General features: G+C 61.6%; 232 protein-coding genes and 2 tRNA genes (2 of these 234 cut by a window edge). 112 read left to right on the forward strand and 122 right to left on the reverse strand.

Going from position 1 to position 223,739, the window contains the following annotated elements:
- The 3 genes from FD715_RS03845 to FD715_RS03855 form a co-directional block, all read left to right on the forward strand.
- Nucleotides 1–270, forward strand: the 3' portion of a protein-coding gene (locus FD715_RS03845; protein WP_147105523.1) for a penicillin acylase family protein. Its footprint begins 2,196 nt before the window's first position; only the last 270 of its 2,466 coding nucleotides appear in the window; its start codon lies beyond the left edge, outside the window; its stop codon occupies nt 268–270.
- On the forward strand, nt 267–812 hold the full coding sequence (locus FD715_RS03850) for a pseudouridine synthase (protein ID WP_147105526.1): 546 nt from the start codon (nt 267–269) through the stop codon (nt 810–812). Before FD715_RS03845 ends, FD715_RS03850 begins: the two co-directional genes overlap by 4 nt.
- A gap of 63 nt (nt 813–875) precedes the next feature.
- Nucleotides 876–2,252, forward strand: coding sequence for a pentapeptide repeat-containing protein (locus tag FD715_RS03855; RefSeq protein WP_147105528.1), 1,377 nt, complete (start codon nt 876–878; stop codon nt 2,250–2,252).
- Here the strand turns inward: FD715_RS03855 and hflX are convergent.
- The 5 genes from hflX to FD715_RS03880 form a co-directional block, all read right to left on the reverse strand.
- The gene (gene hflX / locus FD715_RS03860) at nt 2,249–3,520 is read right to left on the reverse strand and encodes a GTPase HflX (RefSeq protein ID WP_147105531.1); all 1,272 of its coding nucleotides are present in this window, start codon (nt 3,518–3,520) and stop codon (nt 2,249–2,251) included. The two genes, FD715_RS03855 and hflX, sit on opposite strands and share 4 nt — an antisense overlap.
- Complete coding sequence (gene hfq, locus FD715_RS03865; protein WP_007119530.1) at nt 3,520–3,759, reverse strand: RNA chaperone Hfq; 240 nt, start codon at nt 3,757–3,759, stop codon at nt 3,520–3,522. The genes hflX and hfq overlap by 1 nt, the downstream gene beginning before the upstream one ends.
- Nucleotides 3,760–3,888: 129 nt before the next feature.
- Nucleotides 3,889–5,436, reverse strand: coding sequence for a TrkH family potassium uptake protein (locus FD715_RS03870; RefSeq protein ID WP_147105534.1), 1,548 nt, complete (start codon nt 5,434–5,436; stop codon nt 3,889–3,891).
- Nucleotides 5,436–6,812 (reverse strand): Trk system potassium transporter TrkA, encoded by a 1,377-nt coding sequence (gene trkA / locus FD715_RS03875; RefSeq protein ID WP_147105537.1) that lies wholly within the window; start codon nt 6,810–6,812, stop codon nt 5,436–5,438. Before trkA ends, FD715_RS03870 begins: the two co-directional genes overlap by 1 nt.
- A 161-nt stretch (nt 6,813–6,973) precedes the next feature.
- Complete coding sequence (locus FD715_RS03880) at nt 6,974–7,834, reverse strand: alpha/beta fold hydrolase (protein WP_147105540.1); 861 nt, start codon at nt 7,832–7,834, stop codon at nt 6,974–6,976.
- A 173-nt stretch (nt 7,835–8,007) separates the two neighbouring features.
- Here FD715_RS03880 and FD715_RS03885 point away from each other — a divergent pair, with 173 nt between their 5' ends.
- Both FD715_RS03885 and FD715_RS03890 read left to right on the forward strand, forming a co-directional pair.
- Nucleotides 8,008–8,472 carry a hypothetical protein gene (locus FD715_RS03885; protein ID WP_147105543.1) on the forward strand — a complete coding sequence of 155 codons (465 nt, stop codon included), beginning with the start codon at nt 8,008–8,010 and terminating at the stop codon, nt 8,470–8,472.
- Between the two features lie 41 nt (nt 8,473–8,513).
- Nucleotides 8,514–9,581: an ester cyclase gene (locus FD715_RS03890; RefSeq protein ID WP_147105546.1), complete on the forward strand. Its 1,068-nt coding sequence runs from the start codon at nt 8,514–8,516 to the stop codon at nt 9,579–9,581.
- 163 nt (nt 9,582–9,744) lie between these two features.
- Here FD715_RS03890 and FD715_RS03895 read toward each other — a convergent pair whose 3' ends face one another.
- From FD715_RS03895 to dusB, 5 genes are all read right to left on the reverse strand, one after another.
- Nucleotides 9,745–11,157 carry a sigma-54 dependent transcriptional regulator gene (locus tag FD715_RS03895; RefSeq protein ID WP_147105549.1) on the reverse strand — a complete coding sequence of 471 codons (1,413 nt, stop codon included), beginning with the start codon at nt 11,155–11,157 and terminating at the stop codon, nt 9,745–9,747.
- Entirely contained in the window at nt 11,154–13,364 is a 2,211-nt protein-coding gene (locus FD715_RS03900; RefSeq protein ID WP_147106686.1) for a PAS domain-containing sensor histidine kinase, read from the reverse strand. The genes FD715_RS03895 and FD715_RS03900 overlap by 4 nt, the downstream gene beginning before the upstream one ends.
- 131 nt (nt 13,365–13,495) lie before the next feature.
- On the reverse strand, nt 13,496–14,857 hold the full coding sequence (locus tag FD715_RS03905; protein ID WP_147105552.1) for a response regulator: 1,362 nt from the start codon (nt 14,855–14,857) through the stop codon (nt 13,496–13,498).
- A 3-nt stretch (nt 14,858–14,860) separates the two neighbouring features.
- The gene (locus FD715_RS03910; protein ID WP_147105555.1) at nt 14,861–15,952 is read right to left on the reverse strand and encodes a nitrogen regulation protein NR(II); all 1,092 of its coding nucleotides are present in this window, start codon (nt 15,950–15,952) and stop codon (nt 14,861–14,863) included.
- Nucleotides 15,949–16,929 (reverse strand): tRNA dihydrouridine synthase DusB, encoded by a 981-nt coding sequence (gene dusB, locus FD715_RS03915; protein ID WP_147105558.1) that lies wholly within the window; start codon nt 16,927–16,929, stop codon nt 15,949–15,951. The genes FD715_RS03910 and dusB overlap by 4 nt, the downstream gene beginning before the upstream one ends.
- Nucleotides 16,930–17,111: 182 nt before the next feature.
- Between dusB and ispD the strand changes: the two genes are divergently transcribed.
- From ispD to FD715_RS03940, 5 genes are all read left to right on the forward strand, one after another.
- Nucleotides 17,112–17,777, forward strand: a complete 666-nt coding sequence (ispD, locus tag FD715_RS03920; protein ID WP_147106689.1) for a 2-C-methyl-D-erythritol 4-phosphate cytidylyltransferase — start codon at nt 17,112–17,114, stop codon at nt 17,775–17,777.
- Nucleotides 17,767–18,246: a 2-C-methyl-D-erythritol 2,4-cyclodiphosphate synthase gene (gene ispF, locus FD715_RS03925; RefSeq protein ID WP_147105561.1), complete on the forward strand. Its 480-nt coding sequence runs from the start codon at nt 17,767–17,769 to the stop codon at nt 18,244–18,246. Before ispD ends, ispF begins: the two co-directional genes overlap by 11 nt.
- The gene (locus FD715_RS03930; protein ID WP_147106691.1) at nt 18,246–18,737 is read left to right on the forward strand and encodes a phosphatidylglycerophosphatase A; all 492 of its coding nucleotides are present in this window, start codon (nt 18,246–18,248) and stop codon (nt 18,735–18,737) included. Before ispF ends, FD715_RS03930 begins: the two co-directional genes overlap by 1 nt.
- A complete protein-coding gene (locus FD715_RS03935; RefSeq protein ID WP_147105564.1) occupies nt 18,734–19,207 on the forward strand; it encodes a CinA family protein in 474 nt (157 codons plus the stop codon). The genes FD715_RS03930 and FD715_RS03935 overlap by 4 nt, the downstream gene beginning before the upstream one ends.
- Nucleotides 19,208–19,376: 169 nt before the next feature.
- A complete protein-coding gene (locus FD715_RS03940) occupies nt 19,377–20,558 on the forward strand; it encodes an ammonium transporter (protein WP_147105567.1) in 1,182 nt (393 codons plus the stop codon).
- On the opposite strand, the gene FD715_RS03945 is transcribed toward FD715_RS03940, so the two are convergent.
- Both FD715_RS03945 and FD715_RS03950 read right to left on the reverse strand, forming a co-directional pair.
- Nucleotides 20,540–21,787 carry an MmgE/PrpD family protein gene (locus tag FD715_RS03945; protein ID WP_223274728.1) on the reverse strand — a complete coding sequence of 416 codons (1,248 nt, stop codon included), beginning with the start codon at nt 21,785–21,787 and terminating at the stop codon, nt 20,540–20,542. The two genes, FD715_RS03940 and FD715_RS03945, sit on opposite strands and share 19 nt — an antisense overlap.
- 41 nt (nt 21,788–21,828) lie before the next feature.
- Complete coding sequence (locus FD715_RS03950) at nt 21,829–22,272, reverse strand: type II toxin-antitoxin system RatA family toxin (RefSeq protein ID WP_147105570.1); 444 nt, start codon at nt 22,270–22,272, stop codon at nt 21,829–21,831.
- Nucleotides 22,273–22,346: 74 nt separating this feature from the next.
- Here FD715_RS03950 and hpt point away from each other — a divergent pair, with 74 nt between their 5' ends.
- Complete coding sequence (hpt, locus tag FD715_RS03955) at nt 22,347–22,883, forward strand: hypoxanthine phosphoribosyltransferase (protein ID WP_147105572.1); 537 nt, start codon at nt 22,347–22,349, stop codon at nt 22,881–22,883.
- On the opposite strand, the gene FD715_RS03960 is transcribed toward hpt, so the two are convergent.
- The 4 genes from FD715_RS03960 to FD715_RS03975 all read right to left on the reverse strand — a co-directional run bounded on the left by FD715_RS03960 (nt 22,876) and on the right by FD715_RS03975 (nt 26,366).
- Nucleotides 22,876–23,085, reverse strand: coding sequence for a hypothetical protein (locus tag FD715_RS03960; RefSeq protein ID WP_147105575.1), 210 nt, complete (start codon nt 23,083–23,085; stop codon nt 22,876–22,878). The genes hpt and FD715_RS03960 overlap by 8 nt on opposite strands.
- Before the next feature lie 312 nt (nt 23,086–23,397).
- Nucleotides 23,398–24,345, reverse strand: coding sequence for a lipoyl synthase (gene lipA, locus FD715_RS03965; RefSeq protein WP_147105578.1), 948 nt, complete (start codon nt 24,343–24,345; stop codon nt 23,398–23,400).
- A gap of 132 nt (nt 24,346–24,477) precedes the next feature.
- A complete protein-coding gene (locus FD715_RS03970) occupies nt 24,478–25,053 on the reverse strand; it encodes a hypothetical protein (protein WP_147105581.1) in 576 nt (191 codons plus the stop codon).
- Between the two features lie 167 nt (nt 25,054–25,220).
- Nucleotides 25,221–26,366 carry a DUF6456 domain-containing protein gene (locus FD715_RS03975; RefSeq protein ID WP_147105584.1) on the reverse strand — a complete coding sequence of 382 codons (1,146 nt, stop codon included), beginning with the start codon at nt 26,364–26,366 and terminating at the stop codon, nt 25,221–25,223.
- A gap of 271 nt (nt 26,367–26,637) precedes the next feature.
- Here FD715_RS03975 and FD715_RS03980 point away from each other — a divergent pair, with 271 nt between their 5' ends.
- Nucleotides 26,638–26,937, forward strand: coding sequence for a DUF6477 family protein (locus tag FD715_RS03980; protein ID WP_147105585.1), 300 nt, complete (start codon nt 26,638–26,640; stop codon nt 26,935–26,937).
- Here the strand turns inward: FD715_RS03980 and FD715_RS03985 are convergent, their stop codons facing one another.
- Nucleotides 26,938–28,482, reverse strand: a complete 1,545-nt coding sequence (locus FD715_RS03985) for a trimethylamine methyltransferase family protein (RefSeq protein WP_147105588.1) — start codon at nt 28,480–28,482, stop codon at nt 26,938–26,940.
- A gap of 193 nt (nt 28,483–28,675) precedes the next feature.
- Here FD715_RS03985 and guaA point away from each other — a divergent pair, with 193 nt between their 5' ends.
- The 10 genes from guaA to FD715_RS04035 all read left to right on the forward strand — a co-directional run bounded on the left by guaA (nt 28,676) and on the right by FD715_RS04035 (nt 38,297).
- Nucleotides 28,676–30,250 (forward strand): glutamine-hydrolyzing GMP synthase, encoded by a 1,575-nt coding sequence (gene guaA / locus FD715_RS03990; protein WP_147105591.1) that lies wholly within the window; start codon nt 28,676–28,678, stop codon nt 30,248–30,250.
- Nucleotides 30,241–30,519, forward strand: a complete 279-nt coding sequence (locus FD715_RS03995; protein ID WP_147105593.1) for a putative quinol monooxygenase — start codon at nt 30,241–30,243, stop codon at nt 30,517–30,519. The genes guaA and FD715_RS03995 overlap by 10 nt, the downstream gene beginning before the upstream one ends.
- Complete coding sequence (locus FD715_RS04000) at nt 30,516–31,385, forward strand: DMT family transporter (RefSeq protein WP_147105596.1); 870 nt, start codon at nt 30,516–30,518, stop codon at nt 31,383–31,385. The genes FD715_RS03995 and FD715_RS04000 overlap by 4 nt, the downstream gene beginning before the upstream one ends.
- Nucleotides 31,386–31,533: 148 nt before the next feature.
- The gene (locus FD715_RS04005) at nt 31,534–32,853 is read left to right on the forward strand and encodes a hypothetical protein (RefSeq protein ID WP_147105599.1); all 1,320 of its coding nucleotides are present in this window, start codon (nt 31,534–31,536) and stop codon (nt 32,851–32,853) included.
- Between the two features lie 109 nt (nt 32,854–32,962).
- A complete protein-coding gene (locus tag FD715_RS04010) occupies nt 32,963–33,898 on the forward strand; it encodes a DMT family transporter (protein WP_147105602.1) in 936 nt (311 codons plus the stop codon).
- Between the two features lie 39 nt (nt 33,899–33,937).
- Complete coding sequence (locus FD715_RS04015; RefSeq protein ID WP_189799418.1) at nt 33,938–34,807, forward strand: ATPase; 870 nt, start codon at nt 33,938–33,940, stop codon at nt 34,805–34,807.
- A 33-nt stretch (nt 34,808–34,840) separates the two neighbouring features.
- Nucleotides 34,841–35,788 (forward strand): homoserine O-succinyltransferase, encoded by a 948-nt coding sequence (gene metA / locus FD715_RS04020; RefSeq protein WP_147105607.1) that lies wholly within the window; start codon nt 34,841–34,843, stop codon nt 35,786–35,788.
- Between the two features lie 4 nt (nt 35,789–35,792).
- Nucleotides 35,793–36,764: an alpha/beta fold hydrolase gene (locus FD715_RS04025; RefSeq protein ID WP_147105610.1), complete on the forward strand. Its 972-nt coding sequence runs from the start codon at nt 35,793–35,795 to the stop codon at nt 36,762–36,764.
- A 53-nt stretch (nt 36,765–36,817) separates the two neighbouring features.
- Nucleotides 36,818–37,687, forward strand: a complete 870-nt coding sequence (ppk2, locus tag FD715_RS04030) for a polyphosphate kinase 2 (protein WP_147105614.1) — start codon at nt 36,818–36,820, stop codon at nt 37,685–37,687.
- Entirely contained in the window at nt 37,680–38,297 is a 618-nt protein-coding gene (locus tag FD715_RS04035; RefSeq protein WP_147105617.1) for a TetR/AcrR family transcriptional regulator, read from the forward strand. Before ppk2 ends, FD715_RS04035 begins: the two co-directional genes overlap by 8 nt.
- Here the strand turns inward: FD715_RS04035 and FD715_RS04040 are convergent.
- On the reverse strand, nt 38,294–39,343 hold the full coding sequence (locus tag FD715_RS04040; RefSeq protein WP_147105620.1) for an adenylate/guanylate cyclase domain-containing protein: 1,050 nt from the start codon (nt 39,341–39,343) through the stop codon (nt 38,294–38,296). The genes FD715_RS04035 and FD715_RS04040 overlap by 4 nt on opposite strands.
- Entirely contained in the window at nt 39,340–39,708 is a 369-nt protein-coding gene (locus tag FD715_RS04045; protein WP_147105623.1) for a group 1 truncated hemoglobin, read from the reverse strand. The genes FD715_RS04040 and FD715_RS04045 overlap by 4 nt, the downstream gene beginning before the upstream one ends.
- 297 nt (nt 39,709–40,005) lie before the next feature.
- On the opposite strand from FD715_RS04045, the gene FD715_RS04050 reads away from it, so the two are divergent.
- Together FD715_RS04050 and FD715_RS04055 are read left to right on the forward strand one after the other, a co-directional pair.
- Nucleotides 40,006–40,860: a lysophospholipid acyltransferase family protein gene (locus FD715_RS04050; protein WP_147105626.1), complete on the forward strand. Its 855-nt coding sequence runs from the start codon at nt 40,006–40,008 to the stop codon at nt 40,858–40,860.
- A gap of 146 nt (nt 40,861–41,006) precedes the next feature.
- The gene (locus FD715_RS04055; protein ID WP_147105629.1) at nt 41,007–41,429 is read left to right on the forward strand and encodes a DoxX family protein; all 423 of its coding nucleotides are present in this window, start codon (nt 41,007–41,009) and stop codon (nt 41,427–41,429) included.
- A gap of 66 nt (nt 41,430–41,495) precedes the next feature.
- Here the strand turns inward: FD715_RS04055 and rpsI are convergent, their stop codons facing one another.
- Complete coding sequence (gene rpsI, locus FD715_RS04060; protein ID WP_147105632.1) at nt 41,496–41,984, reverse strand: 30S ribosomal protein S9; 489 nt, start codon at nt 41,982–41,984, stop codon at nt 41,496–41,498.
- 5 nt (nt 41,985–41,989) lie between these two features.
- Entirely contained in the window at nt 41,990–42,448 is a 459-nt protein-coding gene (gene rplM, locus FD715_RS04065; protein WP_147105635.1) for a 50S ribosomal protein L13, read from the reverse strand.
- Nucleotides 42,449–42,606: 158 nt separating this feature from the next.
- Between rplM and FD715_RS04070 the strand changes: the two genes are divergently transcribed.
- Together FD715_RS04070 and FD715_RS04075 are read left to right on the forward strand one after the other, a co-directional pair.
- On the forward strand, nt 42,607–42,924 hold the full coding sequence (locus tag FD715_RS04070) for a hypothetical protein (RefSeq protein WP_147105637.1): 318 nt from the start codon (nt 42,607–42,609) through the stop codon (nt 42,922–42,924).
- Nucleotides 42,924–43,970, forward strand: a complete 1,047-nt coding sequence (locus FD715_RS04075) for a hypothetical protein (RefSeq protein WP_147105639.1) — start codon at nt 42,924–42,926, stop codon at nt 43,968–43,970. Before FD715_RS04070 ends, FD715_RS04075 begins: the two co-directional genes overlap by 1 nt.
- On the opposite strand, the gene FD715_RS04080 is transcribed toward FD715_RS04075, so the two are convergent.
- Entirely contained in the window at nt 43,967–45,382 is a 1,416-nt protein-coding gene (locus tag FD715_RS04080) for a PLP-dependent aminotransferase family protein (protein WP_147105641.1), read from the reverse strand. The two genes, FD715_RS04075 and FD715_RS04080, sit on opposite strands and share 4 nt — an antisense overlap.
- Nucleotides 45,383–45,475: 93 nt before the next feature.
- Between FD715_RS04080 and FD715_RS04085 the strand changes: the two genes are divergently transcribed.
- Nucleotides 45,476–45,709, forward strand: coding sequence for a DUF1127 domain-containing protein (locus FD715_RS04085; RefSeq protein ID WP_147105643.1), 234 nt, complete (start codon nt 45,476–45,478; stop codon nt 45,707–45,709).
- A 70-nt stretch (nt 45,710–45,779) separates the two neighbouring features.
- Here FD715_RS04085 and FD715_RS04090 read toward each other — a convergent pair whose 3' ends face one another.
- The gene (locus FD715_RS04090) at nt 45,780–46,217 is read right to left on the reverse strand and encodes a PaaI family thioesterase (RefSeq protein WP_147105644.1); all 438 of its coding nucleotides are present in this window, start codon (nt 46,215–46,217) and stop codon (nt 45,780–45,782) included.
- Nucleotides 46,218–46,274: 57 nt separating this feature from the next.
- On the opposite strand from FD715_RS04090, the gene FD715_RS04095 reads away from it, so the two are divergent.
- The 4 genes from FD715_RS04095 (at nt 46,275) to gluQRS (ending at nt 50,468) form a co-directional block, all read left to right on the forward strand.
- Entirely contained in the window at nt 46,275–47,060 is a 786-nt protein-coding gene (locus FD715_RS04095; RefSeq protein ID WP_147105646.1) for an enoyl-CoA hydratase, read from the forward strand.
- Between the two features lie 514 nt (nt 47,061–47,574).
- Entirely contained in the window at nt 47,575–48,927 is a 1,353-nt protein-coding gene (trmFO, locus tag FD715_RS04100; protein WP_147105649.1) for a methylenetetrahydrofolate--tRNA-(uracil(54)-C(5))-methyltransferase (FADH(2)-oxidizing) TrmFO, read from the forward strand.
- A gap of 33 nt (nt 48,928–48,960) precedes the next feature.
- Complete coding sequence (locus FD715_RS04105; RefSeq protein ID WP_147105653.1) at nt 48,961–49,566, forward strand: class I SAM-dependent methyltransferase; 606 nt, start codon at nt 48,961–48,963, stop codon at nt 49,564–49,566.
- Nucleotides 49,563–50,468 carry a tRNA glutamyl-Q(34) synthetase GluQRS gene (gluQRS, locus tag FD715_RS04110; protein WP_147105657.1) on the forward strand — a complete coding sequence of 302 codons (906 nt, stop codon included), beginning with the start codon at nt 49,563–49,565 and terminating at the stop codon, nt 50,466–50,468. The genes FD715_RS04105 and gluQRS overlap by 4 nt, the downstream gene beginning before the upstream one ends.
- Here gluQRS and hisI read toward each other — a convergent pair.
- Nucleotides 50,465–50,827 carry a phosphoribosyl-AMP cyclohydrolase gene (gene hisI / locus FD715_RS04115; RefSeq protein WP_147105659.1) on the reverse strand — a complete coding sequence of 121 codons (363 nt, stop codon included), beginning with the start codon at nt 50,825–50,827 and terminating at the stop codon, nt 50,465–50,467. The genes gluQRS and hisI overlap by 4 nt on opposite strands.
- A gap of 75 nt (nt 50,828–50,902) precedes the next feature.
- On the opposite strand from hisI, the gene FD715_RS04120 reads away from it, so the two are divergent.
- Both FD715_RS04120 and FD715_RS04125 read left to right on the forward strand, forming a co-directional pair.
- A complete protein-coding gene (locus FD715_RS04120) occupies nt 50,903–51,355 on the forward strand; it encodes an iron-sulfur cluster assembly scaffold protein (RefSeq protein ID WP_147105662.1) in 453 nt (150 codons plus the stop codon).
- A 77-nt stretch (nt 51,356–51,432) separates the two neighbouring features.
- Nucleotides 51,433–52,827: a methyl-accepting chemotaxis protein gene (locus tag FD715_RS04125; protein ID WP_147105665.1), complete on the forward strand. Its 1,395-nt coding sequence runs from the start codon at nt 51,433–51,435 to the stop codon at nt 52,825–52,827.
- A gap of 178 nt (nt 52,828–53,005) precedes the next feature.
- On the opposite strand, the gene FD715_RS22930 is transcribed toward FD715_RS04125, so the two are convergent.
- The 5 genes from FD715_RS22930 to FD715_RS04145 form a co-directional block, all read right to left on the reverse strand.
- Nucleotides 53,006–53,134, reverse strand: a complete 129-nt coding sequence (locus FD715_RS22930) for a hypothetical protein (RefSeq protein WP_255450632.1) — start codon at nt 53,132–53,134, stop codon at nt 53,006–53,008.
- Nucleotides 53,135–53,235: 101 nt separating this feature from the next.
- Nucleotides 53,236–55,323: an ATP-dependent DNA helicase RecG gene (gene recG, locus FD715_RS04130; RefSeq protein ID WP_147105668.1), complete on the reverse strand. Its 2,088-nt coding sequence runs from the start codon at nt 55,321–55,323 to the stop codon at nt 53,236–53,238.
- On the reverse strand, nt 55,320–57,560 hold the full coding sequence (ligA, locus tag FD715_RS04135) for an NAD-dependent DNA ligase LigA (RefSeq protein ID WP_147106697.1): 2,241 nt from the start codon (nt 57,558–57,560) through the stop codon (nt 55,320–55,322). Before ligA ends, recG begins: the two co-directional genes overlap by 4 nt.
- A gap of 160 nt (nt 57,561–57,720) precedes the next feature.
- On the reverse strand, nt 57,721–58,440 hold the full coding sequence (ctrA, locus tag FD715_RS04140) for a response regulator transcription factor CtrA (protein ID WP_147105671.1): 720 nt from the start codon (nt 58,438–58,440) through the stop codon (nt 57,721–57,723).
- A 98-nt stretch (nt 58,441–58,538) separates the two neighbouring features.
- Nucleotides 58,539–58,817 (reverse strand): DUF1153 domain-containing protein, encoded by a 279-nt coding sequence (locus tag FD715_RS04145; protein WP_147105673.1) that lies wholly within the window; start codon nt 58,815–58,817, stop codon nt 58,539–58,541.
- A 123-nt stretch (nt 58,818–58,940) separates the two neighbouring features.
- On the opposite strand from FD715_RS04145, the gene mnmA reads away from it, so the two are divergent.
- The 3 genes from mnmA (at nt 58,941) to FD715_RS04160 (ending at nt 61,452) form a co-directional block, all read left to right on the forward strand.
- The gene (mnmA, locus tag FD715_RS04150; RefSeq protein ID WP_147105675.1) at nt 58,941–60,080 is read left to right on the forward strand and encodes a tRNA 2-thiouridine(34) synthase MnmA; all 1,140 of its coding nucleotides are present in this window, start codon (nt 58,941–58,943) and stop codon (nt 60,078–60,080) included.
- Between the two features lie 71 nt (nt 60,081–60,151).
- Complete coding sequence (locus FD715_RS04155) at nt 60,152–60,907, forward strand: SDR family NAD(P)-dependent oxidoreductase (protein WP_147105678.1); 756 nt, start codon at nt 60,152–60,154, stop codon at nt 60,905–60,907.
- Complete coding sequence (locus FD715_RS04160) at nt 60,907–61,452, forward strand: sugar O-acetyltransferase (protein WP_147105681.1); 546 nt, start codon at nt 60,907–60,909, stop codon at nt 61,450–61,452. Before FD715_RS04155 ends, FD715_RS04160 begins: the two co-directional genes overlap by 1 nt.
- On the opposite strand, the gene FD715_RS23025 is transcribed toward FD715_RS04160, so the two are convergent.
- The 4 genes from FD715_RS23025 to FD715_RS04175 all read right to left on the reverse strand — a co-directional run bounded on the left by FD715_RS23025 (nt 61,373) and on the right by FD715_RS04175 (nt 65,062).
- Nucleotides 61,373–61,651 (reverse strand): DUF5996 family protein, encoded by a 279-nt coding sequence (locus tag FD715_RS23025; RefSeq protein ID WP_223274730.1) that lies wholly within the window; start codon nt 61,649–61,651, stop codon nt 61,373–61,375. The two genes, FD715_RS04160 and FD715_RS23025, sit on opposite strands and share 80 nt — an antisense overlap.
- 155 nt (nt 61,652–61,806) lie before the next feature.
- Nucleotides 61,807–63,618: an ABC-F family ATP-binding cassette domain-containing protein gene (locus FD715_RS04165; RefSeq protein WP_147105684.1), complete on the reverse strand. Its 1,812-nt coding sequence runs from the start codon at nt 63,616–63,618 to the stop codon at nt 61,807–61,809.
- Between the two features lie 177 nt (nt 63,619–63,795).
- Nucleotides 63,796–64,518 carry a GNAT family N-acetyltransferase gene (locus tag FD715_RS04170; RefSeq protein ID WP_147105686.1) on the reverse strand — a complete coding sequence of 241 codons (723 nt, stop codon included), beginning with the start codon at nt 64,516–64,518 and terminating at the stop codon, nt 63,796–63,798.
- A 91-nt stretch (nt 64,519–64,609) separates the two neighbouring features.
- Nucleotides 64,610–65,062: an outer membrane protein assembly factor BamE gene (locus FD715_RS04175; RefSeq protein ID WP_147105689.1), complete on the reverse strand. Its 453-nt coding sequence runs from the start codon at nt 65,060–65,062 to the stop codon at nt 64,610–64,612.
- Nucleotides 65,063–65,165: 103 nt separating this feature from the next.
- Here FD715_RS04175 and FD715_RS04180 point away from each other — a divergent pair, with 103 nt between their 5' ends.
- The 4 genes from FD715_RS04180 (at nt 65,166) to FD715_RS04195 (ending at nt 68,241) form a co-directional block, all read left to right on the forward strand.
- Nucleotides 65,166–65,720: a DUF177 domain-containing protein gene (locus tag FD715_RS04180; protein ID WP_147105691.1), complete on the forward strand. Its 555-nt coding sequence runs from the start codon at nt 65,166–65,168 to the stop codon at nt 65,718–65,720.
- A 219-nt stretch (nt 65,721–65,939) separates the two neighbouring features.
- Nucleotides 65,940–66,146 carry a 50S ribosomal protein L32 gene (rpmF, locus tag FD715_RS04185; protein WP_076630194.1) on the forward strand — a complete coding sequence of 69 codons (207 nt, stop codon included), beginning with the start codon at nt 65,940–65,942 and terminating at the stop codon, nt 66,144–66,146.
- Between the two features lie 35 nt (nt 66,147–66,181).
- The gene (gene plsX, locus FD715_RS04190) at nt 66,182–67,273 is read left to right on the forward strand and encodes a phosphate acyltransferase PlsX (protein ID WP_147105694.1); all 1,092 of its coding nucleotides are present in this window, start codon (nt 66,182–66,184) and stop codon (nt 67,271–67,273) included.
- Complete coding sequence (locus FD715_RS04195) at nt 67,270–68,241, forward strand: beta-ketoacyl-ACP synthase III (RefSeq protein ID WP_147105696.1); 972 nt, start codon at nt 67,270–67,272, stop codon at nt 68,239–68,241. The genes plsX and FD715_RS04195 overlap by 4 nt, the downstream gene beginning before the upstream one ends.
- 24 nt (nt 68,242–68,265) lie before the next feature.
- Here FD715_RS04195 and FD715_RS04200 read toward each other — a convergent pair whose 3' ends face one another.
- Nucleotides 68,266–68,706, reverse strand: coding sequence for a helix-turn-helix domain-containing protein (locus FD715_RS04200; protein WP_223274731.1), 441 nt, complete (start codon nt 68,704–68,706; stop codon nt 68,266–68,268).
- A gap of 264 nt (nt 68,707–68,970) precedes the next feature.
- On the opposite strand from FD715_RS04200, the gene ihfA reads away from it, so the two are divergent.
- The 4 genes from ihfA (at nt 68,971) to FD715_RS04220 (ending at nt 71,842) form a co-directional block, all read left to right on the forward strand.
- The gene (gene ihfA, locus FD715_RS04205) at nt 68,971–69,273 is read left to right on the forward strand and encodes an integration host factor subunit alpha (RefSeq protein ID WP_076627506.1); all 303 of its coding nucleotides are present in this window, start codon (nt 68,971–68,973) and stop codon (nt 69,271–69,273) included.
- Between the two features lie 4 nt (nt 69,274–69,277).
- Complete coding sequence (locus FD715_RS04210) at nt 69,278–70,546, forward strand: MerR family transcriptional regulator (RefSeq protein ID WP_147105703.1); 1,269 nt, start codon at nt 69,278–69,280, stop codon at nt 70,544–70,546.
- 69 nt (nt 70,547–70,615) lie between these two features.
- Nucleotides 70,616–70,692: transfer RNA gene (locus FD715_RS04215), tRNA-Pro, on the forward strand.
- Nucleotides 70,693–70,759: 67 nt separating this feature from the next.
- Nucleotides 70,760–71,842 (forward strand): 2'-deoxycytidine 5'-triphosphate deaminase, encoded by a 1,083-nt coding sequence (locus FD715_RS04220; protein WP_147105706.1) that lies wholly within the window; start codon nt 70,760–70,762, stop codon nt 71,840–71,842.
- Here FD715_RS04220 and FD715_RS04225 read toward each other — a convergent pair.
- From FD715_RS04225 to FD715_RS04260, 8 genes are all read right to left on the reverse strand, one after another.
- On the reverse strand, nt 71,839–73,074 hold the full coding sequence (locus tag FD715_RS04225; protein ID WP_147105709.1) for a hypothetical protein: 1,236 nt from the start codon (nt 73,072–73,074) through the stop codon (nt 71,839–71,841). The genes FD715_RS04220 and FD715_RS04225 overlap by 4 nt on opposite strands.
- A 97-nt stretch (nt 73,075–73,171) precedes the next feature.
- Nucleotides 73,172–73,414 (reverse strand): hypothetical protein, encoded by a 243-nt coding sequence (locus FD715_RS04230; RefSeq protein WP_147105712.1) that lies wholly within the window; start codon nt 73,412–73,414, stop codon nt 73,172–73,174.
- 73 nt (nt 73,415–73,487) lie between these two features.
- Nucleotides 73,488–74,150: an SMC-Scp complex subunit ScpB gene (scpB, locus tag FD715_RS04235; protein WP_147105715.1), complete on the reverse strand. Its 663-nt coding sequence runs from the start codon at nt 74,148–74,150 to the stop codon at nt 73,488–73,490.
- Nucleotides 74,125–74,928, reverse strand: coding sequence for a ScpA family protein (locus FD715_RS04240; RefSeq protein ID WP_147105718.1), 804 nt, complete (start codon nt 74,926–74,928; stop codon nt 74,125–74,127). The genes scpB and FD715_RS04240 overlap by 26 nt, the downstream gene beginning before the upstream one ends.
- A gap of 10 nt (nt 74,929–74,938) precedes the next feature.
- Entirely contained in the window at nt 74,939–75,940 is a 1,002-nt protein-coding gene (gene nagZ, locus FD715_RS04245; protein WP_147105721.1) for a beta-N-acetylhexosaminidase, read from the reverse strand.
- The gene (locus tag FD715_RS04250) at nt 75,937–76,941 is read right to left on the reverse strand and encodes an SPOR domain-containing protein (protein ID WP_223274732.1); all 1,005 of its coding nucleotides are present in this window, start codon (nt 76,939–76,941) and stop codon (nt 75,937–75,939) included. The genes nagZ and FD715_RS04250 overlap by 4 nt, the downstream gene beginning before the upstream one ends.
- A gap of 123 nt (nt 76,942–77,064) precedes the next feature.
- Nucleotides 77,065–78,807, reverse strand: coding sequence for an arginine--tRNA ligase (argS, locus tag FD715_RS04255; RefSeq protein WP_147105724.1), 1,743 nt, complete (start codon nt 78,805–78,807; stop codon nt 77,065–77,067).
- A 60-nt stretch (nt 78,808–78,867) separates the two neighbouring features.
- Complete coding sequence (locus tag FD715_RS04260; RefSeq protein ID WP_147105727.1) at nt 78,868–80,001, reverse strand: deoxyguanosinetriphosphate triphosphohydrolase; 1,134 nt, start codon at nt 79,999–80,001, stop codon at nt 78,868–78,870.
- A gap of 81 nt (nt 80,002–80,082) precedes the next feature.
- Here FD715_RS04260 and FD715_RS04265 point away from each other — a divergent pair, with 81 nt between their 5' ends.
- Complete coding sequence (locus tag FD715_RS04265; RefSeq protein WP_147105730.1) at nt 80,083–80,406, forward strand: iron-sulfur cluster assembly accessory protein; 324 nt, start codon at nt 80,083–80,085, stop codon at nt 80,404–80,406.
- Between the two features lie 2 nt (nt 80,407–80,408).
- Here FD715_RS04265 and FD715_RS04270 read toward each other — a convergent pair whose 3' ends face one another.
- Complete coding sequence (locus FD715_RS04270) at nt 80,409–81,476, reverse strand: hypothetical protein (RefSeq protein WP_147105734.1); 1,068 nt, start codon at nt 81,474–81,476, stop codon at nt 80,409–80,411.
- A gap of 45 nt (nt 81,477–81,521) precedes the next feature.
- The gene (locus FD715_RS04275; protein WP_147105737.1) at nt 81,522–82,040 is read right to left on the reverse strand and encodes a DUF6749 family protein; all 519 of its coding nucleotides are present in this window, start codon (nt 82,038–82,040) and stop codon (nt 81,522–81,524) included.
- A gap of 357 nt (nt 82,041–82,397) precedes the next feature.
- On the opposite strand from FD715_RS04275, the gene xth reads away from it, so the two are divergent.
- A complete protein-coding gene (gene xth / locus FD715_RS04280) occupies nt 82,398–83,180 on the forward strand; it encodes an exodeoxyribonuclease III (RefSeq protein WP_147105740.1) in 783 nt (260 codons plus the stop codon).
- Between the two features lie 109 nt (nt 83,181–83,289).
- Entirely contained in the window at nt 83,290–83,745 is a 456-nt protein-coding gene (locus tag FD715_RS04285; RefSeq protein WP_147105743.1) for a YHS domain-containing (seleno)protein, read from the forward strand.
- On the opposite strand, the gene FD715_RS04290 is transcribed toward FD715_RS04285, so the two are convergent.
- From FD715_RS04290 to FD715_RS04310, 5 genes are all read right to left on the reverse strand, one after another.
- Nucleotides 83,742–84,326: an HNH endonuclease gene (locus FD715_RS04290; protein WP_147105746.1), complete on the reverse strand. Its 585-nt coding sequence runs from the start codon at nt 84,324–84,326 to the stop codon at nt 83,742–83,744. The two genes, FD715_RS04285 and FD715_RS04290, sit on opposite strands and share 4 nt — an antisense overlap.
- Nucleotides 84,327–84,511: 185 nt before the next feature.
- Nucleotides 84,512–85,105 carry a hypothetical protein gene (locus FD715_RS04295; RefSeq protein WP_147105749.1) on the reverse strand — a complete coding sequence of 198 codons (594 nt, stop codon included), beginning with the start codon at nt 85,103–85,105 and terminating at the stop codon, nt 84,512–84,514.
- A 141-nt stretch (nt 85,106–85,246) separates the two neighbouring features.
- Nucleotides 85,247–85,912 (reverse strand): alpha/beta hydrolase, encoded by a 666-nt coding sequence (locus tag FD715_RS04300; protein WP_147105753.1) that lies wholly within the window; start codon nt 85,910–85,912, stop codon nt 85,247–85,249.
- Nucleotides 85,909–86,538, reverse strand: coding sequence for a DNA-3-methyladenine glycosylase (locus FD715_RS04305; protein ID WP_147105756.1), 630 nt, complete (start codon nt 86,536–86,538; stop codon nt 85,909–85,911). Before FD715_RS04305 ends, FD715_RS04300 begins: the two co-directional genes overlap by 4 nt.
- Nucleotides 86,535–87,218, reverse strand: a complete 684-nt coding sequence (locus tag FD715_RS04310) for a precorrin-6A/cobalt-precorrin-6A reductase (protein WP_147105759.1) — start codon at nt 87,216–87,218, stop codon at nt 86,535–86,537. Before FD715_RS04310 ends, FD715_RS04305 begins: the two co-directional genes overlap by 4 nt.
- 91 nt (nt 87,219–87,309) lie before the next feature.
- Here FD715_RS04310 and FD715_RS04315 point away from each other — a divergent pair, with 91 nt between their 5' ends.
- Nucleotides 87,310–88,533 (forward strand): MFS transporter, encoded by a 1,224-nt coding sequence (locus FD715_RS04315; protein ID WP_147105762.1) that lies wholly within the window; start codon nt 87,310–87,312, stop codon nt 88,531–88,533.
- Nucleotides 88,534–88,550: 17 nt separating this feature from the next.
- On the opposite strand, the gene FD715_RS04320 is transcribed toward FD715_RS04315, so the two are convergent.
- The 4 genes from FD715_RS04320 to FD715_RS04335 all read right to left on the reverse strand — a co-directional run bounded on the left by FD715_RS04320 (nt 88,551) and on the right by FD715_RS04335 (nt 93,427).
- A complete protein-coding gene (locus FD715_RS04320; RefSeq protein WP_147105765.1) occupies nt 88,551–89,318 on the reverse strand; it encodes a squalene/phytoene synthase family protein in 768 nt (255 codons plus the stop codon).
- Nucleotides 89,319–89,361: 43 nt separating this feature from the next.
- Nucleotides 89,362–90,978: a citramalate synthase gene (gene cimA, locus FD715_RS04325; RefSeq protein WP_147105768.1), complete on the reverse strand. Its 1,617-nt coding sequence runs from the start codon at nt 90,976–90,978 to the stop codon at nt 89,362–89,364.
- Between the two features lie 85 nt (nt 90,979–91,063).
- Nucleotides 91,064–92,494 (reverse strand): cysteine--tRNA ligase, encoded by a 1,431-nt coding sequence (cysS, locus tag FD715_RS04330; RefSeq protein ID WP_147105771.1) that lies wholly within the window; start codon nt 92,492–92,494, stop codon nt 91,064–91,066.
- 273 nt (nt 92,495–92,767) lie between these two features.
- Nucleotides 92,768–93,427 carry a ZinT/AdcA family metal-binding protein gene (locus tag FD715_RS04335; protein ID WP_147105774.1) on the reverse strand — a complete coding sequence of 220 codons (660 nt, stop codon included), beginning with the start codon at nt 93,425–93,427 and terminating at the stop codon, nt 92,768–92,770.
- Between the two features lie 224 nt (nt 93,428–93,651).
- Here FD715_RS04335 and FD715_RS04340 point away from each other — a divergent pair, with 224 nt between their 5' ends.
- Nucleotides 93,652–94,008, forward strand: a complete 357-nt coding sequence (locus FD715_RS04340) for an MmcQ/YjbR family DNA-binding protein (RefSeq protein WP_147105777.1) — start codon at nt 93,652–93,654, stop codon at nt 94,006–94,008.
- A 114-nt stretch (nt 94,009–94,122) separates the two neighbouring features.
- The gene (locus tag FD715_RS04345) at nt 94,123–95,301 is read left to right on the forward strand and encodes a pyridoxal phosphate-dependent aminotransferase (protein ID WP_147105780.1); all 1,179 of its coding nucleotides are present in this window, start codon (nt 94,123–94,125) and stop codon (nt 95,299–95,301) included.
- Here the strand turns inward: FD715_RS04345 and FD715_RS04350 are convergent.
- On the reverse strand, nt 95,298–95,885 hold the full coding sequence (locus FD715_RS04350; protein ID WP_147105783.1) for an outer membrane protein: 588 nt from the start codon (nt 95,883–95,885) through the stop codon (nt 95,298–95,300). The genes FD715_RS04345 and FD715_RS04350 overlap by 4 nt on opposite strands.
- A gap of 392 nt (nt 95,886–96,277) precedes the next feature.
- On the opposite strand from FD715_RS04350, the gene FD715_RS04355 reads away from it, so the two are divergent.
- A complete protein-coding gene (locus FD715_RS04355; protein ID WP_147105786.1) occupies nt 96,278–97,819 on the forward strand; it encodes a trimethylamine methyltransferase family protein in 1,542 nt (513 codons plus the stop codon).
- A 219-nt stretch (nt 97,820–98,038) separates the two neighbouring features.
- Here FD715_RS04355 and FD715_RS04360 read toward each other — a convergent pair whose 3' ends face one another.
- Nucleotides 98,039–98,287, reverse strand: coding sequence for a hypothetical protein (locus FD715_RS04360; RefSeq protein WP_147105789.1), 249 nt, complete (start codon nt 98,285–98,287; stop codon nt 98,039–98,041).
- A gap of 234 nt (nt 98,288–98,521) precedes the next feature.
- Here FD715_RS04360 and FD715_RS04365 point away from each other — a divergent pair, with 234 nt between their 5' ends.
- Entirely contained in the window at nt 98,522–98,998 is a 477-nt protein-coding gene (locus FD715_RS04365; protein ID WP_147105792.1) for an RNA polymerase sigma factor, read from the forward strand.
- Between the two features lie 329 nt (nt 98,999–99,327).
- Here FD715_RS04365 and FD715_RS04370 read toward each other — a convergent pair whose 3' ends face one another.
- Complete coding sequence (locus FD715_RS04370; RefSeq protein ID WP_147105795.1) at nt 99,328–102,990, reverse strand: vitamin B12-dependent ribonucleotide reductase; 3,663 nt, start codon at nt 102,988–102,990, stop codon at nt 99,328–99,330.
- Nucleotides 102,991–103,514: 524 nt separating this feature from the next.
- On the opposite strand from FD715_RS04370, the gene FD715_RS04375 reads away from it, so the two are divergent.
- The gene (locus FD715_RS04375) at nt 103,515–103,970 is read left to right on the forward strand and encodes a hypothetical protein (RefSeq protein ID WP_147105798.1); all 456 of its coding nucleotides are present in this window, start codon (nt 103,515–103,517) and stop codon (nt 103,968–103,970) included.
- Between the two features lie 5 nt (nt 103,971–103,975).
- Here the strand turns inward: FD715_RS04375 and FD715_RS04380 are convergent.
- The 4 genes from FD715_RS04380 to pdxH form a co-directional block, all read right to left on the reverse strand.
- Nucleotides 103,976–104,052 (reverse strand) — tRNA-Pro (locus FD715_RS04380).
- Between the two features lie 55 nt (nt 104,053–104,107).
- Entirely contained in the window at nt 104,108–104,578 is a 471-nt protein-coding gene (locus FD715_RS04385; protein WP_147105800.1) for a DUF192 domain-containing protein, read from the reverse strand.
- Nucleotide 104,579: 1 nt separating this feature from the next.
- Nucleotides 104,580–105,089 (reverse strand): cold-shock protein, encoded by a 510-nt coding sequence (locus FD715_RS04390; protein WP_147106703.1) that lies wholly within the window; start codon nt 105,087–105,089, stop codon nt 104,580–104,582.
- Between the two features lie 146 nt (nt 105,090–105,235).
- Nucleotides 105,236–105,841: a pyridoxamine 5'-phosphate oxidase gene (gene pdxH / locus FD715_RS04395; protein WP_147105803.1), complete on the reverse strand. Its 606-nt coding sequence runs from the start codon at nt 105,839–105,841 to the stop codon at nt 105,236–105,238.
- Between the two features lie 151 nt (nt 105,842–105,992).
- Here pdxH and fabI point away from each other — a divergent pair, with 151 nt between their 5' ends.
- The 6 genes from fabI (at nt 105,993) to trpE (ending at nt 112,606) form a co-directional block, all read left to right on the forward strand.
- The gene (gene fabI, locus FD715_RS04400; protein ID WP_147105806.1) at nt 105,993–106,799 is read left to right on the forward strand and encodes an enoyl-ACP reductase FabI; all 807 of its coding nucleotides are present in this window, start codon (nt 105,993–105,995) and stop codon (nt 106,797–106,799) included.
- A gap of 3 nt (nt 106,800–106,802) precedes the next feature.
- Nucleotides 106,803–107,411 carry a LysE family translocator gene (locus tag FD715_RS04405; protein ID WP_223274733.1) on the forward strand — a complete coding sequence of 203 codons (609 nt, stop codon included), beginning with the start codon at nt 106,803–106,805 and terminating at the stop codon, nt 107,409–107,411.
- 2 nt (nt 107,412–107,413) lie between these two features.
- A complete protein-coding gene (gene gpt / locus FD715_RS04410; RefSeq protein ID WP_039686492.1) occupies nt 107,414–107,917 on the forward strand; it encodes a xanthine phosphoribosyltransferase in 504 nt (167 codons plus the stop codon).
- 81 nt (nt 107,918–107,998) lie between these two features.
- Nucleotides 107,999–109,174: an aminotransferase gene (locus tag FD715_RS04415; protein ID WP_147105810.1), complete on the forward strand. Its 1,176-nt coding sequence runs from the start codon at nt 107,999–108,001 to the stop codon at nt 109,172–109,174.
- A gap of 76 nt (nt 109,175–109,250) precedes the next feature.
- Nucleotides 109,251–111,098 carry a peptidylprolyl isomerase gene (locus FD715_RS04420; protein ID WP_147105813.1) on the forward strand — a complete coding sequence of 616 codons (1,848 nt, stop codon included), beginning with the start codon at nt 109,251–109,253 and terminating at the stop codon, nt 111,096–111,098.
- Nucleotides 111,098–112,606, forward strand: coding sequence for an anthranilate synthase component I (gene trpE, locus FD715_RS04425; protein ID WP_147105816.1), 1,509 nt, complete (start codon nt 111,098–111,100; stop codon nt 112,604–112,606). Before FD715_RS04420 ends, trpE begins: the two co-directional genes overlap by 1 nt.
- A 150-nt stretch (nt 112,607–112,756) precedes the next feature.
- Here the strand turns inward: trpE and FD715_RS22985 are convergent, their stop codons facing one another.
- Nucleotides 112,757–114,247: a divergent polysaccharide deacteylase family protein gene (locus FD715_RS22985; RefSeq protein ID WP_147105818.1), complete on the reverse strand. Its 1,491-nt coding sequence runs from the start codon at nt 114,245–114,247 to the stop codon at nt 112,757–112,759.
- A 166-nt stretch (nt 114,248–114,413) separates the two neighbouring features.
- On the opposite strand from FD715_RS22985, the gene FD715_RS04435 reads away from it, so the two are divergent.
- The 6 genes from FD715_RS04435 (at nt 114,414) to lexA (ending at nt 119,313) form a co-directional block, all read left to right on the forward strand.
- Nucleotides 114,414–114,995, forward strand: coding sequence for an aminodeoxychorismate/anthranilate synthase component II (locus FD715_RS04435; RefSeq protein WP_147105821.1), 582 nt, complete (start codon nt 114,414–114,416; stop codon nt 114,993–114,995).
- On the forward strand, nt 114,992–116,011 hold the full coding sequence (gene trpD / locus FD715_RS04440) for an anthranilate phosphoribosyltransferase (protein ID WP_147105824.1): 1,020 nt from the start codon (nt 114,992–114,994) through the stop codon (nt 116,009–116,011). Before FD715_RS04435 ends, trpD begins: the two co-directional genes overlap by 4 nt.
- Before the next feature lie 75 nt (nt 116,012–116,086).
- On the forward strand, nt 116,087–116,902 hold the full coding sequence (trpC, locus tag FD715_RS04445; RefSeq protein ID WP_147105827.1) for an indole-3-glycerol phosphate synthase TrpC: 816 nt from the start codon (nt 116,087–116,089) through the stop codon (nt 116,900–116,902).
- On the forward strand, nt 116,903–117,376 hold the full coding sequence (moaC, locus tag FD715_RS04450; RefSeq protein ID WP_147105830.1) for a cyclic pyranopterin monophosphate synthase MoaC: 474 nt from the start codon (nt 116,903–116,905) through the stop codon (nt 117,374–117,376).
- Nucleotides 117,373–118,548, forward strand: a complete 1,176-nt coding sequence (gene glp / locus FD715_RS04455) for a gephyrin-like molybdotransferase Glp (RefSeq protein ID WP_147105832.1) — start codon at nt 117,373–117,375, stop codon at nt 118,546–118,548. The genes moaC and glp overlap by 4 nt, the downstream gene beginning before the upstream one ends.
- Nucleotides 118,549–118,614: 66 nt before the next feature.
- Nucleotides 118,615–119,313: a transcriptional repressor LexA gene (gene lexA / locus FD715_RS04460; RefSeq protein WP_147105835.1), complete on the forward strand. Its 699-nt coding sequence runs from the start codon at nt 118,615–118,617 to the stop codon at nt 119,311–119,313.
- 39 nt (nt 119,314–119,352) lie between these two features.
- On the opposite strand, the gene FD715_RS04465 is transcribed toward lexA, so the two are convergent.
- Nucleotides 119,353–121,422: a ComEC/Rec2 family competence protein gene (locus FD715_RS04465; protein WP_147105837.1), complete on the reverse strand. Its 2,070-nt coding sequence runs from the start codon at nt 121,420–121,422 to the stop codon at nt 119,353–119,355.
- Nucleotides 121,423–121,502: 80 nt separating this feature from the next.
- On the opposite strand from FD715_RS04465, the gene gltX reads away from it, so the two are divergent.
- From gltX to FD715_RS04485, 4 genes are all read left to right on the forward strand, one after another.
- Nucleotides 121,503–122,903 carry a glutamate--tRNA ligase gene (gene gltX, locus FD715_RS04470; protein WP_147105839.1) on the forward strand — a complete coding sequence of 467 codons (1,401 nt, stop codon included), beginning with the start codon at nt 121,503–121,505 and terminating at the stop codon, nt 122,901–122,903.
- 104 nt (nt 122,904–123,007) lie between these two features.
- A complete protein-coding gene (gene gltA, locus FD715_RS04475; protein WP_147105842.1) occupies nt 123,008–124,303 on the forward strand; it encodes a citrate synthase in 1,296 nt (431 codons plus the stop codon).
- Between the two features lie 153 nt (nt 124,304–124,456).
- A complete protein-coding gene (locus FD715_RS04480; RefSeq protein ID WP_147105845.1) occupies nt 124,457–125,467 on the forward strand; it encodes a calcium-binding protein in 1,011 nt (336 codons plus the stop codon).
- 200 nt (nt 125,468–125,667) lie between these two features.
- Nucleotides 125,668–127,425 carry a calcium-binding protein gene (locus FD715_RS04485; RefSeq protein WP_147105848.1) on the forward strand — a complete coding sequence of 586 codons (1,758 nt, stop codon included), beginning with the start codon at nt 125,668–125,670 and terminating at the stop codon, nt 127,423–127,425.
- 51 nt (nt 127,426–127,476) lie between these two features.
- Here the strand turns inward: FD715_RS04485 and FD715_RS04490 are convergent, their stop codons facing one another.
- The 10 genes from FD715_RS04490 to FD715_RS04535 form a co-directional block, all read right to left on the reverse strand.
- Nucleotides 127,477–128,253, reverse strand: a complete 777-nt coding sequence (locus FD715_RS04490; protein ID WP_147105851.1) for an enoyl-CoA hydratase-related protein — start codon at nt 128,251–128,253, stop codon at nt 127,477–127,479.
- 69 nt (nt 128,254–128,322) lie between these two features.
- The gene (locus tag FD715_RS04495; protein ID WP_147105854.1) at nt 128,323–128,778 is read right to left on the reverse strand and encodes a cytochrome c-type biogenesis protein; all 456 of its coding nucleotides are present in this window, start codon (nt 128,776–128,778) and stop codon (nt 128,323–128,325) included.
- On the reverse strand, nt 128,775–130,745 hold the full coding sequence (locus tag FD715_RS04500; RefSeq protein ID WP_147105856.1) for a heme lyase CcmF/NrfE family subunit: 1,971 nt from the start codon (nt 130,743–130,745) through the stop codon (nt 128,775–128,777). Before FD715_RS04500 ends, FD715_RS04495 begins: the two co-directional genes overlap by 4 nt.
- Nucleotides 130,746–130,903: 158 nt before the next feature.
- Nucleotides 130,904–131,476 carry a holin family protein gene (locus FD715_RS04505; protein WP_147105860.1) on the reverse strand — a complete coding sequence of 191 codons (573 nt, stop codon included), beginning with the start codon at nt 131,474–131,476 and terminating at the stop codon, nt 130,904–130,906.
- On the reverse strand, nt 131,467–132,078 hold the full coding sequence (locus FD715_RS04510) for a holin-associated N-acetylmuramidase (protein ID WP_147105862.1): 612 nt from the start codon (nt 132,076–132,078) through the stop codon (nt 131,467–131,469). The genes FD715_RS04505 and FD715_RS04510 overlap by 10 nt, the downstream gene beginning before the upstream one ends.
- Nucleotides 132,079–132,152: 74 nt before the next feature.
- On the reverse strand, nt 132,153–132,596 hold the full coding sequence (gene ccmE / locus FD715_RS04515) for a cytochrome c maturation protein CcmE (protein WP_147105865.1): 444 nt from the start codon (nt 132,594–132,596) through the stop codon (nt 132,153–132,155).
- A 9-nt stretch (nt 132,597–132,605) separates the two neighbouring features.
- Nucleotides 132,606–133,634: an N-acetyl-gamma-glutamyl-phosphate reductase gene (argC, locus tag FD715_RS04520; RefSeq protein WP_147105869.1), complete on the reverse strand. Its 1,029-nt coding sequence runs from the start codon at nt 133,632–133,634 to the stop codon at nt 132,606–132,608.
- A 27-nt stretch (nt 133,635–133,661) separates the two neighbouring features.
- Nucleotides 133,662–134,471, reverse strand: coding sequence for a glutamate racemase (locus FD715_RS04525; RefSeq protein ID WP_147105872.1), 810 nt, complete (start codon nt 134,469–134,471; stop codon nt 133,662–133,664).
- An 18-nt stretch (nt 134,472–134,489) separates the two neighbouring features.
- Nucleotides 134,490–135,374, reverse strand: coding sequence for a lysophospholipid acyltransferase family protein (locus FD715_RS04530; RefSeq protein WP_147105875.1), 885 nt, complete (start codon nt 135,372–135,374; stop codon nt 134,490–134,492).
- A gap of 85 nt (nt 135,375–135,459) precedes the next feature.
- Nucleotides 135,460–138,879 (reverse strand): indolepyruvate ferredoxin oxidoreductase family protein, encoded by a 3,420-nt coding sequence (locus FD715_RS04535; protein ID WP_147105878.1) that lies wholly within the window; start codon nt 138,877–138,879, stop codon nt 135,460–135,462.
- A 170-nt stretch (nt 138,880–139,049) separates the two neighbouring features.
- On the opposite strand from FD715_RS04535, the gene FD715_RS04540 reads away from it, so the two are divergent.
- The 4 genes from FD715_RS04540 to purL all read left to right on the forward strand — a co-directional run bounded on the left by FD715_RS04540 (nt 139,050) and on the right by purL (nt 145,898).
- Nucleotides 139,050–139,967 (forward strand): LysR family transcriptional regulator, encoded by a 918-nt coding sequence (locus FD715_RS04540; RefSeq protein ID WP_147106709.1) that lies wholly within the window; start codon nt 139,050–139,052, stop codon nt 139,965–139,967.
- Between the two features lie 238 nt (nt 139,968–140,205).
- Nucleotides 140,206–142,512: a mechanosensitive ion channel family protein gene (locus FD715_RS04545; RefSeq protein WP_147105881.1), complete on the forward strand. Its 2,307-nt coding sequence runs from the start codon at nt 140,206–140,208 to the stop codon at nt 142,510–142,512.
- Between the two features lie 246 nt (nt 142,513–142,758).
- Entirely contained in the window at nt 142,759–143,160 is a 402-nt protein-coding gene (locus FD715_RS04550; protein ID WP_147105884.1) for a PRC-barrel domain-containing protein, read from the forward strand.
- Nucleotides 143,161–143,738: 578 nt separating this feature from the next.
- On the forward strand, nt 143,739–145,898 hold the full coding sequence (gene purL, locus FD715_RS04555; RefSeq protein WP_147105887.1) for a phosphoribosylformylglycinamidine synthase subunit PurL: 2,160 nt from the start codon (nt 143,739–143,741) through the stop codon (nt 145,896–145,898).
- A 191-nt stretch (nt 145,899–146,089) separates the two neighbouring features.
- Here purL and FD715_RS04560 read toward each other — a convergent pair whose 3' ends face one another.
- Nucleotides 146,090–147,337, reverse strand: coding sequence for a VWA domain-containing protein (locus FD715_RS04560; protein WP_147105890.1), 1,248 nt, complete (start codon nt 147,335–147,337; stop codon nt 146,090–146,092).
- A 58-nt stretch (nt 147,338–147,395) separates the two neighbouring features.
- Entirely contained in the window at nt 147,396–148,304 is a 909-nt protein-coding gene (locus FD715_RS04565) for a MoxR family ATPase (RefSeq protein WP_147105893.1), read from the reverse strand.
- A 197-nt stretch (nt 148,305–148,501) separates the two neighbouring features.
- Here FD715_RS04565 and FD715_RS04570 point away from each other — a divergent pair, with 197 nt between their 5' ends.
- The 25 genes from FD715_RS04570 (at nt 148,502) to FD715_RS04690 (ending at nt 173,343) form a co-directional block, all read left to right on the forward strand.
- Complete coding sequence (locus tag FD715_RS04570) at nt 148,502–149,530, forward strand: glycosyltransferase family 2 protein (RefSeq protein WP_147105896.1); 1,029 nt, start codon at nt 148,502–148,504, stop codon at nt 149,528–149,530.
- Nucleotides 149,527–150,153 carry a sulfotransferase family protein gene (locus tag FD715_RS04575; RefSeq protein WP_147105899.1) on the forward strand — a complete coding sequence of 209 codons (627 nt, stop codon included), beginning with the start codon at nt 149,527–149,529 and terminating at the stop codon, nt 150,151–150,153. The genes FD715_RS04570 and FD715_RS04575 overlap by 4 nt, the downstream gene beginning before the upstream one ends.
- Nucleotides 150,153–152,528 (forward strand): glycosyltransferase family 2 protein, encoded by a 2,376-nt coding sequence (locus tag FD715_RS04580; protein ID WP_147105902.1) that lies wholly within the window; start codon nt 150,153–150,155, stop codon nt 152,526–152,528. Before FD715_RS04575 ends, FD715_RS04580 begins: the two co-directional genes overlap by 1 nt.
- A gap of 1 nt (nt 152,529) precedes the next feature.
- Nucleotides 152,530–153,231: an FkbM family methyltransferase gene (locus tag FD715_RS04585; protein WP_147105905.1), complete on the forward strand. Its 702-nt coding sequence runs from the start codon at nt 152,530–152,532 to the stop codon at nt 153,229–153,231.
- Nucleotides 153,228–154,274, forward strand: coding sequence for a glycosyltransferase family 2 protein (locus tag FD715_RS04590; protein WP_223274753.1), 1,047 nt, complete (start codon nt 153,228–153,230; stop codon nt 154,272–154,274). The genes FD715_RS04585 and FD715_RS04590 overlap by 4 nt, the downstream gene beginning before the upstream one ends.
- Before the next feature lie 87 nt (nt 154,275–154,361).
- Nucleotides 154,362–155,315, forward strand: a complete 954-nt coding sequence (locus FD715_RS04595) for a phosphoadenosine phosphosulfate reductase (protein ID WP_147105912.1) — start codon at nt 154,362–154,364, stop codon at nt 155,313–155,315.
- Between the two features lie 33 nt (nt 155,316–155,348).
- Nucleotides 155,349–156,380, forward strand: coding sequence for a dihydroorotase (gene pyrC / locus FD715_RS04600; protein WP_147105915.1), 1,032 nt, complete (start codon nt 155,349–155,351; stop codon nt 156,378–156,380).
- A 76-nt stretch (nt 156,381–156,456) separates the two neighbouring features.
- Nucleotides 156,457–157,131 carry an orotate phosphoribosyltransferase gene (locus FD715_RS04605; RefSeq protein ID WP_147105918.1) on the forward strand — a complete coding sequence of 225 codons (675 nt, stop codon included), beginning with the start codon at nt 156,457–156,459 and terminating at the stop codon, nt 157,129–157,131.
- Between the two features lie 270 nt (nt 157,132–157,401).
- On the forward strand, nt 157,402–158,895 hold the full coding sequence (locus tag FD715_RS04610) for a replicative DNA helicase (RefSeq protein WP_147105919.1): 1,494 nt from the start codon (nt 157,402–157,404) through the stop codon (nt 158,893–158,895).
- Between the two features lie 139 nt (nt 158,896–159,034).
- On the forward strand, nt 159,035–159,829 hold the full coding sequence (locus tag FD715_RS04615) for a DUF1194 domain-containing protein (protein WP_147105922.1): 795 nt from the start codon (nt 159,035–159,037) through the stop codon (nt 159,827–159,829).
- Nucleotides 159,830–159,884: 55 nt separating this feature from the next.
- Entirely contained in the window at nt 159,885–160,919 is a 1,035-nt protein-coding gene (gene alr, locus FD715_RS04620) for an alanine racemase (protein ID WP_147105925.1), read from the forward strand.
- Complete coding sequence (locus FD715_RS04625; RefSeq protein WP_147105927.1) at nt 160,916–161,689, forward strand: ABC transporter permease; 774 nt, start codon at nt 160,916–160,918, stop codon at nt 161,687–161,689. The genes alr and FD715_RS04625 overlap by 4 nt, the downstream gene beginning before the upstream one ends.
- Nucleotides 161,686–162,435 carry an ABC transporter ATP-binding protein gene (locus FD715_RS04630; protein WP_147105930.1) on the forward strand — a complete coding sequence of 250 codons (750 nt, stop codon included), beginning with the start codon at nt 161,686–161,688 and terminating at the stop codon, nt 162,433–162,435. Before FD715_RS04625 ends, FD715_RS04630 begins: the two co-directional genes overlap by 4 nt.
- 194 nt (nt 162,436–162,629) lie before the next feature.
- The gene (locus FD715_RS04635) at nt 162,630–163,340 is read left to right on the forward strand and encodes a DNA repair protein (RefSeq protein ID WP_223274734.1); all 711 of its coding nucleotides are present in this window, start codon (nt 162,630–162,632) and stop codon (nt 163,338–163,340) included.
- A gap of 39 nt (nt 163,341–163,379) precedes the next feature.
- Nucleotides 163,380–164,747, forward strand: coding sequence for a DNA repair protein RadA (gene radA, locus FD715_RS04640; protein WP_147105933.1), 1,368 nt, complete (start codon nt 163,380–163,382; stop codon nt 164,745–164,747).
- 32 nt (nt 164,748–164,779) lie between these two features.
- Nucleotides 164,780–165,334, forward strand: coding sequence for a CvpA family protein (locus FD715_RS04645; RefSeq protein WP_147105936.1), 555 nt, complete (start codon nt 164,780–164,782; stop codon nt 165,332–165,334).
- Between the two features lie 243 nt (nt 165,335–165,577).
- The gene (locus FD715_RS04650; protein ID WP_147105939.1) at nt 165,578–166,138 is read left to right on the forward strand and encodes a hypothetical protein; all 561 of its coding nucleotides are present in this window, start codon (nt 165,578–165,580) and stop codon (nt 166,136–166,138) included.
- Between the two features lie 116 nt (nt 166,139–166,254).
- Complete coding sequence (gene purF / locus FD715_RS04655; protein WP_147106715.1) at nt 166,255–167,709, forward strand: amidophosphoribosyltransferase; 1,455 nt, start codon at nt 166,255–166,257, stop codon at nt 167,707–167,709.
- A gap of 52 nt (nt 167,710–167,761) precedes the next feature.
- On the forward strand, nt 167,762–168,166 hold the full coding sequence (locus FD715_RS04660) for a hypothetical protein (protein WP_147105943.1): 405 nt from the start codon (nt 167,762–167,764) through the stop codon (nt 168,164–168,166).
- A gap of 126 nt (nt 168,167–168,292) precedes the next feature.
- The gene (locus FD715_RS04665; RefSeq protein ID WP_147105946.1) at nt 168,293–168,565 is read left to right on the forward strand and encodes a pilus assembly protein PilP; all 273 of its coding nucleotides are present in this window, start codon (nt 168,293–168,295) and stop codon (nt 168,563–168,565) included.
- 31 nt (nt 168,566–168,596) lie between these two features.
- Nucleotides 168,597–169,238, forward strand: coding sequence for an SDR family oxidoreductase (locus tag FD715_RS04670; RefSeq protein ID WP_147105949.1), 642 nt, complete (start codon nt 168,597–168,599; stop codon nt 169,236–169,238).
- Between the two features lie 219 nt (nt 169,239–169,457).
- Entirely contained in the window at nt 169,458–170,240 is a 783-nt protein-coding gene (gene surE, locus FD715_RS04675) for a 5'/3'-nucleotidase SurE (RefSeq protein ID WP_147105952.1), read from the forward strand.
- The gene (locus FD715_RS04680; protein WP_147105955.1) at nt 170,237–170,884 is read left to right on the forward strand and encodes a protein-L-isoaspartate(D-aspartate) O-methyltransferase; all 648 of its coding nucleotides are present in this window, start codon (nt 170,237–170,239) and stop codon (nt 170,882–170,884) included. Before surE ends, FD715_RS04680 begins: the two co-directional genes overlap by 4 nt.
- Nucleotides 170,885–170,953: 69 nt before the next feature.
- Nucleotides 170,954–172,144: a peptidoglycan DD-metalloendopeptidase family protein gene (locus FD715_RS04685; RefSeq protein WP_147105959.1), complete on the forward strand. Its 1,191-nt coding sequence runs from the start codon at nt 170,954–170,956 to the stop codon at nt 172,142–172,144.
- A gap of 158 nt (nt 172,145–172,302) precedes the next feature.
- The gene (locus tag FD715_RS04690; protein WP_147105962.1) at nt 172,303–173,343 is read left to right on the forward strand and encodes a Hint domain-containing protein; all 1,041 of its coding nucleotides are present in this window, start codon (nt 172,303–172,305) and stop codon (nt 173,341–173,343) included.
- On the opposite strand, the gene FD715_RS04695 is transcribed toward FD715_RS04690, so the two are convergent.
- From FD715_RS04695 to FD715_RS04710, 4 genes are read right to left on the reverse strand one after another with little or no spacing between them, the layout of a single operon-like run.
- Nucleotides 173,340–174,182: an ATP-binding protein gene (locus FD715_RS04695; protein ID WP_147105965.1), complete on the reverse strand. Its 843-nt coding sequence runs from the start codon at nt 174,180–174,182 to the stop codon at nt 173,340–173,342. The genes FD715_RS04690 and FD715_RS04695 overlap by 4 nt on opposite strands.
- Entirely contained in the window at nt 174,179–175,105 is a 927-nt protein-coding gene (locus tag FD715_RS04700) for a twin-arginine translocase subunit TatC (protein ID WP_147105968.1), read from the reverse strand. The genes FD715_RS04695 and FD715_RS04700 overlap by 4 nt, the downstream gene beginning before the upstream one ends.
- Entirely contained in the window at nt 175,106–175,570 is a 465-nt protein-coding gene (gene tatB / locus FD715_RS04705; protein WP_147105971.1) for a Sec-independent protein translocase protein TatB, read from the reverse strand.
- 5 nt (nt 175,571–175,575) lie between these two features.
- Nucleotides 175,576–175,794: a twin-arginine translocase TatA/TatE family subunit gene (locus tag FD715_RS04710; RefSeq protein ID WP_039686391.1), complete on the reverse strand. Its 219-nt coding sequence runs from the start codon at nt 175,792–175,794 to the stop codon at nt 175,576–175,578.
- Nucleotides 175,795–176,006: 212 nt separating this feature from the next.
- Between FD715_RS04710 and FD715_RS04715 the strand changes: the two genes are divergently transcribed.
- The 6 genes from FD715_RS04715 (at nt 176,007) to FD715_RS04740 (ending at nt 180,244) form a co-directional block, all read left to right on the forward strand.
- Nucleotides 176,007–176,309: an antibiotic biosynthesis monooxygenase gene (locus tag FD715_RS04715; RefSeq protein ID WP_223274735.1), complete on the forward strand. Its 303-nt coding sequence runs from the start codon at nt 176,007–176,009 to the stop codon at nt 176,307–176,309.
- Between the two features lies 1 nt (nt 176,310).
- Nucleotides 176,311–176,982: a YafY family protein gene (locus tag FD715_RS04720; protein WP_147105979.1), complete on the forward strand. Its 672-nt coding sequence runs from the start codon at nt 176,311–176,313 to the stop codon at nt 176,980–176,982.
- A gap of 103 nt (nt 176,983–177,085) precedes the next feature.
- Complete coding sequence (locus FD715_RS04725; RefSeq protein ID WP_147105982.1) at nt 177,086–178,441, forward strand: sodium:proline symporter; 1,356 nt, start codon at nt 177,086–177,088, stop codon at nt 178,439–178,441.
- A gap of 36 nt (nt 178,442–178,477) precedes the next feature.
- A complete protein-coding gene (locus FD715_RS04730) occupies nt 178,478–179,566 on the forward strand; it encodes an ABC transporter ATP-binding protein (RefSeq protein ID WP_147105984.1) in 1,089 nt (362 codons plus the stop codon).
- Entirely contained in the window at nt 179,563–179,910 is a 348-nt protein-coding gene (locus tag FD715_RS04735) for a Lin0512 family protein (protein WP_223274736.1), read from the forward strand. The genes FD715_RS04730 and FD715_RS04735 overlap by 4 nt, the downstream gene beginning before the upstream one ends.
- Nucleotides 179,903–180,244, forward strand: coding sequence for a Lin0512 family protein (locus tag FD715_RS04740; RefSeq protein ID WP_147105987.1), 342 nt, complete (start codon nt 179,903–179,905; stop codon nt 180,242–180,244). Before FD715_RS04735 ends, FD715_RS04740 begins: the two co-directional genes overlap by 8 nt.
- A gap of 58 nt (nt 180,245–180,302) precedes the next feature.
- On the opposite strand, the gene FD715_RS04745 is transcribed toward FD715_RS04740, so the two are convergent.
- The gene (locus FD715_RS04745) at nt 180,303–181,430 is read right to left on the reverse strand and encodes a DNA alkylation repair protein (protein WP_147105990.1); all 1,128 of its coding nucleotides are present in this window, start codon (nt 181,428–181,430) and stop codon (nt 180,303–180,305) included.
- A 78-nt stretch (nt 181,431–181,508) separates the two neighbouring features.
- Nucleotides 181,509–182,288, reverse strand: a complete 780-nt coding sequence (locus FD715_RS04750; RefSeq protein WP_147105993.1) for an SDR family oxidoreductase — start codon at nt 182,286–182,288, stop codon at nt 181,509–181,511.
- Between the two features lie 135 nt (nt 182,289–182,423).
- Between FD715_RS04750 and FD715_RS04755 the strand changes: the two genes are divergently transcribed.
- Entirely contained in the window at nt 182,424–183,425 is a 1,002-nt protein-coding gene (locus tag FD715_RS04755) for a Hint domain-containing protein (RefSeq protein ID WP_147105996.1), read from the forward strand.
- A gap of 84 nt (nt 183,426–183,509) precedes the next feature.
- Nucleotides 183,510–184,349 (forward strand): universal stress protein, encoded by an 840-nt coding sequence (locus tag FD715_RS04760; protein ID WP_147105999.1) that lies wholly within the window; start codon nt 183,510–183,512, stop codon nt 184,347–184,349.
- Nucleotides 184,350–184,355: 6 nt separating this feature from the next.
- Here the strand turns inward: FD715_RS04760 and FD715_RS04765 are convergent, their stop codons facing one another.
- Nucleotides 184,356–184,721 (reverse strand): nuclear transport factor 2 family protein, encoded by a 366-nt coding sequence (locus tag FD715_RS04765; protein ID WP_147106001.1) that lies wholly within the window; start codon nt 184,719–184,721, stop codon nt 184,356–184,358.
- Nucleotides 184,722–184,896: 175 nt separating this feature from the next.
- Here FD715_RS04765 and FD715_RS04770 point away from each other — a divergent pair, with 175 nt between their 5' ends.
- The 4 genes from FD715_RS04770 to FD715_RS04785 all read left to right on the forward strand — a co-directional run bounded on the left by FD715_RS04770 (nt 184,897) and on the right by FD715_RS04785 (nt 189,703).
- Entirely contained in the window at nt 184,897–186,507 is a 1,611-nt protein-coding gene (locus tag FD715_RS04770) for a peptide chain release factor 3 (protein ID WP_147106004.1), read from the forward strand.
- Nucleotides 186,508–186,511: 4 nt separating this feature from the next.
- Nucleotides 186,512–187,249: a hypothetical protein gene (locus FD715_RS04775; protein WP_147106007.1), complete on the forward strand. Its 738-nt coding sequence runs from the start codon at nt 186,512–186,514 to the stop codon at nt 187,247–187,249.
- A complete protein-coding gene (locus tag FD715_RS04780) occupies nt 187,246–188,178 on the forward strand; it encodes a glycosyltransferase family 2 protein (protein WP_147106010.1) in 933 nt (310 codons plus the stop codon). The genes FD715_RS04775 and FD715_RS04780 overlap by 4 nt, the downstream gene beginning before the upstream one ends.
- A gap of 124 nt (nt 188,179–188,302) precedes the next feature.
- Nucleotides 188,303–189,703 carry a DEAD/DEAH box helicase gene (locus FD715_RS04785; RefSeq protein ID WP_147106013.1) on the forward strand — a complete coding sequence of 467 codons (1,401 nt, stop codon included), beginning with the start codon at nt 188,303–188,305 and terminating at the stop codon, nt 189,701–189,703.
- 42 nt (nt 189,704–189,745) lie between these two features.
- On the opposite strand, the gene FD715_RS04790 is transcribed toward FD715_RS04785, so the two are convergent.
- From FD715_RS04790 to FD715_RS04940, 33 genes are all read right to left on the reverse strand, one after another.
- Nucleotides 189,746–191,416, reverse strand: coding sequence for a ribonuclease J (locus FD715_RS04790; protein WP_147106016.1), 1,671 nt, complete (start codon nt 191,414–191,416; stop codon nt 189,746–189,748).
- 4 nt (nt 191,417–191,420) lie between these two features.
- The gene (locus tag FD715_RS04795) at nt 191,421–192,194 is read right to left on the reverse strand and encodes a type III pantothenate kinase (protein WP_147106019.1); all 774 of its coding nucleotides are present in this window, start codon (nt 192,192–192,194) and stop codon (nt 191,421–191,423) included.
- A gap of 11 nt (nt 192,195–192,205) precedes the next feature.
- A complete protein-coding gene (locus FD715_RS04800) occupies nt 192,206–192,955 on the reverse strand; it encodes a biotin--[acetyl-CoA-carboxylase] ligase (protein WP_147106022.1) in 750 nt (249 codons plus the stop codon).
- 86 nt (nt 192,956–193,041) lie between these two features.
- Nucleotides 193,042–194,478 (reverse strand): NADH-quinone oxidoreductase subunit NuoN, encoded by a 1,437-nt coding sequence (nuoN, locus tag FD715_RS04805; RefSeq protein WP_147106025.1) that lies wholly within the window; start codon nt 194,476–194,478, stop codon nt 193,042–193,044.
- Between the two features lie 11 nt (nt 194,479–194,489).
- On the reverse strand, nt 194,490–196,031 hold the full coding sequence (locus FD715_RS04810; RefSeq protein ID WP_147106029.1) for an NADH-quinone oxidoreductase subunit M: 1,542 nt from the start codon (nt 196,029–196,031) through the stop codon (nt 194,490–194,492).
- Complete coding sequence (gene nuoL / locus FD715_RS04815) at nt 196,031–198,097, reverse strand: NADH-quinone oxidoreductase subunit L (protein WP_147106032.1); 2,067 nt, start codon at nt 198,095–198,097, stop codon at nt 196,031–196,033. Before nuoL ends, FD715_RS04810 begins: the two co-directional genes overlap by 1 nt.
- Nucleotides 198,098–198,099: 2 nt before the next feature.
- Nucleotides 198,100–198,501, reverse strand: coding sequence for a hypothetical protein (locus tag FD715_RS04820; protein WP_147106035.1), 402 nt, complete (start codon nt 198,499–198,501; stop codon nt 198,100–198,102).
- A gap of 5 nt (nt 198,502–198,506) precedes the next feature.
- Entirely contained in the window at nt 198,507–198,812 is a 306-nt protein-coding gene (nuoK, locus tag FD715_RS04825) for an NADH-quinone oxidoreductase subunit NuoK (RefSeq protein ID WP_039686350.1), read from the reverse strand.
- Nucleotides 198,812–199,294: a hypothetical protein gene (locus FD715_RS04830; protein WP_147106038.1), complete on the reverse strand. Its 483-nt coding sequence runs from the start codon at nt 199,292–199,294 to the stop codon at nt 198,812–198,814. Before FD715_RS04830 ends, nuoK begins: the two co-directional genes overlap by 1 nt.
- Nucleotides 199,291–199,701, reverse strand: coding sequence for a hypothetical protein (locus FD715_RS04835; RefSeq protein ID WP_223274737.1), 411 nt, complete (start codon nt 199,699–199,701; stop codon nt 199,291–199,293). Before FD715_RS04835 ends, FD715_RS04830 begins: the two co-directional genes overlap by 4 nt.
- 104 nt (nt 199,702–199,805) lie before the next feature.
- On the reverse strand, nt 199,806–200,408 hold the full coding sequence (locus tag FD715_RS04840) for an NADH-quinone oxidoreductase subunit J (RefSeq protein ID WP_147106044.1): 603 nt from the start codon (nt 200,406–200,408) through the stop codon (nt 199,806–199,808).
- Entirely contained in the window at nt 200,405–200,824 is a 420-nt protein-coding gene (locus FD715_RS04845) for a carboxymuconolactone decarboxylase family protein (protein ID WP_039686347.1), read from the reverse strand. Before FD715_RS04845 ends, FD715_RS04840 begins: the two co-directional genes overlap by 4 nt.
- Entirely contained in the window at nt 200,817–201,200 is a 384-nt protein-coding gene (locus FD715_RS04850; RefSeq protein ID WP_147106047.1) for a carboxymuconolactone decarboxylase family protein, read from the reverse strand. Before FD715_RS04850 ends, FD715_RS04845 begins: the two co-directional genes overlap by 8 nt.
- On the reverse strand, nt 201,197–201,691 hold the full coding sequence (gene nuoI, locus FD715_RS04855) for an NADH-quinone oxidoreductase subunit NuoI (protein WP_039686343.1): 495 nt from the start codon (nt 201,689–201,691) through the stop codon (nt 201,197–201,199). Before nuoI ends, FD715_RS04850 begins: the two co-directional genes overlap by 4 nt.
- Before the next feature lie 2 nt (nt 201,692–201,693).
- Nucleotides 201,694–201,888, reverse strand: a complete 195-nt coding sequence (locus FD715_RS04860) for a hypothetical protein (protein ID WP_147106049.1) — start codon at nt 201,886–201,888, stop codon at nt 201,694–201,696.
- Nucleotide 201,889: 1 nt separating this feature from the next.
- Nucleotides 201,890–202,927, reverse strand: coding sequence for an NADH-quinone oxidoreductase subunit NuoH (nuoH, locus tag FD715_RS04865; protein WP_039686340.1), 1,038 nt, complete (start codon nt 202,925–202,927; stop codon nt 201,890–201,892).
- A 6-nt stretch (nt 202,928–202,933) separates the two neighbouring features.
- Nucleotides 202,934–203,299, reverse strand: a complete 366-nt coding sequence (locus tag FD715_RS04870; RefSeq protein ID WP_147106722.1) for a hypothetical protein — start codon at nt 203,297–203,299, stop codon at nt 202,934–202,936.
- 11 nt (nt 203,300–203,310) lie between these two features.
- Entirely contained in the window at nt 203,311–205,329 is a 2,019-nt protein-coding gene (gene nuoG / locus FD715_RS04875; protein WP_147106052.1) for an NADH-quinone oxidoreductase subunit NuoG, read from the reverse strand.
- 3 nt (nt 205,330–205,332) lie between these two features.
- Nucleotides 205,333–205,731, reverse strand: a complete 399-nt coding sequence (locus FD715_RS04880; protein WP_147106055.1) for a DUF5333 domain-containing protein — start codon at nt 205,729–205,731, stop codon at nt 205,333–205,335.
- 122 nt (nt 205,732–205,853) lie between these two features.
- Nucleotides 205,854–206,231 (reverse strand): hypothetical protein, encoded by a 378-nt coding sequence (locus tag FD715_RS04885; protein WP_370455353.1) that lies wholly within the window; start codon nt 206,229–206,231, stop codon nt 205,854–205,856.
- Nucleotides 206,232–206,261: 30 nt separating this feature from the next.
- Nucleotides 206,262–206,702: a DUF3291 domain-containing protein gene (locus FD715_RS04890; protein WP_147106058.1), complete on the reverse strand. Its 441-nt coding sequence runs from the start codon at nt 206,700–206,702 to the stop codon at nt 206,262–206,264.
- A 310-nt stretch (nt 206,703–207,012) separates the two neighbouring features.
- A complete protein-coding gene (nuoF, locus tag FD715_RS04895; RefSeq protein ID WP_147106061.1) occupies nt 207,013–208,293 on the reverse strand; it encodes an NADH-quinone oxidoreductase subunit NuoF in 1,281 nt (426 codons plus the stop codon).
- 39 nt (nt 208,294–208,332) lie between these two features.
- A complete protein-coding gene (locus tag FD715_RS04900) occupies nt 208,333–208,551 on the reverse strand; it encodes a DUF5337 domain-containing protein (protein ID WP_147106064.1) in 219 nt (72 codons plus the stop codon).
- 3 nt (nt 208,552–208,554) lie between these two features.
- Nucleotides 208,555–209,319: a hypothetical protein gene (locus FD715_RS04905; protein WP_147106067.1), complete on the reverse strand. Its 765-nt coding sequence runs from the start codon at nt 209,317–209,319 to the stop codon at nt 208,555–208,557.
- A 26-nt stretch (nt 209,320–209,345) separates the two neighbouring features.
- Nucleotides 209,346–210,497 carry an NADH-quinone oxidoreductase subunit E gene (locus tag FD715_RS04910; RefSeq protein ID WP_147106070.1) on the reverse strand — a complete coding sequence of 384 codons (1,152 nt, stop codon included), beginning with the start codon at nt 210,495–210,497 and terminating at the stop codon, nt 209,346–209,348.
- Nucleotides 210,497–211,030, reverse strand: a complete 534-nt coding sequence (locus tag FD715_RS04915) for a hypothetical protein (RefSeq protein ID WP_147106073.1) — start codon at nt 211,028–211,030, stop codon at nt 210,497–210,499. The genes FD715_RS04910 and FD715_RS04915 overlap by 1 nt, the downstream gene beginning before the upstream one ends.
- Nucleotides 211,027–212,241, reverse strand: a complete 1,215-nt coding sequence (locus FD715_RS04920; protein ID WP_189799419.1) for an NADH-quinone oxidoreductase subunit D — start codon at nt 212,239–212,241, stop codon at nt 211,027–211,029. The genes FD715_RS04915 and FD715_RS04920 overlap by 4 nt, the downstream gene beginning before the upstream one ends.
- Nucleotides 212,241–212,468 carry a hypothetical protein gene (locus FD715_RS22445; RefSeq protein WP_223274738.1) on the reverse strand — a complete coding sequence of 76 codons (228 nt, stop codon included), beginning with the start codon at nt 212,466–212,468 and terminating at the stop codon, nt 212,241–212,243. The genes FD715_RS04920 and FD715_RS22445 overlap by 1 nt, the downstream gene beginning before the upstream one ends.
- Nucleotides 212,468–212,641, reverse strand: a complete 174-nt coding sequence (locus FD715_RS22450; protein WP_189799405.1) for a hypothetical protein — start codon at nt 212,639–212,641, stop codon at nt 212,468–212,470. Before FD715_RS22450 ends, FD715_RS22445 begins: the two co-directional genes overlap by 1 nt.
- Nucleotides 212,642–212,732: 91 nt before the next feature.
- Nucleotides 212,733–213,344: an NADH-quinone oxidoreductase subunit C gene (locus FD715_RS04925; protein WP_147106079.1), complete on the reverse strand. Its 612-nt coding sequence runs from the start codon at nt 213,342–213,344 to the stop codon at nt 212,733–212,735.
- 9 nt (nt 213,345–213,353) lie between these two features.
- Nucleotides 213,354–213,899 (reverse strand): NADH-quinone oxidoreductase subunit B family protein, encoded by a 546-nt coding sequence (locus tag FD715_RS04930; protein ID WP_147106082.1) that lies wholly within the window; start codon nt 213,897–213,899, stop codon nt 213,354–213,356.
- Nucleotides 213,890–214,255, reverse strand: coding sequence for an NADH-quinone oxidoreductase subunit A (locus FD715_RS04935; protein ID WP_039687742.1), 366 nt, complete (start codon nt 214,253–214,255; stop codon nt 213,890–213,892). Before FD715_RS04935 ends, FD715_RS04930 begins: the two co-directional genes overlap by 10 nt.
- 198 nt (nt 214,256–214,453) lie before the next feature.
- Nucleotides 214,454–214,735 (reverse strand): DUF1330 domain-containing protein, encoded by a 282-nt coding sequence (locus tag FD715_RS04940; RefSeq protein ID WP_223274739.1) that lies wholly within the window; start codon nt 214,733–214,735, stop codon nt 214,454–214,456.
- Between the two features lie 119 nt (nt 214,736–214,854).
- On the opposite strand from FD715_RS04940, the gene FD715_RS04945 reads away from it, so the two are divergent.
- Complete coding sequence (locus FD715_RS04945) at nt 214,855–215,730, forward strand: LysR family transcriptional regulator (protein WP_189799406.1); 876 nt, start codon at nt 214,855–214,857, stop codon at nt 215,728–215,730.
- On the opposite strand, the gene FD715_RS04950 is transcribed toward FD715_RS04945, so the two are convergent.
- Genes FD715_RS04950 through FD715_RS04980 form a run of 7 tightly spaced genes read right to left on the reverse strand, consistent with a single transcriptional unit; the run spans nt 215,727 to nt 222,513 of the window.
- On the reverse strand, nt 215,727–216,512 hold the full coding sequence (locus FD715_RS04950) for a crotonase/enoyl-CoA hydratase family protein (protein WP_147106088.1): 786 nt from the start codon (nt 216,510–216,512) through the stop codon (nt 215,727–215,729). The two genes, FD715_RS04945 and FD715_RS04950, sit on opposite strands and share 4 nt — an antisense overlap.
- On the reverse strand, nt 216,509–217,378 hold the full coding sequence (locus tag FD715_RS04955) for a hydroxymethylglutaryl-CoA lyase (protein ID WP_147106090.1): 870 nt from the start codon (nt 217,376–217,378) through the stop codon (nt 216,509–216,511). Before FD715_RS04955 ends, FD715_RS04950 begins: the two co-directional genes overlap by 4 nt.
- Nucleotides 217,379–218,044 carry a glutathione S-transferase family protein gene (locus tag FD715_RS04960; RefSeq protein ID WP_147106093.1) on the reverse strand — a complete coding sequence of 222 codons (666 nt, stop codon included), beginning with the start codon at nt 218,042–218,044 and terminating at the stop codon, nt 217,379–217,381.
- Nucleotides 218,041–218,673, reverse strand: a complete 633-nt coding sequence (locus FD715_RS04965) for a glutathione S-transferase family protein (RefSeq protein ID WP_147106094.1) — start codon at nt 218,671–218,673, stop codon at nt 218,041–218,043. Before FD715_RS04965 ends, FD715_RS04960 begins: the two co-directional genes overlap by 4 nt.
- On the reverse strand, nt 218,670–220,607 hold the full coding sequence (locus FD715_RS04970) for an acetyl/propionyl/methylcrotonyl-CoA carboxylase subunit alpha (protein WP_147106732.1): 1,938 nt from the start codon (nt 220,605–220,607) through the stop codon (nt 218,670–218,672). The genes FD715_RS04965 and FD715_RS04970 overlap by 4 nt, the downstream gene beginning before the upstream one ends.
- A gap of 2 nt (nt 220,608–220,609) precedes the next feature.
- Nucleotides 220,610–220,909, reverse strand: coding sequence for a hypothetical protein (locus FD715_RS22750; RefSeq protein WP_147106097.1), 300 nt, complete (start codon nt 220,907–220,909; stop codon nt 220,610–220,612).
- Nucleotides 220,909–222,513 carry a carboxyl transferase domain-containing protein gene (locus FD715_RS04980; RefSeq protein ID WP_147106100.1) on the reverse strand — a complete coding sequence of 535 codons (1,605 nt, stop codon included), beginning with the start codon at nt 222,511–222,513 and terminating at the stop codon, nt 220,909–220,911. Before FD715_RS04980 ends, FD715_RS22750 begins: the two co-directional genes overlap by 1 nt.
- A gap of 137 nt (nt 222,514–222,650) precedes the next feature.
- Here FD715_RS04980 and FD715_RS04985 point away from each other — a divergent pair, with 137 nt between their 5' ends.
- Entirely contained in the window at nt 222,651–223,256 is a 606-nt protein-coding gene (locus FD715_RS04985) for an OmpW family protein (protein WP_147106102.1), read from the forward strand.
- Nucleotides 223,257–223,270: 14 nt separating this feature from the next.
- Here the strand turns inward: FD715_RS04985 and FD715_RS04990 are convergent, their stop codons facing one another.
- Nucleotides 223,271–223,739: the 3' end of an AMP-binding protein gene (locus FD715_RS04990; RefSeq protein WP_147106105.1), read on the reverse strand. The gene runs 998 nt beyond the window's last position; only the last 469 of its 1,467 coding nucleotides appear in the window; its start codon lies beyond the right edge, outside the window — the gene reads right to left on this strand; it ends in the stop codon at nt 223,271–223,273.

Raw genomic sequence — 223,739 nt, forward strand, 5'->3', positions numbered from 1 at the left:
AACACACTCCTGCGCGGGCTGACCCAAGGCACGGGCCCCGACCCGTTCCACAACGTCCACGGCGCGGGCTACAGGGGCGTCTACGACTTCGCCGACCCCAACTCCTCGGTCTTCGTGATCTCGACAGGACAGTCCGGCCACTTCCTGTCACGACACTACGACGATCTGGCACAACTCTGGCGTCGCGGCGAATACATCCCCATGTCACTCGACGAAGGGCTCGCACGGGCCGCCGCGGTCGGCATCACACGGCTCGAACCACTCCAGTGACGACGGTCCTCTTCAACAAACCCTACGGCGTGCTCTCGCAGTTCACCGACAAGGGGACCGAAAGCTCCCCGCGCCCGACGCTCTCCAACTACATCGACCAACCCGGCGTCTACGCCGCAGGCCGCCTCGACCGCGACAGCGAAGGGCTGATGGTGCTGACCAGCGACGGTCGGCTACAGGCCAAGATCGCGCACCCAAAGTACAAAGCGCCCAAAACCTACTGGGCCCAGGTGGAAGGAACCATCACCGAAGACGCCCTTACACACCTCCGCATCGGCATCACGCTAAAGGACGGGCCCACCAAACCGGCCAAAGCACGGGCCATCGCACCACCCGACATCTGGGACCGCGATCCACCCATCCGGGTCCGCAAATCCGTCCCCGACAGCTGGCTGGAACTGACGCTCACCGAAGGACGCAACCGACAGGTCCGGCGCATGACGGCGCATGTGGGGTTTCCTACGCTCAGGCTCATCCGTGTCCGGATCGGAGAGTGGGAGCTGGGTAATCTCAAACCGGGCCAGTGGCGCGCGCTCAGCTAACGGACTTGCCCGAACCGATCGTTCCCGCCTAGGCTGTGGGTATTGCACCCAAAGCCATAAACCATGAAACGCCTGCCCCTGATCCTGTCATGCCTGTTTTGCGCCGCGCTTGGCTTCGGCCTCAGCGCTGCCCTGCAGAACGAAGGCATCGCGCTGGCCGGGCTGTGCATCACCCTGATCGCAATATGGACGGGCTACAGGCTGGTGCAGCGCTGGGTGCGCAAGACACTCGACGCAAAGGACACCTTGACCGAAACCGAGATTATCACCAGCCTTGTCGACCATTTCACCACACCGAACGGCACCAAAAACCCGACGCCCGAGGATCGGAGGCACGCGGCTTTGGTCAACCTGGGCCTCTGGCTCGCCCGGCGCGAAGCGGTGCAGTTTTCCTTCAACGCGACGGTCACTGTTGTGGGCGGGCTCGTGGGCGCGGCGACGCTGTTCCTGCTGTACGAACAGAACCAGAAGTTCGACATCCAGAACCAGCGCATCACGCTCCAGACCGACGCCAACATCACCCAAAGCCTGCTTCTTGAAAGTGCGCGCCGCGCGGCACTGTCCGAGGATCTCACGCAACTGCTGACAGACATCCGATCAATCACCGATGCGGACACCGAATACCCGAACTGTCTGGACTCGGCCGAAGCCCCCTGTTGGGTGGTCGCCAACGAAAACGCGCCGCTCGGCGCGCGCAGCAACCTTGTGCTGCCCGAAGCCCTGCGTGCCGAGATATCGGGTTTTCTGGTCCGCAACACGCCCTACATCCTGGCACAATCCAAGGGCGGCGCGATCAACTTCGACGCGCCCCTGCGCGGGCAATTCGACTTTCCTACGCTCAGCCCGGAACGGGGTCAGGTGCTGCAGGCACTGGTGGCCGGCAGTGTCAGTCTTCAAGGGTTCGATTTTTCCTCCGCCCAGGTCCAGGGCGCGGACCTCAGCGCCGGAGACCTGGTGTCTGCCAACCTGTTCCAGGCAGATTTCCGCAACTCGATCCTGGGCAACGCGAATTTCACATCCTCGAACCTGATCGGGGCTGACCTGGAAGACGCCGTGCTGTTCAACGCCCGTCTTGACCGCACCAACCTGAGCCACGCCAACCTGACCAAAGCCTCGCTCAATCAGGCCATGATGGAAGAGGTCAACCTCGAGAGCGCAAATCTGTCGAACACAGATCTCTCCGGTGCCCGGTTGCGCGGCGCACGTCTGGACCAGGCAGGCCTGTTTGACACCCAGCTCACAGCCGCAGATCTCACGGATGTTGATGTATCGAACACGGACCTCTCAAGCGCCTGGGCGTGGGCCGATGCACCCCCGGACGGTCTGGCGGACCTCTCCGCGATAGACCTGTGCGTGTACGAGGGGAACCTGCGCCGCGTCAGCCTGTTTTCGCTGGACCGACGCTTCAAGCCGGACCCTTGCGTGCCGCCCGACAACTAAAGACCGTCGAACCGCGCCTTCTGGATCGCCGTCCAGCGCACATCGAACTCGAAGCCGTCCTCGCCCTGCCGCTCGGCCTGCACCACGTCCTGTTCGAACAACCACGCCCGCTTGCGGCCCTCGGCATAGGGCAACAGCAGCGTCTCCTCGCTCACGCTACCTTGCAAGGTCGCGGCCACATCGGCCAGCAGCGCGTCAATCCCCTCGCCCGTGATGGCCGACATGGCAAACACGCCTTCATCCCGCTCCGCCCGCGCGCGGGCCGCATCGGCCTCCTCTTCGGGCAGCAGGTCAATCTTGTTCCAGACCTCGACCATCTCGCGGCCCTCGCCCACGCCCAGATCGCTCAGGATGGTGCGGACGTCCTCGGCCTGCGCCTCCGTCTCGGGGTGCGAAATGTCGCGGACATGCAGGATGACGTCAGCGGCCAGCACCTCTTCCAGGGTCGCCCGGAACGCCGCCACCAGTTCCGTCGGCAGGGCCGAGATGAAACCGACCGTGTCCGACAGGATGATCTCAGGCCCGTTTTCCAACTCCACCCGGCGCATGGTCGGGTCCAGCGTGGCAAAGAGCATGTCCTTGGCCATCACATCGGCACCGGTCAGCCGGTTGAACAGCGTCGACTTGCCCGCGTTGGTGTAGCCCACAAGCGCCACGATGGGATACGGCACCTTGGCCCGTGCCGCGCGGTGCAACGTCCGTGTCTTGACCACCTTGTCCAACTGCCGACGCAGGCGCACAAGCTGCGTGTCGATGGCGCGCCGGTCCGCCTCGATCTGTGTCTCACCGGGACCACCGACAAAACCCAGACCACCACGCTGACGTTCCAGGTGGGTCCAGGCGCGCACCAGCCGCGTCCGCTGATAGCTGAGTGCTGCCATCTCGACCTGCAACACACCCTCGCGTGTGGCCGCACGGTCGGAAAAGATTTCAAGGATCAACCCCGTCCGGTCCAGCAATTTGACCTTCCAGGCTTTTTCCAGGTTGCGCTGCTGCACAGGCGTGACGGGTCCGTCGATCAGAACCAGCTCAACCTCGGCATCGTGCAAACGTTCTGCCAACTCTTCAATCTTGCCCGACCCAAACAGCAGCCCTGCCTGCGGGCGCGGCAATGGCACGATCTCACTGCCCACGACCTCCAACTCGGGCAAGGCATGGGCCAATGACACAGCTTCGGCCAGCGCAAAGCTTGCTTCGCGCCGGTCCGGGTCGGATTTGATATCAGGATGGAGCACCCAGGCGCGGGTGAACTCCGGCATCTCACCCATCAAGAGGCGTCTTCGCCCTCATACAGGCTGATCGGCTGGCTCGGCATGATGGTCGAAATGGCGTGTTTATAGACGAGTTGGCTTTGACCATCACGGCGCAGAAGGACGCAGAAGTTGTCAAACCACGTGATAACCCCCTGCAATTTCACGCCATTGATCAGGAAAATCGTCACGGGCACCTTGGTCTTGCGCACGTGATTCAGGAATGCATCTTGTAAATTCTGTCGGTCCGAAGCCATGTCGGTTAACCCTTTTTTTCTTGCTTAGGCCTGCGGATCAGACCGTCCCTCCGGGCGGAGTATGTCGTGGGGTTTAGAAAGATTCCACCCCAAAAAACAGTCCGTTACGGACCTACCGCAAAGCCCCGCTTACCCGCGCCACAAATCCGGTGTGAAAAGGGCGATGATGGCCAGCGTCTCCAGCCGACCAAGTACCATGGCGGCCGTGAAAATGGCCTTGGCGCCCGTGTTCAACTCGGTCAGCGAGATCGGCACCTCCTTGGCCACCTCCAACAGCGGTCCCGTCGTGGACAGACCAGAGACGGCCAGCACCAGAGCAGTGTCAAAGGTCAGACCGGTCAGCGTCAGCAGAATGGTGATCAGAGCAAGGCTGAGCGCAAAGAGCATGAAAAAGATCCACGCGATAAAGGCGCCATCCTTCTGCAGCCTGCGTGCTCGCGGCCCCGCACTGCTGACAGACGACGGATGCACCAGCCGCTCCATCTCGCGCACGCCATTGCGATAAAGCGCGAAAACGCGCAGCAGCTTCACGCCCCCGGCAGTCGTCGCCACCCCGCCCCCGATCAGCGCCAGCCCCATCAGCAGCAGGCCCGGTGTCTGCAACCCCGACCATGCCTGCGCATCCACCCAATTGGCGGACGCAAAACCGGTGGTTGTCAGAAATGACATGACCGTAAACGCACTTCCCCAAAGCGCGCGGCCCGCGCTTTGCAGATCCCGCTCGGCCTCGACGTCGAAAGCGCCCAGGAAATGGCGCAGAAACAGAAAGACAGGCACGGCCAGCACCACCAGCGCACCAATCCGGAACTCCGGATCCTGCCACAGCCCGCCGGATTCCGCGGTGGTTGTGTCCGTGGAAAAGGTCAGGCGCGACAGCGCGAACAGCATGAACAGCAGCATCACCGCCTCGCCCGCGATGCCGGATCCTTCGGCAGTCAGCCCGCCCACCGGTGAAATGCCAGAGGTCGCTAGGATCGCCATCGCATGGCACAGCGCCACCAGCCCAACATCGCCCCCCACGGTGAGCAGCACCCACAAAAGCAGGGTCAGGCCCGTGTAGATTGGGACCAGCACCGACGAAACTTTCAGGACCCGCATCCGTACCTCTGCCGCGGACATGCCGATGTCGCGGCTCGCACTGCGGCCGGGCTCGGCCCGTGCTGTCACCTCGAACCCACCAAGGTTCAGCGGTGCGAGGATGGCCGACGCTGCAATCCACATCAGCAAGCCGCCCAGCCAGCCCACGATGGACCGCCACAGATGCAAGGTGCCATTCAGGCGAGACGGATCGTCAAACATCGTGGCGCCGGTGGTGGTGATCGCGCTCACCATCTCGACATAGGCGTTCAGAAAACTGGTCGTGCCCAACCCTTCATGGAATGGCACGGCAAGGATCGCGGGCAGAATGGTAAAGGCGCTGAAGAGAGATAGAAGCGGGCCAAGGGTGCCGTGGCCCGGATCACGCCCCGCATGGGCCAACCCGATCAGCGCAAAGACCACAACGCCCAGCAGCCCGGCATAAAGAAACGCGCGTGCCGCATCCAGGTCGCGCACCACACCGCCATAGACCGCAGGCACCAGCATCGCCGCCGAAAACACACCGACCAGCAGCAAAAACAGCGGCAACTGCAGAACAGACACCCAGAACGGCTGGCGAGGATGCGCCCGATCCCCCATCAGAAAAAGTCGATGGACACCTGCATCAGGCGCTCCACCTCGGGCACGTCGGTGGCAAGGGCAAAGATGGCAACGACATCGCCCTCATCGATGCGGGTCTTGCCCACGGGCCGAATGACTTCCTCGCCCTTGCGCACCGCACCCACCAGAACACCTTCGGGAAAGTCGATCTCGTTGATGATCTTGCCCGCCAGGGGCGAGGTTGACAGCACCTCGGCCTCGATCACCTCGGCATCCGCATCCCCGATGGAATAGACGGACCGCACGCGCCCATGGCGAATATGACGCAGGATCGAGGACACAGTGGTCGCCCGCGGGTTAATATAAGCATCAATGCCCAACGGCCCCATCATCGGCACCAGCGTCGGGTCGTTGATCAGGGCGATAGCATAAGGGCAGCCCTCGGACTTGGCGCGCACAGCCGCCAGCATATTGGTCTTGTCGTCGTCGGTCACGGCCAGCATCGCGTCGGCGCGGCTCACCCCCGCCTCGGCCAGCAGGTTCACATCCAGACCGTCCCCGTTCAGCACGATGGTCCGCTCCAGCCCCTCGGCCGCCAGTTCCGCGCAGCGGCGATTGCGCTCAATCACCTTGGCGCGCACACGGTTGGTCCGCTGCTCCAGCGCGCGGGCCACGGTCAGGCCAACATTGCCGCCGCCCACCAACACCACACGCTCCTGCTTGCGCATGGTCTTGCCAAAGACCTCCATTGTGCGGGGCACGTCGTCCACATGGGCAAAGACATAGGCATCGTCGCCCTCAAACAGCTGGTCCGACGCTTCGGGCGCAAACAGCGTCCCCTCGCGCCGCACACCGACCACAACCACCCGCAACGTGGAAAACAGATCGGTCAACTGCCGCAGCGGGGTATTGAGCACCGGGCAATCCGCATCCAGCGAAATGCCCAAAAGCTGCGCCTGTCCGTCCATGAACATCTCGGTGTCAAAGGACGCAGGGGCACTAAGCCGCTGCAAGGCGGCCTCCGCCACCTCCTTCTCGGGCGAGATCACGACGTCGATGGGCATGTGATCGCGGCGGTAGAGGTCGGAATAAATCGCAGTCAGATAGGACTGGCTGCGCAGCCGCGCAATCTTGCGGTTCACGCCAAAAACGGAATGGGCCACCTGGCAGGTGACCATATTCACTTCGTCCGAATAAGTGGCTGCAATGACCATATCGGCATCACGTGCACCTGCACGGTCCAACACGTCGGGATAACTGGCAAAACCCGCAACCCCTTGAACATCCAAGGTATCGGTCGCACGCCGCACCAGATCGGGGTCATTGTCGACCACCGTCACGTCGTTGCGCTCGCCCGAAAGGTGGCGGGCAATCTGCCAGCCCACCTGGCCTGCCCCGCAGATGATGACCTTCATCCATGTCCCCGTGATGACGCGCCGCATCGCGGCACACTCGGCCCCTTTGCATGACAGACGGCGGAGGAGCGGTCAACGCTTGGCCCGGCGTCAGGTTCACGTGGGATCCGGGATTGGCTGAGCAAAGGGCAATCGCCAGTGTTCAAGGTTGGATACGGGGGTCACGATGGCTGCTGTATATCGCGCAGAAAAGCCATCACCAGTTCGTTGAACTGCTCTGGCCGTTCCCGCATCGGCCAATGCCCTGCATCCATGACCTCCAGACGGGCCGATGTCACGCGGTCTGCTGCGCGTTTGACGGCCTCAAGCGGAACAAGCTGATCCTGCGCCCCGTGAATGAACAACGTGGGCTGCACAACATCCGCAAGACGATCTGAAAAAACGGACCTCAGTCGCGTCGCCCCGGTTTCGCCGCGCTGGAAATTCGTAAACGCTGCCCCGTTTCCCGCGGCTTTCAAAACCTCTGCGACTTCCGCGATCAGCTCTGGTGTCACCCGATCCGGTCGGGCAAATAGGGCCTCGACCGAGCGTCGAAGCAATCTTGGAGAGCGTCTGAGCAAGACATAAGACACCGCGTTCAGGGGAAGTTTGGTCAACAGATATGTCAGTCTGTGGTACGGTGCCCGCTCCGCAACACCGAAGGTGGCAACGGGTAGAAGGGCCGTCACCCGCTCCGATCGGTGGATCGCCGACCAGATGGCGGCGCCGCCGCCCATTGAGACACCGATCATGCACGCCTGTTGGACCTCCAGATGATCCAGAAACGTCATCAGCCATCGGCCAAGATCGCCAATTTGGTACGGTCCATCGAAAGGGTCTGTACCGCCATAACCTGGCCAGTTGGGCGCGATGACACGATAGTGCACCGCAAGTTCAGGCAGCAAAAGGCGCCAGGACAAATGTGCACAGTCAAGGCCGCCGCCATGCAACAGCAAGACAGTGTCCCGGTGTTCTGAGCCAGCCTCAAGATAGGTTGCGCGACCAGAAGGCAACACAACGGAATGGGACATAAGCGCGGCCATAGGATCGCATAGCAGAGCCTGGTGCGGGGCGCATCATTGCAGAGCCTCGGCGCGGACGAGACACAGCCGCCTGCGCAAACCTTCGCTCACATCACTCTGTTCCGCGTCCGCGCGTGTCCACACAGCCCAAACCCCGATTGCCAAAGCCCCAAACCTGCGGCACTGTCACGGCGATGCGCGCTTTGTTGACCCTTGCCCTGCCAGTCGCTCTGGCAGGTTGCCTGCCGCTCTCGACATATTATGCCGAGGGGGTCAGCTTTGCGCAGTTCGAACGCGATGACACCAATTGCGATGTGCAGGCGTTGCGTGATGCACCGGTGGCCAATCAGGTGCGCCAAGGCGCACCACGCTACGTGCCGCGCCGTGTCTGCAATGCACACGGAGAATGCTTCACCCGCGGCGGATACTGGGTGCCGGGTGAAGTCTATACCGTTGATGTCAACGCTAGCCTGCGCAGCAGGGTCAAAGGGCAATGCATGGGCGATCTTGGTTACCGTCCTGTTGAAATTCCCGCCTGTCCCCAAGGCATCGCACAGGCCGCACCACCCGGCCCCTCCACCACCCTGCCCCGCCTTACCGGGCGCAGCTGCGCCATTCGCACCGGCGATGGCCGGTTCCGCATTGTCACCCAAGGATAAGCAAGGCCCCAAGGCCGCCCTGGCCCGTTAAAGAGACCCCGATGCCCCACACAACCAAACCACACGCGGCCGACGCAGCCCCTCTGTCAGAAGACGCCACCCGCCTGCAAGACGCCAAAAGCATCGTGCTGGCCCATCACGCCGCCATCGCCGACGCCGCACGCGGCGGCGATATGCGCAAGGCCCTTGCCCTGCATATGGAGCCGGACGTGCATTGGCGTGGAATGCACCCCTGGCACGATCAACGCGGCATCGCCGCCGTGGCAGATCGGTTCTGGACCCCTTTGACAGCGGCGCTGCGCAGCCCGCAGCGGCGGGTGGACGTGCTCTTTGCCGGGGACAACAGCCTTGATGGCGCGCCCGGCACGTGGGTCTGCGCGATGGGTCATATCCTCGCGCTCTTTGACGCGCCGTTTCTGGGCATCCAGCCCACGGGCAAGATCGTCATGCTGCGCTTCGCCGAGTTCAGCCGCGTGTCCGAGGGGCGCATCATCGAACAGGCGTTCTTCTGCGACCTCTTGCACCTCATGGCGCAGGCCGGTCAGTACCCGCTGCCAGGTATGACGGGTGCACAACTGGTGCAGCCCGGTCCGATGACGCAGGATGGCGTGCTGTCAGATGCGCAAGATCCGGCACAGAGCGCCGCGACGCTTGACCTGATCAACGCGATGATCGGCATGATCTCGACCGTGAACGCGACCGACACACCGCCCGACCCGCGCGACGAATTGCGCCAACACTGGCACGACGACATGCTGTGGTGGGGGCCAACGGGCATCGGCGCGACCTACACCATCGACCGCTACATCGAACAGCACCAACGCCCCTTCCGCACCCAACTGGGCGCACGGACGTTCAACGGCCACATCTGCCGCATGGCCGAGGGGACTTATGGCGGCTTCTTTGGCTGGCCCAACCTGACGATGGAGTGCACCGGCCCCTATCTCGGTCTGCCACCGTCGGGTCGCAAGGCCGACCTGCGCGTGGTCGACATCTACCGCCGCGACGGCGACAAGCTGGCCGAGAACTGGGTTTTCATCGACATGCTGCACTTTCTGAACATGCAGGGGCTCGACGTGCTGGCACAGCTTGAGGTGCGCAAAGGTTAACGCATTTTAACCTTTGAAAACGACAAGTTTCTGATTTCATTTGATTTTCCAATTCTGTCCCCGCGGGGACAGATCTCAGACCTATGTTTTTCGACGCTGAAAACACAAGGAAAAACGGCGCGTTTTCCCCTCACCTATGACGGCTTTCTGCGCTTGTTTCCGTTCAGCTCGCCTGCGCCTCTTCCTCATCCAGATGCGCCACCCGCGCCCCCGACTTGGAAGACGTCACAACCCCCAGCGACTTCAGCTTGCGGTGCAACGCCGACCGTTCCATCCCCACAAAATTCGCGGTCCGGCTGATGTTGCCGCCAAAGCGGTTGATCTGCGTCAGCAGATACTCCCGCTCAAACGCCTCCCGCGCCTCGCGCAGCGGCAACGTCGCGAGCGCACCGGAAAGAACAACACGCCCCTCCTCGCCCGCGGGCTCTTCGGAGCCCGGCAATTCCTTTGCGTCAATCGGCCCAGTCCCGTCTCCCAGGATCAAAACCCGTTCGACCATGTTCTTCAACTGACGGACGTTGCCCGGCCAGACCATCGTTTGCATCAGCGCGGACGCGTCCTCTGTCAACTGTCGCTTGGGCAAGCCCTGCGCGGCGTTGCACTCTTCGATGAAATGCGATGCCAACACGGGAATGTCTTCGCGGCGGTCTTCCAGGCTGGGCACTGCGATCGGAACCACGTTGAGGCGGTGATAGAGTTCCTGGCGGAAGGTTTCGGCAGCGATGGCTTCTTCCAGATTGCGGTTGGTCGAGGAAATAACCCGCAGATCGACGCGGACCTTGTCTGTGCCTCCAACCCGCTGAAATTGCTGATCAACCAGCACCCGAAGGATTTTCGACTGCGTGCCTATGGGCATGTCCGCAACCTCGTCGAAATAGATCACACCGCCATGTGCCTGCTCCAGAAGACCAGGCTCAACTCCGCGGTCGGCGGTTTCCTTGCCGAACAGCACCTCTTCCATATTCTCGGGCGCAACACCGGCGCAATTGACGGTCACAAAAGGCGCATCCGAGCGGTTGGAGTTGGCGTGGATGTAGCGCGCCGCCACTTCCTTGCCGCAGCCTGCGGGGCCGGTCAGCATCACGCGGCCGTTGGACTTTGTCACCTTATCGAGCTGCGAGATCAGCGCGCGGAAGCTGGCAGAGGCGCCGATCATCTTGGCCTCGGCCACTTCGGGGCGGCGCAGGCTCTGGTTCTCGCGGCGCAGGCGAGAGGTTTCCATCGCGCGGCGAATGACCACAAGCAACTGGTCGATATTAAACGGTTTTTCGATGAAGTCGTAGGCGCCTTGCTTGATCGCAGCGACTGCAATCTCAATGTTGCCATGACCCGAGATGATCACGACCGGCACGCCCGGATTGTCGCGCTTGACCGCCTTGAGGATGTCGATCCCGTCCATACGGCTGTCCTTGAGCCAGATGTCGAGGATGATCAGCGCCGGTTCAGCCGTGTTGATGGCTGCCATCGCATCGTCTGAATTGCCCGCGAGCCGGGTCGCATAACCTTCGTCCTCAAGAATGTCCGAGATCAACTCCCGGATGTCGCGCTCATCGTCCACGATCAAGATATCGCTCATACCGCTTCCTCTTTCTCAACTGCTGGTGCCTGGGCCAGGACGGGCAAGGTGATGACCGCCATGGCGCCGCTGTGGGTCTGGCCCGCAAAGGGGGCCGCGTCTTCGAGGGTCAGAGTGCCCCCGTGTTCTTCGATAATCTTCTTGACGATGGGCAGGCCAAGCCCTGTGCCCTCATCGCGGGTGGTCACGTAGGGTTCGAACAGGCGCGCGCGGTCTTCGGGCAGGCCGATGCCGTTGTCCGAAATCGTGATCACAGCGCCTATCGGGTTGGTCTCCATCCGCACCTCTATGCGCGGCGCATGTCCATCTGGAACACCTTTTTGTCGCAATGTTTCAATAGCTTCTCCGCCATTCTTCACTAGATTTGTGAGAGCCTGGGAAATCATGGTGGCGTCCACCTCGGCATGGATGGCCATGTCCGGAAGGTCCGCAACGATCTGCACATCGGGTTGACCGGATTGCTGCAACACAACCGCGTCCTGCACGATCTGGGTCAGGTCCTCGCTCTTGCGTTCGGGTTCGGGCATGCGCGCGAATTTCGAAAACTCATCGACGATGCGGCGCAAGTCGCCGGTCTGACGCACGATCACGTCGGTCATCTGTTCGAGGCTATCGCTCTCTTCACCCAGCTTCGGGCTGAACTTGCGCTTGATCCGCTCCGCACTCAGCTGGATGGGGGTCAGCGGATTCTTGATCTCGTGCGCGATGCGGCGGGCCACGTCACCCCAGGCGGCCATCCGCTGCGCCGACACAAGGTCTGTCACGTCGTCAAAGGCGATCACGTAGCCTTCAAGCGCGCCTTCGACGCTGCGACGTGTCGCCATACGGACCAGCAGGTTTTCCAAGCGACCATCGCGCGTCACCTTAACCTCGCCGGTGGCGACCTCTTGCGGCCCTGCCCTAAGCAGGGCGAAGAGGGCCGCGAATTCCGGCACCGCGACGGCGAGCGGCACGTCCTCCCGCCCCTCTTGCCAATGCAGGAGGCGCGCGCCGGAGCGGTTGACGAAGGTGACACGGCCCTTGGGGTCCACACCCACCACGCCAGACGTGACAGAACTGAGCACGGAATCGAACAGCCGCCGCCGGCGTTCGATCTGTTCGGTGTTCGCCAACAGGGTCTGGCGCTGGCCCTTGAGTTGCTTGGTCATCTGATTGAAGTAGCGGCCGAGCATGGCAATCTCGTCGTCGCCCTCCTCCTCGCGCACCTGCACGTCGAGGTCTCCGGCACCCACGCGCTGTGCTGCGCCTGTTAGCCGCCCGACCGGGCCGGACAGGCGTTCGGCAAACCAAAGGCCCAGCCAGATCGCGGCAAGGATCAGGATCACGGCGAAGCCAAGGTACAGCAGGCCAAACTGGAACAGCACCGTGCCCCGTTCACTTTCCAGCTGCTGATAGAGCCGCACGGTTTCCTTGGTTTCATCGAGCAGCGACAGGATTTCGCCATCCACATCGCGGCTGACATAGACGAAACGGTCCACGTAGCTGGCCAACGGCACCAGCGCGCGGAATTCGTTGTTGTCCCAATCCTGGATCACGAGGCCGCCCGCATCCCTGGATTGTCTGATCTCATCCTCAGAAGGTTGTTCAAAATCAAAGAGGTAGGAACGGTCGCCGCGCGCCCGTATGTCGCCGGTGCCGTCGATCAGGTAGGCTTCGCGCAGGCCGCGCTGCACTTGCAATTGCCCGTCGGTGAGCACTTCGCGGTCGCTGACGATCTGTGCGCCGCGCACCGTGTCGATATAGCGCGCGAGCGCGCGGGCGTCCGTCATCAGATCTTCGCGCTGTTCGGATTCGTAGGCTTCGGCAGCGGCGAGCGACGCGCCCACCACGCGGCTGACCCGCTCAGAGAACCAGCCCTCAAGCCCGATATTGACCGTGAGACCGGCAAAGACCGCGACGGTCACGGTTGGAAGCAGGGCCAGAAGCGCAAAGACGCCGGTGAGCCGCAGGTGCAGGCGTGAGCCCGCGGATTTGGCCCGTCGCGCTGCGATCAGCCGCGCGATCTGCGATAGGACAAGCGCGCCCACCAAAAGCACATAAACAAGGTCGGCCAGCAGAACGAGCCGCAGCGACAACGCGTTTGCACCCTGATCAACCGAGCCCAATACAAGGAAAGTTGCCAGCGCCAGCACCGGGCCCAATAGGACCAGCCCCAGCGTCGCAAAATTGCGCACGCGCCTGCGTCTTCGCAATCGACCCAGTGTCAACCACCAGGTGGTGCGTGTTTCGGATGCCACTTCGTGCGCCCTCGATGATGTGGCACCAATAGTGCCTTACCGCCATATCCCGTGATCATCGCCACCAATGCGGCCCAGATGCCACGGGTTGTGTGGCAGTATTACATCAATTTGCGACGGCGTGTCACCTCAATATCCAGATCTGTAATTTTCTTGCGCAAAGTATTGCGATTGATGCCCAAGAGGTCCGCACATTTGGCCTGATTTCCGCCAGTGGCGTCGAGAGCGATTTCGATCAGCGGCGCTTCAACCTCGCGCAGGATCCGCTGGTAGAGACCCGGTGGCGGCAGCATATTGCCGTGCAGGTCGAAATAGCGCTTGAGATGACGGGCGACGGAGGCGCCCAGTTTTTCGGTGTCGCCCGCGCTGCGGATCGGTTCCAGTTCGGGCTGGCTGCCCAGAACCTGCTCGACCTCGGAAGCGGAGATTTCGACCGCTCGGCTGGTGAGCCCAAGTCGGCGCACGGCATTTTCCAACTGTCGGACGTTGCCGGGCCAGGAATAGGTGCGGAAAATTTCCGCCGCTGCTTCGGACAGGGCGCGGCGGGGTTGGCCCGTCTTTTCACCGCGTATCAGGAAGTGTTCGGCCAGAAGCGGAATGTCGTCGACCCGTTCGCGCAAGGCGGGCACGTTGAGCGTGGCCCCAGACAATCGGTAGTAGAGATCCTTGCGCACCTGCCCCGCCTCCATCGCGGCTGTCAGGTCGGTTTGCGAGGTGGCGAGGAAGCGCGGGACGTATTCACCCGGCGTGTCCATCATGCGGACGATGCGGGCCTGGATTTCCTCGGGGATGTCGCCAATTTCGTCAATCAGCAGCGTGCCGCCCTTGACCCGCGCCAGCACCCGCGCGGGCCCTTCGAGGTCTTGGAGTTCGGACGCGGTGACCGTGACAAACGGGAGCGTCCGGCGGTCGGAGAAGTCGTGGATCGCACGGGCGATGAGGGATTTGCCAGTCCCGCTTTCGCCCCAGATCAGGACCGGCAGGTCGGTGTTCATCACCCGGGCGACAACGCGGTAGAGCGCCTGCATGATCGCGGTGCGGCCCACCAGCGGCAGCTCGTCCGGGCGGTCGGTTTCCTCTTCGCGTGCGGGCGCATGGGCCTTTTGTTCGAGCGCCTTCGCGGTCCGCTTCATCAGGTCGGGCAGATCGAAGGGCTTGGGCAGGTAGTCGTAGGCCTCGGCCTCTGCCGCCTGGATTGCTGTCATGATGGTGTTCTGGGCGCTGATGACGATCACAGGCAGCCCGGGGCGGTCTTCGGAGATCTTGGGCAGCATCTCGAGCCCATTGCCGTCGGGCATCATCACGTCCGAGATCACCACGTCGCCCTTGCCCTCGCCCACCCAGCGCATGAGCGTCGTGAGGCTGGAGGTCGCGTGCACCTTGCAGCCCGCGCGCGTGAGCGCCTGGGTCAGAACGGTGCGGATCGTGCGGTCGTCATCGGCAACAAGAACGGTGCCATCCATGTGCTAGTCCTCTGGTTGTTCGGAATGAAGCTGCGCAGCCTTCGGCGCGCGGGGCAGTGACAGGCGAAACACGGTTTTGCCTGGGACGGAAGTGACGGAAATCCAGCCGCCATGGTCCGAGATGATCTTGGAAACCAGCGCGAGGCCAAGGCCCGTGCCGTTTTCTTTTCCCGACACGAACGGGTCGAAGATGTCGGCGGCGATGGCCTCGGGCAGGCCCGGACCATCGTCTATGATCTCGATCTGCAGGGGCAGTGACTGGCCGGACCCATCAGCGCGGCGCAGGCGGAAGGAATGTTCGAAAAAGCTGTGCAGACGGATGGTGCCGCCCGCATCGCCTGCCGCCTCTGAGGCGTTCTTGAGCAGGTTCAGCACAACCTGCAGCAGCTTGTCGGGATCGCCGTAGGCGAGAGGCAGAGACGGATCGTAATCCTCGACGATCCGCATTTGCGCGCCAAAGCCCAAGAGCGCGGAGCGGCGGGCGCGGTCCAGCACGTCATGGATGTTCACCGCCTTGAGATCCGGCGGCGACAGGTTGCCGAACTGTTCGACCTGTTCGAGCAATTTGACGATGCGCCGCCCCTCTTCGACGATCAGGTCGGTCAGCTCCAGATCCTCGGGTTTGAGGTTCATGGACAAAAGCTGTGCCGCCCCAGTGATGCCCGCAAGCGGATTCTTGATCTCGTGCGCCAGCATCTCGGCCATGCCGATGGCGGACTTGGCGGCGGATTTGACGGAATGGTTCTGGGTCATGCGGCCGGACAACTCACGCGGCGAGATCATCAGGACCATGTGATCGGGTGCCCCGATCAGCGGCGCGATCTGCAGCGCGCATTGTAGCGGCGCCCGGCGCCCATGGCCCACATCCACGTCATTGACGAAAAGCGGCGTGCCATTCTTGCGTGCGCGCGCAAGGTTGTCTTCGAGCGGGGCATCAACCGCCAGCTCGTCCCAGAGCGGCAACCCCTTCATCGTCTTGACCGAAGAGTTGAAGAACCCTTCGGCCGCCGAATTGATGTCAACGATGTCATCCTGCGGCCCGATGATGATCACCGGCACCGGCAACGAGGCCCAGAGATCCCCTGCCCCCGTCATGCTGCCGCCATTCCAGTGTGCGGACACAAGGCGCGCGGCAACAGGTCCATCGTGGCCTTGGGCGTCTTGGCGGTCAGAACGGCGCGACGCAGATCGGCCGGTGTGCCCGCCGTGTCCATGAACCAGCCTAAATGCTTGCGCGCGACGCGCAGGCCCAGCAGGTCGCCATAAAACCCAAGCATCGCCTCGTAATGTTCCACCACCATGTCGGCAAAGGCGCTGCCACGCGGCACATCCGGTGCAGGCGTGCCGTAGAGCGCGTGCGCCACCTGCGCCAAGAGCCACGGCTTGCCCTGCGCGCCACGACCGATCATCACGCCATGCGCCCCCGACTGTTCAAGCGCCTCGCGCGCCGTCGCCGTATCCACGATGTCGCCATTTGCGATCACCGGAATATCAACCGCGTCCACGACAGAGCGGATCGCGGCCCAGTCGGCCTGTCCCTTGTAAAACTGGCAGCGCGTACGCCCGTGAATGACAATCTGCCGGATGCCTGCCGCCTCGGCCCGCGCGGCAATATCCGGGGCGTTCATCAACGCATCATCCCAACCGAGCCGGGTTTTGAGCGTCACCGGGATGTCAACGGCTTTCACGACCGCTTCGATCAATGTCAGCGCGTGGTCGGGGTCGCGCATCAGCGCCGAACCCGAATATCCATTTACAACCTTTTTGGCAGGGCAGCCCATATTGATGTCGATGACGCGCGCGCCCTGTCCTGCGACCATCTTCGCCGCCTCGGCCATCGGCGCGGCCTCCCGCCCGGCCAGCTGGACGGCGGTACCCTGCGCGCCTAGGCCCAGTTCCGCCTTTTCCCGGCTGCCGGGCCGGGCGTTCAGCATATCGTGGCTGGCCACCATCTCGGACACGACCATACCTGCGCCGAACCGGGCCACAAGCGACCGGAACGGCAGGTCGGTGATTCCGGCCATAGGGGCCAGCATCACGGGGGCTGTCATGTCGAGGGGGCCTGCGGCCATGCCTGATGCCTAATCATTGTGCGTTTACCTTTGCTACTGCACCGTCCAGGTTTTCTCAATTCTCTCAGGCCTGTTTGCGCGTCACATGGCGATCAACCGCCTATTTTTTGTGCAGCCTCATGAGCCATGGACAGGATGGCCGTCTGCGCCTAGAGATCGCACATGTCTGGGAAGGAACTGCGATGAATGGTGCCGCTGCCGTGATCGTTGCAGCGGGCCGAGGGGTTCGCGCCGGGGGGGATGTGCCAAAGCAGTGGCAGATGCTGGGCGGCCGTCCGATCGTGGCCCATACGCTGGACGCATTTGCCCGCCACCCCGAGATTTCCGAGATCGTGCTGGTGATCAACCCGCAGGATCACGGCAGGCTGGATGGGCTGGAGACGGACACTGTGACTATTGTTGAAGGTGGGGCCGAGCGGGCAGCTTCGGTGCGTCAGGGACTGGACGCCGTGCGCCGTTCAAATGTCGTATTGATTCACGATGTCGCGCGACCGCTGGTGACGGCAGACACCATTTCGAATGTGATTGCAGCGCTCGAAACCACATCGGGTGCTGCCCCCGCACTGTCCGTCACAGACGCGCTGTGGACCGGAACGGATGGGCATGTGACCGGCACACAGGATCGCAACGGGCTTTACCGCGCGCAGACACCGCAGGGGTTTCACCTGGATGCGATCCGTGCGGCGCATACGGCCCATGCGGGCGGCGCGGCGGATGACGTGGAAGTTGCCCGAGCGCACGGCCTTGCGGTTGCCATTGTGCCGGGTGATGAAGACAATCTGAAAATTACCCTGCCCGCGGATTTTGCCCGGGCCGAGCGGATCTTGCGAGGGCGCGATGGACATTAGACTGGGCAACGGATTTGACGTGCATGCCTTTGGCCCCGGCGATCATGTCACGCTGTGCGGCGTGCAGGTGCCGCATGACGCTGGGCTTGTCGGACATTCGGATGCGGATGTTGGCATGCACACGGTGACCGACGCGATCTATGGCGCGCTGGCGCAGGGGGACATTGGCCAGCATTTTCCACCCAGTGATCCGCAATGGAAGGGGGCGGCAAGCGACATCTTTCTGCGCCATGCGGTGGCACTGGCGGCGGAAATGGGGTTTGAGATTTCCAACGTGGATTGCACGCTGATCTGCGAAGCGCCCAAGATCGGCCCCCATGCCGAACGCATGCGCACCGCGATGGCCGAGATCATGGGGCTTGAGCGTGACCGGGTGTCCGTCAAGGCGACCACGTCGGAGCGCCTGGGCTTCACCGGGCGCGGCGAAGGGATCGCCTGCATCGCCACTGCCGCGTTGATCAAGCCATGATGGCCCGCATTCTGGGCACGGCCTGTTTCGTCGGCTACTTGCGGCCCGCGCCGGGCACGTGGGGGTCGCTCTTTGCGTTGCCGCTGGCCTGGCTGTTGCACGTTATAGGGGGATTTCCGCTGCTTGCAGTTGCGGCGGCCGCGTATTTTGCGGCAGCCTTGTGGGCCACAGCACGGATGACGGCAGGCGGCGCAGACCATGACCCGTCGGAGATTGTCGCAGATGAAGTGGTGGGCCAGTGGATCGCCCTGTTCCCCCTCAGCTATGCGGCCTGGGATCGGGGTATCGACATTCTGGCGATGTGGCCGGGCTGGGTCGCGGCCTTTCTCCTGTTTCGGCTGTTCGACATCTGGAAGCCCTGGCTTGTCGGCTGGGCGGACCGGCGCGGCGATGCGTTGGGGGTGATGCTGGATGATGTGATCGCAGGCGTCTTTGCAGCGGTTGGTGTGCTCGCTCTGGCCGCCCTTGCACATGGGGTTTTGATGCGATGACGCTGGCCACAGACGTGCTTGATCTTGCAAAGGAACGGCAGGTCATGTTGGCGACGGCAGAAAGCTGTACCGGTGGACTGGTGGCGGCAGAGCTGACGGACGTGCCCGGCTCGTCCGCCGTCGTCGAACGCGGGTTTGTCACCTACACGAACCGCGCCAAGATCGAGATGCTGGGCGTTCGCGAGGACACGCTGGACGCACATGGTGCGGTCAGCGAAGAGGTGGCCGCAGAGATGGCGCGCGGCGCACTGGCGCACGCGCCCGTTCAGCTTGCCGTGTCGATCACGGGCATCGCGGGGCCCGGCGGGTCAGAGTTCAAACCCGAGGGCCGGGTGTGCTTTGGTGTCGCCAATCGGAACGGCTTGCATGTCGAAACGGTAGAATTTGGCGCCTTGGGGCGCGACAAAGTACGCTTGGCGGCACGCGATCATGCGCTGATACTGCTCAAACAGGCCCTAGAAGGGATGTAGCGATCTTTCCGCTTCGTTTACTATTTAACCACACAAGCGCCTTTTTCGCATAAATAATAATCAAAATGCAAAATGCCCTCGAAAAGGGCGGCCTTGACGTCACTTGCCTCTTTTTTCGACAACAGTCCTCCGTCAGAGGCGCCTGCACATAAAAAAACCGGAGGGGACAATGAACGGAGCCGATACCGCCTGGATCATCGTGGCAACTGCACTGGTGCTGCTGATGACTTTGCCGGGCCTTGCGCTGTTTTACGGAGGGCTCGTACGCGCCCGCAACGTGCTGAGCGTTTTCATGCACTGCTATGCCATCGCCTGCCTGATGAGTGTGCTGTGGTTTGTCGTGGGCTACTCGATCGCTTTTGGCGGGGGCGACACAGGGCTTTGGGGTGGCCTCGACAAGCTGCTGCTGAGCGGTGTGGATGCGGACAGCCTGTCGGGCACGTTGCCCGAAGTGCTGTTCTTTGCCTTCCAGATGACCTTTGCGATCATCACGCCCGCGCTGATCGTTGGCGCCTATGTGGAGCGGATCGGCTTTGGTTTTGTCCTGCTATTCTCGGGGCTCTGGATGCTCTTGTGCTATGCGCCTGTCGTGCATTGGGTGTGGGGCGGCGGGATGCTGGCCGATGGCGGTATCTTTGGCGAGACGGGCGTGCGTGACTTTGCGGGCGGCATTGTCGTGCACGAAACCGCGGGCATTGCCGCGCTTATCCTCGCCGTGTTTCTGGGCGCCCGCAAGAACCAGACAACGCCACCTCATAATCCCGGCATGGTGATGATGGGCGCAGCTCTGCTGTGGGTCGGCTGGTTCGGCTTCAACGGCGGATCGCAACTGGCGGCTGACGGCGGCGCCGCCATGGCGCTGACGGTCACGCACATCTCGGCCGCAACCGCGTCGCTGACTTGGGCGCTGTGGGAACGGATCAAGTTCGGTAAGGCCTCACTTGTGGGTATGGTCACGGGCACAATCGCAGGCCTCGCGTCGATCACACCGGCCTCCGGTTTCGTGGGCCCGGTCGAGGCGCTGATCATCGGCGCAGTCGCAGGTGTCCTCTGTCAGGAGGCGGTGACGATGATCCGCAATGTGCTGAAAATCGACGACACGCTGGATGTCTTTGCCGTGCATGGCGTCGGTGGCATCTTCGGCACGATCATGATCGCGGCATTTGGCGCGGGCACATGGGCGGCACAGCTCGGCTCGCTTGTGATTGTCGGTGTCTTTACCACCGTTGTCACCGTGGTGCTGATCTTCGTGGTGCGGACCATCACACCGCTGCGCGTGGATGAAGAGACCGAAGTCAACGGCCTCGACCTCGCCGTCCACGGCGAGCGCGCCTACGACGTCAGCAGCTGAGCAAAACGCGTCAGGTCGTCGTCTGCGATGGCCTGCGCAATCTCATCCGCCCGTGCGCCCACCAGCGCGCGGGCTTTTGCCGCGATCCGGGCCTGCCGCATGTCCAAAGGCAAGGGCGCATCAAGGTCATGCGCATGCACCACGCCATCCACGACAACGCGCGCCTGCATCTCGGTCAGGCTGTCATCCGCACTCACTAGTACCCGGTCGCGCCACGCAACAAGGGCGGGATCCGCCGCGCAGTCGTCCGAAAAGGCGGCGATGTTGCCGGTATCCTGGTCATGCGCCGCCATAGCCAGCACGTGACGGTACGAAAACTTGGCACCCAGTCCGGTGAACGGGGACATCTGGTTGCAGACGGACATCCAGCGCGGGTGCGTGTGGACGACAACCGCGGTTGCTGCGCGCAGCTCCACATCCCGTACGGCTTCCAACGCCGCGTGCAAACCGTGGCAACAGGCATGGAACTTGTGACTGACCGCCCCCATGCGCCAGGCAAAGGGCACGTCAGCCCCCGCTCCGTGATGCGTCGCGCCAAAACCCAAAGGTTCGGCCAGACCGTCGGCGGCTGACGTCATCCCGGCCTGCGCCCACAGCGCCGCCTCAACACCGGTGCGCGCGGCCAACCCGGCGTTCAATGGCTTGCCCATGGTCCCGAACTGCGACTTCAGCCCGGATGCCATCGTGCTGCACAGACCAAGCGCGTGCGCCGACTGATCATCCGACAATGCAAGCAGCCGACTGGCTGCGACCGTGGCACCAAACGCCCCTGCTGTAGCCGTCTGGTGAAAGCCAATCTCGTAGTGGTCACGCCCGAGCCACAGACCGACGGCGATAGAAGCTTCGGCCCCGACGAGTGCGGCGTCGATCATGTGGGCAAGAGACGCGCCGGTCGCCTCGGCAATGGCCAGAGCCGCCGGAACCGCCGCGACCGATGGGTGGCCGATATGCGCAAAATGGGTGTCGTCGTAATCCAGTGCGTGCGACAGCGTGCCATTCACCAATGCCGCCTCTGCCACCATGGCCCCTGCACGATCAAAACGTGTCGCGGGCCCCTGCCCGGTCAGCGCATCGGCCCATGGGCGAAATGCCCCTTCTCGATGTCCGGCAATCCCGCACGCCGCCCAATCCAGCAAGGACAGCCGCATCACGGCCCGCACATCCTCCGGCGGATCGGCTTGCGCATAGGCAAGCAGCAGCGCGGTGATATCCAAACTTCCCTGTTTCAAAAAATCCTCCCCGAAGGGCCGATCCGCAACCGGGCCGCAGCCTAGCGATAAAGCTCCGCCGCCCGCCGCTCGAACGCCCGCACGATGCGCTGCATGGCTTCGTTGAACACAACGCCGATGATGCCCTGAAGGATCGCATTCTTGAACTCGAAGTCCACGAAAAACGACACGTCGCAGCCACCATCCGCTTCGGCAAAGGCCCAGTTGGATTTCATATAGCGGAACGGACCATCAAGGTATTCGGTGTCGATCTTCTTTGCCTCCGGATACAGCACCACGCGCGAGCCGAAGCGTTCGCGAAACACCTTGAAACTGATGACCAGGTCGGCCTCCATCACCTCACTGTCACCTTTTGGTGTGACAGTCCGCACGCGGGCGGCCGCGCACCAGGGCAGAAACTGCGGGTATTTGCCGACATCAGCGACCAGATCGTACATCTGCTGCGGGCTGTAGGGCAGGAAGCGGGTTTCGGAATGGGTGGGCATTGCGGTAAACAGGGCCTTGGAACGCGTGTGCGTGGCATGTGTCCCGAATGCCCAATGAAATCAAGGGGACACAGATGTCAGAGCGGCCATATGTCATAGACCAGATGATCTCGGCCAAGGCCATCGCGGCCCGGATCGAGACGTTGTGCGACGAAATCCAGGATGAATTTGCAGGCACTGACAAGCTGGTCGTCGTGGGTCTGTTGCGGGGCTCTTTCGTCTTCATCGCCGATCTGGTGCGCGAGCTGAACCTGCCGATCGAGGTCGACTTCCTTGAGGCATCCTCCTACGGCGACGGCATGGAAAGCAGCCGGGAAGTGCGCATTCTCAAGGACTTGCGCGGCGCGATTGAAGGGCGCGATGTGCTGGTGGTCGAAGATATCGTCGACACCGGTTTTACCATGCAGCACGTGATCCGCCTGCTGAAAGGCCGCAAACCGTCCAAGTTGCGCACCATTGCGCTATTGGACAAGCCGAGCCGGCGCGAGGTCGAGGTAAAAGCGGATTGGACGGGCTTTGAGATCCCCGATGAATTTGTCGTGGGCTACGGGATCGACTACGCGCAACGCAACCGCAACCTCCCGTATATCGGGAAGGTGCGTTTCACTTGAAAAGGCGGACCTTACCCTTTTTCTTGACCCGCCCATCCACGATATTGCCCGACTTTGCATAGCGGGTTTCATCGCCCTGAGACGTCGCATCAAGTGCGTCGATGGCATCCTGAAGATGCGCGATCGCCACCTCGTTTTTGCGGGGGTCTAGCTCTGCAATCAAGGCTTCGAGCAGGGTGACGGTTTCCGCAGGGTCTGTCATGGGGCACACTCCCTAGTGTAGGTCCCGCTCTTTCGCTATGCGCCGCGGGCATCGACACTGTCAAGCGGAATTGCCTCACCTTTAGGTGGTATCCCATTGTAAAATCACACGAAAAACGGTACCGTGCGTGCGCCAAACCAAGGGTCCGCGATGTAAGGGATCGCGATTTAAGTACTGAAAACAGCGCCTTTGGGAAGCCGCAGCGGGTACTGCAAGCACCCCTGCAGAGCAAAGATGCACTGCACATCTGACAGCGCATCAGCCGCTCTGCGTCGCAGATACGAACGTTAAAGTGGCTGTCGTGCGTATACCTTACCCGTATTTTGCCTGCCGCGCTGCACGCAAGCGAGCAAAATCATCACCCGCATGATAGGACGAGCGGGTTAACGGCGTCGCGGATACCATTAGGAACCCTTTTCCATAGGCCGCTTTCTCATAAGACGCGAACTCGTCCGGATGGACGAACCGGTCCACGCGATGGTGTTTCGGCGTGGGTTGCAGGTATTGGCCAATGGTCAGGAAGTCGATGTCTGCCGCGCGCATGTCCTCCATCACCTGGATGACCGACTGCCGGTCTTCGCCCAAGCCGACCATAATACCAGACTTGGTGAACATCGTCGGATCCAGTTCCTTGACGCGCTGCAACAGGCGCAGGCTGTGGAAATACCGCGCGCCAGGCCGCACCTCGGGGTAGAGGCCCGGCACCGTCTCAAGGTTGTGGTTGAAGACGTCCGGACGTGCTTCTACCACCACTTCCAGCACCGAAGGATCACAGCGGATGAAATCCGGCGTCAGGATTTCGATGGTCGTGCCCGGGCTACGGTGGCGAATGGCGCGGATGGTCTGGGCAAAATGCTCGGCGCCGCCGTCTTCGATATCGTCGCGGTCGACAGAAGTGACAACAACATGGTTCAGACCCAGTTTTTCCACGGCATGGGCAACGCGCCCTGGCTCGAACGCATCCAGTGCTTCGGGCGGTTTGCCGGTTGCGATATTGCAGAATGTACAGGCGCGGGTGCAGACCTCTCCCATGATCATCATGGTGGCGTGGCCCTGGCTCCAGCACTCGCCCACGTTTGGGCAACCTGCTTCTTCACACACGGTGACAAGGCCGTTGTCACGCATGATCTTGTGAGTGTCTTTGTGCCCTTTGCTCACCGGGGCCTTGACCCGGATCCAGTCCGGTTTCTTGGGCTGCGGATTGTCGGGCCGCCGCGCCTTTTCAGGGTGTCTTTGCTCCGGGATCTTCAGGTCGCGCATAGTTTTTGCCAGGTCGTTTTCGCGTTGATTTGATTGATAACATAAGTGACCTGCCGAAAAACACCACGTGGCGCATGGCCGCTATGCACATGCTTGGGCGGATCGCACCGTGGCAGACACGGTTGGTATGGCTCAAAAGCGCTTGCGCACTCCAATGACAAAACCGGTGGATCCTGCATCCACTTCGAATACCCCATAGCCATCCGAACGGTGGTGCAAACGCACAAAGGACGTAAAAGCCGGATCGGGCAAGTCGAACTCGATCTCAGCCATCCAGTGGACAAACAGACGTTGCGATGCGCCGTTTCGGTCAATCTCAACCTCTGGGATGTCGGTGGCGTAAGACAGCCCGAGCCCGGCTGCCAAAGACTTCACGACCGACTGGTTTTCGGGCTCGTAGCGCACGACCACCGGAACGCTCAGCTCAAAATGGTGTTGATGTCCAAAGTGGCCCAACAGTTGCACTTCGGCCCCAAAGCGAAAGCGGCTGTCCCCGATGGCCCTGTCCGCCCCGACCGCCACACCGACCATATGGGAGTCTGCGAACCGCAAACGATTGGGGTTGACGGTTTCGTGCCAGCTGCCTTCGGTCATCGTACCAGCGACGACAGAGCCGTGAGCCTCCCACTCCGCCAAAGCGGCGGAGGCTAAAGAAACAAACACACAGGCAGTTGCGCCGGCGCGTGCCAGCCGTCGGAAACACATCATCCTGCGCAATGCCTCACTGAAAATGCATCATGGTCAAGATCACCTTATGCCGCGCGCCCGGTTTCGTGCCTTGACCGAGCGCAAAGAGCGGCGTTTTGTCGTCATCAACCCAAAAAATGGCGCCGCGGGAGGAGCGCGACGCCATTCTCAGTCACCGGGCGAAACGATCAGCCGATCATGCCGCCGCCCGGTCCTGTTGTATCATCGTAGTGCTGCTTGAGCCGCATGAGCGCGATGCGGAGCACGATCTTGCCCGAGCGCGCTGACCAGCCGAGTGTCTTTTCGGCGCTTTCTAGCCCCTCAAGATAACAACAGCAGCGCAAAACAACGTCGGACAGCCCCGGTCCAAGATCACGCAAGGCTGCAGCAACTCGGTTGCGCGCGCCCTCAGGCCCATTGCCCACGCCGCTGTCCATGGCAAAGCCGCCACGCCCGCCACCGGTCAGAAAACGGTCCCAATTCTGCGCCACGCGCGGGCCCATCTGGGCCAGTTCGAAATCCTCGCGCAGACGCTCACCAGCCGTGACCAGGTCGTCCGACAGAAAGGGCTGTCCGCCTTTGTCACGCCGCCGTGCCAACGCGGTCAGTGGCGACTCCGCGAGATTGTAGCGGACCTTGCGCGGCTGGCCGGTTTCGGTGTCGCGTACGGTGCGTTCGCCCCACTGCCTGTGTTGGTCCGCAAATGGTGTTGCAGCCTCGGCAAATCCGGGCTGCTCCTGTTCAACCTCGCCCATCATGTCGGCCAAGGCGGTGCGACCGGCAGGCGTGATTTTGTAGCGGGTGATACGACCTGTCTGCTCCGCTGCAATCCAGTCTTGCAGCGCCATCGCCTCGGCGACTTTGCGGTCGACAACGGCCGTCCGGGTGCTGGTGCCAGAGACACCATCGCGCACGACAACAGCCTTTTGCATGTCGACCGCAACGGCGAGCACCGCCCCGGTTTCGCACAGACGGCGCAAAATGCGCACAGCATCCTGTGTCATGGCTGCGGTTTCTGGGGGCGTGTCGTGGTCGAGTGCGCGAGCGGTTTGCATATCAGCGTCATCCTTCTTGGGCCGATGGTCAGCAGACGAACAAGAACGACCAACGGTGGCACCCAGCTTACGCAACACGGCATCCACCAGTGGATCATCGCGTCGCGTCTCATACCGCCTGATTTGGCGCAGCACGGTCGAGGCATGGCAGCCCGACTTGCGCGCCAATTCCCGAATCGGCAATCCCGCCTCAGTGTGAGCCAAATAGTGTACGGCCGCGTCCGGAACCCAGTTCGGCAGGTTCAGGTCCGTGGCGCAGAATGCATTGCTGTTGCGCATCACTAGTGTCCGTCCTTCTTCCCTTCGGGCCCCGTGTGTCACGAAGTTTGCACCGGGTTGTCCACAAGATTGTCCACACAACCTAAAGCTGCATTGATTACTGGATCGTTAACATTCGTCCTGATGAGCAGCATTGTTTCTAAATGATAAACAGTTGCTAAACGAACGTGCGGGCGCAGTTCACGGCACGCAACACCCGTTCAGGTTGTGCAATGGTCATCGCAACGGCGCTTCGGGGGAAGGAGCGACGCACGGGAAAAGGAGACCGGAAATGCAAGATATTCTGACGATGCTCAGCGCACTGCGCCGCCCTCGCCTGCTGATGCGCGCGGCACGAATCGGTGCCGAAGACTACCGCCGCAGTGCGCATCTGCCTCGTCTGCTCGGGTACGGGCAACTGCCGCGCCACGGTGCTGCCCTGATGCGCCTGATGGAGATCGAGGGCGATTTGAACGCCCAACGCATCTCTGACGATTCGTCCTACAGCCTGCTGCGCCACATCGACGTTCTGATTGCCATCGTCGGCGAAGCCCGCATCCTGCGCGCCGCCCAAAGCGAACTGGCGACCTGATCACATAAAACTGTCGGGCTCCGCCGCTTTCTTTTCAGCAACGTAAGCGTCCAGGGCCTCGCGTATGGCGGGGTCCATGGCGGGTTGCTGATAGTCGGCCAGCAGTTTCTTGACCCGGAGCGTTGCAAGCTGCGCTGTGTCACGCGCGCCCTCGTCTTCCCAAGTCTCGAACGGCTTGTAGTCGAGGACGTCCGACTTCCAGAACGCGTTCTTGAAATTCGCCTGCGTATGGGCGCACCCCAGGTAGTGCCCGCCCGGCCCCACCTCGCGGATGGCATCCATGGCTTGCGCATTCTCATCCACCTGAACACCCGCCGCCAGGTGGTGCAACGTGCCAAGCTGGTCGGCATCCATGACGAATTTCTCGTAGGAACTGACCAATCCGCCTTCGAGCCAGCCGCAGGCGTGCAACATGAAATTCACGCCAGCCAGCAGCCCCATGTTCAGCGAATTTGCCGTTTCATACGCGGCCTGCGCATCCGGCAGCTTCGAGCCACAGAACGATCCTGCCGACCGGAACGGCAAACCCAATCGCCGCGCCAGTTGACCCGCGCCATAGGTGATATGCGCCGCTTCTGGCGTGCCAAAGGTGGGCGCACCTGAATTCATGTCGATTGACGTCACGAACGCGCCCATGATCACGGGCGCACCTTCCCGGCAGAGCTGTGAATAGGCGATCCCGGCCAGAACCTCCGCCAGAACCTGCGTCAGGGTGCCTGCCACCGACACCGGAGCCATCGCCCCGCCCACGATGAAGGGCGAGATGATACAGGCTTGGTTCGATTGTGCATAGACCTCCAGCGCGCCCATCATCACATCGTCGAACGTCATCGGCGAGTTGATGTTGATCAGCGATGTCATCACGGTTTTCCGTGTGACGAAATCTTTGCCGAAGACAATCTCGGCCATCTCGACCGAATCGCGGGCGCGGCTGGGTTCTGTCACCGATCCCATGAAGGGTTTGTCTGACAGCGTCATGTGCGCATGCAGCATGTCGAGATGACGCTTGTTCACCGCCACATCCGTGGGTTCGCACACGGTACCGCCGGAGTGGTGCAGCCACTTGGACATATAGCCCAACTTCACGAAATTACGGAAATCCTCCATCGTCGCATAGCGACGGCCGCCGTCGGCATCACGGACAAAGGGTGGGCCATAGACCGGGGCCAGTACAAGGTTCTTGCCGCCCACTTCGACGGACCGCGCCGGGTTGCGGGCATGCTGGGTATACGAGGACGGTGCGGTCGCGCACAGCTTGCGCGCCAGGCCGCGCGGTATGCGCACCCGCTCGCCACTCACATCGGCGCCGGCCTCCCGCCAACGATCAAGTGCTGCGGGATTGTCGGGGAAATTCACCCCAATCTCCTCCAGCACCGTTTCAGCATTGTGCTCGATGATCTCCAGCGCTTCCTCGGTCAGCACCTCAAAGTTGGGGATATTGCGCTCGATAAAGCGGGCCGTTTCGAACGACACGGCACTGCGCTCGGCCCGGCGGGCGGCACCGCCCCCACCACGTCCACGTCTGCGTGTCGCTGCTTCGACCATGATCCATCCCCTTTTCCACATGACCAGGTGCGCCCTTGCTTACCGCATCGCAGCATGACGCGCAGGCTCATAGCGCCCCCCGAGGGAAAAAAGCGACATGACCCTTCCCTGTTTCAAAAAAATCCCGGGGGTCTGGGGGCTGGCCCCCAGTCCAACGCTTGCCACCCCTCGCCCACAAGCCTATTGCAGCCCCATGACCGATCAGAGCCACGACCGCCTTCTCATCATCGACTTCGGCAGCCAGGTGACGCAGCTGATTGCCCGCCGCCTACGGGAGCTGGATGTGTATTGCGAAATCCATCCCTATCAAAACGTCACGGACGCCAGCCTGCGCGACATGGCACCCAAGGCCGTCATCCTGTCCGGCGGGCCTGACAGCGTGACGCGCCCCGGCTCGCCCCGCGCGCCGGAAGCACTTTGGGACATGGGCGTCCCGGTTCTTGGTATCTGCTACGGCCAGCAAGCAATGATGCAGCAACTGGGTGGCCAGGTCGATGGCGGCAAAATCTCGGGCGGCGGCGGCACGGCCGAGTTTGGGCGCGCCTTCGTCACACCCGCCGGACAGCTTGATCTGCTCAAGGGCTGGTTTAACGACGGGCGCGAGCAGGTGTGGATGAGCCATGGCGACCACGTGTCGAAACTGGCGCCCGGTTTTGAGGTTTACGGCACGTCCCCCAATGCGCCCTTTGCGATCACGGCGGACACATCGCGCCACTTCTACGCCGTGCAGTTTCATCCAGAGGTGCACCACACGCCCAAAGGCGCAACGCTTTACGAAAACTTCGTGAAGCTGGCGGGCTTTACTGGTGACTGGACCATGGGCGCCTACCGCGAGGAAGCGGTGCAGCGTATCCGTGACGAGGTCGGCGACAAGAAGGTCATCTGCGCCCTCTCCGGTGGTGTCGACAGTTCGGTTGCGGCCGCGCTGATCCATGAGGCAGTCGGCGATCAGCTCACATGCGTGTTCGTCGATCACGGTCTGCTCCGTAAGAACGAGGCAGACGAGGTCGTTGGCATGTTCCGCGACCACATGAACCTGCAAGTGATTCACGCGGACGAAACCGAATTGTTCCTCGGTGAACTTGACGGACAATCCGACCCCGAAACCAAGCGCAAGATCATCGGGCGCCTGTTCATCGACGTGTTCCAGAAATATGCCGACCAGATCGAGGGTGCCGAGTTTCTGGCGCAAGGCACGCTCTACCCCGACGTCATCGAAAGCGTGTCGTTCAGCGGCGGGCCATCGGTCACGATCAAGTCACACCACAACGTCGGTGGTCTGCCGGAGAAGATGGGGCTCAAGCTTGTCGAACCCCTACGCGAGCTCTTCAAGGATGAGGTTCGCGCCTTGGGCCGCGAGTTGGGACTGCCCGACCACTTCATCGGACGTCACCCCTTCCCCGGCCCCGGTCTCGCCATCCGCTGTCCCGGAGAGATCACGCGCGCCAAGCTCGAGATCCTGCGCGAAGCCGACGCTGTCTATATCGACCAGATCCGCAAGCACGGGCTCTATGACGACATCTGGCAGGCCTTCTGTGCAATCCTTCCTGTTCGCACAGTGGGCGTGATGGGCGACGGACGCACTTATGATTACGCCTGCGCTCTGCGCGCCGTCACCTCCGTCGATGGCATGACAGCGGATTACTATCCCTTCAGCCACGATTTTCTGGGTGAGACCGCGACGCGGATCATCAACGAGGTGCCGGGGATCAACCGGGTGACTTACGACATCACATCGAAACCGCCGGGCACCATCGAATGGGAGTAACCCTTGACGGTCTCCTGCGCTGCGCGTCAGAGGATGAAGCCGCGCGTGTGCGTGCCGCCTTGCCCGAGCATATTCGGCTGACCAAGGCCGAACCGGGCTGCATGCGCTTCGACGTCTTGGCAACGGACGACCCGCTGGTCTGGACCGTGTCAGAGGAATTCACCGACCCCGCCGCGTTCGAGGCGCATCAGGCCCGCGCCGCCGCATCAGACTGGGCACGCGAAACCGCCGGGATCGCGCGCGACTATAAGATCAAAGGCATGCCATGAGCCCCGTTCTCAGGGCCGCCCTGTGGATGTCAGGATCCATCGCATCGTTTTCGGCCATGGCTGTTGCCGGGCGCGAGGTGTCGGACAGCCTCGATACGTTCGAGATCATGATGTACCGCAGCTTTGTCGGTGTGATCGTGGTCTGCGCCCTCGTCGCAGCCACCGGTGCGTGGCGCAGCATCAGCACCGACCACCTCGGAACCCACCTTGTGCGGAACCTCGCGCATTTCACGGGTCAGAACCTTTGGTTCTATGCCGTTACCGTCATTCCGCTGGCGCAGGTCTTTGCGCTGGAGTTTACCTCCCCGATCTGGGTGATCGTGCTCAGCCCCCTCGTGCTGGGGGAACGGTTGACCGCGGTGCGGGCCATGGCAGCGATCATGGGGTTCATCGGCATTCTGATCGTGGCGCGCCCGGACATGGCTGGCCTCAACGCTGGTGTCGTCACAGCAGCCTCCTCTGCCATATTCTTTGCACTGACCATAATGCTGACCAAACGGCTGACACGGCACGAGGGCATCGCATCGATTCTGTTCTGGCTGACCAGCATGCAATTGGTTATGGGGATCGTGATGGCGGGCTATGACGGTGACATCGCACTGCCGGACATGCAAACAGGGCCCTGGGTCTTTCTGATCGGATGCGCCGGCCTGCTGGCGCATTATTGCCTGACGAACGCCCTGGCGATTGCGCCCGCAACGGTGGTTGTGCCAATAGATTTCATACGCTTGCCGACCATCGCCGTCATTGGAATGCTGGTCTACGGTGAAGCTGTCGATATCTGGGTTTTCCTGGGGGCCGCGATCATTTTTGCTGGCAACTACGTGAACATTCTGGTCGAATCGCGGCAATCCAAACCGCTGTGACCTGAATGTCACAGACTTGTGACGCTCCGTCACGTGGCGCGGTCTGCCCTAGCGTCAATATTGACGCACCCCTCTTGAAACCGGCTTATACGGTCCCAACGCGCACTCACTCGACACCCACACTGCGCGGCTTTTGGGAGGAAACATCATGAAAACCCGCGCCCTCGCGGCGACAGCGCTGCTGCTGTCATCCACGTCCGTTTACGCGGCTGGCCTTGACCGGTCGTTCCAGAATGTCTCGTCAATCTTTGCGCCTGACAACACGCTCAGCTTCACGTTTTCGCACGTGTCGCCCAGTGTAACTGGCACAGATGCGTTGGGCGCAAGCTATGACGTCGGCGAAAGCTATGAGCAGACGGTTCTGAGCTTCACCAAGGATTTCGGTGAAAACTTCACCCTGGGCTTCATTACGGATCAACCGTTCGGTGCGGATGTTTTCTATAATACCGATCCCACGGCCAGCACGCTGGGTGGAACCGCGGCAGACCTGTCGAGTGAGGCTTACAAGCTTGTCGGTAAGTATCAGTTCAGCCCACGTTTCAGCCTGTTCGGCGGCATCCAAGCCCAGACCGTGCGCGCGAGCGTCAACCTGAACGGCGTGGCGTACCGCAACGCTATTGCAGCTGGAGGGACTGCACGCACTTTCAACAGCAGCCTCCCCCCGGGCGTACCCACCCTGTCGGGGGCCGAGATTGGATCTGCATTGTCCCGTGCCCAAGCCGCACAAGCAGCGGGTGACCTTGTAGCCCTCGGCACCATTGTGGCCAGTATTGACAACGTGTATGGCGCCGGTACGTTCTCGAACCTGCAAGCGGGGTTCACTGGTGCGTCAAATGCTTTTTTAGGAGACAACGGCTATTCCTACAGTCAGGACGCGCAAACAGAATACGGTTGGTTGATCGGTGCGGCGTATGAGATCCCAGAGATCGCGTTGCGCCTAGCTCTCACTTACCATTCCTCCATCGACTACACTGCAAACACAACTGAGCAGATCCTTGGCAATCCAGTGCCCGGCGTCGTCAACTTCGAAACACCGGAATCCGTGAACATCGACTTTCAGACCGGTATCGCCAAGGATACGCTTCTGACGGCATCCTACCGCTGGACCGACTTCGACGCCGTTGACCTCATTCCGACCGGTTTGCAATCCGACCTTGTGAACCTTGATGACGGCGAACGCTTCACCCTTGGCGTCGGGCGTCGCTTCACCGAGAACTTTTCGGGCTCGCTCACCTTTTCCTACGAGCCCGAAGGCGATGATGACCTCGTCTCACCGCTGGGCCCAACCGACGGTCTGTTCGGCATCTCAATCGGTGGTCGCTACACACAGGACAACATGACGATCTCGGGCGGCATCAACTACTCGTGGCTGGGCGACGCCCGCCCCGAAGTTGGCGGCCAGCCGGTTGCTTCGTTCACCGACAACTCGTCGGTTGCGGTCGGGTTCAAGGTCGACTTCACATTCTAAATCTGTCCCCGCGGGGACAGATCACGAGACCCCGCCCCTTTTCGGGCGGGGTTTTTCTTTGCGCAGGTTCCGGGTGGCTTGGGCTGCACATCACTGACAGGGTGCGGGCATGACACCGCAAAAGACACTCTCTGGCCGCGCCTGGGCAGAAATGATCCTTCTCGGGATAATCTGGGGCGCATCCTTTCTGTCGATCCGCATCGCATTGGACGAGATCGACCCGCTGACCAGTGTGGCGCATCGCACTTTTTGGGCCATGTGCGTGCTGTGGATCATCGTTGCGGTATCCCGCCTGCCTGTGCCGCGCGATCCGCGCATTTGGGCGGCGTTCCTTGGCATGGGCCTTTTGAACAACGTCATCCCGTTCGGCCTCATGGCGTGGGGCCAACTGCATATCGAGACGGGGCTGACGTCGATCCTGAACGCAGCCACCGCCATCTTCGGCGTGATTGCTGCCGCACTGTTTTTCGCGGACGAGCGGATCACGGCCCGCAAGGCGGTGGGCGTCGCACTGGGCTTCTTTGGCGTGGCGACCGCGATTGGACTGGACAACTTCCGATCCTTCGACCTGCGAAGCGTCGCGCAACTGGCCATTATTGCTGGTACGGTCAGCTACGCGCTTGCCGGGGTCTGGGCGCGGCGGTTTCTGGGCGGCTTGGCCCCACAGGTGGCAGCAGCGGGCATGTTGACAGGCTCCACTTTGATCACTGTGCCGCTGGCCTGGGTGGTTGACGGCCCAATCACCCTTGATCTGCAGGGCGATACGATCCTAGCCATTGCCTACTACGCCATCATAGCCACCGCCGGGGCCTACCTGCTCTATTACCGGGTGCTGGGAATGGCCGGATCCAGCAATTTGATGCTGGTCACGCTTGTCATCCCGCCCGTCGCTATTGTGCTGGGCGCCGTCGTCAGGAGCGAGGCGTTGTCGCCCAATGCCTTTGTCGGCTTTGCAGTGCTGGCCCTCGGACTTGCGATCCTGGATGGTCGCATCCTGACCCTGCTGAGGCGCCCCGACGTTGACCGCCCCACGCCCCGCAGCTAGGACAACCCGAAAAACGGGGACCTGCGGAACATGAACTCTTTGCTTTATCGCGATGCCGATCATTGGCGGTCCGCGCCATCGAAGCGCGTGCTTGTCTTTGGCATGTCGGGCCTGGGCAAGACCCACATGTCCACGACGGTGCGCGACAGCGGGTCGTGGTTCCACTACTCCATCGACTACCGCATTGGCACCCGCTACATGGGCGAGCGCATCACTGACAATGCCAAAGCCGAAGCGATGAAGGTGCCGTTTCTGCGCGACCTTTTGATGTCCGATAGCATCTATATCGGCTCGAACATCACCTTCCACAACCTCAGCCCCGTCTCGACTTATCTGGGCAAGCCCGGCGATCCGGCCAAGGGCGGGCTGCCCATCGCCGAGTACCGCAAGCGGCAGGAACAGTTCCGCCGGTCGGAGATCGCAGCGCTGGAAGACACCGGATACTTCGCCGAGCGTGCACAGCAGCTTTATGGCTATCCGAATTTCATCTGCGACACGGGCGGGTCGATCTGTGAATGGGTCAATCCAGCCGATGACCACGACCCGTTGATGACGACGCTGAGCGTGGTCGCCCTGCCCATCTGGATCAAGGGGGATGATGCACACACAGCCGCCTTGATCGAACGCTTCGACAAGGCGCCAAAGCCGATGGCCTATCAGCCTGAATTCCTGCTGTCGTGTTGGACCGACTATTTGGCCGAAACGGGTATGGCCGAGAACAAGGTCGATCCCGACGCCTTTGTGCGCTGGACATATGCCCGCGCGCTCGCCCATCGGCAGCCGCGTTACGAAGCCATGGCGCGTTGGGGTGTGACCGTCACCGCGGATGAGGTTGCCTCGCTCAAAGGTGAAGCGGATTTCATCGCACTGGTGGCAATGGCCCTTGAGCGTCGCGCGCACGCGGCGTAAGTCCGGTCTTCACACGTTTATCGGACCAGAGACATGCCCATCAAATTGCCCTCGACCCTGCCCGCCTACGACGTTCTCACGAACGAAGGCGTGATGGTTATGGACGAAGAGCTGGCGGCGCACCAGGACATACGCCCGCTCAAGATCGGGCTTCTGAATCTGATGCCCAAGAAGATCCAGACAGAGACGCAGTTTGCGCGGCTGATCGGGGCCACACCGCTGCAGATCGAACTGTCTCTGATCCGAATGTCCGAGCACGAGACCAAGAACACCGCCGCCGCGCATATGGAGAGCTTTTACCGCCCTTTCCAGGACGTGAAGGGGGAGAAGTTCGACGGGCTGATCATCACCGGCGCGCCGATCGAGCATCTCGACTATGAGGATGTCGATTACTGGGACGAGTTGGAAGAGGTCATGGAATGGACACAGACCAACGTGCATTCCACCTTTGGCGTCTGCTGGGGCGGCATGGCGATGCTGCACCATTTCCACAAGGTGCCCAAACACCTGCTGGGATCGAAGCTGTTCGGCGCGTATCGCCACACCAACCTGTCTCCCGCCTCGCCCTACTTGCGCGGATTTTCAGACGATTGCGTTGTGCCTGTGTCCCGTTGGACCGAGGTACGCGCACCGGAGGTTGAGGCGGCGGGTCTCCCGATCCTTTTGGGATCAGACGTCACCGGGCCCTGCCTGATCGAAGACCCGGCGCATCGCGCGCTCTATATCCTCAACCACTTTGAATATGACAGCGACACGTTGAAACAGGAATACGACCGCGATCTGGCCTCGGTCCAGGTCGAAGGGGCCGAGATTGCCCTACCCGTCGATTACTTTCCCGATGATGATCCGTCCCGGACGCCGATGAACCGCTGGCGCAGCCACGCCCATCTTCTCTATGGCAATTGGCTGTCCGAGATTTATCTCACCACTCCGTACGACATGGAACGGATTGGACAGGACCGCACCGACCTGCGGGGGTAAGGGAATGAAAACAGTGTTTTACGTGGTGCTGGGCCTCGTGGTCCTGACAGTCGCGGTGGTGCAGGTGCTCGCGGTCAAGCGCGAACAGCAGGCTGAGGCGGACTTTCCACCGACCGGGCAGATCATCGACGTGGATGGTATAGGTGTGCATGTCGAACAGATGGGAAGCGGACCGGATCTGGTCCTGATCCACGGGGCATCCGGCAACACGCGCGATTACACCTTTGCCTTTGCCGACCTGGTCAAGGATCGCTACCGCGTCACGATCCTTGATCGGCCGGGACTGGGCTGGACGGACCAACTCGCCCCGCAGCACAGATCTGCATGGACCACGGCCCATGCCAACCCCACCCAGCAGGCGCGACTGCTCAAGGCCGCGACCGACCGGTTGGGGGTCGAGCGACCCATCGTGTTGGGGCACTCTTTTGGTGGCATCGTGGCACTCGCCTGGGCATTGGAGTTCGATGATCTTTCAGGGGTGGTGTCCGTGGCTGGTGTCGCGAACCCATGGCCGGGTGAGTTGGACTGGACATATCAGGTCAACGGCTCGGCCTGGGGTGGCGGGCTGATGGTGCCGCTGCTGTCCGCCTTTGTTCCACAAAGCTATATCGACAGCGCTGTGTCCAGCATCTTTGCCCCGCAAACCGCGCCCGAGGGCTATACTGACCACGTCGGTCCCGCCTTGATCCTGCGCCGCGCGTCGATGCGGGCCAATGCGCGACAGGTGAACTGGTTGCGCCCGCATGTGGTCGAGATGTCGAAGAACTACGGCTCCATTACCGTGCCGGTCGAGGTGGTGCATGGCGACGCTGACACGATCGTGCCGCTCGACGTGCATTCGGCCAAGCTGCCAGGCCAGATCGAAGGGGCCAATGTCACCGTGTTGGCAGGTGTTGGACACATGCCACAACACACCCATCCCGAGGCTGTCATAGCCGCGATTGACCGCGTCGCCACACGTGCGGGTTTGCGTTAAGCGTCACTCTGACCCATATTGGATGTTAAGAGCAGTAACTTAAGGCAAAAATCATGGGCCTTCCCTTTGACGGCGCGATCACGGAGTTTTTCGAGACCGGCGCGCCGGATGACATTCGTGACAAGATCAGCAACGCGGACAAGGATGACATCCTGACCCCGACCTATCCTTACGCCGAACGGATGCGGCGCAAGAGTTACAAGCCCGAGATGGAGGCGCTGCAGGTCGAGTTGGTCAAGATGCAGAAATGGGTCGCGGAAAGCGGCGCGCGCATTGTCTGCGTCTTTGAAGGACGCGATGCCGCTGGCAAGGGCGGCACGATCAAGCGGTTCCGCGAAAACCTGAACCCGCGCGGCGCCCGCGTTGTTGCATTGTCGAAACCCACCGACAGGGAAGCTGCCGAATGGTATTTCCAACGCTACATCAGGCACTTGCCAACGGCCGGAGAGATCACGTTTTTTGACCGCAGCTGGTATAATCGCGGGGTGGTCGAGCATGTGTTCGGTTTTTGCACACCGGCGCAACGCGAACAGTTTTTCGTACAAGCCAAGCCGTTCGAATCCATGTTGGTCGATGATGGCGTACATGTTTTTAAATTCTGGCTGAATGTCTGCCGAGCCGAGCAATTGCGCCGCATTCTGGCCCGCGAGAACGATCCGCTGAAACAGTGGAAACTGTCGTGGATCGACGTTGAGGGGCTGAAGAAATGGGATGTCTACACGGATGCCATTCGCGAGACGCTGGAGCGTTCTCACTCCAGCCATGCGCCGTGGACAATCGTCCGCTCTGACGACAAGAAACGCGCGCGCCTGAACGCGATCCGCACGTTGCTTCACGGTCTGGATTACACGAACAAAGACCCGCAAGCCATTGGTAAGATAAACAAAGACATCTGCGGCGGGCCGGATATCTGGGATGCCTAAACGCGGTTATCACCACGGCAATCTGCGTCAGGCCCTGATCGAAGCAGCGCTTAGGCTGATTGAGGAGAAAGGTCCGACGGGCTTCACGCTGTCCGAGGCGGCGAAGCAGGCCGGCGTTACCCCTGCGGCCGTCTATCGCCATTACGAAGGCCGCGAGGATCTGATCGCCGAATGTGCACGGCAGGGCTATGGCATCTTTGCCGATTTGATGGAGCATGCGTACGAATCCGGGCAACCCTCGGCCCTGGCCGCGTTTGAAGCGACCGGGCGCGCCTATCTCGCCTTTGCCCGCCGGTTTCCCGGTCACTACATAGCGATGTTTGAAAGCGGGATTTCGACCAACCGTACGCCGGAACTGGCCGATGTGGTGAACCGCGCGAATACCGTGCTGGAAAAAGCCGCCGGAGATCTGTCGCAGCATATCCCCGCAGACAAACGCCCACCTGCCTCGATGTTTTCCGCCCACATATGGGCCATGAGCCATGGGGTGGTCGAGCTGTTTGCGCGGAACTCACCGGGCAAGGCCTCTCCCTTTCCGCCCGAGGATCTGCTTGAAACCGGGATTGGTATCTATTTGCGGGGTCTGGGGCTTATTCCGGGCGACGGCTAGCGCGCCACGCTCAGATTGCCTTCGACATTCATCAGTTCGACCGAGCCCAGCCCCTTGATCGTGTAGCTGCCGATGTCGTCCACCTGAAAGCTGTCGATCAGATCAAACTTCATCGAAGTGGGCGCCACAATCTTCATCGGATGGGCAAAGACCTGAAGCCGCGCAGCCATGTTCACGGATGGGCCAAACACGTCATAGACATATTTCTGCACCCCAACGACCGATCCGACCGCCGCCCCCGTCCCGAGGCCAATGCGCGCCTGCCATTTGTACTTGTGGCTTTGATTGCGCCGTTCGAGGTAGCGCAGGAACCGGACGGCACAATTTGCAACAGCCGTCGCGTGATCCGAGGCGGGTTCGGGCATGCCCGACACGGCCAGATAGGCATCCCCGATGGTCTTGATCCGCTCCACCCCGAATTGTTCAGAGATCCGGTCAAAGGCGGTAAACACATCGTTCAACTCGCCCAAGGTCACGGTCGGGTCGTTTTCCTCTGCAAAATTCGTAAACCCGACAAAGTCGAGCATCAGCACGGACACGTTGCGATAAAGCTGCGGTGTGACCACGCCAAAGGTCTTGTACTCTTCATAAACGGATCGCGGCATCAGGTTGAGAAGCAGCCGCTCAACACGCTCTTTTTCACGCTCCAGCGCGCGTGTGTTCCGCTCGACCATGTTCGAATAGCTTTCGATCATCTGCTCAAGCTCGCGCATGCGGGTGACGTTCTGGCACTCGGCCACGACCATCTTTTCGCCTTCGATCTCAGCCAGGGTCAGCGATACCGTGATCACCAGCGTACGCCGCTTGGGCTTGATCTGCACTTCACCGTCAAAGCGTCCGGTGCTTTCCAGGGCATCGCGCGCAACATCTTTGAGGCTTGCAATGCTTTCGGCCACGCTGTCGCTGGTGGACGGGTCGCCGAACCATTCTGCGATAGCGGCGTTGTGGAAATAGATGGTGAGGTCGGAGTACCGAAGAATGGCGATCCCCACGCCAATGGATTTGAGAAGGTGTTCGTTGATCGTGCTGAGCGCGGCAATGCTCATGCGGTTGCCCTGTTCACGATCAGTGGTCGCTTGCTCTCGACCGATGCCACGACCTGGCTGATGTCGCCCTCTGACATACCGTGTTTGGCCATCGCTTCCGCGAGAAGTTTGCCAATCTCGTCAAAGTCGGCGTCGGTGATCGGCACGGTCTGATGCACCGCTTTCAACCGGTCGTCCGACATTGCCGATGGACCACCCATCAGGGACGAGATGAACTTGGTCTGATGGTCGATCAGGCGCGGCATGTCGATGTCGTCGAAATGATGGCCGACCTCATCGCTGTCGAGCACGAGTTCGTAAAAGGTCATCACCACACGGCTGACTGCGGAAAAGCCGCCATATCGCTCAAAAGTGCTGCTTGGCATTCAAAATTACCTTCAAAATCACTCGTACGATAAGTGCCGTATGGTGCTGATTCAAGAAAAGCGAACCGTCTGAACGGACGATTCCGGTCATGTGTTGCGCAATGCAGCGTCTTTGAGGCTTTGCCGATCACACGTTTTGGGTGGGCGCGTGCTGTATCGCACAAGAATATGAAGCTACGCGCACGTGTCGGCGGGTGGGCGCGAAGGGCGCGTGTCAATATCGGCCAGCTTTTGCCTGACACATTAAGTTTGTACTTCTGTCATGCTTTTGTTGCGGATCCGGTGTCAAAGGCCCGCATGAAAGAGCGCCTGGACCCGCTAGTCGCAGAACGCGCCCCGTGGCTTTTCCGCCCGGGCACCGTCAGTCGCTTTGCCCGCCGCACCTTCATGTCGCTGCTCAGCTACGATCAGACCATCGACCTGGCCACCGTGCTCAAGGACCAGTCGGCGGGCAGCCTCATGCATCATGTGGGTGAACTACTAGCGCAGGATGTGCACGTGTCAGGCCTGCACCATGTGCCGCGCAAAGGTCCGGCCATCGTTGTGGCCAACCACCCCACGGGCATTGCCGACGGGATCATGCTGCACCACCTGCTGGCGCCGATCCGGCCTGATCTGTTCTTTTACGCCAATGCCGACATTCTGCGGGTGCTGCCGCAAATGTCGGACATGATCGCGCCGGTCGAATGGCGCCAGGACAAAAGGTGCCACGGCAAGACGCGTGAAACGATGTCCTACACCCGCGCAGCCGTGGCACAAGATCGGATTGGCGTAATCTTTCCATCGGGGCGTTTGGCAAAACGACGGGGATTGCGGCTGTATGAACGGCCCTGGATGGCGTCGGCGGCGATGATCGCACGGAAATTCGATATGCCGGTCATCCCAATCCATATCGAGGCCAGCAACTCTACGCTGTTTTATCTGCTAGACCTGATCCATCCGACCTTGCGGGACATCACGCTCTTTCATGAGACGTTGAACAAGAACACGCAGCCGTTTCGCATCCGCGTTGGCGCGCCTATCCCGGCTCAGAACTTGCCCAAAAACTCCGAAGACGGGATCGCCATGCTGCGGGACGCAACGCTCCGGCTGGGCCAGGATCCGCAAGGGCGCGTGGTGGTGCGACCCCGATGGGTGACCCAGCGGATCTAGGCACACCACGACGTATTGCCATTCTGCGACATGGTTTCCACCGCGTGGCCCTGTTTTTCCTGCCCTCTACCTCCCTACGCATCCGGTTGGCCGCTGCCTCCGTGCGCATGCAACAGCCAACGTGACCCAATGCAGGAGAAGAGACTATGGCACTACTTGATACCGCCGAAGCCTCGGCGCAACGCATCCCGACGATCCGCAGCGCAGACTGGTTTCTGCGTTTGCCGCTCGCGGCCATCATCATCGAACAAGGCACGTTCAAACTGCCGGACCTGGCCGTGCAGGCCGAAGGGTATGGCCTGCCAACGGACCTGTTCGCCCTCGCCGCATTGGCGGAGATTGCGGGCGGGATCGCGATCCTGTTGGGCGGTTTGATCCGCAACAACTGGGCGACAGACCTGCTGACACGGCTGGGTGGCCTTGCCATCTCGATCGTGGTCGCAGGCGTGATCGTCATGCTCTATTTCGGCTCCTTTGTGGGGTGGCAATTCCAGGGCATGTTGCTCGCCGGTGGCCTGTTCTTCCTGTTCCGAGGGAACGGAGACGTGAAAGGCCGCGCGCTGATCTGATTGCGTTGACACCAACGAAAAAGGCCGCCCAAACGGGCGGCCTTTGCATTTTGTTCGGTTGAAAGCTTAACGCTTGGAGAACTGGAAGCTCTTCCGCGCCTTGGCCTTACCGTATTTCTTACGCTCGACCACACGGCTGTCGCGGGTCAGGAAGCCTGCTGCTTTCAGTGCACCGCGCAGGGCGGGATCGTAGAGTTGCAGCGCTTTCGAGATGCCGTGCTTGACCGCACCGGCCTGACCGGACAGACCGCCACCTTTGACCGTCGCGGTCACGTCGAACTGGTCCTCGACACCGGCCACCTGGAAGGGCTGGCGCAGGATCATCTGCAGCACGGGGCGTGCGAAGTAGGCGTTCATTTCCTTGCCGTTCACGGTGACCTTGCCCGAACCGGGCTTGATCCAGACGCGGGCAACCGCATCCTTCCGCTTGCCGGTCGCGTAGGACCGACCGAACTCGTCACGAACGGGCTCGCGGGGCGTCAGGTCAACCTCGGCCGGGGCGGCGTCGCCAGCCACAGCTTGCAGGTCTTCGAGTGTGTTGATTTCGTCAGCCATGTCTCTTAGCTCCGCGTGTTTTTCTTGTTCATGGACTTCACGTCCAGAACTTCGGGGCTTTGTGCCTCGTGCGGGTGCTCGGCCCCAGCATAGACACGCAGGTTGGTCATGATCTGGCGGCTCAGACGGTTGCCGGGCAGCATCCGCTTGACGGCCAGCGTTACCACGCGTTCGGGATGTGCGCCCTCAAGGATCTGTTCCTTGGTCCGCGACTTAATCCCGCCCGGGTGGCCGGTGTGCCAGTAGTGATGCTCCTGACGCTTGTTGCCCGTCAGTTGCACCTTGTCGGCGTTGATGATGATCACGTTGTCGCCACAATCCATGTGCGGTGTGAACGACGGCTTGTGCTTGCCACGCAGACGCATGGCGACGATCGAGGCGAGACGGCCAAGAACAACGCCCTCGGCGTCGATCAGGATCCATTTCTTGTCGATGTCCGCAGGTGTTGCGGTGTAGGTTTTCATTGCGCTTCGTCCCTTGAAGGGTGGAAATTCGGATTGCGCGGTTATACAGCAGGGCAAAGGCGCGTCAACTCCGACATTTTGGTTTTTATGAAGCAAAAACAGATGCTTGAAAATACGGTATTATTTTACCCCAAAAATCAGCAGGGAATTTGGACCCGATGCTGACCGGATTGGCCGCCCCTGCCCTCGCGACGCTGGCATTGCTGGTCATTGCCACCGCCATTGGGGTGCCGGCGATGCGCAAACTGATCGTCGTCTACGAGGCCAAGCATGAGCTCAAGCACGGCTCTGCCGGGTGGCTTCGGTCGCTGCGCGGCTGGTCGATGGTGGCCTTCTGGCTGATGACAACGTGGTTTATCGCAACGATATTTGGCGATTGGGCCGTTAATGGCGATCTTGACGCGGCGATTGACCGGGGGTGGTTGCGTCTGCGCATTCTACTAGAGATCGCGATGGCGATCATGGAGTCCGACTGATGGACGACCTGAGCGCCGCCCAGTCCGAACTCCAGTGCACCAATTGCGCGGGCCAGTGTGTGTATGACCCCGCACAACAGGCGCTCGTTTGCACCAGTTGTGCCACCCGGTATGGGCTGGAAACCGACGATGACGCGCAGGCCGCGCGGGAATATGATTTTGATCCCGACGGACCGGACACAGACCCGCCTGTTCTCGAAGAAACCCGCGTGCATCATTGCCAGACCTGCGGCGGTGACGTGGTGTTTGTGGGCCAGGCACTGTCTGAACGCTGCGCCTATTGCGACGGGCCGGTGGTGCTGGCCACAAGCGATACCGGATACCGGACCAAGGCCCTGATCCCCTTTCGTGTGCCCGAACGCGACGCGCAGGTGGCCGCACTCGATTGGGTTGCACAGCGATGGGCCGCACCGTCGGACCTGAAGGCCGTCGTGTCAAAAGCGCGCGTTGCCGGTATCTATGTCCCGTTCTGGACCTTCGACAGCGAGGAGGCTGTTAGCTATTGGGCAAAGTACACCGTGCGGCGCAACAAACGCAGCGTGACACGTCGGACATCTGGCGCATTCCGCATCCAGTTTGACGATCTTTTGGTCCCAGCCTCGCCCCATGTCACACCGCTGATCCGCGACGGAATCCTGCATGACTTCGATCCACGGCGCCTGCGCCCTTACCGGCCCGGCTATCTGGCCGGGTTCGGCGCGGAACGCCACCACCAGTCGGTGGCCGAAGGGCTGGAAGCCAACGCCGACGACAAGGACTTGCTGATCCGCAACAGGATCAAGGGGCATGTGAACAAGAGCGGCGTGCATGATGTCCGTTATTCCTCGGACACGACCGGGATCCGGTACCGCCGCATCCTGTTGCCAGTGTGGATCCTGCACTACCAGTACAAGGGCGAAGCGATGAAGGTTGTGGTCTGCGGAATGCAGGGGCGCACCTATGGCGAGCGTCCGTTTTCTTGGGGGAAGCTAGCGGGTTACGCGGCTGTTTTGTCTGTTCTGACCATCGCGTTTGGCCTCGCTTGGGGCGCCGGTGGCTTGCTCTAGACGCCGATCTGGTCCGGCGGATTGTCCAGCAGATCACGCAGTCTTTCGATGGCCGCCTCAAAGGATTGAAGGCTAACGCCTGCGTTCACCGCAATGCGGACGGCATGCGGGGTGCGCGCATCGCGGCAGGCGTAATCCTCAGCCGCCCGGATGCCGACCCCCTGTTGCGCGGCGGCCTGCACAAAGGCCCCGGCGCGCCAACCTTCGGGCAGATGCAACCACAAGAACGGCACATCCTTGCGCCAGATGATATCGTAGCCGCCCAGGATGTTGACCGCCCGCTGGACATAGGTGCCGATACCCTTGCGCGCGTCTGCCATCAGATCCGGCAGGTCGCGGTGGACGAGCAGCGCTGCAAAAAGGTCCGTCATGGGTGTCGCGAGGCCAAAGAATGAATACTCCGCCGTCCGTCTGAGGACATTGGCCCGCCCCTTGGGCGTCACGGCAATACCAAGTCGCAGCGCTGGTGTAATGGATTTCGAGATCGAGGAAATGTACCAAGTGCGTTCTGGTACAATCATCCGGTAGCTGGGCGCCTGCGCCTGCCCCAACCTGTAACAATCATCCTCAAGGATCTGCAGGTCTTGCCGTTTCGCAACTTCCGCCAATGCTTCGCGCCGGTCGACCGGGGTGAATCCACAGGTTGGATTGTGCACTTCGGGCGAGGTGCAGAAGATTTGTGCGTCATGCGCCTTGGCCGTGGCTTCCAGCGCGTCGGGAATGACGCCTTGGCTGTCCATCTCGACCGGGATGACGTCGGCGCGCAGCAGTTCTGCCGCTCGTCGAAAGCCGGGATAGGCCAGGTCCTCGACCAGGATCGCCGGTCGACGCCCTTTGAGAAGTGCCTGAAACACCAACAAAATCGCATTCTGCCCGCCATTTGCGAGCACGATGTCATCAGGCCCGAACGACCCGATCGGAGCCCCGGCGATCCATGCCGCAGCCGCTGTGCGTGCGGGCCCGCTGCCCGCGCGCGTCGGGTAGTGCATCATGCCGGAAGGTGGGTCTTGGGCCACTTCCGCCAGCAACCTGCGGATCAGGGTCGCCTGACCAACACTCGGCAAATGCGGCGAAAACAGGTTCACATTCCAGGTTTGGGCTTCGGAATTGTGAGGGGTGCTGTCCACCTCAATCGGGATATCCGCGTAAAGCGGCCCCTTTTCATCGGGTTGCGCGACAAAGGTGCCGCGCCCGACCTCCGCCATCAACGTTCCGTCATCCGTCAGAAGCGTGTAAGCACGCGCCACCGTGCCGGGCGTGATCCCCAGGCTCCAGGCGAGATCACGCACCGGCGGCAGTTTGTCCCCCGGCGTCAGATCATGATCCGAGATGCGCTGGCGGATCGCCTGCATCACCGCCTTGTACTTCGGCCCTTGCCCATCCAACAGCTCTGGCGACCAAATTGTATCCATTACAATGTTTCCGTAGCGTTATCTGAGTCCGCATTGTATCACTTACTCATGGCAATGATGCCATATTGTGTCAATACAATTTAGGAGATTCCCATGGCACATCACATGCAATCGCCCGCTTCGCACCTGGCCTACCTGACTGCGCAAAACCGCATTCCGGCTGCCTCGGTCCTTGCGCTCCGAATTGCCGTGGTGCTGTCGAAATGGGCCATGCGCCGCAGAACACGGTTGTCCTTGCGCAATCTGGACCCACACCTTCTGCGCGACATTGGGCTGACACAGGCCGACGCTGACTACGAAGCTCGGCGTGTGTTCTGGCGGATGTGACATCCCCGTGGCGTCTGCCAGACCTCTTCCTATGGCCGAGTTTAGGGGCGTCCCTGGCTCGGCCATTTTTTCAGTCAGGTAAATCAACACCCTGCGGCGGGATGGCGTAAGTCAGGCTGGCGCGGGCCACCGGCTTGTCGTCACCTTCGGAAAACAGCAATGTGTCCGTGACCGACAATTGCTTGCCCAGCTTAAGCAAACGCCCATGCGCGATCAGATCAACGCCGGACCTTGGTTTGCGCATGAAATCAATCGAACAGTTGGTTGTGACGGCCAGCGCGCGCGGCCCGATATGCGCCAGCGTCACCATATAGGCTGTCACGTCCGCCAGCGAAAACATCGCGGGACCAGAGATCGTGCCACCCGGTCGCAGATGCCGGTCCGAGACCAGGAGGCGGAGGACAACCCCCTCCTCCGTCACCTCGTCGACGTGAAATTCGCCAGCAACTTCCAGAAACACCTTCTGCAAAAACGCGTTCATCTCGGGCGCGGTCATTACAACGGCCATGCTTTTCCTTCCCCTGTCCCTGCCCTAGGGTGAGCCGCAAAGCGATGGGAGGGCAAGATGGCAATTCTGGAACGTGAGGTCACGGGCGCAGTGGCGCATCTGCGCTTGAACGCGCCGGACCGGTTGAATGCGCTGTCGGACGAGATGATCGCAGAGCTGCACGGCGCACTCGATGACGTGGCACAAGACAACGCGGTGCGCGCGGTCATCCTGTCGGGCGCGGGCAAGGCATTCTGTGCGGGCCATGACCTCAAGCAGATGACAGCCGGCCGGCAGGCCGCTGATGGCGGTGCGGCTTACTTCAAGGACCTTTTTGACCGCTGTGCCGCGATGATGGCGCGCGTGCAGTCCATGCCCCAGCCTGTCATTGCCCAGGTCCACGGCATCGCAACGGCTGCCGGTTGCCAGCTTGTGGCCACCTGCGATCTTGCCGTCGCTGCCCATGGCACGCGGTTTGGCGTGAACGGTGTGAACATCGGCCTCTTCTGCTCGACCCCGATGGTGGCGCTCAGCCGGAACATCCCACGAAAGCAGGCTTTTGAAATGCTGACAACGGGCGATTTCATCGAAGCGAATCGTGCGGTCGAGCTTGGGCTTGTGAACCATGCCGTGCCACAGGAGAAGCTGGCCAAATCAGCGCAAGATCTGGCCGATCGCATCGCGTCCAAGTTGGGCAGCGCGGTCAAGATCGGCAAACAGGCATTCTATGAACAACTGCAAATGCCGGTGGCGCAGGCCTACGCCTATACGGGTGAGGTGATGGTGACCAACATGCTGAACCCTGACACGGTCGAAGGCATCGACGCGTTCATTGAAAAACGCCCACCAGATTGGTCACAGTAGATCGCTAAAATCCGAAGCGACTTTTGGTTGTTTCCAAAACGTCAACCGACTATTTCCGGATCAGCCCTAGGAATTTGGGCGCAAATAAGGCACAAATTGGACACGGTTAACACACCGATGACGATTTTGGGTCGCCGTGTGCGGAAGGTCCCTCCAGGTCAGCCTCTCTCTGACCGACCATCCCCGCAGCGGCGACCCCAAAAGCCCCCCTATTTATACTCTCACTGCCCGAGCGTTGAGCGCGCATTTACGGCGTTGGCGCGCACATATCCACTTGCAAGTCCTGAACCGGATCATCTGGTGAGCACGCCTGCCCGGAAATGGGATAGGTGTCAGGTTCGCCACATGCAGCCACACAGATCAGAGCCACAATCATCAGAGCAGTCTTCGCAGTCATCGTCAGTCAGTCCTTGTTTGAATAATACTACGGAATTAGCAGCACCTGATGCGGTCGCGTTGATCCAGATCAGTTCATGCCATTGCGCGGACAAGCGGCTTGCCCTACATCCGCCGCATGGCAGAAAAACTTCATATCGTGGGCGGCGGCATGGCCGGGTCCGAAGCCGCTTGGCAGGCCGCTCACATGGGTGTGCAGGTCGTGATTCACGAGATGCGGCCCAACGTCGGCACATTCGCGCATCAGACAGGTCTCTTGGGCGAGATGGTCTGTTCGAATTCATTCCGGTCAGATGACAGCGAACAGAACGCCGTCGGCCTCCTGCACTGGGAAATGCGGCAGGCCAACGGCCTGATCATGCAGACCGCTGACAAGCACCGTCTGCCAGCGGGTGGTGCGCTTGCCGTAGACCGAGACCCTTTTGCCCAATCGGTGACCGATGCCCTCATCGCGCATCCGAACATTTCCGTCGAATACGGCGAAATCACCGCCCTGCCCGAAGATGGCCAATGGATCATCGCGACGGGTCCATTGACGTCATCCGCTTTGGGGGCGGCCATTGCCGAGGAAACCGGAGCCGAAGCGCTCGCCTTTTTCGACGCCATCGCGCCTATCGTCTATTTCGACTCGATCAATATGGAAAAGGCCTGGATGCAGTCGCGCTATGACAAGGGCGAGACACAAGAAGAGCGTACCGCCTACCTAAATTGCCCGATGAACAAAGCGCAATACGAGGTCTTCATCGACGCGCTGCTGGCTGCGGACAAAACCGAATTTCACGAGGGTGAAACCGCGGGCTATTTCGATGGCTGCCTGCCCATTGAGGTGATGGCCGAGCGCGGCCGCGAAACCCTGCGTCACGGTCCGATGAAACCCGTTGGTCTGACCAACCCGCACCAACCTGACGTCAAGCCATACGCCGTCGTTCAATTGCGGCGCGACAACAAGCTGGGCACGCTCTACAACATCGTCGGCTTCCAGACCAAGATGAAGTATGGCGCCCAAGCCGATGTTTTCAAATCCATTCCCGGACTTGAAGAGGCACGCTTTGCCCGGCTTGGCGGCATTCACCGCAACACGTTCCTGAACGCTCCGACGTTGCTGACGGCGGACTTGCGGCTGAAATCGCGTCCGAATATTCGCTTTGCCGGGCAGATCACCGGGGTCGAGGGTTATGTTGAGTCCGCCGCCATGGGTCTATTGGCAGGACGTGCGGCAGCCGCTGAACTCCTGAACAGTCCGCTTGACATGCCACCCAACACCACTGCGATGGGCGCCCTGATCACGCACATCACGGGCGGGGCCGAGGCCAAGACCTTTCAGCCGATGAACGTGAATTTCGGCCTGTTCCCCCCGGTCGAGGGGCTGCGAGGCGGGCGCCGGGGGCGCAAGGACCGCTACAAAGCGTATACCGACCGGGCGAAAGCAGATTGGCTCAGCTGGCTGGCCCCGCAGGCGGTTGCGGCCTAGACGCGCAGCCACCAGGCCCGCTACTGTTCTGGCATGACTGGATTTCTGGACAAGGCCTACCGCGCCCGCGACGCATCATCGACCCGCACCCTCTATGACGATTGGGCCGCAAGCTACGACGCCGAAGTGGCGGAAAACGGATACGCCACGCCCCTCCGATGCGCCGAAGCGCTCAAGGCGCATGTTGACGATCTGGCGGCGCCCGTGTTGGATTTTGGCTGCGGCACAGGGCTGTCAGGACTTGCCTTGAAACGCGTTGGGTTCGAGGTGATCGACGGTGTCGACCTGTCCAGCGAAATGCTGGAAGGCGCCGGAACCAAGGGCGTGTACCGCAAGCTGGACCGGATCGAAGCAGGCGGCGCCTTGCCGCGCACCGACTATGCCGCCATGGCCGCTATCGGCGTAATCGGCGCAGGCGCTGCGCCCATCGACGTCCTGCATCTGTTGATGCGGGCGCTGCCGCGGTCGGGCAAGCTGGTCTTTTCCTTCAACGATCATGCGCTCGAAGACCCTGCAAACGAGGGCGGCATCGCCGAGTGGACGGATTGCGGTGCTGCGCGCCTTGTGTTCAAGGAACATGGCGATCATCTGCCGGGAATTGGTTTGAAATCAAACGTCTACGTTCTCGTGAAGGCATGACTTTCGTCACGCGCTTTGCGCCGTCACCGACGGGGCCATTGCATCTGGGGCACGCCTACTCCGCACTCCTCGCCCACGATATGGCGCGGGATGCTCAGGGCACCTTCCTGCTGCGCATCGAAGACACGGACACCAGCCGGGCGCGCATGGCCTGGGAAGAACAGATTTACGACGATCTGAGGTGGCTCGGTTTGATTTGGGCGACGCCGGTGCTGCGCCAGTCCGAGCATCTGGCGCGTTACAACAGCGCGCTGATGCAATTGGCGGCGGACGGTTTGGTCTACCCCTGTTCGTGTCGGCGCAGCGACATTCGCGCGGCGCTGTCTGCGCCGCAGGAAGGCGTGACAACGCCGCCCGTCTACCCTGGCATATGTCGCCACCGCGAGATGTCCTCTCGCAAGCCCGGTGATGCACTGCGACTGAACATGGCACGCGCGATCACACGTTTGGATGCGCCGCTGTCCTTTGAAGAGACGGGCCCGCTCCACAAGGGATCTGAAGTCATTGACCCCGATACGCTGCTGCACCTGACCGGCGATGCTGTGCTGGGACGCAAGGAAATCGAGACAGTGTCCTACGTCCTGGCCGCCGTGATCGACGATGCGGGCCAGGGCATCACCCATGTCATCCGCGGTGCGGATCTGTTCGACACCACGCCTTTGCAAGTCGTTCTTCAACGCCTGCTCGACCTGCCGACGCCTATCTATCACCATCACCGGCTGATCCGTGACGACGCGGGCAAACGCCTCGCCAAACGCGATGACGCCCGCGCCATTGCGAAATACCGAGCAGACGGGGCGACACCCGAAGACATCCGGGCGATGGTCGGCCTGCCTTCCCTGTTTGAAAAAAATCCTCGGGGGGTGAGGCGCACCGCGCCGAGGGGGCCGACAGCCCCCTAAACCATCGGCGCCATCAACTCGACTTCGGTCCCGTCTGTCACATCGGTGTAAAAGCAAGTCCGGCGCCCGGTGTGGCAGGCAGCCCCGGTTTGATGCACCAACATCAATATGCAGTCGCGATCGCAATCCACACGCAGTGACACGAGTTCCTGCACATGGCCGGACGTGTCCCCCTTGACCCAAAACGCTTGGCGTGACCGCGACCAATAGGTCACACGGCCTGTCTGCAGTGTTCGGGCCAACGCTTCGGCGTTCATCCACGCCATCATCAGCACCTTGTTGCTGGTCGCATCCTGGGCGATCGCAGGGATCAAGCCCTGTTCGTTATACGTCAAGCTGCTGGGATCAAAGGCCGACATGGCAAAACCTTTTGCATCTGAGATCAGGCCGATTAAGTATGTCGAAACGGAACGCAACACCAGTGCGGAGGGGACATGCCCGCCGATACGGACCTGATAAAACTCTATTCCAACCGCATCCTTGGACTTGCGGCAGACATCCCGCATCATGCGCGCCTCAATGCGCCGCATGCGACGGTCAAGAAACGTTCGCCCCTGTGCGGATCTACGGTGACCGTCGATGTGCAGGTTGAGAATGGCCGGATCACGAACTTTGGACAGGACGTCAAAGCCTGCGCCTTGGGTCAGGCGGCGGCGGCTGTGACGGGCGGGGCCGTGATTGGGCTGACCCTCGACGATGTGGAAAACGGGCGGGACGCGCTGCGTGCCATGCTCAAATCAAGCGGCCCGGTACCCCCTGCCCCGTTCGACGCGTTCGAAGTGCTCGAACCGGCGCGCGACTACAAAAACAGGCACGCCTCCATCCTGCTCAGCATCGAAGCGACGGCAGAGGCGATGGAACAGGCCGAACGGTCCAACTGCGCCTGACAGGTCAGCTTAGGAAATTTTGAACGATTCGCGTTTAGCCCTGTGGCATTCTGTAATTGCCGCAGGTTCTGCCAGACATGACCGCTCAGCCAGATTTTCCTGAGGTGCCCCGATTAAACGACCTTGCGCGGTCTTCGTCGACCTTGGGCTACGAGATCGTGGACCTCGCCGGTTTTCTCGACATGATCGAACGGCAAGCGCAAGACCAGCGCACCGCGCTTGAGGTTCTGTCCGGGAGTGCCGCCGACATTGAAACGGCCAATGACGCCGTTGAGGCCGCGGCGACGGACCTGGTTCAAAGTGTTGCCCGCACACAAGCCGAGGTTGGTCAGTCCGTTGAAATGATGCGTGACTTAGGCAGCCGCTCGCGCGATGTCGCGGCCTGGGTGCAGGATCTGTCGGACCGCAGCGACACGGTTGGCAAAACTTTGGCTGCCGTCAAAACCAATAACAGCCAGATCGCCGCCATTTCGATGCAGGTCAACACGTTGGCCATCAACGCGAAAATCGAAGCAGCCCGCGCCGGTGATGCAGGCCGTGGCTTTGCCGTCGTGGCCGAAGCCATAAATGAGCTTTCGCAAAAAACCAAAAGTGCTGCCGCCGAAATCTCGGCCAATATCGAAACGCTGACGCATTGGATCGCGGCGCTTGGAACCGAAGCGACCGATGTGGCCGAACAGGCCATGGATGTGATTGCGCAAAGCACGGAAACGGACCGCGCGCTCGCTCGGATGGAACAGTCAGTGAACGACACCAGGGGCGAGGCGGCGCGCATCGCCGAACATTCGGCACAAGTGCAACAGGCCATCGCGGCCTTCGGGCCCAACATGCACAATATCGGGCAGAGCGTGGCACAAACATCCGACGGAATTGTCGAGGCACATGGGCGGATTGAGCGCATGGTCGACACATCCGAAGAGATCGTGCAGTCAAGCGCAGCCCTCGGGGGCATGACAGAAGATGCGCCTTTCATTGAGGATGTACGGCGCCGTTCGGTTGCCGTGGCTGATGCCTTTGAACATCTCCTTGCAGAGGGTCATCTATCTGAAGCGTCGTTGTTCGACCGCACCTATATCACCCTGCCCGGCACCCGGCCCCCGCAGGTCGCGACCTCTTACAATGACGCTCTGGACCGTATTCTGCCGCCAATCCAGGAACCCGCGCTCAACTTTGACGAGAGGGTTGTGTTCTGTGCCGCAGTGGACATCAACGGATACTTGCCAACGCACAACAAAAAGTTTTCGCGCCCGCAGTCTGATGACGAAGTATGGAATACCGCGAACTGCCGGAACAGACGCATCTTTGATGACCGCGTAGGATTAAAGGCCGGGCGCAATACGGCACCGTTTCTTTTGCAGGTCTATCGGAGGGACATGGGCGGCGGCACATTCAAGATGATGAAGGATTTGTCAGCGCCCATCTTTGTCCGTGGCCGCCACTGGGGCGGTTTGCGCCTCGCCTACACGTTCTAAAAAAAGCGCCGCACATCCGGGCGGATGGCGGCGCGAGGAAAGCGTCTCTTGCGTGGGACAGATCCATGGACCCTGCGGCAAACAGGGGCGTCTCATTCGGCAGGCAGAGCCGATGAACCGCATGTGAAAGCACCTGGGACGGGTGCGGTATGGGATCAAGCAAGATCGCAGGCAGAACTCAGATCAAAGCGGGAAGGTGCAGACCAACCACCAGCATCACAGCCAGAGCAGCGACTCCTACGGCGTCCTGAAGCAAGGTGGCTTCGGCGCGGGTGGCGATGTCTTTGATGTGTCGCAGCGTGGTCATGTCAGCATCTCCGTCTTCGAGTTGCTTCTTTGTTCTCACATTCTTAACCATTGGTAAAGAACTTTTTAAGAACATTTGCGAACTTTTCGGAACAACCGCGACTAACCAACTGATATCAAACGGATCGCTTCATCCTGCCGCATAAGCCACAGCAGGATACGCGCGGCTTGTCCCCGCGGGGACAAAAGACCCGGATCTTCAGCCAGCAGTTTGCGCGCATCTGACTGTGCCACCGCCATCAAACCCGCCTGGCGTTCCATGTCGGCCACCTGAAACCTAGGCACGCCGGATTGCGCCGTTCCAATCAAGTCGCCATATCCGCGCATCTGCAAATCCGTCTCGGCAATCCGAAATCCATCCTCGGTCTCGCGCAACACTTCGAGCCGCTTTTGCCCCGCATCAGACAGTGGCGCCTGATAGAGCAGCAGACAGGTCGACGCTGCCTCACCCCGCCCCACACGCCCGCGCAACTGGTGCAACTGCGCGAGGCCAAATGTCTCTGCCCTCTCGATCACCATGATGGTCGCATTGGGCACGTTCACGCCCACCTCTATCACGGTGGTTGCCACCAGAACGCCCGTTTCTCCCGCCTGGAACTTTGCCATTGCCGCGTCTTTGTCCGCCGGGGGCATCTGCCCATGCACCAGTCCGACACGGTCGTCACCAAGCACCGCGCGCAGGCGTTTGAACCGCTCTTCGGCTGCGGTCAGGTCAACGGCCTCGCTTTCCTCGACAAGCGGACAGACCCAATAGCATTGCCGCCCATCATCCATCGCAGCGCGCAAGCGCGCGACGACTTCATCCATGCGCGCGTTGCTGACCATCGCGGTCTTGATCGGTTTACGACCGGGTGGCTTCTCATCAAGCACCGACACATCCATGTCACCATATTGCGCAAGCGCGAGTGACCTAGGGATTGGTGTTGCGGTCATCACTAGCACGTCCGCCGCGCCGCCCTTTTTGCCCAAGGCGAGGCGTTGCCGCACGCCAAAGCGGTGCTGTTCGTCCACGATGGCCAGCCGCAGATCCGCAAAGCTCACATCGGCCTGGAACACCGCATGTGTCCCGACCAGGATCTGAATGTCGCCCCGCGCCAGCGCGGCCAGTTTAGCGCGACGCTCTGCGCCTTTGTCGCGACCGGTTAGGATTTCTAAGACAACCCCGGCATCCTCCGCCAAAGGCTGCAGGCCCTCCAGATGCTGCCGTGCGAGGATCTCCGTTGGCGCCATCATTACGCCCTGCCCACCTGCCTCAACAGCGATCAACAGCGCCATAAACGCCACGAGCGTCTTGCCGGCCCCCACATCGCCCTGCAGCAGACGGTTCATGCGTACAGGGGCGGTCATATCCTCGCTGATTTCAGCAATCGCCCGTTCCTGTGCACCCGTTGGGGCATAGGGCAACGCCGCGCGCACGCGGGCCCGCAAAACGTCGGTGCCCACCGATGCAAACCCTTTGACCTGCCGTTCGGACGCGCGCGCCAACGCCAGTGTGAGTTGGTGCGCCATCAACTCATCGTAGGCAAGCCGGGTCCGTGCCGCGGAATCCGGCGACAGATCCTTTTGCGATTGCGGCGTGTGTACGGTCTGCATGGCCGTCCCGAAATCAGGCCAACCCGCTTGAGCACATTGCGCGCTGTCGATCCATTCCTCCATGGCAGGCACGCGCGTCAACGCCGCCCGCGACGCTTTGAACATCGTTTTCTGCGTCACACCCGCTGTGAGGGGATAGACCGGCTCAAAGGCCGGAATGTCGGCTGCGTCGGCTACGGCAAGAATATGATCCGGGTGCACCATGTTGGCGATCCCATCAAACAGCTCAACCTTGCCGGACACCACGCGTGTGCTGCCGGTCGGCAAGACCTTGTTCAGATAGTCGCTGCGCCCGTGAAAAAACACGAGTTGGAAACTGGTCTCGGCGTCTTCCACATGGATGCGGTACGCCCCGCCCCGGTTGCGCGCCGGATGATGCGCGCCGACCGTCACCCGAACGGTGAGCGTCGTAGGAAGCGGCGCGCCCTCAACCGTGTCTCGCAGCGCGCGATCAACACCGGTGTGGGGCAGAGTGAACAGCATATCGCGGGGCGTTTCCACGCCAAGATGCCCCAGGTTCTGTGCTGTTTTCGGGCCAACACCTTCGAGCGTTTCGAGATCTGCAAAAAGCGGGAAAAGGATTTCCGGTCGGCTCATGTCGTCCCGATCAGATCCAGCCAGCCGTCTTCATCAATGGTCTCAATCCCCAGATCGGCCGCCTTTTTGGCCTTCGACCCCGCTCCTGGGCCCGCGACCAGAAGGTCGGTCTTGGCGCTGACCGATCCCGACACCTTGGCGCCCAGGGCTTCGGCCCGCGCTTTTGCTTCGGCGCGGGTCATCTTTTCCAGCGTACCGGTGAAGACAACCGTCTTGCCAGCGACGGGGCTGTCCGTATCGGCTGTGTCTTCTACCGGCTCGATGTCCAATCGCGATACCAGCGCATTGATTGAGCGACGCTCCGCCTCCTGCTGGAATGTCGTGATCAAGGCGGTCGCCACGGACGCGCCGATGCCGTCGATACCGGTCAAGTTCGACCAGGCGGCATGGGCGTCATACGACAGGTCAGACCAGGCGGCATCCCGAACGGGTTTGATCCGCGCGCGGCGCCCTTCTTCTGCTGCGGCCTTGCGTTCTGCAACCTCTGCTGCATCTGCTTGCAGGTGGCGTTCTGCAGCAGAACCCGCGGCGTCAACAGCCTCTGCGAACGCGTCCCACGTGCTGTAATGTCTGGCCAGATCATTCGCCGCCACCTCGCCCACATGCCGGATGCCTAGGGCAAAGATCACCCGTCCGAGTGGCACCTTGCGCCGCTCGTCGATGGCGTCAAACAGATTGCCGGCGCTGGTCTCGCCCCACCCGTCGCGGTTGGCGAGCTTGGTCAGGTTTTGCGCATCGCGGTCGCGCAACGTAAAGATATCGGCCGGAGTCCGGATAGGCAGTTGATCGTCGTGGTAAAACATCTCGACCTGCTTGGCGCCGAGCCCTTCGATGTCGAAGGCGCTGCGACTTACGAAATGTTTCATCTTTTCAACAGCTTGTGCGGGGCAGATAAGCCCGCCTGTGCATCGCCGTACAGCGTCGCCCTCTTCCCTGATCGCGTCAGAGCCGCACTCCGGACACTGCTGTGGAAACAAGAACGGGACCGCGTCGGCGGGCCGTTTCTGCAAATCCACATCAGCGACTTTGGGGATCACATCGCCTGCCCGATACACTTGCACCCAGTCACCGACCCGGATGTCTTTTCCGTTGCGAATGACGCCCCCCTTATTGTCGCGCCCGGCAATGTAGTCTTCGTTGTGCAGCGTGGCGTTCGACACCACGACGCCACCCACCGTCACCGGGGTCAGCCGTGCCACCGGGCTGAGCGCGCCAGTGCGACCGACCTGGATGTCGATTGCATCAAGGCGCGTCCAGGCGAGTTCGGCAGGGAACTTGTGCGCCACAGCCCAGCGGGGCGTCGTTGATCTGAAACCAAGGCGGGATTGCAGCGCGAGGTCGTTCACCTTGTAGACCACGCCATCAATGTCGTATCCCAGCGTCGCGCGTTCCTGTTCGATGTGCCGGTAGTGGGCAATCATATCCTGTGGGCCGTCACACAATTTGGTCAGCGGATTTGTCTGGAACCCAAGGGCATCAAGCCGTTCGATGGCCCCCATCTGGGTGTCCGCCAGCGGATCTGACAACGCACCCCAAGCATAGGCGAAAAAGCGTAACGGGCGCGACCGGGTGATGTTTGCGTCAAGCTGGCGCAGCGATCCGGCGGCGGCATTTCTCGGGTTGGCAAACGTCTTGAGGCCCGCCTCGGCCTGACGCGCGTTCAGCGCTTCGAAATCGGGGTGAGACATGTAAACCTCGCCCCGCACTTCGAGGATGTCAGGTGCGCCGGTCAGCGTGTGGGGAATGTCATCTATGGTCCGCGCATTGGCTGTCACGTTCTCTCCGACCGCACCGTCACCGCGGGTAGCGGCCTGCATGAGTGTGCCATTCTCATAGCGCAGCGCCAGGGAAAGCCCGTCGATTTTCGGCTCAGCCGTGTAGTTCAGATGCGCGTCGACCTTCAGACCCAGATATTTGCGTATGCGGGTGTCGAATTCCCCGACATCCTCATCGTCAAACGCGTTGGCGAGCGACAGCATGGCAACGGCATGCGTGACCTTGGAAAACCCATCAGCCACCGGGGCGCCCACCTGATCGCTTGGGCTGTCGTCGCGTTTGAGCTGAGGAAACCGCGCCTCGATCTCGGCGTTGCGCCGTTTGAGATCATCATAGGCTGCATCGCTGATCTCTGGCGCGTCTTCTGTGTGATAGGCGGTATTGGCGCGCGCCAGCGCTTTGGCCAGGCGGGCAAGTTCGCTCTTGGCTTGCGCTTCGGTCAACGCATCAATTTCGATCATATCCGTCACGACGCATCCCCTGTCGGTATTGGGCCAAGAGATAAAAGCCGCAACAGGCACGGTCCAGTCATTGATCGCAACGCGATGGGTTCAAACGAAAAAAAGACCGACATGGCGAGCGCATGTCGGTCTTTCGTCCAATAGATGGATAAGGGGAGATTTAGGCGCCTATGGCGATGGGGCGGTCTTCGGCCGCCTGCGCAGGTTCCGGATCCCGCAGAACATAGCCGCGGCCCCACACTGTCTCGATATAGTTTTGCCCGCCGGTTGCGTTGCTGAGTTTCTTGCGCAGCTTGCAAATGAACACGTCGATGATTTTCAGTTCCGGCTCGTCCATCCCGCCATATAGATGGTTGAGGAACATCTCCTTGGTCAGCGTTGTGCCCTTCCGCAGGCTCAGAAGTTCGAGCATCTGGTATTCCTTGCCCGTCAGATGCACCGTCTTGTTGTCAACGCTGACCGTCTTGGCATCAAGGTTGACGGAGATATCGCCGGTCTCGATCACCGACTGCGAATGTCCCTTAGACCGGCGAATGATGGCGTGGATGCGCGCCACCAGTTCCTCGCGGTGGAACGGTTTGGTCAGGTAATCGTCCGCACCAAACCCAAAGCCCTTGATCTTGTTTTCCGTGTCGTCTGCCCCCGACAGGATCAAAATGGGCGTTTCGACGCGCGCAAGCCGCAATTGCCGCAGCACTTCATGCCCGTTCATGTCCGGCAGATCGAGGTCCAAGAGGATCAGGTCATAGTCATACAGCTTGGCCAGGTCGATCCCTTCCTCACCCAGGTCCGTCGCATAGACGTTCAGGTTGGCATGGGTCAGCATCAGCTCGATGCTTTTGGAGGTCGTTGGATCGTCTTCTACAAGCAGCACACGCATTTTTTGGTCTCCACACAGAGGGTGTTCAGGTGTTGAACCAAACGTGAACCGAAAAGGTTAACCACACGTTACCCTTGATGCGTTCTTATCTTAACAACTTAAAGTTGTCTATATTTTTGTAGGGTCGTTGCCTTCAGCGCGTCTTCACCGTGCGTGGAAACCGCCCGGACCCATTCGTGGAATTCCTCTTCGCTCAGGCCATACCGCTCAAGCGCGGCGTCCTGCGATATCAATCCGTAGAGAACACCACGCACCACGGCCGCCTTGCGCGAAGCCACCCAGCGTCGGGTCGTATTTGGCGGCAGGTCCGCCTGTGTGAGGACCGTCCCATCAGGCAACGTCACCGCACGTGGTCCATCAACTTTTTTCAGATACATTGCACTGCTCTTTCATCGCGTTGTCCGGACAGTGACGCGATGCATTTAATGTGCAGTTAAACGGGGCCTTGTGACTATCTCGCATTTTCATATATATGCGTCCAATTCCCTCGGAGAGATGCCATGCTTGACCGCTCTGGTCCGCTCAATTCATTGGGCTTTGACAAAGCCCCCGCCGACACCCGTGTCGTCGTTGCCATGTCCGGCGGCGTCGACAGTTCCGTTGTGGCGGCCGAGTTGAAAAGCCAGGGATATGACGTGGTTGGCGTCACCTTGCAGCTGTATGATCACGGTGCAGCGCTGGCGAAAAAGGGCGCCTGTTGCGCAGGGCGTGATATTCATGACGCCCGCCGCGTGGCCGAGGAAATGGATTTTCCCCATTACGTTTTGGACTACGAAAACGTGTTCCGCGATGCCGTCATAGATGAGTTCGCCGACAGCTACCTGGGCGGTGCGACGCCCGTACCCTGCATACGGTGCAACGAGCGGGTGAAATTCAAGGATTTGCTTGAAACAGCCAAGGATCTCGAAGCGGACTGCATGGCAACAGGCCATTACATCCAGCGAAAAGTCGGCGTTCACGGCGCAGAATTGCACGCAGCTGCGGACGCCGGTCGCGATCAAAGCTACTTCCTGTTCTCGACGACTACCGAGCAGCTGGACTATTTGCGCTTTCCGTTGGGCCACCTGCCCTCGAAAGACGACACCCGTGCACTCGCCGCGAAATACGGGTTGAGCGTGGCGGACAAGCCCGACAGCCAGGACATCTGTTTCGTGCCCAATGGCGACTATGCAGCAGTCATCCGCAAATTGCGCCCCGAGGCGGCGGCGCCCGGCGACATCGTGGACCATACCGGCCGAGTGCTTGGGCAACATGACGGGGTGATCAACTATACCATCGGGCAACGTCGAGGCCTTGGGATCGGCGGATTGGCTGATCCTTTGTATGTCGTGAAACTCGACGCAGAAAATCGTCAGGTGATCGTCGGACCAAGAGATATGTTGGCCACTCGGACCATTCCTGTGCGCGAAGTCAACTGGCTTGGCGACGACCGATTCGATAGCCGCGACGCCTGGCATGTGGCCGTCAAAGTCCGCTCGACCCGACCGCCGACCGACGCTGTGATCCGACCCATCAGTGCGACCGAAGCGACGGTCGAACTCGCCGCGGCCGAGGCGGGTGTGTCACCGGGCCAGGCCTGCGTCTTTTATGATCGTGACAGCAGCCGTATTTTTGGCGGCGGGTGGATTCACAAAGGCTAGGGCGACCTTGTAAGCGCGCCTTCATTCCGCTTAAATGAACACGCGTTCATATTCGGAAAGTGGAGGAGCCGATGAAACTCGACACAACCATGGCGGTAGTAACCGGCGGCGCCTCTGGTTTGGGGGAAGCCACTGCGCGTCATTTTGCGGCGCGCGGGGCACAGGTCACGTTGCTGGATCGCGATTCGAATCGCGGACAGCAGGTTGCACAAGAGATCGGCGGACATTTTGCAGAGACGGATGTGACCGATGAAGGCTCTGTCGCGGCTGCCATTGATCTGGCACGATCCAAGATGGGTGGCATCACGGCTGCGATAAACTGCGCGGGTATCGCGCTTGGGATCAAGACCGTGGGCCGCGACGGTCCGCACCCCCTGCCAGCCTTTCAAAAAACTGTCGACATCAATCTTGTTGGCAGCTTCAACGTCGCCCGTCTGGCGGCGGCAGCGATGGCCGACAATGTGCCAGACGCCGATGGCGGTCGCGGCGTGATTATCAACACCGCATCCATCGCCGCCTTTGACGGACAGAAGGGCCAAGCGGCATACGCCGCATCAAAGGGCGGCGTCGTCGGCATGACGCTGCCGATGGCGCGGGATCTGGCGTCGTCCGGCGTGCGGGTCATGACCATCGCGCCGGGCATCTTCAAAACGCCTATGCTGGCCGGACTGCCCGAGGATGTGCAGGCAGCATTGGCCGCTGATGTGCCAAACCCTGCGCGACTGGGTGACCCCGACGAATATGCGCGCCTTGCCGCGTTTATTGTCGAGATGGGGTATCTGAACGGCGAAGTGATCCGCCTCGATGGCGCGCTGCGGATGCGGTGATGGGAACCGAACGAGAAAAGATGGAGGCGGGCGCGTGGTATTCGTGCCTTGATGACGAGCTTGAGGCGCTGCGCATGGTCGCGCTGAATGCTGTGCACGCGCACAACCAACTCCCTCCGTCCGAACGCCGCACGCTCAGCGCGCCGCTGCGCGGATTGTTCGCAGATCCCGGCACCAACTGCCTGGTTGAAGCCCCGTTCCACTGTTCTTACGGGCGCAATATACATTTGGGCACCGAGGTTTTCATCAACAGCGGCTGCGTCATCCTCGACAGTGCGCCAGTGCGGATCGGGGACGGCACCCTTATCGGAACGGGTGCGCAGATCATCTGTGCAGATCATCACCGTGACCCGGTACAGCGCCGTGCGGGAATAGAGATCGCGCATCCTGTCACCATTGGCGCCAATGTTTGGATCGGTGCGGGTGCCCTTGTGATGCCGGGTGTGACGATTGAAGCCGAAGCGATCATTGGCGCGGGTGCTGTGGTGACGCGCGACGTGGCTGCAGGCACAACGGTCGTCGGCGTACCTGCAAAACCGCTCTAGAGCCTACGGGGCACATGCGGCACGCTCTGGCCACCGCATCATAGGCCGCTTGCAAAACCGCAAGCAGGAGCACAGCAGGGTCATGCGCTACAGCGACAACTTGGTACGGCAGCAGAAACTCAGCAAGGTCCTTGCTAGAATGCGCACCCTCCGGTCCCGCGAGCGCATCGGTAGATCCATCCGGCGCCGGATCCGGCATCCTGATGGAAAAACAGTGTTAATCGGTGAGCCCACTCACATGCGCCGGCACCGTCTTGAACGCCCGGTCAAATGCCGTCACGGACATTGGCACCAGATCGAAACCGGTGGTCGAGCGTCGGCTAGGTCGCCGCCCGACCGAAGCAAGGCGCCCGGTCAGGCTTCTGCTTTCTCCTCCAGGCGCAGCCATTCCTCTTCTGCGGCCGCCAGCTTGGCTTGCCGCTCCGCAAGCGCCTCGGTCGCCTTCTGGAACTTGACCGGTTCGCGAGAATAAATATCGGGATCGGACAGCAACTCTTGCAGCTTTGCCATCTCCGCCTCAAGCCGCTCGATCTCGGCTGGCAAGGCGTCAAGCCGATGCTTTTCAGTGAAGGAGAGCCCATTTTTCCCGGCGCGCTTCGGTTTCGATGCCGGCGCAGCCGCTTTTTTCCTTGCGTCGGACACAGGCGGCACGTCCTGCGGTGCGCGCTGAGAGCGGTAATCGCTCCACCCGCCCGCATATACCGTGGCCTTGCCATCCCCTTCCATCGCGATGGTGGTCACCGCCACACGGTCCAGAAAGTCACGGTCGTGGCTGACCAACAGGACCGTGCCGTCATATTGACCCAGCAGATCCTGCAACAGATCGAGCGTTTCGACGTCGAGATCGTTTGTCGGTTCGTCAAGCACCAGCAGGTTTGACGGATGCGCCATGATCTTGGCCAGGAGAAGCCGCGCCTTTTCACCCCCCGAAAGTGACCGCACCGGGGCACGGGCTTGCGCCTCATCGAACAGAAATTCCTTTAGATACCCAACGACATGCTTGGGCGTTCCCCGCACCATGACCTGATCCGCCTTGCCGCTCACGCGCATCTCCGGATCATCGGTCAGGCTGTCCCACAAACTTGCGTTGGGGTCGAGCTTGGACCGTGTCTGGTCGAACACCGCGACATCCAGATTGGTGCCGTGGATGACGGTTCCCGTATCCGGCGCAACGTCACCGATCAGCATCTTCAGAAGGGTTGTCTTGCCAACGCCGTTCGGCCCGACAAAGGCGATGCGGTCACCGCGTTGTACCTTGAGCGAGAATGGCGCAAGGATGGTCTTGCCATCATATGACTTGGAAATGTCGTTGGCTTCCAACACCTTGCGGCCCGACTTTGGCCCGGCTTCCAACGCCATGGCCGCTGTGCCCTGCCGTTTGATCTGGGCAGCGCGTTCGGCGCGCAGATCCTGCAAGGCGCGCACGCGACCCATGTTGCGCTTGCGGCGCGCGCTGATGCCCTCGACCGCCCATCGCGCTTCGACCTTGATCTTGCGGTTCAGCTTGTGGCGTGCGGTGTCTTCTTCCTCCCAAACGGTGTCGCGCCACGCTTCGAACGCTGCGAAACCTTTCTCCTGACGCCTTACCATTCCCCTGTCTATCCAGAGGGTTGCACGAGTAAGTTCACGCAAAAACGCTCGGTCGTGCGAGATCAGGACAAAGCCCGCGCGGGTGGCCTTCAGCTCAGCCTCAAGCCAGGCAATGGCCTCGATGTCAAGGTGGTTGGTCGGCTCGTCGAGCAACATCAGGTCAGGCGCTTCGGCCATCAGCCGCGCGAGCGCCGCGCGCCGTCGTTCACCGCCCGAGGCTGTCTCCACCGGGCGAGCAGGATCGAATTTCAGCCCTTCACCGGCGCGCTCAACCTTGTAAAGATCCGAGGGTTCGAGCCCGTGGATCGCAAAGTCACCCAGCGTGGAAAACCCTGTCATGTCAGGATCTTGTTCCATGTAGCCGACGCTGACCCCAGGGCCTGGCACGACCTGTCCTGTGTCGGGTTCGACCAGCCCGCCCATGACTTTCATCAGCGTCGACTTGCCGGAACCGTTGCGCCCGACAAGCGCCACACGGTCCCCCGGCTGAACCACCAGGGACAAGTCATCAAAGACGGGATCGCCGCCGAAGGTCAGCGAGATATCGGAGAGCTGGAGAAGTGGAACGCGCGCCATGAGGGCGAGCTAGGCCGTCCGGACCGGCACGTCAATCCGGGATACACATCCCGTGCACAGACAATGCACCGTTTTCGTGCGACCGCCCGACCCGCGTCTTCTTCTGACTAAAAATACGACGGGGGTCTGGGGGCTGGCCCCCAGCCGGTCGGATCGGAGCATCCCGATCCGAAATTCCTACTGCACGACCGCGCGCAACAAGCGCTTTCGCGCGGGCGGGATCGACCCGATCTCGACCCCGGTAAAAACATGCAGCGTGTTCATCTGGTCATCGACCACCGCGTGATCGCTGACCCACCCCCCCATCATCAGATAGGTGCGCAAAAGCGGCGGCATCCGCAGCATGGCCTTTTTCGCATCTGGCTTGCGGCGCAACCGCGCGGCGTATTTGAACACTTTGGGCGCCTTGACCCGCGGCAGCCAGCGCTTGGGCGCAAGATGGCGCGCCTTGAGCATGGCGAACGCGTCCAGGTACTCTGCCGTCTCGGTGCCCGCAAAGGACGAACAGCCAAAGAGCAGCTCAACCCCGGCTTCGTCCACATAAGACGTCATCGCGCCCCACGCGACACGCAGGATGTCGGGATCGGCAGCTTTGGGGTCGATACAGAAGCGACCCATCTCGACCATCTTGCCGTCATAGGCTTCAAGCGCGCTGAGTTCATAATACTGCGCGGAATAGCTGTGCGTGATCGTGGCACCGGTCAGCGGCATCATGCGAAAACAACACACCAGCGCATCGTCCACCACGCGGTAGATCAGGATATGGGTGCACCTGTCGTCAAAATCATCGGCATCGGTTGGAAGGCCGAAGCATCGTGCGCGCAGGGCTTGCGCTGCTGCCACATCTCTTTCGGTCCTTGCCTGCCGGGCGCAATACCGCCCCTTTTTGAGCCCGATCATTGCGTCAGCCTCCTACCCGTGGTCTGCGGCACCCCGTTACCACGGGACGCGTGACAGACACATGAACAGCAGCACGTGAAGCCGGGACTGATCAGAGAGGACCACCCGGCGTGACCCGGCCAATATTGCCCAGAAGCTGGCGCAGGAAATTGACGTTCGTCACGCCGCTGTCGGTCACACGCCGCGACAACGCCACGACCCGTCCATCTTCGAGCCCGAAGCGTTCGATGTTCTGCAGCACGCCTTCTTGATCAAAGGTGACCGCCAGGACCTGCCGGTCGATCACCTGCGGTCTGCGCGGGCCAAATGTGCGCACCCGGCTGCGCACGTAGAAGAAATCGCCGCCTTCAAGCACGCCGCCCGCGGTCGGTGGCCCGATCAGATCCTCAACGGTCGAGCGAGTGTCGATCCCGACCGCCAATTCGGCAAGGTCCTCTTCGGGCGGCACGTAGCCGTGATTGCGGAACGTCGGGGAGCATCCCGCGACACCCAGAGTGACAATCAGGGCGAGGCCTGCTGCGGAAAGTGGTGTAAAGGTCCCCATCTGACCCCCCTTGTTACGCGCAGCCCCTTGCTCAGGGGGCGTGGTGCTTTTATCTCGACTTACTCAAGTGTTGGCCTTGGTTCAAGAAACGAAAGTTTGCTGCATGTCTCAGACGGCTCCATCGACATCGGCCCTACGGGTGAGCGGGCTGGCGCAGAACGCGCCGACACCCTTTGCCATCATGCCCGACACGCAGACGATGGAGGGGCTGGCGCAGGAATTGGACCTGTCTGGTGTGCGCAAGCTGCGCTTTGAGGGGCAGATTGCTGCCCATGGTGCGAAGGACTGGCTTTTGACCGGCAAGCTGGGGGCCACCGTGACCCAGCCCTGTGCCGTGACCCTTGTCCCTGTCACCACCCGGATCGACGTGCCGGTCCGTCGGCTGTACCTGCGCGACTACGAGGAGATCGACGCGCCCGAGGCGGAGATGCCCGAAGACGACGAGGTCGAGCCGCTGGGGGCCTGGGTTGACCCGGAGGCTGTGATGGTGGAGGCGCTCAGCCTTGCCGTCCCGGATTTTCCGCGGGCTGACGGGGCTGAACTGGGTCAGGTCGTGTTGACCGAACCGGGTGTTGCGCCACTGACCGACGAAGCGGCCAAACCCTTTGCCGGGCTGGCTGATCTGAAGTCCAGTCTGGACCGTGACACAGACGACTGATGTACTGTCGATGGCCATGGCGATTTGCCCTTGCGTCTTGGACAAGGATGCGTATTTTGCCGCCCTCACGAGATTTTGGGTTGGACATGTCGCGGCGCTTTGCCTAAACGCTGCTCCAACCCGTACTTGGTTGACCCAAATGCCCCCTGCAGGGGCGAGATGAAAAACTCGCATCCGCGCTCCGTTGCGCGGCGCTGCCCGAACCGAAGGCCCAATTCAATGGCTGTGCAACAGAATAAAGTGTCGAAATCGCGCCGCAACAACCGCCGCGCGCACGACAGCTTGGTCGCGTTTAACCCAAACGAGTGCCCGAACTGTGGCGAGCTGAAGCGCCCGCACCACATTTGCGCGGCATGCGGTCACTACGACGACAACGAGATCGTCGCGATGACCGAAGAGGTTGATCTGGAAGACGACGCGGCCTGAGCGGCGTCCCCAGCGACAAGGCACGACAGCGCGCAATGACGGCCCCTTCCACCGATACGGCCGATGCCAGTGCGAAGCTTGCCTTTCCAATAATCGTATCCATTGACACGATGGGCGGGGACTTGGGGCCCGCTGCTGTCGTGTCTGGCTGTTCGACATCTGCGAACAAGAACCCCAAACTGGGGTTTATTCTGCATGGCCCGCAGGACGAGTTGGAGCGCTTGGTCGCCAAGCGCAAAAACCTCGCTGGGCGCTGTATAATCCGTAACGCCGATGGCGTTGTCACCATGGACGACAAGCCCAGCCATGTGGTCCGCAATGGCAAGGGCACGTCGATGTGGTCGGCCATCGAATCCGTGCGTGCGCGGGACGCCGATGTGTGCGTCAGCTGCGGCAACACGGGCGCGCTGATGGCGCTGTCGATGATCCGTCTGCGCAAGCTGCCTGGTGTGAACCGCCCTGCCATTGCCGTGCTGTGGCCCAGCCGGAACCCCCAAGGGTTCAACGTGATGCTGGATGTGGGCGCCGACGTGCGCGCCGATGCTGACGACCTGCTGCGCTATGCGTTGATGGGCGCGTCCTATGCCCGCAACGGCATGGAGTTGCCCCGCCCGCGAATCGGTCTGCTGAATGTCGGCACCGAAGAGCACAAAGGCCGGTCAGAGCTGAAGGAAGCATATGAGCTGATCGGCGCACAGGCGGACGCGGCCGAGTTCGACTTTGTCGGGTTTGTCGAGGGCGGCGATATTCAGGGCGATGTGGTCGACGTTGTGGTCACAGACGGTTTCACCGGGAATGTCGCCATCAAGACCGGCGAAGGAACGGCCAGCCTGATCGGGGATCTTTTACGCGAGGCGTTCAAGTTTACGCCCTTGTCCCGGCTGGCCTCTATTCTGGCCTACACCTCGATGCGCCGCCTGAAAAAGCGGATCGATCCGCGCCGCGTGAACGGCGGTGTTTTTCTCGGGCTGAACGGCACGGTTGTCAAATCGCACGGCGGGGCCGATGCTACGGGGATCTCGGCGGCCATCAAACTGGCGGCCCAATTGTCCGAACAGGGCTTTAACGACAAGCTAGCTGCCCGCGTCGCGCGGGCCACTGCGCTGGCAGAGGAGAGCAAGCGATGACGCTTCGTGCTGTGGTGCGCGGTGTGGGTCATTACCTACCGTCACGGGTGGTCGAGAATGCCGAATTTGAGGCCACGCTCGACACCTCGGACGAATGGATTCGGTCGCGCTCGGGCATTGAGCGCCGGCATTTCGCGACGGAGGACGACACGACCTCGTCCATGGCGACCGCTGCGGCACAAGCGGCCTTGGATGAGGCTGGTCTGAGCGCTGACGACGTCGACGCCATCGTGCTGGCCACGTCGACTGCCGATCTGACCTTCCCCTCTGCGGCAACGATGGTGCAGGCCAAGCTGGGCATGACACACGGCTTTGCCTTTGACGTCCAAGCGGTGTGCGCGGGCTTTGTCTATGCCCTGGCCAATGCCAATGCGCTGATTGCCTCGGGACAGGCCAAGCGGGTCATCGTCATCGGGGCCGAGACGTTTTCCAAGATCATGGACTGGACCGACCGCAGCACATGTGTGCTGTTTGGCGATGGCGCGGGCGCGCTGGTGCTTGAGGCGCAGGAGAGCGCAGGCACTGCGGAAGACCGGGGCATTCTCGCGACCGATCTCAATTCGGATGGGCGGCATCGCGACCTTCTGTATGTCGACGGCGGCGTCAGCACCGGCACCAGCGGTTACTTGCGGATGCAGGGCAACCAGGTATTCCGCCACGCCGTTGAAAAGCTGGCCGCCACCGCCGAGACGGCGATGGAACGCGCTGGCGTAACAGCGGACGACGTCGACTGGGTCGTACCGCATCAGGCCAATATCCGCATCATTCAGGGCACCGCCAAGAAGATGGGCATAGGCATGGACAAGGTTGTCGTCACCGTTCAGGACCATGGCAACACATCTGCTGCTTCGATCCCACTCGCAATGTCAGTGGGCCGAAAGACCGGGCAGATCAAGGATGGCGACCTGCTGGTCACCGAAGCCATCGGTGGCGGACTGGCCTGGGGCTCAGTCGTCCTGCGCTGGTAGCAAATCCGGTCTTCTGCGCCCTCTTCAGGCTACAGTCACCCGCAGCGCCTGCGGGCGCACGCCGAGCGTGCTGACAAAGGCCGCAACCAACCGCTTTTCCTGCTTGAACCCTGTCACAAAGGCGATCTCGCTCAGATCAAAGCGGGTGTCGATCAGCAACCGCACGGCCATGTCCACACGCAACCACGTGAGGTATCGCATCGGGGACATGCCCGCGCGGGCGGTAAAGGCGCGCCGGAAGGTCTCCTTTCCCAGCGGGCTGAGCGCGCACAGCGCATCTTCGGTGATGCGTTCGTCAATACGCGCATGCATCCAGGCGACGACATTCTGATATGATTTTGCAGTCAACAGATGGCTTTTCCTGTCGGGCGCCTGCCTGCCGCCAGCCGCTGAGATATGGCTGACAGTGGGTGAGATGACGGGAACGTTCTGCATGTCTTTCGATACGGCAGCGAAGTGCGGCACGGTGCGTCCTCCCATGACATAATCACAGGTTGAACCTACAGCATTTGCCCGACGAGGTCTTTTGCGATCTGTCTGCTTTGCCGCATCTGCCGGGGATACCCGCGGATTTTCGCCGATCGCACCGGACGGGCGCGTCTGTCGGTGCGATTTCGAAACATGACGGTCCGAAACCGGGCAGAAAGCCGACTTCCGCTCCCTTGCCCAAGCTCTTGATATTGACTCGGAATTTCACCGCGCCCTATGGTTTGCCAAAGGGGAGATCGTATGACTGACAAGACTTTGACGCGCATGGACCTGAGCGAAGCTGTATTTCGCGAGGTTGGATTGTCGCGGAACGAAAGTGCGCAACTGGTTGAAAGCGTGCTGGATCACATGTCCGACGCTCTCGTGCGGGGCGAACAGGTCAAGATTTCGTCCTTCGGCACATTCTCGGTGCGTGACAAGTCGGCGCGCGTGGGGCGCAATCCCAAAACCGGTGAAGAAGTGCCGATCAATCCACGCCGCGTGCTGACCTTTCGCCCTTCGCATTTGATGAAGGACCGCGTGGCCGCAGGCAACAAGTCTTGAGCGCATGACCAAATCCGCAGACGCCTTTCGCACAATTTCTGAAGTGGCAGAGTGGCTGGGGGTTCAGACCCACGTGCTGCGGTTTTGGGAAAGCAAGTTCACACAAGTAAAGCCCGTCAAGCGGGCTGGCGGGCGGCGGTATTACCGTCCTGCCGACATGTTACTGTTGGGGGGTATCCGCAAGCTGCTGCACGAGGATGGGCTGACCATCAAGGGCGTGCAGAAGATATTGCGCGAGGAAGGCATGGCGCATGTGGCCGACATGTCGCCGCCTCTGGATGCCGAAACCGACGCGCAGCTGGACGCCGATCTGACCGCGCGGATGGACGAGGATGTCGAACAGCCGCCCGTTGAGGCAGAGGTTGTGTCCTTTATGCCGCCGCCCAACGCGAAGACAGATGCGCCTGTTGCGGAAGCGACGCCTCCGGAGCCGGAGCCCGCATCGACCGAGCCGGAGGATATGTCGCCCGAGCCAGAGATCACACGGCCCGATCCAGCATCTGCTGGAGACATGGCGCCCCTGCCCTCGTTTCTGCGCACCCCGGCGCCACCCGCCGGTGAAGCCGATATGGACACCGATGAGCAACAAGGGCTGCCCTACCCGCCCTTTGTTGAAGATGTGCCTGCCGCATCGACCGAGACCCCGGTTGAATATGCCGACGATCCAGCGCCAGTACTCGCCGAAGAGGATGTGTCAGAGCCGGTGGAGTTCGCGCCGACGGACACGCCGCCGGAACCGGTGGACACTCACATCGAGGATCAGGCGGAACCGCCGACCCCGCTTGACGATTCAGAATCCAAGGCGCCTAATGCAGAACTGCCTTTGGAGCCGACACTGGACTTTGGCGCCGATGCCGAAGGTACAGCAGATGAAGCGGCCGAACCTGTAGTTGAAGAAGAAGCAGCCGAGGTCTCGCTTGAACCGTCGATGGAGTTGGACGAACCGGCTGCCGACGCACCGGTCGCGGACGCCGATGAGCCGGCCAAACCAGCGCGTACGGGTTTGCCATCGTTCCTGGCCGACTACGCGGCGCCTGCCGATGAGGTTGCGCCGGACCCTGAGCCGGAAGAGGCAGCGCCACCACGCCCGCGTGTCGTGGATGTGCCGGACGACCCAGCGCCCGAGACAATCGCTGTTGCGCCGTCAGCCCTGACCAAGGCCTCGCGCGCAACACATCTGACGGACGGGCAGCGCACCATGATCAAACCGCTTCTGGATCAACTCATCGCGTTGCGCGACCAGATGGCCGACACCCGGCACACGCCGCGCTAAAAGAACCCGACGACCCGTGCCAATTCCCCCTTGCCCCCGGCCAGAAATCGGGTATGACACCCCTCACGTCGGGCTATGGCGCAGCCTGGTAGCGCGTCCGTCTGGGGGACGGAAGGTCGCAGGTTCGAGTCCTGCTAGCCCGACCACTACACACCGCCCCGGCGCTACGGGGTCGCTGACACGAAGCCTCGCACAGATGACAAAGGGGGCAACATGATCGGCGTTCTTCCAGATACAGAACTGCAGGCAATGATAGATCGTGACGAGATCACGGCAGAGCCCGCTGTCATGTCCGCACAGATCCAACCCGCCAGCCTTGATCTGCGTTTGGGCACCGTGGCCTACCGCGTGCGTGCGTCGTTCCTGGCGGGCCACGGGCAGCGCGTGGCCGACCGTCTGACCGAGTTCCAGATGCACGAGGTGGATCTGACCGGCGGTGCGGTGCTGGAAAAGGGCTGCGTCTATGTCGTGCCGCTGATGGAGGGCCTGAACCTGCCCGCCGATGTTCAGGCGGTGGCCAATGCCAAAAGCTCGACCGGGCGGCTGGATCTTCTGACCCGTACAATCACGGATGGCGGGACTGAGTTCGACCGTATCACGCCGGGCTATAGCGGCCCGCTTTTTGCTGAGATTTGCCCACGGTCGTTTTCTGTGCTCGTGCGGCCAGGCATGCGGCTGAACCAGATCCGGTTTCGCGCGGGTCAAGCCGTTCTGGATGACGCCACGCTTGCCATGCTGCATGCAGAAACACCGCTGGTCAACGAGGACGCTGTCATTGACGACGGCCTGGGCTTTTCCGTCGACCTGCGCTTGCCCGATACAACGCTGGTCGGCTACCGGGCCAAACCGCATACCGGGGTCATCGATCTGGACAGTATTGGCCACTATGACCCCGCCGAGTTCTGGGAAGAGGTGCACGCCCGCGATGGGCATATCATCCTGGACCCCGGTGCGTTCTACATCCTGGTGAGCCGCGAGGCCGTGCATATCCCGCCGGACTTTGCCGCCGAAATGGCACCATATCTGGCGATGGTCGGCGAGTTTCGCGTGCATTACGCGGGCTTTTTTGACCCGGGCTTTGGCCATGATGCGGCCGGGGGCACGGGCTCGCGGGGGGTGCTTGAGGTGCGGTGCCACGAGGCACCCTTCGTGCTGGAGCACGGGCAGATCGTGGGTCGGCTGATTTACGAGCGTATGGCGGCGCGGCCTGCACAGCTTTACGGCGCGGGCATCGCGTCGAACTACCAGGGTCAGGGTCTCAAGCTGTCCAAGCACTTTGCAGCACCACGACACTAGGACGGGTCGGGCTGCGCTGTCGGTTCGACTGCCTTGTCCTTTGTTTCGGCGGGTGCATCGGGTTTGAAGATGCGCTTGCCCGCCGCCTGGATCGAGGCAAAGGCATCTTCGGCCATAAAGCCGGACAGAAAGGCGATGAACGCCACCGTATAGGGGCTGAGTTCGACGTCATTGGCGGGGCCGCTGCCTTGGGTCAGGGCCAACATCCCTGCCCCGGAGAACAGAAAGATGGCGATGGCCGCCGCGATCCCTTCTCCGACATTGACGAACAGGCGGGACAGGGTCAGTTCACTCGCGGTCTTGCTGGAGTAATACCTGCGCGAAAAGGCGACCACAGTGCCAAGGCCCCCGGCGGCAATGGTCACGATCAGCGTTAGAAAGATAGTGGGAAAGCTGACAAAGCGCATCAGGATGTCGGGGAAGATCGGAAAGTTCAGCGACAGTGCCGACAGCCGTGCGCGCGCCGGATCGCCCGGTCCAAGCGTGTTTTGCAATGCCTGGATCTGTTCATCATGGGCCGTCCAACGCAGGCGCAATTCGTCAATCTGGGCCTGAAGCGCCTCTTTCTCCGCTTTGATCGCAAGGGATGCAGTGTTGGCGCTGTCGACCTCTTTGGACAGGCTGTCCAACTTGATCAGGGTTTCTTCGTGAAATGCCGTGTAGCGATCTGTCGTGTCCAGATCGACATCACTGGCCTCTAGCCCATCGCCCAGCGTGCGCAGCAGCGCCCGAAGTTGCAAGTCCGCGGTTGTCGCGCGCAGATTAACTGCTTCTTCGGCAACGGCCTTGTGCAGATTTTCCAGTGTTGTGTCGTAGATCAGGCGTTGAGGACCGCCAAGATCGTATTGGTATTCGGAGAGCTTGCCCAGCGTGGCATCGACCTCGGCCCGAAGCGCCCGTTTGGTGATTGCGATTGTGCCAAAGGACTTGCTGTGTCGGCTTTCAATGTCGGACATATCGGCAGCTTGAACCTGGATGTCCTCGGTGATCCGCGCCTTGGCCCGTTCCAGGTCCTGTTCACGCTTGATGATGAACAGCAGGTTGTCGATATCCGACACGAGAGCCTGATTTTCTGAAACGGTCGAGGTGATCGGCTCGGCCTTCCACGCGGTGCGGTAGATGTAGCTGCCGAACCCGATTGTGACGAAGAGAACAAAAACGACATATAACCCGATCACCGTCACACCAAGCGACACGGATGACACAAACAGGCCCGGTGTACGATCTGCCATTGTCGAAATCCCCCAGTTTAACCAATGGGGTGACGCTACGGCAGCGTGCCCATGCAATCAACGGAGGTATTCCCGACCTGTTTGGTCGCGCGTCGCCCTATTCCTGCCCGTTCTTGGCAGCTTGGCGCGCCTGGCGGGCGGCACGGCGTGCGCGGCGCTGTTCGCGGACTTGCGCTTGCGTCGGCCCATCATTCGCCTGCGCCTCGGGCTGGGGTGGCGGCGCGGCCTTGGGCTGTCCCCGTCCGCGGCTTGCCCTGTTCACACCAGCGTCGATGCCTTTGTTGATCGCTTTGCGCATGACGATGCGCATGATCATATTGATGATCTGGTTCACATTCATCGGACTGCTCCTGCCATCTGGCTTGCGCGTAACATAGCAATGAATGTGACGTTTTTCAGGCCTTTTCGCCGGATCAATCCTCGAAAAGCTCGGATTGCCCTTCTTCGCTTTCGTCTTCGGCCTCGGTTTCGGGGCCGGGCAGCGTGCCGGGCGGCGGACGGTTTTCCAGAAGCCCCGCAGCACGCAACTCCTTCAGGCCCGGCAGATCGCGGGCATTTTCCAACCCGAAATGATCAAGGAAAGACTGGGTGACTACGAAGGTCACAGGCCGACCAGGCGTCATCTTGCGGCGGCCAAAACGGATCCATTCGAGTTCGAGAAGCTGGTCCACGGTGCCACGGCTGACGCTGACGCCGCGGATTTCCTCGATCTCAGCCCGTGTGACCGGTTGATGGTACGCGATGATGGCAAGCGTTTCGATGGCCGCCCGGCTCAGCTTGCGCGTCTCGACCGTTTCCTTTTGCATCAGGAACCCAAGGTCGGCAGCGGTGCGAATGGCCCAGGCGTCACCCACTTTCATCACTTGCACGCCGCGCCCCTCGTAGCGTTTGCGGAGATACACAAGCGCCTCGGCCGCATCGCAGCCATGGGGCATGCGCGCCTCAAGTTCGCGCGTGGTGATGGGTTCGGCTGTGGCAAAGAGGATCGCTTCGACCATGCGCTCCTGTTCCGCCATGGGAGGGGCTTCGAACAGGCTTTCTTCTTGTTCATCAGGTTCTTCGGTCACGATGCTCATCTCTCTTGCGCAGTTGGATCGGCGCGAATGTCTCGGACTGGCGGATTTCGAGATGCCCTTCTTTCACCAGTTCCAAGCTGGCTGCAAAGGTGGCCGCAGTGGCAGAGCGGCGCTTGGCTGGGTCCATTTCCCAGCCTTCGGGCAGGTAAGACAAGATGTCGGTCCAGTCGCCTGCAAAGCCGATCAGCCCGCGCATCCGGTCGAGCGCCTGCTCCATCGTGAACACCGCGTCGCGGTCCATGACAAAGGGGCGGAATTCATCGCGGGTGCGGATGCGGGCATAGCCCTGCATCAAATCGAGCAGGGTTGCAGAATAGGTGACCTTACGCACGCGTGTGACCATCTCGGACTGGCCACGGGCAAAGAAATCGCGGCCCAGCTGGTCACGCGCCATCAGGCGGGCGGCGGCGTCACGCATGGCTTGCAGACGTTCCAGTTGAAAGGCGAGATGTGCGGCCAATTCTTCGCCTGAAGGCCCTTCTTCTGCCGGATCGGGGGGTAATAGCAGGCGGGATTTGAGGAAGGCCAGCCAAGCGGCCATCACCAGATAATCGGCGGCCAATTCGAGACGCAGTTGCTTGGCCTTTTCTACAAAGGCGAGGTATTGGTGCGCCAGTTGCAGGACCGAGATTTTGCGCAGGTCGACCTTTTGCGTGCGGCTGAGCGTCAGAAGCAGGTCGAGCGGCCCCTCGAACCCATCGACATCTACGATCAGTGCCTCCGCCGCGAGGCGGTCGGCGACCGAAATCCGGTCTTCCTCGAATGTGTCTTCAGCCATGCCCCACGCTTTAACCTGCCCCGCCCAAAAGCGCCTCAAGTTCGGCGGTGAGCTCGGCAATGTCAATGTCGTCTGGGGTTTTGCGGGCAGCCAGCGCCGCCTCTGCCCGCGCTTGTGCGGCGTCGGTCATGGGACCAGCGGCGTTGGCCGAAGCGATGCGCGCCGCCAAGGGTGCGTTGCAGTGCAGGACCACGTCGCAGCCTGCGTTAAGCGCACGGCGGGTGATCACATCGACCGTCCCGTCCAGCGCTTTCATCCCGATATCATCAGTCATGATCAATCCGTCGAAACCGATGTCGCTGCGGATCAGGTCCATAGTATCCTTGGACAAGGTTGCGGGGGCTTCGTCCACTGCCTCGAACACAACATGCGCTGTCATGCCCATGGGCAGGTCATTGAGGTCGCGGAACGGGGCAAAGTCCGTCTCGCGCAGGGTATCCAGGCTGACATCGACGCGCGGGAGATCGAAATGGCTGTCTATGGCGCTGCGCCCATGCCCCGGCATATGCTTGAGGACCGGGACGACGCCGCCGTCCAGATGCCCCTGCGCAGCAGCGCGCCCAAGGGCTGCGATATCGCCGGGCGACGTGCCGTAGCAGCGGTTGCGCAGGAAATCATGCGTGTCGTTGACCAACAGATCGACCATGGGGGCGCAATTGCTGTCGACGCTCATCGCTTTAAGTTCGTGCGCTATGTGTCTGTATCGCAAATACATTGCACGTTCGGCATCATTACCTGCAGCCCGGACAAAATCCAAGGGCGGCAACCATTCCGTCCAGGTGGGACCTCGCATGCGCTGCACACGCCCGCCTTCTTGATCAATGGTGATGATGGCGTCGCGGCCGACCGCCTCACGCATTTCCGAACACAAGCCATAGACTTGGTCGGGCGTATCCACATTTCGGGCAAACAGGATGAAACCAAACGGGTCTGCATCGCGGAAAAACGCCTTTTCATCTGGCGTCAGGCGCAGACCATCTGCGTCTAGGATGGTCGCACCGAAATTGCTCATCTCGTGACGACCGGGATACAGTCGGCGCCTTCAGCCACAAGGGCCGAACAGAAGCGACGCGCGTCGCTGAGGTCGGTAAACCCGTGGGCACGCAAACGGTAGAAGGTGCGCCCACCCGATTGGGCCTGCTGCACAATGCGATCCTTGTCGCGCAGAAGGTCACCGAACCGGCCCTGCATCTGGTCCCACTGCGCGCGGGCGATGTCTGCGCTGTCAAAAGCACCGAGTTGGACCAGCCGTGTGCCTGTCGGGATCGCCGATGCCTCAAGTTCCGAGGTTTGAGGCGCTGTTGCAACCTCGACCGGAGCGGGCGTGACCGTGTCGGGGGCGGAGGCTGGACGCAATTGCGGCCGGACCGAAGTTTTCGGCCCCGGCCCTTTGACCACCGCGGGCACCGGCGTTGGCGTGTCGGGCAGATCGGCAGCATCCACGCTGGCCAACACGGCCTCCGCGACGGCATCTTCGATCGGGTTAGCCTCTATCGTGTCGACACCGGCGGTGAGCTGGTTGACCAGATCATCCACATTGCCCTCGGCCAAGGCGGCCGCGACGTCGATTTGCGGTGCATCAAGACTGGCCGCCACATCAAGCGGCGCGGGTTGTTGCACAGGCGCCACGGCCTGCGCGGGGATCGGCTGATCCTCCTCCGTCAGATCGACGGGGCGCGGGGCCAGCGTGACCTGATCAACGGGGCCGGAGGCTTCGCCCGCCGCGGCCACTTCGTTCACAGCCAAACCGGTGTTACGCGCAAGCTGACCACCGGGATTATCTGGGCGCACGCGCATTTCGCCCTCGGCGGCGCGGACAACCGGGATGCCCGACACATCGCGCATCACCAACTTGCAGCCCCAGACAGACACGCCCGCGATCAATGCCAGCGACACGGCCGCACCCGCGAAATTCGTCAAGTTTTTCAGAACATTGGAGGGTGGCGCAGATGCGTGTTCGTGCGCGTCATAGCCCTCGTGACCCATCTCGTGGGTGTAGTGCATATCTGCCATCTTTGCCTCATTGCCCGCGCGGATACGTGCCCGCGCAAGTCATATATCTGGTTGTGCCCGCCCGACCGTCGTGATCGAGGCGCGCCTTGGGGTAAGTGCCTGTTTGCCCCTTTTGGCGGAGCGTTAACGCAGCTCTTCGGCTGGTTTCACCCCAAGAATACCAAGGCCCGCTGCAATTACAACGGCGCAGGCGCTGGCAAGCGCGATTTTTGGCATCGACGCCTCTTCGCTGTCCTGCAGGAAGCGCAGTGTCGGGTCGTCATTGCCCCGGTTCCAAAGCGCGTGGAACACCTGCGCTAGTTCATAGAGGTAGAAGGCGATCCGGTGCGGTTCGTTGGTGCGCGCCGCCGTTTCGACCAAACGGGGCCATTCCGCAATCTTTGCGGCCACGGCCAATTCGGCCGGGTCTGTCAGCCCGCTCAAATCAGCGTCCGCCAATCGCTCGTGTGGCAGGTCAAACCCTGCTTCAGATGCCTTGCGCATCACGGACGTGACCCGCGCGTGGGCATATTGCACGTAAAAGACGGGGTTTTCCTTGGACTGCTCAAGTGCCGCATCCAGATCGAAATCGAACATCGCGTCATTCTTGCGCGTCAGCATCATGAAGCGTGTGACGTCAGGCCCAACCTCGTCCACCACGTCGCGCAGGGTGACAAAAGTCCCTGCCCGTTTGGACATCTTGAACTCCTGCCCGTGCTTGAACAGCTTCACGAGCTGCGTGAGCTTGATGTCGAGCGGTACGGCGCCTTCGGACAGGGCGGACACCGCCGCCTTCATCCGTTTGACATAGCCGCCGTGATCGGCGCCAAACACGTCGATCAGCGCGTCGAACCCACGCTGCACCTTGTCGTAGTGATAGGCAATGTCGGGGGCAAAGTAGGTCCATGCGCCGTCCGATTTCATCACCGGCCTGTCCACGTCATCGCCGTGGTCCGTGGATTTGAACAGCGTCTGTTCACGCGGTTCCCAATCCTCGGGTTTTTTGCCCTTGGGCGGCTCAAGCACGCCCTCATAGATCAGGCCCTTACCGCGCAGATCATCCAGCGCCGCCTCGATCCGGCCTGTGCCATAGAGTGACTTTTCGGAATAGAACACGTCCATTTCGACGCCGAGCGCCGCAAGATCCTCTCGGATCAGGTCCATCATGGCTTCGGTGGCGAATTCGCGCACCTCGGCCAGCCAGAACTGTTCACCCTTGTCCACAAAAGCGTCGCCGACCTTGGCCTTGAGGGCTTCGCCCACGCCGATCAGGTAATCGCCGGGATAGGTGCCGTCCTCGAACGCGACCTCCTGCCCGTGTGCTTCGAGATAGCGGAGGTAGACAGAGCGTGCGAGCACATCGACCTGCGCGCCGCCATCATTGATGTAGTATTCGCGCGTCACATCGTGGCCCGCGAAATCCAGCAGCGAGGCCAGCGCGTCACCAAACACAGCGCCCCGCGTGTGGCCCACATGCAAGGGACCGGTCGGGTTGGCCGACACGTATTCGACGTTAACCTTCTTGCCCGCGCCCAGGTCAGACCGGCCATAATCGGTCCCGGCCCGAAGCGCAGCCGCCACAACGCCGTGCCAGACCGATGAGTCAAGCCGCAGGTTCAGGAAACCCGGGCCTGCCACTTCGGCGCTGGTGATCCGCTCATCCTCTGCCAGTCTGGTCGACAGCATTTCGGCAATGTCGCGCGGCTTCATCTTTGCGGGCTTTGCCAGCACCATCGCCGCGTTTGTCGCCATGTCCCCGTGGGCGGCATCGCGCGGCGGCTCAACTGTCACGTTGTCGGTCGCAAGACCATCGGGCAGTTGCCCCGCCTCGACCATGGCAGCAAGGTTGGTCAGCACGAGGGCACGGATGTCGGCAAAGAGGTTCATTTGAGGCCTATTCATTGGGTGCGCGCGGTGTATCACGCGCACCCCAAGCGTCAAGCGCTGCTACCCGGTCAGGCGGGTATGTTCCTGCAGCGCAAACCGGTCCGTCATCCCGGAAATGTAGTCGGACACACTGCGGGCCAGTGCGACCTCATCCCACGCGTCGACGTTACGGCGCCATTCGGCGGGCAAAATGTCCGGTTTTGCCATAAACAGCGGGAACAGATCGTTCACGATGCATGTCACGCGTTCGCGTTCGACCATGACGGACGGGGCGCGGTACATGTTGGTGAAGAGGAACGCCCGGATTTGTTGCAGATCGGACCATAGGGCATCCGAAAAGCGGATGACAGGGCGGCCCAGATGGCGGACGTCTTCCACCGACTGCGCGCCGCTGTCTGCGAGCCGGGACCGAGACGTTTCAACCACATCCGTGACCATAGCGGCGAAGACGCGGCGCAGCCCTTCGTGACGCCGCCGCATTGGGTCGAGGTCGGGGTAGTGTCTGTCGACCTCGGCAAAAGCCGGTCCGATCATGGGCAGATCACAGATGTCGGCCTCATCAAAAAGACCGGCGCGCAGTCCGTCATGCAGGTCATGGTTGTTGTAAGCGATGTCATCGGACAGGGCGGCCACCTGCGCTTCGGCACTGGCGTGAGTGCCAAGTTCAAGGTCGTGTTCGGCATCGTATTCGGCCAGCGCATAAGGCAGGTCGCCTGTCACGGGTCCGTTATGTTTCGCAATACCTTCAAGGGCTTCCCAGGTGAGGTTCAACCCATCGAAATCGGCATAGTGGCATTCCAGCCGGGTCACGATCTTGATCGCCTGCGCGTTGTGATCAAAGCCGCCATATGGCGCCATGAGGTCCTGGAGGGCATCCTCACCCGTGTGGCCGAAAGGCGGATGACCAAGGTCGTGGGCAAGCGCGATGGCTTCGGTCAGGCAATCGTTCAGACCCAAGGCCCCCGCAATGGTGCGCGCCACTTGCGCCACCTCGATGGAATGGGTCAGGCGGGTGCGGTAGTAATCGCCCTCATGCTCCACAAATACCTGTGTCTTGTGCTTGAGCCGCCGGAAGGCCGACGCGTGAATGATGCGATCCCGGTCCCGCTGAAAGGGCGATCGGAATGACATTTCCTCCTCCGGCCAGCGCCGTCCTCGGGCGCGGGCTGGATCAGAAGCATAGGCGGCTGTCATTCGCTATGATCCTTGTCGGCTTTTACAGGCTTGCATATATTGCGATTGCAGCACGATGAAAACCGTTCGGAGCAGACGCAGATGCAATTGCCACCCAAAGTGACCGACCGCGCCTTTGAACGCCTGGCCGAGATTGGCGCCGCCGATCAGGGACAGGCCCTGCGCGTGGCCGTCGAAGGGGGCGGATGTTCCGGGTTTCAATATGAAATCGCGCTGGACGATCCCAAAGACGACGACCTCGTATTGGAAGGTGCAGGCCAGAAGGTTGTCGTAGACAGCATCAGCCTGCCCTTCCTTTCCGATGCCGTGATCGACTTTTCCGAAGAGTTGATCGGCGCGCGGTTCGTGATCAACAACCCCAACGCCAGCAGCTCATGCGGCTGTGGCACCTCCTTTTCGATGTAGGCTCAGGCACGGGCGAAGACGTCAAAGAACGCATCGAACTCGTTTGTTGAAGCGATCGTCTCTTCAAGAAGCAGGGCAGCGTCGCCTTCGAGCGAGCTGAACACGTAGTCGGACATGTGTGCCCAGTCGTTGCTGCGCGTGTGAGCCGCGGCGAAAAGCGCGCCTGATACACCGCGCAAGGCGCTTGGTCGGTATTGTTGTTGGTCAAAACGAACGCGTCCGTCCGGTATGGCAGCCCCGGTATCGTCATGGCCAAGTGCCCGAGCCGCCCAATGCGTCACCAGATATTCATGGTAATCATCGTGACCACCTACCCCATCGTCGGCGACAACGGCGAAGGTGTCCATCGCAGTGCGGACCGCTTCGACCCAAACCGCATTCGGGGTCTGCCCGGCCTGCTGTAGTGCGATACACACCTCGGCCAGCAGGTCGATGTTCTGGTCCATATGCGCAAGGATACCCACATATTCGAGGCTGCGCAGAGCCCCGGCATCCAGATGCGGGTTACGCCGACCGTATTCCGACAGGTAAAACACGATATGCGTTAGTTCATAGGCCGCCTTTTTGTTTGGCAACCCGAAGGTTTCTGCCCGACCGATGAAGGCGCGCAAGCGATTGTCCAGATCGGGATCGGCGGCCGTGCACTCCACGCCACGGCGGTCAAGCAGCCGCCGCGCTTCGGCACGTTGCAAATCACTCATTTCGGCATCCGGCAGTCCCTGCGCGGCGACCCAGTGGCACAGAGCCTCCATCTGCCCATCCACGGCAGTGCCGCGTAGTCCCAGATCTTCGAGATCGAGCCCGATAGACAACAGGAAGCGATAGTACTGTGGAAAAAACCTTAACCGTTCTTTCAGGCCGCTGTAGAAATCAATGTGCGGTTCAAGGGCCACATCGCTGACCTGCATCCCCGTACATTCGAGTATGCTGAGCAGTTCGGCATTTTCCTTCAGCCAGAACACATCGTCCGGGAACCGGCGCTGCGTCGCGAAAAGGTCAATCAATCCATCCGCCCGGTCGACCAGACGCTGGCGGCGCGGCGGGACATTGAGCGCTATGACATTCGACATCGTTTTGTCCTTTCAAGTGCTGTGGTCATGTCCCGCCGACGCGGTTCAGGAGCCCGAGGAGAAAAAGCCCGTCACATCGCCCTGGATCACTGTGCCCGTTACGGGACCGGAGCCCGACGAAAACGCACCCGTAGCGTCACCAGACGTGGCGTTCGACGTAACGGGGGCGCTGCTGGTCGAGAAGAGTTCAATGCCATCTCCAGCTACAGTTTCGATCACGGCAGGCGCGCTGCTGGTCGAAAACAATTCCACGCCGTCCCCCAGTGTTGCTTCTGTCGTCATAGGCCCGCTGCTGGTCGAAAACATCTCAACACCATCGCCCAGTGTCGTGTCGGTCGCGACCGGTGCGCTGCTGGTGGAAAACAGGTGTGTTCCGTCCCCGACGCGTGCGTCTGTTGCCGTAGGAGCACTGCTGGTCGAGAACATGTCGACACCGTCACCAAGGATGGCCTCGAACGCGCCAGGTGCGCTACTGGTCGAGAACAGATCGACGCCGTCACCAGCGTGCAATCCACCAATTGCGGAGGTGTCGAGAGCGATATTCATTTTGCGCTGAGCAGTCATGGCTGAAGTCCTTTCGCCTTTGAGTTGTGACACCCAAAGCGTTGCCCGTTAAAGGCGATCCAAGAAAGGTTTTTTCTTCCTAAAGATGAGTATCCAGAGGTTTATCCACATAAGGAAAGCCACAGAAGCGATTGGCCATGGACAAGATCAAACGGGAAAGCACAGCGCGGAAAAAACTTATCCACAGCACTGATTTTAATGCGTTTTTCTGATCTCGAAAACGCAATGCGTAGATCTTACCCCGAATCGAATAGTTAAGAAATAGTTAATTTAGTCAGCGCGGCATGTTCGGTTGACGGCCTTGCTGTCCGGTGCAGGATGCGCGAAACATCGAAGTCAGCAGCGCGAGGGGCCGACATGAAAATCGCAACATTCAACATCAACGGGATCAAGGCGCGGATCGAGGCGCTGCCGCGTTGGCTGGATGCGGCCAACCCCGATGTCGTTCTGCTGCAAGAGATCAAGTCGGTGGACGAGAACTTTCCCACCGAAACCTTCGAAGACCGCGGCTACAACGTCGCCACGCACGGACAGAAATCATTCAACGGGGTTGCGATCCTGTCGAAGCTGCCGCTGGAAGATGTGACGCACGGCTTGCCCGGCGACGATACAGATGAGCAGGCCCGCTATATCGAAGCCACAGTGATGGGCGACACCCACGCCATCCGCCTGTGCGGACTGTACCTGCCCAATGGTAACCCGACACCCGGCCCAAAATACGACTACAAACTTGCGTGGATGGACAGGCTGCGTGACCGTGCACTCGCGCTGCTGGCAGAAGAAACACCGTTCCTAATGGCAGGCGACTACAACATCATCCCGCAGGCCGAAGATGCCAAACGCCCCGATGACTGGCGTGACGACGCGCTTTTCCGGCTTGAAAGCCGCACCGCGTTTCGGCGGCTTCAGAACCTCGGGCTGACTGAAGCCTTCCGGGCGCGCACGTTCGGGCCGGGCCACTATTCGTTCTGGGACTACCAGGCAGGTGCGTGGAACAAGGATGACGGCATCCGCATCGACCACTTCCTGCTTAGCCCGGCATGCGCAGACCTGATGACCGACTGTAAGATCGACAAGGCGGTGCGAGGTGAGGAAAAGCCGTCCGACCATGTTCCGGTCTGGGTCGACCTCGCCGCCTGAGCCGTCGCAGGTTCACACCCGCTCACAGCTTTGTTTGGTCTATAGATATTGGGCCGCTATGCCCAATATCGCAGTGCAGTGGTGCTGATCAATCAGGAGAGAGACAAACATGCCCAGCCGCCGTACCGTTTTGACACTCGCCGCCTCCCTGCCCGCGGCTCTGCTGACCGCGCGCTACGCGGTCGCCAGCACGCCGCCCGTCTACGCCAACGATGGCATCGCCGTCGATGGCAGTGACGTCGTGGCCTACTTCACCGAAGGCACTCCGGTCAAAGGCTCCGCCGACTTCACCCACACCTGGAATGGCGTCGACTGGCATTTTGCAAGCGCGGCCAACCGTAACACATTCGCCGCCGACCCAGAGGCATATGCGCCACAATATGGTGGCTATTGTGCGTGGGCTGTAAGCGAGGGGTACACCGCATCAACCATTCCGGAGGCCTGGAAGATCGTGGACGGCAAATTGTATCTGAATTTCAACCGTCGCATTCAGCGCCGCTGGGAACGCGATATCCCTGCCCGGATCGCGGCAGGTGATGCAAACTGGCCCGGCGTTCTGGCCTAGGCCTGAAGCTCGGCATCCCAATAGAGGAAATCCATCCAGCTTTCATGCAAATGGTTCGGGGGAAACTTGCGCCCCATGTTGCGCAGTTCCTCCGCACCAGGCTGGCGCGGGGGTTTGCGCAGTGACATGCCGGTGCGGTGCAGCGGCTTCGACCCCTTCTTGAGGTTGCATGGACTGCAGGCGGCGACCACGTTCTGCCAGCTTGTCACGCCGCCGCTTGCGCGGGGCACCACGTGGTCAAAGGTCAGATCGCCCTTGGCGCCGCAGTATTGGCATTGGAATTCGTCCCTCAAAAACAAATTAAAGCGCGTGAAGGCCACGCGCTTTTGAGGTTTTACATAGTCTTTGAGCACCACCACCGAAGGTATTCGGATCTCGGTGCTAGGACTGCGGACGACCTCGTCATACTCGGCCACGATGTCGACCCGGTCGAGCCAGGCCGCCTTGACCGCTTCCTGCCAGGGCCAAAGCGACAGCGGATAGTAGCTGAGCGGCCTATAATCCGCATTCAGCACAAGCGCCGGATGCTGTTTCAGCGCAGAGGGGCTGCGCGTAAATTCTGTCCTGAAATCGCCGTCCATAAGTGACTCCGTCCTCGCCCTGTCTGCCCGTTATCGGCACCAGAGCGGGGAACCCGCCCCAGCTGTATAACTTGACTATATCTTGTGGAAAGCGTCTGACAAGTGCCCAACCGACCACGAGATGTCGCAGGTCGGATAAGACAGGTACGTGACAAGGATATGACGGTTATCCACAGGCTTTGGACCTAGTCGCAATGCCCTGCATTGGCCGGTGCCTCCGTCAGGGCCACCAGGGGTTCAGCGCGCGCGCCGACCAGCGACAGATCGGCCACCCGCCTGCTCGTCACAGCCCGTTGCGACAGGCGGTAGACCAGTTCCGCGAGGCACGCCTCGGACAGCTCGGACGCCCGGCGCAGGTTGACGAAATGCACATCCATCATCTGGCCACCCCGCACATTCCATTGAAACGACTTGAACCGCTGGCCCGGATGCGCCGCATGGAGATGGGCGGCAAAGAGTTTGTGCAAAGGGCTGGTTTCAAGCCACTTGGTATCTGACCACCCTTTCAGGCCGACCACCCAGACATCTGCATCCGTCAGATTTGCCACGTCCCGTTTTCGGTCAATCAAACCCGCATCCGCATCCATATCCAGGATCAACTGGCCGAAAGCGCCCGGCATCCGGACAGAACGCAGCACAATCGACCGGTCCAGTTCGGTGTCGACCGCCGCCGACGTTGTTTGCAATTCATCCAAGTTCAAGGCTGTGGCCGGTTTTGCCAAGGTCATACCCAGCAACGCCGCCACGAGGGCACAGCCCCCACCAAGCGCCATTTTCATGTCGCGTTCCCCTGTTGCGCACTGTTTTTATGGCTTCAGTGCGCCACAGAAATCGCGATAGGGCAAAACAAATGTACCGGCCAGCCACCATATCAAGGGCCAGCGCGAAAAAAAGCGGCCGATTTGGCAGTATTGTTCCGCTCAGAGCCCCAACTTGTCACGCATAAAGGCCAGTGCGACGCTTAGGCCGTCGGGTGCGATTCCATGCGCAGTGCCCTTCATGACGTGGGCATAGACGTCCTTCCAGCCCGCGCCTTGCAGCGCTTCGGCCGCCTGCGGCAGGGATTGCGGCGGCACGACATCATCCTGATCGCCGTGGATCAGCAGAACGGGCGGACGGCTGACCACCTCATCCGCAAGCACTTCGGGATTCAGCAAACGCCCAGAAAACGCAACAATGCCCGCAACCGGATCCTCGCGCCGCGGCGCGACATGCAGCGACATCATGGTGCCCTGCGAAAAGCCGAATAGGACGACCTGTTCGGGCAACACGTCCTCATCCACCATCAGCGCATCCAGAAAGGCGTTCAGGTCTTCGGCGGCGGCACGCAGGCCCCGCTCGGCCTCTTCTTCGGAAGACCCGTCAATCCAGGGGATCGGAAACCACTGGTAGCCACTGGGCATCATCGGGATCGTTTCGGGTGCATCCGGGGCGACAAAGAGCGTATCGGGAAGATGCTCGCCCAAAGGTTCGGCCAGCCCCAGCAGGTCCGCGCCATTGGCACCATAGCCGTGCAGGAACACGACGATGGACCGCAACTCACCCGAACGCGGCTCGACCCGCCCTGCCTGCAACACCCGTGTCATGAAATCCCCGCTCGGCCCTTTGCCACCCGGTAGTAGGTGAAGAACAGGCGCGCAGCAACCGCCCGCCAGGGCGACCAATCCTCGGCCATCTGACGCAGCACCTTTTCCTTGGGGCGTTCCGGCAGATCAAAGATGAGGCGTGCCGCCTCCTGCAAGGCCAGATCACCGGGCGCGAATACATCGGCGCGGCCAAGGGCAAACATGGCATAGATCTCGGCGGTCCAGACCCCGATCCCCTTCACAGCCGTGAGCGTTGAAATGACCTCACTGTCGGGCGCAGCGCGCAGCGCGTCGTAATCAATCCCGGCGTCCGCCAGTGCGAGGGCATATGTGATCTTCTGGCGGCTGAGCCCCGCTGTCCTCAAACCCTCTTCGCCCGCAGCAACCACACCGTCAGGCTGCGTCATGCCCCCAGCCTCCAACCTGACCCAAATCGCACTGGCCGACGCGGTGCTGACCTGTTGACCGACAATGGCGTTCAGAAGGGCTGGGAACCCGTCGGGTCTGCGCCGCAAGGGCAACGGCCCTGCCACCTCAAGCGCCTTGGCCAGCGCCGGGTCGGACGCGGCCAGCCATGCCGCGCCTTCGGCAACATCTGCATCCGTCTCCACAATCCTACCCGTCACAGGCAGGCCACCCAGGTCAGCAGAGCATCGACATCCGCAACCTGCTGCTCAAACCCGCTGTCTGGCGGATCGATCAGCACGACCGGCATATCCAAGGCGCGCGCCGCCGCGATCTTGGGGAAGCTGCTGGTGCCACCGATGTTGCGGGCCAGAACAACGTCAATCTGCAAGTCGCGAAACAGCGCGATCTCGTCGTCCACATCGAACGGTCCGGCGCCAAACACATACATGCAACCATCCGGTGGCAGATGGTCGTGGCGCTGCAACTGGCGCAGAAAGACCGGGCCGTCATGGTGGGTCAGCACTTCGGCACTGTCCCGACCGGAAGCAGCGAAGACACGCGCCCGAGCGGGCAGCGCAGCTACCGCATCAGCCAGCGTTCTCACGTGCTGCCATCGGTCGCCTGCGGACGCCGTCCAACTGGGGCGCCGCACGCAGACACGCGGCAGGTCCGGGGCCAGTCTCATGGCGATGCGGCGCACCGTGTCATCAAAGGGATGGGTCGTGTCCACCACCGCTTCGGCGCCTGACAATCCGTCCCGCATGTTGCTGATTCTGGGGGCTGCGCCTGTCTCTGGCGCCCGCGACCAGTAGACAGACACGTCATGGCCCGCCACCGTTAGCGCGGCCAGCACGGGTTCGGTCATCGCCGAACCGCCAAGGATCAAGAGCCGTGCCATGCTGCCACCCTACCCCCCTGTATCCCGCGCGCAAGCACCTGTGCTCAAACGCGCGCTTGTCGCGGATCGCCGGTGGGGATAGTCAACACTCATGACCCAAATCGACGATACCCGCGCCAAGCGCAATGTGGCCGTCCTCGTGGCGGCGCAGGCGTTTCTGGGCAGCCAGATTACCATGATGTTCGTGGTCGCGGGCCTTGCCGGGCAACAGCTGACGCCCTTTGCCTGCCTGGCCACATTGCCCATCTCGCTGATTGTGTTCGGGTCTATGACAACGGCGCCATGGCTATCGAATGTCATGCAGCGCTTTGGCCGCCGAACAGGCTTCATCGTGGGTGCATTTGGCGGGCTGATCGGGGCTGCCATCGGCGTCTGGGCGTTGAGCGTGGGCAGCTTCTGGCTGTTCCTCGTCGGCAGCTACATGACGGGCATCTACATGTCGGCGCAAGGCTTTTACCGCTTTGCCGCGGCTGACGCCGCATCAGACGCCTTTCGGCCCAAAGCGATTTCGTATGTCATGGCCGGTGGTCTTTTGTCTGCCATTATCGGGCCGCAGGTCGTGGGCTATGTGACGGCGGACGCAGCCGACGCCACAGTCGCCCGCTATATCCCGATTTACTGGGTTGCGATGGCGTTCAATCTGATGGGCATGGCGCTGTTTATGTTTCTCGACAGCCCCAAACCGCCACCCCCAACGGCCACAGACGGACCGGGCCGGTCGCGCAAGGAACTGCTGCGCGACCCACGCATTTCCGTGGCGGTGATTTGCGCCGCGGTGTCCTATGCCCTGATGAACCTGGTGATGACCTCGACCCCGCTGGCAGTCGTCGGCTGCGGATTCACCGAGCCGGACGCGGCAAATGTTGTGACGGTCCATGTGCTTGCCATGTTCGCACCGTCCTTTTTTACCGGTCACCTGATCGCCCGGTTTGGCGTTGAGCGGATCATGGGCTTGGGCCTTGCCATTCTGGGCGCGGCCGGCGTCGTGGCGCTGCAGGGCGTGGACATCGAAAACTTCTACTGGGCGCTGTTCCTGCTGGGCCTCGGCTGGAACTTCGGCTTTATCGGCGCGACCACGATGCTGGCTGGCGCACATAGCGCGCAGGAGCGCGGTCGGATGCAGGGGATGAACGACCTGATTGTCTTTGGCGGTGTGACCGTCGCCTCTCTGGCGTCGGGTGGTCTAATGAACTGCGCAGGCGGGGACCCGGTTGAGGGTTGGGCTGCGGTCAACATCGCGATGGTCCCGTTCCTCGTCCTGGCGGGAGGGTCTTTGATCTGGCTGGTCATGCGGCAGCGGGCTGTCACCGCCTAGGCGGATCAAGGTCCGCCTTACAGCGTTGGAAACCCCGTCAGTGCGGCCACGCTCAATCTCCATGCCGTAAGTGGCGCGGGCACCGCACCCTTGGCCACTATCGCCGGTGTGCGCACAATCTGTCCAAGGCAGTACGCGGACCCAAGCGCGGGCCAAAGGGCAACACGCGCACGGGCTGGCAAACGCGGCTTCGTGAGGCGCGTCCTGATGCGCCCTGCCAGCGCCCCGACCCCGTCAGAGGTCCCATCCAGCAATGGAATACGACCCGCTTCCTCAAGCCTGGGCACAGCCCGTAGGAAAGCGACCAATGCACCGGCCGCGGCAACCGAGCGCACGGCATCCTCCTGATCTGGCGGCGCACCCAATGCCTCTGCCGCTGTCCACATCAGATGCCCGGCGGTCTGATCGAGATACCGATCAAAATGCGCCTCATCCTCAAACGGGTCGCGATACACGTCCCAGCGGCGCGCTGCGACGGCCTCGTCCAACCGGCGTGCCGCAGCGGGCGACAGGCGCGCGGCCAAGGGCGTCGTTACTTCATGTTTGCGCACATCCCGGCCCTCGGCCATCTCTTCCAATGCATCCCGCCACCACTGCAAGCGCATCTCGGCGATCATCGCCTCTTGCGTGACCCAGGGTGCGCGCGACACCTCCACATTCAGCGCATAGAGCGGGAACAGTATGTCGCGGGCCGCGACCGGAGCCGCCATCACGGTTCGAAACCTGTCCGGGTCGCCTTGCTCAACAATCCGGGCGCACGGCAAAATGTCATCAGCGAGGTTCACGCGGGCACCGTAAGCAGAGGGCCATACCCGTCAGCTTGCCTGATCATGCGACGCCATCCTGCACCAACTTCCAGCGGATCGCATCGAGCAACGCGGAAAAGGACGCATCCACGATATTCGCGCTGACGCCGACCGTCGACCAGCGGCGGCCCTGCCCGTCCTCGCTGTCGATGATGACGCGGGTCACGGCCTCGGTCCCGCCTTGCGTAATGCGGACCTTGAAGTCGACCAGGCGGATGTCCTCGACATAGGTCTGGTAGCGCCCCAGGTCCTTGGCCAGCGCCTTGGCCAGCGCGTTCACCGGGCCACGGTCAGTGCCTGCCTCGTCCATGGACTCGCTCACCGACAGCATCTTTTCCCCGTCGACCTTGACCACCACGACCGCCTCGGACAGTGACACCATCTGGTCCCGCTTGTTCTTGCGCCGCTCGATGGTCACGCGATAGCGCTTGACCTCAAAAAACTCGGGCAGCAGCCCCAGCTCGTCCCGCGCCAGCAGTTCAAAGGACGCCTGCGCCGTGTCGTAGGAATACCCCTCCGCCTCGCGCGCCTTGATCCGGTCCAGAATACGGGCCAGAGCCGGGTCCTTCGGCGGGACCTCCAACCCCATCTCGGCCAGGCGCTTGCGCAGGTTCGACTGCCCGGCCTGGTTCGACATCGGAATGATGCGAGCGTTGCCGACCGTGGCCGGGTCCACATGCTCGTAGGTCGTCGGATCCTTCAGGATGGCGGAGGCGTGCAGCCCTGCTTTGTGGGCGAAAGCCGACGCACCCACAAAGGCGGCCTGTTTCTGTGGGACGCGGTTCAGGATGTCGTCGAGCATCCGGCTTGTCCGCGTCAGCCCTGCCAGCGCCTCTTGCGACACGCCCGTTTCGAACTGGCTGGCATAGGGTTCCTTGAGCAGCAGGATGGGGATCAGGGCCGTCAGGTTCGCGTTTCCGCAGCGCTCGCCCAAGCCATTGAGCGTGCCCTGGATCTGCCGCGCGCCTGCGTCGATGGCGGCCAGAGACCCGGCAACGGCGTTTTCGGTGTCGTTGTGGGTGTGGATGCCCAGCCGGTCGCCTTGGATGCCTGATGCGATCACGGCCTTGGTGATCTCGTGGATTTCATGGGGCAGCGTGCCCCCGTTTGTGTCGCAGAGGGCGATCCAGCGCGCGCCTGCGTCATGGGCGGCGTGGATCGCTTCGAGGGCGTAGTCGGGGTTGCTTTTGTAGCCGTCAAAAAAGTGTTCGGCATCAAAGATCGCCTCGCGCCCCTGGGCCGCGAGGTGGGCAAAGGTTTGGGAGATGTTGGCGGTGTTTTCGGCCAGAGAGATTCCGAGCGCCTTTTCGACGTGAAAATCATGGGTCTTACCGACCAGGCAGACGGCCCTGGTGCCCGCATTCAGGACCGCCGCCAGAACATCGTCATTTTCGGCGCTGATGCCCGCCCGCTTGGTCATGCCAAAGGCGGTGAAGGTGGCGCGGGTTTTGGGGGCGTCCTCGAAAAAGGCGCTGTCGGTGGGATTGGCACCGGGCCAGCCGCCCTCGATATAGTCGATTCCGAGGGTATCGAGGGCCTGGGCGATCTGGTGCTTTTCGGGGGTCGAGAATTGGACCCCCTGGGTTTGCTGGCCGTCCCGCAGAGTGGTGTCAAAAAGATAGAGGCATTCGCGGGTCATGTCTTGTCCCTTGCTGGGACGCCTGTGCAGCGAGACGATTTCAATGGGTTACAGAGGCGCTTTAACCTGTTGGTAAGGTTTGGGCTCATTTCAGCGCCTCCAGTTTTGCGGCATCGAAGTCGGTGCCGGGCACCAGTTCGACACCCTCTTTGCTCATGCGGACTTCGACACCGGCGTCGATCAGCGCGGACTTCATCGCATCAACAGGGCCGAAGTCTTTTGACTTCATTGCGGCAAGGCGACGGTTTGTCAGAGCGACAGCAAACTCATGAAGCAATGCGTCTTCAACCTCGCTTTGCATTGCCCAGCCGCCCATTTTGGCATTTTGATCCAGCAACCCGAGTAACTTCGCCGACGCTACAAACGCATTTTCCAGATGTGGATTTTCAGAACGTTTGGAAGCTGCAATTGTACTCGCCATCTCATGCAGTCGCGCCAAAGCAGCGGGCGTATTCAGATCATTCATGAGAGCGTTCAGAAACTCCGGATCGGGATCGGCATCTTGCGGTTCCAAGACGAGGTTCCGCCACTTGCGTAAGGTCGCGTCGGCCTCCGCCCGCTTCTTCTCCGTCCAGTCCATCGGCTTGCGGTAATGCGTGGACAGCATCACGAAGCGGATCACCTCGCCCGGCACGCCCTGATCCAGCAGGTCGCGCACGGTGAAGAAATTGCCCAGGGACTTGGACATCTTCTTCCCCTCGACCTGCAGCATCTCGTTGTGCATCCAGATGTTGGCGAAGTCGTGGCCGCAGCATTTTGATTGCGCGATTTCGTTCTCGTGGTGGGGAAACTGCAAATCGTTGCCGCCGCCATGGATGTCGAATTGCGCCCCAAGAAGGTCATAGGCCATGGCGGAGCATTCGATGTGCCAGCCGGGGCGCCCCCGGCCCCATGGGCTGTCCCAGCCCGGCAGATCGTCGTCGGAGGGTTTCCAAAGGACGAAATCCATCGGATCCTCCTTGTAGGGCGCGACCTCGACCCGCGCACCGGCGATCATGTCGTCCACAGAGCGGCCCGATAACTTGCCGTAGTCGTCATAGTTGCGCACGCGGAACAGCACGTGGCCGTTGCGCGCATAGGCAAAGTCGCGGTCGATCAGATCCGAGATCATGTTCACCATCTGGGTGATGAAGGCTGTCGCACGCGGCGCATGGGTGGGGCGCAGGGCGCCCAGACTGTCCATGTCGGCGTGATACCAGTCGATGGTTTCATCCGACCGCTCGGCCACCAACTCCTCAAGCGTGCCGGGCGCGCCTGCCTCTTTCCGAGCCAGTGCTGTCGCGTTGATCTTGTCATCCACATCCGTGAAGTTCCGCACGTAAGTCACTGCATTTTCGCCATAAACATGGCGCAGCAGGCGAAAGAGCGTGTCGAAGACCAGCACAGGGCGCGCATTGCCCAGATGGGCGCGGTCATAGACCGTGGGGCCGCAGACATACATCCGAACGTTGCTGGGATCGAGGGGCGCGAGCACCTCTTTCCGGCGTGTCGCGGTGTTGTGGAGCTGGATGTTCATGTCGAAGCCTCAGATATGCAGGTCGCGGGCGCGGGTTGGGCGCGGGCCTAGCAATTCTGAGATGTCATGGAAACAAAGAACCGGCCCGCTGAAGAAATCAGCAGATGATGCAGCAGGGAATGCAAATCGTTCCGGTCATGGGCTGTGGGTAGCGCGGGGGGCTGTGGGCGGTCAACCCTTTTCGTCAGGGTGTACCGTCTACGAAACGCCGTGGCGCGGAGGCGCGAACGCACCCGCCCGGACAGGCGGGTACGCTGCTATATATGTGCGGTTCTAGTGGGCGATCATCTTGGCCACCAACTCGTCACCGCTGAGGCCCGAGGCGTAGTAAGTCGGCCAGTTGGTCACATCCTCCAGCAGCGCGGCGCGGTCCTCGCCCCAGTAGAGGTGGTAGTGATCCACCTGGGTCGGCACCATTTCATGGTCGCTGAACTGGATAAACTGCGGGGCCGCGTCATCGCCGCCCGCCTTTTCAAAGATGAAGCGGATGCCCTGGTGGCCGGACTCGTAGGTCAGGATTTCGTAGCCGTCAGCCTCGTACTGCCCCCGCGTCGGCTCACCGTTGCGGAAGAAGGTCACGTCCTCGCCGTCGATCACGATCCGCTCGACATCGGTTTTGTAGCCGATCTCGTAATAGGCGCGGTATTCCTCGGCGGTCTGGTCGCCGTGGTCTGCCTTGTGCTCCATGACCGCATCCAGGGTGCCATCCATCAGATACGGATAGACGGACTGCCAGTCCCCTGCCCAGTCGGACAGGTCGCGCGCGCGCACGTCGGCTTCGTCGATCAGGTATAGCTCTTCGGCTTGTTCATCGTGACTGTGATCGTGCGAATGGTCGGTGTCCGTCGTTGTCTGGGCCATGGCCTGGGACGAAAGCGCAAACAGCGCGCTGACCGCGAGCATTCCTGCTGTTTTGGAGAATGTGTGTTGCATGGGACGCTTCCTGCTTCTGTCAATTTGAATGTAGTATGTTATATCATAACGCAACACGTATGGGGATCCGGTAGCGTTGGCAAGACGTGTTGTCATGCCCTCGTCAAATCTGCGCTGGACCGCTCATGACAGGGATGCGCGTGTGGCTGGTAAAGCGGGGTTTTGGTGGATGCGACCGGCTGAAGACGGTGGTTTCGCAGCGTGAGATCGCTAGAGTTGCGGCCATGACCCTCGATGACGCGAACCGCATTTGTGCCGCCCTGCCCGGCGCCTGGTATCATTCCAATGCCGATGGCGGGCTGGAGGCGTGGAAGGTGGCCGACAAGATGTTTGCCTGTTACGGCCACGCGCTGGACGGCATTTCGATCAAGACCGCCGACCCCGAAAGCGCGCAGTTCTTGATCGAGATTGGTGCGGCAGAAAAAGCGAAGTATTTTCACCGTTCCTGGGTGCGCATCCCGTTCGATCATCCGGGTGTGGAAGCCCTGGTTGACCGCATCCACACCTCCTATGGCATGATCCGCAAGAGCCTGCCCAAGAAGGCGCAAGCAGAACTCGCGGCCTGGCAGGACGGCACCTAGGTCTTCTTCTGACTGGAAATACGACGGAGGCCGGGGCGGCGCCCCGGTCCATCGTGTTGACATCCCTCACCCCCTCTGTCCCCTTGGCGCCACCACCTGCCAAGGAGCGCGCGCATGACCCTGTCCCAACGGATGCAAACCCTGACCGGCGGCGGATCGGATGGCTGGGATGTGTTCATCAAAGCACGCAAGATGATTGCCGCGGGCACACCCGTGACTGAACTCACCATTGGCGAGCATGACATCCGCACCGCCGCCCCCATCCTGCAGGACATGCACCGCAGTGCCATGGGCGGGCACACGGGCTATGCCATGGTGCCCGGCACCGATGCGCTGCGCGACATGGTGGCCGAACGCACCACCGCGCGTACCGGCGTGCACACCACACGTGACAATGTGCTGATCACCCCTGGCGGGCAGGCTGCACTCTTTGCCGCGCACGCCGCGGCTTGTGATCCGGGCGATACGGCGCTTTACCTGGACCCATACTATGCCACCTATCCCGGTACGATCAGGGGCGTGTCCGCCGTGCCGCAGGCGATCATCACACGGGCCGAGGATGCGTTTCAGCCCCGCGCCGCCGATATCGACGCTCGCGCATCTGGTGCGCGCAGCCTGCTGATCAACTCGCCCAACAACCCCACGGGCACAGTCTATTCCCGCGCCACACTGGAGGGCATCGCGCAGGTCTGCATGGATCACGATCTATGGCTAATCTCGGACGAGGTGTACGACACCCAGGTGTGGGAAGGCGCGCATCTGTCGCCCCGCGCCCTACCTGACATGGCCGCCCTCACGCTCGTGGTAGGGTCCATGTCGAAAAGCCATGCCATGACTGGATCGCGATGCGGTTGGATCGTCGGGCCGGAAGAGGTCATCGGCCACCTGATCACATTTGCAACCCATACGACCTACGGCGTGCCCGGCTTTATCCAGGACGCATCCGTCTTTGCCTTGGGTCAGGGCCCCGCATTCGAGGCGGAGGTTGCCGCACCGTTCCTGCGCCGCCGGGCAATCGCGCAGCGGGTGCTCGGGTCGCGGAACACTATCGGGATGATCCCCGCGCAAGGGGCAATGTACTTGATGCTGGACATCCGGGCTACGGGATTGACCGGCGATGACTTCGCCAATGCGCTCCTCGACCATCACCACATCGCAGTGATGCCAGGCGAGAGCTTTGGACAAGCTGCCGCCGGGCATGTCCGCGTCGCGATGACCATCGACGACGCGGCTTTTGAACAAGCACTGCGGACGCTCGCGGACTTTGCCGAAGCGCGCGCGCGCGCCGCTTAGAACCGGATCGAACCGCGCACGGTCAGTGTTGTTGCATCTGCTTCGACGCCGGTCCCACCAATGTCGTCAAAGTTGTGATCCAGAAGTTCGGCACCCACGGTGTAGCGGTCGTTGATCTGGTAGGCGACACCGATGCCATAGAACTCACCGGTCTCGCTGCCCAGCGATGTATCAAGATCGGCAACACCTGCGGTAAAGTACCCAAGCGTGCGCCCGAAGTCATACCCGGCCTGAAGTTTCAGGCGGGCCACGCTGTCCACCTCGGCGGCACCGTTCAGGTCGATATCGGCGAAGTCATAGTCGAGTTCACCGCCCAGCACGAAGGTACCAAAGTCATAGCGGTAACCCAGATGCGCACCGTAGAGGAAATCGTCCCCATCGGCGGCGCCCGTTGCGTCCACATCGCCATAGCCCAGTTGCACACCGGCGTAGCCGCCGGTCCAGTCACCACCAAACGACTGCACAGGTGCGGGCGGCAGCGGGGCCGGTGCCGCAGGCTCTGGCGCGGGAGGCTCAAGGCTGCCTGCCAGGGCGGGGCTGGCCAGCGCTGCGGCCAGGCCAATCGCAAGAATGCGCGTCTTCATAAGTCTGCTCCTTTTGTGTCTTCAAGGCACGGTTTACGCACCTCCCGAAGTACAAGTGGCAACATCAGCCTGTTGTTCCAGACCCGGTCGATCACAGTCGCGTGCTTGCGCAGCAGACCGCTCAAACCCACGAAAGGAGGCAGCGGCAAGCCGCGTGCGCCTGTCGCAAACAGACAAGACAAGCGGCAATTTGCACAGAAAAGTGTGAGCGAACGACAGACTGAAACATTCGCGGATCGGGGGGAAACGCGCAGCGTGCAGGGTGCCTTCAGCAAGATCAGACTGGTGACACGCACCATTGGGGCCGAGCGCGGACGCGCGGCGCGCGGGCGTCCAGGGGCGGTCCACGACATGCCTCTTCCCACGCCACACTGATCTGCGGACCCAATGACATGAATGACCAAACCCCTTCCCGCTCCGGCGGGCGCGCGGCACGACGTGCAGCCCGTGCTGCCGCCCTGCCCGACCACCTGCGCCCCATCCGCCCCGGCCTGACCGGTGGGCGATACAACCCAATGACCGAGGCAGAGGTGGCTCGGATCCACAGCGCAGCCCTCGACGCGCTTGAAACCATTGGCCTCGCAGACGCACCGCCTTCGGGCGTGGCTTACCTGACCGGGGCGGGTGCCATAGAGGGCGCGGATGGACGTATCCGGTTCCCGCGCGCGCTGGTCGAAGACACGTTGGCACAGGCAAACCGCGCCATCACCCTGTGCAGCCGCGACGGCAAACATGACCTCGAACTCAGCGGCGCCCGTGTGCATTACGGCACTGCAGGCGCCGCAGTGCATCTCGTTGATGTCGACGGACGCAGCTACCGCGAAAGCACCGTGCAGGACCTGCATGACGCCGCCCGTATCTGCGACGTGCTTGACAACATCCATTTCTGCCAACGCCCCATGGTCTGCCGCGACATCCCCGACATGGTCGAAAGCGAGTATAACGCGGTCTACGCCTGCACTGCAGGCACAACCAAGCATATCGGGATGAGCTTTTCGGAGCCGCAATGCGTCACGCCAGCGGTAGAGATGCTGCACATGATTGTAGGCGGCGAAGCGGCCTGGCGGGCGCGCCCATTCATGTCAAACTCCAATTGTTTCGTCGTGCCGCCGATGAAATTCGCCTCCGAATCCTGTCAGGTGATGGAGGCGTGCATCAACGCTGGCCTGCCGGTCCTGCTTTTGTCGGCGGGCATGTCGGGGGCCACGGCGCCTTCGACCATCGCAGGCGCCATCGTTCAGGCGGTGGCCGAATGCCTCGCGGGGCTCGTCTATGTCAACGCCGTCCAACCGGGCGCGCCCGCAATCTTCGGCACCTGGCCCTTCGGCCTCGATCTGCGCACGGGGGCCATGTCCATCGGATCGGGCGAACAGGCGCTGTTGACGGCGGGCTGCGCGCAGATGCACCGGTTCTACGACCTGCCGGGCGGTGCCGCGGCGGGGGCATCGGACAGCAAATTGCCGGACATGCAGGCAGGCTGGGAACAGATGTGTTCCAATGTCATGGCAGGACTCTCGGGGCTGAACATGGTCTACGAGGCCGCTGGCATGCATGCCTCTCTTCTGGGCTTCTGCCACGAGAGCCTGATCCTGGGCGACGACATCATCGGCCAGGCCCTGCGCTGCACCCGCGGGATCGAGGTGACGGATGAAACCCTTGCGCTGGATCAGATCGCACAGGTCTGCATGGGCGGCCCGGGCCACTATCTGGGCACGGAACAAACCCTGTCGCGGATGCAGTCTGATTGCGTCTACCCCACCTTTGGTGACCGCACTTCACCTAAGGAATGGGCCGAACAGGACAAACCTGATCTTGTCGCCAAGGCCACCGCGCGCAAGGAGCAAATCCTCGCCTCACGCCCCGCCGCCGCGTTCGATCCGGCACTGGATGCAGAGATCCGCGCCAAATTCGCAATCCACCTGCCACCGATGTGACTGCTGACAAGGGGGGGCGGGGCGCCCGCCGCCGCCCCTTCCCTGTTTTAGAAAAATCCTCCCCGAAGGGCCGACTGGCCAAGCAGCCCAACATCAACGCGAAAAAGCACAAACGCACACAAAAAAAGGGGCCCGGCCCCTGGGGGGAGACCGGACCCCACACTCCCACCTTTTTACCGCGCGGACGTTACAACACGCAGCAAAAGCCGGGTGTTCGGATCAGCTTTCGGTGGGCGGCATCAGGCCCGCTTCCTGGGCGGCGTCCACTTCGTCCTCGTCGAGGACACCGTCGGCATTCAAATCCATCGCAGAGAAACCGTCCGATGTGACTTCGGGAAAGCTCGCTTGCACCTCGTCAATGGTCAGCACGCCGTCTGCATCAGTATCGAGATCGGGGGAGATCTCGGCCAGGGCAAACGTGGGAAGGCTCAGCGCTGCGACACAGGTCAGGAAAGCAATCGTCTTCATTTTGAACTCCTGCTCAGTTGAAGTATTGAGCGGCGCGTCCGGGCGCCTTCATACAGATTGAGCGTGTTCTGCCGCTTTGCATCCCCTGCTTGGGCTGCAGGTGCGGATCGCGCGACCGGCTGCCGATCCGGGCCGCGGGGATGGGCGGCGGGCTGCCCAAAAAGGGTGGTGCCGGGCAGTCGGCGAAAACCCCCGGGGTGGTCAAGCGATCCCGCAGCGCCCAGCCTATGTCGCATGACACAGCGCCCGACCGCTCCCCGCCGCCTTGTGCCGCTGATCCCCGTGCTGACACGTCGGGCGCGCAGGTTGTCCCGCACCCGGGCCGAAGCCGAAGATCTGGTGCAAGACACCCTGCTGAGCCTGTGCCAGCGGCTGCGCGACGGCACCCAGATCGACGATCTGTCAGCTTATGCAATGCGGACCCTGTCGAACCGCGCGCGCCGAAACTGGCGGACGCAGGCCACGGATGAATTGGAGGAAGACCACGCCCTCACCGAACCCGATGCGCTGTTGCGCCTTGACTGCGCGGACACGCTCGCGGCGATTGAACGGCTGCCAAAACCGCAGCGCCAGTTGATGGATCTGGTGGTGTCGGGCGAGACCTCACCCCGCGCACTGTCGGATGCAACCGGTCTGCCATTGGGCACGGTCATGTCGCGGCTGGCCCGCGCACGGGCAAAGCTGCGGTTGGACTTGGCGGACGACACCTAGACGTAGCGCCCGTGTCAGGGTCGGTGGGTGGGCGAATTTGCACCGCAAAGAGAGCGCACGCCGCACCACCGCGACGAAAAAAGGGGGACCGAAAGGCCCCCCTGATAGTTTCGCCGTACAGGCTCAATATGTTAACCGCCCGGTACTTTTCTGCCTGCGGCCTGCACGTCGTCGGGGGCGAGCGCACCCGCCCCGTGTGTCAGAGACAGATCTCTCTGCCTCCTCAAAAGGTGGGAGGAGCAAACGTCCGCCCCACCCGTCTCGTCGGGAGCCGGCCCGGCGTGCCAACCCGGCCCCCTCGCACCCCTTCTCCGGGATGCGTAACTCGGTTAGCTACACCCGGACGTCGCGCCGCAGGTGTTGCACTTCATGCAGGTGCCATTGCGCACCAGCGTGTAGTTGCCGCATTCGCCACAGGCTTCGCCTTCGTAGCCCTGCATCTTGGCCTTGGTCCGTGCGTCCATGGTCACTGCCGCGGCCGATACAGTCGTCGTCGATACGGCCGCTGCGCCACCACCTGCTGCCACTTCGGGCACGAGGGTCTGCAGGGCCACTTCGGCGTCCATGGACGTCGTTTCGGCCATGCCGCCCTGCAAAACCACCAGGTCCTGGGGCAGGCGCTTGCGGAGGTAGCCGGTCGAGCTGATCTGCTTCAGCACTTCCAGTGACTTCGAGGCTGCGGTCTCGGACAGTTCGGAGACGTTGGACACGCCCTCTTCCTCGCCCCGACCGATGGTGTCGAAAGTCGCCCCTTCGGGTTTCACATGCGCAAGGTCCGTGCGATCGAGATAGGACACAGCCAGTTCGCGGAACACGTAGTCCAGGATCGAGGTCGCGTTCTTGATGCTGTCATTGCCCTGCACCATGCCCGCCGGTTCGAACTTGGTGAAGGTGAAGGCATCCACGAACTCCTCAAGCGGCACACCGTATTGCAGGCCTACGGAGACGGCGATGGCGAAGTTGTTCATCATCGCACGGAAACCCGCGCCTTCCTTGTGCATGTCGATGAAGATCTCACCGAGGTTGCCGTCCTCATACTCGCCTGTCCGCAGGTACACCTTGTGGCCGCCCACGATGGCTTTCTGGGTGTAGCCCTTGCGACGCTGAGGCATCTTCTCGCGGTGGCTGCGGACGATTTCCTTGACCACGATCTTCTCGACGATCTTTTCGGCCAGCACGGCGGCCTTTTCAGCGGGTGCACCGCTTTCCAGAACCTCCTGTGCGTCCTCGTCGTCCTCGACCAGCGCTGCGGCCAGAGGCTGCGAGAGTTTCGAGCCGTCACGGTAGAGCGCGTTCGCCTTCACCCCCAGCGACCACGACAACTCGTAAGCGCGTTGGCAGTCCTCGATGGTTGCATCGTTGGGCATGTTGATCGTTTTCGAGATCGCACCAGAGATGAAGGACTGTGCCGCGGCCATCATCGTGATGTGGCTGTCAACGCTCAGGAAACGCTTGCCTTTCTTGCCGCACGGGTTGGCGCAGTCGAAGATGTGGTAGTGCTCTTCCTTCAGGTGCGGCGCGCCTTCCAGCGTCATCGTTCCGCAGACGTGGTCGTTCGCGGCGTCGATGTCGGCCTTGGCGTAGCCGAGATGCTTCAGCAGGTCGAAGGTCGGGTCGTTCAGCTTGGCCGCCGGGATGCCCAGCACGCCGGTGCAGAACTCTTCGCCCAGTGTCCACTGGTTGAAGACGAAGCGGATGTCGAAAGCGCTTTCCAGCGCGGCGTCCACTTTCGCCAGCTCATTGGCGCCAAAGCCGTGGCCCGCCAGCGTGGTGTGGTTGATCGCCGGTGCGTTGCCGATGGAGCCGTGGCCCACCGCGTAGCTGACGATCTCTTCGATATGGGCCGAGCCGTAGCCGAGGTTTTCGAGGGCGGCTGGCACCGAGCGGTTGATGATCTTGAAGTAGCCGCCACCGGCCAGCTTCTTGAACTTCACAAGGGCGAAGTCCGGCTCGATCCCTGTGGTGTCGCAGTCCATCACCAAACCGATGGTGCCCGTAGGTGCGATCACGGTGGATTGCGCGTTGCGGTAGCCGTTGGCCTCGCCCAGCTTCAGCGCCTCGTCCCATGTGGACATGGCAACGTCGATCAGGCGAGGATCGGGGCAGTTGGCGTGGTCGAGCGCGACAGGTTTCACCGCCAGCTTTTCATACCCTTCGGTGGCGCCATAAGCCGCGTTGCGGTGGTTGCGCATCACACGAAGCATGTGGTCGGCGTTTTTCTTGTAGCCGGGGAACGGCCCCAACTCACCCGCCATTTCGGCGCTTGTGGCGTAGGACACGCCCGTCATGATCGCGGTCAGCGCACCGCAAAGCGCGCGGCCCTCGTCACTGTCATAGCCGTGGCCCATGTTCATCAGCAGACCGCCGATGTTTGCATAGCCGAGGCCCAGTGTACGGAAGTCGTAGGAGCGTTGGGCGATTTCCTTGGACGGGAACTGCGCCATCATCACCGAGATTTCCAGCGTGACGGTCCAGAGACGGGCCGCGTGCATGTAATCCTCGACCTGGAACTGGCCGTCCTTGAGGAAGGTCAGCAGGTTCATCGACGCCAGGTTACAGGCCGTGTCGTCGAGGAACATATATTCGGAGCATGGGTTGGAGCCGCGGATTGCGCCATCTTCGGGGCATGTGTGCCAGTCGTTCACGGTGTCGTGGTACTGGATGCCCGGGTCGGCGCAGGCCCATGCGGCGTGGCCCACCTGCTCCCACAGATCGCGCGCCTTGACCGTCTTGGTTACGGTGCCGTCAACGCGGGAGATCAGTTCCCAATCAGCGTCTTTTTCAACAGCCGTCAGAAAGGCGTTGGTCACGCGGATCGAGTTGTTCGAGTTCTGACCGGAGACCGAGCTATACGCTTCGGAGTCCCAGTCGGTGTCGTAGGTCGGGAACTCGATGCTGGTGTGACCCTGGCGGGCGTAATCCAAAACACGCTTGATGTAGGTTTCGGGGATCGCAACCTGCTTGGCTGCTTTCACTGCCGCCTTCAACGCATTGTTTTTGTTGGGATCGTAGGCGTCCGCTTCGGCGCCGTCCCATGTGCCGATGGCTTCAAAGATGCCGTTCAGCTTTTCCTCGTGCATCTTGGAGCCTGCGACGATGGACGCCACTTTCTGCTCTTCGATGACCTTCCAGTTGATGAAGTCTTCGATATCCGGGTGATCTGCATCAACGATCACCATCTTGGCCGCGCGGCGGGTGGTGCCGCCCGACTTGATGGCGCCCGCTGCGCGGTCACCGATTTTGAGGAAGCCCATCAGGCCCGACGACTTGCCTCCGCCTGACAGCTTCTCGCCCTCGCCGCGCAAGCTGGAGAAGTTGGTTCCGGTGCCGGAGCCGTATTTGAACAGGCGCGCCTCGCGCACCCAGAGGTCCATGATGCCGCCGTCGTTCACCAGGTCATCTTCGACCGACTGGATGAAGCAGGCGTGGGGCTGCGGGTGTTCGTAGGAGGATTTGGATTTGGTCAGCTTGCCGGTCTTGTAGTCGACATAGTGGTGCCCTTGGGCCGGGCCGTCGATGCCGTAGGCCCAGTGCAAACCGGTGTTGAACCATTGCGGGCTGTTGGGTGCCGCGCGTTGGGTCGCCAGCATGTGACGCATTTCGTCGTAGTATGCGCGTGCGTCTTCTTCAGTCGAGAAGTAGCCACCCTTCCAGCCCCAGTACGCCCATGCGCCTGCGAGGCGGTCAAAGACCTGCTTGGACGACGTTTCGCCACCCATTTCCGCGCCTTTGGCGGCTTCGGAGCGCCACAGGAACTCGGGCACGTCTGCTTCTTCGACCTTTTGCAGCTTGGAGGGCACGCCCGCCTTGCGGAAGTATTTCTGCGCGATGACGTCGCTTGCGACTTGGCTCCAGGTGCCCGGCACTTCCACTTCGTCCAAACGGAACACCACGGTGCCGTCAGGATTGCGGATTTCGGACGCGGTGGTCACGAAATCTAGGTCCGCGTAGGCGTCCTGACCGGCTTTGGTGAACTGTCTTTCAATTTTCATCGCGCTGCCTCATTCCCAGCTGGTGTTCCATGACGGGTGCCTGACGTTGCAGGTCCCCAACTTCGTTATGCCGACACGGTGGCAAAACACTCCCGCACGGACCCGAATATCGGGTTCGCTTTCAGCATGTGGCGCGGTTGAGTCTGTCCCTCGTGCCCGGCGATGCGCCCCTAGTGTTAACCACTAAATGTTGTGGTGCATCGCCCGGCCCGCACAAGGTGACGTATCTGCAGGGGGCACGTCAACGACATTTTAAAAGTTTTTTGACATCTTTTTTCTTGACCCGAGCCGCATGCGGGATAGCCGACACGGCCAGCCGATTCACTTCGTTAACGCCACACAGCACGCAAGAAAAACCATCCCAAGGCGCGGACCAGAAAATCACCTGTATCGGTGCGGTTTAGGCCAATCTGTGGATGCTTCACCTTAAGTTATCCACAGGTTAACACCCGCAACGTTAGAAACGTTTTGCCGCGCTGCGGAAAATGTGGTGATGTCTGATTGTCCCTGACATGAGGCCTGAAATGCGACCGATCATAGCCTGCTTTGCCGTCGCACTCAGCGCCTGCGCACCACAATATGTAGAAACTGTGGTGACAGATGAACAAGACCTGCCCGTGAGGCGAGCCACCTTTGCTGCGAATCCGTCACCGTTAGACGATGCGTTCCGATCCTCTTGCAACGCACCGGGCGACGAATTGCGCAATGTATCCCGGTCCGTTGTTCAGTGCCGGATCCTGCCGCCGCCGGACGTAGCCGCGTTCTTACTGCTGAGATATGATGGCGCGTTGGAGGCGCCGACGCTGGTTGTGCAAAAGGAAACGGACCGTGACGACGAGGCCTATGTCGTCGAGCTGTCCTATTTTGCAGAGGTGGTGCAAAAATCCGGCAATCCGCGGCGCATCTATATCAGGCAGCGGGCACTGGATCAGTTGATGGATCAGCTGCTGATCGCCACAGGCGGGGTTGCCGACAGTTAGGAAACTGGTCGGAGCGAGAGGATTCGAACCTCCGACCCCCTGTACCCAAAACAGGTGCGCTACCAGGCTGCGCCACGCTCCGACCGTGGCGCTGTCTTAGACGGCGCGTTTCGAATTGAAAAGCCCAAAGCGCACGATCAGCACGGCCACACTGCGTTATTCTGGTCAAAGCTGGGGTGACGCAGCTGCGCACCCTCTCCTATCCCCAGCATCCGCGACAGCCCGCCGTTGATTTCAAGCACATGCGTCAGGCCCTCACCGCCGAAGATCGGCGTTTCATCCAGCGGGATCGCCTCGTGGTGGATATGGATGACGGTGCCTGTCGGGTCGACAAAAAGCATATCAAGCGGAATCAATGTATTCCGCATCCAGAAGGACAACGCGCGAGGGCGCGGGTAGATGAACAGCATCCCCTCGCCCGATGGCATGGAGGGGCGATTCATCAAACCAATAGCGCGGCTACGCTGCGTATCGGCAAGCTCGACCGTGAATCGAGCCTCGCCGAACTCACCGCGAAGCCAGACCGTATTTTCAGAACACTGCGCGACAACACCTTGAACGCTGAGCACAAATGCCAGCCATGCAAGAGCAGCGCGCAGCGCGCGCATCCTATGCCTCTTCCTTGGGCAGAGCCGCTTCCCAGGCGAGGACTTCGGCTGCCATATGGCCGCGTTTGCCCTCGATCACCCGCAGCGCCAGCGCTTCGCCCGGTTGCAGATCCGACAGGCCGGATCGGCGCAGCACCTCGACATGCAGGAAAACGTCTTCGCTGCTGCCGAACACATTGGCAAAGCCAAAACCCTTTCCCTTATCAAACCACTTCACGCGCCCGGGCTGAAGCGGCGCATCAGCGACGGCGGTCGCATCCATGTGCGCCAGATCGGTCAGGGACGACGATTCCGTATGGGTTGGCGGCGTGATGGATAGCACCTCGACCGCTTGCACGCCCCGTTCGGTGTGCTGGATCCGCACATCCACATTGGCTCCATCCGCAACCGAGGATTGTCCGAAATTGCGCAGCACGTTTACATGCAACAGGATGTCCGGACCGCCAGAACTCGCCACGATGAAGCCGAATCCCTTGACGGGATCGAACCACTTCACCGTTCCAGTGACCATGTCCGTATCTGATGAGTGTTCTGACACGACTTGTCTTTCTTTAAGTGCTTTTTGCCGCCCCCAAGACTTGCGCCATTTCGACAGCCAAATTCAAGTACGAAATATTGATTAATTTTCAGCATCTTACATTTCACGTGACGTGAAATTCAAGGGTTTAGACGTGTGATTGACCAATCCGAGGCGGCATTTTCACGCCTCCAGCGGAACCGATCATGCAGCCGGAAGGCACCGTCGGCCCAAAACTCGATCTCGACCGGTGTGATCCGGTAGCCGCCCCAGAATGGTGGGCGGGCCGGATTTGTCCCCTCGCGCGCCGTCACCTTGGCCACTTTGGCCATCAGGCTGGCGCGGCTGTCGAGGGGTGCGCTCTGGTCCGAGGCCCAAGCGCCAAGCCGGGATTTCAGCGACCGCGACGCATAGTAGGCGTCGGCTTGCGGCCCCTCTTCCTTTTCGACCAGCCCGCGGACACGCACCTGCCTCCGCAGTGATTTCCAGTGCAGCAAAAACGCCGCCTTGCCTGCCTGGTCCAGTTCCGCCGCTTTGGCGCTGGTATAATTTGTATAGAAAACGAAGGCGTTGTCCTCGACCTCTTTCAGCAGGACCATGCGGGCATTGGGCAGACCATCGGCATCCACCGTACTCAGGGCGATGGCATTGTAATCGTTCAACTCAGCCGCTTCCGCCTCCGCCATCCAAGCGCGTACGATATCAAACGGGTTGTCCCCTGCAAACTTACCATCCCGATCTGCCATACTAGTCCCCTTTTTCGATCTATACCAAACAGCTAGCGGTCGCCGGATCAAGGGGCAACCGCGCGTGCCTCTCTTGATGCGTCTGTGGCAATGGCCTAAAGCTGGCCGCCAGACGACACGGCCGAAAGTGGGGTACGGGATGGGCAGTGACATGGCGAACGGTCTGATGACGGGCAAGCGGGGTCTGATCATGGGCCTTGCCAATGACAAATCCATCGCCTGGGGCATTGCGCGCACCCTGCGCGAGGCTGGCGCGGAACTTGCCTTTTCCTACCAGGGCGACGCTTTGAAAAAGCGGGTTGATCCGCTGGCCGCCCAGCTTGGCAGTGATATTGTGTTGCCCTGTGATGTTGGCGATGAGGCGTCCATCGACGCCCTGTTCAACAGCTTGAAAGAGCGGTGGGACGGGTTGGATTTTATTGTCCATGCCATTGGGTTTTCCGACAAGAACGAGTTGCGGGGCCGTTATGTTGACACGACACGCGGCAACTTTGCCCTGACCATGGATATTTCGGTCTATTCCTTTACCGCCGTGATGCAGCGCGCCGAGAAGATGATGAGCGAAGGCGCGAGTGCGCTGACCCTCACCTACTACGGCGCCGAGCAGGTCATGCCGCATTACAACGTCATGGGTGTGGCGAAGGCCGCCCTTGAGGCGTCGGTCAAGTATCTGGCCGAGGATCTGGGCAAGGACGGCATTCGCGTCAACGCCATCAGCGCGGGCCCGATCAAGACACTGGCCGCCTCGGGCATAGGCGATTTCCGCTACATCATGAAGTGGAACGAGTACAACTCACCCCTGCGCCGCAACGTGACCATCAACGATGTGGGCAAGTCGGCGCTGTATCTTCTGAGCGATCTGGGTTCGGGCACCACCGGTGAGAACCTGCATGTGGATGCGGGCTACCATGTGGTGGGTATGAAAGCGGTGGACGCGCCCGACATCTCGAAAGGCTGATCGATGTCGCTGACCGTTGCAGAGCTGATCGCCTTCAACACCGTATTGCTTGCGGCCCTTGTGTCGCCGGGGGCTGCGATGCTGTTCATCACCCGTGCAACGGTGACCGGAGGACGCGGTGCAGGCATTGCGACGGGCATCGGTCTTGGCACGGCTGCCGCGATGTGGACGCTCGCGGCACTTTTGGGCCTGGAAGCGGTCTTTACCCTTTTTCCATGGACCTACACAGCGCTGAAGATCGGTGGCGCGCTCTACCTGATCTGGATCGCTATTCAGACATGGCGCCATGCCCGTGATCCAATGGGCGAAGCGCCCATCGCGCGGGGACGTGCCATTCTGTCAGGGATGCTTCTGAACTTCGGCAATCCCAAATCCATGCTCTTTGCCGCTGCCGTGATCGTGGTGGTCTTTCCCAAGGGGCTGGCCCCCGCCGACATCGCGGTCATCGTGCTGAACCACTGGGCGCTCGAACTCATCTTCTATACTTGCCTGTCGCTTGCGCTCAGCACACCGCATGTGCGGCGCGGTTATGTCAGCCTGAAACCCATATTTGACCGCATCGCGGCCACCCTGCTGGGCGCACTTGGCCTGCGCCTGATCCTGGAGAAGTAACCATGGCAGACCGCCTCCCCCACGAAAAAGGCTTTCACATCAGCTGGGACCAGATCCACCGCGACAGCCGTGCGCTGGCCTGGCGCCTGGATGGTCAGGGACCGGACAACGGAGCCTGGCGTGCCGTGGTGGCCATCACCCGTGGCGGCATGGCCCCGGCCATGATCGTCAGTCGAGAGTTAGACATCCGCACCGTCGACACGATCAGTGTGAAGTCCTACCACCACCAAAGCCAGGGCGAAGTCGAGGTGCTCAAAGCGCCCGATGCGGACCTGATGGGCGACGGCACCGGCATCCTGATCATCGACGATCTGGTGGATTCTGGCCGCACGCTCGAAGTCGTCCGCGACCTCTACCCCAAGGCCCACTTTGCCACCGTCTATGCCAAGCCAAAGGGCGAGCCGATGGTGGACACGTTCATCACCGGTGTCAGCCAAGACACATGGATCTTCTTCCCCTGGGACATGGCCCTGCAATATGTTGAGCCGTATCGCGGCAAGGACTGACCCGGCGCGGCACGGTCCACCCTTCCCTGTTTCCAAAAAATCCCCGCCGGAGGCTCCGGCGTTTTCAAAGTGAGCGATCCGATGACCATGACGCGCACCGCATCAACCTTTGCCCCGCCGGTGATGGAGGCGCGGCGCTGGATTGATGGTGTCACCTTTCCGCCTGATCGCCCGCTGATCAACGTCAGCCAGGCGGCACCGGTCGATCCCCCGCCCGATGCGTTGCGCCAGGCGATGGCCGACGCCGCGCTGACCCGCGATGACGCGCATCTCTATGGCCCGGTTCTGGGGATGCCCGCGCTGCGCGCCGGTCTGTCAGAGCAGATCAACCGGCACTATGACGCTATGACCGCGGCTGAAAACGTCGCCGTCACCTCGGGCTGCAACCAGGCTTTTGCCGCTGCCATCGCGACACTATGCGATGAAGGGAACGAGTTGATCCTGCCCACGCCGTGGTACTTCAATCACAAGATGTGGCTGGATATGGCCGGTGTGACCTCGGTCCCGCTGCCCGTTGGGGCCGGGATGCTGCCGGATGTGACAGTGGCCAAGGCCCTGATCACCCACAAGACGCGGGCCATCGCGCTTGTGACGCCCAACAACCCCGCCGGGGTCGAATATCCGGACGCTCTGGTTCTGGCGTTCTATGAATTGGCGAAGTCGCATGGCATCGCGTTGATCGTCGATGAAACCTATCGCGATTTTGACAGCCGCAACGGGCCGCCCCACGCGCTGTTTCAACAGGACGGGTGGGATCAGACATTCGTCCACCTGTACTCCTTTTCCAAGGCGTATCGGCTGACCGGCCACCGTGTGGGTGCGCTGGTGACATCGCCAGCCCGGCTGGCGGAGGCGGAGAAATTTCTGGACACCGTTGCGATTTGTCCGGGCCAGATCGGCCAATATGCCGCCCTTTGGGGGTTGGAAAACCTCGGCCAGTGGGTCGCGGGCGAGCGCGACGAAATTCTGGCGCGCAGACAGGCCATTACCGATGGCTTCCCGGTGCTGGCCGACAGGGGATGGCAGTTGATGGGACTGGGCGCGTATTTCGCCTATATGCGGCATCCGTTTGACATCTCCTCGGCCGACCTTGCGCCGCGCCTTGTCACAGAGGCTGGTATCCTGTGCCTGCCGGGCACCATGTTCTGGCCGGACGGCGCTGCTGAAGGTCGGGCGCAACTGCGCATCGCCTTTGCCAATCTTGATGCCGATGGCATTGCTGCCCTTTACACAAGGCTGTCAGCGCTGACGCTCTGACCTCAACCGGCCTTGCCCGTATCTGGCGGGGCCGTTAGACATCTCCAAACGCAACAAAACCCGCAAGAAGGCGCACATGGCTCAGGGCAAGACTTCCATCTCGAAAATCGCTGTCTGGATCCTTTTGGGCCTGCTGTTTGTGGGCCTGAGCCTGGGCTTTGGCCTTGATGGGCTCGGCGGCACGATCCGCACCGTGGGCAAGGTCGGCGACAAGCATATCGACGTGCAAACCTACGCCAACACGCTCCAGCGCGAGATGCAGGCGGTGGGACAACAGACGGGCACGCCGCTCACCTTCGCCCGCGCGCAGGCCATTGGCCTCGATCAGGCGGTGCTGTCACAACTGGTGCGCGCTCGTGCGCTGGATCACGAGGCGGGCGAGATGGGGCTGAGCGTGGGTGACGAGGTGATCCGCGACGAGATCCTGAACATTCCGGCTTTCCGCGGTCTTGACGGCACGTTCGACCGCGATGCCTACCGGTTTGCCCTCGACCAGCAGGGCACCAGCGAGGCCGAATTCGAAACAACGCTGCGCGAGGAAGTATCCCGCTCGATCCTCCAGGGCGCCATCGTAGCAGGCATGCAGATGCCCGACACCTATGCGCGGACGCTGGTGTCTTTCCTCGGCGAAACACGCGATTTCACATGGGTCCGCCTGGGCCAGGCCGATCTGGAAACCGATCTGCCTGACCCATCGGATGAGGTGCTGCGCGCTTACTACGAGGAAAACCTCGGCGACTACGAACTGCCCGAAACAAAACGCATCACCTATGCGGTGTTGCTGCCGGACATGATCCTCGACTCGATGGAGGTCGAGGAGGAGACATTGCGCGCCGAATACGATGCGCGGGCCGATCAATACAACCAGCCTGAACGCCGCCTGGTCGAGCGGCTTGTCTATCTCGATCCCGAGGCGGCTGACCGCGCCGCAGCACAGCTTGAGGTCGATGGCACCACGTTCGAGGCGCTGGTCGCAGAACGCGGGCTGGAGTTGGGTGATGTCGACATGGGCGATGTCACGCGGCTTGAACTGGATGCAGCAGGCGAAGCCGTGTTTGGCGCCGCTGTCGGCGATGTCGTTGGTCCGCTCCCTTCATCGCTAGGGCCCGCCCTTTTCCGCGTGAACGCCGTGCTGCCTGCACAAACCGTCAGCTTTGAAGAGGCCAGACCGCAATTGCAGCAAGAGCTGTCCATGGACGCCGCACGGCGTCAGATCGCGGTGTTGGCCGAAGAGTTCGACAACCTGCTGGCCGGTGGCGCGACGCTCGAGGAACTGGATGCCGAAACCGATATGCAACTGGGCACCATCGACTGGTACCCGGCCCTTGGCGAAGGGATTGCCGCCTATGACGGGTTCCGCGACGCGGCCGTGGAACTAACCCAGGATGACTTTCCCGAAATCGTGCAACTCGACGAAGGCGGCATCTTTGCCATGCGCATGGACGACTTGCTGCCGCCGCGTCCCGCGCCCTTTGAAGAGGCGAAGCTGAACGTACAGGGCAACTGGGAAGCCGAGCAGAGCGAAGCCCGCTTGACCGATAAAGCCGAAGCCCTCCTCCCTGCGCTTGAGGCAGGCGAAAGCTTCGCCAGCCAGTCCCTTGATTCGATTGTAGAAACCGAACTGGACCGCGGTGCTTTTGTGCAAGGGACGCCGCCCGAATTCATGACCTCCGTGTTCGAGATGGACCCGGGCGATGTACGCATCATTCCAGGATACGGCGCCGTACTTGTGGTGCGCCTCGATGCGATCAATCCCGCGGAAGATACCCCAGAGGTGCAGGCCGAAACCGAAGCCCTGAGCGCCGAGTTGGGCCAGATCATGGCGGGCGAGATTTTCAACATCTTCGGTGAAGATGTCGTTCTGCGCGCAGGCACCCAGATCAACCAGCAGGCGCTGGACGCCGTGCATGTGAACTTCCCCTGATGGCTCTCGTTCCGGACTATGACAGCTTTGCCGCCGCCTATGCGGCCGGCGAGAACCAGGTGGTCTATACCCGTCTGGCGGCGGATCTTGACACGCCCGTGTCCCTGATGCTGAAGCTGACGGGCGCGCAGAAGGACGCCTTCGTGCTTGAATCGGTCACCGGCGGCGAGGTGCGTGGACGCTATTCCATCATCGGGATGAAGCCCGACCTGATCTGGCGCTGCGATGGGGAGGCATCCTCGATCAACCGCATGGCTCGATATGATGCAGATGCGTTCGAACCAATCGCTGGCAATCCGCTTGACGCGCTTCGAGCGCTGATCGAGGAAAGCCGCATCGCCCTGCCCGACGATCTGCCGCAAGCCGCGGCCGGTCTGTTCGGATATCTGGGCTATGACATGATCCGGCTGGTGGAACGCCTTCCGGACGTGAATCCCGACCCGCTGGGCCTGCCCGATGCGCTGATGCTGCGCCCTTCGGTTGTGGCTGTTCTCGACGGGGTGAAGGGCGAAGTAACGGTCGTGTCCCCCGCATGGGTCAGCGAAGGCCAGTCCGCCCGCGCAGCCTATGCCCAGGCCGCCGAGCGCGTGATGGATGCCGTGCGCGATCTGGAACGCGCGATGCCGGTTGAGACCCGCGATCTGGGTGATGCGTCAGAGGTGGCGGAACCTGTGTCGAATTTCACCAAGGATGGCTACAAGGCTGCCGTTGAGAAAGCCCGTGAGTACATCAAGGCAGGCGACATCTTTCAAGTGGTGCCCGCCCAACGCTGGACGCAGGAGTTCCGCGAGCCGCCCTTTGCGCTGTATCGCAGCCTGCGCCGGACGAACCCGTCGCCCTTTATGTTCTATTTCAACTTCGGGGGCTTTCAGGTCGTGGGTGCGAGTCCTGAGATTCTGGTGCGCGTCTTCGGAAGCGAAGTGACCATCCGCCCCATTGCAGGCACCCGTCCCCGCGGGGACACGCCCGAAGCCGACCGCGCGCTAGAGGCCGATCTGCTGGCCGACAAGAAGGAACTGGCCGAGCACCTGATGCTTCTGGATCTGGGCCGCAACGATGTGGGCCGTGTGGCAAAGATCGGCACCGTCCGCCCTACGGAGGAATTCATCGTTGAGCGCTACAGCCACGTCATGCACATCGTGTCGAACGTCGTGGGTGAGTTGGCGGAGGGCAAGGATGCACTCGATGCGTTCTTTGCCGGGATGCCTGCGGGCACCGTGTCTGGCGCGCCCAAGGTCCGCGCGATGGAGATCATCGACGAGTTGGAGCCGGAAAAACGCGGCGTTTATGGCGGCGGTGTCGGCTATTTCAGCGCGGGCGGCGACATGGACATGTGCATCGCACTGCGCACGGCCGTGGTGCAGGATCAAAAGCTCTATATCCAGGCCGGTGGTGGCGTTGTCTATGACAGCGATCCGGAGGCCGAGTTCATGGAAACGGTGCACAAGTCGGGCGCGATCCGACGCGCAGCTGCGGATGCGGCGCGCTTTGGTGGCGGCAACCGGTAGCACTCTCTTGTGTCAGGTCCGGCTTATGGCAACCCGGCCCTTCGGGGAGGATTTTTTGAAACAGGGAATTCGGACCGGTTTGCAGAGCGAAAAACGCCGTGGGACGGCGATTGAGCTCCGAATGCTTTGAACCTGGGGCTAGGGCCTTTGCTACTCCGGCTGTTCCGCCAGCGTTTTCAATGCCGCCGATACGGGCGACAGAGCGACACGCTCGGCCCGGTCCTGCAACCCCCAGAGCAGCAGCGCCGAAATCGTGTCGGGCTGGACGCGCCCGACCATGATCACCGCCCCCTCCTGACCGGCACGGAAAGCAGCCTGATCCAGAAAGCGCCGGATCACGGTTGGCGTTTGGCCCGCGCTGTCGAAATCGCGGAAGATCAGACCGGCAGGCACGCCTTCCCGTGCGGCCAGCTTCTGCGCGGTGTTCAGTCCCTTGGACTGCAGCACGAGACCATGACCAGAGGCGCGGACGGCGGCGGCCACTTGATCGGACACGTCGCGGCTTTCCTGCAGACCCGTGCCGGTGCCCTCCATGACTGCGACCGCTTCGGGAACTGCGTCGATGGCTGCTGCAAGCGTCACTTCGGCATCGGACGCGGTCGCGCCCAACGGCATGTCGAGCAGGACGGCAACCTCGAACCCCTTCCCCCGGTACTCTGCTGCGCGGGCAGATGCGTCCGGGAGGGAGGCGTTGACGGCAAACGTCAGTGGGTAGGGGAAGCTCTGCAACGCCGCAAGGCCCACGGTGCCCCCGGTCAGATCAGCACCATTGTCGATCAGGACAATCGACATAAGCGGCTTGGCCTCGGGGTTCTCAAACGGGGCCGCGAAGATCTCCATCGGGGGGCCGGACGGTGCAACGTCAGTTGGCTCCGCCGGTGCGGCGTCAGGCGTGTCGTCGGCAGTCGGCTCGCGGTCGATTAACGAGGTGGCCGGGCGGCCGATGCTGGGCCGACCCGTTTCGACCACCGGATCAAGCGCCGAAGGCAGCGCCGAAGCGCGGTCCTGTGTTTGTTCGGGCGCGGGCACAGGCGCAACTTCGACCGGCGCATCCGCCACGTCGGGTGCTTGCGGCGCAGGTGTCGCCCCCGGTGCGGCGGGCGCTGGCGCTTCGGCACCCGGCGTGTCGGTCCCGTCTGGCACAACCGACGCCTCGTCTGAAAAGGCGCCCGGTGCTTGCGGCACATCGGGTGCAGGCGGTTGCGCAGGATCTGTCGAGATCGACAGCTCTGTCTCATTTGTCGGTGCCGAAGGTGCATTGCCCTGCACAACCGGCTGGACCGGCGCGTCGGTATCAATGGCAACCGAAGCCCCCTCACCGGCATCGGCAGGCGTGCCCAGCCCCTCTGCATCACCAGTTTGCGGTACGGTCGGCGTATCGGCACCTGCAGCTTCGGCGGCGGTCACATCATCAGGTTCCGGGCTTCCCACCTGCGGGACATCGCCATCACGGACCAGATCGGCGTCTCCGGCGGTCTGCGGTGTCTCGCCTGTGCCCGTCTGCGGCGCATCTGCCCCGCGCGGAGCCAGCACCACGGCATCAGGACCGGTTGGGCTGTCGCTGGCAATGGACAAGGCTGCGGCCCCTGCAACACTGACAACGCCGCCCCATAGAATGCCGCTCAGAAAACCCCGTGCCATATCTGACCTCTTTGCCTGTCCCGCGGCGGCCCCGCTTTGCGATGTGCCGCTGCCTGCTCTTCCCGTTGCTCCGACCCTGTCCGCCCCTTGACGCTGGCGGGCAAGCCTGAACATGTAGGCGCAACTATATCGGCCATCGCGCGCCCTTGGAACATCGAATACGCCCATGCTGCTGCTGATCGACAATTACGACAGTTTTACCTACAACCTCGTGCACTATCTGGGCGCGCTCGGTGCAGATGTGCATGTCTATCGCAACGATGCGCTGAACGTGCAGGAGGCGATGGCGCTGAAGCCGGATGGTATTCTGCTGTCCCCCGGCCCCGGCGTGCCGGATCAGGCCGGGATCTGCCTGGCCCTGACGGAAGCAGCGGCGGAAACACGGACCCCGCTCATGGGTGTTTGCCTGGGTCATCAGACCATCGGGCAGGTTTTTGGCGGCACCGTCGTGCGCGCGGGAGAGATCGTGCATGGCAAGATGGGCACCATGCACCACGACGGCGCATCGGTGTTCAAGGGTCTGCCGACACCCTTCGAGGCCACGCGCTATCATTCGCTGATCGTCGACCGCAATGGCCTCCCGGATGAGCTGGAAGTCACCGGAGCGCTCGAAGACGGAACGATCATGGGTCTCGCGCACAAGGAACTGCCGATCCACGGCGTGCAATTCCATCCCGAGTCCATCCGCTCGGAACACGGGCACGCGATGCTCAAGAACTTCCTCGATCTGATGCCGGTGTCGGCATGAGCGACGCGCTGAAGCCGCTGATCGACGCGGCCGCCAACGGGCCACTGAGCCGCGATCAGGCGGAGGCGGCCTTTCAAATCCTGTTTGACGGCGAAGCGACGCCCAGCCAGATCGGTGGCCTGCTGATGGCCCTGCGCACGCGCGGCGAAACGGTGGACGAATACGCCGCCGCAGCCGCCGTCATGCGCGCCAAGTGCAACAAGGTGAACGCGCCCGCGGGCGCCATGGACATCGTAGGCACCGGAGGCGACGGCAAAGGTACGCTCAACATCTCCACCGCAACCGCATTTGTCGTTGCAGGCGCGGGCGTGCCGGTGGCCAAGCACGGCAACCGCAACCTCAGTTCGAAGTCCGGCGCCGCGGATGCACTGACACAGATGGGCATCAACGTCATGGTCGGTGCAGAGGTCGTAGAACAGGCGCTGGAGGGGGCCGGCATCGGCTTTATGATGGCGCCCATGCACCATCCGGCAATCGCGCATGTGATGCCCACGCGGGCCGAGTTGGGCACGCGCACGATCTTCAACATCCTTGGGCCGCTCACCAATCCAGCCGGGGTCAAACGGCAACTGACCGGCGCCTTTTCCCGTGACTTGATCCGCCCGATGGCCGAAACGCTCGCCCAACTTGGCTCCGACGCAGCATGGCTTGTGCACGGTTCGGACGGAACTGATGAGTTAACGATCACGGGCATCTCGTGGGTGTCCGCCCTGGACAATGGCAATGTCACGGATTTGGAAGTGCACCCCAACGACGCAGGCCTGCCGACCCACCCGTTCGAGGCTATCGTCGGAGGCACGCCCGAAGACAACGCCAAGGCCTTCAAGGCCCTTCTCGACGGCGCAGCGGGCGCCTATCGCGACGCCGTGCTGCTCAATGCGGCAGCGGCATTGAAGGTCGCTGGACAGGTCGATACGCTCAAAGACGGCGTCGCCATGGCCGCAGAAAGCATCGACAGCGGCGCCGCAAAGGCTAAAATCAAGGCGGTAGCAGATATCACCCAGAGCGCGGCCTAGTCCCTTCTCTGTTCCAAAAAATCCCGGGGGTCCGGGGGCTGGCCCCCGGTTCCGCCGCCAAACACAGCGCGACAGATGACAGATACGATCCTCGACAAGATCAAGGCCTACAAGCTCGAAGAGGTTGCTGCCGACAAGGCGGCAAAACCGCTTGAAGCGGTCGAGGCCGAGGCGCGCGAAGCCTCCATCGTCCGTCCCTTTGCCCAAGCGCTGCAGTTGGCCAACCGAGAAGCCTACGGCTTGATTGCCGAGATCAAGAAGGCGAGCCCGTCCAAGGGGCTGATCCGCGAGGATTTTGACCCGGCCACATTGGCCAAAGCCTATGAGGACGGCGGCGCAACCTGCCTGTCCGTGCTCACCGATACGCCCAGCTTTCAGGGGGCCAAGGAGTTCCTGACGCAAGCCCGCGACGCCTGCGCCCTGCCTGCCCTGCGCAAGGATTTCATGTACGACACCTATCAGGTCGCCGAGGCGCGCGCACTGGGGGCAGACTGCATCCTGATCATCATGGCGTCCGTAAGCGATGCGCAGGCACAGGAGCTTGAGGCTGCCGCCATCGACTGGGGCATGGATGTCCTTCTTGAGGTGCATGACGCCGATGAACTGGCGCGGGCAACGAACCTCAAAAGCCCGCTCATGGGGATCAACAACCGCAATCTCAAGACCTTCGAGGTGACGCTCGACACCACGCGCACCCTGTCCAAACTGGTGCCTGCGGATCGAACAATCGTGGCCGAAAGCGGGCTGAACACGCCCGAGGACCTCGCCAACCTCGCGATGTACGGCGCGCGCACCTTCCTGATTGGCGAAAGCCTGATGCGGCAGGACGATGTGGCCGCCGCCACGCGGACCCTGCTCGCCAATCCGCTCACATCCGGGGGAGGCATGTAGATGGGGCTCACACATTTCGATGATCAGGGTGCGGCTCATATGGTCGACGTGTCCGACAAGGACGTCACCGATCGTATCGCGGTCGCCGAAACTTACGTGAAGATGAAGCGTGAAACCTTTGATATCATTACTGAAGGGCGCGCCAAAAAAGGTGATGTGATCGGTGTGGCGCGCCTCGCCGGAATCATGGGCGCCAAGCGGACTTCCGACCTGATCCCTCTGTGCCACCCCCTTCCCATCACCAAAGTGTCGGTCGATCTGGAACCCGACACCGACCTGCCTGGCCTGCGGATCACCGCCACCGTCAAGACCACGGGCCAGACCGGGGTCGAGATGGAGGCGCTGACCGCGGCCTCCACCGCTGCGTTGACCGTCTATGACATGGCCAAGGCCGTGGACAAGGGCATGGAAATCGGCGGCCTGCGTGTCGTTCTTAAAGACGGTGGTAAATCAGGGCGTTACGAGGCGACATGATCACGGTTGCCGAGGCGCTGAACCACCTCTTTGCCCTTGCAGACGAGATGCCCGTCGAACATGTACCCCTTCTGGACGCGGACAGTCGGGTGCTGGCGGAAGCAGTGACAGCGCGCCGAACACAACCGCCCTTCGCGGCGTCTTCCATGGACGGCTACGCGCTGAAGGCCGTCGAGGCGGACCTGCACGCACAGTTCAAAGTTGTGGGCGAAGCGGCTGCCGGTCATGGTTGGTCGGGCAAAGTCGGCGCCGGGCAAGCCGTGCGCATTTTCACCGGTGCGCCGGTGCCGGACGGCGCGGATAAGGTCGTGATCCAGGAGGATATCACCCGCACTGGCGATCTGATCACCATCACCGATGAACCGGGACCAAAGGACAACATCCGGCCGGCAGGCATCGACTTTGCAATCGGTGACAGCATTGACGCCCCGCGCGTCCTAGCTCCCGCGGACATCGCCCTACTCGCATCCATGAACGTCGCCACCGTACCCGTCCGCCGTGCGCCCATAGTCGCCTTGATCGCGACGGGGGATGAACTGGTCATGCCGGGCGAAGACCCAGGTCCCGACCAGATTATCGCCTCAAACACCTTCGGGCTGGCCGCCATGCTGCGCAGGCTCGGCGCAGAGCCGCGCCTGTTGCCCATTGCGCGCGACAGCGCCGTGTCACTGACAACTGTCTTTGGTTTGACCAAGGGGGCCGACCTGATCGTGACCATCGGCGGCGCGTCTGTCGGGGACCATGACCTTGTCGGCCATGTTGCGGGTGAATTGGGCATGGACCGCAGCTTTTACAAGGTCGCCATGCGCCCCGGCAAACCCTTGATGGCAGGACGGTTGAACGGCATCCCCCTAGTCGGTCTGCCCGGCAACCCCGTGTCGGCCATGGTGTGCGGCACGATATTCCTGACGCCCATGATCCGCGCCATGCAAGGGCTGGGCCCGGCCCCCGCCCCGCGCGTTCAGATGCCTCTATCAGCGCCGCTGGCCGCCAATGGCCCGCGCGAGCATTACATGCGCGCCGTCGCCAAGGACGGCACCGTTGCGGATGCAGGCCTGCAAGACAGCTCGCTGCTCAGTGTTCTGGCGGATGCAAACGCGCTCATCATACGCCCGCCCAGCGACCCCGCCCGCGCCATCGGCGACGTTGTCGATGTGGTCCCTTTGGGCTAGGGAGTTGACACAAAAGGGGAACGTCCGTAGAACAAACCCAAACCAACAGGGTTTGGAGGACGAACAGTGCTGACCAAAAAGCAGCTCGATCTGCTGGAATTCATTCACAAACGGGTCCAACGGGACGGTGTACCACCCAGCTTTGATGAGATGAAAGAAGCGCTCGATCTGCGCTCAAAATCGGGCATCCACCGGCTGATCACGGCGCTGGAAGAGCGCGGCTTTATCCGCCGCCTCGCGCACCGCGCACGTGCCATCGAAGTGGTGCGTCTGCCCGAAAGCCTGGGCGGCGCGCCAAGCGGCTTCCAACCCAAGGTGATCGACGGCGACAAGCCGGACGCACCACCGCCGCCAGCCGCGCGCCCGGTCGAGGCAACCCACGCGGTTGAACTGCCGGTCATGGGGCGCATTGCTGCTGGTGTACCGATCTCGGCGATTTCCGAGGTGTCACACTCGGTCGCCGTGCCGGGCCAGATGCTGTCGGGCCAGGGCGAGCACTACGCGCTCGAGGTCAAAGGTGACTCGATGATTGACGCCGGCATCAACGATGGCGACGTCGTTGTCATCCGCGAAACATCGACAGCCGACAATGGCGACATTGTGGTGGCCCTGGTCGAAGATCACGAGGCGACACTGAAGCGCTACATGCGCAAGGGCGATACCATCGCACTCGAGGCCGCCAACCCGGCCTATGAAACGAGGGTGTTCCCCGTCGGCCAGGTTAAGGTGCAGGGCCGTCTGGTGGGACTGATCCGCACCTACTGATCCCTTTTATCTACGGCTAAGGCGGTCCAACGGGCCGCCCTAATCGCTTCGCGCCAACTGATCGGGCGATGTCCCATCGAATGTCAGATCAAGTTTCGGCGACGCAGTCCACCCCGACCACATGCGATCCCCTGCGACCTGACGGGCCGTGCGAATGCTCAAACTGTCTGCGCCTGCGACAAGCGCAATGGCGCCCGTGCGCCGCAAAAGGGGTGGCGTCAGCACCAGGCACTCGAGGTCGGCGTGCTCATCAAATTCGGTGTTGCTGACCACGATCTCCCCGGTTTTGCAGCCGCCGAAGGCAGCGGCTGCACGTTTGCCGCTGAGGTGGATGACGGTGACCGGGTGCTGCGCATCCCAACGCGCGGCGGCCGTGGTCTGGTCAATCCCCTCGCCGTCATTTTCCAACCAGTTGCGCGCGATGAACCCGCCGCCTTTTGCTTTACTCAGCGCGCGCCCCTCCTCGGTCATCACACCGACAAGGCCGCCCGTATCGGCGATCAGCACGTCTGGGCGCGATCCGGTTTGCCACAATGCAAGGCCCAACAGGACCGGCAGAACGCCAAGTACGCGCGCGCGCCCCTGCCACAGAATGACAAACAACATGCCCGTCGCCATCAAGGGTAGAACAACGGCGCTGGGACCTGCGACGTAACCTTGCGCACCGTCGAGGCCAGACACCATGTCCGCCACCCACAGGATCCAGCGCAGCCCGGCGCCCATCAGCCACAAGCCAACGATATCCAGGCCCACAGGCGCCAGCACCAGCGCTAGCACGGCCGCCGGGATCACCAGCACACCCATCAATGGCACACTCGCAAGGTTCGCAATCAGGCCGTAATGCGCCATTGTGTTGAAATGCGCTGCCCCAATCGGGGCCGTGGCAAGCCCGGCCACCGCCGAGGATATGACAACGCCCAGCAAAGGTTGCAGCCACTTCGGTCCCAATGTCCACTCCATGTCGCGGATCCAGCCGAACACGGCGACAAGGGCGGTCGTTGCGGCAAAGGACATCTGGAAGCCTGGCCCCATCAGCGCCTCTGGCCGCAGCGTGAGCACGATGATCGCCGCCATGGCGACCGCGCGCAGGCTGATAGCCCGCCGGTTGACGAGGATTGCGCAAAGCGCCACGGCCACCATCACAAACGCGCGTTCGGTGGCGACGTTGCCACCCGACAGCGCCAGATAGACCGACGCTGCCATCAACGCACCCAGCGCCGCGAGTTTGCGCGCGGGCCAATGCAAGGCGACATGCGGGATCAACGCAAAAAGCAGCCGCAAAAGCCCAAAGACAAAGCCCGACAACAGCCCCATGTGCAGACCCGAGATCGCCAGAAGGTGGGCGGTGTTGGACGCGCGCAGATCGTTGAGCGCATCCTGACTTATGCCGCTGCGATCACCGGTGGTCACAGCTGCCGCAAATCCGCCCACGTCGCCCGGCAGCACGTCGCGCACATGCGCCGATACCGCCATACGGATGCGAAAAATGCACTGCCGCAGGTCGAATTCAGCCGTGCTGATGGCGACGACGGGCACACGGGTGTACCCAACAGCACCCAGTTCGGCAAACCAGGCATGGCGCTGGAAGTCAAAGCCGCCCGGCTCCACCGGTCCTCCTGGCGGGCCAAGATGCCCGGTCATCATCACGCGCAAGCCTGGTTCGGGGGCGACACCCAATGCACTGTCGCCATGCAGTGAGATGCGCACCCTCGTGGGAGTGTCGGTAGGTGCAACCCGGTCCAGTTTGACATGATCCAGCGTCAACCGCACGGCGTCCGACGCGCTGCGGTCCATGCCCACGATCCGCCCCTCGACCGGGCCGAAATAACGCCAGTCCAGCACGGGTCCGGCGACCGAATGCGCGCGCCATCCGGCCAGAACAAACCCAAACGCAATCATAACTGCAAAGACCATCGCGGGGGATGTCACCTCACCCATCCGCCGGGCCGCCAGCGCCAGAACAACGCCTAGAGCGCCGACGCCCGCAATCATGGCCGTGGACGGTTCAAACTTCAGACCAAAAAACAGGGCGATCCCGCACGCCATCCCCACCGGGCACCACCCAAAGAGGTGCCCGCGCTGGATCAGCATCGCGTGCCGCAGGCCCATGCTTGCCCCTTTTGGCGCTGGTGAGTATCAGGGGCCGAAACCGTAGACCCGTCGTGGTTAAGCAAAGGTAAATCCGTTCCATGTCCAAAGCCGTTGTCACCCGTTTTGCCCCCTCGCCCACCGGCTTTCTGCATATCGGCGGCGCGCGTACAGCGCTGTTCAACTGGCTCTATGCCCGCGGGCGCGGCGGTACATTCCTGCTGCGGATCGAGGACACAGACCGCGCGCGCTCCACACCGGAAGCGACGCAAGCCATTCTTGACGGCATGGTGTGGCTTGGTCTTGACCATGACGGAGAAGCGATCAGCCAGTTCGCCCGCGCCGACCGCCATGCAGAGGTTGCGCACCAGCTTCTGGCCGAGGGCAAGGCGTACAAGTGCTTTTCTACCCAAGACGAGATCGCGGCATTCCGTGAGGCCGCGCGGGCTGAAGGCAAGTCCACCCTGTTTCAATCGCCTTGGCGCGATGCGGACCCGTCGACCTACCCTAACACGCCTTTTGTCGTGCGGATCAAAGCACCGCAGGACGGCAGCACCGTTATCAAGGATGAGGTTCAGGGCGATGTGACAATCCGAAATGACCAGCTTGACGACATGGTGCTGCTGCGCGCGGACGGCACACCGGTCTACATGCTCGCCGTTGTTGTCGATGACCACGATATGGGCGTCACCCATGTGATCCGGGGCGACGACCACCTCAACAATGCGGCGCGGCAGATGATGATCTACGATGCCATGGGATGGGACGTACCCGCCTGGGCGCATATTCCGTTGATCCATGGTCCCGATGGCAAGAAGCTGTCGAAACGCCACGGCGCCTTGGGCGCGCAGGAATATCAGGTCATGGGCTACCCGGCGGCGGGCATGCGCAACTACCTGACGCGGCTGGGGTGGAGCCATGGGGACGACGAATTCTTCACCGATGCGCAGGCTTTGGAATGGTTCGACCTGAACGGCATAGGCAAAAGCCCCGCGCGGTTCGACGTCAAAAAGCTCGAAAACCTGAGCGGTCAGCATATTGCGCAGTCTGACGACGCTGCATTGCAGCACGAAATCGAGGGCTTTTTGGCCGCCGCAGGCCGTGAGCCCCTGAAACATTCGCAGAAAGATGGGCTGATGGCCGCACTGCCGTTTGTCAAAGAAAGCGCGAAGACACTGCCGGAACTTCTTGAAAAAGCGCATTTTGTTCTGACAAGCCGCCCTGTCACGGCGGATGAAAAAGCCTCAAAAGCACTTGATACGGTATCCCGTGGTATACTGACGCAATTGACGCCGCAGCTGCAAACCGTTACTTGGTCGCGGGACAGTTTGGAGGCTGTCCTGAACGACTTTGCTGCCGCACAGGATACAAAATTCGGCAAGCTGGCAGGCCCGCTTCGGGCCGCCCTCGCGGGTCGATCAGTCACGCCTTCGGTCTTTGACATGATGCTGGTGCTGGGGCGTGACGAAACCCTTGCCAGGCTTGAGGATGCTGCCACCTGACGCGGTTCATAAATCGTTCATGGTGCGCAGTCTAACGAGGGGCACGCGGAGTTTCCGTGAACCCAGGCGGACGCGCCCGCCACGCGACGAAAGGAACGACCCTGATGGCCGATACCCAAAAATCCGCAACCCTGACCATTGGTGACGACAGCTACGACCTGCCCATCCACTCTCCCACCGCGGGCCCTGATGTGCTGGACATCCGCAAACTCTACGGCCAGGCGGGTGTGTTCACCTACGATCCCGGTTTCACCTCGACCGCAAGCTGCGACAGCACCATCACTTACATCGACGGAGGCCAGGGTGTGCTCTTGCACCGCGGCTATCCCATCGATCAACTGGCGGAAAAGTCCCACTATCTCGAAGTCTGCTACCTGCTGCTTTACGGTGTTCTGCCAACGGCTGCGCAGCTGGAAGAATTCGAGACCACGATCACGCTGCACACGATGCTGCACGAGCAGATGCAGAACTTCTTCCGCGGGTTCCGCCGCGACGCACACCCGATGGCCATCATGGTTGGCGTGGTCGGCGCGATGTCGGCCTTCTACCATGACAGCACCGACATCTCGGACGAACACCAGCGCGAGATTGCATCGCACCGCCTGATCGCCAAGATGCCGACGATCGCGGCCTGGGCCTACAAGTATTCCATCGGCCAGCCCTTCGTTTATCCGCGCAACGATCTGGACTATGCGTCGAATTTCCTGCGCATGTGCTTTGCCGTCCCGGCCGAGGATTACGAGGTCAACCCGATCCTCAGCCGCGCGATGGACCGCATCTTTACCCTTCATGCGGATCACGAGCAGAACGCCTCGACCTCGACCGTGCGTCTGGCCTCATCCTCGGGTGCCAATCCGTTTGCCTGCATCGCCGCTGGCATCGCCTGCCTCTGGGGGCCCGCGCATGGTGGTGCGAACCAGGCCTGTCTGGAGATGCTGAAGGAGATCGGCAGCGTCGACCGCATCCCGGAATTCATCGCGCGGGCCAAGGACAAGGACGATCCGTTCCGCCTGATGGGCTTTGGCCACCGGGTTTACAAAAACTTCGACCCGCGCGCGACCGTGATGAAACAGTCCGCTGACGAGGTACTGGAACTGCTGGGGGTCGAGAACAACCCGGTCCTGCAAGTCGCCAAGGAACTGGAAAAACAGGCGCTCGAAGATCCGTATTTCGCCGAGAAAAAACTGTTCCCGAACGTGGACTTCTACTCCGGCATCATCCTCGAGGCGATGGGCTTCCCCACCTCGATGTTCACGCCCATCTTTGCGCTGTCGCGCACCGTCGGCTGGATCTCGCAGTGGAAGGAAATGATCGCCGATCCACAGAACAAGATCGGCCGCCCGCGCCAATTGTACCTGGGCGAGACGTCCCGCGACTACGTGGACATCGAACACCGCTAAGCCGATCAGCCCCCGCACATTGCGGGGGTTTTTCGTTCAATGCACCCGCATCCAGCCCACCGTTTCCCACGCGTAAACAATCACGCTCCGTAACTTGACGCGGTTCGGCGTCTGGTTAAACAGTCGTTGCAACGGTCTAGTGGAGAGTTGGACATGGGTATTGGAATTGCGTTGCTGGCACTGTTGGGCGTTGGTCTTGTCGTCAGTGTTTTTGATGACGACGACGATTCCACGCCATCCGAGCCTGAGGGCATCGTAAGCGACGGCGGGGAAGGCGACGACCTGATCGAAGGCACAGCCGGAACCGACCTGCTGTCCGGCGGCGCCGGAGACGACACGCTCGGCGGCGGCGCATCCTCCGACACACTGCAAGGCGGAACAGGCGACGACCTGCTGGAAGGCAATGCCGGTGATGACCGCCTTCTGGGCCAGGGCGATGATGACGTTGTCATCGGCGGTGGCGGAGAAGACACCGCATCCGGTGGGTCTGGCAACGACTTTGTGCAAGGCCGCGGCGGGGATGATATCGTGAAGGGCAGCCTGGGCACCGACTGGCTCGAAGGGAATGACGGCAACGACAGTGTGGACGGCGGCTTTGGTGCCGATACGCTGTTGGGCGGTGAGGGAGCTGATACACTGGAGGGCGGCGCCAACAACGACCTGCTGATCGGCGGGACGGTCCCTGGCACACCTTTATCGGCTGAAGACCTGGAAGCGTTGCGTGATGGCGACGAGTCGCTGGCGAGCATCCTGAACGTCGCCAACGGTGTCGCGCTTGATCTGTCCGATGACGACGCGCCGGACGTACTGAACGGCGGCGATGGCGACGATGATCTTGTTCTGGGCGCCGGGGATACCGGAACCGGCGGTACGGGCGAAGACACCTTTGTCCTTCTGGCCGAGACGGCACTGTCCGAAAACGGTCCCAGCACAATCACGGATTTCGACGGAACCGAAGACAGCCTGATCGTCCTGTTCGAGCAGACTGAGGAAGAAGAAGAGGACCCGGTGACCATCGACGTCACGAACGAAGACGGGAACGCGATCATTTCGGTGAACGGACAGCCCATTTCGATCCTCGTCGGCGCCGCGGGCCAGATCGAATCGGCCGATATCGGCACGGGCAACGGCATCGTCGTAGGCTTCCTCGATCCAACCGGATAATCGTCCAGCCACAGCGCGATAGATACAATTCAGGCCGGTGCGCAACACTGTTGCGCCCGGCCTTATCGTTTGCGCCTCGGATCCGAATTTATTCTTGTTTTAGTTGTATTTAGCTATATCACATTGACTTGAAACAGCCCCCGCCAGACACTCCAAAAAACGCGTAAAGATGTCTTGTTTGCGTCCTGGGGGGGATCGCCATGCTGTTTCTGCTTTCTTTGTTTCCTGCGCTGTTGACCAGCGGTTTGGTGGCTGACGATGACACCGACGAACAGGTATCCGCCGCCGAAGACGAGGAGGGTCAGCTGCTGATCGGCACCATCGGCGATGACAATATCTCAGGCGGCGAAGGTGACGACGATATCATCGGGCTGCTGGGCAATGACACGCTTGATGGCGGGCCCGGCGGCAATGATATCATCCAGGGCCTGAACGGCGATGATCTGATCATCGGTGGTGAAGGCAACGACGCGATGCAGGGCCGCGGGGACAATGACACGGTCCAGGGGTTCTCGGGCGACGACTGGGTGGACGGCAACGATGGCCAGGACCTGGTGCGCGGCGGCGGCGGGTCCGATGTCGTGATCGGCGGCCAGGGCGAAGACACGGTTGACGGACGCAGCGGTGATGATGTGGTGATCGGCGGCGAATTGAACGCGGACCCGCTCAGCAACGCGGAGCTGCGCGTGTTGCGCGACGGTGGCACAATCGACGACATCTTTGCCGACCAGACGCCGCCCATTGCCGAGTTGCGCGACGATGGCGCCGCTGACGAATTGTTTGGCGGTCGCGGATCAGACGTGCTGCTCATGGGTGCAGGCGATACCGCCACGGGCGGCAGCGAAATTGACGCCTTTGCCGTCATCGCCGACACGGCAGACAGCACACTGGGTCCCGCCACCATCACCGACTTCAACAGCCCCGAAGGCGAAAGCCTCGCCCTCTATTTCCGCGCGGATGAGACGGTGAACGAGGATCTGATCACGGTCACTGACGAGGGCGACGATGCACTGGTCAGCTACGATGGCGAAGTGTTGGCACGCATCACGGGTGCCGCTGGCACATTGACGGCGGACGACATCGGCATACTCCAACCCGAGGACCCATCGACCACACCCGTCATTGAAGGCACTGATGACGCCGAGATTTTGGACGGCACGGCTGCGGATGAAATCATCAACGCGCTCGGCGGCAACGACAATGTCGAAGGCGGCGCAGGTGACGATACCATTTCGGGCGGTGACGGGGCCGACATCATACAGGGCCAGGCGGGCTTTGACGTGATCACCGGCAATGCAGGCGACGACCTGCTGCAGGGACGCGGCGGTGACGACACCCTGTCCGGCAACCAAGGCTTTGACTGGGTCGACGGCAACGATGGCGACGACAAGGTTAATGGCGGCCTGCAAGCCGATACCGTGATCGGTGGCCAGGGCAGTGACCTGCTCAGCGGTGGCGAAGGCAATGACGTCGTCGTCGGTGGCGAAGTGTTCTCCAACCCTGCGGGAACCGGCGCCCTTCAGGCGATCCGCGAGGGCCTGTCCCTTGAACGCGCGTTTGGCAATCAGGACATCGGTGCAACCCTCGCATTGGAGGATGATCGGTCCGCAGACACTCTTGATGGCGGCAATGGCAGCGACGTGCTGATCTTTGGCGCGGGCGATAGAGCGACAGGCGGTGCAGGCACCGACAGCTTCGGCATCTTCGGGTCGACCCAAACCGCGGATGATGTGGCGACGATCACCGATTTCGATGCTGCAGACGACACGATCTTTGTCATCGACACGCTCGGGGTCCAGAGCCCTGTGATCACGATCAATGACGTCGACGGCAATGCAGAAATTCTGCTGAACGGCGCAGCGGTTGCAACAGTCACCGGCGCTGCAGGAACGCTGACGGCCGCTGACGTGTCCGTCGTGACCGCAATTGAAACCGCCTTGATCGACCCGAATATCTAGGTCGCGAGATCGCGCCCGGTCTGTCTGAACCTCAGTCCGGGCGTCATTGCCTCAGCGCCCCTCGAAACTGGGTTTGCGCTTTTCCACAAACGCCAGAACACCTTCGCGGAAGTCGCGGCTCTTGCCACAGGCGCCCTGCTCTGCCGCCTCTGACGCCAGCTGCTGTTCCAGGTCGTTGTCCCAGCTGGCGCGGATCACCCGTTTGGCCGCGGCGAAGGCTTGCGTCGGCCCTTGAGACAGGTGCGCGACGCGCGCGCGCCAATGTGCGTCGAACTCGTCATCCGCCACGGCTTCCCAGATCATACCCCAGGCATCCGCCTGCTTTGCCGTGATCTTTTCCGCAAAAAGGGCGGCTCCCATCGCCTTGGCCATCCCCATCGTACGCGGCAGAACATAGGTGCCACCGGCATCCGGGATCAGTCCGATGCGGGTAAAGGCTTGCAGAAAATACGCGCTCTCGGACGCGATCACCACATCGCATGCAAGTGCCAGGTTGGCCCCCGCCCCGGCAGCGGCACCGTTCACGACCGCCACAGTGGGCACCGGGCACGCCACGATGGCATTCAGCATCGGCGCATATTCGTCGCGCAAGGTCCGCTCAAGGTCCAGATCGGACGCATTGGCCCGATCACCCAGGTCCTGGCCCGAGCAAAACGCCCGCCCTGCCCCGGTCAGCACGACAACACGCGCAGTCTTTCCGGCATGGGTGACCGCCACCTCGATCTCCGCCCGCATCTGCGTGGTCAGGGCGTTCATCTTCTCCGGCCGGTTCAGCGTGATGATCGCCGCACCGTCATCCATCTCGTAAGTGAGGGTGTCGTATTTCATGGCCGGTGTCCTTTTTCGGGTCTGATCCTCAATACCAAACAGATCAGTTTAGAAAAGCCCCGAGGGTGGTCACTCGTCCATAATCTCACGCAAACGTCGCGTCTCTGCGTCGCTCAAGCTACCGTCCGCAACGGCAGGCGCGCGGCTGCGGCCACGCAGGTACCCCACGCCGATCCCAATGGCGAGCAGGAACATCAGCGGCCCCGCGGCCCAAAGCATCCAGTTTGATCCAGACACGCGCGGCGTCATCAGAACAAACTCACCGTACCGCTCGACAAAGAAGTCTACGACCTGTTCGTTGGTCTGCCCCGCTGCCACCTGTTCGCGGATCAGGCGGCGGGCATCCACGGCCCATTGCGCGTTCGAGGATGCAATAGATTCAGACTGGCACACCACGCAACGCAGGGCGTGATCCAGTTCGCGCGCCTGCGCCTCCAGCCTGGGATCATCCAGCATCTCGGTGGGATCCAGAGCCAGCGCCGCCGTGCTCAACGCCAGCCAGAACAGAACCGCAAGCCGCCTCATTCCGCAGGCACCGCTGCATCGCCACGCGCTTGTCTGCGCGCACCTACAGCGACACGGAACCGCCGGTCGCTCAGGGACAACAGCCCGCCCAGCGACATCAGCGCACAGCCAATCCAGATCCAGTTCGTAAGCGGCTTGATATAGGTGCGCACGGCCCAGCCTCCGTTCACCTGTTCATCCCCGATCACGACATAGACGTCACGCGCCAGATCATAGTCAATCCCGGCCTCGGTCGTCGGCATTTGTGCCACGGGGTAGATCCGCTTTTCAGGCCGCAGCTGGGCAATCTCTTCACCGTTTTGAGCAAGGGTAATGAACGCCATCGTGGACAGGTAATTCGGACCCTCCACATTCTCGACCGCATCCAGTGTCAGGTCATAGCCACTCACATTGAACTGCTCACCGATCTGGGCCACGCGAATGTCTTCTGTCTGCCACGCGGTCAGCCCGGCCACCCCGATCATCGTCACGCCAAGGCCCGCATGCGCAACCGTCTTGCCCCAATCGGCGCGCGGCAAACGCCATAGCCGACCAAAGTCAAACTTCTGCCCCGTACGCGAGGCCAGATCGACCATTGCGCCCATGACCAGCCAGGCGCCCAGAAACGCGCCCAGCGGGCCGGTCAGCGGCTTGCCGGTGTTCATCGCCCATGCCAACCCGCCAAAGGCCAGGGCAAGCACAAAAACATAGCGCAGGGGCCGCACGGCCCGCGCGATCTGCCCCCGCTTCCAGGGGATCATCGCTCCAACGGGCAGGATCAGACCAAGGATCACCATGAACGGCGTGAACGCCATGTTGAAGAAAGGCGGCCCCACGCTCAGCGTCCGGTCAAAGAACATCTCGGCCACCAGCGGCCACATGGTCCCTACAAAGACGACGAAACAGCTTACCGCCAACAACGCATTGTTGGCCACCAACGCACTTTCCCGGCTCACCACGCCAAAGACGCCCCGTGCCTCCATGACACCGGCGCGCAGCGCAAAGAGGATCAGCGCGCCACCCATGAAAAAGCCCATGATCATCAGGATGAAAACACCACGCTCAGGGTCGTTCGCAAACGCATGGACAGAGGTCAGCAGGCCGGACCGCACGATAAACGTCCCGATCAGCGAAAAGCCAAAGGCAAGGATCGCCAGCAAGATCGTCCAAGCCTTCAGGCTCTCCCGCTTTTCCACGACAATCGCGGAATGCAGCAGCGCTGCGGCCAGCAACCAGGGCATGAAGGACGCATTCTCGACCGGGTCCCAGAACCAGAAGCCGCCCCAGCCCAACTCATAGTAGGCCCACCACGACCCTAGCGCGATGCCGATGGTCAGAAACACCCAGGCCGCCAACGTCCAGGGCCGTACCCAACGCCCCCATGCGGCGTCGACACGCCCTTCGATCAGGGCGGCGACAGCAAAGGAAAACGCCATACTCAAGCCCACATAGCCCAAGTACAGAAACGGCGGGTGAAGCGCCAAACCCGGATCTTGCAAGAGCGGGTTCAGATCCTGTCCGTCAAAGGGCGGCACCGCAAGGCGCAAAAACGGGTTTGATGTGAACAGAATAAAGGCCAGAAACGCTACGCCAATGGCCCCTTGCACCGCCAACACGCGCGCCCGTAACGTAGGTGGCAGATTGTTGCCAAACCAGGCGGCCATCGCGCCAAAGAGCGCCACAATCAGCACCCAGAGGAGCATGGAGCCCTCGTGGTTCCCCCAGGTCCCCGAAATCTTGTAGATCATCGGTTTCGCCGAATGGCTGTTCAGCACCACCAGCCGCAGCGAAAAATCGGACACGATAAAGGCCCACATGAGCGCGGCAAAGGAAAAGGCGATCAGTATAAACTGAAGCGACGCCGCGGGCTCAGCCACCGCCATCCATCTCGGGTTTCGTCGCCATGCCCCCACCATCGGCACAACCGACTGCACGATTGCGATCAGAAAGGCGAGGACGAGGGCGAAATGACCGAGCTCTGTAATCATGCAATTGTTATAAGAAGTGTGACGCCCTCCGCCAATGCCCCTGCTGCATTTGTCGCATCACGAATGTGCCAGTCATCCCTTCTGCTGGCCGAAAATACGTCGAGGGTTTGGGTACTGGCCCCCAGGTTACAGAGTGGTGTCGCGCGGCGCCCTTTGGGTCAGGCCACGCGTCGCCATTCCTCCAAAGCCGCATTCCCAGAAGGCGCCAGTGACGCGACGGTCAAGGCAGCATCGCCATCCGTGTCCGCCGCGCCAATCCCGTCGTGACGCAACTTGCGCAGGGCCGAGACATTCTCGATCACCTGCGGGAGATGCGCCATCGTCTGCACAATCTCGCGCTGGAATTGCTGCGCCTTCACCTGATGTCGCGCGCCGAAATAAAACGACACGATGACCCCCAGCAGCCACCACAGCGGCTCCGGAACAAGCGCAATCCCCTGCATCCGTTCGGCAAACCACAAGGGCGACACCATTGCGGATACGAACAGTCCCAGCGTACCCAGGGCAAGCGCCGGACGTGGCAAGCGATTGATACCGTCCATGAACCGGTCGAACCATCCCTGACGCGCGACGGCAAACTCCGCGCCAAACTCGCGCATGGCCGTCATCTGCACCTCGTGGGCGCGGGCCGATCCGGCCTCCGCATTCTCGCGAAACACCTGCACCGTGTCGCGCACCACATTCCGGTCGCCGCCGAACAGCAGCCCCAACAACCCCCTGATCATCCCCATGCTGCAATCCTTTCCCGAAACTGCGCATCCGTCAGGTGAAAGCGCGGCGCGATGAACTCTTCGGCCCGCTTGATCCACCCGCCCTTGCCGCCCGCCCGCGTGCGTGCGTACTTGCGACTGGCCGGACGGTTGTCGGCGATGCGGAAGTAATAGTTGCGCCGCGCGATCCCATAAGCGTCGACCAGATGATCCGGTGCTGCATCAAACGCTGCACGTGCTGCGCCAATGCTCTGCGGTCCCAGCGCGCCATCCACGATCACACTCTGCCCCATGGAATTCAGCAACCGCTGCAGGATCTTGATCGCGTTGCCACCGGCGTTCACGTACATGTCGAACACCGTGGCATGCAGCGGCTCCGGCAGATCCCCAATCCGCGGCCGCTCGAAGTAATGCAGCACAAAGATGTCCACAGCCTGCGCTCGGCTCAGTTGCCGCACGTCACGCACATCCACATCCCCGTCCCGATCCAGGTCCAGCCCCAGCCGCTGAATCGTGTGGATGGTCACGCCGAAATTCGTGGCCCCGCCCGGATCATCCGGGTCATTCACAAAGCCGCCCTCGCGACCAACGATCTCTTCCGCAATCTGACGTACGTCCTGCATGTCTTCACCCTGATGGTGTCCCATGGGGCAGAACGTCAGCGATGTAGGTTAACGGGTCTTAACGCGACCGTACGCTAGGTCTCGGGGTCCTTATAGACGCCCTGCTCTTTCAGAGCGTCCACGACCTCGGCCGGCATATAGGTCTCGTCATGTTTGGCAAGGATTTCAGAGGCTTCAAAGACGCCGTCGATATACTTACCCGTGCCCACCATGCCCTGATTTTCCTCGAACAGATCAGGAAGCACGCCAGTAAAGACGACAGGCACAGACGCACCACCGTCGGTCACTTCAAAGCGAATCGAAGCGCCCTCGCCGCGCACGAGCGAGCCCTCAGCCACCAAACCACCGATCCGAAACACCTCAGTCGGGCCCGGAGGTTCGGCCATGATCTGGCTCGGGGCGCGGAAGAAGTTGATCCCATCGCGCATCGCATAGCCGATCAGCACCGTCGAAACCGTCAACGCCACCGCCGCAAGGGCGATGATCTGGATCCGACGCTGCTTCTTCAGGCTTTTCATGGACGTCTGCTATGGAAAAAGCGGGGCCATCATCAGCCCCTCGACCTCATTTATACCTAACATCAGATTGGCGTTTTGCAACGCCTGCCCCGAAGATCCCTTGGTCAAATTGTCGAGGGCCGCGACCACAACCGTCCGCCGAGGCAACCGATCGGCGGCCACTCCGATATGGCAGAAGTTCGACCCGCGTACATGCCTCGTCGAGGGTACCTCACCCATGGGCAGCACTTCGATGAAAGGCTCGTTCTCATACGCAGACGCCAACGTATCCCACACAGCCTGTGCATCGCCTTTGACGTAGGCCGTGCCCAAAATCCCCCTATTTGCAGGGATCAAATGCGGCTGAAACTGTATGTGAACCTCCCGGCCCGCCACTTTTGAAAACTCCTGATCGAACTCGCCGAGATGCCGATGCGACCCGCCGGTGGCATAAGCGTGATAGCCTTCGGACAGCTCTGCATGCAGCAGGTTTTCCTTCAACACCCGCCCCGCGCCCGACACAGCAGCCTTCAAATCCAGAATGATGTCATCCAGGTCGATGACCCCAGCCGCGATCAAAGGCCGCAGCGCAAACTGACCGGTCGCTGCGTTGCAGCCCGTACCCGCGACGAGCCGCGCACCGGCAATCTCGTCCCGGTAAAACTCGGTCAGGCCATAAACGGCCTCGCCCTGCATCGCGACCGCCGCATGCGGGTTGCCGTACCACTTCTGATAGGCCTCCGGATCGCGCAGCCTGAAATCGGCACTCAGATCCACGATCCGCAAACCCCGCGGCAGGCCCGAGATCACCTCCTGGCTGGTCTTGTGCGGCAGCGCGCAAAAGCACAGATCAATACCTGCCCAGTCAATCTGGTCAAAGGCGACCATCGGCGGCAGGTCCAGATGGCGCAGATGCGGATAGACTTGCGCAACGGTCTGACCAGCTTTAGAGAACGCTCCCAAATCCTTGATTTCAATGGAAGAGTGTCCGGCAATCAGCCGGATCAGTTCAGCGCCCGTGTAGCCGGAAGCGCCCAGAATAGCGATGTTATAGGTCATGTCAGTCTTCTTGCATAAGGTGTCAGATCAAGCGGCATCAAACGTGATCTGTCGTCGCAAGAACTGCGTGGCGCGCTGGCTGACGGTCTTGGGATTGCCCGTGGTCAGAAACCCTGCCTCGCCTCCACCCATCTTGTCCGGGTGACGCTCCAGATAGTCGGCAAGACTCTCGCCCACCAACCCGGCTTGTGAATAGACGGCCACATCCGCGCCCAGCGCGTCCTGAAACTCGTCCTGCATCAGTGGGTAGTGCGTACAGCCCAGAATGGCCGCCTGTGGTTCCGGCATCTTGCGCTTCAGCGCATCCACATGGGACCGCACCAGCGCGTCGGCCAGGATCATGTCACCATCCTCAATGGCATCGACAACACCACCGCAGGCCTGCGCCTCCACATCCACACCAATGGCCCGGAACGCCAACTCGCGCTGGAATGCCCGGCTCGCCACCGTCGCAGGTGTCGCAAACAGCGCCACATGCTGCACAGCCACCTCGCGGGGCGGAGAGTTGTCGCCCCACTGCCGCTCCGTCAGTGCTTCGATCATCGGCACGAAGACCCCAAGCACCCGCTTGTCCGTAGGCACCCAGCCTTCCTGCATCCGGCGCAAAGCGGCAGCAGAGGCCGTGTTACAAGCCAAAATCACCAAATCACAGCCCGCATCAAACAGCCGCTGCACAGCCGCCGTCGTCAGGTCATAGATGTTGTCCGCCGTCCGCACGCCGTAAGGCGCATTGGCACTGTCGGCGAGATAGATGAAATCCACGTCCGGCAACCGCTTTTGCGCAGCATCCAGCACGGTCAAACCGCCCAAACCGGAATCGAAAATACCAACTGCCATCGCGTGCCTCTTGCGGCCTCAAGTGCGGTGCCGCTCTTCGAACTCATACCCCAGGTCAAACACCTTCACCGGGTTTGGGTTCAGCTCATACGTGGCTTTGCGCAGGAATTCCATCATCTGTTTCGGATGCTGGGCCATGGGGTTCAGCACGTCCCTGCCAATCGGGTCGCCTACGACCACATCCACGGGTGTATCGACCCGCTTTTTGAACTCCTTGATCAGCAGCCCAAGGCGCAGCGTATTGTGCAGATGGCTGGCAATCTGGAACAGGCGACTGGTGTGCCCGTCGAAGTAAAGCGGCACGACGGTCGCATTGGACTTCGCCACCATGCGGGCAGTGAAACTGCGCCAACCGGGATCCATGGGCCGAGAAAACGGCTTTGCCGCCGTGCTCACCGTTCCGCCGGGAAAGATGCCTATCGCCCCGCCCGCGCCCAGATACCGCAGGGACTCTTTGCGGGTCGCCACATTCAGCGCCATCGCCTCGCGCGTGTCATCAAAGCTGATGGGCAGCAGCACGCGGTTCAGCTCTTCAGCCTTCTTGAAGACCGAGTTCGCCATGATGCGAAAGTCACCCCGGATCGTTGACAGAATGTGACCCATCATGAGCCCATCCAGAATGCCGTAAGGATGGTTGGCGATCAGAATCAGCGGCCCGTCGCGCGGAATATTCTCCAGCGCCCCGCCCACGACGTTCAACGACAGCCCATAGCGCTCAACCATCACGGCCCAGAAGTCGCGGCCCGCCGCAACCTCGTGCTCGTACCCCTCGGCCCGCTTGATCAAACGCAAGCGACCGGTCGTGTTTTCCAATATACGGATCAAGGCCCGCCCGCCTTTGGTTTCGGCGGAATGGGAATAACTGATCTCGCGCGTGATCTCGCGCTGCTGGCGACGGTGCATAGCGGGTGGCCTGACTATTCTATGCGCCCCGTTTTACGGGGTGCGCGTAATCCTGCCTAGCCCATATGACACAGGTGTGACGCGATCACTCAGCCGCCTTGGCCTGCACCGGGCCACCGGCCCGTATCACCGACAGCAACTCCTCGCGCCGTTTGGCGCCCTTCGCCTCGTTCGCATGCTTCACCGGCCCGAAGCCGCGAATATCGAGCGGCAACGCGGCCAAGGCAACGATGGCATCGCGCGTACCGTCGTCAACTTTGGGCAGCACGTCCTTCATGTCCGCCTCATACTGTTTGATCAGCGCCCGCTCCATCTTGCGCTCTTCCGTGCGGCCAAAAATGTCCAAAGGCGTGCCACGCAGCCCCTTGAACTTCGCCAACAGCCGGAAGTTGCGCATCATGCCCGGCCCATACTCTTTCTTCACGGGCCGCCCATCCGGCCCCTCTTTCGACAGCATCGGCGGGGCAAGGTGAAACTTCATCTTGAAATCCCCCTCAAACTGCTCCCGCGCCTTGGCTTCGGTGTCCAGATGCAACCGGGCGACCTCGTACTCGTCCTTGTAAGCGAGAAGCTTGTGATAGCCCTTCGCCACAGCCTCGCGCACAGCCGCGTCCGCAATGCCGTCCACCAGCTTGCGATAGCGTTTGGCAAGGCGTTTCGACTGATACTTCACCAGATGATCAGCGCGAAACGCGATCTTCTCCTCAAGCGACTTCGGCAACTGGATCACCTTCGGCTCAGCAATCCGTGCTGCGTCTTCCGCATGAAGCACTGCCCAGCGCCCAATGTCGAATGCGCGCTTGTTGCGTTCGACGGCCGCGCCGTTCAGATCAATCGCCGCCATGATCGCCTCAAAGCTCAGCGGTACGAGGCCCCGCTGCCACGCAGCGCCAAAGATCATCATATTGGAAAAGATGCTGTCGCCCATCGTAGCCTTCGCCAGATCGGACGCATCGAACATGTCCACCCGTTCCCTTAGCCGCGCCTCCAGGGCCAGTGACAGGCGCTCCGAAGGCAAGGCAAACTCGGTATTGCGCGTAAAGTCCCCCGTGATGATCTCATGGCTGTTCACCACAGCGCCCGTGCGCCCAGCGCTGGTCAGCCCCAGCGTCTTGGCCCCAGCGGAAACCACCAGATCCCCGCCAATGAGCGCATCGCATTCACCCGTAGCAACCCGAATGGCACTGATGTCGGCAGGATCATTCGCCAACCGGCAATGAATATGCACAGCCCCACCCTTCTGGGCCAGTCCCGCCATCTCCATCATCCCGGCACCCTTGCCGTCGAGATGCGCCGCTTGCGCCATCACGGCACCGATGGTCACAACCCCGGTGCCGCCCACACCGGTGATGACGACGTTCCACGTCCCCTTGATCTCCGGCAACTCCGGCATCGGCAGATCAGGCAGGTCCAACTCGGTCGTCGCGGCCTTCTTCACCTGCGCGCCTTCCAACGTCACGAAGCTTGGGCAGAACCCTTTGAGGCAAGAGAAGTCCTTGTTGCACGACGACTGATCAATCGCCCGCTTCCGTCCCAGTTCCGTCTCTTTCGGAACGATGGAAACACAGTTCGACTGCACCCCGCAATCGCCACAACCCTCACAGACATCCGTGTTGATAAACACCCGCTTGTCGATATCGGGGAAGGTGCCGCGCTTGCGACGCCGCCGCTTCTCCGCCGCACAGGTCTGCACATAGACAATGACCGAAACACCTTCAGTCTTGGCGAAGCGCTCCTGAACGACCTGCAACTCAGCCCTCTCATGGGTCGGCACACCCGAAGGAAAGCGTGACACATCCACGTCTTCCTTGTCGTCATAGACCACCGCGACATGCTCGCAGCCCATCGCTCGCACTTCATCCACGATGCGGTAAGGATCAAGGCCACCCTCATTCCCCTGCCCGCCCGTCATCGCAACGGCATCGTTGTAGAGGATCTTGTAAGTAATGTTCGTCCCTGCGGCCAAGGCAGCCCGAATGGCCTGCACACCCGAATGGTTGTAGGTCCCGTCGCCCAGGTTCTGGAACACATGATCGCGCTTAGAAAACGGCGCCTCGCCAATCCAGTTCGCGCCCTCGGCCCCCATATGGGTGTAGCCGATGGTCTCGCGGTCCATCCACTGCACCATGTAGTGGCAGCCGATGCCCGCATAGGCGCGCGAGCCTTCAGGCACCTTGGTCGATGAATTGTGCGGACAGCCGGAGCAGAAATAAGGCAGCCGCGCCGCAATATCCTCGGCATTGTCCGACCGGCGCGCCTCGTCCAACTTTGCCAGCCCCGCCTTGATTCCATCGGTGTTCCGGCCTTCCTCGACCAGAATACCCCCCAGCTTCTCAGCAATCAGGATCGGATCAAGGGCACCACGGGTCGGGAACAGCTCTTCGCGGTGCATGCTCCCCGCACCGCCTTTGTACCACCCATAGACCCGGCGCCCTCGACGGTCATCAAAAATGGCCTCCTTAATCTGCACCTCGATCAGCTTGCGCTTCTCTTCGACCACGACGATCAGATCGAGCCCCTCGGCCCAGTCATGGAATCCCTGCATATCCAGCGGGAAGGTCTGGCCCACCTTGTAGGTCGTAATCCCCAGCCGCTCAGCCTCGTTCTCATCAATGTTCAGCAGGTTCAGCGCGTGGACCAGATCGAGCCAGTTCTTGCCCGCTGCCACAAAGCCGATCTTCGCCCCCGGCTTGCCCCACATCCGCTTGTCCATACCGTTGGCGCGCGAAAACGCCTCCGCAGCAAAACGCTTGTGGTCAATCATCCGCGCTTCCTGTTCGGTCGGTGTATCAACCAAACGGATATTCAGCCCGCCCTCTGGCAGCGCGTAATCCGGCACGGTCAGAGACAACCGATGCGGATCACCGTCCACAACGCTCGTCGCCTCGACCGTATCCTTCATCGTCTTCAAGCCAACCCAGAGACCCGAAAACCGGCTCAGCGCCCAACCATAGATGCCGTAATCCATGATCTCCTGCACACCGGCGGGGGACACGACGGGCATATAGGCATCAATCAGCGCCCATTCCGACTGGTGCAAAACCGTAGAACTCTCACCCGTATGGTCATCCCCCATCGCAACCAGCACACCGCCGTGTTTGGAGGACCCGGCCATGTTGGCATGTTTGAAAGCATCACCCGACCGGTCCACCCCCGGCCCCTTGCCATACCACAGGCCAAAGACACCGTCGTACTTGCCCTCGTCCCGCAACTCAGCCTGCTGCGCGCCCCACAGCGCCGTGGCGGCCAGATCTTCGTTCAACCCGGGCTGAAACGTCACATCATGGGCCGCGAGCTGCTTGAGCGCGCGAGTCATCTGCATATCAACGGCACCGAGCGGCGATCCACGATAGCCAGTCACCAACCCTGCCGTGTTCAACCCGGCGGCGACATCGCGCGCCTTCTGCATCAGCGTAAGACGCACCAGCGCCTGCGTGCCATTCAGCAAGACCGGGCTCTTTTCCAGATCATACCGGTCGTTCAAGGAAATCTTCTGCGTGCTCATCGCTGGCCTCCCCTGCCGTGATCAGTCTTGCATAACTTTCAACCAATAATAGGTCACACATACTGACCTTGCCACAAAATTTTTTGTCACATCGCAGTTCCGGCAAAGCCAAGCATATGAAATATGAAGATTTCGCCTATGTTGGCGGTAACGTTACAGAAGTGGTGCGCATGGACTGGGACAAGTTACGAATATTTCACGCGGTGGCGGACGCGGGCAGCCTCACACACGCCGGTGACAAGCTGAATCTCAGCCAATCGGCGGTCTCGCGGCAAATCCGCGGGCTCGAGGAATCGCTGAACGCAACCCTCTTCCACCGCCATGCCCGCGGCCTCATTCTGACCGAACAGGGCGAGTTGCTGTTTGACGCCACGACAGCCATGAACAAGCGGCTCGACACTGCCAGCGCCCGTATCCGCGACAGCGAGGAAGAGGTGTTCGGCGACCTGCGCGTCACCACGACTATCGGCTTCGGCACGCTCTGGCTCGCCCCCCGTCTGGTCAAACTCTACGAACAATACCCCGACCTGCGCGTGGACCTGATGCTCGAGGAACGCGTGCTCGACCTGCCCATGCGCGAGGCCGACGTGGCCATCCGCATGAAAGAACCCAGCCAGGCCGACCTGATCCGCAAACGGTTGATGACGGTCAAGATGCAGGTTTTTGCCACCCAGGCCTATCTCGAGGCCAACGGCACGCCAGAAACACTCGAAGACCTCATTCACCACAGGCTCATCTGCCAGAACGTGAATTCGGCTCAAGTGGGCGCAGGCAGCAGCCTTGTCCAACATCTTTTGACATATGAGGTCCGATCGCTTCTCACGGTGAACAACTACTACGGCGTGCTGCAGGGCGTGCTGCAAGACCTCGGCCTGGGCATCCTGCCCGACTACGTGTCGCTGGACGATCCGCGACTCATCCGCGTGCTACCAGAGATTGAATCTGCCGATGTGCCCGTTTTCCTCGCATACCCCGAGGAACTGCGCCAATCCAAGCGGATCGCCGCCTTCCGCGACTTCGTGCAGGAAGAGATCATCGCCTACCGTAAGATGCTGCGGCAAAAGGAAAATCCTCAAGGCATGCAATAACCGCATACCAGCCATGCCAAGGTCGGTTCATAAAATGCCTTGATCGGTGGCAAACCCATCCCTAACTCGCCTATTGAAGAGACATGGCGCATACGCGCCATCTTCATACCTCCCTGTTGGACTGGGCCGAGCTTCGCGCTCGGCCTTTTTTTTTGGCCGAGCCCGCAAAGCGTTTCCTTGCAACAATCGACGTGCTTGCGCACTGTGTTGCAAAACAAAAGTGCGCCGGGGGACATCCATGCCAAAGCATATCACATACGCCATTTGGCGTAGCCTCCTTGCCATCGTCATGGCAATCAGCCTGTTTTCGGGCGCCCTGCAGGCACAATCGCTCGTCACCACCACATCCTCCAACGGCGAGGCGACAGTCCCCGATCTGCCCAACCCGCTGACAGAAGAAGCCGCAAATGCGCTCATCTCCCGGCTCAGCGACAGTGAGGTGCGCGCACTCCTGCTCGATCAGCTGAACGCGCAGGCCAACAGCACAGATGATGACACGGACGAGATCGAGGATTTCATCTACCACCTGACCAGCGGCGCGTTCGAACAGATCACCATCGCCGTACAGCGCCTTCCGCTCCTCTTCACCGAACAGGCCCGCGCCTTTTCAACCTTCGGCACGTTCGTCGGCACAAATGGGCTTCTCGCCATCGCGGGTTACTTCCTCATGGTGCTCTTGGGCGCCTTCGCCATCGAATACGCCTTCCGCCGCCTCAGCCGCGGCTGGCTGGTCCTGCCGCCGCGGCGCGAAGGCTCGCAAAATATCGGCGAAGCGCTCGTGCCACTGGCCAAACGGCTGACCAGCGAAATCGTGTCGGTTGCCATCTTCATGTTCGCCGCCGCGCAGATCACGCGGCTCGCCGTGCCCCCCTACTACCACCCGTTCTTCATGCTGGTTGGGCCGTGGCTGATCGGGCTGCCGCGCATGACGGCCGCCATCGGGCGCTTCTTCATGGCGCCCAAAGCACCGGACTACCGGATCGTGGCGGCCACCGATGCGACAGCCCGCGCGATGGTCTTCCACATGTTCTGGCTCGGTATGGTCATCGGCATCGGCCAGGTCATCGTCCCCTTCAACGCCGCCAACGGCGTGCCCGTGGGCGAAACCCGCATCGGCGCCTGGGTCAACTTCGCAGTCCATTTCTACGTCGCACTCCTGTTCTGGCGCTACCGGTCGGAAAGCATCGACATGATGCGCGGCGGCTATGACGACCTCAGCCCGGCAGAGGACCGGATCGCGCGCGCCTACCCCTATTTCGGGATCGGCGTGGCCTTTGCGACCTGGTGGATCGTGAACGTCGTGGTCAGTTACGAAAACTTCGCCCTGCTCAACGGCATCCCGCAATACAAGACCCTGGCGCTCCTCACCTTTGCACCCGCGATGGATACAGCCATTCGCGGCCTCGTCCGCCACCTCGCCCCACCCATGACAGGCGAAGGGCCCTTGGCCGAGCGTGCCTACGTCTCCACCCGCCGCTCTTACATCCGCATCGGCCGGGTGCTGGTGTTTGGCCTGGTCCTGCTCGCCGTCGCCTCCTTCTGGGGCATGTCGCCTGCCACGCTTGCAAACGCGGGGGTCGGCGAACGCTTTGCCGCCAGCCTCATGGAATTCCTGCTGATCATCGCCATCGGCTACCTCGTGTTCGAGGTTGTCTCGCTCATCATCAACCGCAAGCTCGCGGCGGAAATGACAGCGTCCGGCTACGACCCCAACGCCGAAGAGATCGGCGGCGGCGATGGCGGAGGTGCAGGCGGTTCCCGCCTGTCCACGGTCCTGCCGCTGATCCTGGGCGTCAGCCAGGCCACCATCGTCGTCGTGTTCCTGCTCTTGGGTCTCAGCAATGCGGGCGTCGACACCACGCCCCTGCTCGCCGGTGCCGGTATTGTCGGCCTCGCCATTGGCTTTGGCGCACAGAAACTGGTCACAGACGTCGTGTCGGGCATCTTCTTCCTGATCGACGACGCCTTCCGCACCGGCGAATATGTGGAAGTCGACGGCACGATGGGTACGGTGGAAAAGATTTCGATCCGCTCAATGCAACTGCGCCACCACCGCGGCCCCGTCCACACGCTGCCCTACGGCGAAATCCCCAAGATCACCAACTATTCCCGCGATTGGGTCATCATGAAGCTGCGCTTTACCGTCCCCTTCGGCACCGATCCCAACAAGGTGAAAAAGATCTTCAAGACCATCGGCGCCGAGATGATGGAAGATCCGTTGTTTCAGGAGGACTTCCTGCAACCTTTCAAATCACAAGGCGTGCTTGAATTCGATGACGTGGGCATCGTGATGCGGGGCAAGTTCATGGCCAAGCCCGGCACGCAGTTCACGATCCGCAAGGAACTGCTCACGCGCGTGAACAAGAAGTTCGAGGAAAACGGCATCGACTTTGCCCGGCGCGAGGTGCGCGTGGCGATCCCTGGTCTAGACGATCACGACAAGCTTGACGATGCGGACAAGGCCGCCATCGCCGCTGCCGCCACCGAAGCCGCACAAGAGATGGCCGAAGCAGCACCACCGGGCGCTGGCAAACCAGGCGACTGACAAGGGGTCGCCGTGCCAGCACTAAAGGGCGGCACCCGCGCCCAGGGTCAAAGACCGACGCAGGCGTGCACCCAAAGATCCGGATCGCGCCGCCATTCCCAAACGTCAGGGTCGACTCGACCAAACGCGGATGTACGCCCTAAGTTCCCTTGTTTTTATTGCCTTTTTGGACATCTTTTTTCGGAACGATCTTCGACGCCATTCGGTTGTGTCCCCGAAGTCAGACAGAACGAAAGGAGACTGACAATGACACGCAAGATCGCACTGATCGCCTCGACCGCACTGGCCCTGTCCGCCGCACCGCTGCTGGCCGAAGACGCGCCGATCGCTTTCGACCCGACGAACACGCTCGCCGGTCAAGAAGACCGCGTCAGCACCATTTCCGCCATCAACGGCGGCGACGTTGTGACGTCCGACGGCGTCGTACTGGGCCAGATCGAAGACTTTTCGTTCAACGAAAATGACCGTGCCGTGGTCCAAATCGACGTGGAAGCCGACCTGCGCTATGACGGCGACACCATGTTGCTCATGATTGACCCCGAGCACGTGTCCGTCGCCGAAGGCAGCATCGCGCTGGAGCCGACAGATGACGAACTGTTTGCAGCGGTTGAACCCGCCGCCGGTCGGATCGAGATCGACTTCAAATAAGGCATGCACGCAATCACTTGATTGCACCGTGTTCAGGCCGCTCTGCGCTTCGCAGGGCGGCCTTTTTCGTGGCCGCTGCAAGTGGGCACGCCACAGCCCGCAGAGAAGAAGGATCTTTTTTGACGGACGTGCACGATGCGCGTAACGCCAACCGTGCCCCGCAACTTCGCACACCAATGGGCTTGAAACACTGATCCTTCGGAGATAACGCGCCGCGCCTGAGAAGCGCACCGCGACCTCGCGACTTGCACCTTTCGTATCAACGCCGCAGCCGCACATCGTTGCTCCAATTTGGACAGCTCTGCAGCAAGGCATCGTTAGTCAGAAACCGCGAAAATGGTGCGCCGACAGACGGCGCCCCCCCCCCTCGACCGCACCCGATCGTGCGTCAGTCTGCAAAAATTTGGTTGAGATTTACACAACGCACCGCGCGCATCGCCAAGCCCTAGTGACCAAACGACGTTCACAGAATGATTAAAACAGCGCAAACAGCCCGCACGCCTTGTCCCCGCGGGGACAAACCCTTTCCCCCCGCCCGTCCCTGCTCTAAAGAGCGTGCCAAAGCCGGGGGACGACACATGCAAGAGCCGAAAATCACCGAAGATCTGATCGCAAGTCACGGGCTGAAACCCGACGAGTATGACCGCATTCTCGAGATCATCGGACGCGAGCCCACCTTCACCGAACTGGGCATTTTCTCGGCCATGTGGAACGAGCATTGTTCCTACAAATCCTCCAAAATCCACCTCAAGAAACTGCCCACCACCGGTCCCCAGGTGATCTGCGGCCCCGGAGAGAATGCAGGCGTCGTCGACATCGGCGACGGCCAAGCCGTGGTCTTCAAAATGGAAAGCCACAACCACCCCAGCTACATCGAACCCTACCAGGGCGCGGCGACGGGTGTGGGCGGTATCCTTCGGGACGTCTTCACCATGGGCGCCCGCCCCATCGCCTCCATGAACGCCCTGTCCTTCGGCGAACCCGACCATCCAAAGACCCGCCAGCTTGTCCACGGCGTGATCGAAGGCATCGGCGGCTACGGCAACGCCTTCGGCGTGCCTTGTGCGGGCGGTGAGGTCCGGTTCGACCCAGCCTATAACGGCAACTGCCTTGTCAACGCCTTTGCCGCCGGCCTCGCGGACGCCGACAAGATCTTCTACTCCGCCGCCTCTGGCGTCGGCATGCCGGTTGTCTATCTCGGTGCCAAGACAGGCCGAGACGGCGTCGGCGGTGCGACCATGGCCTCGGCGGAATTCGACGACACGATCGAGGAAAAGCGCCCCACAGTCCAAGTCGGCGACCCCTTCACCGAAAAACGCCTGATGGAAGCGACGCTGGAGTTGATGCAAACCGGTGCCGTCATCTCGATCCAGGACATGGGCGCCGCTGGCCTCACCTGTTCGGCGGTCGAGATGGGCGACAAAGGTGGGCTTGGCGTCAAGCTGAACCTCAACGACGTGCCAGTGCGCGAAGAGAACATGACCGCCTACGAGATGATGCTGTCGGAAAGCCAGGAACGCATGCTTATGGTCCTGAAACCAGAACTCGAAGCGGAAGCGAAAGCCGTCTTCGACAAATGGGACCTCGACTTCGCCATCGTGGGCGAAACCATCGCCGAAGACCGCTTCCTCATCGAACATAACGGCGAGGTCAAAGCCGACCTGCCCTTATCAAAACTCGCCTCAGAAGCCCCCGAATACGACCGCCCCTGGGTGCCGACGCCCGCAGCCGGTCCTCTCGGGGACATCCCCACAATTGACCCAATCGACGGGCTCAAAGCGCTGCTTGCCAGCCCGAACTACTCGGCCAAACAGTGGGTCTACGAACAATACGATACGATGGTGATGGCCGACAGCGCCCGCACTCCCGGTCTTGGCGCCGGCATCATGCGGGTGCATGGGACGGACAAATCGCTCGCCTTCACGTCGGATGTGACCCCACGCTATGTCAAAGCCAACCCAGTCGAGGGCGGCAAGCAAGCGGTGGCCGAAGCCTACCGCAACCTCACCGCCGTCGGCGCCAAGCCCCTGGCGACAACGGACAATCTCAACTTCGGCAACCCCGAAAAACCCGAGATCATGGGGCAATTCGTGGGCGCGCTGGACGGCATTGGACAGGCCTGCGCGGCGCTCGACATGCCCATCGTTTCTGGCAACGTGTCGCTCTACAATGAAACAGATGGTGCGGCGATCCTGCCGACACCGACGATCGGAGCGGTTGGCCTGATCGACCATCCAGACGACATCATCGGCGGCGACGTCCGAGAGGGGCATGTGGCCTTGCTCGTGGGTGATTGTGGCGGGCACCTTGGACAATCCGCGCTGCTGGCAGAGGTGTTCGGACGTACCGACGGGGACGCGCCGCATGTGGACCTTGAAGCCGAGAAGCGAAACGGTGATTTCATTCGTGAAAACAGACACTTGATCAACGCCTGCACCGATCTGAGCGATGGAGGCCTGGCGCTGGCGGCTTTTGAGCTGGCCGAAACGGCAGACGTTGGCGTATGGATTGACGCGAGTGAGATGGGCAGCTTCTTTGGCGAGGATCAGGCGCGTTACCTGGTGGCGTGTTCCTTCGACAAGGCCGAAGCGCTGATGATCGAGGCGGGCAAGGCGGGCGTGCCGATTGTGTCGGTCGGCAAATTCTCGGGCGACACGGTCTGGATGGGCAACTCATCTGCTCCGCTCAGCGAACTGCGCGACATCTACCGCTCGACCTTCGCGGACACTTTCGCCTAAACCTTGGTTTCGGACCCGCCGACGTCGTCTGCTTGCAAACGACGCGTGGGGGCAGAACGGTTTTGCCTGCAAAAACGTGCAGTCCAGCACCCAGTTGTGCGGGGGTGTGACGCCGCAGACTTTTCCAAGAAAAATTGCTTTCCGCCACCGCCGACATGCGCATAGCGCATGTCGCTGCAGTGCGCTCCGCATTACAACATCCGCAACAAGCGATCGCGGTCGCCCACGTCATCACGATGCGAGATGACTTGAGCCAGTTCTTCGATGGAGGCGATGGAGTGACCGGCGCGGAAGCTGTCCACATGGGGCAGCATCGCAGCGATGCCGCGGGCGCGCGGGGCGAAGTCTTCCCATCTTAACAGCGGGTTGATCCAGATCAGGCGTTGGGCGGAGAGGTGCAGGCGTTCCATCTGCTTTTCCAGCGCATCGGGGTCGTCGCGGTCGAGGCCGTCGGTGATGAGCAGGACCACGGCCCCCTGCCCCAGCACGCGGCGTGACCACTGCTTGTTGAACGCCTCAAGGCAAGAACCGATGCGCGTGCCACCCTCCCAATCCTGCGCCTCGGCGCCCGCGGATTTGAGTGCTGCGTCTACGTCGCGTTGATGCAGATGACGGGTGATGTTGGTGAGGCGTGTGCCGAAGGTGAAGGCGTGAACGCGAGCCCAGCCCGCGCCCTTGGCGTTCGCTACCGCGTGAAGGAAGTGCAGAACGACGCGGGAATATTGGCTCATGGAGCCTGAGATGTCGCAGAGCGCCACGAGATTCGGGTAACGGACCCTGGGGGTTTTCCACTTGAGATCCCGCATGTCGCCACCCTGTCGCATGGCCGCGCGCAGAGTGCGTGCGGGATCGACGCGGCCCAAACCAGCGGCACGGGTGCGGCGTGTGGGCATGGGGTCGACGGGCAGCGCCATACGGGCCAGCATGGCCTTGGCCTGCGCCATCTCGTCGGTGCTCATCTGTTCAAAATCGAGGGTCTTGAGTTGTTCCTCGGCGCTCATGGTGAGCGAGGCGTCAATCTCGATCTCCGTGCCGCCCTCCTCCATCTTCGGAAGGTCGATGTCGTCGCCTGCGCCGTCGAGCAGCGCTTCGGCAGCGCGTTTTTCGGCGGCTTGTGCGCCGCGATCCTCCTGCACGCCGCGCACGGCAGGCAGCATGGCAGCCATCATGTGTTCGAGGTAGCGCGGGTCGCGCCAGTAGAGGCGGAAGATCTGGGCAAAGACTGCCCGGTGTTCGGGTTTCGAGACAAAGCAGGCGTGCAGCGTCCAGTAGAAGTCGCGTTTCTCCGTGAAGCCCGCTTTGGTCACGGCTGTGATCGCGTCCAGCACTCGGCCCGTGCCGATGGGCAGCCCTGCCCGGCGCAGAGCGCGGGCGAAATGGGTGATGTTGCCTGCGAGTTTGGGATTCTCCGGCAGTTCTAGCGGTGCATATTCTGGCATCTGTTATGCCGGGGGCCAGCCCCCGGACCCCCGGGATTTTTTGAAACAGGGAAGTGGCTTAGGCGGGTTCGAGGGAGGCTTTGGCCTCGTCCAGGAGGCGTTTGGCCTCAGACCCCTGAAGCTTCTGGATGTCGTCCTGGTACTTCAGGATCGCTCCAAGCGTGTCGGCGATGACCTCGGGGCTGAGGGTGAGCACATCGAGCGCCAGCAGGCATTTGGCCCAGTCGATGGTTTCGGCGACGCCGGGTTTTTTGAAGAGGTCCTCCGTGCGCAGGCGCTGGACGAAGGCGACCACTTCGCGGCTGAGTTCGGCGGCGGCTTCTGGCGCGCGGGCCTGGAGGATCTCCATTTCGCGTTCGAAATCGGGGTAGTCGACCCAATGGTAGAGGCAGCGTCGTTTGAGCGCGTCGTGCACCTCGCGCGTGCGGTTGGAGGTAAGAATGACGATGGGCGGTTCGGGGGCCTTGATTGTGCCGAGTTCCGGGATTGTGACTTGGAAGTCGGAGAGAGCTTCCAAGAGGAAGGCTTCGAAGGGTTCGTCCGTGCGGTCCAACTCGTCGATCAGCAGAACGGGCGCGCCGTGTTCGTCAGGGCGCATGGCGTCGAGGAGTGGGCGTTCGATCAGGTAGTCGTCAGAAAAGAGTTCTGTTTGAAGCGCATTGCGGTCGGCGCCGCCTGCAGCTTCGGCTGTGCGGATCGCAACCATCTGGGCCGGGAAGTTCCATTCGTAGACGGCGGAAGACGCATCAAGCCCTTCGTAGCATTGCAGGCGGATGAGGCGACGGCCCAGCGATGCTGCGAGCGCTTTGGCGATTTCGGTTTTGCCAACGCCTGCTTCGCCTTCAAGGAACAGCGGCCGGCCGAGAGACAGGCTGAGGAAGACCACGGTGCCGAGGCTGCGGTCGCATACATAGCCCTGCTCCGCCAGGATGGACTGGACGGCGTCGATGGAGGTGGGTGTGTGCATGGCGTGGTCCTTCCCTTAATCCCAACCTGCATCGTCTGGGGCTGTCGTCAAGGGCTGCTAAAGTCGTGCGCGTTGACGCGATTCGTGTGAAATGGCATGATGTTAACGCACTGAAAACGAGGTTTGCGGCATATGACACGTGGACCCGAACCACAGAGGCGGCGGGCGATGGACCCAGCAGATAGGGCGGGCGTGGCATGCGCGTGACAGCTGTGACTTGCGTGAAGAACGAAGGGCCGTTCCTGTTGGAGTGGATCGCCTTTAACCGCTTGATCGGGGTGACGGATCACCTGTTTTATTCCAACGATTGTACCGATGGCACGGATGCGCTGCTGGATGCGTTGGCGGACCGTGGCCTGTGTCAGCACCTGCCGAACCCAGCCGAGGGGCGGAACTACCAGATGGAGGCGCTGAAGGATGCGCGCCGTCAGGACATCGTGAACGAGGCCGATTGGGTCTGGATTGCGGATGTGGATGAGTTTTTGAACATTCACGTAGGCGATCATACGATCCCGGCACTGATTGAAGCATGCGGTGATCCGCAGGCGATTTCCGTGACATTTCAATTCTTTGCCAGCGATGGTGTGGACGCGTATGTCGATCAGCCGGTGATCGGGCAGTTTCATCGCTCGCACAATCCCGATCTTTGGTGCGGGGAGGCGGCGATCGAGGTGAAGTCGCTTATTCGGCATGATTTTCCGCTGCAATATTATGGCGCGCATCGCCCCTTTCAGAAGGGCAAGGCGCGGCCCGACTGGAAGGATGGGTCGGGACGCAAGGTGCCGCACAAGTTTCTTGTGGCCGCGAACCCGCGGCGGATCAGGCGCTTTCCGGCGCATGGGGCGCGCGAGATGGCGACGCTCAATCACTATGCGCTGCGCTCGCTCGACAGCTATCTGGTGAAGAATGACCGTGGCGATGTGAATCGCGAGAACCGGGCCTTTGACGACACCTACTGGCGCGAACGGAATGATCCGGCGTGGGAGGACAAGACCATTCTGCGCTATCTGCCGGAGCTGAAGAAAGCGCTGGCCGAGCTGAAGAAAGACAAGCAGATCAAGGCGCTGCACGAGGAATGCGTGCGGTTGCACATCGCCAAGCGGGATGAGTTGCTGGCCAAACCGGAATACCAAGCGATGCAGGCGCAATTGCGCGCGGCCTCGACCCTGCCGCCGCAGGAAGAGGCGATGTTGATCGAGTTGGGGCTGATGGAGCCTGCGGAATGACGTTGAAAGTGGTGAACCTGGGCCTGCCCAAGACGGGCACCACGACACTGGCCCGTGCGCTGCGCCGGGCCGGGATGCGCGTGGCGGACCACCGTATTCGTCCGCGCCAGACCGAGAACACGGAATTGCATGACGCCTTTGTCGCTGACCTGCTCTATCGCGGGTATTTCGAGACGGGCGATCCGGGTTTCTATTTCGACGGGTTTGACGGCATTTCCGAGATGAGCCTGTTGCGCGAAGGGCGGTCGCTGTGGCCGCAGATGGATTTCGGGCTGATCATGGCGATCCGGGCGCATCATCCGGGTGTGAAGTTCCTGGCGTCGAACCGGGACCCGTTCAACCTGTCGCAGAGCATGCTGGCGTGGTCCGATCTGGGCACCGCGCGCCTGCCTGCGGGCAACATCCCCGGCCTGCCCGAAGGGTTTGGTGAGACGAGCATTGAGCGGATGCAGTGGATCGAAGCGCATTATTCACATTTGCGTGCCATCTTCCGCGAAGACGACGATTTTCTGGAATACGATGTGGCCGACCCTGCGGCGCGCGACCTGATCGGCGGCTTTCTTGAGACGCCGGTGCACTGGTGGGGTCGGACCAATGTGAACAAGTTGAACGAGGTTGCGTAATGCAGATCCACCTGCATATCGGGCTAGAACAGGTGGGTGCGGACCGTCTGCAAAGCGTGCTTGCGGCCAAGCGCGATCAGTTGCTGAGCAAGGGCGTTTTGTATTCTCGCGCGCTTGGCAACAAGAACCACACGCGGCTTTACATGGCCGTGACGGAACCCGCGCATATCGACCCACTGCGCTACAACCGTGGCTACATCACAGGCGACAAGCAGAAGGTGTTGCATGACACCGTGGCTGCGGATCTGGCAAAGGAAGTCGCGCAGGTCTCCCCCGACCACCTGATCCTGTCTGCATCACAACTTGGTGTCAGCTTGGTGACCCGGTCTGAGCTTGAGCGGTTAAAGGCACTGCTGACGCCTCTGTCGAATGACATCCGCATCGTGGCGCATATTGACGAACCGGCAAAGCTGTTGGCGCGCCATTATGCCGAACAGATCATGGAAGGGCGCGGCACGTCACTGGAGCAGGAACTGGCGCTGGCGGGCACCACCACTTGGTGGGCCGATGCCCTCACCGCCGCGCCAAAGATCAATCCGCAGGCGGGTGTGTTCATCGAAAACCAAGCGCCCCCGTGCTGGCTGGACTATGCCGCACTTGAACGGCACTGGAATACCGTGTTCGGAGACGGTGCATTGACCTTCCGTGCGTATGATGCGGAGAACTTTGCGACCGAGGCGGTCACCGACGAACTGCGCGCAGCGTTCCAGATTGAGACAGCGATTGGCAAGGCGGCGAAAACGGCAATGCCGTCAGAGCCGTCGGCCGCCTGGCTGGCACGCGGGCGGCAGTTGAACGAGCTGATCCTGAAGGTGCTGTCTGCTGAGAAACGTATCCTGCCCCGGCAATTGTGGCGGTCGTTCATGGGTGAGATGCGGGTCGAAGGTGATCCGATTGACCCGGCCTCGCTATCCGGCATCTCGAAAACCTTTGCTGACCAGAACAAGGCCATCGCCAAGGCGCATGGGCTGCCTGCATCCTTGTTCAGGGCGCCCCGCGCCAAGAAACCATGGGTGGAGGCCGACCCGACGCGTGGGTTTCGTGCTTCGCAATACCTGCTGGGGTTCATGTGGCGCATCGACAAGGCCACACAGGATGAACGCAAGACAAAGGCCGCGGATCTGGCCAGCCTCAACGGCAGCGCGCCCCCTGCTCCGACTTCGGCGCACGACACCGCTGCAGCGGATGGTCTGACCGATACCGCCCGGGCCTTGTTGCCGCCCCTTGCTGTGCAGAATTTTCAGAAGCTGCGCACATCACCCTTTGCGCCGCACAACAGGCTGGGCGCAGTCAATGAAGAAGAGCTTGCCGCGGCCTTTACGCCCGTTCCGCCCCGTACGCTGCCCAAGGGATCGACCGGCAATGTCATTGTCGGCTGCATGAAGAACGAGGCGCCGTATATCGTTGAATGGGTCGCCTATCACCGCGCCATCGGGGTGGACAATTTTCTGATCTACACCAACGGCTGCGAGGACGGCACGAGCGAAATCCTGGACCGCTTGCAGGACATGGGCGTTGTCCAGCATCGCAGCAACGAGGACTGGAAGGGCAATTCGCCTCAGCAACACGCGCTGAACCAGTCGCTGAAAGAGCCCGTGATCAAGAACGCCGATTGGATCATTCACATCGACGTGGATGAGTTCATGAACGTGCGCACCGGCAACGGCACGTTGCAGGATTTGTTTGCTGCTGTGCCCGATGCCACGAACATCGCGATGACCTGGCGTCTGTTCGGCCACAATGACGTGGTTCGGTTGAGCGACGACTTCGTCATCGACCAGTTTGATCGCTGCGCCCCGAAATACTGCCCAAAACCGCACACGGTCTGGGGCTTCAAGACCATGTTCAAGAATATCGGCGCCTATGAAAAGATCAGTTGCCACCGCCCGAACAAGCTGAAGCCCGGCAAGAAGTCCGCAGTGCGCTGGGTGAATGGATCCGGCAAGGATATGACGAAGGAGGCCGCTGAAAACGGCTGGAGAAGTTCGAAAAAGTCAATTGGCTATGACCTTTTGCAGCTCAATCACTATGCATTGCGGTCAGCTGAATCCTTTTTGATCAAGCGCCAGCGTGGGCGTGCGCTGCATGTGGATCGCTCCATCGGCATCAATTACTGGATCCGCATGGACTGGTCCGATTTCCGCGACATCACGATCAAGCGCAACCTGCCTAGGCTGCGCGCGGAATACGACGCTCTGATGGAGGACGCCGCGTTGCGCACATTGCACGAGAAGGGTTTGGACTGGCACCGCGCCAAGGCGGAGGAGCTTCACGCAAATCCGGAGTTCCAGGACTTGTTCGATCAGGCCCTCAAGGTCAAACTGACAGAGACCGAGCGTGTGGCCTATGCCCTCGCTCTCGACATGGAGAGTTGAGATGGACGGAGCGCCGGTGGACACGCCCCTGATCAAGACACCGCGCGGCCTGCTGTTTCCCCGCGACATGGAGGTGCTGAAGCCGCGGATTGCCGGCAGCCTGCGGCGCGGTGTGTACGAGACTAAGGAGGGCGATGCTGTGCTGCGCGTGGTGCAGCCCGGCGATGTGGTGCTGGAGCTGGGGGGCGGGCTTGGCTACATCTCGACTCTCTTGGCGAAAAAAAGCGATGCGGCGCATATCCATGTCTATGAGGCCAACAGCGCGCTCGCGGACTACATCGGCCGCGTGCATGCCGCCAACGGCGTGGAGAATGCAACCGTCCACCACGCAATGCTGGGCAAGCGCAAGGGCACAAAGGCATTCCATGTTCGGGGCAATATCCTCGCCTCCTCGACCGATGAGGCGCAGGGCGATGGCGCGCTGCGCACCGAGACGGTGGATGTGGTAAATGCCGGTCAGCAAACAAAGGCGATCAAGCCCACCGTGCTGGTCTGTGACATCGAGGGCGGCGAGGCCGAGTTGCTGCCCGAGATGGATCTGAGCAGCCTGCGGGCGGCCGTGGTCGAGTTGCACCCGCAATGGATCGGGCCAGAGGGCGTGAACGCCGTCTTTGGCGCGATGATGGCGGCGGGTCTGGCCTATTACCCAAAGCTGTCGACAAAAAAGGTCGTGACCTTCCGCCGGGCTTGGCCGCTGAAGTGACCCACCTGGCCCTACTGACCGTCCGAAACGAGGCGGCGTTTCTTCTGGAATGGCTGGCCCACCACCGCGCGGTCGGCTTTGATAATTTCCTGGTATTTTCAAACGATTGTGACGATGGCACCGATACGATGCTGGATCGGTTGGCCGACTTGGGCTGGCTGACCCATGTGCGCAATGAGGGCCCCTATGACAAGGGCGGCATCCAGTTCACGGCGCTGAAGGCAGCCGCCAAGATGCAGCAGGTGAAGGCGGCCGACTGGATACTGCCGCTCGATGTGGACGAGTTCGTGAACATCCATGTGGGCGGCGGCACGCTGTCGGACCTGCACGCTGCCCTGCCCGATGCTACGGCCATCACGCTGACCTGGCGGCTTTTTGGCAATAACGGTCAGGTGCGGCACGTCGATCAGCCGATCACCGACACCTACACCAAGGCAGCACCAGAGATCCTGCATTGGCCCTGGCGCGCGTCGATGTTCAAGACGCTCTACCGCAACGACGGCACCTACCGCAAACCGGGCGTGCATCGCCCGCGCGACGTGCAAGACGACAAACTGGCCGAGGCCCACTGGTTCGACAGCCACGGCCGCGCCTTGGACGACCAATTCAAGACGCGCCGCATCTTTTCCAGCTACGGGCGCCCGAATTACGGCCTTGCACAGCTCAACCACTACCCGTTAGGCGCGATGGACAGCTATGTACTGAAAGCCGACCGGGGTCGGGCCGTGCATTCCGACGACATGCTGGGCGTCGACTATTGGGTTGAGCGCAACTTTTCGGTTGAAGAAGACACCAGCATTGACCGCTACCGCGCGGCCCGCGACATCCACCTTGCCGCTCTGAAGGGCGATGAAACGCTGGCCCGTCTGCACAATGAGGCGGTCACTTGGCGCGCGTCCCGCTTTGATGCGTTGATGCTGCAAGAACCCTTTCGCGCGCTCTTTGGCCGCTTGCTGATGACACCGCCCACGCGCCCCGTGCCGCCCAAGGCTGCACGGTTCATGATCGGCTACGCCAACCGCGCGCGCGGGACGGAAAAATAGCCGTACCAATTTTCCCAAATTCTGCCGCATTCCGCGCGTATCCCGTGCGCAACCCGCGATCATAGGGCGGGACATGAGGATAAACGTATGCAGGACGAAACACCCCCGTTTGAGCCGGACTTAGCCGATCTGCCGACGGGTAAATGGCTGACACAACTTGCCCAAACCGCCGAAACCCATGGGTTTTTCAGGCCGCTGGGGCGCAAACACTTCGCCGCGCATATCCAGCGGACCGACACACTGATCGTCACCTTCGAATCGATTCAAGGCATGCGCGCCCTGACCGAGCATGCGGAGCCGCTGGGCTGGTCGATGGTGCGTGACAATGATTGGTCGCATCTGTGCATTGCATCGGACGGCGACACCTGGTTCCGCGACCGGCAGGTGATGGAACTGTTCGATGACCTGACCGATGACGGCTTTTTCGACGCATACGAAACCGTTCTGTTCTACGGTGCGGGGCCCTGCGGTTATGCAGCGGCAGCCTACTCCGTGGCCGCTCCGGGTGCGCGGGTCCTCCTGATCCAGCCGCAGGCCACGCTCGATCCGCGCGTCACTTCGTGGGATGACCGCTTTGTCGAACTGCGGCGCACCGATTTCACGTCTCGCTATGGCTATGCCCCCGACATGCTTGACGCCTGTGCACAGGCCTATGTCCTCTACGATCCGGTGGAGACGCTGGATGCCATGCACGCGGCCCTCTTTGCTCGCGCCGGCGTCACACTGCACCGCCTGCGCAACATGGGCGACACCATCCAGAGTGACTTGGTTGAGATGAATGTGTTGTCCGACTTGATGGAAATGGCCGCCGAAGGCGCACTGGACGCGCAGCAATTCGCCAAGGTCTACCGCGCGCGTCGCACCTATCGAGGGTATCTGCGCCGGGTGCTTGCGGCCCTCGACAGGGATGAGAGAACGCATCTGAGCTACATGATGGCGCGCAACGTCGTGTCGCGCATGAAAAAGGCGCCTCGTTTTCAGCGGCGCTTGGCGGAACTGGACGCCCTGCACACCGACGCCAAGGTGCACGACGAGGGCTAGAATCCCACGGCGTGCCCGTGTTAACGCCAAGCCATGACATCGCTCACCATTGCCCGCCCCGACGACTGGCACCTGCACCTGCGCGACGGCGCAATGATGCGCGCCGTGCTGCCCTGGACTGCCCGCGATTTTGCCCGCGCGATCATCATGCCGAACCTGGTGCCACCTGTGGTGACGGGCGCGCATGCAGCCGCCTATCGCGACCGCATCCTGGCCGCTTTGCCGGACGGCATGACGTTCGAGCCGCTGATGACGCTGTATCTGACCGAAGACACAGATGCCGACGACGTCGCTGCCGCCCATGCCAGCGGTTTGGTCAAGGCCGTCAAACTCTATCCGGCGGGTGCGACCACAAACTCGGCCTCAGGTGTGACCAATTTCGACAAGGTACGCCCCGTGCTCGAGCGGATGGCAGAGATCGGCTTGCCCTTGTGCGTCCATGGCGAGGTCACGGACGACGACATCGACATCTTCGACCGCGAGGCGGTGTTCATCGACCGTGTCCTCGATCCGATCCGTCGGGCGACGCCGGGCCTGCGCGTGGTGATGGAGCACATCACCACATCCAATGCAGTGGACTACGCGCGCGCGCAGGATGACAGCCTGGGTGCGACCATCACGACGCACCACCTGGTCATCAACCGCAACCATATCCTCGCTGGCGGCATCAAGCCGCACTATTACTGTCTGCCCGTCGCCAAGCGCGAAGAGCACAGGCTGGCCCTGCGCGACGCGGCCACATCCGGGGAAGCCCGGTTTTTCCTGGGCACCGACAGCGCACCGCACACCGATGCCAACAAGCTGCTGCCATGTGGCTGTGCGGGATGCTTCACCGCCCCCAATACACTGCCGATCCTTGCGCAGGTGTTCGAGGAAGACGGCGCGCTCGACAGGCTTGAAGTTTTCACGTCGATAAACGGACCCGCCTTCTACGGCCTGCCCGTGAACACGGACACGATCACCCTCACCAAATCCGCACCCGACCTGCCCGCCCGGATCGACACAGAGGATGGCGCCATCACCGTCTTCGACCCCGGTTTCGACCTGATGTGGTCCGTCCAATAACTTCTCGGTTCCAAAAAAACCCCCGCCGGAAGCTCCCGCACGCGCCATCCGCGCCAACGCCCGAAAGCAAAGCACCATGATCCCAACCAGCTACCCCTCTCCCGAAGAAATGGCCCGCCTGACCGCCCGCATGTTGCTGGAAATCAAAGCGGTGCATTTCAGCCCGGAGGAGCCCTTCACCCTGTCGTCAGGCCTGCCCTCACCCACCTATATCGACTGCCGCAAACTGATCTCGTTTCCGCGCATCCGCAGCACGTTGATGGACTTCCTGACCGTGACGGTCATGCGCAATGCAGGCTTTGAGGCGTTCGACAATGTGGCGGGCGGGGAGACGGCAGGCATGCCCTTTGGTGCGCTGGTGGCCGAGCGGATGGGCCTGCCCATGACATACGTGCGCAAAAAGCCCAAAGGCTACGGGAAGAACGCCCGCATCGAGGGCGTGATGACCGAGGGCCAGCGGGTTCTGCTGGTCGAGGATCTGACCACCGATGGCGGATCCAAGCTAAGCTTTGTGGACGCGATCCGGGACACGGGAGCGACGTGTCAGGACACGGCCGTGATCTTCTACTACGACATTTTTCCCGAGACCGAAAAGACGCTCGGCGACCACGGTGTGACCCTCCACCATCTGTGCACGTGGTGGGACGTTCTGGCAGAGGCCAGGGCCAGCGGCGCCTTCGATGCTGCAACCCTGAGCGGAGTGGAAGACTTCCTCAACGACCCGCGCGGGTGGCAAGCCGCCCGTACGTAGGCGAATGCCAACCTATACGGCGCCGTTTCGTCACTTTCTGCGGCGATGATGGCTGTGGATGGCTGTGCACAACCGTGATTCTTTTGCCTTTTGCCTGGCAGATATGGTAGCGTCGCATCACGCGGCTACTACATGCGCCAAAGTGTAAACCACGTTTTTGCAGCGTCCACCGGGTTTTCCACAGACTTGCTCCCGGTTTTCATTGCGGTTGCGCTTGTGGCAATAGAACCGCCACGGGACACAAAAAGACAACGAGCAGAGAGTGGGGCGATGAACGAGATTGCAGCGATCAATCCGACCGGGGTGGCGGTTCAGGACGCCGAGACCATGCCCCACTCGATCGAGGCCGAGCAGCAGTTGCTGGGCGCGATCCTGACCAACAACGACATCTACGACCGGGTCGCGGCGATCATAAATCCGACCCATTTCTACGACCCGGTCCATGCCCGCATCTTTGAAATCTCCGCCGCGCGCATCGCCAAGAACAACCTTGCGTCCCCCGTGACGCTCAAGGCGTTCATGGAGGATGACGAGGGGCTGAAGGAACTGGGTGGACCGGCCTATCTGGCCCGCCTCGCCGGGGCCGCAATCAGCGCCTTTGCGGTGCGCGACTACGCGCAGATGATCTATGACCTCGCCGTGCGTCGCGATTTGATCCAGCTGGGCCGCGACATCAGCGCCAAGGCCGCCAAGGTCGACGTGGCCTCCGAGCCCAAGGAGCAGATCGTCGAGGCTGAACAGGCGCTCTACAAGCTCGCCGAACAGGGCACCTCCGAGGGCGGGTTTCAGAGTTTTCTGAAGGCGGTTACCGATGCGGTGAACGTCGCCAACGCCGCCTATCAGCGGGAAGGCGGTCTTGCCGGCATCTCCACTGGCCTGATCGACATGGACAAGAAGCTGGGCGGCCTGCATCCGTCCGACCTGTTGATCCTCGCCGGGCGCCCGTCGATGGGCAAGACGTCGCTGGCCACCAACATCGCATTCAACATCGCCAAGGCGTACAAGAAGGGCCTCAAGCCGGACGGCGCCGAGGGCGCCATCGAGGGCGGTGTTGTGGGCTTTTATTCGCTGGAGATGAGCGCCGAACAGCTGGCGGCGCGGATCCTGTCGGAAGCCGCCGAAGTGCCATCGGAAAACATCCGTCGCGGCGACATGACCGAGGCGGAGTTCCGCCGCTTTGTGGATGCCGCCAAGCAGCTTGAGGCGTGTCCGCTATTCATCGACGACACGCCTGCGATCCCGATTGCGCAGTTGGCTGCGCGTGCGCGGCGACTGAAGCGGACCCATGGGCTGGACGTGCTGATGGTGGACTATCTGCAGTTGGTGCGCGGCGGGGCAGACAACCGGGTGCAGGAGATTGCCGAGATTTCGATGGGTCTGAAGGCCATCGCAAAGGAGCTGAACATCCCCGTTGTCGCCCTGTCGCAGCTGTCGCGTCAGGTGGAAAGTCGGGAGGACAAGCGGCCACAGCTATCGGACCTGCGGGAATCAGGCTCGATCGAGCAGGACGCCGACGTGGTCATGTTCGTGTTCCGCGAGGAATACTACAAGGAACGCGAAAAGCCGGGTGATCACGACCTTGAAGCCATGGCCAAGTGGCAGGAAGAGATGGAACGCCTGCATGGCCGGGCCGAGGTCATCATCGGCAAACAGCGGCACGGTCCCATCGGGACAGTTGACCTGAGCTTTGAAGGGCGGTTCACGCGCTTTGGCAATCTGATCCAGCCGTGGCAGCAAGGTAGCGGCGGCGAGACCGGGTTCTGATCTCAAGGGCGCGTGCCGAGACGCCATTTTTAAGGGGCTCTGCCCCCGCCTTCGGCTCCCCCGAAGTATTTTCCGCCAGAAGACGCGTGAAAGCAGCTTTTGATTGGACAGGTGCGTCTGTGCAATGCACGGTTGAACCATGCGCCTTTTCATTTTCCTGCTGGCCTGGCTTGCGACGTCGGTTCACGCCGAAGAGCGTGTCGAGGTGGATGTTGAGTTGTTCCTGGCCGTGGATGTCAGCCGCTCGATGCAGCCCTATGAGTTGGAGATCCAGCGTCGTGGCTACGCCGCCGCCTTGCAATCGCCCGAAGTGCAGGATGCCATCGCCGGCGGCTTTCTGGGCCGGATCGCCATCACCTATGTAGAATGGGCCGGTGCCTATCATCAGCGCGAGATCGTGCCATGGACGCTTCTTGCCACGCCCGAGGATGCGGCCAAGATCGCAGACACGATCACCGCGCATTTCGATCAGGCCATGCGCCGCACATCCATTTCAAGCGCGCTGACCTATGCCGCCGACAGCATTGACACAAACGCAATTGACGGCCTGCGCCGCGTGATTGACGTGTCCGGTGACGGACCCAACAACATGGGCGCACCTGTCACCCATGCCCGCGATGCGGTGCTGGCGCGGGGCATCACCATCAACGGCCTGCCCCTGATGACACAGGATGACGGGATCATGGCGCGGTGGAACATCCCCGATCTGGACGCCTACTATACCGACTGTGTGATCGGCGGCATGGGCGCCTTTGTGGTTCCGGTGACCGACTGGTCCGAATTCGAAGATGCCGTGCGACGCAAGCTCGTTCTGGAAATCGCGGGTCAACCGGCACGGCTTTGGCAGGCGCAGGTCCGCTCAGCAGCGCCATACAATTGCCTGATCGGTGAGGAGATCTGGGAACGGAACCGCGATATATTCGCCCTGCCCTGAGCGGCGCGCGTTTTCCCCCTTCACCAATCCGCGCGGTCCTGCCAAACAGGCGCTCATGACGTCCGCGACCCTTTCTATCGACCTTGGCGCGCTTGTGCGCAACTGGCAGGCCCTTGACGCCATGGGGGCCTGCGAAACCGGCGCCGTGGTCAAGGCCGACGGCTATGGTCTGGGTGCGCCGCTGGTGGGCCGCGCCCTGGCACAGGCAGGCGCGCGCACCTTCTTTGTGGCTACGGCCGATGAGGGCGACACCCTGCGCGCCGCCCTTGGGCAAGGCCCGACCATCTACGTCTTTTCCGGACATATGGCTGGGGACACAGACGCCATCGGCGCCGCCGCTCTCACCCCGCTTCTCAACTCTGTGGACCAGATGCTGCGCCATGTGGAGGCCCTGCCCGGTGCGCCCTTCGGAATTCAACTCGACACCGGGATGAACCGGCTGGGGATGGAACCGGCCGAGTGGTCCGCCGTCCGCGATATCGCTGTTGCACAGCGCCCCACCCTGATCATGTCGCACCTTGCCTGTGCAGACGAGCCGAGCCATCCAATGAACGCCCACCAATTGGCGGAGTTTCGCGCCATGACCGATGGGCTGGACGTGCCGCGTTCGCTGGCTGCAACCGGAGGCACGATCCTGGGGCCGGAGTATCATTTCGACATGACCCGGCCCGGTATCGGGCTCTATGGCGGCCTGCCCTTTGTCGATGCGACCCCGGTGGTCACGCTGGATCTGCCTGTCATTCAGGTGCGCGACGTGATGCAGGGAGAGACCGTGGGCTATGGCAACACGTGGACCGCGCCGCGCGATACCCGCGTCGCCACGGTATCGGGTGGATATGCAGACGGTTTGATCCGCGCCATGGGACCCAATGCGACGCTTTATGCAGGCGATGTGCTCTGCCCCGTCGTGGGCCGTGTGTCCATGGACCTGATCACGGCTGATGTCACCGATCTGGGCGGTGATCCGACCGAATTGCAATTGTTGGGCCGCCACCAGTCGGTGGACACGGTGGCCGATGCCGCAGGCACCATCGGCTACGAAATCCTGACCTCGCTGGGTCAACGCTATCACAGGGCGCTCGTGCAATGAGGGCGCTGGCTGGGATTGGGGCCGTCACGCTGGGTCTGCTGGCCGCAATTGGGCGTGTGGCGATGTTCTTTGGTGCAACGGTGACCCATCTCGTGCGGCCGCCGTTTTACTTGCGCGAGTTTGCGCTGGCGCTGCTCAATATCGGTTGGCTGTCCCTGCCTGTCGTGGGCCTGACCGCGATCTTCACCGGGGGCGCGCTGGCGCTTCAGATCTATGCAGGTGGTGCCCGTTTCAATGCCGAGGCCGTGGTGCCGCAGATCGTCGCCATCGGCATGGTGCGCGAGTTGGGTCCGGTGCTGGTGGGTCTGATGATTGCAGCGCGCGTCACCTCCTCCATCGCGGCAGAGATTGCGACAATGAAAGTGACCGAGCAGATTGATGCGCTTGTGACGCTGTCGACGCACCCGATGAAGTATCTGGCCGTGCCGCGGGTTCTGGCCGCGACCTTGGCTGTGCCGCTTCTGGTGGGTGTCGGGGACGTGATCGGCATCTTTGGCGGCTACGCGGTGGCAACCGGAACGCTGGGCTTCAACGCCGCGGCCTACATCCAGAATACGGTTGATTTCCTTGAATTGCGCGACGTCGTGTCGTCACTGGTCAAGGGCGCAGTCTTTGGCTGTCTGGCAGCCCTGATGGGCTGCTATTTCGGCATGAATTCGGGGCGCGGCGCGCAGGGTGTGGGCCGTGCAACCAAAGGGTCGGTTGAGGCGGCGGCGGTGCTAATCCTCGCGGCCAACTTCGTGCTGACGGGGGTGTTCTTTTCGATATGATAACGCTTTCGGACGTCCATAAATCCTTTGGCGACAATCACGTGCTGCGCGGTGTGGACCTGCATGTGGCGCGCGGCACCTCAACCGTGATCATTGGGGGCTCGGGCACGGGCAAGTCGATCTGCATCAAGACGGTGCTGGGCCTTGTCACGCCCGAGCGTGGCACGATCACCGTGGATGGGCAGGACGTCACGAAGACGGGCGACCGAGACGCGTTCCTGGCCCGGTTCGGGATGTTGTTCCAGGCGGCGGCCCTGTTTGACTCCCTGCCCGTTTGGCAGAACGTGGCCTTTCGCCTGATGCGCGGCAGCCTGAAACGGCCCAAGGACGAGGCGCGCGAGATCGCCATCGAAAAGCTGCGCCGCGTGGGTCTGACGCCCGATGTGGCGGACCGCTTGCCCGCCGAGCTGTCGGGCGGGATGCAGAAGCGTGTAGGCCTCGCCCGCGCGATTGCGGCAGAGCCTGAGATCATCTTTTTCGACGAACCAACGACCGGTCTGGACCCGATCATGGCGGGTGTGATCAACGATCTGATCCGCGAGATCGTGACCGAGATGGGCGCGACGACCATGACGATCACGCATGACATGACCTCGGTCCGCACCATCGCGGACAACGTGGCGATGCTGCACGGGGGCAAGATCCGGTGGACAGGCCCGGTCGCCGACATCGACGCCGCCCACGATCCTTACGTGGATCAGTTCATCAACGGGCGGGCCGAGGGGCCGATTGAAACGGTGCGCTAGGACCGATCCATTTCAAACGATACAATCTGTCCATGCGTGCGGCATTGATGCGCATGTGGAAACGGTCGGCGCCCTCAATCAACACTTTTTGACTGCATTCACGGCAGCTTACGGCTAAGGTCGGAGCGTTGTGACGTCTTCTGGGGGGAAGGCTGGTGAAGGAAATGGTTTTTGCCGCGCGTGTTTTCGCGGAAATGATGCGGCGTTTGGCGTTGATCCTGTTCGCGGGGCTGGCGCTGGTTTTGGTGGTGGCGACGGGTCTCGCGGTGGCAGGCATATGGCCCTGGATTGATCTTCCAGTGATGTGGAATGGCGTCCATGTGGCCCAAGCGGGGATGCTGACACAGATCGGGCTCACCATTTTTGCCGTTTCACTGTGCTTCTTCCTGCCGACCAATGCGCGCATCCTGCAGCTTGAAAACTCACATCGGCAATTCAGCGTCGGGGTGGATGACATCACGCGCGCCTACCATGCCGCACATCATGCGGACCGGGACGGCGTGTTCACCCTCGGCGATGCGTTTGAAAGCACGCGGGACCGGCTGGCATATCTGCGCGATCATCCCGATCTTGGGGCGCTCGAACCCGAGCTTCTCGAACTAGCGGCCAAGATGTCCCATATCAGCCGCGATCTGGCCGAGACCTATTCCACCGAAAAGGTCGAGCGCGCCCGGTCTTTCCTGCAACAGCGGCAATTCGAGATTGCGCAGTTCAATGACCGGCTGGAACAGGCCAAGGCGATCCACGGCGAGTTTTCCACCTGGATCAACCGCCTTGATCTGGAAGAAAACGTGGCCCGCGCGCAGCTTGAGAAGCTGCTGGACGAGATGGAGCGCCTGCTGCCCGAATTGAACCAGCCCGCGCAACCGTCCAAGGTCACCCAACTGCCGATGCGCGTCGAATAGGGCTTGCTGCCCCCTGCCCCCGCTGGCAGACCATCGCGCATGGCAAAATCCACGACCACCTATTCCTGCTCGGCCTGCGGCGCGACCTTCTCCAAATGGTCGGGCCGCTGCGACAGTTGCGGAGAGTGGAACACCATTTCCGAAGACACCGGCCTGTCCTCTGGCCCGTCCAGTAAGGGGCTGGGCGCCCAGCGCGGCAAGACGGTCGCGCTGACCGATCTGAGTACCGAAGAAGCGCCGCCGCCCCGCACGGAAAGCAAGGTCGCCGAACTTGACCGCGTACTAGGCGGTGGGCTGGTGCCCGCCTCAGCCATCCTCGTAGGAGGCGATCCAGGCATCGGCAAATCCACCTTGCTTTTGCAGGCCGCCGCGCGTTTCGCCCGCAAGGGGCTGAAAACGATTTATGTCAGTGGCGAAGAGGCCAGTGCACAGGTCCGTATGCGGGCCCAGCGCCTCGGCTTGTCGGACGCACCGGTGCAATTGGCCGCCGACACCAACCTGCGCAACATCCTGACAACGCTTGAGGCCGAGGCGCCCGGCCTCGCCATCATCGATTCGATCCAGACCATGTGGCTCGACACCGTCGACAGCGCGCCCGGCTCCGTCAGCCAGGTGCGGGCCGCCGCGCATGAATTGACGACATTCGCCAAGCGCAAGGGCATCAGCATCATCCTTGTGGGCCACGTCACCAAAGAGGGGCAAATCGCTGGCCCGCGTGTGGTCGAACACATGGTCGACACAGTCCTCTACTTCGAAGGCGAGCGCGGTCACCAGTTCCGCATCCTGCGCGCGGTCAAGAACCGCTTTGGTCCCGCGGACGAAATCGGCGTGTTCGAAATGACAGGCAAGGGATTGGCCGAAGTTACCAACCCCTCCGCCCTGTTCCTATCCGAGCGGGGTGAGCCGTCCCCCGGATCCGTCGTATTCGCGGGCATCGAAGGCACCCGGCCTGTGCTCTGTGAGATGCAGGCGCTTGTTGCACCCTCCCCCCATTCCCAGGCACGGCGTACGGTCGTCGGCTGGGATGGCGGACGACTGGCGATGATTTTGGCAGTGCTTGAGGCACGATGTGGGATCCCCTTTGCGGGGCTTGATGTCTATCTGAACGTCGCAGGCGGGATGAAAATCAGCGAACCGGCTGCGGACCTTGCCGTCGCAGCCGCCCTTTTGTCGGCGCGCGAAGACGCGGCATTGCCCGCAGATACGGTGGTTTTCGGCGAAATCAGCCTGTCGGGTGCGCTGCGGCCCGCGCCTCAGACCGAAAACAGGTTGAAAGAGGCCCAAAAACTTGGTTTTTCATCCGCCATCGCACCCAAGGGCGGCAAAGCTCAGGGTGCGCCCGGAATGACGCTAAAGCGCTTCAGCGAGTTGACCGGATTTGTAGGTGACGTGTTCGGCGCAGGGTAAGCGCAAACGGGGCAGAACAAAGGGGCAGGACCATGGAAGGGTTCACCATCATTGACGGCGTTGTCGCCGTGGTCATCATCCTGTCGGCCCTTTTGGCCTACGGGCGCGGCTTTGTGCGCGAAGCCATGGCGATTGCAGGCTGGATTGCCGCCGCGATCCTGGCGTTTCTGTTCGCCCCACGGGTTGAGCCACTGGTGCGCGAAATACCGGTCGTGGGCGACTTCATCGCAGACAGTTGCGAGTTGAGCATCATTGGCGCCTTTGCGTTGGTCTTCGCCGTTGCACTCATCGTTGTGTCGCTCTTCACCCCGCTGTTCTCTTCGCTTGTGCAACGCTCGGCGCTCGGCGGGCTGGACCAAGGTCTTGGATTTCTCTTTGGCGTGGCACGCGGCATCCTGCTCGTGGCGATCGCGTTCTTCGTCTACGACACGGTAATCACCGGCCAGGAGTTCACCATCGTCGACGAAAGCCGGTCCGCTGCCGTGTTCGGCCGTTTCACCGGCCAGATCGAGGAACAGAACCCTGAAGAGGCGCTTGGCTGGATCACCCGCCAGTACGAAAGCCTCGTGGGTGTGTGCGTCGAATAAAGCCCGGTTCGATCAGGGAATCAGACATTTCGGAGGCGCTGTTGACGCAGGCTGAAGTCTATCATGGTTAACCTTCGGTAAATCGCGTTGCCCCTGTGCGGAGAGTGGCGTTGCCCTTGCCCCCACTGGTGAACATGGCGAAACAGCGCCCGGCTTTGGCCGCGGTTGTGACCAAAAAGCGGCGGATTTGTGGAGCGTTCTGGTCCCCAGAACGCAAACACAATCCTGACCCGGAGATACGCCATGTTCCTGAACCACGACACCGCCTTTGCCCACGTCACACCTGTTGCAGCCACCCGCATCAGCGCCACGCTGACCGCCCACACGCTGCTTGAGACCGAAGCCGGATGGCGCAGCGTCGATGCGCTGCAAGCCGGTGACGCGGTTGCCACGCTTGACGGCGGATTTGCCGAGATCACGGCGATCACAAAACCCGACCGCGCCGCACCCTTGGTTCATATTCCCGGTGGCGTGCTGTCGACCTGTTCCGACATCTCCCTGCCCGCCGACGCCCACATCGCGTTGCACGCCCCCGCAGGCTGGAGCGATGCGCCTGTCGTTTCGATCCCGGTCAAGGCACTCAGCGGCTGGCGCGGCGTGCGGCCCAGCCTGTTTCGCGCCCCCGACCTTGCCCAGCTGCATTTCGCGGACGAAGAGATGATCTACGCCCAGTCCGGCCTCTTGATCCACGCAGCGCCGTCTCATGGCGACAGCTTTTTCCCGCGCCTCGATTACGGCAACGCCCGCGCCATGCTGGCCGCATCTGCGGGCAAATTCGGCCAAGTGGACACGGTCGCTGCGTAAAGGGTCGCAGTTTGTGATCCTTCCGTGACAGGGACACCCCAGCTTGGTACACCGCGCCCACACCCTGTTCACGGATTCGGAGCTGCCCCTTGTCCGACCTCGCCGCGCCAGCGCATATGCCGCCAGCCCACCCCTTTGATGACGACAAACTCAAGGAAGAGTGCGGGATTTTCGGGGTTCTCGGGACCAAGGATGCAGCCAACTTCGTAGCCCTCGGCCTGCACGCGCTGCAACACCGGGGGCAAGAGGCGGGCGGGATCGTCGCCCACCACCCTGACCACGGCTTCAACTCCGCCCGGCGCTTTGGCTATGTCCGCGACAACTTCACCAGCCAGGACGTGATGGAGACGCTGCCCGGCTCGCTGTCCATCGGCCACGTCCGCTACTCCACCGCCGGATCCAAAGGGCAAACCGCGATCCGCGACGTGCAGCCCTTCTTTGGCGAGTTTGCCATGGGTGGTGCCGCCATCGCCCACAACGGCAACATCACCAATGCCGACGCGCTGCGCCGCGAATTGATCGAGCGTGGCTCGATTTTCCAGTCTTCGTCGGACAGTGAATGCATTATCCACCTGATGGCGCGGTCGCTCCAACGCAATATCCCAGAACGGATGGAAGATGCCTTACGCCGGGTCGAAGGCGCGTTCTCCGTCGTCGCCATGACCCGCACCAAGCTGATCGGCGTGCGCGACGCGCTTGGGGTCCGCCCACTGGTGCTGGGCAAGCTCGACACCGGCTATGTACTCAGCTCCGAAACCTGCGCGCTCGACATCATCGGGGCCGAGTTTGTACGTGAAATCGAACCCGGCGAGATGGTGGTCATCACCGACAACGGCATAGAAAGCCGCTTTCCCTTCCGTCCGCAAAAGTCACGCTTCTGCATCTTCGAACACGTCTATTTCAGCCGTCCCGACAGCATCCTTGGCGGGCGCTCGGTCTATGAAACTCGCGAAAACATCGGGCGCGAATTGGCGAAAGAAAACCCGGTCGAAGCGGACCTCGTCTGCCCCGTCCCCGACAGCGGTACACCGGCGGCCATCGGTTATTCACTGGAATCGGGCATTCCCTACGCCATGGGCATCATCCGCAACCAGTATATGGGACGCACCTTCATCGAGCCGACGGAGCAGATCCGCAACATGGGTGTGCGCCTGAAGCTGAACGTGAACCGGGCGCTGATCCGCGGCAAGCGCGTGATCCTCGTCGATGACAGCGTGGTGCGCGGCACAACATCCCGCAAGATCAAGGAGATGATCCTCGACGCAGGCGCGAAAGAGGTCCATTTCCGCATCGCCTCGCCCCCCACGGCCTGGCCCTGCTTCTACGGCGTCGACACGCCCCAACGCGAAAAGCTGCTGGCCGCAACCATGAGCGAGGAAGAGATGCGCGAGCATCTGGGCGTCGACAGCCTCAAGTTCATCTCGCTCAACGGCCTCTACCGCGCCGTGGGCGAAGCAAATGGCCGCGACGCCTCCAGCCCGCAATATTGTGACGCCTGCTTCTCGGGCGAATACCCGGTCGAGCCCGCTGACATGATCGAAAAGGGTTTCGAGATGAAGGCGGCGGAATAGCCGCCTGCTGACGAAACCTGTCAAGGCCATGACCCACATTGGCGCTATGGACATGACACCCACAGACATCCTCGCCCGCGTCGAAACCTGGCCCAAAGCCGCACAGTCACATTTCATGCGCACCCGGGCGCTGGTGCATGACGTTGCCGCCTCCGCAGACATCGGCGCCCTGGACGAGAGCCTCAAATGGGGCCAACCCGCATGGCGGCCCAAGCGGGCGCGCACTGGGTCCACCTTGCGCGTGGACTGGTCGCCTTCGACCCCGAACCGGCTGCTGGCCTTTGTCGATTGCAAAACGGACCTCGCCGCGCAGATGGACACCCGCTTTCCCGGGCAGTTCCACAACGACGGCCGGCGAGCGCTGGCCTTTGAAACCCACGTTCCGCTGGACGAAGACGCAATATGGCAACTCGCGCACCTGACACTCACCTACCACAAGGCGAAACGCGCACGCTGATCAGCACCCCGCTGCCACTTGCCCAAAGGTCAATGGGCAAGGCTTTGCGCATCACCTCCCACCCCTGTTCCCCCTGCCCGAACCTAGTGCTAGCGGCCCGCTTCGACAAAAGCGCAGGACCCTGTCATGAGCGAAGAGACCAACGACATCACGGCTGATCTGGCGACCCAGCGCGCGGCGCTTCCCCTGCGCAACCTGCAATTGCTGGGCATCGCGGGCTCGGACAGCAACCGCCGCGCCCTGCTGCGCACGGGCGGTGGGCAGACGCGCATGGTGCAGGTTGGCGACAGCCTGCGTCAGGGAACGGTCATCGCCATTGGCGAGGATAGGATCGTGCTGAATGGTGGGATGGGCCAACGCACGCTGACACTGCCAATGCCGGATGCCAGCGCCGCTTGACGCCCCCGCCCGCGCAGGGCAAGACCGGGCCATGACCAAAACTGCCCTGATCACCGGAGCGTCCCGCGGCCTCGGCGCCGCCATGGCGCTGGCCCTTGCCCCGACCCACCACATCGTCGCCGTCGCCAAGACCACCGGCGCATTGGAAGAGTTGGACGACCGGATCAAGGAAGCAGGCGGCGCCGCAACGCTGGCCCCCATGGACATCGCCAATGATGCAGCCATGCAAACCCTGTGCCGCGGCATCTTCGACCGCTGGGGCAGCCTTGATCTGTGGGTGCATTGCGCCGTCCACGCAGCCCCCCTGGCCCCGGCCAACATGATCGGGGACAAGGATATGTCAAAGTCCATCGCGGGCAATGTGGCCGCGACTGCGACGCTCATCACCTATATCGCCCCGCTTCTCGGGACCGATGGGCAAGCCGTGTTTCTGGATGACCCCGTCAGCGGACAACCCTTCTACGGTGCCTATGGTGCTACAAAGGCAGCTCAGATCGCATTGGCCAAAAGCTGGCAGGCCGAGACTGTCAAAACGGGGCCAAAGGTCCACATCGCAACCCCCAATCCGATGCCAACCGCCACCCGCGCACGCTTCCACCCCGGAGAAGACCGCGCCGCGCTGCACGATCCAACGGTGGAAGCAAAGCGTATCCTGTCAGAACTTGGCATCTGACACCGCAAGTTCCAGTGATCCAACCGCTGTCTCGCCACGTCGCACACCTTGAGTAGCGACCGCGCAACGGTCCACCGCTCCGCCCATTCGGACCTCAAACGCCGCACTGCGGCCTTTGCGCGACGGTCCACCTTCCCTGTTTCAAAAAAATCCCCGCCGGAGGCTCCCGCAGTTGCCCCACGCGACATAGGCCCATAGTAAGGCGCAAAGGGGCATCACATGCGTATTCTCATCACAAATGACGACGGGATCTCGGCGCCTGGGCTGGCCGTGCTTGAACGGATCGCGGCCGAGGTCGCTGGACCTGACGGACAGGTCACCACAGTGGCACCCGCCTTCGAGCAATCGGGTGTGGCGCACTGCATCAACTACGCCCGGCCCTTCATGTTCCAGCAGATCGGACCAAACCGCTTCACGGTGGAAGGCTCACCTGCGGATTGCGTGCTGGCCGGGCTGCACCAAGTGCTTGATGGTCCGCCCGATATGATCCTGTCGGGCGTGAACCGCGGCAACAACTCGGCGGAAAACGCGCTCTACTCCGGCACGCTCGGTGCCGCTATCGAAGGGGCGCTGCAGGGCGTGCTCTCCATCGCGCTGTCGCAGTATTTCGGCCCCGAAAACCGCGCCCTTGACGACCCGTTCGAAGCCTCGGCCACCCATTGCAAGGCGCTGATTGAGCGGATTGTCGCCGCCACGCCGCAAGTACAACCCGGCTACCAGCTGTTCTACAACGTCAACATCCCCCCTGTGGCTGCTGCTTCGGTCAAAGGCACCAAGATCGTACCGCAAGGCCTGCGCCCCGGCGTCGGCTTTCACACCGAACAGATGCAATCACCCAACGGCCGTTACTTCCTCTGGATCCGGGGCGGCGACCAGCAAGTGCCGACGGCACCGGACACGGATGCGGCGGTCAACCTCGACGGCTACATCTCGGTCACCCCGATGCGCGCGGACCTGACGGCCCATGACATGCTGGATACGCTCGGATCCATCGCCACATGACCGAAGACGATCTCGCCACGCGCAAAATGCAGTTCCTCTATGCCCTGCGATCCAAAGGGGTCACAGACGCACGGGTGCTGGGCGCAATGGAAGAGATCGACCGCGGCCCCTTTGTCCGCGGGCTTTTTGCCGAACGGGCCTACGAGGATATGCCCCTGCCCATCGCCTGTGGCCAAACGATCAGCCAACCCTCGGTCGTGGGGCTGATGACGCAGGCGCTGAACGTCACACCGCGCGACAAGGTGCTCGAGATCGGGACCGGGTCCGGCTACCAGGCCGCCATCCTCGCCAAGCTCGCGCGCCGGGTCTACACCATCGACCGGCACCGGCGGCTGGTGCGCGAGGCGCGCGACATCTTTGACGAGTTGAACCTGCATACGATCACAGCGATCACCGCCGACGGCTCGCACGGGTTGGCCGATCAGGCCCCGTTTGACCGCATCCTCGTGACCGCCGCCGCGGAGGACCCGCCCGGCCCCCTTCTGGCCCAACTCAAGGAAGGGGGGATCATGGTCCTGCCCGTGGGTCAATCGGACGCCGTGCAAAGCCTGATCCGTGTCCACAAGACGGCAACGGGCCTCGAATATGACGAATTGCGCGATGTGCGCTTTGTTCCTTTGCTTGAAGGCTTGGGCAAAGACTGAAACTGGTGTAAATTAATGCCGAACCGACAAGGCCTCCACCCACGAGAGGCCCGGCAGAGGACGACGCAGATGACCCCGACAAAGCAGCGCCGCCGTGCGCCCCTGATGATGGCAACCTGTGGCTTGCTGGTGCTGGCCGCCTGTGATGAGCCGCTGGACTTCGATCTGCGCGGCCTGAGCGGCGGGTTTTCAACAGCACCTTCGGTGCAGAACGTGACCGCCGACCGGCCCCGTCCGGACGACCGAGGCGTGATCTCCTACCCGAACTATCAGGTCGCGGTGGCCGAGCGTGGCGATACGCTGGCCGACGTCGCCGCCCGTGTCGGCCTGACACCCGACGAACTGGCCCGCTTCAACGGCGTCGGAGCGGACGTGCCCCTGCGCGCAGGTGAAGTCATCGCCCTGCCCCGCCGCGTCTCCGAACCCTCGCCCGCCACAGGCGCCATTGGCACAGGACCCATCCAGCCCGGCGCCGTGGACGTCACAACGCTGGCGGGCAACGCCATCGACAACGCCGCCCCGACGCCCGTGGCCCAGACCCCCGGCACAACCCAGCCGCAAACCGGCCAGGAACCGGTACGTCACAAGGTTGAACGGGGCGAGACGGCCTTTACCATTGCGCGGCTCTACCAGGTGCCGGTCAAGTCGCTGGCCGAATGGAATGGCCTGGGCGCCGATTTTGCCGTGCGCGAAGGACAGTTCCTGCTGATCCCAGTCGCGCGGGCCGCAGCACCCAGCCGAACAAATGATACAAACACGACAACGCCCGGCAGCGGCACACCCACTCCACTGCCCCCCAGCGCGGCCCAGCCGCTGCCAGAGGACGACACCGCAACCCCGCCAGAGGCAACACCGGATCCCGCAGAACCGGTGGCGGATGTGGGCCAGACAACCGCAGCGTCCCGCCCGTCGGATATGGCCCTCCCGCTTCAGGGCACCATCATCCGCGACTATGCCAAAGGCCGGAATGAAGGCATAGACATCCAGGCCGCACCCGGCAGCGCCGTCAGCGCCGCCGCCGATGGAACCGTAGCCGCCATCACACAAAGCGCCGAAGGCGTGCCGATCATCGTGGTCCGCCACCCTGACAACCTGCTGACCGTCTATGCCAACGTCGCGGACGTGTCGGTGGCCAAGGGCGACAGCGTCTCGCGCGGGCAATCCATTGCGAAACTGCGGGACACGGCCGACACCGCCTATCTGCATTTCGAAGTGCGCGACGGGTTCGACAGCGTGAACCCCAACCCGTTCTTTGAATAGCAAAACCAGCGCAGGGACAGCGACCTCACCACCTGCCGCTGCCACATTTGCCCCAGATTTGCCTTAATTCTGCCGCAATTCAGCGAAATTAGCCGCAACTTCGCCATGTTTCAGATTCAGAACCAATCCAACAAAAAAGCTTGGAATGGTTCGGAAACATGCCCGTTTTCTATGGTTACAGCGCGCTGCGCGGCACTCAGACAACAGTAAACGGCAGTGCCAACAACTACGCCTTCGCCCCCTCCGGCACATGGCGCTACACTGGCGACACCACCTATTTCGTCGTGAACGAGAATGACGGCGCCACGAACTTCAACGGCGACGGCGCCAACAATGAAACGGTGCAGAACCAGGAACGGATCGGCCAGATCGGCGAGCAGACCGTCACCATCGACGGCGTCGACCGGCAGGTGATCTGGGATTACACCTTCACTGTCACCGACGGGACGACAACATGGCAGGTCGCCGTCATCGACGTGGACCTGAACAACGACAATGACCTGAACGACGGCGCAGATGCCGGTGCGACGGACGAAGACGGCTATTTCCTGATCTTCCCCGATGGCTTTCCGCCCGTTGACACGGACCTGACCATTGGCGGCATCACGGACAACGGCGAACTGGTGGCTCACAGCACCCTCGGGGCCACTGTCGTATGCTTTGCCTCCGGCATGCTGATCGACACGCCTTACGGCCCGCGCGCCATCGAAACGCTGGCTGCGGGCGATCTGGTCCTGACCGCAGAGAGTGGCCCCGAACCCATCCGCTGGACCGGTCACACAACGGTTGTCGCCTCAGGCGACCTCGCCCCCATCGTGATCACCGCTGGCACGCTCGGCAATGATCACGACCTGATCGTGTCTCCTCAACACGCCATCCTTCTGAACGACTGGCGGGCCGAACTGCTTTACGGTCAGGACGAAGTGCTGGTGCGGGCCAAGGACCTGCTGTGCATGGACGGTGTCTACCGCAAGTCAGGCGGGCTTGTGACCTACCACCACATCCTGTTGGACCGGCACAACGTTGTGCAATCGCATGGGATCTGGAGCGAAACGCTCTACCCCGGATCGGTTGCCATGGGGGCAGTCGGTGATCCCGCGCGGGACGAAATCGAACGGCTCTTCCCCGATCTGACCGCCTACGGCCCGATGTGCGCCCCCTGCCTCAGAGGGTACGAGGCGCAGCTTCTGGCGGCCTAAAGCGCGACCCCGCGCCGCCCCGCCAAGTCACAGAAATACTGCCACGCCACCCGGCCCGAGCGAGACCCGCGCGTGGCCTGCCATTCAATGGCCTCGGCCCAGAGCGTGTCGTCGTCAATCTCGACCCCATAGGCCGCGCAATATCCCCGGATCATGCCCAGATACTGGTCCTGATCGCATGCGTGAAAGCCCAGCCACAGCCCGAACCTGTCGGACAGCGAGACCTTCTCCTCGACCGCCTCGGACGGGTTGATGGCACTGCCCCGCTCATTCTCGATCATGTCGCGGGGCATCAGGTGCCGCCGGTTCGACGTGGCATAGAGGATCACGTTGTCTGGCCGACCTTCAATCCCGCCATCCAGCACAGCCTTGAGAGACTTATAGTGCTGATCATCGTGGCTAAAGCTCAGGTCATCGCAGAACAGGATGAACCGTGCCTCCGGCGCCTCGCGCAGCACGGAGAGCAACCGACCGACTGACGGCAGGTCTTCACGGTGCAGTTCCACGATCTTCAGCGCCTTATGTTCAACTTCAAGTGCGCCGTGTATCGCTTTGACAAGGCTGGACTTCCCCATCCCACGTGCGCCCCAAAGCAGAGCGTTGTTCGCAGGCAGTCCCTTCGCGAACTGACGGGTATTTGCCAGCAGCGTGTCGCGCGACCGGTCCACGCCCAGCAGCAAATCAAGCGGGACACGGCTCACCAACGGCACAGGCTCCAACCGGTCGGGCCCGGTCTGCCAGACAAAGGCGGAGGCCGCCGAAAAATCAGGGGCCTCCAGCGGCGCGGGCGACATACGCTCCAACGCCGCCGCAATGCGGTCCAAAGGGTCGTTGATCACTTGGCGTCACCCCCGGGCAGATCGCCCAGATCGTCTTCGTCGTCGTAGTACCCTTCGGCGCGCAGCTTTGCCTCACGCTTGTTCTCCACCCGGCGCACCAGCCAGATCGACACCTCGTAGAGCCCGTAAACGACGGTGAACAGGATCAACTGCGTGATGACATCAGGCGGCGTAACAACAGCGGCCAACACAAGAATGCCCACCATCGCGTATTTGCGTACATTGGCGAGGCCCTCTGCGCTTACCAGCCCCGCCTTGCCCATCAGGGTCAGCAACACCGGAAGCTGAAAGCACAACCCAAAAGCCATGATGAATTTCAGAGTGATATCAAGGCTTTCGTTCACCTTACCAAAGAAGGTAATCGTCGGCCCCTCACTTGCCTCCGGCGTAATGACAGCACCATCAGGCAAAGTCTCCGGCTCGCCAAACACAATCGCCAGCACCGACGACACATCGGCAAAGCCCAGAAAAAACGCCATCGCCAGCGGCGTCACCACGAACTGCGCAAAGCTCGCGCCCAGCAGGAACATCACGGGCGACGCAATCAGGAACGGCAGAAAAGCGTTCTTCTCCTGCCGGTACAGCCCCGGCGCCACGAAGCGCCACATCTGGAAGCCAATGACAGGAAACGCCAGCGCAAAGCCAAACACCATCGAGATGCGGAACAGCGTGAACAGATACTCCTGCGGAGACGTGTATTGCAGTGTGGGGGACGGATCGCCCAGGTCGCGCAGCGTCTCGACAATCGGCTCCATCAGGAAGTTCAGCACGTGAACAGCGATGAACTCGCCCTGGATAGGGATAAAGAACACCGTGATCGCGATGATGAACGCGATCACCGACCGGATCAGCCGCGTGCGCAGCTCGGCCAGGTGTTCGATCAGCGGTGCCGTGCTGTCGTCTAACTCTTCAGTCTGGCTCATCTAGCTCTCTTTCGGGGCCGCAGGGGCCTGGGCTTCCAACTCTTCCGCCTTGGCCAGCGCATCGGCGGCCTCCTTGGCCTTGCGCTCAGCCTGCGCACGCGCGGTTGCCGCCTGAATTTTCCGTGCATTCTCAGCGCGTTCAGCCTTTTCGGCCGCCAGCTTGCCCGTCTCACTCTCAGGGTCGAGGTTGGTCAGCGACGACGTCATGTCTTTCGTCGCATCCTTCACGCCGTCCATCGCGCTCTTGACCGGGTTAGCTGCGGTATTGATGGTGCGCTGAATATCCTTCACGCCCGCCTCATCCGCCGCCTGGTTCATGGCCGTGGAAAACTCGCGCGCCATGCCACGGGCCTTGCCCACAAAGCGGCCCACATTGCGGAACACCACGGGCAACTCCTTGGGGCCAATGACGATCAGCGCCACGATCCCGATGATCAGCAGCTCGGCCAGGCCAAGGTCAAACATGGGCGTTACACCTTGTCTTTGTCGGCCTCGGGGGTCACGTCCTTGGCCTCTTCCGCCTTGGCCGCTTCCAGCTCTTCTTTGCCCTCGTTGATGCCTTTCTTGAAGCTGGTGATGCCCTTGCCGACCTCACCCATCAGGCTCGAAATTTTGCCCCGGCCAAACAGCACCAGCACCACAACAGCGATCAGCAGCAGGCCCGGAAGTCCGATATTTCCAATTCCCATTGGTCTCTCCCATGTCTCTGGCGACGGAGTGCCGCCTGTCGCACTCTGTTCTATGGACGTGCTGCGGCTGCGAAAAGGGCAACGCGCCCCAACACGATCACGAGGTCGGGACTTTTTCAGAAAAATTCCGATGGCCCCCACCCAACTGACAGGTTAATGTCAGTAGCGCCTTGCCATACCCACCCCATCGCAACCCGATGGAGATTGAAACCATGACCACAACCGCAGAAATCGTCACCTTCCGCCTCTTGCCCGGCTCCGACCCGCACGCCTTTGCCAAGGCCGCCGCGGATATGGAGCCGTTCCTGCAGGAAACCGGCGGCATGATCAGCCGCCACCTCAGCGTAGATGATGACGGCCTCTGGACCGACCACATCCTCTGGACCTCGCTGGAGGCGGCAAAGAAGGCAGCGGCACAGATCATGCAACACCCTGCCGCCGAACCATTCGTCAAGATGATCGACGGGCCGAGCGCAAACATGCGCCACGCCACCGTGCACATGCAAAAAGGGTAGAATGCGCCGCACCGACCGCCTCTTTGACATCATCCAGATCCTGCGCGACGGCAAATTGCACAAAGCGCAGGACATCGCGGAGGTGTGCGAGGTGTCGGTGCGCACCATCTACCGCGACATGGACACGCTGGTCGCCTCCGGCGTGCCTGTCCAGGGCGAGCGCGGCGTGGGCTACATGATCACCGAGGCGATCAGCCTGCCCCCCCTCACCCTCACGACCGAGGAACTGGAAGCGCTCAACCTCGGGATGGCCATCGTGGCCGAAGCCGCCGACGACACGCTCAAATCCGCCGCCCGCACGCTGGCGGACAAGATCGACGCGGTGCTGCCCGAACGCACCGTGGCCGAGGCGGACAAGTGGAAATTCGCGGTCTACCCCTTTGCCGACGCCGTGCGCGGCTTTGCCCAGATGCCCACCCTGCGCGCCGCCATCCGGGCCAAGCAAAAGCTGCAGCTCACCTACCATTCCAAGGGCGACCGCATCACCACCCGCACCATCCGCCCCCTCCACATGGAATACTGGGGCCGCGTCTGGACGCTCACCTCATGGTGCGAGTTGCGCGATGATTTCCGCGTCTTCCGCGTTGACCTGATCCAAAGCGCCGAGGCCCTGCCCGAGATGTTCGTGGACGAACCGGGCAAGCGCCTGTCGGACTACGATCCGAACCTCTGACCTCGCGTAAGGAACCGCACGGTTCACAAAGCTGTCAGGCCGGGTGGCAGCCCGCCCAACCGCCTGCTAACCCTCACGAAACCCCCGAACTGAAAGGCCCGCCATGACCCCTGCCGCCCTCGTCGCTTTGTTCGTCGTTCTGATCGGCGCCAGCGTGCTCGCCGCCCCCCGCCGCGCCACGGTCGAGGGGTTCTATGCCGGTCACACCGCCGGACAGGCACCGGGCCTCTGGGTGCTGGTGCTCAGCCAGGTCACCACATGGATCTTCGCCCGGTCGCTGATGAACGCCGCCATCCTCGGCTACTTCTACGGTATCGCGGGCACACTGGCTTACGCCGCCTACTACGGCAGTTTCCTCACCGGCGGCTTCATCGTCGCGCGCCTGCGTGCCCAAGGGGCCGGATCGGTGCAGGACTGGCTGTCGAACCACTTCGGCGCAACCGGCACCACGGCCTACAATCTCGTCATCGCGCTGCGCCTGCTGTCAGAGGTCTTCGCCAACCTCCTCGTCGTCGGCCTGATCGCCAGCGCGGTGATCGAGGGCAGCGGCACGGCCGCCATCCTCATCGTCGCCATCGTCGGCCTCGCCTATTCCGCCTGGGGCGGGCTCAGCGCCGCCCTGCGCACCGACGTCGTGCAAATGCTGGTCTTCCTCGCCGTCTTTGGCGTCGCTTTTGTCTTCCTCATCCTCAGCCCCGGCTTTTCGCTCGGCGCCGTCCTCACAGCCCCCGGAACCTCCGGTGCATGGAACGGCTGGGTCCTGCTGGCGGTCGCAGCGCTCCAGGTATTCTCCTACCCCGCTCACGACCCGGTGATGATGGACCGCGGCTTCATCGCGGACGAGGACACCACGCGCCGCTCCTTCCTCCACGCCTTCTGGCTCTCGGTCCTCTGCATCATCGGCTTCGGCTTCTTCGGCATCCAGGCCAGCCTGATCGGCGCCGAATACGAGGGCGAGTTGATCACTACGTGGGCGGGCATGTTCCCAACATGGGTCTTCGCCCTCCTGATGCTGTCACTGCTGGTCTCCGCCCTCTCCACGCTCGATTCCGCCCTCTCGTCGTCGGCCCGACTGGTGGTCGAAGAACTGGCGCTGGCACCCCGCACCCTCATGGGCGGACGAGCCGTCATGCTGGTCTTCATGGTACTCGGCACAATCCTCACCCTCTGGGGCAACGCCACGCTCTTCGACGCCGTCGCTGTCAGTGGCACAGCGTCCATGTTCCTCGCCCCCGTCCTGATCGTCGGGCTGGTCATGGGCCGCAGCATCCCCACATGGTCCTACCTCGCAGCTTTCGCCGCCGCCATGCTGGGCGCGCTGGCATATTTCGGACGCGCATGGCCCACATTCGCCGCCATCCTCCCCGAAGGGCACAAATACGAACAGCTCCTCATCATCTGCGTGTTCGTTCTTGTCGCAGGCTTTGCCGCAGTGCTTGCGGGCGCCCGCCGGGCCTGATACCTCCCGACTGTTTTGATCGGGAATGGGGACGCCGTGACAACGCCTCGGCTGGAAATTCGCAACCTTGTGCGCAGCTTTGGTGGCAGGCGCGTGGTCGACGGCGTCAGCCTGTCGATCCTGCCGGGCCAGGTGACATGTCTGCTGGGCCCGTCGGGATGCGGCAAATCCACCACCCTGCGCATGATCGCTGGGGTCGAGATGCAGGACACCGGCGAAATCTACGTCGACGGATCGCTCATCTGCGACACCCGCTTCCGCGTCCCCCCCGAACGGCGCGAAATCGGGCTGATGTTCCAGGACTTCGCCCTGTTCCCCCACCTCAGTGTCGAGGGCAACATCGCCTACGGCCTCACAGGCAGCCGCGACGAAAAACGCGCCCGGGTCGAGGAAATGCTCGACCGTGTCCGCATGTCCCGCTTCATCGACATGTTCCCGCACCAGCTCTCGGGCGGCGAACAGCAACGCATCGCGCTTGCCCGCGCCCTTGCCCCGCGCCCCCGCATCATGCTGATGGACGAACCCTTTTCGGGCCTCGACAACCGCCTGCGCGACGGCATCCGCGATGAAACCCTCGCCATCCTAAAGGAAGAGGACACCGCCGTCCTGCTCGTCACCCACGAGCCCGAGGAAGCGATGCGCATGGCCGATGAAATCGCCCTCATGCGCGACGGCCAGATCGTGCAGCAAGGCGCGCCCTACAACGTCTACACGCGGCCCGTCGACCGCGCCTCCGTCGCCTTCTTCTCCGACGCCAACCGCTTCGGCGCTGTGGTCGATGGCGCGCTCGCCGTCACCCCCTTCGGCCCCTTCCTCGCCCCCGGCGTGGCCGACGGCACACTCGTGGACATCGTCTTCCGCCCCCAGCACGTCAAAATCGACTTCGACCGCGCAGGCGTCGGCCCCGCCCCCACGGCGACCGAGGGCACCGCCGCCCGCGCCCAAGTCGTGCGCGCACGCTTCATGGGAAATGAAAGCCTCGTGGAATTCCGCCTCGACGACAGCGGCGCGCTGATCAAATGCACTGTCCCCGGCGTCTTCCTGCCCCAGCCGCAAACGGTGATGTGGCTGCGCGTACGCCGCGACAAATGCTATGTGTTCCCCAGACAGGAGGTCGCGGAATGAGCGGACCGATGATCGTTGAATTTGGCCTCGGCACCTCGCTCCGCCGTGGCAGCTATACGGAGGCCGCGGCCCGCGCCGTCCGCGCAGCACTCTGGCGCAACTCGATCAACCTCGCCGAATATATGGGCGTCGGCAAAGAGGATATGGTGATCGACGTCCATATCGGCTGCGCCCGCCCGGACCTCGTGGACACCTCAGTGCTGGCCGAGGTCTTCCCCTACGGCGAGACGTCTTTCACCGTAACCGAAGGCGGCCTCGACGTCGCCCGCCCCGAAGGCAGCGGCAACTCAACAGTGATGGCCCAGGCCGCGCTGATCGTGTCGGTGGAGGTGCCAAATGCCTGAACAACGGCTCATCATCGAAATGGCCCAAGGCGTGGACCTGCATGGGCGCGACGACACCAAGGCCGCGCGCCGCGCCGTCGAACAGGCGCTCCAAGGGGCGTCCCTGCCGATCGTCGGCACGCTCGACGTGGATCGGAACACGATGCGCGTGGTTGTTCACGTCGCAACCCCACGGCCCGAGAACGTGGACACGCACGCCATCGCAGCCCTCCTGCCCTACGGCACGGTTGAGGTCATCGCTGAAAAAGGCGGCCTCGACGTCCCGGTTGCAGGCGATGTAGCCCTCATGGCCGTGGCAGCAATCGAAGTCTTCCTACCGACGCGCACGGACTAAAGGGTCGGCGGGTGGGCGCCTTTTGCGCACAAGCGCAAAACAGAGCACCCGCCCGACCTCACACAATCTCGAACGACGCCTCCGCGCGGTCCACACCGTTCACCTGCACAACCAGCCCATGCGTACCGGGATGCAGCTCAAACGTCGTCGCATTGGCCTTCAGCTTGTGCACCTTCTTCAGCACCAGCGGCTTGCCCGGCTTCACCTCCGCCACCTTCAGCTTGAACACCTTCTCACCGCTCTTCCCGTTCGGGCGGGCAAAACGGATGCGATAATCCACCAGCACCGGCAACGCCGCCTCCGCGTCAAGCGTCACCGAAAACTCCAGCGCATCACCCAAAGCGACCTTCGGCGTGGCAATGTCCAATGACACACCCACCGGCGCATCCCCGCGATACCCCAGCATCGCCATAGCCCCCGAATGCCCATCCTTCACCAACGTGCGTAAAGCGTGACGCTGCATCCACGCCCGCTCCTTGGCGTCCTGCGAACCGTCCTTCTCCCACGCGTCCAACCGGCCCAGCACCGCGTCAGGCTCCGTCTTCGCCACGTCATTGAGGTGATTGGCCACCGACCGCGTCACAAACCGCGTCCCATCCGCCTGCAGCCGGTCCAGCAAGGGCAAGGTCTGGTCCAGCGTCAATTCCACCTTCCGCGCCCAGGGCAACTTGGGCCGCGTGCCCTCGCTCACCAGCCGCCGCACGTGGTAATTTTCGTCCCCCGCCCAAGCCTCCAGCCGGGCAAGTGTCTGCTCCGGCCACCGGTTCAGAAACGCACGGATGTAAAACTCCATCGAAAACCGCTGCGTCGCTTCGTAGATCAGGTCAAGCGCCCGATCCCAATGCGCCTCTAGCCCATGCCGCACAGCCAACACGCCCGGCACCGCATGGATAAACCGACCAAAATCATCATCGCACAGGGTCGGATCCAACCGCTGCGGCATTGCCGCCTCCAACTGGTCCGCCATGGTCGGAAAATCAGACGCCAGATGCGGCTCCAGACAATCGGCAAACCAGTCCAGACATTCCATCAAGGACCGCTCGGCAATCCCCGACAGCGCCGCCGCGTGAAACGCATCCCGGTCAAACCCCGGAACGCCCGCCGCAAACTCATCCGCCAGATCGCCAAGGCTCTCCGCATTAAAGAGCTGATCTTTCAAAGAAAACGTCGGCTGCGCCTTGGCCATGCTCTTATCCTTAACCGACCGCTGTCTACAGACAGAGGCTTACACAGCGCCACTGACAGCCTTTGGCATCAGTCGCGCCTATATGGTCGCAACGGTTGCCCCGCCATCCACCAGCAGGTTTTGCCCCACAATAAATCCGGCATGCTGCGAACATAGGAACGCACACGCCGCGCCGAACTCTTCCCGCGTCCCATATCGACCCGCTGGGATCGTCGCTGCACGCTGCGCCCGCGCCTCCTCCAACGTGATCCCCTTGGCCTTCATCACACCGCCATCAAGCGCATCAGCCCTGTCGGTGGCATGAATGCCCGGCAATAGATTGTTGATGGTGACACCCTTATTTGCCACCTGACGCGAGGTGCCAGCGACGTAACCCGTCAAGCCCGCACGCGCCGAGTTGGACAGACCCAAAACGGGAATGGGCGCCTTGACCGATTGCGAGGTGATGTTGACCACCCGGCCCCAGCCGCGATCCATCATGCCGGGCACCAGCGCCTTGATCAGCGCAATCGGGGCCAGCATGTTGGCATCAAGCGCCGCAATGAAATCATCCCGGTCCCAGTCATGCCACATGCCCGGAGGCGGACCACCTGCATTGTTCACGAGGATGTCCGCGTCACCTGCGGCCTCGATCAGCGCGGCCTGACCCTCAGCCGTCGTCACATCCGCCGCCACCGTCGCAACCTCGACCCCATGCGCCGCGCGAATGGCCTCGGCCGACGCGTCCAGCGCCTCAACCCCGCGCGCATTCATCACCAGATGCACACCCGCTTCGGCCAACGCCTCGGCGCAGCCCAGACCCAAACCCTTTGACGATGCACAAATAACCGCCCGCTTACCCGCGATTCCCAGATCCATGAACGCTCTCCCATTCGCTTGTGATGCCAAGAGGTAACGCCACCTGCACCAATGCGCCAGCAAAAGGCCGGACCGTTGACCGATACCGGTCACAATTCTACGTTAAAAGACATAGACGTTTCATCAGGCCTCCTCATGCAACACAGCAATTTCACGCCCGCGCAAAGCGTGCCTGTCTACCGGGCGGCCAGCTTTGTGGTCAGCCAGGGGGCCAACCTGGGCGACGCGCTGGCCTGTGCTGACGAGCTGATGCTTGACGATGTCTATACCCTGTCGGCCCGCGCCCACCCCTTGCGGCTGTCCCTGCACGCCAGCGACACAGCGCACATGATCGTGGGCAACGGCAGTGAATGCGGCGTTCCGGGGGCGGCGATCCACCTCGACTGCGCTCTGACACTCATGTCGCCCGACGGACAGATCACCGACGCCATCGTGCTGGTCGAAGTCGATGACGAGGCGCATATCGCCAACATCTACCTCCTGCCGCTTGCCGGGCTCAGACCGCGCACCCCCTACAACCTCGTCGGCATCGACCGGACCGAGGCGCGGACGAAGTTTGCCCACCTCGCCTGCGCGCGCTTCACGCGCGGCACCCACATCACCATGGCCTCCGGCGCCCAGAAACCCATCGAAGAGCTTGCGGTCGGTGACCGTATCCTGACCCGCAATGACGGCGTGCAAGAGGTGCGATGGGTCGGCCAGTCCACGGTGCGGGCCACGGGCGACTTCGCCCCGATCTGTATCCGCGCGGGCACCCTGAACAACGACCGCGACCTGATCGTTTCGCCCGATCACCGGCTCTTCATCTACCAGCGCAAGGATCGTCTTGGCGCGGGGCGCTCTGAACTCCTGGTCAAGGCGCGGCACCTCGTGAACGGCGACAGCGTAACGGTGCAGGATGGCGGCTTTGTCGACTATTTCGAACTGCTCTTCGACACGCACCAGATCATCTATGCCGAAGGGATCGCCGCCGAATCCATGCTGATCGACACCCGCACCAAACCGGCCCTGCCGGACGAGGTGTCGGCCCGGCTCACGGCGCACACGGACACCGGGCTGTCTGGCCTTGATGTGACCGAAAACCTGCTGGACCGCCCCGACGCGGCTGAGCTGCTGCGCCGCGCCTCAACCCGCTGAAAAACGGACCCGTTTGACGCAGATCAACCCGCGCTGACCGCCCGTGCTCCATACCGGATTCACCTATCTGGAACGGAGACTTCGATGACCAAGCTGACCTCGATCCTGGTTGCCACCGATCTGTCCACGCGCTCGGACAGGGCCGTGCGCCGCGCCGCCCATATCGCTCGTGCGCACGGCGCGGCGCTGACGGTGCTTACGGTGATGGACGACGCCATGCCAGCCGAGGTGATCGACACGCTCCACGCCAAGACACGCGCAGCGCTTGAACGGTTTGTGGGCTCGGTCTGTGTCGGCGTCAATGTCACGATCAAGGCAGAGCCGGGCGATCCCACGACAGACATCCTGCACGCCTGTGCAGGCGGCATCGATTTGCTTGTTATGGGCACGCACCGCGTGCGCCCGTTCCTCGACCTGTTGCGGGAAACAACGATGCAGCGCATCGTGCGGCATACGGCGACGCCCGTGCTGCTGGTCACGGACCGGGCGGACCATCACTATGTCAACGTCATCGCCGCCTGCGACTTCTCTCCGGCCAGCAGCGGCGCGATCCGTATGGCCCACGCCATCGCAGACGAGGCCAAGATCCACCCCGTCCACGCCCTGAACGTGCCCTATGCGGGCCGCCTCTCGCGCACGCAAGCCGCAGGCGACGCGATCGAGGCCTCCTTCCGCAAAGAGGCAGAGGCGTCGGCGCGCAGCTGGCTTGCCTCCGAAACGCTGCCCACCGCACACATGTCCGACATCGAAATCCTGCCCGGATCTCCGCTGCCGATCCTGCGCAGCAAGGTCGAACTGGGTGACATCGACCTCGTCGCCGTCGGCGCACATGGACGGGTCGGGTCGGCTCGCAGCCTGCTCGGATCGCTGGCCACGGACCTGATGCGCGACCCGCCCTGTGATGTGCTGATCGCGCGGCCTTAAAGGCGCTTAGGCGCCGTAGAAAAACTCCTCGCGGGTGATCTTACCATCCGCGACGTGATAGACGGCCACCTCGTTCATGTCGGTGACCTCGCCCGTCTCCTTGTTCTTGGCCTTCACGGCGAAGGTCACGGCAAAACGGTCTTCGCCATGGGGAAAGGGATCGGACACACTGGCGTCCATCACCTCGAACATACCCTCCCACCAGGCATGTTTGCCCCGGATCCCCTCCAGGCCATGGGTCTCGCGCCCCTGCCCCATATCCATGGCCTCGACCGACACGGCATCCGGCGCATAGAGCTTCTCCAGGTTCTCGGCCTCACGACCCTCGCGGCAACCGGCAACCAGTTCCTTGGCAACATCGTTCAGTGACATGGGGTATCCTTTCGTTGGGTGATGGCGACACCTTAAGTCCGGCCGCTGCCAGTTTTTGACAGCAGACCCCGGATGCACCACAGCGGTGCATACTCTGTGCACACCTTGTGCACGCATGGTACATGCCTTTTCCGCGCTTCTTGCCCAGCCGCAACGGCCCCGATATACGGCGCTCATGCTAGACAATCGCCCCGAATTGCCCCCCGAAATCGCCCGCCGCCGGACCTTTGCGATCATCTCGCACCCCGACGCGGGAAAGACGACCCTGACCGAAAAATTCCTTCTGTTTGGCGGCGCCATCCAGATGGCTGGACAGGTCCGGGCCAAGGGCGAAGCACGGCGCACCCGCTCCGACTTCATGGCGATGGAAAAAGACCGTGGCATCTCTGTCTCAGCCTCTGCCATGTCCTTCGATTTCACAAGCAAAACCAATACGTTCCGGTTCAATCTTGTCGACACGCCCGGCCACTCCGACTTCTCCGAAGATACCTATCGCACGCTCACCGCAGTGGACGCTGCGATCATGGTCATCGACGGGGCCAAGGGCGTCGAAAGCCAGACCCAAAAGCTGTTCGAGGTCTGCCGCTTGCGCGACCTGCCGATCCTGACCTTTTGCAATAAGATGGACCGCGAAAGCCGCGACGTCTTTGAGATCATTGACGAAATTCAGGAAAACCTGGCCATCGACGTGACGCCGGCAAGCTGGCCCATCGGCATGGGCCGCGACTTCATCGGCTGCTACGACATCCTGCGCGACCGTCTCGAACTGATGGATCGCGCCGACCGCAACAAGGTCGCGGAAAGCATTGAAATCAACAGCTTGGACGACCCCAAGCTGGCCGACCACGTGCCCGAAGCACAGCTGAACCAACTGCGTGAAGAGCTGGAAATGGCCCGCGAGCTGCTGCCCCCGCTGGACCCCGAAGCGATGCTCCAAGGCACGCTCACCCCCATCTGGTTCGGCTCCGCCATCAACTCCTTCGGCGTCAAGGAACTGATGGACGGTATCGCGAACTACGGCCCCGAACCACAGGTCCAATCGGCCGAACCCCGCCAGATTTCGCCGGAAGAATCAAAGGTTTCCGGCTTTGTCTTCAAAGTCCAAGCCAACATGGACCCCAAGCACCGCGACCGCGTCGCCTTCCTCCGCATGGCGTCGGGGCACTTCAAACGGGGCATGAAATTGACCCATGTGCGGTCCAAGAAACCGATGGCCATCTCAAACCCCGTCATGTTCCTTGCCTCCGACCGTGAACTTGCGGAAGAGGCATGGGCCGGCGACATCATCGGCATCCCGAACCACGGTCAACTGCGCATCGGCGACACGTTAACCGAAGGCGAAGCTTTGCGTGTAACGGGTATCCCCAGCTTTGCGCCTGAACTGTTGCAAGGCGTCCGCGCGGGTGATCCGCTGAAGGCGAAGCACCTTGAAAAGGCGCTGATGCAATTTGCCGAGGAAGGTGCCGCAAAAGTCTTCAAGCCGTCCATCGGCTCCGGCTTCATCGTGGGCGTCGTGGGTGCTCTGCAATTCGAAGTGCTCGCCAGCCGGATCGAACTGGAATACGGGCTGCCCGTGCGGTTCGAACAATCGCAATTCACCTCCGCCCGCTGGGTGAGCGGTGACAAACAAGCCGTTGATAAATTTACGGAAAGCAACAAGCAGCATATCAGCCACGACCACGACGGCGACATCGTCTACCTCACGCGCCTGCAATGGGACATCGACCGCGTGGCGCGCGATTATCCGGACGTAACGCTCAGTGCGACCAAGGAAATGATGGTCTGAGGGTATGGGCACAGGCGACAACCCGATCTATGCGGGTGACTATGCTGCGCTCATGCGGTTTCTGGAAAAGCGGCAACGCCCCTTTGACAATGCCGCCGACCTTGTGCCCCCACTGGATACGGATCTGGCAGCGCTTTGGGACCAAATGGTACCTGCCACGACACTCAAATACTCAGACACACCGCGCTACGACGTTCGGCGCAAGCACCTGGAATTACAGAAAGAATTCAAAGGCGCACCGCAAATCCTGCACCTTCACGCTCTGCTGATTGCCATCTCGCGGCGTGATGCCCCGCCCGCACATGCGCTGCCACTTTTCTTCCGTCTCTGGCGGGAGGAAGGTCAAAGGCTCGCCGACATTCTGTCCGTCCGGTGGTTGATCTCCACCGCCACCACCTTTGCCGATTGTGGCGAAACCGGGGACCAGCGGGCCCTTGGCATGGGGCTGTCCGTCCTGTTTGATCTGGTCAAACTGCATGACAGTGAACGCAGATGCACGGGCAAGCCCGGCCATGAGAAAGTGAAATTCGTGCGCCACAAGTACCGCCCGCCCCTCGGCCTCGACATGCCACCCTATTCGATCGAAAAGGGCGATCTGGACAAGGTTCTTCTAGCCCGCCTGTGGCAACTGACTGAACGCGACACGACCATACGGCCTCTTGCCATGCGGATGCTTCGCATGGTCATGACCGACCGCGCCACGGTGTTCGCGCGCATGCAATCCTACAAGGGCAACGAATGACCTGGGGACTGTCATCAACCATTCTGGCGCGCACAGCCGACATTCTGCGCTTTGCGGCACACCACATCGAAATGGGCGCGCATCGGCTGTACATCTATCTGGATGACGACAATCAGACGGCCTTCAACCTACTGAAAGGACACCCGAAAGTGCGGGTCCAGATCTGCGATGCCGCGCATTGGAAGAAACTGGGTGGGCGGCGACCGTTCAAGCACCAGGCCCGTCAAACGATGAATGCCACGCATGCCTACAACCGCGGGGCCGAGGTGGACTGGCTGATCCACATGGATGCGGATGAGTTTCTCGTGTCGGACCAGCCTGTCTCCGACCACCTGAACGCATTGGGGGACAGCCAGCGTCTTGCCCGCATCAGGCCCATGGAATTGCTGGGCGGGTCAGACAGTGCCTTCAAGGCGTTCCTGCCCGCAGGCAAGGATCGGCGCAGAACCGTTCGCGCACTATACCCCACCTTCGGTCAGCACCTCGCGGGTGGCTTTCTCAGTCACGTCGCCGGAAAACTCTTTGTCCGCACGGGATTGCCAGACACTCAGATCCGCATCCACAACGCATTCCAGAACGACGCCATACTGCCCAACGCGATCGAGCTGCCCGATATAGCGCTTGCGCATTGCCACGCAAAATCATGGGACGCCTGGCGCGCGGCCTACGCGTACCGGCTGGACAAAGGATCGTATCGCGCCGAGCTGAAATCCGCGACAAAACCCGAAAATGGCGGCATGACACTGCATGACCTCTTTACCTATCTCGAGGCCAACGAGGGCGAAAACGGCCTACGCGCATTCTACGACGAAGTGATCGGCGACAGCCCGGACATGCGCGCACGGTTGCAAGCGCACGGTGCGCTGCGCATCGTCGATCTGGACCTCGACACCAAAGTCGCACGTCACTTCCCCGACGCGCCCGTTTGACGGAACGCGGCGGCTTTGCTATGCACGCGCAGCATGTCGGGGCACCGTGCCCCCGCTTGGGCCAATCGGGCCGACATCATCAGACGCAGCGGGCCAAGTCAGTGTCCGCAACCTACGGACGTACATGACAAAATTCTCTGATCTGAACCTGAATTCAAAGGTCCTGAAAGCCATCGACGAAGCCGGGTATGAAAACCCGACGCCCATTCAGGCAGGCGCGATTCCTGCAGCACTTGAGGGGCGCGACGTCCTTGGCATCGCCCAGACCGGCACAGGAAAGACAGCCAGCTTTACCCTACCGCTCATCACGCAATTGGCCCGTGGGCGCGCCCGCGCGCGGATGCCGCGCAGCCTTGTGCTGTGCCCCACACGCGAACTCGCCGCCCAGGTGGCCGAAAACTTCGACACCTATGCCAAGCATGTCAAACTGACCAAGGCGCTGCTGATCGGCGGTGTCAGCTTCAAGGAACAGGACATCCTGATCGATAAAGGCGTCGACGTGCTGATCGCCACGCCCGGTCGTCTGCTCGATCATTTCGAGCGCGGCAAGCTGATCCTGAACGACGTCAAGGTCATGGTCGTGGATGAAGCCGACCGGATGCTCGACATGGGCTTTATCCCCGACATCGAACGCATCTTCGGTCTCACGCCGTTTACTCGCCAAACCCTGTTCTTCTCCGCCACCATGGCACCCGAGATCGAGCGGATCACCAACACCTTCCTGTCGAACCCCGAACGCATCGAAGTGGCCCGTCAAGCCACGGCGTCCGAGACGATTGAACAGGGTGTGGTCATGTTCAAAGGCTCGCGCAAGGACCGCGAGGCGTCCGAAAAGCGCAAGGTACTGCGCGGCCTGATCGACGCCGAGGGCGAGAAGCTGACCAACGCGATTATCTTCTGCAACCGCAAGACGGATGTGGATATTGTCGCCAAATCACTGAAAAAGTACAAATATGATGCCGCTCCGATCCACGGGGACCTCGACCAGTCACAACGCACCCGCACGCTCGAAGGGTTTCGCAATGGGGAGCTGCGTATCCTCGTGGCCTCTGACGTCGCTGCACGCGGGCTCGATGTCCCGTCGGTCAGCCACGTGTTCAACTTCGACGTCCCCGGCCACCCCGAGGATTACGTGCACCGCATTGGCCGGACGGGCCGCGCAGGTCGTGAGGGCAAGGCGATCACCATCTGCGTGCCGCGCGATGAAAAGCAGTTCGACGCGGTCGAAAAGCTGATCCAAAAAGAAATCCCGCGCCTCGACAACCCGGTGAAACCAACAAAACCGGCCGAAGCGAAGGACGACAAGCCGAAGTCCACACGCAGCCGGTCCTCTTCGAAAACCGAAGAGACGGTAGAAACCACAGCGACCAACGAAGAGACGAAGTCATCCCGCAGCCGCTCCTCTTCCGGCCGCAGCCGTTCGTCGTCGTCACGCGATGATCGCAGCACGAACAAGGTCGTGGGCCTGGGCGATCACACCCCCAGCTTCATCGGCCTGAGCTTCGAAGAGCGCATGGCCAGCTAACCGGCGCCACGCAATTGTAAGGCGGACCTTGGTCCGCCTTTTTCAATGCATCCGGCTGATCACCACGGTCACTTCAGGCTTCTTGCCGATCTCATCCTGCGCTGACTTGCGGACGATCCGGCGCAATGCTTCAGTCAGGCTGTCGTCGTCACGCAAGGTCTTGGCATCGGCCCGGCCCAGGAACTGACCCAGATCCTCTTCCAGCACCTCGACCAGCGCGGCCTTCGACCGCCCCGTCTCTGCCAGCCCCATCAGCTCGCACCACGGCTCGCCTAGCGGCTCATCCTCTTCATCAAGGATCAGCGTCACCAGCACATGCCCGTTCAGCGCCATGCGGATGCGGTCGCGGACAACACCGTCCAGCGCGCCGATCTGCACCGCACCGTCCAGATATGTACGTCCTGTCTCTATGTACTCAGCCACGGTCGGTGCGTTGCCCGACAGGTCAATCATCATTCCGTTCACAGCCAGCACACCCGTGCGGCCCTTGCCCTCGGCCAGCTTCACATGCGCACGCAAGTGCCGGTGTTCGCCGTGCATCGGCACCACGATCTGCGGGTTCACGATGTCCTGTAACCGCTCCAGATCCGGGCCGTTGGCATGGCCCGACACGTGATAAAGACCCGAGGAATCATCAACCACATCCACACCCTTCTCAGAGAGCTGGTTGATGATGCGGATCACACCTTTTTCATTGCCCGGAATGGTCTTGGAGGAAAACAGGAACAGATCCCCCTCCTTCAACTCCAGCCCCATATACTTGCCATTCGCCAACTGAGCGGAGGCTGCACGGCGCTCGCCCTGCGAACCAGTCACCAGCAACATCAGGTTTTCGCGCGGGATGCTTTTCGCATCCTCGGGGCTGACAACGGTCGGGAAATCAGTCAGCACGCCCGTCTCAATGGCCGCTTCAATCATTCGGCGCATCGCGCGGCCCAACAGAACGATAGACCGCCCAGCAGCGACACCCGCCTCCGCCAGCGTCTTCACCCGCGCCACGTTCGAGGCGAAGGTCGTCGCCACAACCATCCCCGTCTGATGCCCGCGCACCAGCTTCTCGATCTCCGGCCCCACCGACAGTTCAGACCGACCGGGATGCTGCGAAAAGACGTTGGTGCTGTCGCAGATCAGCGCCTTCACCCCTTCCTTGCTCACCTCGGCCCACAGGTCCGGGTCAAAGGGTTCACCCACCACAGGGGTCGGGTCCAGCTTGAAGTCTCCGGAATGGATCACGCGGCCCTCGGGGCTGTCGATGATCAGACCGGCACTTTCCGGGATCGAATGGGACATCGGCAGAAAGCCCACCTTGAACGGCCCTGCCTGCACCTGATCGGGCCAGCCCGCCACAACACGCACGGCGTCGTCGGGGTGTCCGTGTTCGTCCATCTTCCGCCGCGCGATATTCGCGGTGAAGGGCCGCGCATAGATCGGTGCGCCAAGCTGGTCATAGGTGTGGGCAACCGCGCCCACGTGATCCTCGTGTGCGTGCGTGACAAAGATGCCGTCGATGCGGTCCTTCCGCTCCGCAAGCCACGCGATGTCCGGCAGGATCAGATCCACACCGGGCGAGCTGTCCATATCCGGAAAGGCCACGCCCAGATCGACAACGATCAGCCGCTCGGCATCCTGCGGCCCGTACCCGTACACATAGGCATTCATACCAATTTCACCCGCCCCACCAAGGGGCAGGTAGACCAAACGTTCACTGCTCATAAGTTCAGTTGTTTTCCTTGTTAAAGCGATGGATGACCGTCAGGCCATGCATCGTCAAATCGTCTTGAAAGTCGTCAAACAGCGTTTCGGACTGTTGGAACAGCGGGGCCAGCCCCCCTGTCGAGATCACGCGCATGTCGCGGTCGCGCTCCGCTTTAATTCTGGCACATATCTCACGGACAAGGCCCACGTAACCCCAAAACACGCCGGACTGCATGCAGGCGACCGTATTGGTGCCCACAACGGCCTGCGGCTTAGTGATATCCACATGCGGCAGGGCGGCAGCGGCCGAGTGCAGCGCCTCAAGGCTAAGGTTCACGCCGGGCGCGATCACGCCGCCCACATAGGCGCCGTCAGAGGCCACCACATCAAAAGTCGTTGCCGTCCCAAAGTCCACCACGATCAGGTCGCCGCCGCACCGATCATATGCGCCTGCCGTGTTCACCAACCGGTCGGGGCCAATCTGCGTCCCCTCGTCCACCCGTGGTGGCGCGGGCAACAGGCAATCAGATTTGCCCACAACGTAGGGCCGACAATTGAAATAACGGTCGCACAGAACCCGCAGGTTAAAGACAACGCGCGGCACAGTGGACGAGATGATCACATCCGTGATCTCCACATCCAGCTTCTGGAACTCCATCAGCGTCGACAGCCAGACATAGTACTGATCCGCCGTCCGCTGCCACTCGGTCGAGGTGCGCCAAGTGGCCAGGAATTGCGTCCCGTCCCAAATCGAAAACACGGTGTTCGTGTTGCCGCAGTCGATGGTCAGAAGCATGGCCTGCCCCCTCAGAAGTAAACGTCGCCTGCCGGGATGGTCATCCGGCCTTTGGCCGTCTCTAGAACAAGTTGGCCATCGCCGTCCACGTCCACGAAAGTGCCGATGTACTCGTCCCGCGTGGTGCGCGCCTTGATCGGCTCCCCCAACCGCGCCGCATGGGCCAGCCACGCTGTCCGGATTGGCGCAAAGCCATAGGTGCGGAACTGATCCTCATAGCGGGCGTAGGCGGTGGCCAAGAGGTCGAGAAAGTCTTCGGGCGAGATGATGGTGCCGAGCGTCGCTTTCAGCGCAGCAGGTGGTACGGCCCCTTCTTCTACCTCGCTCGCTGTCGGAGCCGCAGCCAGGTTGATCCCGATCCCGATCGCCAGATGCGTGATACCGGCACCGCTGCCGATGCTTTCCAGCAGGATCCCGGCAACCTTGCCGCCGCGCAGAAGCACATCATTGGGCCACTTCAGCGCAAAGGCATCCTCGCGCCCGGTCGCCGCGACAAAGGCGTCCCGCAAGGCAAGCGACATGACAAAGGATCGCAAGGCGGCTTGCCCCGGCGCTTCCTCCAACGGAAGAACCAGCGTGCCAGCAAAGTTGCCCTCAAGCATCGACCACGCCCGCCCACGCCGACCGCGTGCCGACGTCTGGCTCAGCGCCAAAATCCACTCGGGGCCAGACAGATCGGATGCGATACGCGCCGCCTCACTCAGCGTCGAGTCCACCGATGGCAACACACGCCGCCCGTACCCTGAAGGCCAAGCGCTCATGACTTCGCTGTTTCCCCAAAATCCTGCCCCACTGCCTGACAGGTGGCTTTGCCACCGAGAAGGAAGGGCCGATTTGCCATAGGCGCCTAGTTCACCAATGTCAGCGCCGCGGCCGCCGCCGCCGTATCCACACCGAACATGTTGATGATCCCGAATAGCATCACCGCTGCCGACCCCATCAGCATCGCCCAAAGGATCGGGGACTTGCCGCCATTCAGGCCCTCATCCTGCGTCTCTCCGAAGAACATGTAGTAGACGATGCGCAGGTAATAGTAGGCACCAATGACCGAAGCGATCACACCCGCGATGGCCAGCCACACCAGCCCGCCCTCATAGGCCGCGCGCAGCACATAAAACTTGCCGAAGAACCCCAGCATCGGCGGCACACCGGCCAGCGAGAACATCAGGAACAGCATGGCCCACGCCTTGCCCGGTTCGCGCTTGGCATACATCTTGAGCGATGAGATTTCGACGACAGGCTGGCCGTCCTTCTCCATCATCAGAATAAAGGCGAATGTGCCAATATTCATGGTGACGTAGATCGCCATGTAGACGAGCATCGCCTCAACCCCGAGCGCGGTGCCAGAGGCGAGCCCCATCAGCGCATAGCCCATATGGGCGATGGACGAAAACGCCATCAGTCGCTTGATGTTGGTCTGGCCAATCGCGGCAAAAGCACCAAGGAACATGGACAGCACCGACAACAGTGCCATGACCTGCTGCCAGTCCGCGACCGCACCGCCAAAGGCGTCGTGCATCACGCGCGCAAAAAGCGCCATGGCCGCGACCTTGGGTGCGGTTGCGAAGAAGGCTGTGACCGGCGTGGGAGAACCTTCGTAGACGTCCGGTGTCCACATATGGAACGGCACGGCAGAGACCTTGAAGGCGAAACCTGCCATCAAGAACACGAGGCCAAAGAGCAGGCCCAGCGAAACGCCCTCTTCCGCAACCTGAACGATGCCCGAGAACAGCGTGGTGCCCGCATAGCCATAGACCAGCGACGCTCCATAGAGCAGCAGGCCCGAGGACAGCGCTCCCAGCACGAAATACTTCAAGCCCGCCTCGGTCGATTTGACGCTGTCACGGCGCAGCGACGCCACGACGTACAGAGCTAGCGACTGTAGTTCGAGGCCCATAAAAAGCGCCATCAGATCGCCGGCCGACACCATGGTCATCATGCCCACGGCGGCCAACGCGACCAGCATCGGGTACTCAAAGCGCAAGAGACCGCGCTGCGACATGTACCCCTCGCTCATCAACAGCACGGCAGCGGCCGACACCAGGATCGTCACCTTGGCAAAGCGCGAGAACCCGTCGTCGATGAACATACCGCCAAAGGCCACATTCGTGCCCTCGCCCGTGAACCCGATCCACGCAGCAACGGCCAGGAATACCGCCGACGTGGCCCACAACAGCGGCGAGGCAAGATCGTCCTTGGACGTATACACCGCGCCGATCAGGCCCAGCATGGCGAACACCGCCAGCAGGATCTCGGGCAGGATGATGGTCAGATCAGCAGACATCCGTCGGCTCCTTAATTCTCGGCAACCATCGTCGCAGCCTCAGCTGCGGCGAGCGCCGTATCGTATTGTGTCACAAGGGCGGCCACCGACGGCCCGATGATGTCGAGGATCAGCGCCGGATACACACCCAGCAGCAGCGTCATCACCACCAGCGGAGCGAAAATCGCCTTTTCCCGCCGCGTCATATCGGTGATCGACTTCAGGCTCTCCTTGATCAGATCGCCCATGACCACCCGACGGTAAAGCCAAAGCGCATAAGCGGCAGAGAAGATCACACCGGTTGTGGCAACCGCGGCCACCCAAGTGTTGACCTGGAACACCGCCATCAACGTCAGGAACTCGCCCACGAACCCGGATGTGCCCGGCAGGCCCACGTTCGCCATGGTGAACAGCATGAAGATCAGTGCATAAGCCGGCATCCGGTTCACCAGGCCGCCATAGGCATCAATCTCGCGCGTGTGCATCCGGTCATAGATGACGCCCACGCACAGGAACAGCGCGCCCGAGATAAACCCGTGGCTCAGCATCTGGAAAATCGCGCCGTCCAAACCCTGCTGATTTCCCGAAAAGATACCCATCGTCACAAAGCCCATGTGCGCAACCGACGAATAGGCGATCAGCTTCTTCATATCGTCCTGCACAAGTGCCACCAGCGACGTGTAGACAATCGCAATCGCCGACATCCAAAGCACCAGCGGCGCCATCACCTCGGACCCCACCGGGAACATAGAAAAGGAGAAGCGGATAAACCCGTACCCTCCGAGTTTCAGCAGGATGGCGGCCAGCACAACTGAACCCGCGGTCGGGGCCTGCACGTGCGCGTCAGGCAGCCAGGTGTGAACCGGCCACATCGGCATCTTGACGGCGAAGCTGGCAAAGAAGGCGAGGAACAGGATCGTCTGCATCCCGCCGACGATCTGCATACCCAGCAGGCTGAACGTTTCGCTCCCGAACTGGTGGTTGAGCAGCGCCTCAATGTCTGTGGTACCTGCATCCGCATACATCGCAACCATCGCCACCAGCATCAGCACCGAGCCGAGGAAGGTGTAGAGGAAGAACTTGAAGCTCGCATAGATGCGGTTCGCCCCACCCCAGATGCCGATGATCAGGAACATCGGGATCAGACCCGCCTCGAAGAACAGGTAGAACAGGACCAGATCCAGCGCCATGAACACGCCCAGCATGAGCGTCTCCAAGAGCAGGAAGGCGATCATGTATTCCTTGACCCGGTCCGTCACGGACCAGGACGCCGCAATAACGAGCGGCATCATGAAGGTGGTCAGCATCACGAACAGAACGCTGATCCCATCGACCCCCATTTTGTAGGTGAGGCCCATGATCCACTCGCCCTGCTCCACCATCTGGAAGCCGGTGTCGTTGCGATCGAAGTCAAACAGGATGAACAGCGACGCGATGAACGTGATCACCGTGGTGGCCATCGCCACCCACTTGGCGTTGCGCTGCGCCGCCTCATCCTCGCCCCGCAGGAATACGGCCAGAATCAAGGCCGCCAACGCGGGCATGAAGGTGGTGATGGAAAGAATATTGTCCATCAGTTCGCTCCTCCGCTGAGCGTCATCCAGGTGACAAGGACAGCAATCCCGATCACCATGGCGAAGGCATAGGTAAAGATGTAGCCGGACTGCGCGCGACCTGCGAGGCGCGTGATGAAGGGCACAACGCCCATGGACAGCCCGTTGATCGTGCCGTCAATGACATCGCCATCGCCGCGCTTCCACAGCTTCTTGCCCAGCCACATGGCGGGCCCGACAAAGATGAAGTTATAGAGCTCGTCAAAGTACCATTTGTTTTTCAGGAACAGGTACAGCGGGCGCTGATCTTCTGCTAGGCGCTTAGGCAGCGCCGGGTTTGCGATGTAGAACCAATAGGCCACGATAAACCCGAGCAGCATCGACACAAAGGGCGACAGCTTGACCCAGGTCGGTACGTAATGGGCTTCGTGCAGGACAGTGTTTTCAGGCGCGATGTAGATTCCCGCCTCACCCGGCGCATCCTCCATCACATATTTCAGCTCGGATGCTTTCGGGCTGCGCTCGGCCACGGCATTTTTGATCTCTTCGGAGGGCGCCTCGTAATGACCCCCAAAGAACTTGATCACCTCGTTCGGCTTGCCAAAGAAAGACGAGTACCAGATCGCACCAGCAAACATCGCACCCAGAGAAAGCACACCCAGCGGGATCAGCATGACCATCGGGCTTTCATGCGCGTGCTCATGCGTGTGCTTGTCGCCACGCGGCTCGCCGTAGAAGGTCAGGAACATCAGGCGCCACGAATAGAAGGACGTGAACAGCGCCGCGATCACCAGCGCCCAGAAGGCAAAGGTCGACCCGACATAGGCGCTTTCGATCACCGCATCTTTCGATGCAAAGCCAGCAAAGCCGATCCACCCCGTCAGCGGGATGCCAACGCCAGTGATGGCCAGCGTCCCGATCATCATGGCCCAGAAGGTATACGGGATCTTCTTCCGCAATCCGCCATAGTTGGTCATGTCCTGCTCATGGTGCATAGCGTGGATGACCGAGCCTGCGCCCAAGAACAGCATCGCCTTGAAGAAAGCGTGCGTGAACAGGTGGAACATTGCTACGGAGTACACCCCAACACCCGCAGCGACGAACATATAGCCAAGCTGCGAACAGGTAGAATACGCGATCACACGCTTGATGTCGGTCTGTACCAGCCCCACGGTTGCGGCAAAGAAGGCGGTAATCGCGCCCAGCCCGGTGACAAAGGCCATAGCCTCGGGTGCAAACTCCATCACCGGCGACATGCGGCAGACGAGAAACACACCTGCCGTCACCATGGTCGCCGCGTGGATCAGCGCGGACACCGGCGTCGGCCCCTCCATAGCGTCCGGCAGCCAAGTGTGCAGGATCAGCTGTGCCGACTTGCCCATGGCGCCGATGAACAGCAGGAAAGCCACGAGGTTCGCCGCGTTCCACTCGCTCCAGAGGAAGGTCAGCTGCGTCTCCGCCAGCTCAGGTGCAGCGGCAAAGATGTCGTCAAAGTTGATGCTGTCGGTGAGGAAGAACAGTGCAAAGATGCCCAATGCAAAGCCGAAATCACCAACCCGGTTCACCACAAACGCCTTGATAGCCGCCGCATTGGCGGATGGCTTGCGGTAGTAGAACCCGATCAGCAGGTAGGATGCGACGCCCACGCCTTCCCAGCCAAAGAACATCTGCACCAGGTTGTCCGCCGTCACCAGCATCAGCATCGCGAAGGTGAAGAAGGACAGGTAGGCAAAGAAACGCGGCTTGTAGCTTTCGCCTTCGCGCCATTGCGGATCATGATCCATGTAGCCGAAGGAATACAGGTGGACGAGGCTCGACACTGTCGTGATCACGATCAGCATGATCGCGGTCAGCCGGTCCAGACGGATGGACCAGTCCGTGCTCAGACTGCCGCTTTCGATGAACCGCAGGATCTGGATGGTCTCGGTCGTGCCGTCAAAGGTGATGAACACGATCCAAGACAGGATAGCCGACAGGAACAGCAAGCCCGTGGCGATCCAGCAGGCCGCGACCTCACCAAAGATACGCCAGCCAAAGCCGCAGAGGATGGCGCCAACCAGAGGGGCAAAGAGGATGATGGTTTCCACGTCTAGTTCTCCCCGCACACACATTCATCCCGCCGAAGCGGAACAATATCTGCCGTAAATTCTTGGTTCCGCAAACGGGCAACCACATCGTCAAAAGTAAAAAAGGTGCTGCTCGCCGACATGCGTTCAATCTCGCCGAGGGCATGACCGATGTGATGGCTCAGAGATGGTTCGCCGAGCTGTTCTACCGCAATCATCTCGCGCCCGGAACAATTTGCCAAAAGTAAACGCTGTTCGTCAGCCAAAAGAAACACCGACAGATGGGCATTAAGATCATGGACAAGTGAATAGCTTGTTTCCCCAGCCGCGCATTCGATGGGGATTGAGGCTTCGCTTGCACTAGACGCCATAGCTAAGGCACAGGAAATCGCGGCGACCGATTTGCCGTGAGACAAAAACCCCATCACGATCAGCCCTTCATCACGTTGACGTCTTCGACGGCGATAGTACCGCGGTTGCGGAAGAAACAGACCAGGATGGCCAGACCGATGGCCGCCTCTGCCGCTGCAACGGTCAGCACAAACAGGGTGAACACCTGCCCGACGAGGTCGTCCAAGAAACTGGAGAACGCCACGAGGTTGATGTTCACCGCCAAGAGCATCAGTTCGATGCTCATAAGCAGGATGATCACGTTCTTGCGGTTCAGGAAAAGCCCGAAGATGCCGATGACGAACAGCGTCGCCGCGACGGTGAGGTAGTGTTCAAGTCCGATCATCAGTAGTCAACCTGTCCGAATTTCGTCTTTGTACCCCGCATGTCCGGGTACCATTTGTTACACGCGCAGCTTTCATGCGTGACTTTCGATCTAGCCACGCTGGCACCAAGCGATTTGAAACTGGCAGCAAGATCGTCGAATGCTTCCACCGCATCAGAACGAAGTGCGTCGTCCAAAACCGCTTCCGCCTCATTGGTTACGTCGAACAAGGTAATGGACCCTCCGTCAGAAGGATCTTCTTTACCCGTTGCAACGCGTACGTTGATCGCCGCCGCCGATTGGCAACTCTCGACGACCAGCGTGCTGCTATAAGGATGTATTGCATGCTGGCCAGTGCGATACTTTACAATGCCAGCGCCAAGGTCTTTGTGAGCAACCTCTACTGCATCTTCCGAAGTGAACCGATAGCAGGCTGCACCGGCCTCGTACGGCACCAGAAGAACGCAGATACACAAGGTGATAGCGGGAAAGGACCGGGTCATTGCAATTTCTCCTGCCGAAGAAACACCGACTTCTCCCCTCGAGCCTCGGGGTAGAGTGCGGCGCAGGCACAAGGCTCTGCCTCCAGCGTGATGATGTCGATGTCCCGCGCGATGCCATCCAGATCGGCGGCCATGCGGTCGAACGTGGCAAAGGCCCGCGCGCCGCTTTCGTGTCGATTGATCACTTGAAGTGCCGCGTCGGTCCGGTCAAAGGGCAAGCGATTGCCCATGTTCTCTTCCTGCGTCCGGAAGGTCAGTGCAGCGCCAGGCATACAGTCCACCAGAGTGAACGACGTCGCCGTCCCCTCCTGGCTCCACCAGTCGCGCCACATGACGCGGCCTTCGCCCAAATCGACATGATCCGCCTCGCCACCATGCGAGATATGCGTAGTCCGGTCACACTCCATCAGAGTCACAGCCGACGCCGGCCCAACCAGAGCCACGGCTGTCACTGCAGCGCAGACGGAATTTTTCAAAAATTCCGATCCGTTTTCTTTGAAAGAAAACGGCATCAGAGCCCTTGCCCCGGTTTGACGTCCTTCAACTCCATCGCCGTGGCCGGGTCGCGCATCATCTGGGCCACCACATCCTGACGCTTCACATCCGAGCGGTGGCGCAGGGTCAGCACAATGGCACCCACCATCGCGACCAGCAGGATCAAACCCGACAGCTGGAACAGCAGGAAGTATTGGTCATAGAGGATCATGCCCAACGCTTCTGTATTATGCCGATCCACCGGCATCACCTGCGCGCGCAGCCCTTCGGCCGCGGCATTGGATTCCCAGGCGCCAAAGGCCATCACGAACTGCATCAGGATCACGACGCCGATCAGCAGCGCCAGCGGCATGTATTTCGCCATCTCCGCCTTCAGCTCGGCGAAATCCACGTCCAGCATCATCACCACAAAGAGGAACAGCACCGCGACCGCCCCCACATAGACGATGATCAGCAGCATCGCCACGAACTCGGCGCCAAGCAGTACGAACAGGCCCGCTGCACTCAGGAAGGCCAGGATCAGCCACAGGACCGAATGGACCGGATTGCGGCTGATCACGGTGAAGAGGCCCCCGGCGATCACGCTGACCGCGAACAGGTAGAAGGCAAATACAGTCATGTTTCGTCCTCGTCGTCACCCATGACCTCCTGCGCCAATCCCATGGCGCGGGTCATGGCGGGCACCCCGGCGAACATCGCCATCATGCCCAAAGTCTCGGAAATCTGCTGGTCCGTCGCGCCTGCCTCGCGCGCATGGCGCACGGTCTGGCGAATGGCCGTGTCGGCCTGTGCGCCCTGCATGGTCAGCCCCGCAAGGGTGATCAGCAGACGTGTCTTGGCATCCAGCCCGTTCTCATTGAACGTGTTGCCAAACCACGTCTCCATCAGATCCTTGGGCATGGTTGGCCATAGCGCTTCGAACATCTTGGGATCAAACCCCTTCGACGGATCGAACGCCGCCATATGCGGAAACGCCTTCGTCATTTCGTGCATCTGGGCGATCATCGCGGCAAAGGGGTTCTTGTCGTCACTCATCTTCGGCCTCAAACACCTCGATGGCCGCATTCATCGCGTTGATCATGGCCGGAAAGCCGCCATAGAGGGTCATCTGGTAGATGATCTCGCAGACTTCCTCGCGGCTGGCCCCCACAGCGCGGGCGCTCGCAATGTTGACCTTGACCTGCGGACGCGTCTGCCCGCCCATCGCGGCCAAGGCAGCAATCGTCGCCAACAGCCGCGTCTTCTCGTCCACGACACCGCGCGTGTAGAACGTGCCATAAGGCACTTCCACGACCATGCGCGACAAGCCCGGCACCAGCGCGTCATAGCGGGCTGCCAGAGCATCTTCCATGCCCGGGTTCACCTGCTCCGACAGCGCCTTGCCGCGCTCATATGCGGAATCCGCACTCATCTGTAGGGAGCGTCCAGTTCCAGGTTGCGCGCGATCTCGGCTTCCCACCGCTCGCCGTTCTCCAGCAGCTTTTCCTTGTCGTAGAACAGCTCTTCACGCGTCTCGGTCGCGAATTCGAAATTCGGCCCCTCGACAATGGCATCCACCGGGCAGGCTTCCTGACAGAACCCGCAATAGATGCACTTGGTCATGTCGATGTCATAGCGGGTGGTGCGGCGGCTGCCATCCTCGCGCGGTTCGGCGTCGATGGTGATGGCCTGCGCGGGACAAATTGCCTCGCAGAGCTTGCACGCAATGCAACGCTCTTCCCCGTTGGGATAGCGGCGCAGGGCGTGTTCGCCCCGGAAACGCGGGGACAAAGGCCCCTTTTCATGCGGATAGTTCACCGTTGCTTTGGGGGCAAAGAAGTACTTGAGCCCCAGCTTCATGCCGACCCAGAAATCCTGAAGCAGGAAGTATTTGGCGGCGCGGCCGTAGTCGATCTGCGTCATTGCTAGTCTCCCTGTGTTGCGTCGTTAAGGTGCATATACGCCCAGGCCTTGAGGGCCGAGACAACCTCGCCCTGATCAGCCTGTTCGAAGGTCTTTTCACTGTCCAAGGTGCCGATGGAAAACTCGGACGACAGGTAGGACACCAGATCGTCCAGATGCCGCTCGGGCGCTTCGTTGATGGCGATGGCCAGTCCCATATCAGCCCCCCACGGCCCAGCGGGCATAGATGCCCCAGAACCAGTCGAACTTGGCGGCGAACGCCACGAACACGACCCAGACCAGGCTGAATGGCAGGAACACTTTCCAGCCCAGGCGCATCAGCTGGTCATAGCGGTAGCGGGGCGTGATCGCCTTCACCATGGCGAAGAGGAAGAAGAAGAACGCCATCTTCGCCACCATCCACAGCACGCCATCAGGCAGGCCCGGAATGGGCGACAGCCAGCCACCAAAGAACAGCAGGCTCATCAGCGCGCACATCAGGAAGATGGCGATGTATTCACCGGCCATGAACAGCAGGAACGGGGTCGAGGAGTATTCGACCTGATAGCCCGCGACGAGTTCGGATTCCGCTTCAGGCAAGTCAAACGGTGGCCGGTTCGTCTCGGCCAAGGCGCTGATAAAGAACAGGAACACCATCGGCAGGTGCGGCAGCCAGTACCAGCCAAAGAAGCCGTAACCGGTGTCCTGCGCGTTCACGATAGCCCCGAAATTCAGCGACCCGGTGGACAGGATCACACCGATGATGATCAGGCCGATGCTGACCTCATAGGAGATCATCTGCGCCGCCGACCGCAACGAACCCAAGAACGGGTATTTCGAGTTCGACGCCCAGCCGCCGATGATGACGCCATACACCTCAAGCGATGAGATGGCGAAGACATAGAGTATCGCGACGTTGATGTCCGACAGCACCCAGCCGTCGTTGAACGGGATCACCGCCCAAGCCACCATCGCCAGCACGAAGCTGGTCATAGGGGCGAGCATGAACAGGGTCTTGTCCGCACCCGCAGGCACGACAACCTCTTTCACGACGTATTTCAGCGCATCCGCAACGGTCTGAAGCAGGCCATAGGCACCGACCACGTTGGGACCACGGCGCAACTGCACAGCGGCCCAGATCTTGCGGTCGCCGTAGACCAGGAACAGGAGCGAGATCATGACAAACGCCACGACGGCCAGCACCTGGGCCAGAACTAGGACGGCGATGCCGCCAGGAGTGGTAAAGAAATCAGCCATCAGTCCTCACACCGTCGGTATTCCCCTCTCCGCGCAAGCGGCGGCCACGACTTCGGCGTCGATGGTCCGGATTCCACGCGGGAGGGCTGGCGAAATGGTGTAAACAGCATCTGCTTTCCACACGCCAGCCTCTTCGTATACATTTGTGCGCAAATGACGCGCAAAGCCCCAGCCCCGGATCAGCGTGTATCCGGCGGCTGCACATTCGGCATAATCCTCGACGTCGCGCGTCGTGATCGCGTTGGTCATTTCAACGTCAAACTGCACCAGATCCTCGGCCAGCAGTTGCGTTTCGATCCCGCGATAGTCGGGGATGAACTGCTCGGCCGTTGGCACGGAATCACAGGCCGCGAGCGGCAAGGCCGTTATGATCCAAGCAGGCTTCACTCTGCTGCCAGCGCCTGCGATTTGCGTGCCTTTGCATTGGCGCTGAGTTCCGCCATCAACTGGCTGGCGCGGGCAATCGGGTTGGTTAGGTAGAAGTCGCGGATGGTCGAGGTCAGCATACCGCCCTCGATCTTGCTCTGTTCCAGAACTTCTCCATTGTTCTCGGCCACCACGTCCACATCGCCGAGATGCGGATGATCCTTGACCAGTTTCTGTCGCAAAGCGGCGAGGCTGTCGTAAGGCAGCGTTGCGCCCAGCTCGCCCGACAGCGCGCGCAGGATCGCCCAGTTTTCCTTGGCCTCACCGGGCGCAAAGCTCGCGCGTTGGGCCAGTTGCGGGCGCCCTTCGGTATTCACGAACAACCCGCCTTCTTCGGTATAGGCAGCCCCCGGCAGGATCACATCAGCCCGGTGCGCACCACGGTCGCCGTGACTGCCCTGATAGATGACGAATGCGCCGTCACCGATCTCGACCTCGTCCGCACCAAGATTGTAGATCACATCCGCCTTTTCGACGGCTGCCATGCCATCCGGGTTTGTTGCACCCACATCCATTGCACCCACGCGGCCCGCCGCTGTGTGCAGGATCATCAGGCCGGATTTCGTGCTGACCGCCAGCGCCTGCGCGCCCGCCAGAATGGCGGCCCCATCGCCACGGGTCAATGCGCCCATGCCAACGATGATGATCGACGGTTTCTCCTGCACGGCAGAGTGATCGCGCTTGAGCAGATCATTGATGATCGTCGCGTCGGTGCCGATATGCGCCGCTTCGTAGGTCAAGTCCGGCATCTCGCCGATCACACCCACATTCGCTCCTTGGCTCCATGCCTTACGAATGCGCGCATTCAGCACCGGGGCTTCCAGCCGTGGGTTGGTTCCGATCAGCATGATGGCTTCGGCGGTGTCGATGTCCTCGATGGCGGCGGTGCCGACATAGGCCGCCCGATTGCCCGACGGCAGCTTGGCCCCGTCAGTGCGACATTCGACGATCCCGCCCTGCCCTTCGATCAGCTCTTTCAGCGCATATGCCGCTTCAACCGGCGCAAGATCACCGACCAACCCAGCCAGCGATGACGCACCCTTGATCGCTTCAGACGCCTTGCCAAGCGCCTCGCCCCAAGACGCGGGCCGCAGCTTGCCGTTCTCACGGACATAAGGCTTATCCAGCCGCTGCCGACGCAACCCGTCCCAGACAAAGCGTGTCTTGTCCGAAATCCATTCCTCGTTGGTGCCGTCATGGTTCAACGGCAGAAACCGCATCACCTCACGACCTTTCGTATCGACGCGAATGGACGACCCAAGCGCATCCATCACGTCCACACTCTCGGTCTTGGTCAGCTCCCAAGGCCGGGCAGTAAAAGCGTAAGGCTTCGACACCAGCGCCCCTACCGGGCACAGGTCGATGATGTTGCCCTGCAGGTTCGAATCGAGAGTCTCACCCAAGTACGAGGTGATCTCGCTGTCCTCACCACGCCCCGTCTGGCCCATCTGCGTGATACCCGCGACTTCGGTCGTGAAGCGCACGCAACGGGTGCAGGAAATGCACCGGGTCATGTGTGTCTCGACCAGCGGCCCCAGATCCAGATCGTCCACTGCACGCTTCGGCTCGCGGAAACGGCTGAAGTCGACGCCATAAGCCATCGCCTGATCCTGCAAGTCGCACTCGCCGCCCTGATCGCAGATCGGGCAATCCAGCGGGTGGTTGATCAGCAGGAACTCCATCACCCCTTCGCGGGCCTTCTTGACCATGGGCGAATTGGTTTTCACGACAGGCGGCTGTCCCTCGGGACCCGGGCGCAAATCCTTGACCTGCATCGCGCAGGACGCCGCAGGCTTCGGCGGACCACCCACCACTTCCACAAGACACATCCGGCAGTTGCCCGCAATCGACAGACGCTCATGATAGCAGAAACGCGGGATCTCGATCCCGGCCTCTTCGCAGGCCTGGATAAGGGTCATGGCCCCGTCCACCTCAACCTCATTGCCGTCGATGATGATCTTGCGAAGGTCACTCATGCGTCAGTTCATCCTCAATAGGGCGCCAATCTGGCCGCCTCTTTCAATTTCCGCACGTCCCAGCGCGCAGTAGCTCGCGGGCTGGCCCGGCGTCACGCCGCCCTGCTTCAGATAAGCCTCGCCCTTGGCTTTCAGCCGCGCCTTTTCGGCATCCGACTTGCGGTAAGCGTCAATCTCTGCATCCGTATAGCCAAGCGCCCGCGCCCGCCCTTTCAGCCCGTTGACCACGGACATCGCCCGCAGCATGCGGGCCGAAATATCCGGGCAGTTCTTGCGAATCTCGTCCGCGATCCCGACAGCCAGAATGGTGCCGTCAATCTCGGGCACGTCCCGAAGATGGGGCTTCGCCGAGGCTATCCCGGCAGTCAGGCTAAGGATCAGGGCCATGGTCATTGCGCGCATCGTTTCTCTCCACCTTGTGCATCACATTGATGCCATGTGGGAAAGCAGGTTCGTGCTATGCAATATCACGGGCCGACACAACCCGTCAGAGCGCAAAATGTCGCCTTAAACGGCGCTTGTGATCACGCTGGGGTGCAGGTGCCGCGCAACAGCAACCGGTCGTTGGAAATGCGAAGCGTCCCGTCCTCTGCGTCAGGCCCTTCCGCCCACTCGATATCGGACGATCCATACTCCTGGATGCAATAGCGAATGGCCTCGTAGCGGCCCGCCTCGCGCGCGCCGTCCAGCGATGCGGACACGGGCGACACGGTGACCTCGAACTGTTCGCGTTGGCGGCGGTCGACCTTGCTGGCGTTCGCCCGGAAAAACTGACCATCAAAGGCGACGCGTTCGGACCGCCGGTCGCCGCATGCGGTCAGCACCAGCACCGAAATCAGCAAAAGCCCGGTCAACATCGCAGGGCGCATGTCAATCAATGCACGGGTCTTCGTCTTGGTCACAGCGGTCTCCTCCACCCCGGTCTTGAGGCCTCAGGCGGCATGATCCCAGCCAAAGGCGTGGTCCGTATTGCCATGGTTTTCAAGATGATGGAAGCGCTCAAGTGCCTCCTCAATCGTGGGTATATGGCCCACGGGCACCCACCACATGACAAAACGCAAACCCTGTTCCGGATTGTACCACTCGCCCTTGCGGTCATAGAACTGCTTGTGAACGGTGTTGAAGGTGAAGGCGCGGAGACTTTCAATGTCTTTCCAGACGGAAAGCGTGCTGGCCGTGCGTGGATTGCCCCCGAGCGGGCCATCGGGGTCAAGCTGCGCCACCTCCATCTCGTCGCCTTCCAGATGCCAGACATAGCCGGGGGTACGACGCGCCATGTCATAGACACGGTCGAGGTTGTTCAGGAAGTCCGCGACGCGCGGATCTTCCCAGTCGTATTTCAGCGTGCCGATGTTGAACTCAGCGAGGTGCATCCGCAACGCTCACACCGAAAACCTCCCACAGCACAAAAACGCATACAATCAAGACGATTGCCAAAAGCCAGGATGTACGAGATTTGGAAAACACAATTTGAAAATCTCCATACCCACATCGGCGACACGGAATTAAAAAGTACACATAAGGCCAGTGGCCACACCTCGGGCACTGGTTCCAGGGTGAATTGTGCATCGTCAGTCCCCAAAGATCGACTTGCCGCAGCAAACCAAATTGAAAGCTGGCAATCCTCAAGAATAGTCAGACAGCCTTGGGTTTTTTCGCAGTTACCTCGACAAAGCCCGTTAACTACTCCGCCGCGATCCGCTGCGTCTTGATCCGATCCTCGATCTCATCCCGGAAATTCCGGATCAGCCCCTGAATCGGCCACGCCGCCGCGTCCCCCAGCGCACAGATCGTATGACCCTCGACCTGCTTCGTCACGTCGAGCAGCATGTCGATCTCCTCGACCTCCGCTTCACCATGTACCAACCGTTCCATCACGCGCATCATCCAACCCGTGCCTTCGCGACAGGGCGTGCACTGACCACAGGACTCGTGCTTGTAGAATTTCGACAGACGCCAGATCGCCTTGATGATGTCGGTCGACTGATCCATCACGATCACCGCCGCCGTGCCCAGACCCGACTGCAGATCGTTCCGCAGATAGTCGAAGTCCATGATGGCGTCTTTCATCTTCTCACCGCGCACGCAGGGCACGGAAGAGCCACCGGGGATCACGGCCTTGAGGTTGTCCCAGCCGCCCCGAATGCCGCCGCAATGCTTTTCGATCAGCTCTTCAAAGCTGATCGACATCTCTTCTTCCACCACGCACGGGTTGTTCACGTGGCCCGAGATGGCAAACAGTTTGGTGCCCGCATTGTTCGGGCGCCCAAACCCGGCAAACCACGCCCCACCCCGACGCAGGATGGTCGGCACGACAGCAATAGATTCCACGTTGTTTACAGTGGTCGGGCAACCGTACAGGCCCGCGCCCGCTGGGAATGGCGGCTTCATGCGCGGCATACCCTTCTTACCCTCAAGTGACTCGAGAAGTGCAGTTTCCTCACCGCAGATATAGGCCCCTGCCCCGTGGTGCAGGTAGATGTCGAAATCCCAACCCGATCCAGCGGCGTTCGGACCAACCAGACCCGCGTCATAGGCTTCATCAATCGCAGCCTGCAGCGCTTCCTTCTCGCGGATGTATTCGCCGCGGATGTAAATATAGCAGGCATGCGCATTCATCGCGAAGCTGGCGATCAGGCACCCTTCGATCAGCGTGTGCGGATCGTGGCGCATGATCTCGCGGTCCTTGCACGTACCCGGCTCGGACTCATCTGCGTTTACAACGAGGTAAGCCGGACGCCCATCCGACTCTTTCGGCATGAATGACCACTTGAGGCCCGTGGGAAAGCCCGCGCCGCCCCGACCGCGCAGGCCGCTGTCCTTCATCTCTTGAACAACCCAATCGCGGCCCTTCTGGATCAGCTTGTCCGTCCCGTCCCAGTGACCACGGGCCTGCGCGCCTTTCAGCGTGCGGTCGTGCATCCCGTAAAGGTTGGTAAAGATGCGATCCTTGTCAGCCAGCATGGGTGTTATCCTTTGCCTGTGGCCCGTGCGCGCGCGGGCCTAGTTGTCCCGGCTCTTCTGCCAAATCCTGACGGCGACCACCAGTGACCAAATGAACGCAGCCAGCGCAAAGAGCAAAATAAGAATTTCGTACCGCGCGGGCAAGCCGAGGGCCTGCACGATCACGGGCGAGAAGATAGACAGCAAAGCGGCCCCTGCAATCACAAGGGCCGCAATACGGCCCTGACGGGCCAGTTTCGGATCAAGGGGTGCGGACATACGTCAGTAAACGCCGCCCTTGTCGACCTTCTTGGAAAACTCGGTCTCACCGCCGTCGGCAAGGATCTTGGCCTGCGCCACCCAATCGTCGCGGGTCACACGGCCTTTGAACCCTTCAAGGTTCTGGTCAACCCATGCGACCTCATCCACGCCCCAGCTTGCAACTTGGTCGAAATGGTAAAAGCCCATCGAATGCAGAAGCGCTTCAAGCTTCGGCCCTACACCCTTGATTTCCTTCAGGTTATCCGGTCCACCCTCGCGTGCCGCAGACAGCGTCTCAGGCTTTGTGCCTTCACCCGCAGCGGCGGGAGCGTCAGCCTTCGGAGCTGCTTTTTTCTTGGTGGCAGGTTTGGCCTTTGGCTTATCCTTCGGTTTTTCCTTAACTTCCGGCTCCGCCTCGTACTTCCACTCGCCTTTGCGCGCGGCAAGGTCTTCTTCACCTGGCAGTGATGCTGAAGGTTTGATCTCAGGAGATGCGGCCGATGTCGTTGCAGGTGCCGCAGCCGCAGTCGCCTTTGCGGCGGGGGCCGGGGCCGGTTCTGTGGACTTCGGCTCAGCCGTCGCTTCTCCAATCGCGGGCAGCGGTTTGCACATGATCCAGCTGAGCAAAGCGCCCGCCACCGCAGCCACGACGAGGCCCATGAAGGCGCCCTGCATAAAGCCCCAACCGCCGAGCACCATCAGCAAAACTGCAGCCAATGCGCCCCCCAAAAGCGCGACGAGCCAGCAGCCGATCGTGCAGCTGATCATTCCCTCATTGTTGTCCATAAGGATATCTCCCCCGTTTGCAGATATTATTCCTTATAGATACCGTCTTTTTTCGCGCGTTGGGAAAATTCTGTTTGCTTGCCTTCTGAGAGATCTTTCGCCTGCGTGACCCAATTGTCACGGCTCACTCGTCCCTTGAAGCGGACAAGGTTCTGGTCGGCCCACGCCACTTCGTCTTCGGTCCAGGACGCGATCTGGTCGAAATGGTACACGCCGGCAGCGTTCAACTCTTTTTCAAGGCCCGGACCAACGCCCTTGATCAGTTTCAGATCGTCGGCACCACCGTCGCGGGCTTCGCTCAGAAGCGCGGGTTTTGTCCCCGCGGGGACAGCCTCATCCGGTTGTTTTTGCTGAGATTTATTTTCCGTTACCGGAGCGTTCGCCTTGGGTTTTGCCTTGGACTTTGTTTCTTTTGGCGGCGCCTTGGACACGGGCTTTTCGTTTGTGTTGCTGGCGCCAGCCGCAGCGTTGGCTTTGCCCCATGGTGCCAGCAATGGCACCTCGGTCCCGTCGATCCGTTTCACCGTGTCGCCGATATCCGTCGCAAGCTGGACGGAGGCATTGTATTTCGTGTGGCCGCTGTCAAAATCCTTGAGGCTGGTCAACCCGCTGAGCGGCTCAGAGGCATAACGACCGTTTTGCGGGCCGGGAGTGGGCACCTCGCCGTTTGCCAACTCGTCGATGATCTCCCCCATACGCGCTGCGGTCAGGTCTTCATAGTAGTCCTTACCGATCTGGGCCATGGGCGCATTGGCGCAGGAGCCGAGGCATTCGACCTCTTCCCACGAGAACTTGCCATCTGCAGACAGCTGGTGCGCTTTGGGTGCGATCTTGTCCTTGCAGACGGCGACAAGGTCTTCGGCCCCGCAGATCATGCAGGATGTGGTACCGCATACTTGGATATGTGCAACGGATCCAACGGGTTGCAGCTGGAACATGAAGTAGAAGGAGGCCACTTCGAGCGCGCGAATGTAAGCGAGGTCGAGCATGTCGGCCACAGCTTCGATCGCGGGGCGGGTCAGCCATCCCTCTTGTTCCTGCGCGCGCCACAGAAGCGGGATGATGGCGGAGGCCTGACGGCCTTCGGGATATTTGGTGATCTGCGCTTCAGCCCACACTTGGTTATCCGGTGTAAAGGCGAAGCTGTCGGGCTGTTCGGGGTGGAGACGGCGGAGCATTATTTGACTTCCTTCAAGTCTGCGTGGCGATAGTCCGGAACAAGAGTTCCTGCTACCGCTTTTTGGTGTTCAAGCATTTCTCGAATGCTTTCATCCTGTTTCGCCAAGAATTCCAACTGGGCAGCGAAGAACGTCTCTTGAAGCGCTACTACCTTGGCGCTCACATCCTTCATGGCTTCCATCTGGCCAAGATATGTGGTGAGCGCATACTGATCCTCACCCATTTGAACCAAGACATTGTCGGCGCAAAGATCCACCAAAATCATTCTCAGAGCTTCATCTGAAATGTCATCAGCACCCAGCTTTTGCCGCATATGTTCTGCGGCAAACGAACGATACTTGGTTTTGAGGTCTTCAAAGGAAACTGGCTTCCCCGGCGCCTGCAAAATTGCTTGTACAGTAGTCTTCTGCCATCTCAGCTTTCTGGCCGCCGCGGCGTCGGATCGGTACTTCCAAACACCAACGATTGCTGCAAATGCCCCAAGGCACACTGCAACAGTCCGCAACGTGTCCAAGAATTCGGCGTAGCTCACCGATCAATCTCTCCGAAGACCACGTCCATTGTCCCGATGATCGCGGCCACGTCAGCGAGCTGGTGCCCTTTAGAAATGTAGTCCATCGCCTGAAGGTGCAAAAAGCCCGGCGCGCGCAGCTTGGCGCGGTAGGGTTTGTTGGTGCCGTCTGCGACGAGGTAGACGCCGAATTCGCCCTTGGGGGCCTCGACGGCGGCGTAGACTTCGCCCTCGGGGACGTGGAACCCTTCGGTGTAAAGCTTGAAGTGGTGGATCAGCGCTTCCATCGACGTTTTCATGTCGGTGCGCGAGGGCGGGGTCAGCTTGCCGCGGGCCAGCACGTCGCCGGGACAGTCGCGCAATTTGGCGATGGCCTGCTGGATGATCGAGATGGACTGGCGCATCTCTTCCATCCGCACGAGGTAGCGGTCGTAGCAGTCGCCGTTCTTGCCCACGGGGATCTGGAAGTCGAATTCGTCGTAGCATTCGTAGGGCTGCGCACGGCGCAGGTCCCAGGCAAAGCCACTGCCCCGCACCATGACACCCGAGAAGCCGTATTTCAGGATGTCATCCTCGGTCACGATGCCGATGTCGGCGTTGCGCTGTTTGAAGATGCGGTTTTCGGTCAGCAGCCCGTCGATGTCGACCATGAAGCCGGACATGAACTTGTGCGACCACGCCTCGATGTCGTCGAGCAGTTCGGGTGGGAGGTCCTGATGGACGCCGCCTGGACGGAAATAGGCCGCGTGCAGGCGCGCGCCGCAGGCCCGTTCGTAGAAGATCATCAGCTCTTCACGCTCTTCAAAGCCCCAGAGCGGCGGGGTGAGCGCGCCGACGTCGAGCGCCTGCGTGGTGATGTTGAGGAGGTGGTTCAGGACGCGCCCAATCTCGCAGAAGAGGACGCGGATGAGGCTCGCGCGACGGGGCACTTCGACACCGGTCAGCTTTTCGATGGCGAGGCACCAGGCGTGTTCCTGGTTCATCGGGGCCACGTAGTCGAGCCGGTCGAAATAGGGCAGGTTTTGCAGGTAGGTCCGGGATTCCATCAGCTTTTCGGTGCCGCGGTGCAGCAGGCCGATATGTGGGTCGCAGCGTTCTACCACTTCGCCATCGAGTTCGAGGACAAGGCGCAGAACCCCGTGCGCCGCAGGGTGTTGCGGGCCGAAGTTGATGTTGAAGTTGCGGATTTTCTGTTCGCCCGTGAGGGCGTCGTCGAATTTGGAGCCGTCCATCATACTGTCTCCATCTCACCAGATTTCGGAGTCGCCACTGCAAAACCCCATATGACGGCAAGAGGGCCGACATAGGGAATGAAGGCGAGTAAAACTAAGTAACCCGGATATCCGTGTCGCTTTTGCAGTATCCGCGCCGGCATTATTGCAACCAGCACGAACAACGCTGCCATTCCAAGGAAAATGCCGATCTGGTGGAATGGCTCATTCATAGGGCCAACAAGCATCACCGCTTCTCCAGTTCTTGCAGCTTCATCGCCATCACCCAGAGCAGCACGATTGTGCCCACGGGCAGGATGCAGAATGCCGCCCAGTACTGGTTGATCCCGAAATGGGGCAGCAGCTTGAACATCGGGATGATGCTTGCAGCTGCGATCAGAAGCCACCAGAGCATGTCCATTACGCCCCCTTCGGCTTTACGCGGAAAAAGCCGGGCATCAGCACCGCAAGAGGACCGATGGCAACGATCCAGAAGGCACGCGAGAAGGCGGTCATGCGGCACCCTCTTCTTTCTTCTCGTCACCCGGCAGGATGTATTCCGCCCCTTCCCAGGGCGACATGAAGTCGAACTGGCGGTACTCCTGCACGAGGCTGACGGGTTCGTAGACGACGCGCTTTTCGGCCTCGTCATAGCGGACCTCGGTATAGCCCGTGGTCGGAAAGTCCTTGCGCAGCGGGTAGCCGCGGAAGCCGTAATCCGTGAGGATGCGGCGCAGGTCCGGGTGGCCCGAGAACAGGATGCCGAACATGTCGAACACTTCGCGTTCGAACCAGTTGGCCGAGGGGTGGATGTCGGTGATCGAGGGCACCATCTGATCCTCACGGATCGACACGCGCAGGCGGATGCGGTGGTTCTGGTACATCGACAGGAAGTGGTAGACGACGTCGAACCGCTTGGCGCGGCCCGGGTAGTCGACGCCGGTGATGTCCACGAGGGTGGAGAACTTGCAGGTGCTGTCGTTCGTGAGGAATTCGACAAAACCGGTCAGGCTGGCCGGGGCCACGTCGACGTTCAGCTCGCCATGGGTGACGTCCCAGGCCAACACGCAATCGGGGCGCTTGGCTTCCAGATATGTGCCAAGTTCGGTCATTGCTTCGGACATGCGTACCCCCTAGCGGACGATGGTGCCGGTGCGGCGGATTTTGCGTTGCAGCTGCAGGATGCCGTAGAGCAGCGCTTCGGCCGTGGGCGGGCAGCCGGGGACGTAGACGTCGACCGGTACGATGCGGTCGCAGCCGCGCACCACGGAATAGCTGTAGTGGTAGTAGCCGCCGCCATTGGCGCAGGAGCCCATGGAGATGACGTAGCGCGGCTCGGGCATCTGGTCGTAGACCTTGCGCAGCGCAGGCGCCATTTTGTTCGTGAGCGTGCCCGCCACGATCATCAGGTCGGACTGGCGGGGGGACGCGCGGGGGGCGGTGCCGAACCGTTCGAGGTCGTAGCGCGGCATGGAGGTGTGCATCATCTCAACCGCGCAGCAGGCCAGACCAAAGGTCATCCAGTGCAGCGAGCCGGTGCGGGCCCAGTTGATGATATCGTCGGTCGAGGTGAGCAGAAACCCTTTGTCTTGCAACTCAGCATTCAAGGCTTGCGTGGCGTGGTCCTTGTCGCCACCAGCATAGGCGGCGCCGAGCGATCCGGTGTCAGTTACTGCCATTCCAATGCTCCCTTTTTCCACTCATAGGCAAAGCCGATGGTCAGGACGCCCAGGAAGACCATCATGGACCAGAAGCCGGCCATGCTGATGTCCTGGAAGGCGACGGCCCAGGGGAAGAGGAAGGCAATCTCGAGGTCGAAGATGATGAACAGGATCGACACGAGGTAGAACCGCACATCGAACTTCATCCGCGCATCGTCAAACGCGTTGAACCCACATTCGTAGGCCGACACTTTTTCCGGGTCCGGGTTGCGGACGGCAAGGACGACAGCGGCGAGGATCAGGACAAGACCGAGGCCAATGGCGACGGCCAAAAACACGAGAATGGGGAGGTACTCCCGCAACATCTCTTCCACGTTGGGCTCCTTTTCTTTGCGCGATATGTGCTGCGCCAGGTCAAGTGGCAAGGTTGACTGCGCACGGGTTTACGCCTGCCACCCGGCAGGGTCAATAAAGGGCGGGGGCGGAAGTGACGGAAATCTTCGGGTGATTTCGCCGCAGCGCGCGGCGCATGCAGCAGGAGCACGGCGCGGGCTGCGACGGTCATACAGCCCCTACAGCAGCAGGATATCCGACGCCCCTGCCCCGCGCCGCAGGTCGTGGATGGGTTGCAGGTCGGGGTCGGCAATCCAGGCTTCGGCTGCGGCCCTGTCGGGGAAGCGCACGATGGCCAGCGCGTCGGGCATAACCGGCGCCCCTTCCAGCACGGTCAGATCGGGCGAGGCCTGCACCACCTCTCCGCCGTGACGGGCCAGGGCATCGGTCGCCTTTTTGCGGTACTGGGCAAGGCTGTCGGGATTGGTCACGCGCAACATCACAACGGCATGGGTGGTCATCATCTGTCCTTTCACATCTTTGACAGCGCGACGCTATCCGGCCCGCGGCTGTGAAAGAAACGAGTGTATTCCGCCAGCACCTGTGCAAAAACGATCAGGTTATGCAGATGGGAGGTCACATGGACTGGGGTGATCTGAAATATGTTCTGGAAACGGTGCGCCATGGCGGGCTGAGCGGTGCCGCGCGCGCCCTTGGGGTGAACCATGCCACCGTGGCGCGCCGCATTGCGGCGGCAGAAGTCGCCCTTGGGGCCCCCCTGTTTGACCGCCGTCCTTCGGGATACGTCCCGACGCAAGCCGGACGGGACGCCGCCCGCACGGCCGAGACCTTCGAGGTCGAACACGCCTCCCTGTCCCGCAGCATTGCCGCGCGGGACGCGGCGCTGAGCGGACCCTTGACCGTGACGGCGCCGCATCTGATGGTACAGGCCGTTCTGGCCCCGATCTTTGGCGCGTTTGCACGGGCCCATCCGGAAATCGAACTCAGCATCCTTGGCAGCATCGAAACGCTGAACCTGGCAGAACGCGAAGCCGATGTGGCCATTCGCATTGCCGAAGCCCCTCACCCGGATCTGGTAGGACGGCAAGCCGCGCCGCAGAAATCGGCTGTCTATGCCAGCCACGCCTATCTTGCAGCGTTTGAGACGGACCCGGAGCGCCGTCTGCACTGGCTGCGCTTCCTGCATTGGCAGCCTGCGCCGCGTGACGTGCTGGAGGTTTATCCCAACACGCGGACGGTGATGCGGCTGGATGACATGGTCGCAATGACCGGCGCGGTGCGTGCCGGTCTGGGGGCCACCCGGATGCCCTGCGTGCTGGGCGATGGTGATCCGACACTGGCCCGCGTGCCGGGGCTGCCGCTGATGCCCTATGCGCCGCTTTGGGTGCTGACCCATGCGGACCTGCGGGCTGTGCCCCGCATTGCCGCCTTTACCGAGTTCGTGTCGGCAGCCTTGCGCAAACAACGTCACGCCTTTGCCGGAGAGGCGATCTAGGTCGCGACCCACGCCGCCTTGCGCTTGGCGAAGAAGGCGTCGATCCCCTCTGCCGCTTCTTCGGTTTCCCAGCGGTCTTTGAGCGCCGCGATGGAGGTGGCGATGGTGTCGTCGTCGATGCGCGGGCCAAAGCTGCGCGCCAGCGCCTTGGCTGCGGCCACGGCGCCGGGCGCGCAGTTGAGATAGGGGGCAACCTCGGCCTCAACCGCCGTCGCCAGATCATCCGCAGGCACGACCCGTGCCAACAGGCCGAGATCAACGGCTTCCTGCGCGTCGAACAGGCGCGAAGACATGAAGACGCGGCGCGCCCGCCCCTCGCCCATACGCGCCACGACATATGGACCGATGGTGGCCGGGATGATCCCCAGCCGCGTTTCCGTCAGGCCCATCTTGATATGGTTGGCGCCGATGGCGACATCGCAGACCGACGCCATGCCGACGCCGCCCCCAAACGCATTGCCATGCAGCGCGGCAATCAGCGGTTTCGGCATCGTGTTGAGGGCGTGCAGCATATGGGCGAGCTTGCCCGCCTCGGACGCCCGCGTGTCCGCATCGGCCTGCATCTGGTCGCGCATCCAGCCAAGATCACCGCCTGCGCAAAAAGTCTTGCCCGCGCCAGCGAGAACCACGACCCGCACGGCGTCATCTGCTCCGAGCGTGCGGGCGGCGGCGTGCAAGTCCGCGATCATCTGCGCGTTCATGGCGTTGTGCTTGTCGGCACGGTTGAGCAGCAGCGTGGCGACGCCGCGTGGGTCGGTCGTGATAGCGATAGTGTCGGTCACGTCTGTCCGTCCTTGTCTGTGCCGCGCATGGCGCGGGCCATCTGTGCTGCCTCGGCAATCACGTCGAGGTCGAGGCCGGTGTCATAGCCCAGCCGCGCAAGATGCGCGGCCACCGCCTCGGTTGCGACATTGCCTGCGGCCCCGGGCGCATAGGGGCACCCGCCCAAGCCGCCAACCGCCGCATCAAAGACGCGCAGGCCCAGCGCCAAGGAGGCGTCGATGTTGTCGAGCGCCCGCCCGCTTGTGTCGTGGAAATGCCCCGCCAGCCGTCCGACGGGCACCACATCGCGCACCGCCAGCAGCATCCGGGCAACGGCGTCGGGGGTGCCCTGCCCGATGGTGTCGCCCAGGCTGATCTCGTAGCAGCCCATGGCGAACAAACGGTCCGCGACGCGGGCCACGGCCTCTGGCGCCACCGGCCCGTCATAGGGGCAATCGACCACGCAGGAGACATAGCCGCGCACCGGCAGATCGATGGCGCGGGCCGCTTCGATCACCGGCGCGAACCGTTCCAGCGCCTCGTCGATGGAGGCATTGACGTTGGCGCGGCTGAACCCTTCGCTGGCGGAGCCGAAGACCGCCACCTCGTCCGCGCCAGCAGCGCGCGCATCGTCAAAGCCGCGCATGTTGGGCGTGAGAGCGGCGTAGCGGATGCCAGGCGCGCGGGTGATGCCCGCCAGTACCTCGGCACTTCCTGCCATCTGGGGCACCCATTTGGGGCTGACGAAACTGGCGCATTCGATGCGGCGAAAGCCTGCGGTGCTCAGTTTGTCGACCAGCGCCACCTTCTCGGCCACAGGAATTTCGCGCGCCTCGTTCTGGAGGCCGTCGCGGGGGCCAACCTCGTAAATCTCAACCGCGTCCATCTATGTCTCCCACGCCGGATAGAAGTCTTGATCATAGAGCCGGGTGTCGGCTTCGGGCAAACTCGCCTGAAATCCCGGCCGGTCGATGATGCGCGCAAACCAGCGGGCCAGTTCCGGGTGATCGTCAAAGCCACGGAAGTGCCGCGCCATGTACACCGCCTGCCCCACCGAGATGTCGGCGGCGGAAAAGCCCGAGGTCAGCAGGTAGTCGCGGTTTTCGACCGGAGTGGACAATCGTGCCTCAATCGCGTCGTAGCATTTGCCCAGCCGCGCAGCTTCGAGCTTCATCACCGTAGGGCTGCGCATGGCATCGTCATAAAGCACGATATGCTGCTGGGTCAGCGCAGCAGCGTGCTGGCTGACGGTTTCGGCGAAATGCACCCAGACCAGCCAGGCCATGCGGTCCGGACTGTCCGCGCCGCGCCCCAGCCCATTGGGGCTGAAGCGGTCGCAGAGGTATTCGGTGATGGCGCCGGTTTCGAACATGCGCTCGCCGTCGATTTCCAATGCAGGCACGCGGCCAGCGGGGCTGAGCGTCAGGAATTCGGGCGTGCGCAGGGATTTGTCGAAGGGGTGGATATTGACCTGGAAGGGCACGTCCAATTCGTGCAGCAGCCATAGCGTCCGCATGGACCGGGTTTGCGGACAGTGGTGGAGCGTGATCATGGTCCCTCCGGAAAGGCGCCGTAGGCAGTGGTGGTGAAGGTATCCGTTGTCTTGATCGCGTCGAACCAGCCTGCCAGCGTTGGGCGCTTTGCAAGCGCTTCCGCGCCCTCGGGCGCGCGCTGGAAGGCGTCGATCATGGGGGCGAGGTGGCAATCGGCGCGGGTCAGTTCGCTGCCCGTCAGAACCTCGCCCGAGCGCGCGATGTCCTCCAGCATGTCGAGGACCGGTTCGGATGCCTTGAGCCCCGTCGCGATTTCGTCCTGATCCGGTGCTTCCCCGATGGCCGGTCGAAACCAGCCGTGGGAATAGACCCGCCGCACCATGGGCCAGTAGCCATAGGCATCCACGATCCCACCCACTTGTGCGGCGCGGGCCTCCACCATAGCTGTGGCCTGCCAGTCGCGTGTCGCATCGCACCAAGTCAGGATCGCAGCGGTTTCGTAGAGTGACGCGGTGCCGATCAGCAGCACCGGCACGCGGCCCAGCGGATGCCCTGTTTGCTGGGAGGCGTCCACGTCAAAAGGGTTCACCTCATCGTACGCATAGACGCAATCGGCCAGGTGCAGCCCCATTCGCGCCGCCCGCGTGTAGACGCTGTAGCGGTAACCGATAAGGCGCAGGTCGCTCATGCGGTGTCTTCTTCGAGCCGCACGAGGGCCGCACCGGCCACCACCTGATCTCCTTCGGCAGCGAGCACTTCGGCCACCGTGCCGTCGCGGGCGGCGAGCAGCACATGCTCCATCTTCATCGCTTCGAGAATGGCAAGCCGATCGCCTTTTGCGACGGGTGCGCCGGCGGTCGCAAAGACCGCTTTGACAAGGCCGGGCATTGGCGCCTCGACCAAGTTGCCATCGCCTGCGGCGCTCGTTGCCACGTCGAGCGGGTCGATGATGCGGAAGGCGATGCCGTAGTTATCGAACACCGTTGCGACGCCACCTGCGACGTGCACATCCGGCAGCGGATGGCCGTCGATACGCCAGCGGCCCTGGCTGCGGTGGGCTGTGACGCGCGTTCCGTCGACATCCCAGTGCTGGGTGTCGGCATCTGCAACCTCAACCGTGCAGGCGATGTCATCCTCGTCCTGTGCTAGCGGTACAGTCCGGCGCAGCGGCTGCCAAAGCGCGAAGCCCGCATCCTGACCGGGTGTGTCGAGGTCGGAAATCGCCATGGCGGCGGCAACGGCGTGCTGCGGAGCAATTGCGGGCTGCTGCACAAGCGTGTCCAGGTCGCGTGCGATCAGGCCAGTGTCGACCTCTCCGGCGGCAAAGCCATCGTGCTGTCCGAGCGCTCCAAGAAAGGCGAGGTTAGTGACAGTGCCGGCCACCTGGGTGCCAGCCAGCGCTTGGCACAGCCGTTTTAGGGCGACAGCACGTGTGGAGCCGTGGACGATGACCTTGGCGATCATCGGGTCGTAGTGTGGGCTGATTTCATCCCCTGCGCGCACGCCGCTGTCTGCGCGGGCCGTGGCCGGGAACTGCAGGTGGGTGAGCGTGCCGGTCGCGGGCAGGAAGCCTGCGGGCACGTCCTCGGCGTAGAGCCGCGCCTCGAATGCGTGGCCTGTGATGCTCAGGTCGGCTTGAGTCATGGGCATCGCCTCGCCCGCGGCGACGCGCAATTGCCATTCGACCAGATCGACGCCGGTGATGGCCTCGGTCACAGGGTGTTCGACCTGCAACCGCGTGTTCATCTCCATGAAGAAGAACCCGTCGGGACGCAGCGGGCCTGACCCGTCGACAATGAACTCGACCGTGCCTGCGCCCTTGTAGCCAATGGCTTCGGCCGCACGCACGGCAGCCTCACCCATGGCCGCACGCATCTGGTCGGTCATACCGGGGGCTGGTGCCTCCTCGATCACCTTCTGGTGGCGGCGTTGCAGCGAACAATCGCGTTCAAAGAGATGCACGGCGCGGGTGCCGTCGCCAAAGACCTGCACCTCGATATGGCGCGGCTGGGTGACGAATTTCTCGACCAGCACGTCGGGGTTGCCAAAGGCCGTCTTCGCCTCGCTCCGGGCACTGGCCAGCGCGTCGGCAAAGTCACCAGGCGTTTCGACCAGACGCATGCCCTTGCCGCCGCCGCCTGCGACGGCCTTGATGAGAACAGGATAGCCCATCTGGTCCGCCTCAGCAGCCAGCAGATCATCAGACTGGTCCGCACCGTGATAGCCGGGCACGACAGGTACGCCCGCCTGGACCATCAGGGCCTTGGCCGCATCCTTGAGCCCCATGGCCCGGATCGCTTTGGCAGACGGGCCGATGAAGATCAGGCCAGCCGCCTCTACCGCTTCGACGAAACCGGGGTTCTCGGACAGAAAGCCATAGCCGGGGTGGATCGCCTGCGCGCCTGTGTCGAGCGCCGCCTGAATGATGACGTCACCACGCAGATAGCTGTCTGCCGGGGCGGGACCACCGATATGCACAGCCATGTCCGCCATCTGCACATGTTTGGCGCCGGCGTCCGCGTCGGAGTAGACAGCCACGCAGCGTACCCCCATTGCTTGCGCTGTTTCCATGATACGGCAGGCAATTTCGCCCCGGTTCGCGATCAGGATTGTGTTGAACATCATCAGACCTGCACTTCCTTGACCTCTTGGTGCCTTAGACTTTTCTCAGGCAAGGCTGCTCCGTTCCATTCGATCAGAATATGGCCATAGGGCGCTACGGGCTTTCCCGTCAGACAATCGCGAGATGACACGGCCTGTCCGTCCGTGGTGTTTCGGCCAACTTCGGTCAAAGTGCATTCATATCCTGAAATGTTGAGCCGCATGCCGACGCGAGGATGTCCTTCTATGTTTGTCAACATGAGTGCGATCCCGCGGTCTTTAAAAGAAAACGCATCTTCGATATGCCCAGAAAATCCCGACATCACATCCGGAACACGCCAAAGCGTGTCTCCCCAATCGGGGAATTCAGCGCGGCACTCAGGCTCAGATACAATACGTCACGCGCCTTGCGCGGGTCGATCACGCCGTCGTCCCAGAGCCGGGCGGAGGCGTAGAGCGGGTGGGATTGTTCGTCGAACATGTCGATGGTGGGTTGTTTGAAGGCCGCCTCTTCATCCGCCGACCATGTGCCCCCTGCCCGTTCGATCCCGTCGCGCTTGACCGTTGCCAGCACACCTGCCGCCTGCGCGCCGCCCATGACCGAGATGCGGGAGTTCGGCCACGACCAAAGGAAGCGCGGGGAATAGGCGCGGCCCGCCATGCCGTAATTGCCTGCGCCGAACGAGCCGCCGACCAGCATCGTGACCTTGGGCACGGACGTGGTGGCCACCGCTGTCACCATCTTGGCCCCGTGCCGTGCGATGCCTTCATTTTCGTATTTCTGGCCAACCATGAAGCCGGTGATGTTTTGCAGGAAGACCAATGGGATTTTCCGCTGGCTGCACAGTTCCACGAAATGCGCGCCCTTTTGGGCTGCTTCCGAAAACAGCACGCCATTGTTGGCGATGATCCCGACGGGCACACCTTTGATGTGGGCGAACCCGCAGACCAGCGTCTCGCCAAAGCGCGCCTTGAACGGGTCGAAGCGGGAGCCATCGACAATGCGGGCGATCACCTCATGTATGTCATAGGGCGTGCGCAGATCTGCAGGCACGACGCCCAAGATTTCTTCGGGGTCGTAGGCCGGTTCCTCGGGGCTGTGCAGGACCACCGTGTCCGGCTTGCGCAGGTTGAGATTACCGATGGCGCGCCGCGCCAATGCCAAGGCGTGCGCGTCATCTTCGGCAAGATAATCCGCCACGCCCGACAGGCGCGTATGGACGTCGCCGCCACCAAGATTCTCGGCGCTCACCACCTCGCCCGTCGCCGCCTTGACCAGCGGCGGACCAGCCAGAAAGATGGTGCCCTGTTCTTTCACGATAATCGTCACGTCGGACATGGCCGGAACATAGGCCCCGCCAGCAGTGCACGACCCCATAACCACTGCGATCTGCGGGATGCCCTTGGCGCTCATCTGCGCCTGGTTAAAGAAGATGCGGCCGAAGTGGTCGCGGTCCGGGAACACCTCGTCCTGGTTGGGCAGGTTTGCGCCGCCGCTGTCGACGAGGTAGATGCAAGGCAGATGGTTCTGCTCGGCAATCTCCTGCGCGCGCAGGTGCTTTTTGACGGTCATTGGGTAGTAGGTGCCGCCCTTCACCGTGGCGTCGTTGCAGACAACCATGACCTCGTGCCCCATCACGCGGCCGATGCCCGCGACAACGCCCGCGCAGGGAGCCGCGCCGTCGTAAAGGCCATGGGCCGCCGTGGCGCCGACCTCAAGGAACGGAGAGCCTGGATCCAGCAGGTTGGCGACCCGGTCGCGCGGCAGCATCTTGCCGCGGCTCACATGCCTGTCACGTGATTTCTGCCCTCCGCCAGCTGCCGCCTGTTCGGCGGCGGCGCGTACATCTGCCAGCGCCGCAAGGTGCGCCTCCCGATTGCTTCGGAACTGGTCGGACCCCGGCAAGGCGGAGGAGGTCAGGCGCATTGTGCGTCTCCTGCGTTCGGTCTTGATCTAAGAGGATAAACACCGCGTTTTCGATACGCCGTTTGACCTGCATCAACGCGGATCATCCAAAGGTCTGAGAGACTTGTCCCCACATAACGACGTGATTGGACAAGAACATGAAAAACACTCTCCGCATCACCACCGCTGCCCTGACCCTTGCCGCTCTGACCACGGGCGCGTTCGCGCAGAACCAGGGCGATTGGACGTTGGGTGTCGGGGTGGGCGGTGTCTTTCCCAAGTCCGGGAACGGCATCCTGAACGGCGCCGAAGCCGACATCGACGACGGCTATGCCCTGACCATTACCGGCGAATATTTCATCTGGGACAACGTGGGCATCGAACTGCTGGCCGCGACCCCGTTCGAGCATGACATAGACCTTGCCGGTGTCGGCTTTGCCGGATCGGTCAATCACCTGCCGCCGACACTGTCGGTCAACTACCACTTCCCGACCGACACCAAGTGGAAGCCCTATGTTGGCCTTGGCGTGAACTACACCACCTTCTTCGACGAGCAGTCGGACCTCGGGAACCTTGAATTGGACAACAGCTGGGGTGTCGCCGTACAGGCCGGTGTGGACTACGCCTTCAGCCCGCAGGACGCCTTCCGGGCCAACATCCGCTGGATCGACATCGACACCGATGTGACCCTGAACGGCGCACAGATCGGCACCGCCGAGATTGATCCCATCGTGCTCAACTTCGCCTATGTACGGAAGTTCTGAGCCGGAGGACCGCGTCATGCCTGCGCCTCCTGTGCGGCGCGGGCCTTGAGTTCCTTGCGAATGACCTTGCCCGTGACCGTCATGGGCAAGGCGTCTACAAATTCGATTTCCCTTGGATATGAATAGCTTGCCAGACGCTCTTTGACGTGATCTTGCAAGGCGCGGCCAGTTGGCGTGCGCCCCTCTTTCGGCACGACATACGCCTTTACGATCTCTGTCCGCAGCGGGTCGGGCTTGCCCACCACACCGGCGGTCGCAACATCCGGGTGCGTCAGCAAGCAGTCTTCGATCTCGGCCGGGCCGATCCGGTATCCTGCCGAAGTGATGACGTCATCATCCCGTCCGACAAAGCGGATGCCTTCTCCGTCTTGTTGGCCGCGATCGCCTGTGAGCATCCAGTCGCCGCGAAACTTTGCTGCGGTTTCGTCGGGCCGTTTCCAGTATTCCAGCATCATGGACGGCGCGCCACGCTTGACCGCTATG

The organism is Tateyamaria sp. syn59 (assembly GCF_007995245.1).
Classification (GTDB): domain Bacteria; phylum Pseudomonadota; class Alphaproteobacteria; order Rhodobacterales; family Rhodobacteraceae; genus Tateyamaria.

Excerpts from the sequence above, each read along its gene's own strand:
- fabI (WP_147105806.1), top strand. The coding sequence starts at position 105,993 with ATGGCGAACGGTCTGATGACGGGCAAGCGGGGTCTGATCATGGGCCTT.
- FD715_RS22445 (WP_223274738.1), bottom strand. The coding sequence starts at position 212,468 with ATGCTTGTTGGCCCTATGAATGAGCCATTCCACCAGATCGGCATTTTC.
- FD715_RS04045 (WP_147105623.1), bottom strand. The coding sequence starts at position 39,708 with ATGCCAAGCAGCACTTTTGAGCGATATGGCGGCTTTTCCGCAGTCAGC.
- gpt (WP_039686492.1), top strand. The coding sequence starts at position 107,414 with ATGGCAGACCGCCTCCCCCACGAAAAAGGCTTTCACATCAGCTGGGAC.
- FD715_RS04715 (WP_223274735.1), top strand. The coding sequence starts at position 176,007 with ATGACCACAACCGCAGAAATCGTCACCTTCCGCCTCTTGCCCGGCTCC.
- trmFO (WP_147105649.1), top strand. The coding sequence starts at position 47,575 with ATGGCAGAAAAACTTCATATCGTGGGCGGCGGCATGGCCGGGTCCGAA.
- FD715_RS04575 (WP_147105899.1), top strand. The coding sequence starts at position 149,527 with ATGACGTTGAAAGTGGTGAACCTGGGCCTGCCCAAGACGGGCACCACG.
- FD715_RS04085 (WP_147105643.1), top strand. The coding sequence starts at position 45,476 with ATGGCACATCACATGCAATCGCCCGCTTCGCACCTGGCCTACCTGACT.
- FD715_RS04075 (WP_147105639.1), top strand. The coding sequence starts at position 42,924 with ATGGACGACCTGAGCGCCGCCCAGTCCGAACTCCAGTGCACCAATTGC.
- hisI (WP_147105659.1), bottom strand. The coding sequence starts at position 50,827 with ATGTCGGCCTTTGATCCCAGCAGCTTGACGTATAACGAACAGGGCTTG.
- nuoH (WP_039686340.1), bottom strand. The coding sequence starts at position 202,927 with ATGGCTGATTTCTTTACCACTCCTGGCGGCATCGCCGTCCTAGTTCTG.
- FD715_RS04160 (WP_147105681.1), top strand. The coding sequence starts at position 60,907 with ATGGGAACCGAACGAGAAAAGATGGAGGCGGGCGCGTGGTATTCGTGC.
- rplM (WP_147105635.1), bottom strand. The coding sequence starts at position 42,448 with ATGAAAACCTACACCGCAACACCTGCGGACATCGACAAGAAATGGATC.
- cysS (WP_147105771.1), bottom strand. The coding sequence starts at position 92,494 with ATGAACATCCAGCTCCACAACACCGCGACACGCCGGAAAGAGGTGCTC.
- FD715_RS03995 (WP_147105593.1), top strand. The coding sequence starts at position 30,241 with ATGGGAGTAACCCTTGACGGTCTCCTGCGCTGCGCGTCAGAGGATGAA.
- glp (WP_147105832.1), top strand. The coding sequence starts at position 117,373 with ATGATCACGGTTGCCGAGGCGCTGAACCACCTCTTTGCCCTTGCAGAC.
- dusB (WP_147105558.1), bottom strand. The coding sequence starts at position 16,929 with ATGGCCGCAGGCCCCCTCGACATGACAGCCCCCGTGATGCTGGCCCCT.
- FD715_RS04770 (WP_147106004.1), top strand. The coding sequence starts at position 184,897 with ATGCTAGACAATCGCCCCGAATTGCCCCCCGAAATCGCCCGCCGCCGG.
- FD715_RS03980 (WP_147105585.1), top strand. The coding sequence starts at position 26,638 with ATGCAAGATATTCTGACGATGCTCAGCGCACTGCGCCGCCCTCGCCTG.
- ispD (WP_147106689.1), top strand. The coding sequence starts at position 17,112 with ATGAATGGTGCCGCTGCCGTGATCGTTGCAGCGGGCCGAGGGGTTCGC.
- nuoI (WP_039686343.1), bottom strand. The coding sequence starts at position 201,691 with ATGACGCAGATCGACTACGGCCGCGCCGCCAAATACTTCCTGCTTCAG.
- FD715_RS04830 (WP_147106038.1), bottom strand. The coding sequence starts at position 199,294 with ATGACCCGGTCCTTTCCCGCTATCACCTTGTGTATCTGCGTTCTTCTG.
- FD715_RS04625 (WP_147105927.1), top strand. The coding sequence starts at position 160,916 with ATGAGGGCGCTGGCTGGGATTGGGGCCGTCACGCTGGGTCTGCTGGCC.
- FD715_RS23025 (WP_223274730.1), bottom strand. The coding sequence starts at position 61,651 with ATGCCGGATCCGGCGCCGGATGGATCTACCGATGCGCTCGCGGGACCG.
- FD715_RS04500 (WP_147105856.1), bottom strand. The coding sequence starts at position 130,745 with ATGATTACAGAGCTCGGTCATTTCGCCCTCGTCCTCGCCTTTCTGATC.
- FD715_RS04900 (WP_147106064.1), bottom strand. The coding sequence starts at position 208,551 with ATGTCCGCACCCCTTGATCCGAAACTGGCCCGTCAGGGCCGTATTGCG.
- radA (WP_147105933.1), top strand. The coding sequence starts at position 163,380 with ATGGCAAAATCCACGACCACCTATTCCTGCTCGGCCTGCGGCGCGACC.
- FD715_RS04125 (WP_147105665.1), top strand. The coding sequence starts at position 51,433 with ATGACCGCTCAGCCAGATTTTCCTGAGGTGCCCCGATTAAACGACCTT.
- FD715_RS03985 (WP_147105588.1), bottom strand. The coding sequence starts at position 28,482 with ATGGTCGAAGCAGCGACACGCAGACGTGGACGTGGTGGGGGCGGTGCC.
- cimA (WP_147105768.1), bottom strand. The coding sequence starts at position 90,978 with ATGACCCGCGAATGCCTCTATCTTTTTGACACCACTCTGCGGGACGGC.
- pyrC (WP_147105915.1), top strand. The coding sequence starts at position 155,349 with ATGACATCGCTCACCATTGCCCGCCCCGACGACTGGCACCTGCACCTG.
- FD715_RS04615 (WP_147105922.1), top strand. The coding sequence starts at position 159,035 with ATGCGCCTTTTCATTTTCCTGCTGGCCTGGCTTGCGACGTCGGTTCAC.
- FD715_RS04315 (WP_147105762.1), top strand. The coding sequence starts at position 87,310 with ATGACCCAAATCGACGATACCCGCGCCAAGCGCAATGTGGCCGTCCTC.
- purL (WP_147105887.1), top strand. The coding sequence starts at position 143,739 with ATGCAAGAGCCGAAAATCACCGAAGATCTGATCGCAAGTCACGGGCTG.
- gltA (WP_147105842.1), top strand. The coding sequence starts at position 123,008 with ATGGCCGATACCCAAAAATCCGCAACCCTGACCATTGGTGACGACAGC.
- FD715_RS04435 (WP_147105821.1), top strand. The coding sequence starts at position 114,414 with ATGCTGCTGCTGATCGACAATTACGACAGTTTTACCTACAACCTCGTG.
- FD715_RS03950 (WP_147105570.1), bottom strand. The coding sequence starts at position 22,272 with ATGCCCACCCATTCCGAAACCCGCTTCCTGCCCTACAGCCCGCAGCAG.
- FD715_RS22985 (WP_147105818.1), bottom strand. The coding sequence starts at position 114,247 with ATGGCACGGGGTTTTCTGAGCGGCATTCTATGGGGCGGCGTTGTCAGT.
- FD715_RS04690 (WP_147105962.1), top strand. The coding sequence starts at position 172,303 with ATGCCCGTTTTCTATGGTTACAGCGCGCTGCGCGGCACTCAGACAACA.
- FD715_RS04820 (WP_147106035.1), bottom strand. The coding sequence starts at position 198,501 with ATGGGGTTTTTGTCTCACGGCAAATCGGTCGCCGCGATTTCCTGTGCC.
- FD715_RS04505 (WP_147105860.1), bottom strand. The coding sequence starts at position 131,476 with ATGGGGATGATCAGGGGGTTGTTGGGGCTGCTGTTCGGCGGCGACCGG.
- FD715_RS04165 (WP_147105684.1), bottom strand. The coding sequence starts at position 63,618 with ATGGCGCGCGTTCCACTTCTCCAGCTCTCCGATATCTCGCTGACCTTC.
- surE (WP_147105952.1), top strand. The coding sequence starts at position 169,458 with ATGCGTATTCTCATCACAAATGACGACGGGATCTCGGCGCCTGGGCTG.
- FD715_RS04760 (WP_147105999.1), top strand. The coding sequence starts at position 183,510 with ATGACCAAGCTGACCTCGATCCTGGTTGCCACCGATCTGTCCACGCGC.
- FD715_RS04595 (WP_147105912.1), top strand. The coding sequence starts at position 154,362 with ATGCAGGACGAAACACCCCCGTTTGAGCCGGACTTAGCCGATCTGCCG.
- FD715_RS04025 (WP_147105610.1), top strand. The coding sequence starts at position 35,793 with ATGAAAACAGTGTTTTACGTGGTGCTGGGCCTCGTGGTCCTGACAGTC.
- FD715_RS04700 (WP_147105968.1), bottom strand. The coding sequence starts at position 175,105 with ATGAGCCAGACTGAAGAGTTAGACGACAGCACGGCACCGCTGATCGAA.
- FD715_RS04390 (WP_147106703.1), bottom strand. The coding sequence starts at position 105,089 with ATGGTCACTGGAACGGTGAAGTGGTTCGATCCCGTCAAGGGATTCGGC.
- ppk2 (WP_147105614.1), top strand. The coding sequence starts at position 36,818 with ATGGGCCTTCCCTTTGACGGCGCGATCACGGAGTTTTTCGAGACCGGC.
- trpD (WP_147105824.1), top strand. The coding sequence starts at position 114,992 with ATGAGCGACGCGCTGAAGCCGCTGATCGACGCGGCCGCCAACGGGCCA.
- nuoG (WP_147106052.1), bottom strand. The coding sequence starts at position 205,329 with ATGAGTGACCTTCGCAAGATCATCATCGACGGCAATGAGGTTGAGGTG.
- FD715_RS04925 (WP_147106079.1), bottom strand. The coding sequence starts at position 213,344 with ATGTCCGAAGCAATGACCGAACTTGGCACATATCTGGAAGCCAAGCGC.
- FD715_RS04375 (WP_147105798.1), top strand. The coding sequence starts at position 103,515 with ATGCGACCGATCATAGCCTGCTTTGCCGTCGCACTCAGCGCCTGCGCA.
- FD715_RS04080 (WP_147105641.1), bottom strand. The coding sequence starts at position 45,382 with ATGGATACAATTTGGTCGCCAGAGCTGTTGGATGGGCAAGGGCCGAAG.
- FD715_RS04155 (WP_147105678.1), top strand. The coding sequence starts at position 60,152 with ATGAAACTCGACACAACCATGGCGGTAGTAACCGGCGGCGCCTCTGGT.
- FD715_RS04265 (WP_147105730.1), top strand. The coding sequence starts at position 80,083 with ATGCAATTGCCACCCAAAGTGACCGACCGCGCCTTTGAACGCCTGGCC.
- FD715_RS04750 (WP_147105993.1), bottom strand. The coding sequence starts at position 182,288 with ATGGATCTGGGAATCGCGGGTAAGCGGGCGGTTATTTGTGCATCGTCA.
- FD715_RS04420 (WP_147105813.1), top strand. The coding sequence starts at position 109,251 with ATGGCTCAGGGCAAGACTTCCATCTCGAAAATCGCTGTCTGGATCCTT.
- FD715_RS04510 (WP_147105862.1), bottom strand. The coding sequence starts at position 132,078 with ATGCAGGACGTACGTCAGATTGCGGAAGAGATCGTTGGTCGCGAGGGC.
- FD715_RS04105 (WP_147105653.1), top strand. The coding sequence starts at position 48,961 with ATGACTGGATTTCTGGACAAGGCCTACCGCGCCCGCGACGCATCATCG.
- xth (WP_147105740.1), top strand. The coding sequence starts at position 82,398 with ATGAAAATCGCAACATTCAACATCAACGGGATCAAGGCGCGGATCGAG.
- moaC (WP_147105830.1), top strand. The coding sequence starts at position 116,903 with ATGGGGCTCACACATTTCGATGATCAGGGTGCGGCTCATATGGTCGAC.
- FD715_RS03895 (WP_147105549.1), bottom strand. The coding sequence starts at position 11,157 with ATGAGCGATATCTTGATCGTGGACGATGAGCGCGACATCCGGGAGTTG.
- FD715_RS04495 (WP_147105854.1), bottom strand. The coding sequence starts at position 128,778 with ATGAGGCGGCTTGCGGTTCTGTTCTGGCTGGCGTTGAGCACGGCGGCG.
- FD715_RS04310 (WP_147105759.1), bottom strand. The coding sequence starts at position 87,218 with ATGGCACGGCTCTTGATCCTTGGCGGTTCGGCGATGACCGAACCCGTG.
- FD715_RS03970 (WP_147105581.1), bottom strand. The coding sequence starts at position 25,053 with ATGATGTGTTTCCGACGGCTGGCACGCGCCGGCGCAACTGCCTGTGTG.
- FD715_RS04535 (WP_147105878.1), bottom strand. The coding sequence starts at position 138,879 with ATGAGCACGCAGAAGATTTCCTTGAACGACCGGTATGATCTGGAAAAG.
- FD715_RS04405 (WP_223274733.1), top strand. The coding sequence starts at position 106,803 with ATGTCGCTGACCGTTGCAGAGCTGATCGCCTTCAACACCGTATTGCTT.
- FD715_RS04095 (WP_147105646.1), top strand. The coding sequence starts at position 46,275 with ATGGCAATTCTGGAACGTGAGGTCACGGGCGCAGTGGCGCATCTGCGC.
- nagZ (WP_147105721.1), bottom strand. The coding sequence starts at position 75,940 with ATGAGCAATTTCGGTGCGACCATCCTAGACGCAGATGGTCTGCGCCTG.
- FD715_RS03870 (WP_147105534.1), bottom strand. The coding sequence starts at position 5,436 with ATGGGGGATCGGGCGCATCCTCGCCAGCCGTTCTGGGTGTCTGTTCTG.
- FD715_RS03905 (WP_147105552.1), bottom strand. The coding sequence starts at position 14,857 with ATGGATGGCACCGTTCTTGTTGCCGATGACGACCGCACGATCCGCACC.
- FD715_RS04890 (WP_147106058.1), bottom strand. The coding sequence starts at position 206,702 with ATGCACCTCGCTGAGTTCAACATCGGCACGCTGAAATACGACTGGGAA.
- lipA (WP_147105578.1), bottom strand. The coding sequence starts at position 24,345 with ATGCGCGACCTGAAGATCCCGGAGCAAAGACACCCTGAAAAGGCGCGG.
- pdxH (WP_147105803.1), bottom strand. The coding sequence starts at position 105,841 with ATGGCAGATCGGGATGGTAAGTTTGCAGGGGACAACCCGTTTGATATC.
- FD715_RS04565 (WP_147105893.1), bottom strand. The coding sequence starts at position 148,304 with ATGCACACACCCACCTCCATCGACGCCGTCCAGTCCATCCTGGCGGAG.
- tatB (WP_147105971.1), bottom strand. The coding sequence starts at position 175,570 with ATGTTTGACCTTGGCCTGGCCGAGCTGCTGATCATCGGGATCGTGGCG.
- nuoF (WP_147106061.1), bottom strand. The coding sequence starts at position 208,293 with ATGCTGGCTGACAAGGATCGCATCTTTACCAACCTTTACGGGATGCAC.
- rpsI (WP_147105632.1), bottom strand. The coding sequence starts at position 41,984 with ATGGCTGACGAAATCAACACACTCGAAGACCTGCAAGCTGTGGCTGGC.
- FD715_RS04260 (WP_147105727.1), bottom strand. The coding sequence starts at position 80,001 with ATGACAGCCGCCTATGCTTCTGATCCAGCCCGCGCCCGAGGACGGCGC.
- FD715_RS04355 (WP_147105786.1), top strand. The coding sequence starts at position 96,278 with ATGAATGACCAAACCCCTTCCCGCTCCGGCGGGCGCGCGGCACGACGT.
- argS (WP_147105724.1), bottom strand. The coding sequence starts at position 78,807 with ATGAACCTCTTTGCCGACATCCGTGCCCTCGTGCTGACCAACCTTGCT.
- FD715_RS04005 (WP_147105599.1), top strand. The coding sequence starts at position 31,534 with ATGAAAACCCGCGCCCTCGCGGCGACAGCGCTGCTGCTGTCATCCACG.
- FD715_RS04635 (WP_223274734.1), top strand. The coding sequence starts at position 162,630 with ATGATGCGGCGTTTGGCGTTGATCCTGTTCGCGGGGCTGGCGCTGGTT.
- FD715_RS04180 (WP_147105691.1), top strand. The coding sequence starts at position 65,166 with ATGTCTCAGACGGCTCCATCGACATCGGCCCTACGGGTGAGCGGGCTG.
- FD715_RS03855 (WP_147105528.1), top strand. The coding sequence starts at position 876 with ATGAAACGCCTGCCCCTGATCCTGTCATGCCTGTTTTGCGCCGCGCTT.
- FD715_RS04790 (WP_147106016.1), bottom strand. The coding sequence starts at position 191,416 with ATGAGCAGTGAACGTTTGGTCTACCTGCCCCTTGGTGGGGCGGGTGAA.
- FD715_RS04745 (WP_147105990.1), bottom strand. The coding sequence starts at position 181,430 with ATGGCCAAGGCGCAGCCGACGTTTTCTTTGAAAGATCAGCTCTTTAAT.
- FD715_RS04605 (WP_147105918.1), top strand. The coding sequence starts at position 156,457 with ATGATCCCAACCAGCTACCCCTCTCCCGAAGAAATGGCCCGCCTGACC.
- FD715_RS04335 (WP_147105774.1), bottom strand. The coding sequence starts at position 93,427 with ATGCAACACACATTCTCCAAAACAGCAGGAATGCTCGCGGTCAGCGCG.
- FD715_RS04680 (WP_147105955.1), top strand. The coding sequence starts at position 170,237 with ATGACCGAAGACGATCTCGCCACGCGCAAAATGCAGTTCCTCTATGCC.
- FD715_RS04275 (WP_147105737.1), bottom strand. The coding sequence starts at position 82,040 with ATGACTGCTCAGCGCAAAATGAATATCGCTCTCGACACCTCCGCAATT.
- ihfA (WP_076627506.1), top strand. The coding sequence starts at position 68,971 with ATGACTGACAAGACTTTGACGCGCATGGACCTGAGCGAAGCTGTATTT.
- FD715_RS04945 (WP_189799406.1), top strand. The coding sequence starts at position 214,855 with ATGGACTGGGGTGATCTGAAATATGTTCTGGAAACGGTGCGCCATGGC.
- FD715_RS04930 (WP_147106082.1), bottom strand. The coding sequence starts at position 213,899 with ATGGCAGTAACTGACACCGGATCGCTCGGCGCCGCCTATGCTGGTGGC.
- hfq (WP_007119530.1), bottom strand. The coding sequence starts at position 3,759 with ATGGCTTCGGACCGACAGAATTTACAAGATGCATTCCTGAATCACGTG.
- FD715_RS04810 (WP_147106029.1), bottom strand. The coding sequence starts at position 196,031 with ATGGACAATATTCTTTCCATCACCACCTTCATGCCCGCGTTGGCGGCC.
- FD715_RS04850 (WP_147106047.1), bottom strand. The coding sequence starts at position 201,200 with ATGAGTGCGGATTCCGCATATGAGCGCGGCAAGGCGCTGTCGGAGCAG.
- FD715_RS04540 (WP_147106709.1), top strand. The coding sequence starts at position 139,050 with ATGGACTGGGACAAGTTACGAATATTTCACGCGGTGGCGGACGCGGGC.
- argC (WP_147105869.1), bottom strand. The coding sequence starts at position 133,634 with ATGACCTATAACATCGCTATTCTGGGCGCTTCCGGCTACACGGGCGCT.
- FD715_RS04010 (WP_147105602.1), top strand. The coding sequence starts at position 32,963 with ATGACACCGCAAAAGACACTCTCTGGCCGCGCCTGGGCAGAAATGATC.
- FD715_RS04580 (WP_147105902.1), top strand. The coding sequence starts at position 150,153 with ATGCAGATCCACCTGCATATCGGGCTAGAACAGGTGGGTGCGGACCGT.
- FD715_RS04145 (WP_147105673.1), bottom strand. The coding sequence starts at position 58,817 with ATGTATCTGAAAAAAGTTGATGGACCACGTGCGGTGACGTTGCCTGAT.
- FD715_RS04940 (WP_223274739.1), bottom strand. The coding sequence starts at position 214,735 with ATGACCACCCATGCCGTTGTGATGTTGCGCGTGACCAATCCCGACAGC.
- FD715_RS04660 (WP_147105943.1), top strand. The coding sequence starts at position 167,762 with ATGACACCCACAGACATCCTCGCCCGCGTCGAAACCTGGCCCAAAGCC.
- FD715_RS04370 (WP_147105795.1), bottom strand. The coding sequence starts at position 102,990 with ATGAAAATTGAAAGACAGTTCACCAAAGCCGGTCAGGACGCCTACGCG.
- FD715_RS04530 (WP_147105875.1), bottom strand. The coding sequence starts at position 135,374 with ATGCACCGTCGCCAGCAGCGCGAGATCACGCGCGAGATCAGTTATTCC.
- gluQRS (WP_147105657.1), top strand. The coding sequence starts at position 49,563 with ATGACTTTCGTCACGCGCTTTGCGCCGTCACCGACGGGGCCATTGCAT.
- FD715_RS03930 (WP_147106691.1), top strand. The coding sequence starts at position 18,246 with ATGGCCCGCATTCTGGGCACGGCCTGTTTCGTCGGCTACTTGCGGCCC.
- FD715_RS22750 (WP_147106097.1), bottom strand. The coding sequence starts at position 220,909 with ATGTCGGGATTTTCTGGGCATATCGAAGATGCGTTTTCTTTTAAAGAC.
- ctrA (WP_147105671.1), bottom strand. The coding sequence starts at position 58,440 with ATGCGTGTGCTGCTTGTAGAAGACGATCCAACGACCTCCAAAAGCATC.
- FD715_RS03885 (WP_147105543.1), top strand. The coding sequence starts at position 8,008 with ATGCGCGCTTTGTTGACCCTTGCCCTGCCAGTCGCTCTGGCAGGTTGC.
- FD715_RS03880 (WP_147105540.1), bottom strand. The coding sequence starts at position 7,834 with ATGGCCGCGCTTATGTCCCATTCCGTTGTGTTGCCTTCTGGTCGCGCA.
- FD715_RS04735 (WP_223274736.1), top strand. The coding sequence starts at position 179,563 with ATGAGCGGACCGATGATCGTTGAATTTGGCCTCGGCACCTCGCTCCGC.
- FD715_RS04350 (WP_147105783.1), bottom strand. The coding sequence starts at position 95,885 with ATGAAGACGCGCATTCTTGCGATTGGCCTGGCCGCAGCGCTGGCCAGC.
- FD715_RS04055 (WP_147105629.1), top strand. The coding sequence starts at position 41,007 with ATGGCACTACTTGATACCGCCGAAGCCTCGGCGCAACGCATCCCGACG.
- FD715_RS04545 (WP_147105881.1), top strand. The coding sequence starts at position 140,206 with ATGCCAAAGCATATCACATACGCCATTTGGCGTAGCCTCCTTGCCATC.
- trpE (WP_147105816.1), top strand. The coding sequence starts at position 111,098 with ATGGCTCTCGTTCCGGACTATGACAGCTTTGCCGCCGCCTATGCGGCC.
- FD715_RS04985 (WP_147106102.1), top strand. The coding sequence starts at position 222,651 with ATGAAAAACACTCTCCGCATCACCACCGCTGCCCTGACCCTTGCCGCT.
- FD715_RS04585 (WP_147105905.1), top strand. The coding sequence starts at position 152,530 with ATGGACGGAGCGCCGGTGGACACGCCCCTGATCAAGACACCGCGCGGC.
- FD715_RS04270 (WP_147105734.1), bottom strand. The coding sequence starts at position 81,476 with ATGTCGAATGTCATAGCGCTCAATGTCCCGCCGCGCCGCCAGCGTCTG.
- mnmA (WP_147105675.1), top strand. The coding sequence starts at position 58,941 with ATGCTTGACCGCTCTGGTCCGCTCAATTCATTGGGCTTTGACAAAGCC.
- FD715_RS04230 (WP_147105712.1), bottom strand. The coding sequence starts at position 73,414 with ATGAATGTGAACCAGATCATCAATATGATCATGCGCATCGTCATGCGC.
- FD715_RS04720 (WP_147105979.1), top strand. The coding sequence starts at position 176,311 with ATGCGCCGCACCGACCGCCTCTTTGACATCATCCAGATCCTGCGCGAC.
- FD715_RS04710 (WP_039686391.1), bottom strand. The coding sequence starts at position 175,794 with ATGGGAATTGGAAATATCGGACTTCCGGGCCTGCTGCTGATCGCTGTT.
- FD715_RS03975 (WP_147105584.1), bottom strand. The coding sequence starts at position 26,366 with ATGCGCAACAGCAATGCATTCTGCGCCACGGACCTGAACCTGCCGAAC.
- rpmF (WP_076630194.1), top strand. The coding sequence starts at position 65,940 with ATGGCTGTGCAACAGAATAAAGTGTCGAAATCGCGCCGCAACAACCGC.
- FD715_RS04490 (WP_147105851.1), bottom strand. The coding sequence starts at position 128,253 with ATGAAATACGACACCCTCACTTACGAGATGGATGACGGTGCGGCGATC.
- FD715_RS04775 (WP_147106007.1), top strand. The coding sequence starts at position 186,512 with ATGGGCACAGGCGACAACCCGATCTATGCGGGTGACTATGCTGCGCTC.
- FD715_RS03960 (WP_147105575.1), bottom strand. The coding sequence starts at position 23,085 with ATGACAGACCCTGCGGAAACCGTCACCCTGCTCGAAGCCTTGATTGCA.
- FD715_RS04070 (WP_147105637.1), top strand. The coding sequence starts at position 42,607 with ATGCTGACCGGATTGGCCGCCCCTGCCCTCGCGACGCTGGCATTGCTG.
- hflX (WP_147105531.1), bottom strand. The coding sequence starts at position 3,520 with ATGGGTGAGATGCCGGAGTTCACCCGCGCCTGGGTGCTCCATCCTGAT.
- FD715_RS04880 (WP_147106055.1), bottom strand. The coding sequence starts at position 205,731 with ATGCGCGCAATGACCATGGCCCTGATCCTTAGCCTGACTGCCGGGATA.
- FD715_RS04040 (WP_147105620.1), bottom strand. The coding sequence starts at position 39,343 with ATGAGCATTGCCGCGCTCAGCACGATCAACGAACACCTTCTCAAATCC.
- FD715_RS04285 (WP_147105743.1), top strand. The coding sequence starts at position 83,290 with ATGCCCAGCCGCCGTACCGTTTTGACACTCGCCGCCTCCCTGCCCGCG.
- FD715_RS04610 (WP_147105919.1), top strand. The coding sequence starts at position 157,402 with ATGAACGAGATTGCAGCGATCAATCCGACCGGGGTGGCGGTTCAGGAC.
- FD715_RS04550 (WP_147105884.1), top strand. The coding sequence starts at position 142,759 with ATGACACGCAAGATCGCACTGATCGCCTCGACCGCACTGGCCCTGTCC.
- FD715_RS04485 (WP_147105848.1), top strand. The coding sequence starts at position 125,668 with ATGCTGTTTCTGCTTTCTTTGTTTCCTGCGCTGTTGACCAGCGGTTTG.
- recG (WP_147105668.1), bottom strand. The coding sequence starts at position 55,323 with ATGAGCCGACCGGAAATCCTTTTCCCGCTTTTTGCAGATCTCGAAACG.
- purF (WP_147106715.1), top strand. The coding sequence starts at position 166,255 with ATGCCGCCAGCCCACCCCTTTGATGACGACAAACTCAAGGAAGAGTGC.
- FD715_RS04650 (WP_147105939.1), top strand. The coding sequence starts at position 165,578 with ATGTTCCTGAACCACGACACCGCCTTTGCCCACGTCACACCTGTTGCA.
- ligA (WP_147106697.1), bottom strand. The coding sequence starts at position 57,560 with ATGATCGAAATTGATGCGTTGACCGAAGCGCAAGCCAAGAGCGAACTT.
- trkA (WP_147105537.1), bottom strand. The coding sequence starts at position 6,812 with ATGAAGGTCATCATCTGCGGGGCAGGCCAGGTGGGCTGGCAGATTGCC.
- trpC (WP_147105827.1), top strand. The coding sequence starts at position 116,087 with ATGACAGATACGATCCTCGACAAGATCAAGGCCTACAAGCTCGAAGAG.
- FD715_RS04340 (WP_147105777.1), top strand. The coding sequence starts at position 93,652 with ATGACCCTCGATGACGCGAACCGCATTTGTGCCGCCCTGCCCGGCGCC.
- FD715_RS04300 (WP_147105753.1), bottom strand. The coding sequence starts at position 85,912 with ATGACACGGGTGTTGCAGGCAGGGCGGGTCGAGCCGCGTTCGGGTGAG.
- FD715_RS04800 (WP_147106022.1), bottom strand. The coding sequence starts at position 192,955 with ATGAGCGCTTGGCCTTCAGGGTACGGGCGGCGTGTGTTGCCATCGGTG.
- FD715_RS03910 (WP_147105555.1), bottom strand. The coding sequence starts at position 15,952 with ATGACGGGGGCAGGGGATCTCTGGGCCTCGTTGCCGGTGCCGGTGATC.
- ispF (WP_147105561.1), top strand. The coding sequence starts at position 17,767 with ATGGACATTAGACTGGGCAACGGATTTGACGTGCATGCCTTTGGCCCC.
- ccmE (WP_147105865.1), bottom strand. The coding sequence starts at position 132,596 with ATGAAAAGCCTGAAGAAGCAGCGTCGGATCCAGATCATCGCCCTTGCG.
- FD715_RS04645 (WP_147105936.1), top strand. The coding sequence starts at position 164,780 with ATGGAAGGGTTCACCATCATTGACGGCGTTGTCGCCGTGGTCATCATC.
- FD715_RS04480 (WP_147105845.1), top strand. The coding sequence starts at position 124,457 with ATGGGTATTGGAATTGCGTTGCTGGCACTGTTGGGCGTTGGTCTTGTC.
- FD715_RS04560 (WP_147105890.1), bottom strand. The coding sequence starts at position 147,337 with ATGCCAGAATATGCACCGCTAGAACTGCCGGAGAATCCCAAACTCGCA.
- FD715_RS04920 (WP_189799419.1), bottom strand. The coding sequence starts at position 212,241 with ATGGACGGCTCCAAATTCGACGACGCCCTCACGGGCGAACAGAAAATC.
- FD715_RS04740 (WP_147105987.1), top strand. The coding sequence starts at position 179,903 with ATGCCTGAACAACGGCTCATCATCGAAATGGCCCAAGGCGTGGACCTG.
- FD715_RS04415 (WP_147105810.1), top strand. The coding sequence starts at position 107,999 with ATGACCATGACGCGCACCGCATCAACCTTTGCCCCGCCGGTGATGGAG.
- nuoK (WP_039686350.1), bottom strand. The coding sequence starts at position 198,812 with ATGATCGGACTTGAACACTACCTCACCGTCGCGGCGACGCTGTTCGTC.
- FD715_RS04290 (WP_147105746.1), bottom strand. The coding sequence starts at position 84,326 with ATGGACGGCGATTTCAGGACAGAATTTACGCGCAGCCCCTCTGCGCTG.
- FD715_RS22450 (WP_189799405.1), bottom strand. The coding sequence starts at position 212,641 with ATGGACATGCTCTGGTGGCTTCTGATCGCAGCTGCAAGCATCATCCCG.
- FD715_RS04175 (WP_147105689.1), bottom strand. The coding sequence starts at position 65,062 with ATGGGGACCTTTACACCACTTTCCGCAGCAGGCCTCGCCCTGATTGTC.
- FD715_RS04665 (WP_147105946.1), top strand. The coding sequence starts at position 168,293 with ATGAGCGAAGAGACCAACGACATCACGGCTGATCTGGCGACCCAGCGC.
- FD715_RS04465 (WP_147105837.1), bottom strand. The coding sequence starts at position 121,422 with ATGGGCCTGCGGCACGCGATGCTGATCCAGCGCGGGCACCTCTTTGGG.
- FD715_RS04840 (WP_147106044.1), bottom strand. The coding sequence starts at position 200,408 with ATGACTGTATTTGCCTTCTACCTGTTCGCGGTCAGCGTGATCGCCGGG.
- FD715_RS04250 (WP_223274732.1), bottom strand. The coding sequence starts at position 76,941 with ATGGCAGATATGCACTACACCCACGAGATGGGTCACGAGGGCTATGAC.
- FD715_RS04955 (WP_147106090.1), bottom strand. The coding sequence starts at position 217,378 with ATGGACGCGGTTGAGATTTACGAGGTTGGCCCCCGCGACGGCCTCCAG.
- FD715_RS04170 (WP_147105686.1), bottom strand. The coding sequence starts at position 64,518 with ATGATCGGGCTCAAAAAGGGGCGGTATTGCGCCCGGCAGGCAAGGACC.
- FD715_RS04860 (WP_147106049.1), bottom strand. The coding sequence starts at position 201,888 with ATGGGACTGGCCATCGCCATCAACGAAGCGCCCGAGCGGCATCTGGAC.
- hpt (WP_147105572.1), top strand. The coding sequence starts at position 22,347 with ATGTCAGAGCGGCCATATGTCATAGACCAGATGATCTCGGCCAAGGCC.
- guaA (WP_147105591.1), top strand. The coding sequence starts at position 28,676 with ATGACCGATCAGAGCCACGACCGCCTTCTCATCATCGACTTCGGCAGC.
- FD715_RS04050 (WP_147105626.1), top strand. The coding sequence starts at position 40,006 with ATGAAAGAGCGCCTGGACCCGCTAGTCGCAGAACGCGCCCCGTGGCTT.
- FD715_RS04685 (WP_147105959.1), top strand. The coding sequence starts at position 170,954 with ATGACCCCGACAAAGCAGCGCCGCCGTGCGCCCCTGATGATGGCAACC.
- FD715_RS04385 (WP_147105800.1), bottom strand. The coding sequence starts at position 104,578 with ATGCGCGCGCTGCGCGCTGCTCTTGCATGGCTGGCATTTGTGCTCAGC.
- FD715_RS04835 (WP_223274737.1), bottom strand. The coding sequence starts at position 199,701 with ATGGAGTGTGACCGGACTACGCATATCTCGCATGGTGGCGAGGCGGAT.
- FD715_RS04755 (WP_147105996.1), top strand. The coding sequence starts at position 182,424 with ATGCAACACAGCAATTTCACGCCCGCGCAAAGCGTGCCTGTCTACCGG.
- FD715_RS04960 (WP_147106093.1), bottom strand. The coding sequence starts at position 218,044 with ATGATCACGCTCCACCACTGTCCGCAAACCCGGTCCATGCGGACGCTA.
- FD715_RS04905 (WP_147106067.1), bottom strand. The coding sequence starts at position 209,319 with ATGGACAACAATGAGGGAATGATCAGCTGCACGATCGGCTGCTGGCTC.
- gltX (WP_147105839.1), top strand. The coding sequence starts at position 121,503 with ATGTCCAAAGCCGTTGTCACCCGTTTTGCCCCCTCGCCCACCGGCTTT.
- FD715_RS04970 (WP_147106732.1), bottom strand. The coding sequence starts at position 220,607 with ATGTTCAACACAATCCTGATCGCGAACCGGGGCGAAATTGCCTGCCGT.
- FD715_RS04000 (WP_147105596.1), top strand. The coding sequence starts at position 30,516 with ATGAGCCCCGTTCTCAGGGCCGCCCTGTGGATGTCAGGATCCATCGCA.
- FD715_RS04035 (WP_147105617.1), top strand. The coding sequence starts at position 37,680 with ATGCCTAAACGCGGTTATCACCACGGCAATCTGCGTCAGGCCCTGATC.
- FD715_RS22930 (WP_255450632.1), bottom strand. The coding sequence starts at position 53,134 with ATGACCACGCTGCGACACATCAAAGACATCGCCACCCGCGCCGAAGCC.
- FD715_RS04725 (WP_147105982.1), top strand. The coding sequence starts at position 177,086 with ATGACCCCTGCCGCCCTCGTCGCTTTGTTCGTCGTTCTGATCGGCGCC.
- FD715_RS04090 (WP_147105644.1), bottom strand. The coding sequence starts at position 46,217 with ATGGCCGTTGTAATGACCGCGCCCGAGATGAACGCGTTTTTGCAGAAG.
- FD715_RS04195 (WP_147105696.1), top strand. The coding sequence starts at position 67,270 with ATGACGCTTCGTGCTGTGGTGCGCGGTGTGGGTCATTACCTACCGTCA.
- FD715_RS03935 (WP_147105564.1), top strand. The coding sequence starts at position 18,734 with ATGACGCTGGCCACAGACGTGCTTGATCTTGCAAAGGAACGGCAGGTC.
- FD715_RS04295 (WP_147105749.1), bottom strand. The coding sequence starts at position 85,105 with ATGAAAATGGCGCTTGGTGGGGGCTGTGCCCTCGTGGCGGCGTTGCTG.
- FD715_RS04795 (WP_147106019.1), bottom strand. The coding sequence starts at position 192,194 with ATGCTTCTGACCATCGACTGCGGCAACACGAACACCGTGTTTTCGATT.
- alr (WP_147105925.1), top strand. The coding sequence starts at position 159,885 with ATGACGTCCGCGACCCTTTCTATCGACCTTGGCGCGCTTGTGCGCAAC.
- FD715_RS04345 (WP_147105780.1), top strand. The coding sequence starts at position 94,123 with ATGACCCTGTCCCAACGGATGCAAACCCTGACCGGCGGCGGATCGGAT.
- nuoN (WP_147106025.1), bottom strand. The coding sequence starts at position 194,478 with ATGTCTGCTGATCTGACCATCATCCTGCCCGAGATCCTGCTGGCGGTG.
- scpB (WP_147105715.1), bottom strand. The coding sequence starts at position 74,150 with ATGAGCATCGTGACCGAAGAACCTGATGAACAAGAAGAAAGCCTGTTC.
- FD715_RS04525 (WP_147105872.1), bottom strand. The coding sequence starts at position 134,471 with ATGGCAGTTGGTATTTTCGATTCCGGTTTGGGCGGTTTGACCGTGCTG.
- FD715_RS03890 (WP_147105546.1), top strand. The coding sequence starts at position 8,514 with ATGCCCCACACAACCAAACCACACGCGGCCGACGCAGCCCCTCTGTCA.
- FD715_RS04785 (WP_147106013.1), top strand. The coding sequence starts at position 188,303 with ATGACAAAATTCTCTGATCTGAACCTGAATTCAAAGGTCCTGAAAGCC.
- FD715_RS04220 (WP_147105706.1), top strand. The coding sequence starts at position 70,760 with ATGATCGGCGTTCTTCCAGATACAGAACTGCAGGCAATGATAGATCGT.
- FD715_RS04670 (WP_147105949.1), top strand. The coding sequence starts at position 168,597 with ATGACCAAAACTGCCCTGATCACCGGAGCGTCCCGCGGCCTCGGCGCC.
- FD715_RS03940 (WP_147105567.1), top strand. The coding sequence starts at position 19,377 with ATGAACGGAGCCGATACCGCCTGGATCATCGTGGCAACTGCACTGGTG.
- FD715_RS04845 (WP_039686347.1), bottom strand. The coding sequence starts at position 200,824 with ATGAGTGACGACAAGAACCCCTTTGCCGCGATGATCGCCCAGATGCAC.
- FD715_RS04965 (WP_147106094.1), bottom strand. The coding sequence starts at position 218,673 with ATGAGCGACCTGCGCCTTATCGGTTACCGCTACAGCGTCTACACGCGG.
- FD715_RS04360 (WP_147105789.1), bottom strand. The coding sequence starts at position 98,287 with ATGAAGACGATTGCTTTCCTGACCTGTGTCGCAGCGCTGAGCCTTCCC.
- FD715_RS04570 (WP_147105896.1), top strand. The coding sequence starts at position 148,502 with ATGCGCGTGACAGCTGTGACTTGCGTGAAGAACGAAGGGCCGTTCCTG.
- FD715_RS04765 (WP_147106001.1), bottom strand. The coding sequence starts at position 184,721 with ATGTCACTGAACGATGTTGCCAAGGAACTGGTTGCCGGTTGCCGCGAG.
- FD715_RS04240 (WP_147105718.1), bottom strand. The coding sequence starts at position 74,928 with ATGGCTGAAGACACATTCGAGGAAGACCGGATTTCGGTCGCCGACCGC.
- FD715_RS04225 (WP_147105709.1), bottom strand. The coding sequence starts at position 73,074 with ATGGCAGATCGTACACCGGGCCTGTTTGTGTCATCCGTGTCGCTTGGT.
- plsX (WP_147105694.1), top strand. The coding sequence starts at position 66,182 with ATGACGGCCCCTTCCACCGATACGGCCGATGCCAGTGCGAAGCTTGCC.
- FD715_RS04980 (WP_147106100.1), bottom strand. The coding sequence starts at position 222,513 with ATGCGCCTGACCTCCTCCGCCTTGCCGGGGTCCGACCAGTTCCGAAGC.
- metA (WP_147105607.1), top strand. The coding sequence starts at position 34,841 with ATGCCCATCAAATTGCCCTCGACCCTGCCCGCCTACGACGTTCTCACG.
- FD715_RS04120 (WP_147105662.1), top strand. The coding sequence starts at position 50,903 with ATGCCCGCCGATACGGACCTGATAAAACTCTATTCCAACCGCATCCTT.
- FD715_RS04210 (WP_147105703.1), top strand. The coding sequence starts at position 69,278 with ATGACCAAATCCGCAGACGCCTTTCGCACAATTTCTGAAGTGGCAGAG.
- FD715_RS04910 (WP_147106070.1), bottom strand. The coding sequence starts at position 210,497 with ATGCTCCGCCGTCTCCACCCCGAACAGCCCGACAGCTTCGCCTTTACA.
- FD715_RS04365 (WP_147105792.1), top strand. The coding sequence starts at position 98,522 with ATGACACAGCGCCCGACCGCTCCCCGCCGCCTTGTGCCGCTGATCCCC.
- FD715_RS04630 (WP_147105930.1), top strand. The coding sequence starts at position 161,686 with ATGATAACGCTTTCGGACGTCCATAAATCCTTTGGCGACAATCACGTG.
- FD715_RS04780 (WP_147106010.1), top strand. The coding sequence starts at position 187,246 with ATGACCTGGGGACTGTCATCAACCATTCTGGCGCGCACAGCCGACATT.